223 protein-coding genes, 8 tRNA genes, 1 rRNA gene and 4 riboswitches are annotated in these 223,326 nt (G+C 53.9%); of the genes, 101 read left to right on the top strand and 131 right to left on the bottom strand.

All coding sequences use genetic code 11. The annotated features are described in order from the left end of the window. From LG204_RS05750 to LG204_RS05700, 11 genes are all read right to left on the bottom strand, one after another. Window positions 1-105 (bottom strand): GTP-binding protein (locus LG204_RS05750; RefSeq protein ID WP_002945289.1); only part of this gene is annotated, 105 nt, incomplete at its 3' end. A 38-nt stretch (window positions 106-143) separates the two neighbouring features. Further along, a tRNA-Thr gene (locus LG204_RS05745) sits at window positions 144-218 on the bottom strand. Window positions 219-242: 24 nt separating this feature from the next. Beyond that, window positions 243-318, bottom strand: a tRNA-Gly gene (locus LG204_RS05740). A 40-nt stretch (window positions 319-358) separates the two neighbouring features. After that, a tRNA-Tyr gene (locus LG204_RS05735) sits at window positions 359-443 on the bottom strand. A 62-nt stretch (window positions 444-505) separates the two neighbouring features. Beyond that, window positions 506-581: transfer RNA gene (locus LG204_RS05730), tRNA-Thr, on the bottom strand. An 11-nt stretch (window positions 582-592) separates the two neighbouring features. Further along, window positions 593-1,012 (bottom strand): ClpXP protease specificity-enhancing factor, encoded by a 420-nt coding sequence (locus LG204_RS05725; RefSeq protein ID WP_230336364.1) that lies wholly within the window; start codon window positions 1,010-1,012, stop codon window positions 593-595. A 4-nt stretch (window positions 1,013-1,016) separates the two neighbouring features. Continuing rightward, window positions 1,017-1,616, bottom strand: coding sequence for a glutathione S-transferase N-terminal domain-containing protein (locus tag LG204_RS05720; protein ID WP_013441114.1), 600 nt, complete (start codon window positions 1,614-1,616; stop codon window positions 1,017-1,019). Window positions 1,617-1,684: 68 nt separating this feature from the next. After that, entirely contained in the window at window positions 1,685-2,419 is a 735-nt protein-coding gene (locus LG204_RS05715) for a cytochrome c1 (protein ID WP_230336363.1), read from the bottom strand. After that, window positions 2,419-3,702 carry a cytochrome b gene (locus LG204_RS05710; RefSeq protein WP_230336362.1) on the bottom strand — a complete coding sequence of 428 codons (1,284 nt, stop codon included), beginning with the start codon at window positions 3,700-3,702 and terminating at the stop codon, window positions 2,419-2,421. The genes LG204_RS05715 and LG204_RS05710 overlap by 1 nt, the downstream gene beginning before the upstream one ends. 2 nt (window positions 3,703-3,704) lie before the next feature. Next, window positions 3,705-4,301, bottom strand: coding sequence for a ubiquinol-cytochrome c reductase iron-sulfur subunit (gene petA / locus LG204_RS05705; RefSeq protein WP_230336361.1), 597 nt, complete (start codon window positions 4,299-4,301; stop codon window positions 3,705-3,707). Between the two features lie 97 nt (window positions 4,302-4,398). Further along, complete coding sequence (locus LG204_RS05700) at window positions 4,399-5,145, bottom strand: Nif3-like dinuclear metal center hexameric protein (RefSeq protein ID WP_230336360.1); 747 nt, start codon at window positions 5,143-5,145, stop codon at window positions 4,399-4,401. A 37-nt stretch (window positions 5,146-5,182) separates the two neighbouring features. Between LG204_RS05700 and LG204_RS05695 the strand changes: the two genes are divergently transcribed. After that, window positions 5,183-6,337 carry a Do family serine endopeptidase gene (locus LG204_RS05695; RefSeq protein ID WP_230336359.1) on the top strand — a complete coding sequence of 385 codons (1,155 nt, stop codon included), beginning with the start codon at window positions 5,183-5,185 and terminating at the stop codon, window positions 6,335-6,337. A 31-nt stretch (window positions 6,338-6,368) separates the two neighbouring features. Here LG204_RS05695 and LG204_RS05690 read toward each other — a convergent pair whose 3' ends face one another. From LG204_RS05690 to LG204_RS05565, 26 genes are all read right to left on the bottom strand, one after another. After that, on the bottom strand, window positions 6,369-6,491 hold the full coding sequence (locus LG204_RS05690; protein WP_230336358.1) for a DUF3149 domain-containing protein: 123 nt from the start codon (window positions 6,489-6,491) through the stop codon (window positions 6,369-6,371). A gap of 145 nt (window positions 6,492-6,636) precedes the next feature. Further along, on the bottom strand, window positions 6,637-7,365 hold the full coding sequence (gene tatC, locus LG204_RS05685) for a twin-arginine translocase subunit TatC (protein WP_230336357.1): 729 nt from the start codon (window positions 7,363-7,365) through the stop codon (window positions 6,637-6,639). Beyond that, on the bottom strand, window positions 7,362-7,715 hold the full coding sequence (gene tatB, locus LG204_RS05680; protein ID WP_230336356.1) for a Sec-independent protein translocase protein TatB: 354 nt from the start codon (window positions 7,713-7,715) through the stop codon (window positions 7,362-7,364). Before tatB ends, tatC begins: the two co-directional genes overlap by 4 nt. A 13-nt stretch (window positions 7,716-7,728) precedes the next feature. Further along, window positions 7,729-7,947 carry a Sec-independent protein translocase subunit TatA gene (gene tatA, locus LG204_RS05675; RefSeq protein WP_230336355.1) on the bottom strand — a complete coding sequence of 73 codons (219 nt, stop codon included), beginning with the start codon at window positions 7,945-7,947 and terminating at the stop codon, window positions 7,729-7,731. 24 nt (window positions 7,948-7,971) lie between these two features. Then, a complete protein-coding gene (locus tag LG204_RS05670) occupies window positions 7,972-8,310 on the bottom strand; it encodes a histidine triad nucleotide-binding protein (protein WP_230336354.1) in 339 nt (112 codons plus the stop codon). 6 nt (window positions 8,311-8,316) lie between these two features. Further along, a complete protein-coding gene (locus LG204_RS05665; protein ID WP_230336353.1) occupies window positions 8,317-8,634 on the bottom strand; it encodes a phosphoribosyl-ATP diphosphatase in 318 nt (105 codons plus the stop codon). Then, complete coding sequence (gene hisI, locus LG204_RS05660; protein WP_230336352.1) at window positions 8,627-9,019, bottom strand: phosphoribosyl-AMP cyclohydrolase; 393 nt, start codon at window positions 9,017-9,019, stop codon at window positions 8,627-8,629. The genes LG204_RS05665 and hisI overlap by 8 nt, the downstream gene beginning before the upstream one ends. Then, window positions 9,016-9,774, bottom strand: coding sequence for an imidazole glycerol phosphate synthase subunit HisF (gene hisF, locus LG204_RS05655; RefSeq protein ID WP_230336351.1), 759 nt, complete (start codon window positions 9,772-9,774; stop codon window positions 9,016-9,018). The genes hisI and hisF overlap by 4 nt, the downstream gene beginning before the upstream one ends. Further along, window positions 9,771-10,511 (bottom strand): 1-(5-phosphoribosyl)-5-[(5-phosphoribosylamino)methylideneamino]imidazole-4-carboxamide isomerase, encoded by a 741-nt coding sequence (hisA, locus tag LG204_RS05650; protein WP_159356330.1) that lies wholly within the window; start codon window positions 10,509-10,511, stop codon window positions 9,771-9,773. The genes hisF and hisA overlap by 4 nt, the downstream gene beginning before the upstream one ends. A gap of 20 nt (window positions 10,512-10,531) precedes the next feature. Continuing rightward, window positions 10,532-11,176 (bottom strand): imidazole glycerol phosphate synthase subunit HisH, encoded by a 645-nt coding sequence (gene hisH / locus LG204_RS05645; protein ID WP_230336350.1) that lies wholly within the window; start codon window positions 11,174-11,176, stop codon window positions 10,532-10,534. A gap of 44 nt (window positions 11,177-11,220) precedes the next feature. Next, on the bottom strand, window positions 11,221-11,808 hold the full coding sequence (gene hisB, locus LG204_RS05640) for an imidazoleglycerol-phosphate dehydratase HisB (RefSeq protein ID WP_013441097.1): 588 nt from the start codon (window positions 11,806-11,808) through the stop codon (window positions 11,221-11,223). A gap of 97 nt (window positions 11,809-11,905) precedes the next feature. Then, entirely contained in the window at window positions 11,906-12,571 is a 666-nt protein-coding gene (gene hxlA, locus LG204_RS05635; protein WP_268868015.1) for a 3-hexulose-6-phosphate synthase, read from the bottom strand. 177 nt (window positions 12,572-12,748) lie between these two features. Next, on the bottom strand, window positions 12,749-13,816 hold the full coding sequence (gene hisC, locus LG204_RS05630; protein WP_230336348.1) for a histidinol-phosphate transaminase: 1,068 nt from the start codon (window positions 13,814-13,816) through the stop codon (window positions 12,749-12,751). Further along, complete coding sequence (hisD, locus tag LG204_RS05625) at window positions 13,813-15,111, bottom strand: histidinol dehydrogenase (RefSeq protein ID WP_230336347.1); 1,299 nt, start codon at window positions 15,109-15,111, stop codon at window positions 13,813-13,815. Before hisD ends, hisC begins: the two co-directional genes overlap by 4 nt. Window positions 15,112-15,120: 9 nt before the next feature. Beyond that, window positions 15,121-15,771 (bottom strand): ATP phosphoribosyltransferase, encoded by a 651-nt coding sequence (hisG, locus tag LG204_RS05620; RefSeq protein WP_013441093.1) that lies wholly within the window; start codon window positions 15,769-15,771, stop codon window positions 15,121-15,123. A gap of 44 nt (window positions 15,772-15,815) precedes the next feature. Further along, a complete protein-coding gene (gene murA, locus LG204_RS05615) occupies window positions 15,816-17,066 on the bottom strand; it encodes a UDP-N-acetylglucosamine 1-carboxyvinyltransferase (RefSeq protein WP_230336346.1) in 1,251 nt (416 codons plus the stop codon). Between the two features lie 43 nt (window positions 17,067-17,109). Continuing rightward, window positions 17,110-17,430, bottom strand: coding sequence for a Grx4 family monothiol glutaredoxin (gene grxD, locus LG204_RS05610; RefSeq protein ID WP_230336345.1), 321 nt, complete (start codon window positions 17,428-17,430; stop codon window positions 17,110-17,112). A gap of 18 nt (window positions 17,431-17,448) precedes the next feature. Further along, window positions 17,449-17,697 (bottom strand): BolA family protein, encoded by a 249-nt coding sequence (locus tag LG204_RS05605; protein ID WP_013441090.1) that lies wholly within the window; start codon window positions 17,695-17,697, stop codon window positions 17,449-17,451. A 1-nt stretch (window position 17,698) separates the two neighbouring features. Then, on the bottom strand, window positions 17,699-18,478 hold the full coding sequence (locus LG204_RS05600; protein ID WP_230336344.1) for an ABC transporter permease: 780 nt from the start codon (window positions 18,476-18,478) through the stop codon (window positions 17,699-17,701). Then, window positions 18,475-19,386 carry an ABC transporter ATP-binding protein gene (locus LG204_RS05595; RefSeq protein WP_230336343.1) on the bottom strand — a complete coding sequence of 304 codons (912 nt, stop codon included), beginning with the start codon at window positions 19,384-19,386 and terminating at the stop codon, window positions 18,475-18,477. Before LG204_RS05595 ends, LG204_RS05600 begins: the two co-directional genes overlap by 4 nt. A 22-nt stretch (window positions 19,387-19,408) precedes the next feature. After that, entirely contained in the window at window positions 19,409-19,705 is a 297-nt protein-coding gene (locus tag LG204_RS05590) for an STAS domain-containing protein (RefSeq protein ID WP_230336342.1), read from the bottom strand. Between the two features lie 11 nt (window positions 19,706-19,716). Then, a complete protein-coding gene (locus tag LG204_RS05585) occupies window positions 19,717-20,325 on the bottom strand; it encodes an MlaC/ttg2D family ABC transporter substrate-binding protein (protein ID WP_230336341.1) in 609 nt (202 codons plus the stop codon). Between the two features lie 2 nt (window positions 20,326-20,327). Then, window positions 20,328-20,807: an outer membrane lipid asymmetry maintenance protein MlaD gene (gene mlaD, locus LG204_RS05580; protein ID WP_230336340.1), complete on the bottom strand. Its 480-nt coding sequence runs from the start codon at window positions 20,805-20,807 to the stop codon at window positions 20,328-20,330. 78 nt (window positions 20,808-20,885) lie between these two features. After that, on the bottom strand, window positions 20,886-21,677 hold the full coding sequence (gene mlaE, locus LG204_RS05575; protein ID WP_230336339.1) for a lipid asymmetry maintenance ABC transporter permease subunit MlaE: 792 nt from the start codon (window positions 21,675-21,677) through the stop codon (window positions 20,886-20,888). Beyond that, window positions 21,670-22,476, bottom strand: a complete 807-nt coding sequence (locus tag LG204_RS05570; protein ID WP_230336338.1) for an ABC transporter ATP-binding protein — start codon at window positions 22,474-22,476, stop codon at window positions 21,670-21,672. Before LG204_RS05570 ends, mlaE begins: the two co-directional genes overlap by 8 nt. A gap of 120 nt (window positions 22,477-22,596) precedes the next feature. Then, complete coding sequence (locus tag LG204_RS05565; RefSeq protein WP_230336337.1) at window positions 22,597-23,262, bottom strand: prepilin-type N-terminal cleavage/methylation domain-containing protein; 666 nt, start codon at window positions 23,260-23,262, stop codon at window positions 22,597-22,599. A 158-nt stretch (window positions 23,263-23,420) separates the two neighbouring features. On the opposite strand from LG204_RS05565, the gene LG204_RS05560 reads away from it, so the two are divergent. Further along, window positions 23,421-25,178 (top strand): sensor histidine kinase, encoded by a 1,758-nt coding sequence (locus tag LG204_RS05560; RefSeq protein ID WP_230336336.1) that lies wholly within the window; start codon window positions 23,421-23,423, stop codon window positions 25,176-25,178. 9 nt (window positions 25,179-25,187) lie between these two features. Here the strand turns inward: LG204_RS05560 and ccsB are convergent, their stop codons facing one another. The 3 genes from ccsB to LG204_RS05545 all read right to left on the bottom strand — a co-directional run bounded on the left by ccsB (window position 25,188) and on the right by LG204_RS05545 (window position 29,071). Then, window positions 25,188-26,333: a c-type cytochrome biogenesis protein CcsB gene (gene ccsB / locus LG204_RS05555; RefSeq protein WP_230336335.1), complete on the bottom strand. Its 1,146-nt coding sequence runs from the start codon at window positions 26,331-26,333 to the stop codon at window positions 25,188-25,190. A 33-nt stretch (window positions 26,334-26,366) separates the two neighbouring features. Then, complete coding sequence (locus LG204_RS05550) at window positions 26,367-28,280, bottom strand: cytochrome c biogenesis protein ResB (RefSeq protein WP_230336372.1); 1,914 nt, start codon at window positions 28,278-28,280, stop codon at window positions 26,367-26,369. Between the two features lie 182 nt (window positions 28,281-28,462). Beyond that, window positions 28,463-29,071, bottom strand: coding sequence for a c-type cytochrome (locus tag LG204_RS05545; protein ID WP_230336334.1), 609 nt, complete (start codon window positions 29,069-29,071; stop codon window positions 28,463-28,465). 124 nt (window positions 29,072-29,195) lie between these two features. On the opposite strand from LG204_RS05545, the gene yihA reads away from it, so the two are divergent. Next, window positions 29,196-29,834 carry a ribosome biogenesis GTP-binding protein YihA/YsxC gene (gene yihA / locus LG204_RS05540; protein ID WP_230336333.1) on the top strand — a complete coding sequence of 213 codons (639 nt, stop codon included), beginning with the start codon at window positions 29,196-29,198 and terminating at the stop codon, window positions 29,832-29,834. Between the two features lie 4 nt (window positions 29,835-29,838). On the opposite strand, the gene trmB is transcribed toward yihA, so the two are convergent. Further along, window positions 29,839-30,555 (bottom strand): tRNA (guanosine(46)-N7)-methyltransferase TrmB, encoded by a 717-nt coding sequence (gene trmB, locus LG204_RS05535; protein ID WP_230336332.1) that lies wholly within the window; start codon window positions 30,553-30,555, stop codon window positions 29,839-29,841. 73 nt (window positions 30,556-30,628) lie between these two features. Beyond that, window positions 30,629-31,786, bottom strand: coding sequence for a class I SAM-dependent methyltransferase (locus tag LG204_RS05530; protein ID WP_230336331.1), 1,158 nt, complete (start codon window positions 31,784-31,786; stop codon window positions 30,629-30,631). A 48-nt stretch (window positions 31,787-31,834) separates the two neighbouring features. Between LG204_RS05530 and LG204_RS05525 the strand changes: the two genes are divergently transcribed. From LG204_RS05525 to topA, 3 genes are all read left to right on the top strand, one after another. Further along, window positions 31,835-32,587: a pteridine reductase gene (locus LG204_RS05525; protein ID WP_230336330.1), complete on the top strand. Its 753-nt coding sequence runs from the start codon at window positions 31,835-31,837 to the stop codon at window positions 32,585-32,587. Window positions 32,588-32,626: 39 nt separating this feature from the next. After that, window positions 32,627-33,562, top strand: a complete 936-nt coding sequence (gene ttcA / locus LG204_RS05520) for a tRNA 2-thiocytidine(32) synthetase TtcA (protein WP_230336329.1) — start codon at window positions 32,627-32,629, stop codon at window positions 33,560-33,562. 154 nt (window positions 33,563-33,716) lie between these two features. Beyond that, window positions 33,717-36,281 (top strand): type I DNA topoisomerase, encoded by a 2,565-nt coding sequence (topA, locus tag LG204_RS05515; protein WP_230336328.1) that lies wholly within the window; start codon window positions 33,717-33,719, stop codon window positions 36,279-36,281. A 215-nt stretch (window positions 36,282-36,496) separates the two neighbouring features. On the opposite strand, the gene pbpG is transcribed toward topA, so the two are convergent. Beyond that, the gene (gene pbpG / locus LG204_RS05510) at window positions 36,497-37,489 is read right to left on the bottom strand and encodes a D-alanyl-D-alanine endopeptidase (protein ID WP_230336327.1); all 993 of its coding nucleotides are present in this window, start codon (window positions 37,487-37,489) and stop codon (window positions 36,497-36,499) included. 200 nt (window positions 37,490-37,689) lie between these two features. Between pbpG and gcvH the strand changes: the two genes are divergently transcribed. Then, window positions 37,690-38,073: a glycine cleavage system protein GcvH gene (gcvH, locus tag LG204_RS05505; RefSeq protein ID WP_230336326.1), complete on the top strand. Its 384-nt coding sequence runs from the start codon at window positions 37,690-37,692 to the stop codon at window positions 38,071-38,073. A 55-nt stretch (window positions 38,074-38,128) separates the two neighbouring features. On the opposite strand, the gene LG204_RS05500 is transcribed toward gcvH, so the two are convergent. The 3 genes from LG204_RS05500 to LG204_RS05490 are packed head-to-tail and all read right to left on the bottom strand — an operon-like array spanning window position 38,129 to window position 40,454. Next, complete coding sequence (locus tag LG204_RS05500) at window positions 38,129-38,515, bottom strand: hypothetical protein (protein ID WP_230336371.1); 387 nt, start codon at window positions 38,513-38,515, stop codon at window positions 38,129-38,131. Next, window positions 38,515-38,943, bottom strand: a complete 429-nt coding sequence (locus tag LG204_RS05495) for a DNA polymerase III subunit chi (protein ID WP_230336325.1) — start codon at window positions 38,941-38,943, stop codon at window positions 38,515-38,517. Before LG204_RS05495 ends, LG204_RS05500 begins: the two co-directional genes overlap by 1 nt. Window positions 38,944-38,948: 5 nt before the next feature. Continuing rightward, complete coding sequence (locus tag LG204_RS05490; protein ID WP_230336324.1) at window positions 38,949-40,454, bottom strand: leucyl aminopeptidase; 1,506 nt, start codon at window positions 40,452-40,454, stop codon at window positions 38,949-38,951. Between the two features lie 93 nt (window positions 40,455-40,547). Here LG204_RS05490 and lptF point away from each other — a divergent pair, with 93 nt between their 5' ends. Both lptF and lptG read left to right on the top strand, forming a co-directional pair. Then, window positions 40,548-41,648 carry an LPS export ABC transporter permease LptF gene (gene lptF / locus LG204_RS05485; RefSeq protein WP_230336323.1) on the top strand — a complete coding sequence of 367 codons (1,101 nt, stop codon included), beginning with the start codon at window positions 40,548-40,550 and terminating at the stop codon, window positions 41,646-41,648. After that, on the top strand, window positions 41,645-42,715 hold the full coding sequence (gene lptG, locus LG204_RS05480; RefSeq protein ID WP_230336322.1) for an LPS export ABC transporter permease LptG: 1,071 nt from the start codon (window positions 41,645-41,647) through the stop codon (window positions 42,713-42,715). The genes lptF and lptG overlap by 4 nt, the downstream gene beginning before the upstream one ends. 5 nt (window positions 42,716-42,720) lie before the next feature. Here the strand turns inward: lptG and LG204_RS05475 are convergent, their stop codons facing one another. The 4 genes from LG204_RS05475 to LG204_RS05460 are packed head-to-tail and all read right to left on the bottom strand — an operon-like array spanning window position 42,721 to window position 44,575. Continuing rightward, window positions 42,721-43,146, bottom strand: coding sequence for an RDD family protein (locus LG204_RS05475; RefSeq protein WP_230336321.1), 426 nt, complete (start codon window positions 43,144-43,146; stop codon window positions 42,721-42,723). Between the two features lie 33 nt (window positions 43,147-43,179). Further along, window positions 43,180-43,632, bottom strand: coding sequence for a DUF3106 domain-containing protein (locus LG204_RS05470; RefSeq protein ID WP_230336320.1), 453 nt, complete (start codon window positions 43,630-43,632; stop codon window positions 43,180-43,182). Further along, window positions 43,608-43,982, bottom strand: a complete 375-nt coding sequence (locus tag LG204_RS05465; RefSeq protein ID WP_230336319.1) for a DUF3619 family protein — start codon at window positions 43,980-43,982, stop codon at window positions 43,608-43,610. The genes LG204_RS05470 and LG204_RS05465 overlap by 25 nt, the downstream gene beginning before the upstream one ends. Beyond that, window positions 43,979-44,575, bottom strand: coding sequence for an RNA polymerase sigma factor (locus LG204_RS05460; RefSeq protein WP_230336318.1), 597 nt, complete (start codon window positions 44,573-44,575; stop codon window positions 43,979-43,981). Before LG204_RS05460 ends, LG204_RS05465 begins: the two co-directional genes overlap by 4 nt. A gap of 197 nt (window positions 44,576-44,772) precedes the next feature. Here LG204_RS05460 and LG204_RS05455 point away from each other — a divergent pair, with 197 nt between their 5' ends. Genes LG204_RS05455 through LG204_RS05445 form a run of 3 tightly spaced genes read left to right on the top strand, consistent with a single transcriptional unit; the run spans window position 44,773 to window position 47,918 of the window. Further along, the gene (locus LG204_RS05455; RefSeq protein WP_230336317.1) at window positions 44,773-45,015 is read left to right on the top strand and encodes a PP0621 family protein; all 243 of its coding nucleotides are present in this window, start codon (window positions 44,773-44,775) and stop codon (window positions 45,013-45,015) included. Further along, a complete protein-coding gene (locus LG204_RS05450) occupies window positions 45,005-46,594 on the top strand; it encodes a two-component system sensor histidine kinase NtrB (protein WP_230336316.1) in 1,590 nt (529 codons plus the stop codon). Before LG204_RS05455 ends, LG204_RS05450 begins: the two co-directional genes overlap by 11 nt. Continuing rightward, window positions 46,587-47,918: a sigma-54-dependent transcriptional regulator gene (locus tag LG204_RS05445; RefSeq protein ID WP_230336315.1), complete on the top strand. Its 1,332-nt coding sequence runs from the start codon at window positions 46,587-46,589 to the stop codon at window positions 47,916-47,918. Before LG204_RS05450 ends, LG204_RS05445 begins: the two co-directional genes overlap by 8 nt. 115 nt (window positions 47,919-48,033) lie before the next feature. Here the strand turns inward: LG204_RS05445 and LG204_RS05440 are convergent, their stop codons facing one another. Next, on the bottom strand, window positions 48,034-49,035 hold the full coding sequence (locus LG204_RS05440) for a sodium:calcium antiporter (protein ID WP_230336314.1): 1,002 nt from the start codon (window positions 49,033-49,035) through the stop codon (window positions 48,034-48,036). Window positions 49,036-49,129: 94 nt separating this feature from the next. Here LG204_RS05440 and ampD point away from each other — a divergent pair, with 94 nt between their 5' ends. Continuing rightward, entirely contained in the window at window positions 49,130-49,663 is a 534-nt protein-coding gene (ampD, locus tag LG204_RS05435) for a 1,6-anhydro-N-acetylmuramyl-L-alanine amidase AmpD (RefSeq protein ID WP_407664167.1), read from the top strand. Window positions 49,664-49,698: 35 nt separating this feature from the next. On the opposite strand, the gene LG204_RS05430 is transcribed toward ampD, so the two are convergent. From LG204_RS05430 to purM, 7 genes are all read right to left on the bottom strand, one after another. Next, complete coding sequence (locus LG204_RS05430) at window positions 49,699-50,628, bottom strand: DMT family transporter (RefSeq protein WP_230336312.1); 930 nt, start codon at window positions 50,626-50,628, stop codon at window positions 49,699-49,701. Between the two features lie 254 nt (window positions 50,629-50,882). Next, window positions 50,883-51,332 (bottom strand): azurin, encoded by a 450-nt coding sequence (azu, locus tag LG204_RS05425; protein ID WP_230336311.1) that lies wholly within the window; start codon window positions 51,330-51,332, stop codon window positions 50,883-50,885. 217 nt (window positions 51,333-51,549) lie between these two features. Then, complete coding sequence (locus LG204_RS05420; RefSeq protein ID WP_230336370.1) at window positions 51,550-52,779, bottom strand: dicarboxylate/amino acid:cation symporter; 1,230 nt, start codon at window positions 52,777-52,779, stop codon at window positions 51,550-51,552. 146 nt (window positions 52,780-52,925) lie between these two features. Continuing rightward, window positions 52,926-54,224 (bottom strand): RsmB/NOP family class I SAM-dependent RNA methyltransferase, encoded by a 1,299-nt coding sequence (locus LG204_RS05415; RefSeq protein ID WP_230336310.1) that lies wholly within the window; start codon window positions 54,222-54,224, stop codon window positions 52,926-52,928. Then, a complete protein-coding gene (locus LG204_RS05410; RefSeq protein WP_230336309.1) occupies window positions 54,221-55,255 on the bottom strand; it encodes a DUF3108 domain-containing protein in 1,035 nt (344 codons plus the stop codon). The genes LG204_RS05415 and LG204_RS05410 overlap by 4 nt, the downstream gene beginning before the upstream one ends. Continuing rightward, window positions 55,245-55,949, bottom strand: a complete 705-nt coding sequence (locus LG204_RS05405; RefSeq protein ID WP_230336308.1) for a DUF3108 domain-containing protein — start codon at window positions 55,947-55,949, stop codon at window positions 55,245-55,247. The genes LG204_RS05410 and LG204_RS05405 overlap by 11 nt, the downstream gene beginning before the upstream one ends. Before the next feature lie 61 nt (window positions 55,950-56,010). Further along, window positions 56,011-57,030: a phosphoribosylformylglycinamidine cyclo-ligase gene (purM, locus tag LG204_RS05400; protein ID WP_230336369.1), complete on the bottom strand. Its 1,020-nt coding sequence runs from the start codon at window positions 57,028-57,030 to the stop codon at window positions 56,011-56,013. 100 nt (window positions 57,031-57,130) lie between these two features. Between purM and LG204_RS05395 the strand changes: the two genes are divergently transcribed. From LG204_RS05395 to LG204_RS05385, 3 genes are all read left to right on the top strand, one after another. Beyond that, window positions 57,131-58,210: an AI-2E family transporter gene (locus LG204_RS05395; protein ID WP_230336307.1), complete on the top strand. Its 1,080-nt coding sequence runs from the start codon at window positions 57,131-57,133 to the stop codon at window positions 58,208-58,210. Window positions 58,211-58,263: 53 nt separating this feature from the next. Next, a complete protein-coding gene (locus tag LG204_RS05390) occupies window positions 58,264-58,878 on the top strand; it encodes an HdaA/DnaA family protein (RefSeq protein WP_230336306.1) in 615 nt (204 codons plus the stop codon). 150 nt (window positions 58,879-59,028) lie between these two features. After that, entirely contained in the window at window positions 59,029-59,310 is a 282-nt protein-coding gene (locus LG204_RS05385) for a hypothetical protein (RefSeq protein ID WP_013441044.1), read from the top strand. Window positions 59,311-59,450: 140 nt separating this feature from the next. Here LG204_RS05385 and ahpF read toward each other — a convergent pair whose 3' ends face one another. After that, on the bottom strand, window positions 59,451-60,995 hold the full coding sequence (ahpF, locus tag LG204_RS05380; RefSeq protein ID WP_230336305.1) for an alkyl hydroperoxide reductase subunit F: 1,545 nt from the start codon (window positions 60,993-60,995) through the stop codon (window positions 59,451-59,453). A gap of 174 nt (window positions 60,996-61,169) precedes the next feature. After that, window positions 61,170-61,736 carry an alkyl hydroperoxide reductase subunit C gene (gene ahpC / locus LG204_RS05375; protein ID WP_013441042.1) on the bottom strand — a complete coding sequence of 189 codons (567 nt, stop codon included), beginning with the start codon at window positions 61,734-61,736 and terminating at the stop codon, window positions 61,170-61,172. A gap of 384 nt (window positions 61,737-62,120) precedes the next feature. On the opposite strand from ahpC, the gene LG204_RS05370 reads away from it, so the two are divergent. Further along, window positions 62,121-62,870 (top strand): elongation factor-1 alpha, encoded by a 750-nt coding sequence (locus LG204_RS05370; RefSeq protein WP_230336368.1) that lies wholly within the window; start codon window positions 62,121-62,123, stop codon window positions 62,868-62,870. 61 nt (window positions 62,871-62,931) lie between these two features. Here LG204_RS05370 and soxZ read toward each other — a convergent pair whose 3' ends face one another. The 3 genes from soxZ to LG204_RS05355 are packed head-to-tail and all read right to left on the bottom strand — an operon-like array spanning window position 62,932 to window position 65,156. After that, window positions 62,932-63,249 (bottom strand): thiosulfate oxidation carrier complex protein SoxZ, encoded by a 318-nt coding sequence (gene soxZ / locus LG204_RS05365; protein ID WP_230336304.1) that lies wholly within the window; start codon window positions 63,247-63,249, stop codon window positions 62,932-62,934. An 8-nt stretch (window positions 63,250-63,257) separates the two neighbouring features. Next, window positions 63,258-63,701 (bottom strand): thiosulfate oxidation carrier protein SoxY, encoded by a 444-nt coding sequence (locus LG204_RS05360; protein ID WP_230336303.1) that lies wholly within the window; start codon window positions 63,699-63,701, stop codon window positions 63,258-63,260. Between the two features lie 18 nt (window positions 63,702-63,719). Beyond that, a complete protein-coding gene (locus LG204_RS05355) occupies window positions 63,720-65,156 on the bottom strand; it encodes a M48 family metalloprotease (protein ID WP_230336302.1) in 1,437 nt (478 codons plus the stop codon). A 57-nt stretch (window positions 65,157-65,213) separates the two neighbouring features. Here LG204_RS05355 and moaC point away from each other — a divergent pair, with 57 nt between their 5' ends. Continuing rightward, the gene (moaC, locus tag LG204_RS05350) at window positions 65,214-65,699 is read left to right on the top strand and encodes a cyclic pyranopterin monophosphate synthase MoaC (RefSeq protein ID WP_230336301.1); all 486 of its coding nucleotides are present in this window, start codon (window positions 65,214-65,216) and stop codon (window positions 65,697-65,699) included. A gap of 89 nt (window positions 65,700-65,788) precedes the next feature. Beyond that, complete coding sequence (locus LG204_RS05345) at window positions 65,789-66,280, top strand: OmpH family outer membrane protein (RefSeq protein ID WP_230336300.1); 492 nt, start codon at window positions 65,789-65,791, stop codon at window positions 66,278-66,280. A gap of 29 nt (window positions 66,281-66,309) precedes the next feature. Here LG204_RS05345 and thiO read toward each other — a convergent pair whose 3' ends face one another. Both thiO and LG204_RS05335 read right to left on the bottom strand, forming a co-directional pair. Then, on the bottom strand, window positions 66,310-67,407 hold the full coding sequence (gene thiO / locus LG204_RS05340) for a glycine oxidase ThiO (RefSeq protein WP_230336299.1): 1,098 nt from the start codon (window positions 67,405-67,407) through the stop codon (window positions 66,310-66,312). A gap of 45 nt (window positions 67,408-67,452) precedes the next feature. After that, window positions 67,453-69,420, bottom strand: coding sequence for a cation:proton antiporter (locus LG204_RS05335; protein WP_230336298.1), 1,968 nt, complete (start codon window positions 69,418-69,420; stop codon window positions 67,453-67,455). 264 nt (window positions 69,421-69,684) lie between these two features. Between LG204_RS05335 and LG204_RS05330 the strand changes: the two genes are divergently transcribed. From LG204_RS05330 to LG204_RS05250, 17 genes are all read left to right on the top strand, one after another. Next, window positions 69,685-70,683 carry a KpsF/GutQ family sugar-phosphate isomerase gene (locus tag LG204_RS05330; RefSeq protein WP_230336297.1) on the top strand — a complete coding sequence of 333 codons (999 nt, stop codon included), beginning with the start codon at window positions 69,685-69,687 and terminating at the stop codon, window positions 70,681-70,683. Window position 70,684: 1 nt separating this feature from the next. Further along, window positions 70,685-71,209 carry a KdsC family phosphatase gene (locus LG204_RS05325; protein WP_013441032.1) on the top strand — a complete coding sequence of 175 codons (525 nt, stop codon included), beginning with the start codon at window positions 70,685-70,687 and terminating at the stop codon, window positions 71,207-71,209. 6 nt (window positions 71,210-71,215) lie between these two features. Further along, entirely contained in the window at window positions 71,216-71,977 is a 762-nt protein-coding gene (gene lptC, locus LG204_RS05320) for an LPS export ABC transporter periplasmic protein LptC (protein ID WP_230336296.1), read from the top strand. Next, entirely contained in the window at window positions 71,955-72,518 is a 564-nt protein-coding gene (lptA, locus tag LG204_RS05315; RefSeq protein WP_230336295.1) for a lipopolysaccharide transport periplasmic protein LptA, read from the top strand. The genes lptC and lptA overlap by 23 nt, the downstream gene beginning before the upstream one ends. 56 nt (window positions 72,519-72,574) lie before the next feature. Continuing rightward, a complete protein-coding gene (lptB, locus tag LG204_RS05310; protein WP_013441029.1) occupies window positions 72,575-73,297 on the top strand; it encodes an LPS export ABC transporter ATP-binding protein in 723 nt (240 codons plus the stop codon). 24 nt (window positions 73,298-73,321) lie between these two features. Next, window positions 73,322-74,776, top strand: coding sequence for an RNA polymerase factor sigma-54 (locus tag LG204_RS05305; RefSeq protein ID WP_230336294.1), 1,455 nt, complete (start codon window positions 73,322-73,324; stop codon window positions 74,774-74,776). Between the two features lie 27 nt (window positions 74,777-74,803). Continuing rightward, complete coding sequence (gene hpf, locus LG204_RS05300; RefSeq protein ID WP_013441027.1) at window positions 74,804-75,133, top strand: ribosome hibernation-promoting factor, HPF/YfiA family; 330 nt, start codon at window positions 74,804-74,806, stop codon at window positions 75,131-75,133. A gap of 82 nt (window positions 75,134-75,215) precedes the next feature. Further along, a complete protein-coding gene (hprK, locus tag LG204_RS05295; RefSeq protein WP_230336293.1) occupies window positions 75,216-76,181 on the top strand; it encodes an HPr(Ser) kinase/phosphatase in 966 nt (321 codons plus the stop codon). 17 nt (window positions 76,182-76,198) lie between these two features. Beyond that, window positions 76,199-77,035, top strand: coding sequence for an RNase adapter RapZ (gene rapZ / locus LG204_RS05290; RefSeq protein ID WP_230336367.1), 837 nt, complete (start codon window positions 76,199-76,201; stop codon window positions 77,033-77,035). 50 nt (window positions 77,036-77,085) lie between these two features. Further along, on the top strand, window positions 77,086-77,493 hold the full coding sequence (locus LG204_RS05285; RefSeq protein ID WP_230336292.1) for a PTS sugar transporter subunit IIA: 408 nt from the start codon (window positions 77,086-77,088) through the stop codon (window positions 77,491-77,493). Continuing rightward, a complete protein-coding gene (locus LG204_RS05280; protein ID WP_230336291.1) occupies window positions 77,486-77,755 on the top strand; it encodes an HPr family phosphocarrier protein in 270 nt (89 codons plus the stop codon). The genes LG204_RS05285 and LG204_RS05280 overlap by 8 nt, the downstream gene beginning before the upstream one ends. Window positions 77,756-77,762: 7 nt before the next feature. Continuing rightward, entirely contained in the window at window positions 77,763-79,517 is a 1,755-nt protein-coding gene (ptsP, locus tag LG204_RS05275) for a phosphoenolpyruvate--protein phosphotransferase (RefSeq protein ID WP_230336290.1), read from the top strand. Between the two features lie 13 nt (window positions 79,518-79,530). Next, on the top strand, window positions 79,531-79,887 hold the full coding sequence (locus tag LG204_RS05270; protein WP_230336289.1) for a DUF4870 domain-containing protein: 357 nt from the start codon (window positions 79,531-79,533) through the stop codon (window positions 79,885-79,887). A 58-nt stretch (window positions 79,888-79,945) separates the two neighbouring features. Continuing rightward, on the top strand, window positions 79,946-81,994 hold the full coding sequence (locus tag LG204_RS05265; protein ID WP_230336288.1) for a M3 family metallopeptidase: 2,049 nt from the start codon (window positions 79,946-79,948) through the stop codon (window positions 81,992-81,994). A 12-nt stretch (window positions 81,995-82,006) separates the two neighbouring features. Continuing rightward, a complete protein-coding gene (locus LG204_RS05260; protein WP_230336287.1) occupies window positions 82,007-82,537 on the top strand; it encodes a glutaredoxin family protein in 531 nt (176 codons plus the stop codon). A gap of 66 nt (window positions 82,538-82,603) precedes the next feature. Then, window positions 82,604-83,377, top strand: a complete 774-nt coding sequence (gene xth / locus LG204_RS05255) for an exodeoxyribonuclease III (protein ID WP_230336286.1) — start codon at window positions 82,604-82,606, stop codon at window positions 83,375-83,377. Between the two features lie 60 nt (window positions 83,378-83,437). Continuing rightward, window positions 83,438-83,809 (top strand): TfoX/Sxy family protein, encoded by a 372-nt coding sequence (locus LG204_RS05250; protein WP_230336285.1) that lies wholly within the window; start codon window positions 83,438-83,440, stop codon window positions 83,807-83,809. A gap of 13 nt (window positions 83,810-83,822) precedes the next feature. Here LG204_RS05250 and LG204_RS05245 read toward each other — a convergent pair whose 3' ends face one another. From LG204_RS05245 to def, 7 genes are all read right to left on the bottom strand, one after another. After that, on the bottom strand, window positions 83,823-85,106 hold the full coding sequence (locus tag LG204_RS05245) for a sigma-54-dependent transcriptional regulator (protein ID WP_230336284.1): 1,284 nt from the start codon (window positions 85,104-85,106) through the stop codon (window positions 83,823-83,825). A 5-nt stretch (window positions 85,107-85,111) separates the two neighbouring features. Continuing rightward, on the bottom strand, window positions 85,112-87,238 hold the full coding sequence (locus tag LG204_RS05240) for a sensor histidine kinase (protein ID WP_230336283.1): 2,127 nt from the start codon (window positions 87,236-87,238) through the stop codon (window positions 85,112-85,114). A 15-nt stretch (window positions 87,239-87,253) separates the two neighbouring features. Further along, window positions 87,254-87,844: a DUF4390 domain-containing protein gene (locus LG204_RS05235; protein WP_230336282.1), complete on the bottom strand. Its 591-nt coding sequence runs from the start codon at window positions 87,842-87,844 to the stop codon at window positions 87,254-87,256. Then, on the bottom strand, window positions 87,822-89,105 hold the full coding sequence (gene rsmB, locus LG204_RS05230; RefSeq protein WP_230336281.1) for a 16S rRNA (cytosine(967)-C(5))-methyltransferase RsmB: 1,284 nt from the start codon (window positions 89,103-89,105) through the stop codon (window positions 87,822-87,824). The genes LG204_RS05235 and rsmB overlap by 23 nt, the downstream gene beginning before the upstream one ends. A gap of 73 nt (window positions 89,106-89,178) precedes the next feature. Next, window positions 89,179-90,021: a zinc metalloprotease HtpX gene (htpX, locus tag LG204_RS05225; RefSeq protein ID WP_230336280.1), complete on the bottom strand. Its 843-nt coding sequence runs from the start codon at window positions 90,019-90,021 to the stop codon at window positions 89,179-89,181. A gap of 67 nt (window positions 90,022-90,088) precedes the next feature. Further along, window positions 90,089-91,039 carry a methionyl-tRNA formyltransferase gene (gene fmt / locus LG204_RS05220; RefSeq protein ID WP_230336279.1) on the bottom strand — a complete coding sequence of 317 codons (951 nt, stop codon included), beginning with the start codon at window positions 91,037-91,039 and terminating at the stop codon, window positions 90,089-90,091. 1 nt (window position 91,040) lies between these two features. After that, complete coding sequence (gene def / locus LG204_RS05215; protein ID WP_013441010.1) at window positions 91,041-91,541, bottom strand: peptide deformylase; 501 nt, start codon at window positions 91,539-91,541, stop codon at window positions 91,041-91,043. 86 nt (window positions 91,542-91,627) lie between these two features. On the opposite strand from def, the gene LG204_RS05210 reads away from it, so the two are divergent. The 3 genes from LG204_RS05210 to LG204_RS05200 all read left to right on the top strand — a co-directional run bounded on the left by LG204_RS05210 (window position 91,628) and on the right by LG204_RS05200 (window position 94,472). Next, a complete protein-coding gene (locus LG204_RS05210) occupies window positions 91,628-92,779 on the top strand; it encodes a LysM peptidoglycan-binding domain-containing protein (protein WP_230336278.1) in 1,152 nt (383 codons plus the stop codon). A gap of 6 nt (window positions 92,780-92,785) precedes the next feature. After that, complete coding sequence (gene dprA / locus LG204_RS05205) at window positions 92,786-93,901, top strand: DNA-processing protein DprA (RefSeq protein ID WP_230336277.1); 1,116 nt, start codon at window positions 92,786-92,788, stop codon at window positions 93,899-93,901. A 112-nt stretch (window positions 93,902-94,013) separates the two neighbouring features. Beyond that, window positions 94,014-94,472: a DUF494 domain-containing protein gene (locus tag LG204_RS05200; RefSeq protein WP_230336276.1), complete on the top strand. Its 459-nt coding sequence runs from the start codon at window positions 94,014-94,016 to the stop codon at window positions 94,470-94,472. A 23-nt stretch (window positions 94,473-94,495) separates the two neighbouring features. On the opposite strand, the gene metF is transcribed toward LG204_RS05200, so the two are convergent. The 5 genes from metF to metK all read right to left on the bottom strand — a co-directional run bounded on the left by metF (window position 94,496) and on the right by metK (window position 99,837). Next, window positions 94,496-95,347 (bottom strand): methylenetetrahydrofolate reductase [NAD(P)H], encoded by an 852-nt coding sequence (gene metF / locus LG204_RS05195; protein ID WP_230336275.1) that lies wholly within the window; start codon window positions 95,345-95,347, stop codon window positions 94,496-94,498. 16 nt (window positions 95,348-95,363) lie between these two features. After that, window positions 95,364-95,705, bottom strand: coding sequence for a phage holin family protein (locus LG204_RS05190; RefSeq protein ID WP_013441005.1), 342 nt, complete (start codon window positions 95,703-95,705; stop codon window positions 95,364-95,366). Between the two features lie 43 nt (window positions 95,706-95,748). After that, window positions 95,749-97,158, bottom strand: coding sequence for an adenosylhomocysteinase (gene ahcY / locus LG204_RS05185; protein WP_230336274.1), 1,410 nt, complete (start codon window positions 97,156-97,158; stop codon window positions 95,749-95,751). A gap of 88 nt (window positions 97,159-97,246) precedes the next feature. Then, a riboswitch (S-adenosyl-L-homocysteine riboswitch) is annotated at window positions 97,247-97,330 on the bottom strand. A gap of 35 nt (window positions 97,331-97,365) precedes the next feature. Then, window positions 97,366-98,619: an HD-GYP domain-containing protein gene (locus LG204_RS05180; RefSeq protein ID WP_230336273.1), complete on the bottom strand. Its 1,254-nt coding sequence runs from the start codon at window positions 98,617-98,619 to the stop codon at window positions 97,366-97,368. A gap of 60 nt (window positions 98,620-98,679) precedes the next feature. Further along, window positions 98,680-99,837 (bottom strand): methionine adenosyltransferase, encoded by a 1,158-nt coding sequence (gene metK / locus LG204_RS05175; protein ID WP_230336272.1) that lies wholly within the window; start codon window positions 99,835-99,837, stop codon window positions 98,680-98,682. A 109-nt stretch (window positions 99,838-99,946) separates the two neighbouring features. Here metK and LG204_RS05170 point away from each other — a divergent pair, with 109 nt between their 5' ends. From LG204_RS05170 to ppk1, 9 genes are all read left to right on the top strand, one after another. Continuing rightward, window positions 99,947-100,810: a lysophospholipid acyltransferase family protein gene (locus tag LG204_RS05170; protein ID WP_230336271.1), complete on the top strand. Its 864-nt coding sequence runs from the start codon at window positions 99,947-99,949 to the stop codon at window positions 100,808-100,810. Window positions 100,811-100,882: 72 nt separating this feature from the next. Further along, window positions 100,883-101,713 carry a diaminopimelate epimerase gene (dapF, locus tag LG204_RS05165; RefSeq protein ID WP_230336366.1) on the top strand — a complete coding sequence of 277 codons (831 nt, stop codon included), beginning with the start codon at window positions 100,883-100,885 and terminating at the stop codon, window positions 101,711-101,713. A gap of 49 nt (window positions 101,714-101,762) precedes the next feature. Continuing rightward, window positions 101,763-102,440, top strand: coding sequence for a DUF484 family protein (locus tag LG204_RS05160; RefSeq protein WP_230336270.1), 678 nt, complete (start codon window positions 101,763-101,765; stop codon window positions 102,438-102,440). A gap of 19 nt (window positions 102,441-102,459) precedes the next feature. After that, entirely contained in the window at window positions 102,460-103,338 is an 879-nt protein-coding gene (gene xerC / locus LG204_RS05155) for a tyrosine recombinase XerC (RefSeq protein WP_230336269.1), read from the top strand. A 362-nt stretch (window positions 103,339-103,700) separates the two neighbouring features. Beyond that, window positions 103,701-104,285: a superoxide dismutase gene (locus tag LG204_RS05150; protein ID WP_230336268.1), complete on the top strand. Its 585-nt coding sequence runs from the start codon at window positions 103,701-103,703 to the stop codon at window positions 104,283-104,285. A gap of 119 nt (window positions 104,286-104,404) precedes the next feature. Further along, window positions 104,405-104,710, top strand: coding sequence for a hypothetical protein (locus LG204_RS05145; RefSeq protein WP_230336267.1), 306 nt, complete (start codon window positions 104,405-104,407; stop codon window positions 104,708-104,710). 64 nt (window positions 104,711-104,774) lie between these two features. Next, window positions 104,775-106,844, top strand: a complete 2,070-nt coding sequence (locus LG204_RS05140; protein WP_230336266.1) for a TonB-dependent receptor — start codon at window positions 104,775-104,777, stop codon at window positions 106,842-106,844. Between the two features lie 139 nt (window positions 106,845-106,983). Then, entirely contained in the window at window positions 106,984-107,256 is a 273-nt protein-coding gene (locus tag LG204_RS05135) for an oxidative damage protection protein (RefSeq protein WP_230336265.1), read from the top strand. Between the two features lie 100 nt (window positions 107,257-107,356). After that, window positions 107,357-109,441, top strand: coding sequence for a polyphosphate kinase 1 (ppk1, locus tag LG204_RS05130; RefSeq protein ID WP_230336264.1), 2,085 nt, complete (start codon window positions 107,357-107,359; stop codon window positions 109,439-109,441). Window positions 109,442-109,570: 129 nt separating this feature from the next. Here ppk1 and ppx read toward each other — a convergent pair whose 3' ends face one another. The 3 genes from ppx to rpiA form a co-directional block, all read right to left on the bottom strand. Further along, window positions 109,571-111,061 carry an exopolyphosphatase gene (ppx, locus tag LG204_RS05125; RefSeq protein ID WP_230336263.1) on the bottom strand — a complete coding sequence of 497 codons (1,491 nt, stop codon included), beginning with the start codon at window positions 111,059-111,061 and terminating at the stop codon, window positions 109,571-109,573. 132 nt (window positions 111,062-111,193) lie between these two features. Then, window positions 111,194-111,901: a phosphate signaling complex protein PhoU gene (gene phoU / locus LG204_RS05120; protein WP_013440991.1), complete on the bottom strand. Its 708-nt coding sequence runs from the start codon at window positions 111,899-111,901 to the stop codon at window positions 111,194-111,196. A gap of 181 nt (window positions 111,902-112,082) precedes the next feature. Then, window positions 112,083-112,739 carry a ribose-5-phosphate isomerase RpiA gene (rpiA, locus tag LG204_RS05115; protein ID WP_230336262.1) on the bottom strand — a complete coding sequence of 219 codons (657 nt, stop codon included), beginning with the start codon at window positions 112,737-112,739 and terminating at the stop codon, window positions 112,083-112,085. 68 nt (window positions 112,740-112,807) lie between these two features. On the opposite strand from rpiA, the gene ilvA reads away from it, so the two are divergent. Further along, window positions 112,808-114,319, top strand: a complete 1,512-nt coding sequence (gene ilvA / locus LG204_RS05110; protein ID WP_230336261.1) for a threonine ammonia-lyase, biosynthetic — start codon at window positions 112,808-112,810, stop codon at window positions 114,317-114,319. Between the two features lie 238 nt (window positions 114,320-114,557). Continuing rightward, window positions 114,558-115,631, top strand: coding sequence for a cytochrome D1 domain-containing protein (locus LG204_RS05105; protein ID WP_230336260.1), 1,074 nt, complete (start codon window positions 114,558-114,560; stop codon window positions 115,629-115,631). A gap of 105 nt (window positions 115,632-115,736) precedes the next feature. Here LG204_RS05105 and LG204_RS05100 read toward each other — a convergent pair whose 3' ends face one another. Both LG204_RS05100 and LG204_RS05095 read right to left on the bottom strand, forming a co-directional pair. Then, on the bottom strand, window positions 115,737-116,300 hold the full coding sequence (locus tag LG204_RS05100; RefSeq protein ID WP_230336259.1) for a pyridoxamine 5'-phosphate oxidase family protein: 564 nt from the start codon (window positions 116,298-116,300) through the stop codon (window positions 115,737-115,739). Between the two features lies 1 nt (window position 116,301). Continuing rightward, window positions 116,302-116,763, bottom strand: coding sequence for an EVE domain-containing protein (locus LG204_RS05095; RefSeq protein ID WP_230336258.1), 462 nt, complete (start codon window positions 116,761-116,763; stop codon window positions 116,302-116,304). 138 nt (window positions 116,764-116,901) lie between these two features. Between LG204_RS05095 and LG204_RS05090 the strand changes: the two genes are divergently transcribed. Continuing rightward, window positions 116,902-117,261 carry a DUF2237 family protein gene (locus LG204_RS05090; protein ID WP_230336257.1) on the top strand — a complete coding sequence of 120 codons (360 nt, stop codon included), beginning with the start codon at window positions 116,902-116,904 and terminating at the stop codon, window positions 117,259-117,261. Between the two features lie 293 nt (window positions 117,262-117,554). Here LG204_RS05090 and LG204_RS05085 read toward each other — a convergent pair whose 3' ends face one another. Both LG204_RS05085 and LG204_RS05080 read right to left on the bottom strand, forming a co-directional pair. Next, the gene (locus LG204_RS05085; RefSeq protein WP_013440984.1) at window positions 117,555-117,860 is read right to left on the bottom strand and encodes a cell division protein ZapA; all 306 of its coding nucleotides are present in this window, start codon (window positions 117,858-117,860) and stop codon (window positions 117,555-117,557) included. Beyond that, a complete protein-coding gene (locus tag LG204_RS05080; protein ID WP_230336256.1) occupies window positions 117,857-118,087 on the bottom strand; it encodes a hypothetical protein in 231 nt (76 codons plus the stop codon). Before LG204_RS05080 ends, LG204_RS05085 begins: the two co-directional genes overlap by 4 nt. Window positions 118,088-118,173: 86 nt before the next feature. Then, window positions 118,174-118,389: riboswitch (cobalamin riboswitch) on the top strand. Window positions 118,390-118,535: 146 nt separating this feature from the next. On the opposite strand from LG204_RS05080, the gene LG204_RS05075 reads away from it, so the two are divergent. The 10 genes from LG204_RS05075 to bluB all read left to right on the top strand — a co-directional run bounded on the left by LG204_RS05075 (window position 118,536) and on the right by bluB (window position 132,046). After that, on the top strand, window positions 118,536-120,452 hold the full coding sequence (locus LG204_RS05075) for a TonB-dependent receptor (protein ID WP_230336255.1): 1,917 nt from the start codon (window positions 118,536-118,538) through the stop codon (window positions 120,450-120,452). A 125-nt stretch (window positions 120,453-120,577) separates the two neighbouring features. Further along, window positions 120,578-121,141: a hypothetical protein gene (locus tag LG204_RS05070; RefSeq protein WP_230336254.1), complete on the top strand. Its 564-nt coding sequence runs from the start codon at window positions 120,578-120,580 to the stop codon at window positions 121,139-121,141. A gap of 204 nt (window positions 121,142-121,345) precedes the next feature. Continuing rightward, window positions 121,346-121,553, top strand: a riboswitch (cobalamin riboswitch). A 107-nt stretch (window positions 121,554-121,660) separates the two neighbouring features. Next, a complete protein-coding gene (locus LG204_RS05065) occupies window positions 121,661-123,535 on the top strand; it encodes a TonB-dependent receptor domain-containing protein (RefSeq protein ID WP_230336253.1) in 1,875 nt (624 codons plus the stop codon). 120 nt (window positions 123,536-123,655) lie between these two features. Further along, window positions 123,656-124,225: a hypothetical protein gene (locus LG204_RS05060; RefSeq protein ID WP_230336252.1), complete on the top strand. Its 570-nt coding sequence runs from the start codon at window positions 123,656-123,658 to the stop codon at window positions 124,223-124,225. Further along, window positions 124,222-124,833: a cob(I)yrinic acid a,c-diamide adenosyltransferase gene (gene cobO / locus LG204_RS05055; protein WP_230336251.1), complete on the top strand. Its 612-nt coding sequence runs from the start codon at window positions 124,222-124,224 to the stop codon at window positions 124,831-124,833. The genes LG204_RS05060 and cobO overlap by 4 nt, the downstream gene beginning before the upstream one ends. Continuing rightward, window positions 124,827-126,116, top strand: a complete 1,290-nt coding sequence (locus tag LG204_RS05050; protein ID WP_230336250.1) for a cobyrinate a,c-diamide synthase — start codon at window positions 124,827-124,829, stop codon at window positions 126,114-126,116. Before cobO ends, LG204_RS05050 begins: the two co-directional genes overlap by 7 nt. Further along, window positions 126,113-130,459, top strand: a complete 4,347-nt coding sequence (locus LG204_RS05045) for a cobaltochelatase subunit CobN (RefSeq protein WP_230336249.1) — start codon at window positions 126,113-126,115, stop codon at window positions 130,457-130,459. The genes LG204_RS05050 and LG204_RS05045 overlap by 4 nt, the downstream gene beginning before the upstream one ends. Window positions 130,460-130,562: 103 nt before the next feature. Continuing rightward, a complete protein-coding gene (locus LG204_RS05040; protein WP_015829172.1) occupies window positions 130,563-130,991 on the top strand; it encodes a MotA/TolQ/ExbB proton channel family protein in 429 nt (142 codons plus the stop codon). A 27-nt stretch (window positions 130,992-131,018) separates the two neighbouring features. Then, complete coding sequence (locus LG204_RS05035) at window positions 131,019-131,402, top strand: DUF2149 domain-containing protein (RefSeq protein ID WP_230336248.1); 384 nt, start codon at window positions 131,019-131,021, stop codon at window positions 131,400-131,402. Further along, the gene (gene bluB / locus LG204_RS05030) at window positions 131,399-132,046 is read left to right on the top strand and encodes a 5,6-dimethylbenzimidazole synthase (protein WP_230336247.1); all 648 of its coding nucleotides are present in this window, start codon (window positions 131,399-131,401) and stop codon (window positions 132,044-132,046) included. Before LG204_RS05035 ends, bluB begins: the two co-directional genes overlap by 4 nt. A gap of 7 nt (window positions 132,047-132,053) precedes the next feature. Here the strand turns inward: bluB and LG204_RS05025 are convergent, their stop codons facing one another. Continuing rightward, window positions 132,054-132,734 (bottom strand): hypothetical protein, encoded by a 681-nt coding sequence (locus LG204_RS05025; RefSeq protein ID WP_230336246.1) that lies wholly within the window; start codon window positions 132,732-132,734, stop codon window positions 132,054-132,056. 91 nt (window positions 132,735-132,825) lie between these two features. On the opposite strand from LG204_RS05025, the gene LG204_RS05020 reads away from it, so the two are divergent. The 3 genes from LG204_RS05020 to LG204_RS05010 are packed head-to-tail and all read left to right on the top strand — an operon-like array spanning window position 132,826 to window position 134,386. After that, entirely contained in the window at window positions 132,826-133,635 is an 810-nt protein-coding gene (locus LG204_RS05020) for a cobalamin-binding protein (RefSeq protein WP_230336245.1), read from the top strand. A 2-nt stretch (window positions 133,636-133,637) separates the two neighbouring features. Then, the gene (gene cobU, locus LG204_RS05015; protein ID WP_230336244.1) at window positions 133,638-134,165 is read left to right on the top strand and encodes a bifunctional adenosylcobinamide kinase/adenosylcobinamide-phosphate guanylyltransferase; all 528 of its coding nucleotides are present in this window, start codon (window positions 133,638-133,640) and stop codon (window positions 134,163-134,165) included. 2 nt (window positions 134,166-134,167) lie between these two features. Beyond that, window positions 134,168-134,386: an RNA-binding S4 domain-containing protein gene (locus LG204_RS05010; protein ID WP_013440967.1), complete on the top strand. Its 219-nt coding sequence runs from the start codon at window positions 134,168-134,170 to the stop codon at window positions 134,384-134,386. Window positions 134,387-134,418: 32 nt separating this feature from the next. On the opposite strand, the gene LG204_RS05005 is transcribed toward LG204_RS05010, so the two are convergent. After that, window positions 134,419-135,891, bottom strand: coding sequence for a cobyric acid synthase (locus LG204_RS05005; RefSeq protein ID WP_230336243.1), 1,473 nt, complete (start codon window positions 135,889-135,891; stop codon window positions 134,419-134,421). Between the two features lie 14 nt (window positions 135,892-135,905). Here LG204_RS05005 and cbiB point away from each other — a divergent pair, with 14 nt between their 5' ends. Together cbiB and cobD are read left to right on the top strand one after the other, a co-directional pair. Continuing rightward, a complete protein-coding gene (cbiB, locus tag LG204_RS05000; protein WP_230336242.1) occupies window positions 135,906-136,841 on the top strand; it encodes an adenosylcobinamide-phosphate synthase CbiB in 936 nt (311 codons plus the stop codon). After that, window positions 136,834-137,814: a threonine-phosphate decarboxylase CobD gene (gene cobD / locus LG204_RS04995; RefSeq protein ID WP_230336241.1), complete on the top strand. Its 981-nt coding sequence runs from the start codon at window positions 136,834-136,836 to the stop codon at window positions 137,812-137,814. The genes cbiB and cobD overlap by 8 nt, the downstream gene beginning before the upstream one ends. An 88-nt stretch (window positions 137,815-137,902) precedes the next feature. On the opposite strand, the gene LG204_RS04990 is transcribed toward cobD, so the two are convergent. Genes LG204_RS04990 through cobT form a run of 5 tightly spaced genes read right to left on the bottom strand, consistent with a single transcriptional unit; the run spans window position 137,903 to window position 143,801 of the window. Beyond that, window positions 137,903-139,825, bottom strand: coding sequence for a tetratricopeptide repeat protein (locus tag LG204_RS04990; protein WP_230336240.1), 1,923 nt, complete (start codon window positions 139,823-139,825; stop codon window positions 137,903-137,905). Window positions 139,826-139,874: 49 nt separating this feature from the next. Further along, window positions 139,875-141,395, bottom strand: a complete 1,521-nt coding sequence (locus LG204_RS04985) for a tetratricopeptide repeat protein (RefSeq protein ID WP_230336239.1) — start codon at window positions 141,393-141,395, stop codon at window positions 139,875-139,877. Window positions 141,396-141,408: 13 nt separating this feature from the next. Then, the gene (gene cobC, locus LG204_RS04980) at window positions 141,409-142,005 is read right to left on the bottom strand and encodes an alpha-ribazole phosphatase (protein ID WP_230336238.1); all 597 of its coding nucleotides are present in this window, start codon (window positions 142,003-142,005) and stop codon (window positions 141,409-141,411) included. Then, on the bottom strand, window positions 141,990-142,751 hold the full coding sequence (gene cobS / locus LG204_RS04975) for an adenosylcobinamide-GDP ribazoletransferase (protein WP_230336237.1): 762 nt from the start codon (window positions 142,749-142,751) through the stop codon (window positions 141,990-141,992). The genes cobC and cobS overlap by 16 nt, the downstream gene beginning before the upstream one ends. Before the next feature lie 6 nt (window positions 142,752-142,757). Further along, window positions 142,758-143,801, bottom strand: a complete 1,044-nt coding sequence (gene cobT, locus LG204_RS04970) for a nicotinate-nucleotide--dimethylbenzimidazole phosphoribosyltransferase (RefSeq protein ID WP_230336236.1) — start codon at window positions 143,799-143,801, stop codon at window positions 142,758-142,760. Window positions 143,802-143,952: 151 nt separating this feature from the next. Here cobT and LG204_RS04965 point away from each other — a divergent pair. Next, a tRNA-Phe gene (locus tag LG204_RS04965) sits at window positions 143,953-144,028 on the top strand. A gap of 116 nt (window positions 144,029-144,144) precedes the next feature. Here LG204_RS04965 and LG204_RS04960 read toward each other — a convergent pair. From LG204_RS04960 to LG204_RS04940, 5 genes are all read right to left on the bottom strand, one after another. Beyond that, window positions 144,145-145,551 carry a sensor domain-containing protein gene (locus LG204_RS04960; RefSeq protein ID WP_230336235.1) on the bottom strand — a complete coding sequence of 469 codons (1,407 nt, stop codon included), beginning with the start codon at window positions 145,549-145,551 and terminating at the stop codon, window positions 144,145-144,147. A 419-nt stretch (window positions 145,552-145,970) separates the two neighbouring features. After that, the gene (locus tag LG204_RS04955) at window positions 145,971-147,143 is read right to left on the bottom strand and encodes an LLM class flavin-dependent oxidoreductase (protein WP_230336234.1); all 1,173 of its coding nucleotides are present in this window, start codon (window positions 147,141-147,143) and stop codon (window positions 145,971-145,973) included. A 10-nt stretch (window positions 147,144-147,153) separates the two neighbouring features. Continuing rightward, window positions 147,154-148,215 (bottom strand): LLM class flavin-dependent oxidoreductase, encoded by a 1,062-nt coding sequence (locus LG204_RS04950; protein ID WP_230336233.1) that lies wholly within the window; start codon window positions 148,213-148,215, stop codon window positions 147,154-147,156. A 221-nt stretch (window positions 148,216-148,436) separates the two neighbouring features. Then, window positions 148,437-149,036 (bottom strand): nitroreductase family protein, encoded by a 600-nt coding sequence (locus tag LG204_RS04945; protein ID WP_230336232.1) that lies wholly within the window; start codon window positions 149,034-149,036, stop codon window positions 148,437-148,439. A gap of 63 nt (window positions 149,037-149,099) precedes the next feature. Beyond that, the gene (locus tag LG204_RS04940; protein ID WP_230336231.1) at window positions 149,100-149,792 is read right to left on the bottom strand and encodes a class II aldolase/adducin family protein; all 693 of its coding nucleotides are present in this window, start codon (window positions 149,790-149,792) and stop codon (window positions 149,100-149,102) included. A gap of 503 nt (window positions 149,793-150,295) precedes the next feature. Between LG204_RS04940 and LG204_RS04935 the strand changes: the two genes are divergently transcribed. The 5 genes from LG204_RS04935 to LG204_RS04915 all read left to right on the top strand — a co-directional run bounded on the left by LG204_RS04935 (window position 150,296) and on the right by LG204_RS04915 (window position 158,446). Next, on the top strand, window positions 150,296-152,749 hold the full coding sequence (locus LG204_RS04935) for a TonB-dependent receptor (protein ID WP_230336230.1): 2,454 nt from the start codon (window positions 150,296-150,298) through the stop codon (window positions 152,747-152,749). Window positions 152,750-152,817: 68 nt separating this feature from the next. After that, on the top strand, window positions 152,818-154,602 hold the full coding sequence (locus LG204_RS04930; RefSeq protein ID WP_230336229.1) for an ABC transporter ATP-binding protein: 1,785 nt from the start codon (window positions 152,818-152,820) through the stop codon (window positions 154,600-154,602). After that, window positions 154,595-156,454: an ABC transporter ATP-binding protein gene (locus tag LG204_RS04925; protein WP_230336228.1), complete on the top strand. Its 1,860-nt coding sequence runs from the start codon at window positions 154,595-154,597 to the stop codon at window positions 156,452-156,454. Before LG204_RS04930 ends, LG204_RS04925 begins: the two co-directional genes overlap by 8 nt. 202 nt (window positions 156,455-156,656) lie before the next feature. Beyond that, the gene (locus tag LG204_RS04920; protein WP_230336227.1) at window positions 156,657-157,682 is read left to right on the top strand and encodes an ABC transporter substrate-binding protein; all 1,026 of its coding nucleotides are present in this window, start codon (window positions 156,657-156,659) and stop codon (window positions 157,680-157,682) included. Window positions 157,683-157,804: 122 nt separating this feature from the next. Further along, window positions 157,805-158,446, top strand: coding sequence for a peroxiredoxin (locus LG204_RS04915; RefSeq protein ID WP_230336226.1), 642 nt, complete (start codon window positions 157,805-157,807; stop codon window positions 158,444-158,446). Window positions 158,447-158,514: 68 nt separating this feature from the next. Here LG204_RS04915 and LG204_RS04910 read toward each other — a convergent pair whose 3' ends face one another. The 10 genes from LG204_RS04910 to LG204_RS04865 form a co-directional block, all read right to left on the bottom strand. Further along, complete coding sequence (locus LG204_RS04910; protein ID WP_230336225.1) at window positions 158,515-159,546, bottom strand: ABC transporter substrate-binding protein; 1,032 nt, start codon at window positions 159,544-159,546, stop codon at window positions 158,515-158,517. A 45-nt stretch (window positions 159,547-159,591) separates the two neighbouring features. Further along, entirely contained in the window at window positions 159,592-160,386 is a 795-nt protein-coding gene (locus LG204_RS04905; protein WP_230336224.1) for an ABC transporter permease, read from the bottom strand. Window positions 160,387-160,399: 13 nt separating this feature from the next. After that, on the bottom strand, window positions 160,400-161,206 hold the full coding sequence (locus LG204_RS04900; protein WP_230336223.1) for an ABC transporter permease: 807 nt from the start codon (window positions 161,204-161,206) through the stop codon (window positions 160,400-160,402). Between the two features lie 13 nt (window positions 161,207-161,219). Then, the gene (locus LG204_RS04895; RefSeq protein ID WP_230336222.1) at window positions 161,220-161,627 is read right to left on the bottom strand and encodes an ExbD/TolR family protein; all 408 of its coding nucleotides are present in this window, start codon (window positions 161,625-161,627) and stop codon (window positions 161,220-161,222) included. Continuing rightward, window positions 161,627-162,340, bottom strand: a complete 714-nt coding sequence (locus LG204_RS04890; protein WP_230336221.1) for a MotA/TolQ/ExbB proton channel family protein — start codon at window positions 162,338-162,340, stop codon at window positions 161,627-161,629. Before LG204_RS04890 ends, LG204_RS04895 begins: the two co-directional genes overlap by 1 nt. A gap of 52 nt (window positions 162,341-162,392) precedes the next feature. Continuing rightward, on the bottom strand, window positions 162,393-163,232 hold the full coding sequence (locus tag LG204_RS04885) for an energy transducer TonB (RefSeq protein ID WP_230336220.1): 840 nt from the start codon (window positions 163,230-163,232) through the stop codon (window positions 162,393-162,395). 41 nt (window positions 163,233-163,273) lie between these two features. Next, the gene (locus tag LG204_RS04880) at window positions 163,274-164,089 is read right to left on the bottom strand and encodes an ABC transporter ATP-binding protein (RefSeq protein ID WP_230336219.1); all 816 of its coding nucleotides are present in this window, start codon (window positions 164,087-164,089) and stop codon (window positions 163,274-163,276) included. 277 nt (window positions 164,090-164,366) lie between these two features. Beyond that, entirely contained in the window at window positions 164,367-165,470 is a 1,104-nt protein-coding gene (locus LG204_RS04875; protein WP_230336218.1) for an ABC transporter substrate-binding protein, read from the bottom strand. Between the two features lie 49 nt (window positions 165,471-165,519). Next, entirely contained in the window at window positions 165,520-166,563 is a 1,044-nt protein-coding gene (locus tag LG204_RS04870; RefSeq protein ID WP_230336217.1) for an ABC transporter substrate-binding protein, read from the bottom strand. A gap of 10 nt (window positions 166,564-166,573) precedes the next feature. After that, window positions 166,574-167,320 (bottom strand): class II aldolase/adducin family protein, encoded by a 747-nt coding sequence (locus LG204_RS04865; protein ID WP_230336216.1) that lies wholly within the window; start codon window positions 167,318-167,320, stop codon window positions 166,574-166,576. 354 nt (window positions 167,321-167,674) lie between these two features. Between LG204_RS04865 and LG204_RS04860 the strand changes: the two genes are divergently transcribed. The 23 genes from LG204_RS04860 (at window position 167,675) to LG204_RS04750 (ending at window position 191,032) form a co-directional block, all read left to right on the top strand. Then, on the top strand, window positions 167,675-168,823 hold the full coding sequence (locus LG204_RS04860) for a sigma-54 interaction domain-containing protein (RefSeq protein WP_230336215.1): 1,149 nt from the start codon (window positions 167,675-167,677) through the stop codon (window positions 168,821-168,823). Between the two features lie 465 nt (window positions 168,824-169,288). After that, on the top strand, window positions 169,289-170,371 hold the full coding sequence (gene gmd / locus LG204_RS04855; protein WP_230336214.1) for a GDP-mannose 4,6-dehydratase: 1,083 nt from the start codon (window positions 169,289-169,291) through the stop codon (window positions 170,369-170,371). Window positions 170,372-170,377: 6 nt separating this feature from the next. Next, entirely contained in the window at window positions 170,378-171,310 is a 933-nt protein-coding gene (locus LG204_RS04850) for a GDP-L-fucose synthase family protein (protein WP_230336213.1), read from the top strand. After that, entirely contained in the window at window positions 171,307-172,473 is a 1,167-nt protein-coding gene (locus LG204_RS04845; protein ID WP_230336212.1) for a DegT/DnrJ/EryC1/StrS family aminotransferase, read from the top strand. Before LG204_RS04850 ends, LG204_RS04845 begins: the two co-directional genes overlap by 4 nt. A gap of 9 nt (window positions 172,474-172,482) precedes the next feature. Beyond that, window positions 172,483-173,256, top strand: a complete 774-nt coding sequence (rfbF, locus tag LG204_RS04840) for a glucose-1-phosphate cytidylyltransferase (protein ID WP_230336211.1) — start codon at window positions 172,483-172,485, stop codon at window positions 173,254-173,256. Beyond that, on the top strand, window positions 173,238-174,329 hold the full coding sequence (rfbG, locus tag LG204_RS04835; RefSeq protein WP_230336210.1) for a CDP-glucose 4,6-dehydratase: 1,092 nt from the start codon (window positions 173,238-173,240) through the stop codon (window positions 174,327-174,329). The genes rfbF and rfbG overlap by 19 nt, the downstream gene beginning before the upstream one ends. 6 nt (window positions 174,330-174,335) lie before the next feature. Continuing rightward, window positions 174,336-175,658 carry a lipopolysaccharide biosynthesis protein RfbH gene (rfbH, locus tag LG204_RS04830; protein WP_230336209.1) on the top strand — a complete coding sequence of 441 codons (1,323 nt, stop codon included), beginning with the start codon at window positions 174,336-174,338 and terminating at the stop codon, window positions 175,656-175,658. A gap of 9 nt (window positions 175,659-175,667) precedes the next feature. Next, window positions 175,668-176,489: a transketolase gene (locus tag LG204_RS04825; RefSeq protein ID WP_230336208.1), complete on the top strand. Its 822-nt coding sequence runs from the start codon at window positions 175,668-175,670 to the stop codon at window positions 176,487-176,489. Further along, window positions 176,486-177,406, top strand: a complete 921-nt coding sequence (locus LG204_RS04820) for a transketolase family protein (protein WP_230336207.1) — start codon at window positions 176,486-176,488, stop codon at window positions 177,404-177,406. Before LG204_RS04825 ends, LG204_RS04820 begins: the two co-directional genes overlap by 4 nt. Before the next feature lie 5 nt (window positions 177,407-177,411). Continuing rightward, window positions 177,412-178,344 (top strand): NAD-dependent epimerase/dehydratase family protein, encoded by a 933-nt coding sequence (locus LG204_RS04815; RefSeq protein WP_230336206.1) that lies wholly within the window; start codon window positions 177,412-177,414, stop codon window positions 178,342-178,344. A gap of 13 nt (window positions 178,345-178,357) precedes the next feature. Beyond that, window positions 178,358-179,806: an oligosaccharide flippase family protein gene (locus tag LG204_RS04810; RefSeq protein WP_230336205.1), complete on the top strand. Its 1,449-nt coding sequence runs from the start codon at window positions 178,358-178,360 to the stop codon at window positions 179,804-179,806. 88 nt (window positions 179,807-179,894) lie between these two features. Then, window positions 179,895-180,923 (top strand): glycosyltransferase, encoded by a 1,029-nt coding sequence (locus tag LG204_RS04805; RefSeq protein WP_230336204.1) that lies wholly within the window; start codon window positions 179,895-179,897, stop codon window positions 180,921-180,923. Between the two features lie 11 nt (window positions 180,924-180,934). Next, window positions 180,935-181,963 carry a glycosyltransferase family 10 domain-containing protein gene (locus LG204_RS04800; RefSeq protein ID WP_230336203.1) on the top strand — a complete coding sequence of 343 codons (1,029 nt, stop codon included), beginning with the start codon at window positions 180,935-180,937 and terminating at the stop codon, window positions 181,961-181,963. Next, window positions 181,951-183,447 carry a hypothetical protein gene (locus LG204_RS04795; RefSeq protein WP_230336202.1) on the top strand — a complete coding sequence of 499 codons (1,497 nt, stop codon included), beginning with the start codon at window positions 181,951-181,953 and terminating at the stop codon, window positions 183,445-183,447. Before LG204_RS04800 ends, LG204_RS04795 begins: the two co-directional genes overlap by 13 nt. Before the next feature lie 11 nt (window positions 183,448-183,458). Next, on the top strand, window positions 183,459-184,526 hold the full coding sequence (locus LG204_RS04790; RefSeq protein WP_230336201.1) for a glycosyltransferase family 4 protein: 1,068 nt from the start codon (window positions 183,459-183,461) through the stop codon (window positions 184,524-184,526). Beyond that, window positions 184,483-185,724 (top strand): glycosyltransferase family 4 protein, encoded by a 1,242-nt coding sequence (locus LG204_RS04785; protein WP_230336200.1) that lies wholly within the window; start codon window positions 184,483-184,485, stop codon window positions 185,722-185,724. Before LG204_RS04790 ends, LG204_RS04785 begins: the two co-directional genes overlap by 44 nt. Then, window positions 185,725-186,579, top strand: coding sequence for a dTDP-4-dehydrorhamnose reductase family protein (locus LG204_RS04780; RefSeq protein WP_230336199.1), 855 nt, complete (start codon window positions 185,725-185,727; stop codon window positions 186,577-186,579). It abuts the gene before it with no gap. A gap of 15 nt (window positions 186,580-186,594) precedes the next feature. Then, window positions 186,595-187,605: a polysaccharide biosynthesis protein gene (locus LG204_RS04775; RefSeq protein WP_230336198.1), complete on the top strand. Its 1,011-nt coding sequence runs from the start codon at window positions 186,595-186,597 to the stop codon at window positions 187,603-187,605. Further along, window positions 187,598-188,728, top strand: a complete 1,131-nt coding sequence (gene wecB / locus LG204_RS04770) for a non-hydrolyzing UDP-N-acetylglucosamine 2-epimerase (RefSeq protein WP_230336197.1) — start codon at window positions 187,598-187,600, stop codon at window positions 188,726-188,728. The genes LG204_RS04775 and wecB overlap by 8 nt, the downstream gene beginning before the upstream one ends. Window positions 188,729-188,732: 4 nt before the next feature. Next, on the top strand, window positions 188,733-189,683 hold the full coding sequence (locus LG204_RS04765) for a UDP-glucose 4-epimerase family protein (protein WP_230336196.1): 951 nt from the start codon (window positions 188,733-188,735) through the stop codon (window positions 189,681-189,683). Further along, on the top strand, window positions 189,680-190,240 hold the full coding sequence (locus LG204_RS04760; protein ID WP_230336195.1) for a sugar transferase: 561 nt from the start codon (window positions 189,680-189,682) through the stop codon (window positions 190,238-190,240). The genes LG204_RS04765 and LG204_RS04760 overlap by 4 nt, the downstream gene beginning before the upstream one ends. Before the next feature lie 193 nt (window positions 190,241-190,433). Further along, on the top strand, window positions 190,434-190,763 hold the full coding sequence (locus LG204_RS04755; protein ID WP_230336194.1) for a rhodanese-like domain-containing protein: 330 nt from the start codon (window positions 190,434-190,436) through the stop codon (window positions 190,761-190,763). Between the two features lie 20 nt (window positions 190,764-190,783). Next, window positions 190,784-191,032, top strand: coding sequence for a sulfurtransferase TusA family protein (locus tag LG204_RS04750; protein ID WP_230336193.1), 249 nt, complete (start codon window positions 190,784-190,786; stop codon window positions 191,030-191,032). A gap of 9 nt (window positions 191,033-191,041) precedes the next feature. Here LG204_RS04750 and LG204_RS04745 read toward each other — a convergent pair whose 3' ends face one another. Together LG204_RS04745 and LG204_RS04740 are read right to left on the bottom strand one after the other, a co-directional pair. Then, entirely contained in the window at window positions 191,042-192,286 is a 1,245-nt protein-coding gene (locus LG204_RS04745; RefSeq protein WP_230336192.1) for a DUF4124 domain-containing protein, read from the bottom strand. 101 nt (window positions 192,287-192,387) lie between these two features. Further along, window positions 192,388-192,472: riboswitch (cyclic di-GMP riboswitch) on the bottom strand. A 109-nt stretch (window positions 192,473-192,581) separates the two neighbouring features. Continuing rightward, on the bottom strand, window positions 192,582-195,428 hold the full coding sequence (locus tag LG204_RS04740; protein WP_230336191.1) for a valine--tRNA ligase: 2,847 nt from the start codon (window positions 195,426-195,428) through the stop codon (window positions 192,582-192,584). 178 nt (window positions 195,429-195,606) lie between these two features. Between LG204_RS04740 and LG204_RS04735 the strand changes: the two genes are divergently transcribed. From LG204_RS04735 to LG204_RS04725, 3 genes are all read left to right on the top strand, one after another. Next, window positions 195,607-196,026: an NfeD family protein gene (locus LG204_RS04735; protein ID WP_230336365.1), complete on the top strand. Its 420-nt coding sequence runs from the start codon at window positions 195,607-195,609 to the stop codon at window positions 196,024-196,026. 63 nt (window positions 196,027-196,089) lie between these two features. Then, a complete protein-coding gene (locus LG204_RS04730; RefSeq protein ID WP_230336190.1) occupies window positions 196,090-196,935 on the top strand; it encodes an SPFH domain-containing protein in 846 nt (281 codons plus the stop codon). A gap of 63 nt (window positions 196,936-196,998) precedes the next feature. Beyond that, complete coding sequence (locus LG204_RS04725) at window positions 196,999-197,682, top strand: multidrug transporter (RefSeq protein WP_230336189.1); 684 nt, start codon at window positions 196,999-197,001, stop codon at window positions 197,680-197,682. Here the strand turns inward: LG204_RS04725 and LG204_RS04720 are convergent. The 12 genes from LG204_RS04720 to LG204_RS04665 form a co-directional block, all read right to left on the bottom strand. After that, window positions 197,679-198,428: a HesA/MoeB/ThiF family protein gene (locus tag LG204_RS04720; protein WP_230336188.1), complete on the bottom strand. Its 750-nt coding sequence runs from the start codon at window positions 198,426-198,428 to the stop codon at window positions 197,679-197,681. The genes LG204_RS04725 and LG204_RS04720 overlap by 4 nt on opposite strands. Window positions 198,429-198,436: 8 nt before the next feature. Further along, window positions 198,437-199,081: a type II secretion system protein gene (locus LG204_RS04715; protein WP_230336187.1), complete on the bottom strand. Its 645-nt coding sequence runs from the start codon at window positions 199,079-199,081 to the stop codon at window positions 198,437-198,439. Continuing rightward, window positions 199,078-200,232, bottom strand: coding sequence for a hypothetical protein (locus LG204_RS04710; RefSeq protein ID WP_230336186.1), 1,155 nt, complete (start codon window positions 200,230-200,232; stop codon window positions 199,078-199,080). The genes LG204_RS04715 and LG204_RS04710 overlap by 4 nt, the downstream gene beginning before the upstream one ends. Beyond that, complete coding sequence (locus LG204_RS04705) at window positions 200,213-200,686, bottom strand: hypothetical protein (protein ID WP_230336185.1); 474 nt, start codon at window positions 200,684-200,686, stop codon at window positions 200,213-200,215. The genes LG204_RS04710 and LG204_RS04705 overlap by 20 nt, the downstream gene beginning before the upstream one ends. Next, window positions 200,683-201,297, bottom strand: coding sequence for a hypothetical protein (locus LG204_RS04700; protein WP_230336184.1), 615 nt, complete (start codon window positions 201,295-201,297; stop codon window positions 200,683-200,685). The genes LG204_RS04705 and LG204_RS04700 overlap by 4 nt, the downstream gene beginning before the upstream one ends. Beyond that, the gene (locus LG204_RS04695; protein ID WP_230336183.1) at window positions 201,294-202,889 is read right to left on the bottom strand and encodes a hypothetical protein; all 1,596 of its coding nucleotides are present in this window, start codon (window positions 202,887-202,889) and stop codon (window positions 201,294-201,296) included. Before LG204_RS04695 ends, LG204_RS04700 begins: the two co-directional genes overlap by 4 nt. Then, window positions 202,889-204,094 carry a type II secretion system F family protein gene (locus LG204_RS04690; protein ID WP_230336182.1) on the bottom strand — a complete coding sequence of 402 codons (1,206 nt, stop codon included), beginning with the start codon at window positions 204,092-204,094 and terminating at the stop codon, window positions 202,889-202,891. The genes LG204_RS04695 and LG204_RS04690 overlap by 1 nt, the downstream gene beginning before the upstream one ends. A 2-nt stretch (window positions 204,095-204,096) precedes the next feature. Further along, window positions 204,097-205,800, bottom strand: a complete 1,704-nt coding sequence (locus tag LG204_RS04685; protein WP_230336181.1) for a GspE/PulE family protein — start codon at window positions 205,798-205,800, stop codon at window positions 204,097-204,099. Between the two features lie 36 nt (window positions 205,801-205,836). After that, window positions 205,837-206,979 carry a tetratricopeptide repeat protein gene (locus LG204_RS04680; protein ID WP_230336180.1) on the bottom strand — a complete coding sequence of 381 codons (1,143 nt, stop codon included), beginning with the start codon at window positions 206,977-206,979 and terminating at the stop codon, window positions 205,837-205,839. After that, window positions 206,963-208,774: a pilus (MSHA type) biogenesis protein MshL gene (gene mshL, locus LG204_RS04675; protein ID WP_230336179.1), complete on the bottom strand. Its 1,812-nt coding sequence runs from the start codon at window positions 208,772-208,774 to the stop codon at window positions 206,963-206,965. The genes LG204_RS04680 and mshL overlap by 17 nt, the downstream gene beginning before the upstream one ends. A gap of 69 nt (window positions 208,775-208,843) precedes the next feature. After that, complete coding sequence (locus LG204_RS04670) at window positions 208,844-210,241, bottom strand: AAA family ATPase (protein WP_230336178.1); 1,398 nt, start codon at window positions 210,239-210,241, stop codon at window positions 208,844-208,846. Between the two features lie 4 nt (window positions 210,242-210,245). Then, window positions 210,246-211,679: a sigma-54-dependent transcriptional regulator gene (locus LG204_RS04665; protein WP_230336177.1), complete on the bottom strand. Its 1,434-nt coding sequence runs from the start codon at window positions 211,677-211,679 to the stop codon at window positions 210,246-210,248. A 251-nt stretch (window positions 211,680-211,930) separates the two neighbouring features. Here LG204_RS04665 and LG204_RS04660 point away from each other — a divergent pair, with 251 nt between their 5' ends. Beyond that, on the top strand, window positions 211,931-212,245 hold the full coding sequence (locus tag LG204_RS04660) for a thioredoxin family protein (RefSeq protein WP_230336176.1): 315 nt from the start codon (window positions 211,931-211,933) through the stop codon (window positions 212,243-212,245). A 68-nt stretch (window positions 212,246-212,313) separates the two neighbouring features. Here the strand turns inward: LG204_RS04660 and LG204_RS04655 are convergent. From LG204_RS04655 to LG204_RS04645, 3 genes are all read right to left on the bottom strand, one after another. Further along, window positions 212,314-212,389 (bottom strand) — tRNA-His (locus LG204_RS04655). Window positions 212,390-212,414: 25 nt separating this feature from the next. After that, window positions 212,415-212,491 (bottom strand) — tRNA-Arg (locus LG204_RS04650). Window positions 212,492-212,517: 26 nt separating this feature from the next. Beyond that, a tRNA-Pro gene (locus LG204_RS04645) sits at window positions 212,518-212,594 on the bottom strand. Window positions 212,595-212,675: 81 nt separating this feature from the next. Between LG204_RS04645 and folD the strand changes: the two genes are divergently transcribed. Together folD and dksA are read left to right on the top strand one after the other, a co-directional pair. Continuing rightward, window positions 212,676-213,539, top strand: a complete 864-nt coding sequence (gene folD, locus LG204_RS04640) for a bifunctional methylenetetrahydrofolate dehydrogenase/methenyltetrahydrofolate cyclohydrolase FolD (RefSeq protein WP_230336175.1) — start codon at window positions 212,676-212,678, stop codon at window positions 213,537-213,539. Window positions 213,540-213,714: 175 nt separating this feature from the next. Next, window positions 213,715-214,137, top strand: coding sequence for an RNA polymerase-binding protein DksA (dksA, locus tag LG204_RS04635; protein WP_013440900.1), 423 nt, complete (start codon window positions 213,715-213,717; stop codon window positions 214,135-214,137). Between the two features lie 92 nt (window positions 214,138-214,229). Here the strand turns inward: dksA and pnp are convergent, their stop codons facing one another. From pnp to rrf, 8 genes are all read right to left on the bottom strand, one after another. Continuing rightward, complete coding sequence (pnp, locus tag LG204_RS04630; protein ID WP_230336174.1) at window positions 214,230-216,353, bottom strand: polyribonucleotide nucleotidyltransferase; 2,124 nt, start codon at window positions 216,351-216,353, stop codon at window positions 214,230-214,232. Between the two features lie 115 nt (window positions 216,354-216,468). Further along, window positions 216,469-216,738, bottom strand: a complete 270-nt coding sequence (gene rpsO, locus LG204_RS04625; RefSeq protein ID WP_015829110.1) for a 30S ribosomal protein S15 — start codon at window positions 216,736-216,738, stop codon at window positions 216,469-216,471. 198 nt (window positions 216,739-216,936) lie between these two features. Next, window positions 216,937-217,842, bottom strand: coding sequence for a tRNA pseudouridine(55) synthase TruB (gene truB / locus LG204_RS04620; protein WP_230336173.1), 906 nt, complete (start codon window positions 217,840-217,842; stop codon window positions 216,937-216,939). A gap of 26 nt (window positions 217,843-217,868) precedes the next feature. Then, on the bottom strand, window positions 217,869-218,249 hold the full coding sequence (rbfA, locus tag LG204_RS04615) for a 30S ribosome-binding factor RbfA (RefSeq protein ID WP_230336172.1): 381 nt from the start codon (window positions 218,247-218,249) through the stop codon (window positions 217,869-217,871). Window positions 218,250-218,264: 15 nt separating this feature from the next. Further along, window positions 218,265-221,006, bottom strand: coding sequence for a translation initiation factor IF-2 (gene infB / locus LG204_RS04610; protein ID WP_230336171.1), 2,742 nt, complete (start codon window positions 221,004-221,006; stop codon window positions 218,265-218,267). Window positions 221,007-221,096: 90 nt separating this feature from the next. Beyond that, complete coding sequence (gene nusA, locus LG204_RS04605; protein ID WP_230336170.1) at window positions 221,097-222,563, bottom strand: transcription termination factor NusA; 1,467 nt, start codon at window positions 222,561-222,563, stop codon at window positions 221,097-221,099. A gap of 43 nt (window positions 222,564-222,606) precedes the next feature. Continuing rightward, window positions 222,607-223,044, bottom strand: a complete 438-nt coding sequence (gene rimP / locus LG204_RS04600) for a ribosome maturation factor RimP (protein ID WP_230336169.1) — start codon at window positions 223,042-223,044, stop codon at window positions 222,607-222,609. Between the two features lie 167 nt (window positions 223,045-223,211). After that, window positions 223,212-223,325, bottom strand: a 5S ribosomal RNA gene (rrf, locus tag LG204_RS04595). Between the last annotated feature and the right edge of the window lies 1 nt (window position 223,326).

Genomic DNA, 223,326 nt, shown 5'->3' with positions numbered 1-223,326 from the left:
GATCGTCGTGATCGCTGCTGTCAATGTCGTCTTACCATGGTCAACGTGACCAATCGTGCCTACGTTGACGTGCGGCTTCGTCCGCTCAAATTTACCTTTTGCCATTACCGTTTCCTTTAACCGACTTTATCAAGTTAATGAAGTGGTGCCCATGGCGGGAATCGGACCCGCGACCTCTCCCTTACCAAGGGAGTGCTCTACCACTGAGCCACATGGGCGCTTTACTAAATTCTTACTTAAACTGGAGCGGGCGACGAGGTTCGAACTCGCGACATCTTGCTTGGAAGGCAAGTGCTCTACCAACTGAGCTACACCCGCGCGCCTCGCCAGTTATCAACGCTGGCTCCAACTTTAAATTTGGTGGAGGGGGAAGGATTCGAACCTTCGTACTCTGAGAGAACGGATTTACAGTCCGTCGCCTTTAACCACTCGGCCACCCCTCCAAACCGAACCCGAGATTATGCTGACAATTTCACTTACTGTCAAACCCTAACTGGGCGGTAACTGGTGCCGGATGTCGGAATCGAACTGACGACCTTCGCATTACAAGTGCGCTGCTCTGCCAACTGAGCTAATCCGGCGTAAAACTTATTTAATCTTTTTTAACCAACGTCAGAGATGGCTTTTTGACTTCTTTGAGCACCTCAGGCTTTACCACCGCCGCAGACTGCCCAACCTGATCAGGAATATCCAGATCAGATTCAGCATCAAAAAACATGCCCTGACTATTTTCGCGAGCGAAGATACCACGAACAGCAGCAATTGGCACGTAAATATTTTGCGAAGCACCAGAAAATCTTGCTGAAAAACTGATTGCCGCGTTGTCAATCACCAAGTCCTTGGTGGCTGAATAGTTGATATTTAACACTATTTCGCCATTCTTCACGTATGCCATGGGTACGCGGGTATTTTCATCCACCGCCACCAACAAATGTGGCGTAAACCCGTTGTCGACGCACCACTCGTGCACGGCACGTATCAGGTAAGGCTTGGTGGATGAAACAATTGCCATACCGTTACTTCCGCATTGCTTTTTCGGAAGGCGTCATCGCTTCGATGTAAGCCGGGCGAGAGAATATACGTTCTGCGTACTTAAGTAAAGGAGCAGCTTGCTTAGGCAATTCAATTCCATAATGACCGAGACGCCACAACAGCGGCGCAATGGCTACATCCAGCATGGAGAATTCGTCGCCAAGAATATATTCCTGACGACTGAACAACGGCACGATCTGCGTCAAATTGTCACGAATAATCAGACGAGCCTTATCTGCAAGCTTCTGATTACCAGATTCAATATCCTTGATGTGGCTGAACAATTGCTCTTCAAAGTTGTGCAAAAATAATCTGGCGCGCGCGCGCATCACCGGATCCGCGGGCATAAGCTGGGGATGAGGAAAACGCTCATCAATATACTCATTGATGATATTCGCCTGCTGCAGCACCAAATCACGCTCAACAAGAACAGGGACTTCATTATGCGGATTGATCACTGCGAGATCTTCCGGCTTGTTGGCTAGATCGACGTCAATCACTTGAAAATCCATGCCTTTTTCAAAGAGCACAATACGACAGCGGTGGCTGTATGGATCAGTAGTTCCTGAATACAAAGTCATCATGATGTTGTTTCCTTACAAAACAAAAAAGCGGGATTGCCCGCAAAGGCAATCCCGCCTTGAATAGAACGTTAGTGTATATCTTTCCAGAATTCTTTTTTCAGATAGTAAGCAACGATGAAAAGCAAACCGAGGAATAAGATCACTATCAAACCCAATTGCAGACGCAAGCCTTTGGCAGGCTCACCCATAAATACCAGATAATTCACCAAGTCAGCGACCATCGCATCATATTGAGCGGGCTCGAGGGCGCCAGGCTTAGTCAGCACCAGCGTGTGCTTCTCGACTTCATTACCATGCTCATCAACTGCTTTCTGAACTTTGAGTATTTGCTCACCCTGTAGTTGCCAAAGCACGTGCGGCATAGCCACCTTGTCATAGACCGTATTATTCCAGCCCGTTGGGCGGGTCTCGTCCCGATAGAAACCACGCAAATAGCTATACAACCAATCAGGGCCATTTGCATACGCGCGCGCCTGGACAGACAGATCAGGAGGCGTTGCACCAAACCAAGACTTGGCATCACGCTTGGGCATGGTGACGATCATCGTGTCACCCACCTTCTCTCCGGCAAACATCAGATTGGACTTGATCTCAGCGTCGCTCAACCCAATGTCTTTAAGCCGGTTGTAGCGCATATAGGCTGCACTGTGGCAACTCAGACAATAATTTACAAATGTCCTGGCCCCACGCTGAAGCGAAGCCTGATTATTGGGATCAATAGGCGCATGATCAAGACGCACGCTTTCATTCGCCATTACCAAGGCAGGCAATAACAGGCCGACCAACAACAATACCTTTTTCATTATCCTGTTACCCTTTCTGGAACTGGCTTGGTCTTATCGATGCTGGTGTACCAAGGCATCAAGATGAAGAACAGAAAGTAAACCGCAGTGAAAATTCTAGCCACTACCGTTGCACGGTCCGCACCACCCACAATCAATGTTGAAGGTTCAAAAACACCCCAAACATTGGATGGCTCGGTACCGAGGTAACCCAGAATCAAGAAACTCACTACGAACAATGCCAGCCATACCTTGTAGATAGGGCCACGATAACGTATTGACTTCACCGGGCTACGATCCAACCAAGGCAACAAGGCAAAAATCACCACTGACAGACCCATGGCAGCTACGCCAGGGAACTGTGAATTCATGATGGGTGGCACCGCACGCAAAATGGAGTAGTAAGGCGTGAAATACCATACAGGAGCGATATGAGAAGGTGTCTTCAATGGATCGGCCGGAATGAAGTTATTTGCCTCAAGGAAGTAACCTCCCATTTCCGGCGCAAAGAAAATAATGGCCGAGAACACGATCAGGAAGACGGAAACCCCAACAATATCCTTCACCGTGTAATAAGGATGGAATGGAATACCATCCAAAGGGATACCGGTTTCAGGATCTTTGTGCTTCTTGATTTCAACACCGTCTGGATTATTCGAACCCACTTCGTGCAGAGCGATAATATGAGCGGCCACCAAGCCCAGCAATACCAGCGGAAGAGCAATCACATGGAAAGCGAAGAATCGATTAAGCGTTGCGTCAGACACCATATAGTCACCGCGCAGCCAAAGCGAAATATCCGGACCAACAAACGGAATGGATGTGAACAGATTGATGATAACCTGCGCACCCCAATACGACATCTGGCCCCATGGCAACAGATACCCGAAGAATGCTTCACCCATGAGCGCAAGGAAAATCCCCACACCGAACAGCCAGATCAGCTCACGCGGATTCCGGTACGAGCCATAAATCAAGCCACGGAACATATGCAGGTAAACCACCACGAAGAACATGGAGGCTCCAGTTGAATGCATATAACGAATCAACCAGCCCCAAGATACGTCCCGCATGATGTACTCGACGGACGCGAAGGCGAGCTCGGCATCGGGCTTGTAGTTCATAGTCAGAAAAATGCCGGTAACAATTTGAAGCACCAGAACCAACAGTGCTAACGAACCGAAGAAATACCAGAAGTTAAAATTCCTGGGAGCGTAATACTCCGACAGATGAGCTTTCCAGTTGGCCGTTAATGGAAAACGGTCATCCACCCATCCCAGCAAGCCAGTTAAGTATTTTTGCATGATTACGCAGCCCCCTTGTCGTCTTCACCAATCAACAGCAGGTTGTCGTTGATGTATTTGTGCGGAGGTACTACCAAATTGATAGGTGCAGGTGAACCCTTGAATACACGCCCAGCCAGATCAAAACGCGAACCGTGGCAAGGACAGAAGAAACCGCCCGGCCATTCCGGACCCATTTCATTGCCAGCCTGCAGCTTAGGGGAGGGAGAACAGCCCAAGTGCGTGCAAATACCCACAAGGACCATCAAGTTAGACTTGATTGAACGTGACGCATTTTGACAATATGCGGGCTGCTGCGTCGTTACTTCCAGCTTGGGATCGGACAGCTTGTCATCGTGCTGCACCAATGCCGTCATCATTTCCTGGCTACGATTGATAAGCCATACCGGCTTGCCTCGCCACTCTACTGTAATCATTGCTCCCGATTCGATCTTGCTGATATCAGCCTCGACCGGGGCGCCAGCGGCTTTTGCGCGCTCACTTGGCAACATACTACTAATAAAAGGAACTGCAACAGCCGCGGCCGCCACACCTCCTACTGCGGTAGTCGCTGCGATTAAAAAGCGCCGCTTCCCCTGATCCACTTGTTGATTCGCCATCACATTCCCTTAAAATTAATGCGACTTGCTTTAAATGCAGTTAATTAGCGCGCCATTTTACAGCGTTCAGAGAAAAACTTAAACCTAAAACCGCGGCTTATACAGGGTTATTGATTTCGATGTACTCATGTTGAACATTGAATCGATTTTTGAGATGTTCGCCTAAAGCCTGTACGCCATAGCGCTCAGTTGCGTGATGCCCTGCCGCAATGTAAACCACACCAGCTTCGTTTGCGAGATGCAAGTTCTGCTCAGAAACTTCGCCGCTGATATATGCATCCACTCCCAATGCGATAGCCTGTTCCATATATCCTTGCGCGCCACCCGTGCACCAAGCCACCCTGCTTATTGTTTTATCTGCCGACCCAAGCATCAATGCTTCACGATTAAGCACTCCCGATACATGCTGACTGAAGTCCTGCGCCGTCACGCTAGCAATCGTTCTGCCATAAGCAATAATATCCTGCTCCCCTGCCCATCCATCCTGCACCAAGCCAAGCTTTTTTCCTAATTGTGCGTTATTGCCCAGTTCTGGATGTGCATCCAGCGGAAGATGGTATGCGGCTAACGACATTCCACTCTCCAGCAAAAGCTTGATACGCTTTTGCTTTATTCCCACGATTCGCGCATCCTCATTCCGCCAAAAATATCCGTGATGCACCATCACAAGGTCTGCGCCACGCTCCCGAGCCGCTTCCAGTAGCGATAGGGATGCCGTCACCCCGGTAACCACACGCTCAACTTCCTCCTTACCCTCCACCTGCAGACCGTTGGGGCAATAATCCTTGAAGCGCGCTACCTGAAGAATTTGTCCGGTATAATCGAGCAACTCATTCAATTTCATTTTTCTGTATCCATTTTCGGAAAAAATCATTTAGATCATGCGCAAACTTTGGCTCATTTTTGCACAGACTGTCACCATCAGTCTCGCTGTCATTTTTGTCGCGCAGCAATTCTACCCAGATTTAATCGCCCCCAAATCCAAGCCTTTGGTCGTTACCGAAGCCCCAGCGACTCCAGCCTCAGCCATACCCCCCGGCTCTTACAGCTCTGCGGCAAAAAAGGCCATGCCGTCCGTTGTTAATATATTCACCAGCAAAAAGGCGGAAGCAAATCCTTCGCAACCCTTCATGGATGACCCGCTTTTCCGTCACTTTTTTGGTGATCAGCAGGATGAGCAACCTCAACGTGAAAACAGTCTTGGATCAGGTGTTATCGTCAGCACTCAAGGGCTGATTCTGACGAACCACCATGTGATTGAATCTGCAGACGAAATCGAGGTGGCACTTGCTGACGGCAGAACGGTATCAGCGCGCGTCGTGGGAACCGATCCAGAGACCGACCTGGCAGTGTTGAAAGTCGATGTGAGCAATCTACCCGCCATCACATTTGCAAAAGCCGATCAGATTAATGTGGGTGATGTGGTTCTGGCTATAGGTAACCCATTTGGGGTTGGTCAAACAGTGACGCAGGGCATTATAAGTGCCGTAGGTCGTAGCCACCTGGGGATCAATACCTTCGAAAACTTCATTCAGACAGACGCACCTATTAACCCCGGGAACTCAGGTGGCGCATTGATTGATACTGACGGTAATCTTGTCGGTGTGAACAGCGCCATCTATTCTCGCAGTGGCGGCTCGATGGGGATTGGCTTTGCCATTCCAGTCAGCCTTGCCAAGCAGGTAATGGAACAAATTATACGCCAGGGTAGCGTTACCCGCGGATGGATAGGGATCGAGGCTCAAGACATTACACCGGAGCTGGCAGAGTCTTTCAGGCTGAAGGAAGTACGCGGATCGCTCATTGCCGGCATATTGCGTGATAGCCCGGCGGAACGCGCCGGTTTAAAGCCTGGAGACATACTGTTGGAAATTGATGGCCGCCAGGTTCAAGACAGTTCAACCATGCTGAACCTCATCTCGAGCCTGAAACCAAACAAGAAAGCCATCTTGAAAATTTCACGGGATCAGAAGGAGTTTTCAGTGCCCGTTCTTATCGGCAAACGTCCTCGCCCAACAGTCGTCCCCACCGAGTAAGCCCGGGCACATGCCCGGGAAATTTCGCGCTCTACTTTGCGCGGTTTGCATGCACCACGCAATATCCCACCCAATAGCTGATCACTACGATCGTCAACACTATTGTCAGTATTGATGCGATTCCAACCCAGGATCCAAACAGTACCTTAAGCATTTCAATCTCCTTTACCCTGTCATTGTTATAGGCAAGTTGATCTTACGCCGGACAAAAATCTTTTTAAAGACCTTTTTTAAAATATGGTTAAATAACCATAAATAAATAATGGTTGTATGTATTTTTACAACGCTAACAGGAAAAGCTAATCCGCTTGGGTCGTACGAACTCGCAGAAAACCTGCGACGAGAATGCCTGCTTCATAAAGCAACCACAGAGGAACTGCCAACATGATCTGAGAAATCACATCAGGAGGGGTAAAAATGGCCCCGATGACAAATGCTCCGACAATAACATACGACCGTATATCTTTAAGTGTCTCGATTCTGACCAAGCCAAAATAGACGACCAACACCACAGCAACAGGCACCTCAAAAGCGATACCAAAGGCCATGAACAGGGTGATAACAAAATCAAGGTAGTTGCCGATATCAGTCATCACCGCGACACCCTCAGGAGCCGTACCTGCAATAAAGCCAAATACCACGGGGAAAACAAGAAAATAGGCAAAACACATTCCGGCAAAAAACAAGAGCGTACTCGCAAAAACCAGAGGCGCCATGAACCTGCGCTCGTGGGTATAAAGACCTGGTGCAATAAATGACCAGACTTGATACAGGGTATGTGGCAGGGAAATAACAAAGGCGGCTAACATCGCCACCTTCATGGGTACAAAAAAAGGTGTGGTGACGGCAGTCGCGATCATTTGCCCACCAGCAGGCAAGTGACTAAGCAAGGGTTGGGCTAATAGCGTGTAAATTTTATTGGCAAACGGGAATAAGCCGATAAAAACCAGAATAAGTCCGACCACAATGCGCAACAAGCGATTGCGCAACTCAATCAGATGCGAAATAAAGGTATCCGTCGTACTCACTGTGGCTTGCTAGCGTCTGAGTTTTCCGGGGGAGTGACGGTAGATGATGATGTGTCGGGAGGAATGATACTTCGCTCGACATCTTTAAGCTGCTCCTGCGCCTGAGATTGCATTTGATGCATATCCGCTTGCAGACGATCCGTGCCCTGCTTGATTTCCTGCTGCAATTTCTGCAAATCCTGGAATTGCAGTTCGCGATCAATATCCGATTTCACATTGGCAACATAGCGTTGCAAACGTCCCGCCAGCAAACCCAAGGTCCTTGCAACCTTGGGCAACTTTTCCGGCCCGATCACAATCAGGGCTACTACACCAATAAGTAGAAGTTCGGAAAAGGCGATATCGAACACGTATCTGTCCGTTTTATTGCTTAGTTTTTTGGGTGACTTCGCCTTCAACCGTATTGCTGTTTCCACGGTCGTCAAGACTGCCAGGCTTTTGCGCACCCTCGTTCATGGCCTCCTTGAAATTCTTGACCGCCCCACCTACATCACTGCCCATATTACGCAGCTTTTTGGTACCAAAAATCAACACCACGATAACCAGTACAATCAACCAATGCCAAATACTGAATGAACCCATTTCAACTCTCCTGAATATTTAGCTCTAGGTTTTGGGCAGGGTAGCACCGCCACCAAAAACGTGAACATGTATATGGAATACCTCTTGGCCACCTTCGCGACCGGTATTGATCATGGTACGAAAGCCAGCGAGACCCTGCTCTTCAGCCAGCTTGGGAGCCAGCAGCAGCATCTTTCCCAACAAGGCTTGATGCGATGAGTCGCAACTAGCAAGAGATTCGATGTGCTGGCGAGGAACAATAAGAAAATGAACCGGCGCCAAAGGATTGATATCCTTGAATACGATCACATCTTCGTCCGCGTAAATCTGTGTGGATGGAATACTGCCAGCGACAATTTTGCAAAAAATACAATCGGCACTCATTGCATGCTACTCCTTGCGTTGGGCTTTTTCCACGAGGCCGGAAAGGCCCTCGCGGCGGGCAAGCTCGTTGAGCACATCCTGAGGCTGTAGCCCGGCATGGGCCAGCATGATCATGGTATGAAACCAGAGATCCGCTGTTTCATAGATGATTTCGTCCTTGTTACCACCCTTGCCAGCAATGATGGTCTCTGCTGCCTCTTCGCCTACTTTTTTCAGGATGCTATCCATGCCCTTGGCATAGAGTTTGGCCACATAGGAGGCTGCAGGATCGGCTTGTTTACGCTGCTCCAGCAACTCGGCCAGCCGGTTAAGAACGTCACTCACGGTGGTAAATATCTCCAGGATTTTTAATAACAGGCTGGTCAATTACCCATTCGTCATCTGCCAGTTTCTGGAAAAAACAATTATGCCGCCCAGTATGGCAGGCAATGCCGCCAACCTGCTCGACACTGACAAGCACAACATCTTCATCACAATCGAGGCGAACCTCGTGCACTTTTTGCACGTGACCAGACTCTTCGCCTTTATGCCACAGGCGGTTGCGTGAACGCGACCAGTAAACAGCTTGACCGGTTTCGGCCGTCAATCGCAAAGCCTCGCGATTCATCCAGGCAAACATCAATACCTTGTTACTGCCAACTTCCTGCGCGATGACCGGCACTAAGCCATCGGCAGTCCATTGCACTTTATCCAACCATGCAACGCTCATAACCGCACCTCTATGCCATGATCCCGCATGTATTCTTTTGCTTGCCGAACGGTAAATTCACCATAGTGAAAAATACTGGCTGCTAGTACAGCATCTGCCCCGCCTTCTTGCACACCTTCGACGAGATGCAAAAGATTGCCTACACCGCCGGAAGCAATGATAGGCACACTGACCGCATCGCTGATGGCACGATTTAATGGCAGGTTAAAACCGATTTTGGTACCGTCGCGATCCATACTGGTCACCAGCAGCTCGCCTGCGCCCAGCTCAACCATTTTCTTTGCCCACTCAACAGCATCAAGACCTGTGGCCTTTCTGCCGCCGTGGGTAAACACTTCCCAGTGATCACCCACCTGCTTGGCATCAATGGCCACAACAATGCATTGCGAACCAAAGCGGCCAGCCGCATCTGCCACCAGCTGGGGGTTGGTGACTGCAGAAGTGTTGATGCTGACTTTATCGGCTCCGGCATTCAACAAACGACGAACATCTTCCACTTCGCGCACGCCGCCGCCAACCGTCAACGGAATAAACACTTGGGAAGCCACTTGCTCAATAATATTGAGGATTAAGCCACGGTTATCAGAACTGGCCGTGATATCCAGGAAAGTAAGCTCATCCGCGCCCTGATCGTCATAGCGCTTTGCAATCTCGACTGGATCACCTGCATCGCGCAGCTCCAGGAAATTCACGCCCTTGACCACACGTCCGTCGGTCACGTCCAGGCAGGGAATAATGCGCTTGGCCAGACTCATCCGTTAAGCTCGTCCGCCAGTGCTTGGGCCGCAGCAAAATCCAAGGTGCCTTCGTATATGGCACGCCCAGTGATCGCCCCCATGATGCCTTCGCTTTCGACTGCACATAACTTGTGCACATCATCAAGATTGGTAATGCCGCCGCTGGCAATGACCGGAATAGTCAGCGCCCGGGCCAATGCCACCGTTGCTTCAATGTTCACGCCGCTCAGCATGCCATCACGGCCGATATCGGTATAAACCACGGCTTCCACGCCATAGCCTTCAAACTTCTGCGCCAAGTCAATCACGTCATGCCCCGTCAGCTTCGACCAGCCATCCACGGCGACCTTGCCATCCTTGGCATCGAGCCCAACCATGATCTGACCGGGGAAGGCATAGCATGCCTCATGTAAAAAACCAGGATTTTTGACAGCAGCCGTACCAATGATCACGTAATCAATACCGTCGTCGAGATAGCGCTCAATGGTTTCAAGATCACGGATACCACCACCCAGCTGGATAGGAATTTCGCCGCCTACGGCATCGACAATCGCCTTGATGGCACCTTCATTGACAGGTTTTCCAGCAAATGCGCCGTTAAGATCAACCAGATGCAAACGTTTGCCGCCTTTATCTACCCAGTGACGCGCCATGGCGCCTGGATCCTCGGAAAACACAGTGGCGTCTTCCATAAGACCTTGTTTGAGTCGTACACAGTGACCGTCTTTCAGGTCGATGGCAGGAATGATCAGCATATTTTTTTAATAGAAAGAAATTAAGGACGTCCGTCCCACGCAATAAAATTGGATAACAACTTCAGACCGGCGTGCTGGCTTTTTTCTGGGTGAAACTGCACGGCGAAAATATTATCGCGCGCAATACAGCTGGTAAAGCGTTTGGGGTACTCACTATATCCCACCTCAACTCCAGCGTCTTCGGGCACGACATAATAACTATGGACGTAATAGAAACGCTCGCCATCGGCAATATCATTCCACATTGGATGAGGGCGGCTTTGGTATACCTCATTCCAGCCCATATGTGGCACTTTAAGGCGGGCACCATGCGCATCCACCATGTCGGCATCAGCAAACCGCTTGACGTTGCCCGGCAAGATGCTCAGTCCAGCGGCATTGCCTTCTTCACTGTGATCAAACAAGAGCTGCAGGCCAATGCAAATACCTAAAAAAGGCTTGTCAGCAGCTGCAGATATAACTGCCTGACGCAAACCTCTGGCGTCTAGCTCCCGAACACAATCAGGCATTGCCCCTTGCCCCGGAAACACCACGCGTTCAGCTGCCGCAATATCCGCAGGATCACTGCTCACGATCACCCGCTTACCGGGAGCCACATGTTCCAGCGCCTTGGATACGGACCGCAAATTGCCCATGCCATAATCTACAACAGCAATATCGATCATAGTGTGTGTTCAACAAAACCAGAAATATTGGGACTACCCAAAACTTATAAAGTGCCTTTAGTCGAAGGCATGATGCCGGTCATCCGGTCATCCGCTTCTACGGCCATACGCAACGCGCGGCCAAAAGCTTTGAAAATCGTTTCTGCCTGATGGTGCGCATTGTCACCACGCAGGTTATCGATATGCAGGGTTACCAGGGCGTGATTAACAAAGCCCTGGAAAAATTCATGTATGAGGTCGACATCAAAGTCACCTATGCGGGCGCGTGTAAACTCCACGCCGAACTCCATGCCAGGACGGCCGGATATATCAAGCACCACACGCGACAACGCTTCGTCCAACGGCACATATGAATGCCCGTAACGACGTATGCCTTTTTTATCGCCTATCGCCTTGGCAAAAGCTTGCCCCAGGGTTATGCCAATATCCTCGACGGTATGATGCGCATCAATATGCAGATCGCCATTGGCAGAGACAGTGATGTCCATCATGCCATGACGGGCAATCTGATCTAGCATGTGATCAAAAAAGCCCAACCCGCTGGCCAGCTTGGACACGCCGGTTCCATCCAGATTGATTGACACTGAGATTTGCGTTTCGAGGGTATTACGACTTACTTCGGCAATACGCATGGGAAGATCATTACTTTCTTGAGTTTCAAAAAACTAAAAACCGCCGCAGACCTTTGCAGCGACTGCGGCGGTTTGAGTTCCAGACGTAAATTTCGTCTTAGCTGAACAGCTTCTTCAACCAGCCGAACACGCCGCCGCTGGCAGTCGAACCTTTTGCCAGGCCGCTGATTTCAGCAGCAGCAGCAGCAGGGTCAGCAGCACCGTAGATAGCAGCGCCAGCAACAACAATGCTTGCACCAGCATCAACAACTTGCTTCACGGTAGCTGGCTTGATACCACCAGCAACAGAAACCTTAACACCCAGGTTCAGACCGGATACCAGACCCAGGTCAGCGAAAGGCGTTTGGCCAGCAGCTTGCTGATCCAGACCAGTGTGCACACCAATGATGTGTGCGCCCAGCTTGGCAACTTCTTTAGTACGTGCAGCTTTGTCAGCTACGTTGATCAAGTCAACTTGAGCTTCTTTGCCATACTTGTTGGCAACATCAATCACACCCTTGATAGTACCGATATCGGCAGTACCCAGTACGGTGCAAATGTCAGCGCCAGCCTTGTAGAAAGGCTCAGCTTCGTAGTAGCCAGCATCCATGGTCTTCAGATCGACCAGAATCTTGTTGTTCGGGAATTTAGCGCGCAATGTTTGCAGCAGCTTGATACCGTTGTACTTGATACAAGGGGTACCGATTTCAAGAATATCTACATGGGGGGCTACTTTGGTAGCCAGTGCTACGGTTGCATCGAAATCCAATGAATCCAATGCCATTTGTACTGATGGTTGTGCCACGATACTTCCTCCGCTTAAGTTACAGGGTTATGATTTACTCACTCCGTAATGATACATTTTTTCTTGTGAATAGGGTAAATCGGTTGAATTTTAGCAATATTTTGCCATGATGCACCTTAAATGCATCACTAGGCAGCATCATAATCGCTTTTAAGTTCAGGCGGCGGAGAGAATGTCCTTTAAGGCAGCAACCAGGGCTTCACATTCATCATCAGTCCCTACGGTAATACGCATGAACTGATCAATACGGGTTGGCTTTTTGAAGTGACGCACGATAATACTGCGCTCACGCAATGCCGTAGCCAAGGCCAAAGCTTCCCGTTCAGGATGGCGGGCAAAAATGAAATTGGCGCCTGAGGGCAGGATTTCAAAGCCAAGGGCCTGCATCCTGTCTACCAGCTTTGTCCGAGAATCTATCACGCGCTGCCGGGTCGCTTCAAAGTGAGCAACATCTTCCATGGCAGCAACAGCGCCCGCACTGGCAAACCTATCGATGGGATAAGAGTTGAAGCTGTCTTTCACCCGATGCAATGCATCAATCAACTCGGGGTGACCAACAGCATACCCTACGCGCAAACCGGCTAGTGAACGCGATTTTGATAAGGTATGCGTCACCAGCAGTTGAGGATATTCCTTAACCAGCGCAACGGCAGACTCACCACCAAAATCGATATAGGCCTCGTCAATAACAACCACGGAGTCAGTATTGGCATCCAGCAAGCGGCGAATTTCGCTCAGCGCCAGCACACGGCCAGTAGGCGCATTGGGATTAGGGAAAATAATCCCGCCATTCGCAACGCGATAGTCATCCACATTGATTTCAAAAGTCTGTGTAAGCGGCACGGTCTGATAATCAATATCGTAGAGCCCGCAATACACCGGATAAAAGCTGTAGGTAATATCCGGAAAAAGCAAAGGCGCCTCATGCTTGAGCAAGGCAAGAAACACATGCGCCAACACTTCATCCGACCCATTACCCACAAACACCTGCGCGGGCGTCAGGCCGTGAAATTCGGCGATGGCCTGCTTGAGGCGGTCTGAATTGGGATCCGGATAAAGACGCAGACTATCTGCTGCTTCGCCGCGCAAAGCCTCCAGCACTTTAGGGCTGGGGCCATACGGATTTTCATTGGTATTCAGCTTGATGAGGTTGGCAATTTTAGGCTGCTCACCCGGCGTATAGGGGGTGAGGCCGTGTACTACCTGGCTCCAGAATTTGCTCATTTTTTAAGCCGGTACTCCGCAGAACGAGCGTGTGCTTGCAGACCTTCGCCATAAGCCAGGGTAGCCGCAACTTTCCCCAGCTTTTGCGCGCCGTCTGCTGACACCATAATCAGGCTGGAACGCTTCTGGAAATCATATACGCCCAGCGGCGAAGAGAATCTGGCCGTACGCGAGGTAGGCAACACGTGGTTAGGGCCTGCGCAGTAATCTCCAAGCGCTTCGCAAGTATCACGCCCCATGAAGATGGCACCGGCATGCTTGATCTTCTTGCTGAAGGCCAAGGGATCATCCAGCGAAAGCTCCAAGTGCTCTGGAGCAATGTAATTACTGATGCGTGCAGCTTCTTCCAGATCCTGCACCTGAATCAGCGCACCACGGCCTTCGAGCGATGTCTTGATAATGTCCTTGCGCGGCATTTCTTCAACCAGTCGCGCCGCACTCGCAGCCACCTTGTCGAGAAACTCTGCATCGGGGGATAACAAAATGGCCTGGGCAAGCTCATCGTGCTCAGCTTGCGAAAACAAATCCATGGCTACCCAGTCCGGGTTGGTTTTACCATCGCAAATAACCAGAATTTCAGAGGGACCAGCCACCATATCAATACCGACCACGCCAAATACGCGGCGCTTGGCAGCGGCTACATAGGCGTTGCCAGGCCCAACAATCTTGTCTACCTGCGGCACGGTCTCGGTACCATACGCCAAGGCGCCCACAGCCTGAGCGCCACCGATACAGAATACGCGATCCACGCCACATACTGCAGCAGCAGCCAATACCAGCTGGTTACGCTCGCCATTAGGCGTCGGCACCACCATGATCAGCTCCTCTACACCTGCCACCTTGGCTGGAATAGCATTCATCAGCACCGATGACGGGTAAGCGGCCTTGCCACCAGGCACATACAAGCCCACGCGATCGAGCGGGGTAACCTGCTGACCCAGCAAGGTGCCATCATCCTCGGTATAGCTCCAGGACGACATCAATTGCTTCTCATGGTACAGGCGCACACGCTCGGCCGCTTGTTGCAGTGCCTCGCGCTGTGCAGCCGGCAATGCTTCAAGTGCGGCATGCAGCTCTACCTGCGAAATTTCCAGCGATGACAGTCCCGCCACATCCAGATGATCAAAACGCTTTGTATACTCCAGCACAGCAGCATCGCCGCGCTGTTTTACATTGCGCAAGATATCGGCAACCACCAGATCGATCTGGTCATCCTGAGCAGTCTCAAATGCCAGCAAGGCTTTGAGATCAGCATCAAAGGTCGCATCGCGAGTAGAAAAGCGTCGAATATTCATTGTGTAGCCTTATTTCTTTCCATTTTCTGCCACTGCTTGGGCAAATGAATCCATGATTGGTTGCAGCTCCCCACGCTTGAGCTTGAGCGAGGCCTGATTCACCACCAGGCGAGAACTGATGTCCGCAATCTCTTCCACCGCCTTGAGCTGATTGGCGCGCAAGGTGCCGCCCGTGCTCACCAGATCGACAATTGCATCGGCCAGGCCTACCAATGGCCCCAGCTCCATCGAGCCATACAGTTTGATCAGGTCGACATGCATGCCCTTGTTGGCAAAATGCTCACGCGCTGTCTTCACATACTTGGTCACCACCTTGAGGCGGGCACCTCGACGAATGGAACCGAAGTAATCGAAATCCTCGCGTACGGCGACCATCATCTTGCAACGCGCAATCTGCAGATCCAGCGGCTGATATAGCCCTTCGCCACCATGTTCGGTCAGCACATCCTTGCCAGCAATACCCAAATCAGCCGCGCCATATTGCACGTATGTAGGGACATCGGTCGCCCGCACAATCAGCAAGCGTACGTCAGGACGATTGGTTGGCAGAATTAGCTTGCGCGAAGCCTCTGGTGCTTCCAGGGCATGAATGCCCGCAGCCGCCAGCAGAGGGGTGGTCTCTTCAAAAATGCGGCCTTTGGATAGGGCAATGGTGATCATGAATTCAATTCTCTGTTAATACTGTCATTCAATGGCCATGCGCTTTAAGAAGTGCGCTTGACCTTGGCACCCAGCGCCGTGAGCTTCTCTTCGAGATTTTCATAGCCACGATCAAGGTGATAAATACGCTCAATTATCGTCTCGCCGCTGGCAACCAGCGCCGCCAGCACCAGACTGGCCGAAGCGCGCAAATCGGTCGCCATCACGGTAGCACCCTCCAGCTTGGGCACGCCGCGCACAATCGCCGTATTGCCTTCCACTTCTATCTGGGCACCCAAGCGCTGCATTTCCTGCACATGCATGAAACGATTTTCAAAGATGGTCTCGGTGACTTTTGCTACGCCGTCCGCGATAGTATTCAACGCCATCATTTGCGCTTGCATGTCCGTAGGAAAAGCCGGATGCGGCGCCGTACGAATATTCACAGCCTTCAATTTTCCGTTACTTTTCACGGTGATGCTAGTTGCATCACTTTCCACTGTTACACCCGCATCGCGCAGCTTCTCGATCACGGCATCCAGCAGCTCCGCCCGCGCATTGTTCAGCTTGACACAACCGCCCGTCATGGCGGCAGCCACCATATAAGTCCCGGCCTCAATACGATCGCATACCACCTGATGATCGCAGCCATGCAGGCGCTCTACACCGTGGATGGTAATGATGTCAGTACCGGCACCTTCAATACGTGCGCCCATTTTGATCAGGCACTCGGCAAGATCGACCACTTCGGGCTCTTTGGCAGCATTCTCAAGCACGGTTGTTCCATCTGCCAGGCATGCCGCCATCATGAGATTTTCGGTGCCGGTCACCGTCACCATATCCATGAAGTAGCGCGCTCCTTTGAGCTTGATGGCATGCGCTTCGATGTATCCATGCTCGATATGAATCTCGGCGCCCATGGCCTGCAATCCCTTGATATGCAAATCCACAGGACGCGAACCAATGGCACAACCACCCGGCAACGACACCCGGGCATGACCAAACCTCGCCAATAAAGGCCCTAGCACAAGGATGGAAGCCCGCATGGTTTTCACCATTTCATAGGGAGCTTCCTGGGTATGGATATGCGAAGCATCTAGTACAACACGATCTTCGGATCGGCTGGTCTGAACACCCATGTGCTCCAGCAAGGTGATGGTGGTACCCACATCCTTGAGTTTGGCCACGGCGCTCAGTTTAAGAGGGGTCTCCGCCAGCAGCGAGGCACAGAGAATCGGCAACGCCGCATTCTTGGCCCCGGAAATAGTAATTTCCCCTTGTAGCGGAATCCCGCCTTCAATAACCAGCTTATCCAAAATCCATCCCTAACTTTTATTGTGTTACAGCTGCCTGAACAGTTCAGGCGGTAGCGGATTCCAGCATTTTTTGCAGTTCACCCTGTTGAAACAGGTCGCGCATGATATCAGCCCCACCAACGAACTCGCCCTTGATATACAGCTGGGGGATAGTAGGCCAGTTAGCATAGACTTTGATGCCATCGCGAATGGCAGGATCGGCCAGCACATCCACCGCCACAAAATCCTTTACACCGCTCGCCTGCAAAATCTGCACGGCAAGACCCGAGAAACCGCATTGCGGAAACTTGGGTGAGCCCTTCATATAAAGCACCACTGGGTTGGCAGTGACCTGATTCTTGATCAATTCTTGAGTACTATCCATTTCAAACTCCTTAAAAGCTTAAGTCGAAGCACGTTGCGCCCAGGTTTCGGGCGTAAAAGTGCGCATCGATAAGGCATGAATTTCCTGGCGCATGCGATCGCCCAAAGCCTGATAGACCAGCTGGTGCTGTTGCACCATATTTTTACCTGTAAAGGCAGCGCTTACGATCACCGCTTCAAAGTGCTGGCCATCATTGCCCAGCACCTGCACGTAATCACACGCCAACCCCTGCGTTATATAGGTTTTTACATCATCTGCGCTTAACATTTTAGCCCCTGAGCTTATATCCGGATTTCAACATTCTGAGCGCAAGCCATGACAGCAGCAAGAAACTGATCCCCACCACCAGCAAACTAAGGGCGGGGGAAATATCGCCTTGCCCAAAGAAGCCATAGCGGAAGCCATCTATCATGTAAAAGAACGGGTTGAAATGCGAAACCGTCTGCCATACCGGCGGCAGCGAATGGATCGAGTAAAACACCCCTGAAAGGAATGACAAAGGCATGATAATAAAATTCTGGAATGCCGCCATCTGGTCAAACTTGTCCGCCCATATGCCAGCAATAATGCCAAATGCCCCCAGCAATGCACTCCCCAGGAAGGCAAATGCCAGGATGAAACCGGGGTGCGCGATGGGAAGATCAATGAAAATGATCGCCACCAGATAAATACATAGCCCGACCACCAAGCCACGGATGATGGACGCCGCCAGAAATGCCAGGAAAAACTCCAGATAAGACAGCGGAGTCAACATCACAAAAATAATACTGCCCATCACCTTGGACTGGATAAGGCTGGATGAACTATTGGCGAAGGCATTTTGCAACACCGACATCATGATCAGGCCCGGAATCAGGAAGGCGGTATAACCCACGCCATCATAGACCTGCACGTGCTTGTCCAATACATGCGAAAAAATCAGCAAATACAGCAGAGCCGTCATGACGGGTGCCGCAACGGTCTGGAAACTGACGCGCCAGAAGCGTAGCAGCTCTTTTTTAAAGAGAGTCCAAGGGCCACGCATCCGCGCTGAGATAAGGCTGCTCATGCCCGTCCCACCATATCGACAAACACGTCTTCGAGATCGGCTTCCAGTAATTGCATGTCGGTAAATACGAGTTGCGCCTGCCGAAGTTCAGCGAGCACATCTGCCACCTGAGTCACATCAGTCAAGCCGAAGGTATAGATATCGCCGTCACGATGGCGCACCAGCGCGGCAATGACAACAGGCAATACACTGCCAGGTGCCATCGTCACCCGCAGCTGCTTGCCAGGAATATGCTTGAGCAGATTGGCCGTGGTATCCAAGGCCACAATCTGCCCCGATTTCATCATGGCAACCCGCGAACAGAGCACCTCGGCCTCTTCCAGATAATGCGTGGTGAGAATGATGGTGTGGCCTTCGCGATTGAGCCGCTGAATAAACGCCCACATAGTCTGGCGCAACTCCACATCCACCCCAGCTGTTGGCTCATCCAGCACAATCACGGGCGGCTTGTGGGCAAGCGCCTGTGCAATCAGCGCACGGCGCTTCATACCACCTGACAGGCGACGCATGTTCACATGGGCTTTATCGGTGAGACCCAATGACTCGATTACTTCATCCACCCAGGCATCGTTTTCCGGTCCACGGCCGAAATAGCCTGCCTGAAAGCGCAACATTTCACGTACATTGAAAAATGGATCGAACACCAGCTCCTGGGGCACGACGCCCAGCAGCTGTCTGGCTTGCGCATACTGGGATACCACGTCATACCCCATCACTGACAATTTTCCGCTGCTTGGGCGCAGCAGACCTGCCAGAAGATTGATCAGGGTGGATTTGCCTGCCCCATTCGGGCCAAGCAAGGCAAAAAACTCGCCCTGCTCAATTGACAGGTCGATACCTTTCAATGCCTTTAAGGCACCGAAATCCTTGGTTACCTGCTCAATCTTGATCGCGGGAGTCATGGTCATGAAACGGGCAAAGCCCGAATGCCTAAGCGGCGGCGGCGTGTGGAATCAGTTCCAGAACGCCATATAGCGTCGCCAGACTGGTCAGATTCTTGGGAAAATGGATGAACTTCAATTCACACTTCTGATCCTGCGCACGGCGCAACCATTCAAACAGAACGCTGATAGTCGCGGTATCCACATCAGACACTGCAGAAAGATCAACTTCAAGACGATCCGACATGGGCAAGGCCTGACTTTGTGCCAGCAGGTTGTTGACCTGCGGCATTGTCATATCGCCCTGCACCTGCCAGCGCTGTCCTTCAGAAATAATTTGCGTCATTCTGTTTGCCGTTATTTGGCAGAACCAGCGTTCTTGTCAGCCAGCTTTTGAATGAGACCATCCATGCCGGATTGGCGAATTTCATTGCTGAACTGACCACGGTAGTTCGTCACCAGGCTCACGCCCTCAATCACGATATCGTAAACCTTCCAGGCTTCACCGGTTTTTTCCAGGCTGTAATCAACGGCGATCGGCTGGCCACCTGGCTGCACGATTTCAGTCTTAACGGTGACTTCCTTGTCTGAAGGCTCAGCGCGCAAAGGTTTATAGTTGATGGTCTGGTTACGATATTTACCCAGCGCGGTTGCGTAGGTACGCAGCATCAGGCTGCGGAATTCCTTCTGGAATGCATCCTGTTGCTCTTTGCTCGCACGACTCCAGTTTTTACCCAGCACCATGCGTGACACACGATCAAAATCAAAATTTGGCAAAATCTTTTCTTCTGCCAGTGCAAAAATCTTTTTCTGATCGCCAGCCTGGATGTCCTTGTCTTTCTTGACGATGGTCAACACTTCGTCGGCTGTCGATTTAACCAGCACATCAGGTGCCACATCAGCCAGGGCCAACTGCATTACGCCCATCAAGGCCGCACTTGCTACGAATTTGATTACAGACTTCATGTTTATTCCGCCTTTTTGCTATCGCCACTTTCGGAGGCTTTGTTATACAAGAACTGACTGATCATTTTTTCCAGGACTACCGCATCCTGGGTATGGGAAATCTTGTCGCCATCCTTCAATGACTGCTCATCACCACCGGCTTCCAGGCCTACGTATTGCTCACCTAGCAGGCCAGCCGTATAAATATTGGCAAACGTATCCTTGGGGAATGGATAACGCTTATCCACCTTCAGAGTCACATTTGCTTCAAAGGTTTTACTGTCGAACTGAATATTGTCTACGCGCCCAACCACCACACCAGCACTTTTCACGGGAGCACGTGGCTTCAAGCCGCCGATATTTTCAAATGCAGCGGTTACCGTGTACGTTTCACCCACACTACTGGAGGTGAGGTTACCCACTTTAAGCGCCAGCCCAAACAAGGCGGCAGCCCCAGCGACGGCAAAAATGCCGACCCATAAATCCATTGTTGTGCGTTCCATTCAATCTCCAGTCTTTGCGTTATCACGCATTTTATTTCGCGCCCTGACAAAAGGGCTTACTCAACCGCGATCAGCGGATCAAGTCACAATCATGAAAGAGGTCAGGATGAAGTCCAAGCCCAGCACAGCAAGAGACGAATTCACCACTGTCCGTGTTGTCGCGCGGCTCACGCCCTCAGCAGTCGGCGGGGCATCAAACCCTTCAAACAATGCGATCATGGTGCAAGCAACGCCAAACACCACACTCTTGATGACACCATTCACAATATCTGCCTGAAAATCGACATTCGCCTGCATCTGCGACCAGAAGGCCCCATTATCAACCCCGATCACAGGCACCGCGACTATGTAGCCGCCCAATACCCCAACCATCGAGAACAATGCCGCCAGCAACGGCATGGACACCACGCCCGCCCAGAACCGGGGAGCAACCACGCGCGCAATCGGGCTGACAGCCATCATTTCCATTGCCGACAGCTGCTCAGTGGTTTTCATCAAACCAATTTCAGCGGTAATGGCAGTACCTGCGCGCCCAGCGAACAGCAGCGCCGTCACCACAGGCCCCAACTCGCGCACCAGCGAAAGCGCCACCAGCACACCGATCGCCTCGGATGAGCCATATTTTTGCAAGGTATTGTAGCCCTGCAAAGCCAGCACCATGCCGACAAAAAACGCCGACACTAGGATGATCAGCAGCGACATGACCCCGGTAAAGTAGATTTCCCGGATGGTCAGGTGGATACGCCTGAAACTCTCACCGGAGTAAATCAGGGTGTACAGAAAGAATCGTGCGCCGGAACCCAGACGCCAGATACGATCAATAATGCGGTGGCCCATGCCACGCAACACTTCAGCCAAACGTTTAAGCATCCTGCCCTCTCAGCATATCGCGCCTGTAATCAGGCGCGGAATAGTGGAAGGGCACTGGCCCATCAACTTCACCATGCACAAATTGATGTACGAACGGCAGCGTCGACTGCCGCAACTCGTCAGGCGCACCTTCCGCCTCAACCACGCCATTGGCCACGATATAGACGTAATCCGCAATGGAAAACGCTTCTTTCACGTCATGGGTAACCAGAATGGACGTCGCTCCCAGCGCATCATTCAAGCTGCGAATGAGGTTGCAGGTGACACTCATTGAAATCGGATCAAGGCCCGTGAACGGCTCGTCGTACATGATGATGGAAGGATCAAGGGCAATGGCACGTGCCAGCGCAACCCGGCGCGCCATACCACCAGACAGTTCGGTTGGCATCAAATTGCGCGCGCCGCGCAAACCCACCGCATTCAGCTTCATCATCACCAGATCACGGATGATGGATTCAGGTAAATCTGCATGCTCCCGAATCGGGAAAGCCACATTTTCGTAAACCGACAAATCGGTAAACAGAGCGCCGAACTGGAACAGCATGCCCATCTTGCGACGCAGTTGAAACAGGCCGTGGCGATCCTGCTTATGCACAACCTGCCCTTCAACGCGGACCTCTCCCTGGGTTGGCACCAGCTGGCCGCCGATCAGGCGCAACAGGGTTGTTTTGCCGCTACCACTACCACCCATGATGGCGATGACTTTGCCACGCGGGAAGGACATATTGATGCCCTTGTGCAGCAGTCGCCCTTTGTAACCAAAGGATAGATTGTCGATTTCGACGATGTTGTCGGCCATAGCGGTCTTGGGATTTAGAATCCGGCTATTTTAAATCAATTCGTGTTGCGGACGTAATACAAAAACAAAAAAGCCCGCAAATGCGGGCTTTTTTACAACATATTACACGGCTAAAAATACCTAAACACCAAAGCACACTATGTAAGATTTTGCTTGGTCTATATCTGCAGTGGCAGTGGACTTAGCTCCCAACGCATAGCTTACGGTAGGCGTTGCAAGCATAGACCCAGAGTCAGTTTCACCATTGTCCATGGTGCTATCCAGTTGCAAAACATATTTTCCTAGAATCCCTGTGGAACAAATCACATAAGATCCTGTAATAGCTTTGCTATTTTTATCTTGAATCGCAGTTTTAGTTGCATCGGTAGTGCCAGCCTGTATCCCAATTGGATTCCCATCTGCATTCGTCGGACGCCAGTCGCTCACCGTTGGATCGGTAGACCCCGTAGACAGACCTGCTAATCGTACATGCTGCCAAAAGTTATATGCCTCAGAAGTGGACCCTGCACCAGAGTCAGTCCAACTACCACTCAATGCACCATCACCATTCCCGCCCTTCTCAGCGCCCACCCGCGCTACAGCTTTTGCATCGTCCCCTGGCAAAGCCTTGTATTTATCCTGATACCCATATATGTAAATTGGAATATTTCTGAAATCACTCGCAAAGTTCTTTACCTTGGCACTGTTAATCAACTCTTGCCCCTTCAGCACGCCGCCAAGCAGCAAACCGATGATTACCAGCACAATTGCCAGCTCAATCAAGGTAAATCCAGATTGTTTGTTCATTAAGCTATCCTTATGACCCCTGTTATTTTTTTACCTGCCAACATCAGAAATAACTGATTTTCGTTGCATTCTACATTGCAATTGGCGTGCCACAGGCGAAATTCTTGTTCTGAAATTAAATTGATTACGATTGTTGGTTTATATGATTAAAATCATCTTTGAAGCGTCAAAATATCATCATCTCTGACAAGAAAATGACACCCACCAGCCCATCTCAATCCAACACACCCAGCTCACGATTCGGCTTCACACCCTTTCGTCAGCAATGGCAGTTGGCGCTAATGTTGTTTTCACTGCACGGTTTGCTGGTGTGGGGCATAGGCAGCGAGCTGCAAACCGCTTGGACGCTTTTTCATTATGGCTGCTTTCTACTATGGCAACCCGTGCTACATGGCCGCGAACCCTTAACCTTGCGAACGGCCCTTATCCTGCTGGGCGGGGGCATCTTGATGACGATGTTCATGAGCTGGTGGCTCATGGCGTTCTGGCTTTGCCTGTTATTCTCGCTGCTGGGCGGGCGCATTTTTTCCCTCACAAAAACCCCCTCCCGTCCTGGATTTCTGCTGGCTGCAACCTACCTGCTAGCCATGCTTACACTGCATGTTGTCCCGCGGCTTCTCGCCAGGAATATCGACACCGACGCCCTGATATTGCTGGTTGAATATGGACTGCTTCTGCTTCCCGTCAGCCTGCTATTCACCAAAGCCGAATATGGCGACACACAGCAAGCCCTCGCCATGGACTTTTTTTATACGCTGATGCTGCTGATGGTCACCATTACGCTGGTGCTTGGGTGCTTCGCTATCGCCACGACAACACAAGCCCGCTACACAGAAGTGTTACTCAAGATGATTTTTGCCCTGGCAGCAGGCCTGCTGGCCTTGAGCTGGTTCTGGAACCCCAGAGCCGGCTTCTCGGGCATTGGCCTGATACTCTCACGCTATCTGCTGAGTGTAGGCTTGCCATTCGAGCAGTGGATACAGAACATCGCTGAACTCGCCCAGCAACAACGCACCCCCGCAAGCTTTCTTTCGCATGCCGTTGCCGAAATCGCCCAGCTCCCGTGGGTTGAAGGAGCTAAATGGCAGATAGGTCAGGAGGAACAGCAACTAGGCAAACCCAGCATGCATCTGCATGAGTTGCAGTTTCATGATGTGGAGTTGACTTTGTATAGTCGCTGGCCGCTGACACCCGCCTTGACGATACACGTCAAACTGCTGACCCGGATTGTGGCCGAGTTTTACGAAGCGAAACGCCGCGAAGAATCGATGACGCAAAATGCTTACATGCAGGCCGTGTATGAAACAGGCGCCCGCCTGACCCACGACATCAAGAATCTGGTGCAATCCATGGGCGCCCTGTGCAGCGCGGCGGAGCATACGGCAGCGAGCGATCAGGATCGACTTCTGGCGTTGGTGCGCAAGCAACTGCCCCTGCTGAACGAGCGGATGGCAAGAACGCTGACCAAGCTCCAATCGCCTGCCAGCGAGAGCCGTCGCAGTCTTCCCATTTTGCAATGGTGGGAAAATTTTCAGGCGCACTACCCCCAGCTTGGCATTGTTTTTGAGGCCACTATTTCTGAAAACCCCGAGGTAGATAGCGACGTTTTGGATAGCGTCACTGACAATCTGATTCAGAACGCCCTGGCCAAACGCAGCAGTCAGCCTGGGCTGGAAATTTACGTCACCTTGCACGGAGACAAGCGCTATACGGTAGCCGTGGGAGATACCGGCAGCGCAATGCCCTCGGCGATCGCCGAGAATCTGTTCAAAAAACAGGTAAGCTCGGGCAAAGGGTTGGGCATAGGGCTATATCAAGCAGCCAGACAGGCAAACGCCAGCGGATTAACGCTGGCGTTGAAAGAAAATCGCGAAGGCGCCGTCTGGTTTACGCTAGGCCCGCAACAAACTGCCTAGCGAAACTGATTACAACGTGCCGTAAGAGTGCAGGCCGGACAGGAACATATTGACACCGAGGAAGGCAAAGGTGGTGACCAGCAAACCCACCAACGCCCACCAGGCCAGCATGCTTCCACGCAAGCCCTTGACCAGGCGCAAGTGCAGCCAGGCAGCATAATTCAGCCACACGATCAGCGCCCAGGTTTCCTTCGGGTCCCAGGACCAATAGCCGCCCCAGGCTTCAGCCGCCCACATGGCGCCCAGAATGGTCGCAATGGTGAAGAACGCAAAACCGACGGCAATTGCCTTGTACATCACATCATCGAGCACCTCCAGCTTGGGCAGGCGCGAAGCCAGAATGCCACGCTCAGCCAGCAAGTAAGCACTACCCACCATTGCTGCCAGCGAGAAGGCGCCATAGCCAATAAAGTTGGCCGGCACATGAATTTTCATCCAGTAAGACTGCAAGGCAGGCACCAGAGGCTGGATGGCATTGGCTTGACGATCAAAGGTATACCAGAGAATGAATCCTACCGCGGCGTTGATCACCAGCAAGACAAAGCCACCCAGCTGGCGGGTTTCATAACGGCGCTCATAGTAAAGATACAAAAGCGCCGTAATCAGGCAGAACAGCACAAACACTTCATACAGATTGCTGATGGGAATATGGCCAACATCCGGGGCAATGAGATATGACTCATACCAGCGCACCATCAGGCCCACAAAGCCCATCAGCACAGCAGCCCAGGTCAGACTGGTCGCCACCTTGCCCGAAAATTCGGAGCGACGGAACAAGGCAAACCAGTAGGTCAGCATGGCCAGCACAAACAGCACATTCATCCACATGATGGCGGACTGGCTGGAAATGAGGAATTTCAGCAGAAAAGCATGTTCAGCGCGCGCCAGATCAGCCTGATAGAGCTGAATGGCGAACAGGCTGATGATGCCGATGCCAATAATCAGGAGACGAATGGGCTTCCACTGCCAGCCCAGATAACTAAAGCCCAGCGCCGCGCCAATCAGAAAGGTTTTTTCGTAGGCATCCATGTAAGCGCCATACTGCTGATACGCAAACAGGGCACCCGCACAGAGGATGAGGGCATACAGCCAATCCTGCCAGCGCAAACGCTTCAACAGCGGTTGAGGATGATCTTCAAACAAAATGGTATTCATGGTTTTTCCTGATCCTTGGCTAGATAGCATGCGCTATTCGCTTTGCAACAATCGACGCAACTGTTCGCGGTATTGCTCGAATTCCATATCCAGATCGCGATTCTTGCGATTGGCGGACATGGTAAACAACACTTCATTAGCGGGTTTGATCAACATCCAGATACGACGTTCCCGAATATAAATCATGGCAAAGATGCCCAACACCAGCAGCACGGACCCACCATACACCAGATTCTTGCCCGGTGAACGTGTCAGTTGCAAACCACTGGCCTGGCGTTGCTGGAATTCATCCAGCTGCAAATAAAACGGCGCGCCATAAAAGAAAAGATCACTCATGGCGTTCAGACTTTCCTGCAGAAAGATCTGGGTATTGGAGTCGAGTTCACCGGCCTTGAGCCCAGCGCGCTCAAGCCCCAGCTTGTATGCCTCGAGCGTCGCACCAGAGATGATTTTCAGATAGGTCTGTGCGGCCTTTTCACGCTGCGGTTCAGGCACAGCATCTTCAATCATCTTGGCAATCTTTGTGTAGCCACCTGCATCAAAGCCTTGCAGCAACTGCACTACACTCGCCTGGAATTTCTTGCGCATCTCGGCATCGGCTTTGTCGCCCATCGCATCCTGGGTAAAGCGACGCGCAATCTCTTCATGTAACGAAGGATCAAACATGGTGGCACGCAGCCGCATGAAACCCTGCAAACTGTAATCCTCATCCGCAGGAATACGCAGGTACTTCAATTCATCCTGAGGCGTTGCCCGCATACCGGTGACGAAGTAGCGACGGCCATCCAGCTGCAAGGGCTGCATGTAGCTCACGTATTCACGCGCCTGCCCCTGGGTGTCACGCACCTTGTACGTGATGTTGGGGCCGACGTTGTGCGGCTTTCCCTTGCCATCGGGGGACAAGTTAAGAATATTGAATAATCTGAAATCGTTGAATTCAACTTTCAGGGCCTGATCGCCTTCACCCAAGGTCACGTTCTTGAATATGTTGCTTTGCACTTTGATCGGCTGGTCTTTGCCACCAAACAAACCATACGCATTGAAGTTGAGCTTGGTACCACCATCCTGAAAATCGGACTGATAAATGGCAATGCCTTTGTAGATCAGCGGGTGATTGACACTGATGGTGTGCGCCAATGGTTCCTTGAGGTCAGGATCAATAATCAGCAGATCACTCTCGAAGGACTTGGGCTGGCCGGTAGCGTAATGCTCAATACGGAACTGCTTAAGCTGAATGCGAAATGGCAGCTCCTGCACCAGATAGCCATCGCGGATGCGCATGAAGGACACATTGGAGCTGGCACCTTCCGGCAAGGTCATATTGGCGCGGAACGACAAATTGCGCACGGACAAGCGGCTGATGGCAGGCACTTCATTCTCGGGAATATCCAGCGTCTCGACTTTTTTATAGCCCAGCAGCTCCTGCACCTTGAATGGGACGTTGCCATCAATCAGGCCCCCCACACAAATCACCACAATAGCCGTATGCGTCAGGATATAGCCTAGGCGCTGATAGCTGCCCGCCTTGGCGGCAATCAGCTCGCTGCCATCGGCCTGCTGCACGGTTTTAAATCGAAAACCACGCTGCCCCAAAAACTGAACAATACGAGCGCGGGTCTCAGCACCCACCGCTACAGTATAGGAAGCACGGTGACTGAACGCGCGCAGGGATTTTTCCGTTGCACCCTCGCGATAGGCGCGCAACTCGCGCAACATCAGGGGACTATTACGATAAATACACAGGCTGGTCGACAGCACCAGAAACACCAGAATCACCAGAAACCAGACGCTGTGATATACGTCATACAAGCCCAGCTTTTCGAACAAATCAAACCAGAACTGGCCGAACTTGATCACATAATTGGGGTAGGGCTCGTTTTGTTTGAGGACCGTTCCGATGATAGACGCGATCCCCAATACGGTAAGCAAGCTCACGGCAAAACGCATGGAACTGAGGAGCTCGTATAGTCGACGGGAGTTGGAGAACTGAGGCTTCAAGGCGTAATCAATCTGAAAGAGTTCGTTTAGGACAAACAAGACTGGCAGGAGTTGCCAAAAAAGTTAAGGGTGGCTTGCAGCCACCCTTAACTTTTTAAAACAGCTATTGGACCAGCCCCAATGGGACTAGCTTAGTGCAGACCCTGAATATAGTCAGCAACCGCTGCCATATCGCTATCACTAAGCTTGGCAGCCACCATACGCATCATCTTGGCCGCGTCATTGGCGCGCTCACCGGCACGGAATGCCTTCAGCTGGGTAACGGTGTAATCCGCATGCTGTCCAGCCAGGCGTGGGAACTGCACAGGAATACCAGCGCCAGCAGGACCATGGCAGGAAGCACAGGCTGGAACGCCTACACCAGGGATACCACCCTTGAAGATTTTTTCGCCAACAGAACCAGCGCCATTGCTCTTGGCCGTACCTTGCTTGGGAGCCTGGGAACCAAAGTAAGCACCCAGGTTGCTCATGTCTTCAGGTGTCAGGTTAGCCACCATGCCAGCCATGATCGGGTTCTTGCGGTCACCCGCCTTGAAATTTGTGAGTTGTTTGGTAATGTATTCTGGATGCTGACCTGCCAGCTTGGGGTACATAGGCACCATGCTATTGCCATCAGCACCGTGACAGGCCGCGCAGACGGTGGTCGCTGTCGCAGCGCCCTTGCTGGCATCCCCTGCGGCGAATGCAGAAATGGCGGTCATTGAGCCCAGGGCAAGCACCGCAATGTGACGGAAATTCATATCCAGCTCCTCAAACAATACTACTGATTTAAATATGGTTAAACATTAGCCACGCATTTTATCCAAATTTACGTTATCGTGGTAGCATTTTTGCCCCTTGCTGTCCTTGAATAAGCCTCTATCTATGCCATTGTTTCAAAACGCCACATTTCATATCTCCGCTCATCATCTGAGCGACTTGCCTCCGCCATTCGGTATCGAGGTCGCTTTTGCTGGCCGTTCAAATGCGGGCAAGTCAAGCGCGCTCAACACCATGGCGAATCATAATCGTCTGGCTTTTGTCAGTAAGCAACCAGGCCGCACCCAACTGATCAACTTCTTTAGTCTTGGTGGAGATCGTTTTCTGGTGGATTTGCCCGGATATGGCTACGCCAAAGTGCCGGAGAGCTTGCGCAAGCACTGGCAGATGACACTTTCCAACTACCTGAGCCACCGCTCATCCTTATACGGACTGGTGTTGGTGATGGATAGCCGCCACCCGCTAACGCCACTGGACCGGCAAATGCTGGACTGGTTTGGCCCCAGCGGCAAACCGATTCACGTGCTGCTGACCAAGTCGGACAAGCTGTCCAGAAGTGCCGCCATGCTGACACTGAATGCCGTGCGCAAAGAGCTGAATACCACGTGGGGCAACTGCTCGGTACAACTGTTCTCCAGCCTGAAAAAACAGGGGGTGGAAGAAGCCGAAGCTGTCATCGGCAAATGGCTGTTTCCCCCACAGGACCACACAACGGAAGAGCCCTCCGAGAGCCCTGCGGAGTAAAGCCCTATTGACGGGTGAAGATGATATCCCAGACGCCGTGACCCAGCTTGATGCCCCGGTTTTCAAACTTGGTTAAGGGACGGTAGTCCGGCTTTTCTGCATAGGTATCCGCCGTATTCCGCAATTGCGGCTCGCCCTGCAACACCTCCAGCACCCACTCTGCATACTCCTGCCAATCCGTGGCCACATGCAGGTAAGCGCCTGCTTTAAGCTTACTGCAAAGCAACTGCACAAAAGCAGCCTGAATCAAGCGGCGCTTGTGATGGCGCTTTTTATGCCAGGGGTCAGGGAAGAAAATATGCACGCCATCCAGACTTGCATCCGGGATCATGTACTGCAAGACCTCGACGGCGTCATGCTGGATAACGCGGATGTTCTCCAGCTGCATTTCGCCCACCAGCTTGAGCAGGCTGCCCACGCCGGGGGTGTGCACTTCTACGCCAATAAAATCGCGCTCGGGTTGTACCTGGGCAATTTTGGCTGTGCTATCGCCCATGCCAAAGCCGATCTCGAGAATTTTTGGACTATCCGCACGGCCAAATACCTGATCAAGCGCGATGGGTTCCGGCTGATAAGCCACGCCATAGACAGGGAGCCATTGATCCAGCGCCTTGCGTTGCCCTTCGGTCAGACGGCCCTGACGCAGCACAAAACTGCGAATAGGGCGATGCTTGGGATTATCCTGCTCATGGGCTGGCAGCTCATGCTCTTTATGTTCCATACCGGTCACAATGCAACGTACGTTAAACCGCCATTATAACGGAGGGGCATTGCACCCTATCGGGAATTTGGGTTTACAGAGTATGCCGCTTGTCACCGCGGCCAAAGCCACGCAAAGGCTCATCAACACCGCGCCCAAGAGCGATCACCTTGAATAGCTCGCCCATCTCCGCCGGGGAGAGTAACTTTTGGGCAGATGAAGCAAGCGGTGCATAAGCTGCCACATCGTGCGGAGATACTTCGGCAAGATACTCCGTAATGCCGCAGTTAATCAGAAACTGCGCCTGACTCGCATAACCCAGGACGGCCAGCCCCTGTTGAATGGCAGATTCGGCAATCAGGGTGAAATCCACATGCGCCGTAATATCCTGCAAGCCGGGATACAAAAATGGATCCGTATGTGCATGATGGCGATAGTGGCACATCAGCGTGCCTTGCTGCCGTTGCGGGTGGTAATACTCATGCCGCGGAAATCCATAATCAATCAGTAGCACAACGCCCTGTCGCAGCATGCTGGCAAGGCTGGCAATGAGTCCACCAGCCGCCAGACAGATTTCAGTCGTATACGGTTCGGGCAAGCTGATATTGCCGAATGCAGATGTGATAGACGCGTCGGCTGGTTGATCAACCCATTCCAATTCGCCATCCGCAGATAGCCCCACACCTCGCATCAGTAGCCCCTCGGCCTGCTGATGCACGATATGAACGGGCAAAGCATCAAGCACTTCATTTCCAAGCACCAGCCCGGAAAACTCTTCAGGCAGGCTGTCCAGCCAGTCCACGCGTAGCATCAAATGCGCGGGTAAAACTTTCTGCAAGTAATCCTTCTGCACCTGCCGCAAGTGAGCGCTGATCTCCAGAATGCGGTATTGTGATGGCAGCTGCTGCAGACGATCGAGCTCAAGCAGCACATCAGCCGCCAAGCGGCCACTTCCGGCGCCTAGCTCAAGCACATCCCCATCTGTTGCACGGAGTATGTCGGCAGCCTGCATGGCAAGTGTGCGGGCGAACAGCGGAGAAAGCTCGGGAGCCGTTACAAAATCCCCTGCCGGACCGAACTTTTTGGACCCGGCACTGTAATACCCAAGGCTTGGTGCATACAGCACCAAATCCATGTATTGTGCAAAGTCCAGCCAGCCACCCGCCTCTGCAATATGCCTGCCGATATGCAGCTTCAATTGCTGACTGTGGGCAGCCGCGTCGGCATCTGGTTTTGGTAATGAATTGATCATGATAGCTCGGCATTATAAACAGCACTGGGCACTATTTCGGAAACTGGCGTGAATTCAAATCTTAACGACAAAGTAGTATTGATTACCGGAGGGGCAAAGCGCGTTGGCGCCTCCATTTGCCGCTTGCTGCATGCTGGCGGCGCCAAGCTGATGATCCATTACCGCAGTTCCGCCGTCGAAGCACGCGCACTGCAATCGGAGCTCAATCTGCAACGCCCCAACTCGGTCGCCATCATTCAGGCCGACTTGCTGAACATTGCCGTACTGCCGAGCCTGATTCAGGAAACCATCAAGCAGTTTGGTAAGCTGGATGTGCTCATCAACAATGCCTCCAGCTACTATGCAACCGAGCTCGGGCAAATCAGCGAAGATGCCTGGACTGATCTTCTGGGCTCCAACCTGAAAGCCCCCCTCTTCCTATCGCAAGCCGCAGCACCCGAGCTGCGCAAGAACAGCGGCTGCATCGTCAACATTACCGACATGCATGTCGAGCGACCAAAGAAAGGCTACATCGTCTATAGCGTCGCCAAAGCTGGTTTGGTCACCCTGACAAAATCGCTCGCCCATGAGCTGGGGCCTGAAGTCCGCGTCAATGCCGTAGCTCCGGGCCCAGTATTATGGCCGGAAGATAACCCGCAGTTTGACGAAGTCTATCGGCAACGCGTCATCTCGCAGACCCTGCTGAAGCGTATAGGCGAAGGCGACGACGTGGCCAAGGCTGTTCGTTTCCTGATTCAGGATGCACCTTTTGTCACCGGTCATGTAATGGCGATTGATGGTGGGCGCTCGCTTAACCTGTGAGCATGCATCAAATCGGAACGCATACTTTATAATAGCCACATGAAACATTACCCCGACAACGTCTCCGCCAACTTCCTGAAGTTGCGCAACAGCCTGATTAGCGCCACTGGCAAAGCCATTGGTGATTACAACATGATTGAAGACGGCGATACCGTGCTTGTGTGCATGAGCGGCGGCAAGGATTCATATGCCATGCTGATGCTGTTGCTGGCATTGCAGGAACGCGCACCTGTCGATTTCAAGCTGATCGCCATGAACCTGGACCAGAAGCAGCCTAATTTCCCGGCCGATGTGTTGCCAGCCTATCTGGAAAAGCTGGGGGTGGAATACCGCATCGTCGAGGCCGACACCTATTCCATCGTCAAGGAAAAAATTCCCGAAGGCAAAACCACCTGTTCACTTTGCTCGCGCCTGCGTCGTGGCATCATTTACAGCACAGCCAAGGCCTTGGGTGCGAACAAAATCGCCTTGGGCCATCATCGTGACGATATTGTGCAGACCTTGTTCCTTAACATGTTTTTTGGCTCCAAACTGAAGGCCATGCCGCCCAAACTCAGTACCAACCGTGGCGAATTCATGGTGATCCGTCCGCTCGCCTATTGCGCCGAGAAAGACATTGCCGCTTATGCCAGGGGCATGGAATTCCCGATTATTCCTTGCGACCTCTGTGGCTCTCAGGAAAATCTGCAACGGCAAAAGATCAAGGACATGCTGAACGCATGGGAACGCGAACAGCCTGGCCGCATCAACAATATCTTCCGCGCTATTACCAATGTAGAGCCATCGCATCTGGCAGATACCGATCTATATGATTTCAAAGGCCTGACCAGTGCATCGCTGGAGGATGAAGACCCCTTGTTTGGCGATATCGCGAAGGAAGACCAGCCCGCACTCGCCATGGCCAGCCAGGAAGGCACCCGCATTGAGTTTCGTCGGCCTGAAAATCGACCGAGCCCGACACCGGTTGATGGTTAAGCATGGTCGCGTCAGCAATTTTGCACACTTGCCGACAGACACATAAACGCTGCAAAATAGTTGCGAGACAAGCCGTTGCCGCGCGACTTTCCTTGTCTAGTCACGGATTTACTCTTATTATCTGCCACTCTTGCCATCGTCTGCGCCCACGTCAATGTCCAAACTGCTGATTGTTGAATCACCATCAAAAGCCAAAACCCTGAAAAAATATCTGGGTAGCGACTTTGAGGTCCTTGCCTCCTATGGGCACGTGCGTGACCTGATTCCCAAGAACGGCGCCGTAGATCCGGAAAATGACTACGCCATGAAATACGAAGTCATCGACCGCAACTCCAAGCATGTCGATGCCATTGCCAAAGCAGTTCGTTCCTCCGATGCCATCTACCTGGCAACCGACCCGGACCGCGAAGGTGAAGCCATCTCCTGGCATATTGCCGAAATCCTGAAAGACAAAAAGCTGATCAAGGACAAACTGATCAAGCGCGTCGTCTTTCATGAAATCACCAAAACCGCGGTACAGAATGCGATTGCCAGCCCGCGCGATATCTCCATGCCGCTGGTCAACGCGCAGCAGGCGCGCCGCGCCCTGGATTACTTGGTAGGTTTCAATCTTTCACCGCTGCTCTGGAAAAAGATTCGCCGTGGTCTCTCGGCTGGCCGCGTGCAGAGTCCGGCTTTGCGCCTGATTGTCGAGCGCGAACTTGAGATTGAAGCCTTCAAAAGCCAGGAATACTGGACCATCCACCTGGAGTCCAAGAAGCACCAGCACATGTTTGACGCACGACTGGTGCAGCTGGATGGCACCAAGGTCGAACAGTTTACGGTGACCAATGAAACGCAGCAGGCCGAAATCGTGGGCAAGCTTTTACTCGCCAGCGCAGGTAAAACCACGGTTAGCCGCGTAGAGAAGAAACAGAAAAACCGCAGCCCGGCAGCGCCTTTCACGACATCCACCCTGCAACAGGAAGCCGTGCGCAAACTGGGATTCACCACCAGCCGCGCCATGCGCATTGCGCAGCAGCTGTATGAAGGTATTGATGTCGGCAACGGCACCGTTGGTCTGATCACCTATATGCGTACCGATAGTTTCAGCATGGCCGCCGAAGCCGTCATGCAGATTCGTGACTACATCAAGCGCAACTTCGAGGCTGACTATCTGCCGAAGTCGCCCATCATGTACAAGACGAAGGCCAAGAACGCCCAAGAGGCACACGAAGCGATACGTCCAACCGATATCACCCGCACACCGCAAAGCCTGAAAAACTATCTGACCCCAGAGCAGTTCCGCCTCTATGAAATGATCTGGAAGCGCGCCCTCGCCTGCCAGATGGCGCCTGCCAAGTTTGATGCCGTCAGCGTGGATCTGTCGGTTGGTTCCGATGCCAACCTGTTCCGCGCCACCGGCCAAACCATGATTTTCCCGGGCTTTATTGCCGTGTACATGGAAGGCCAGGACGATGCCGAGGAAGAGGCTGAAGCCAAACTGCCGCATCTGGAAACTGGCGAAGTGCTGGATGTGAACAAGATTTTCGGCGACCAGCATTTCACGGAGCCACCACCACGTTACTCTGAAGCCAGCCTGGTGAAGGTACTGGAAGAATATGGCATCGGCCGCCCTTCTACTTATGCCAGCATTATCTCCACCCTGCAGGATAGAGAATATGTACTGCTGGACAAGAAGCGCTTTACACCAACGGATGTGGGCCGCGTCGTCAATAAATTCCTGACCGAGCACTTCACCCGTTATGTGGATTACGGCTTTACTGCCAACCTCGAAAACGAGCTGGATGATATTGCCGAAGGCGAACGCGAATGGGTGCCGGTGCTGGATGAATTCTGGCAAGGCTTTAACAAGCAGTTACTGGAAAAAGCCAATATCGACCGCGCGGAAATCACGCAGGAAGATATCGGCGAAGCCTGCCCCAAGTGCGGCAAGCCATTGCACTCGCGCTTGGGCCGTTTCGGCAAGTTTATTGGCTGCTCCGGCTATCCCGAGTGTGATTACATTCGCAATACGGGCAGTAACGCCGCCGTCAGCAGTGAGCCGGTGATCATGGGCCACGACGCGGCAAGCGACAAGGACATCCTGCTACTGAACGGCCCTTATGGCCCTTATCTGCAACTGGGGCTGCCAGAAGAAGGCAGCAAAAAGAAACCCAAGCGCGTCAGTATCCCAAAAGAAATTCCGCTGGCGAATGTGGACCTGGAAGTCGCCATGAAGCTGATCGCCCTGCCACGTGACTTGGGGCTGCACCCCGAAACCGGCAAGAAGATCGTGGCCAACATTGGCCGCTTTGGACCTTATGTGAACCATGACGGCAAGTTCAAGTCGATTCCGCGCTCGGATAGCGTGTTCGATATTGACCAGTCGCGTGCCGTTGAACTGCTGGCGCAGGCCAAGTCGGGCCCGGCCCCACTCAAGGATCTTGGCAAGCACCCGACCGAGGATGGCAACATTGAAGTCTACGCCGGACGCTATGGCCCTTATGTGCAGCATGGCAAGTTACGCGCCACACTGCCGAGCAGCGAGGCACCAGAAGAGCTGACCATGGAAGAAGCCTTGGCATTACTGGCAGCCAAAGCCGCCAAGGAAGCCCCAGCCAAAAAACCGGCCGCCAAGAAAAAAACGACGGCTGCCAAAAAGCCTGCTGCAAAGAAAGCGACGGCCACCAAAAAGCCGGCAACTCGCACCAAGAAAGCCGCGGCTACAGAAAGCTGACCTTGTTCAGAGAAAGCCCTCCTGAGGTCTGATCTTTGGGAGGCGCCCTACGCAACACCGTAACCCTAGACGCCGCTCAGTGGTTTTGCCCATGTTGTCCTGCCTCCTGTTTTCTCAAGCCTATTCGTCATGACAACCTCCGCCCAATAAAAAACCCCATCTTTCGATGGGGTTAGCCGGCACTACACAGCGGCTTTTCGCCGCTCTTATAAACACTAACTCATGTGACGCGATACGTTGCTGCTCTCTATCCATTTACGAATGCGTTGTGCATCACCAATCCGCGAGTATTTTCCGTAGGAATCCAGCAGTACGATGATCATGGGCTGCCCGGCAATTTCGGCCTGCATCACCAGGCAACGGCCTGCTTCGTTGATAAATCCAGTTTTGGAAAGACCAATCACCCAGTCACTATTACGCACCAGCACATTGGTGTTTACAAAGTTAATCGGGTTGCGCAAGCCATTCACAGGCACTTCTTGCGAGGCAGAGGTACTGACTTGGCGAATTTCAGGATATTGATAAGCCGCGCGCACCATCTTGACCAGGTCTTCCGCCGTGGACACATTCGCGCTGTTAAGGCCTGTAGGATCGACAAACTGGCTATGGGCCATCCCTAGCATAGAGGCCTTGGCATTCATGGCGCGGACAAAGGCAGTCAAACCACCGGGATAATTGCGGCCGAGTGCCGATGCGGCACGATTTTCCGAGGACATCAGGGCTAGATGCAGCATTTCAGCGCGGGTCAGCATGGTACCAAGACGCAATCGCGAGCTGGTACCTTTCAGGGTATCCACATCACCCTCGTTAATGGTCAACACCTCATCCATAGGCAAATGTGCATCCAGCATGACCATTGCCGTCATCAGCTTGGTAACCGAAGCAATCGGCGTTGCCTGATCTACACTTTTTGCATAGACCACTTCGCCCGTTTCCTGATTGACGATCAAGGCCTTGGAAGAGGCGAGTTGAAGATTGGAGGGATGATCTTCCTGGAAAACACCGGGATGGTAAGCCGCTTTTTGAACCTGATATTTGCGGTCAGCGCGAATGGTACGAATGATCTTGCGACTACTGACTTTGGTTTTGGCTGGTTTTGATTTTGCCACAACACGCTTGCTGGATTTATGCGTCGTTGCCGCTTCAACCGCGAGGGGAGGCATGGACAGGGTGAACGCCGTCACCATAATAAGAAAATTTCGTAACATTGCGGCCTGCCCTTCTAAAACGATTAGCTGGATATTATCCAAATAATCACAATTTGTCATCAAGATAGCGAAGATTCTTTACGCGCTGGTTTAGCTATTCGGCACTGACCTTAACCTTCGTAAAAATCCGCTCACCCCGGCTGCCGAAGCCTGTCCGCTTGTGCGAAAATAACCCATATCCACACTAACGGCCCGATATCATGAAAATTAAGGACAATCTGCATTATTCTGCCGAACATCTCTGGGTAGCCCCCACGGACCAGGCCGGAATCTTTAATGCTGGCATTACGGATTATGCCCAAGACCTGCTGGGGGATATTGTGTATGTAGAAGCGCCGCAGCCTGGGGCCGAGCTCAAGGCAGGCGAGGCGTGCGGACTGGTTGAGTCCGTCAAGACCGGCTCAGACCTGCATGCGCCGCTTGATGGCGTGGTACTTGCCATCAATACTGATCTGCAAGGCACTCCTGAACTTATCAATGACAAGCCGTATGAGGCCTGGATATTCCAGTTCAAGGCACATAATGCAGATGATCTGGATAAATTACTCGATGCGGCCGGCTATCAGGCGCAGCTAGGTGAATAAGTAGCGAAGCTGAAACTCGCCGCCATAATAAAAACGGCCCCACATGGGGCCGTTTTTATTCGGATTTATTCATTGCAAGACTGATGAGTTTTAGCCTGACCTGCTCGGCCAGCTCTTGCGTCAGCTTGTTTTGCAAGCCGGGGATCAATTCATCAAGACTTTCCGTTAGCACTTTGTTGATCGTTGACCGGATAAGCGGCAGCATCTCATCCACCAACGCTTCATAAGAAACTGCCGTAGCATCACCCGGAATCGACAATGCCTGCTGTTGCATGCTTTCGGGCTTCACTTGCACGGTAGACCCTATGTACACATCGGTGAGCATAGGTATTTCAGATGCCCCCACTGGGTCGACAGCAGGCACACCCGCCTGCTGGGTCAGCAAGCTGATACGGCCAAGCACGGCGGCCAGATCATCTCCAGGGCGATTAACCGGTTCCATCACAAAGCGGCTCCATTTTCGTCAAAGGTTCGAATCTCATATCCACGGTCACGATAAAAGCGATACCTTACCCGCGCCTGCGCCTTGTCTGCCTCATCTGTGCCCACAATCTCGATCAGTCGGCGAAAGCGGCTGAAAAATGGGGGATGCTGATGTTGCAGGTTGATCAGCACATCGTCGTGCACCAGCGGCTCACCTTTAAAGTCCAGCACGATAGGGGTTTCCGGCGCCAGCGGATGCTGGGCACGACAATGCGGCACAAAACTCAGCGCCGATCCGCTCCATAACACCCTTTCCAGTTCGGAAAGTACCGCGTCGTCGGGGCCGAACACCATCGTGCGCCGCCCCTTGGACACCGCACGCTGGCTAAGCTCGGCCACCTTATCGAGCTTGTTGCCCACATTAAAGAAAAATTCGATGCGGGTCATGCGGATTACTTGGCTGCCCGTTTTACCAGGAACTCGGTCAGCAAAGGCACTGGGCGGCCTGTACCGCCTTTGTCCTTGCCAGACTTCCATGCAGTCCCAGCGATATCCAGGTGGGCCCATTCGTACTTTTTGGTGAAGCGCGACAGGAAGCAGGCCGCGGTAATGCTGCCACCTGCACGGCCACCAATATTCGCCATATCGGCAAAATTGCTGTCCAGCTGTGGTTGATAATCCTCCCACAAAGGCATGTGCCAGGCACGGTCATGAGAGGTTTCACCCGCTGCCAGCAGCTCTTGTGCCAGCTTGTCATTGTTACTGAACAAACCGCTGGCATGGTGCCCCAGCGCAATAACGCAAGCGCCGGTCAGGGTAGCGATGTCGACTACGGCTGCAGGTTCAAAGCGTTCAGCATATGTCAGCGCATCACACAGAATCAGGCGGCCTTCGGCATCCGTATTCAATACTTCAATGGTCTGGCCAGACATACTGGTCAATACATCTCCGGGCTTGATGGCGGTACCGTCAGGCATGTTTTCGCAGGTCGGGATCACACCAACAACGTTCAACGGCAAATCCATTTCCGCAATTGCCTTGAAGGTACCCAACACGCTGGCTGCGCCGCACATGTCGTACTTCATTTCATCCATTTCAGCGCCGGGCTTGATGGAGATGCCACCGGTATCAAAGGTAATGCCCTTGCCTACCAACACGACAGGCTTCTGGCTCTTCTTGCCTTTTTTATGCTGCAGCACAATCAGCTTTGGCGGTTGCGCACTGCCTTGTGCCACGCCCAGGAATGAACCCATGCCCAATTTGGCCATCTGGTCGCGATCCAGCACTTCAACCTGCAAGCCATATTGCTTGCCCATGGCTTTGGCCTGATCAGCAAGGTAAGTCGGGGTACATACATTCGGTGGCAGGTTGCCCAGATCCTTGGTCAAGCTCACACCTGCTGCCAATGCCAGACCCTGCTTGAGGCCGCTCTCAGCCAGCTTGCCTTCCGATTTTTCGATAAAGGCAACTGCCAGCTTGGAAACACGCTTGGCAGATTTTGCCTTTTCTTCCTGCGCGGCCTTGCCCTTCATGACATCAAACCGATAATCTACGTCCTGACCAATCTCGGCGACCTGAGCTGCCTTCCAGGCGGCATCCTGCTTCTTCACTGGCAAATCGGCCAGATAGGAACTGGCGGTCTTGACGCTGGTACCGTTCAGCGCCTTGAAAGAAGCACGCACCGCCTGGCGGTACTCACGCTCCTTGAATTCAGTCACCTTGCCAAGGCCAACCAGCAATACGCGATCACTGGCGATACCAGGTACGCTATGCAGCATCAGGCAGGAACCCAGCTTGCCGTCGAGATCGCCGCGCGCCAGCACTGTTGTCAGATACCCTTCTGCGGCACGATCCAGCGCCACGGCGGCCTCACTCAGTTTGCGCGTGTCAAATACACCCACGACGATGCAATCACTACGTTGCTTTTCCGGATTGCCGGTTTTTATGCTAAATTCCATTCCAAGTTATCCTTTTTATTAAGCTTCTTTTGATTATCCTGCGTTTTCGCTGTAACTCAAAATCCTTGATCACAAGACCATTTAATTAAGCCTATGCTCTTCAAACGATCCCTGCTGCAAGAGCTTGTGGGCACCGCTATCGGCGCTTTTCTGGTGCTGTTCGGCATCGTCATTGCGCAACGTGTTGCCTACTACATTGGCGTGGCCGCCAAAGGCAGTCTGGCAAGCGATGCCATCAATACTTTGTTGGGCTTCAGTATGCTGAAGTTCCTGCCCATGATTCTTTCCCTCACCATATTCCTGGCGGTGTTGCTGACACTGACACGCTGGCATCGTGATAGTGAAATGGTGGTCTGGTTCAGCTCCGGCATGGGCTTGGCGGGCTGGATACGCCCTGTGCTGACATTCGCCATCCCGGTGGTTGCCGTCATTGCCGTGCTGAGCCTGTTCGTGACCCCATGGGCCACCAATAAAGGTTCGGAATTCCGCGACCAGCTGAAAAGCCGCGATGAGCTTGCTTCCATCAGCCCCGGCGTCTTCAAGGAGTCGCGTAACGCTGATCGCGTGTTCTTCGTCGAGAGCTTTGACGAGCTGGGCAATGTTGTCAAAAACATTTTTGTTCAATCGGTTCAGCATCAGCGTCTGGGCGTGGTAGTCGCCAGCCAGGGGCACCGCATTGAGGCCGAAAACGGCGATAACTTCCTGGTGATGGAACATGGCCGCCGCTATGAAGGCAAACCGAATACGGCAGAATTCTCCACCACCGAGTTTGAGCGCTACTCCATTCGGATTGAGCCCACCGAGGTCAAGGAACAGCCTCCGGGCACCGCAGCACTGGATAGCCTGGAGTTGCTGAAAAATCACAACCCCGCCAACAACGCCGAGCTGCAATGGCGCCTGGCTATCCCCATCTCCGCGTTTTTGCTGGTGCTACTGGCCATTCCCCTGAGCTTTGTGGATAACCGCTCCGGCCGTTCCGCCAACATGATGCTGGCCTTGTTGATCTACATTATTTACAACAACATGCTCAGCATCGTGCAAGCCTGGCTCACGCAAGGCAAGCTCAATCCAGTCGTTGGGCTGTGGCCGGTGCATGTGTTCTTCCTGTTGCTTACCATCTGGATGTTTTATCGTCGCCTGCTGCAACGTCCACTCATCCCGGCGTTCTGGAAATTGAGCTGGTTCAAGCCATGAAACTGCTTAACCGTTACCTGACGCATGAAATCGTTTCCAGCATCATGCTGATCATGGTCGCGCTGCTGGCCATGTTTTCGTTTTTTGACCTGATCCAGGAACTGGAAAGCATAGGCAAAGGCACGTATGGCCTGAACAAGGTGCTGATGTTTGTGCTCTTAAGCGCCCCGGGGCACGTATATGAAGTGGTGCCCGTGGCCGTGCTGGTCGGCACCATGTATGCATTGGGCCAATTATCCCGGCATTCTGAACTGATCATCCTGCGCGTCAGCGGTATCTCCATTGCCACCATTGCCCGTTCACTGCTGAAAGTCGGTCTGATCTTCGCCTTGATTACCTTTTTTGTCGGTGAATTTGTCACTCCTTACAGTGAAAAAACCGCACAGCGGTTGCGAATACAGGCCACGGACTCTGTGGTGGCGCAGGATTTTCGCTCTGGCCTTTGGGTAAAGGATGGCCGCAGTTTCGTCAATGTGGAAGAGGTAATGCCGGACTCGGGGCTCATGAATATCCACATTTATGAATTTGATGACACCTTCCACCTGCGCACCATCAGTGACGCCAAAACTGGTCGTTTTGATGGAGAAAACTGGCATCTGAAGGATGTGCAACAGACGCATTTTCTGGATAAAACGGTCAAATCCGAGTTTTTCCCCCAAGCCCAGTGGCAATCGCTCATTCGTCCGGAGTTGCTGAATGTATTGCTGGTAGTGCCGGAAAAGATGTCCGCATGGAATCTGTATTTCTACATCCACCACCTGAGTGCCAACAAACAGAAAACCTCACGGCATGAAATCGCCCTGTGGTCCAAAATGGTTTACCCGCTGGCATCGCTGGTCATGGTTGTGCTGGCGCTGCCATTCGGCTTTTTGCAGCAACGCTCGGGAGGCGCCAGCGCCAAGATTTTTGCCGGGATCATGCTGGGGATTGTGTATCAGGTATTGAACCGCGTGTTTGTTCACCTGGGGCTGCTCAACGACTGGTCGCCACTGATGAGTGCGGTGGTACCGACACTGCTGTTCCTGCTGGCAGGCCTGACCATGCTATTCATGGCCGAGCGCCGGTAGCGATTCTATTTGGCAGGACGCTTGGGTGGTTCCAGTTGCAAGCGGCAACCAGTCAGGCGGTCATGCAGATAGAGGCCTTCACGATCAAACAAGGCCCATAAAAATCCCACCCCAAAAAACACACTGGCGATGACATAGCGCAAGCAAGCCTGACGCCAGTCCAATGCCCCACCCTGGCGATTGGTGACGCGAATGCGCCAGGTCTGCATCGCCAACGTTTGCCCACCGCGCCGCCACGACCACACCAGATACCCTCCGGCTACCAGCCACAAATACCCCTGCAGAATATACCGTGCCGGAGCCTCGGTAGCGCTACCCAGCAACATGACAAACAGGAAGGTGGCAAAAAACAAGATGGCCACCAGCAGCAAGGCCTCATAGAGCATAGCGGCAATGCGGCGTGGCCAGCGGGGGGAGTCAGGTAGCGTCATCAGGGAAATGGGCCCGGCCAGATTCAGCGCGAGCTAGTTATCAAGTTCGTTGGCGTCGTATAGATCCGGCTGCTCGCGGCGCAGTCCTTCACGCTGAGCCTCGGGCAGGCTTTGGTACTCGCGCCATTTCTTGCGCAATTCTTCCTGCTTTTCGGGAGGCAAAGACTGGAACTGCTGGTATTTCTTGCGTGCATTCTCGCGCTCGAAAGGGGTCATGCGACTCCAGTCATTCAGGCGCTGCTGAACACGCGCCTGCTGCTGGAGATTCATCTTGGGATAGTCACGGGCAATATCCAGCATTTTCTCGCGTTGCCAAGGGCGCAGGGTATCCCACTCTTTGGAAAGCGGGTTCAATACCTTGCGTTGATCTTCCGTGAGTTGCGACCACTTCAACATCACGCTCTTGCCACCCTCACCCTCTGCCCAGGCCGGCCCGCTCAGCAGGACCAGCAACAGCAGGCCTAGCGCGCGTTTTGTTGCAGCCATGTATCAAACCCTTTGTCCAGATATGCTTCAGGCGGCAACTCAGAACCCAGCAGAAATGCATCACCCTGCTCCAGCTGATGCTGGCCAATCACATGCTGCGTCACGATAAAACCGAACACCAGCGCCCCCAGCAGCAATGCAGCAGAGGTCATCATGCGGTGATGCACGACATAATTGCCAAGGTTGCGGAACACGCCAGCGTGGCCCGCAGCCTGCCATTGCGGCTGCATTGCCGACACGGCATGCTCACGAGCCGTCGCCAGACGGCGAATGACCTCGTCATCCAGGTCTTCGACACTGGCGTCTAGCGCTTGAACGACTAGTTTAACGGTAGATTCTTGCTGGTTCATGATCCGGCTCCAGGTTTCTTGAGTCCCTGTTGATTAAATCCATAGTTTTGTAATGTTGCGGCAAGCGCATGTACTGCTCTGGAGCAATGGGTCTTGACGCTCCCCTCTGAGCATCCCATCGCAGCGGCAGTTTCGGCGACATCCATATCCTCCCAGTAACGCATCAGGAAAGCTTCCCGTTGACGGGCTGGCAGTTTTTCTATCGCACGTTCAATTATAGCAATCGTTTGACTGCGCTCAAGCTGCGCCTCGGGCTCATCCTCGCTGCGCTGGCCAGTTTCCATGGTGTCCAGAGGGTCATGCTCGTCATCATCCTCTGCGGAGTGCCCGCCAAAGGAAGAAAGTAACGAGGTCCAGAGATTGCGCACTTTCTGGCGCCGCCAGAAATCACGCATGGTGTTTTGCAGAATACGTTGAAACAGCATGGGAAATTCTGCTGCCGGCCGCGCGCCATATTTTTCAGCGAGCTTGAGCATAGCATCCTGCACAATATCGAGCGCAGCATGCTCATCACGCACTGCATACGCAGTTTGTCGATAAGCGCGACGTTCAACCTCGGCTAGAAAGTTTGAGAGTTCCTGAGCTGTTGCCATTTTCTATGCAGTTGCAGACATAATGTTGGGTACAGACGGGCATGTTCTTTGAGATATAAAACACCGCTGGAGAGGGCCTGAGCCGCATTCCCAGTGGTTCTTGGCCAATGCAGTATAACAGTTGAGTTTCGATCCTTGCCGTCGAATTGTAAAAATCAATTAAGATATTAGTCACTCAATCAGATAGCAAATTCGCAATGGCAAAACTATTACTGCTGGCCGTGGCTGCATGGCTGGTCTACAGCATCCTCAAGCGCTATGCAAAAAACCTCAACTCTCGCAATTCGCACCCCTCTGACGAGGAAAAGATGGTGAAATGCGCGCACTGTGGCGTACATCTGCCACAAAGCGAAAGCGTGCGCATCGCGCAAACAGATTACTGCAGCGAGGCTCACGCCCAACTGCACAGTACCGATCAAACACGCGATCATGAGCAGTAGCCCGGAAACATCCCCCACCATAGAGAAGCGCGCCTTCTGGCGGCCGATGGGGTTATTCAATCTTTACCGGCTCGTCATTGCATTGATCTTTGTCGTGTCTTTCCAGTTTCTGGATGACCTGCCCTTCTGGGAAAACTTCAACAAAGCTCTGTATTTTCAGATTGCACTAGGCTACCTCGGCATCAGCCTGGTGGCGATTGTATTCACCGGCTTGAAAAAACCTGGCTTTTCAACCCAGCTGACCACGCTGGTGGTGATGGATATCGGCTTCATCATTATGCTGATGTACGCCTCGGGCGGCATACGCAACGGCCTAGGCTTGCTGCTGGTAGTGGCGATTGCAGCCGCCAGTCTGATCAGCCGCGGACGGCTGGCCCTGTTTTATGCATCGCTTGCCACCATTGCGCTGTTGCTGGAGCAAACCTACCAGCTCCTGCACTGGCAGGAAAATATCGTCGATTACTCGCACGCCGTGATGCTCAGCCTCAGCTGCTACGCCACAGCCTGGCTAGCGCATAGCCTGGCCAAGCGAGCCCGCGAGAGCGAAAAGCTGGCCTCAGAACGCGGCGTCGACCTTGCCAGTATGGCCCAGATCAATGCGCTGATCATTGAAGAAATGCACGATGGCGTGCTGGTCGTCGACCATGCCATGCAGCTACGGCACCATAACCAGCAAGCCATCATCCTGCTGGGACTGGACCCTGAAGCACCGGCCCCCACCAACCTGCAAGCGTTGCCGGAAGTCGTTGCACTGATGCAGGAGTGGATAGATGATCATACCGAGCAGGAGTCCATCTTCAAGCTGCAAAGCGCGCATCATGATCTTCGCCTGCGCTTCATGCCGCTAAATCACCAGCGCGATCAGGGCGCTGTCATCTTCATTGAAGACTGGAGCCAGATACAAACCCAGGCTCACCAGATCAAACTGGCAGCGCTAGGCAAGCTGACTGCCAACATTGCGCATGAAATCCGTAACCCGTTGAGCTCGATCAGCCACGCCAATCAGCTGCTGCAAGAGGACATTACAGATCCTGGCTCGCAAAAGTTACTTCGCATCGTGGCCGATAACGTGGAACGACTGGATCACATCGTCACCGATGTGCTGGAGTTGAACCGACGTGACCGCACGCAGCAGCAGGCGGTGGCGCTCGATAGCTTCGTGCAGGCGTTTCATGAACAGTTCTGCCAGGTCGAAAACATCCCCGCCAGCGGATTTGTGCTGGATATCCAGCCGGGTGCCCACATTGTGATGTTTGACCACAGGCACCTCAACCAGATATTGTGGAACATCTGTCGTAATGGTTGGCGCCACGGGCGAAAGCAGGAGGGAAGCCTGCATATGGGAATTCGCCGCTCATCGCGCTCACGTGCGATACGCATCGCCATTCGCGACGATGGACCAGGCATTGCACCTGATGTGATGCCACACTTGTTTGAACCCTTTTACACTACCGAGGCAACCGGAACCGGCCTGGGATTGTATATCGCCCGCGAATTGTGTCAGGCCAACAATACGCGGCTGGAATGCAGCTCCACTCCGCAAGGCAGCCTCTTTACGATGACTATAAAAAATGGCTAACCCACTCAACTGCCTCGTCGTGGATGATGAACACGACATCCGCGAACTGATCGTCATGACGCTGACTCGCATGGGCCTGAAAGCCGATAGCGCTGCCAATCTCGACGATGCCAAATTCATGCTCAGGCAAAAAACTTACGCCTTGTGCCTCACCGACATGCGCCTGCCCGACGGTAACGGGCTGGACTTGGTAAGACATATCAACCAGCATCATGCCGGCCTGCCAGTCGCCGTCATTACCGCGTATGGCAGTGCGGACAACGCGGTCTCGGCCCTCAAGGCAGGGGCCTTTGATTACATTACCAAGCCCATTTCGCTGCAACAACTGCGGCCATTGGTGCAATCCGCGCTCAACCTGCCCAATGCGGCAGGCAATGCCACTGGCCCTAGCCTGATCGGCGAATCCAACGCCCTGCAACAGATTCGCGCCACCATCACCAAGCTTTCGCGCAACCAGGCTCCGGTCTTCATCAGCGGCGAAGCCGGAACCGGAAAATCGCTGGTAGCACGCCTGATTCACCAGGCTAGCTCCCGCCAAAGCGGCGCCTTCATTACGCTGGACTGCAGTGCCATCCCTGAGCAGCAGCTGGAAAAAGAAATCTTTGGCGACGAAGATGAACCCGGCGCGCTGCAAAAAGCCTCGGGGGGTACCCTGTTTTTCAAGGAAATTGCCGCCCTGCCGCTGGCAAGCCAGGTGCGCTTGCTGCGCGCCATTCAGGATAAATCGATTTCCATCCCGGGGCAGCGCAAGGAAGAAACCATCGATGTCCGCATCATCAGTGCTTCGCAGCGCAATCTAAGCACCATGATGGAACGCGGCCAATTCCGCCAAGATCTCTATTACCGCCTTAATGTAATTGCGCTTGACCTGCCCGCCCTGCGCGACATTCCCGAAGACATTGCCCCTATCAGCCAATACTTGCTCAAGCGTTTGTGCCAGAGCCAGAAAATTGACGTCCCGCTGATTGCGCGTGAAACCCAGCAAATGCTGCTGCAACATTACTACCCCGGGAACGTACGCGAGCTGGAAACCATACTCGAGCGTGCACTCACCCTGCATGATGGCCGCAGTCTGCAGCCCGCTGATTTGCGCTTGCAAACCGAAAGCAAGCGGGTCGCGCTTGAAATTGAAGCCAATGGCCTGCCCTTGCCAGACTATCTGGAAAGCATAGAAAAGCAGGCGATTCTGAATGCGCTGGAAAAAACCGGCCATAACAAGACAGCCGCCGCCAAATTGCTTGGAGTGAGCTTTCGCACCTTGCGCTATCGCCTTTCCAAGCTGGGCTTGGGCAAAGAGAGCGAGGGTGACGAGGATGAAGACTAACTTGAGCATCGAACCAGCCCCAATAATGAACAGGCTGTACGGATAAGGTGGATTGCTTGAAACTCGAGCCAGGGCTGGGCTTAACGCGCCCTGGCTTACAGACTTAGTCCGAAACTCAGAGCAATACAATGCCGAGGTAGATCAGATACATCAGGCCATTCACCCACAGATGCCAGATCTTGATGCCACCCCGCGCCACCAGCACACGCAACCAGATGGCGGCGACCAGCGTAATCACCAATCCGGATAACACTTCCACCCTCGGCTCCCACGGCGTCAGCATGATGCCGATAGCGGGCAACAAGGTACCCTGAAACACCATGGCGCCGGTGATATTGCCAAAGGCCAGGGTATCCTTGCCTTTGCGCACCCACAGGATGCTATTCACCTTTTCAGGCAATTCGGTCGCAATAGGGATAATCAGCAGGGATAGCAACAGGGTCGATACCCCGATAATTTGCGCCGCTTCTTCCACGCCATGGATAAAGCCTTTTGCCCCAGCTACCAGCAGCCCCAGACCGAGCACCAACTGCAGCACAATCACGACAGTGTTATTGGGCAGGCCCAGGCGGCACAGAAACATCGGATCTTCCGCTTCGGTACCATGTCCACTGCTCACCAGATGCTTGGAGGCGCGTATCGTCAGCAAGATGTAGATGAAGTAGATCAACACCATGCCAAAACCCAGGGCAGCGCGGATAGCCGCCTGCGTATGGGGAATGAACAGGGCCAGCGCGGCAAACGAGAAGGCAACGATGAAAAAGTCGAGATCGCGCCTCAAGCCGGTTTTTTCCGGATGGAAACGACCATTGGCGCCGCGCTTTTTCAGCACGGCAAATGCCATCAAGGAAATCGACAGGGTTGCCAGCATCAAAGGTGCACCGAGAATGGCGCCTACGCCAATTTCTTCATTGGTTTGCAGGTTTTGCGTGCCCGCCAGCAAGGCCAGCAAAGGCACGGAGGTTTCTGGCAAGGCAGTCCCGACAGCGGCGAACAATGAGCCGGTCACCCCTTCTGAAATCCCCAGCTTTTCCCCCAGATGCTCCAGTGCATTGGTAAACACCTCTGCTGCGATTAGAATCACAATCAGCATGAGGAACAATTCAAAAAACACCATGGTTATGCATCCATTTCTTCAGTATCGGTCAAGGTGCGTAGCCGTGGGGCACGCGACGAATTTCAGGATTTTATCGGATAACATGAACGCCAACATGACAGCTCTCGAAATTAACGCAGACGGCGTGCTGAATCAGGCGACGTTTATTGCCTCGCCCAACTTCGACGTCAGGCCCGATGGAGCTGAGGTTAAGCTGATTGTGATCCACAATATCAGCCTGCCGCCGGGACAGTACGGTGGAAGCGGCATCATCGAATTATTCACCAACCAGCTGGATCCGACAGCGCACCCGTATTACGCCGAGATTCACACGCTCAAGGTTTCCTCCCACGTTCTCATCCGGCGCGATGGTAGCCTGCTGCAGTTTGTTCCGTGCGACCTTCGCGCCTGGCATGCCGGGGTGTCCAATTGGCAAGGCCAGGAACGCTGCAATGATTTTTCCGTGGGCATCGAGCTGGAAGGATGCGATACCGATACCTTTACCGAAGCCCAATACGCGCAATTGCAGCAGCTGATCGCCGCCCTTAAAAAGCGTTACCCCATTGCCGGCATTGCCGGGCACTCGGATATCGCGCCCGGCCGCAAAACCGATCCCGGCCCCGGTTTTGACTGGTCTAAGATCGCTTAGCCTTAGCCGTCTGCCATTCAAGCCAAACCTGCCCCTCATGCTGGTTTGCGGCCGAGACTAACGGCCAACACACCGGCCATGACCAGCGCGGTACCGCCCAGCTGCAGCCAGGTGATGTGTTCACCAAGAAATATCCAGGCCAGGAAAATGGTCGATACTGGGCCGATTGAGCTGATGAGCGACGCACGGTTGCTGCCCAGCCGCTGAATACCAATATTAAGCAACACCGCTGGCAACACCGTCGCCACCACGGCCATCAGCAAGCTCAGCAGATAGACCTCGCTCGGCAACTGGGTCCAGCTCACCACATGCTGGCTACCGGCGTAATGCATGCCGCTGGTAAACGTCGCCACCAGCATGGTGTAAGCGGTAAACCTCGACGCACCGACCTGCGGAATCAATTTGCCACTCAACACCAGATATGCGGCATACAACACCGCACTGGCGAACACTAGTGTTGCCCCCATAAGGACGGCATCCGCAGTACCGTGCACAAACTCGATATCGTGTCCTACCACCAAGCCAACGCCCGCATAGCCCGAGACCACGGCAAATAACTCGCGCCGCCCGATTGCCTGCCTGAAGAGCAAGGCAGAAAACATCAAGACCATGGTGGGGTAAAGAAACAGGATGATGCGCTCAAGGCCGGCACTGACATACGCCAACCCGGCAAAGTCCAGCCACATGGGACCATAGCCGCCAATAGCGCCCAGCCCCAGCACCGCCAGCCATTGGCGCAAAGAGAGTGTTGCCAGGCTATCCTGCCGGGATGACCACCACGCTAATGCCGCGAAAAACGGAATGGAGAATGCCATGCGCAGGGCAATCAGCGTGGCCGGATCCACCGGATACACGTACGCCAGCTTGACGATGATGGCTTTGGATGACACCGCCACAGAGGCGAGCAACACCATGGCAATACCCGCCATGGGAGAGGAAAAGCGTGAGCTGTTAAACATAGACATCGTTGACCCAGTTCTGGGCTCAACGAGAATAGACAGTAGTCAACCGCGGAGAGCCCGCGGTTGCAAAATTCAGGACAAATAGCAACCGCAGCACTGGGTGGCACGCAGCCACAGCGCTTTGCGGTTAATGACGGAAATGATCGCTATTTGTTTTTTCATGGAGGCGGCACTATAAGGCAGTGCCTGTTCTAAGGTCAAGGCCGGTGTGCATGGGTAATGCCCCCGGCCCTGACTTCAGCTTGTTGAATGGCTGATCAATTTACGAGCTTGACGCTACCCTTCATCATGAAGGCATGGCCGGGGAAAGAGCAGAAAAATACATAGTCTTGTCCATCTGCGAGCTTGCTGGCAGCAAACTTGACGCTATCTTTCTCGCCACCGCCAATCAGCTTGGTGTGCACAATCACGCGCGCATCGCCCGCCTTGACGTAATCATTCGCTGATCCGGCAGCGGCGCCATCGGTCAGCACAGCTTTTTCGTCACTGGCTTTGGCCAATACCCAGTTGTGACCCATCATGGCTTTTGCCATGGTGCCGGTATGCTTGAGATTCACGGTGAATTCCTTGCAGCTTTTGCTGACTTCGACAGCTTTGGTGTTGAACTGCATGGCATCATTGGCTTCGATATCAATACTGCAGGCAGCCGCCATGGCCTGACTGGAAGCAAATCCGATGACAAGTGCGAGGGAACGATATAAACGCATAGTGAATGTCCTTTTTTACTGAGCTAAAGTAGGGAGTTGTTGGCTTACAGCCCTGCTTTTCTGCGGGACATCGCTGGCTAATGAGAATTATTATCATATAAAGCCATAAAAAATGCCAGCCTTGCTCCGACTGGCACGTGGTGGCGTTGAGATTAAATTTTAATGCTCTTAAAAACAGCCGGATACTTGGGCTTTCACGAGCAAATAAGTAGTCAAACTAGCGCTGCACCAGTTTTTGCACAATCAGACTGCCCACCATATCCCCTTCAACATTCACTGTGGTCCGCAAGGTATCGAGCAAGCGGTCTATGGGCAACAAAATCGCAATGGCCTCAGCGGGTAACCCCACCGACTGCAACACCATCACCATGGTCACCATACCCGCACTGGGAATGCCCGGTGCACCCATGGCAGCGATCATGGCGGTAAAAAATACCACCAGCTGCTGGCCCGTACCCAACTCTATGCCCGCCAGATGCGCAATAAACAAAGCGGCCGCCGCTTCATACAAAGCGGTGCCATCCATATTGATGGTGGCGCCCAGCGGCACGACAAACCCGGCGATTTCCGGTTTTACGTGCAGCTTGTTTTCGACGCAGCGCAAGGTCACCGGCAAAGTCGCCGAACTCGAACTGGTCGCAAAGGCTGTAATCAGCGCCTCGCGCGCGCCACGCCAGAAGCGCAAAGGCGTTACCCCAGTCACAACGTACAGTAACAGTGGCAGAATGATGACACCGTGGATCAGCGTCGTCGCCACGATGAGCGTGACAAATTTGCCCATGGTCTGTAGCAGACCCAGATCCTGATTGGCCACCAGCTGGGCCAGCAAGGCCATGATCCCTAGCGGCGCCAGGTGCATGATCCAGCCAACAATCCGCATGACCAGCTCCTGAGCTTCCTGCAGCAGTTTGTGTATGTTCTGGTAGCGCTCGCCCCCAACCACCAGGGCAATCCCCATGAACAAGGCGAAAATCACCACGGCCAGCACCTTGCCATTGGCGAGTGCGGCAAACGGATTCATGAACAGTTCATGCAGAAATTGTTTGAAAAACTCAGACATGGTCATCCGATGAGCTTCGAAATTCTGCATGGCATCCTGGAACATGGCCAGTTGCATGCCCTCACCCGGTTTGAAGATATTGCTCGCGGCTAACGCAAGTGCGATGGCCAGCGCCATGGACAGGATGAAAAATCCCAGCGTGCTGATCCACACCCGGTGTACCTGACGATGCGCCTGAAGATTGGCGACCCCGACAACTATCGACGTGAATACCAGGGGGATCAACACCATCTTGAGCAGGTCGATAAACACACTGCCGACAAGTCCGAGCGCATACAGTGACTGCACGCGCAGCTCGCTATCCTGGGCAAGGGTGCTGATCGCCATGCCAATGAGCACGCCTATGGCGGCACCGCTAAAAATCTGGGTGTTGAGACTAAGCTTCATCGAGACCTCGGGGATTAGGCGGCTACGGTTAAGTGCTGCTTGCATGCAGGCAAGCCCTGCATGAAATGACTTTACCGCAGCCGCCCGGTGCTGCCTAGTATTGATTAGAGGCGCGCGGAAGCTAGCGCTTAATCAGCCAGCCCTGATCAAGCGGCTGGCGTTTCCTGGCTGGCGGCGGCTTTTTCAAATACCGCTGCAAAGAAACCATCGGTCTGATGCAGATGAGGCAACAGTTTGAGGTAAGCCCCGGTGTCCACCGGAATCTGCTGTTGCGCCAGGACTTCATTGGCAGGAATCAGCTTGAAATCGGGATGGGCTGCCAGAAACGCTTCGGCAATGGCTTCGTTTTCATCGGAAAGCAGGCTGCAGGTAGCGTAAATCAGGCGGCCGCCCGCCTTCACCAGCTTGGCGGCTCGCGCCAGGATAGACGTTTGCTTGCCACTCAGCTCCAACACATCCTGCGGGGTTTGCCGCCATTTGAGGTCGGGGTTGCGACGCAAGGTACCCAGGCCACTACAAGGTGCATCCACCAGCACGCGGTTGAACTTGCCATTCAGACGTTTAAGCTTGGCGTCCTGCTCGCTGCTGATCAGTTGGCTATGCAGATTGGACAAGCCCGAGCGCTTGAGGCGCTGCCCCAAATTGGTCAGGCGTTTTTCGGATATATCAAATGCATACAGACGACCTGTATTGCGCATGAGTGCACCCATGGCAAGGGTCTTGCCCCCGGCACCCGCGCAGAGATCAGCAATCATCTCGCCGCGACGTGGTGCTACCAGATGTGCCAGCAGCTGACTGCCTTCATCCTGCACTTCTACCTTGCCTTCGGTAAACAGAATATGCCGACTGATATTCAGGCGCTGGGGCAGACGTATACCGGTCGGTGATAGCGGGGTCGGTACAATGGTGTCCTGATTCAGCTGGGTATTTTCGCTGATGAATTTGGCCAGCACGTCTTCGCGGGTCGCTTTGATCGTATTCACACGCAAATCCATCATGGCCTGCTGTTGCATGCTGCGCGCAATAGTGAGTGCCTGCTCATCACCGTATTGAGCACTGAGTTTTTCCCATAACCAGTCCGGCATGTCGGCCTGAATGGCGAGACTGAGATTGTCTGTATTTTTGGCTTTGATTTCCTGCGCCCACTCTTTTTGCTGGGTGTTAAGCGTGTCTTCCAGGTCGCGCAGGCTCATACCCTGCACACGTACCAGCCAGGCCACCAGCAGTTTGCGCGGGTCATCACCATCGGCAAGGTAGGATAGCAAGCGCTTGCGGCGCAATACGCCATAGACGGACTCCGCTACAAAGGCTCTATCCTTGGTGCCTAGCTCGCGGTTATTGCGGAAAAAAGAACCGAGCACAGCATCGGCCGGGCCGGTACCGGCGAGAATATCGGCCAGCGCAGTACCAGCAAATCGAAGTAATTGGGGATGGATGTTTTTCATTTCATGATATCGGTATTCAGCTTGGTCATAATCTGCTCAAGCACTGTACCGTCCTCGTCTGTTTTACGTATTTTAATAGGCAGGTAACGATAGTCGACCGCCAGCCACAACTCGGTCTTTTCGTTACCACTGGATTTTGCAATATGGAGGGCACGTATCTCGCCCATGCGGGTCTGCACCTGCTCTTCCCCTTCAAAACTATAGCTGTATGTACGCAGGCGCTTGCCATTGGTCACCGCCACCTGCATCTGGGCCAGAGGATCCTGATACATGTATTGATACATGAAACTTAGCAAGTCCTGTGTCCCCGCTGGCAGGACCTGCGTCACCAGCCCCTTGCTGCTTTGCATGGCGATCGTATGGTTATCCCAATCCAGCTCGGCTCGTTGGGCCTTGGCTTCGTTGTTGCCATACTGATAAAAAAAATGCTGCGGCTGCAAACCGTGTTCCGTCACCACGCCTTCGCTACGCTGCACCAGCTTGCCGGAGACAAACAGGGATGCGAGCCCTTGAGCCTCGGTTTCGCTCGTGAGGCTATAGCGATTTTCGTCATGCACCTTGAAAAGCACATGGGTACGGCCTAATGCGCCAGCCTGGCCACCGCGCTTTACCTCATAATCCATTTCCACATAATTCACCGGATCAGGTTTGGATAGCTCAGGTGGAGCCTCGGTCACTTCTTCAGGCGGCTCGTTTTCCTCTAGAACAGGGGCAGCGGCATCACCAGCATCCGCCAAACCAGTGGGAGCATTCTCCGCTGGCGTCCCCTCTGAGGGCACCGCCTCCTGAGGAGCGGCAGGCGTGGCCTGGGTAGCCGCTTTTTTGGGTTTGGGCTTGACGGCCGGTGGCAATGGCTTGGGCAATGGCGCAGGCAACATTTCGACCTGCATCGTGCTGGGGGCAGAAGGCAAATCTGGTAGCCTGATATCCAGCCCGCCCAGCAACACCACATGCAACAGCAGTGAAATCAGCAGGGCCAGGGCATAGCGGAGGTAATACTTACGCTGAGGGTCGTCTTGCTTATTCCGCATGCACGCTGGTCAGAATCTGCTCGATTTTGGCACCTTTGTCATCGCGCATTTCCAAACGAACAGGCAGATGATGACGGTCCGTCGCCAGCCAGAATTCCTTGCTGTCCTCGCCATCCGGCGTGGCATCTACCAGATGCAGCGTCTTGAAATGGCCGCCAGGCAAATCAAGCGGGACATCGCGCTCAGTCACCCGATAATGATAGCTACGCAGCTTCTTGCCAGTCGTCACCGGCATATTCACATCCTCGCCAACAGGGGGACGGAACATGAATTGATAAATGAAACTGGCCAGATCCTGAGCACCTGGCTCAAGGGGGGCAGTGACGGTTTTGCCTTTCACTTGCATATTGAGCTGGTTCTGGGGCCAGTCGAAGTCCGTCAGCAATGATTTTTTATCGTTGTCACCCTGATGCAGCTCAAAATGGCTGGGCTTGAGCCCTTGCTCGGTGACTTCGCCTTCGCTCATCAGGCGGCGCTTGCCAAACAAAGCATACACACCTATGCCCTGCGTCACGCTTTCAATGCGGTAGCGGCCGTTTTCCTGACGAAACGTCTCGGTCACCGTGGCGAATGGCTGACCATTGCGGGTGGCTTCATACACCAGCTCCACCTGGCGCGGCGCGGCGTGCACGACCGACGCCGCCAGCAGGCAACAAGCAGTGAAAATGGAATTGCGTAAGGAAAGATAGCGCATGATGTCTACTTGAAGTGAGCGATGTCCATGTGACGATAGCCGCTGGTTTTCGTTCCGGCGATTACACCACGACCGTAGGCGCTTCGTTTGGTTGCTGCGCGCGAATCTGGCCAATCTGCCACACCTGCTCACCGGCATCTGCCAGCAGCTTGATTGCCTCTGGCGCCTGCGCGGCTGACACAATCACCACCATGCCGATACCACAGTTGAAAGTACGATACATCTCGTCATCGACCACGTTGCCTTGTGCCTGCAGCCATTGGAACAAGGGCGGCAGGGTCCAGCTGTCGCGGCGAACTTCGGCGGTCAGCCCGGCAGGCAATACGCGCGGGATATTTTCCGTGATGCCGCCACCGGTAATGTGGGCCATGCCCTTGACCGACATGGCCGCCAGCAGCTTTAGCAGGGATTTGACGTAAATACGGGTAGGCGCCATCACCACATCGCGGAATGGCTTGCCATGGAAATCGCTATCCATATCAATACCGGATTTCTCGATCAGCTTGCGGATCAGCGAGTAACCATTGGAATGCGCACCACTGGATGCCAGACCCAGCACGACGTCACCCGCCGCAATGGTAGTACCGTCAATGATGGCTTCCTTGTCGACCGCACCCACGGCAAAGCCAGCGAGGTCATACTCACCTGCAGGATACATACCGGGCATTTCAGCGGTCTCGCCGCCAACCAGGGCACAGCCCGCTTGTTCACAGCCCAGCGCAATCCCCTTGATCACCTGGGCAGCCACGCCAACTTCGAGCTTGCCACAGGCAAAGTAATCCAGGAAAAACAGAGGCTCAGCGCCTTGCACAAGAATATCGTTCACGCTCATCGCGACCAGATCGATACCTACGGTGTCGTGTTTGTTCAGCTGAAATGCCAGCTTGAGCTTGGTGCCCACGCCATCGGTACCAGAAACCAGCACAGGATTTTTGAATTTTTTCGGGACTTCGAACAGCGAGCCGAATCCGCCAATTCCGCCCAAAACCTCGGGGCGCATGGTACGCTTGGCAAACGGTTTGATCTCCTCGACCAGCGCATCGCCGGCTTCGATATCGACACCGGCGTCGCGATAGCTCATTGAAGTTGGTGCGGCACCGCCGTTGGTTTGATCAGAATTCAAGTTGAGTTCTCGCTTTCCACAAGATAAATTACAGTAATTAAATATAATTTTACCCGAAATGACCGCCAAACGAGAAAACCTGTTGCCTGATTACCGCGTGATTCTGCTCGGCAGCCTGTTCCTGCTGGTGGTATATCTGCTGCTGCCCATCATGGCGCCGTTTCTGATTGCCGCCATTTTCGCCTATATCTGCAATCCGCTGGTCGACAGACTAGCTCAGGTACGCCTCTGGCAGCTCACCTTGGGGCGCACTATCGCCTCGCTTCTGGTCATGCTGATGTTAATTGCCATTATCTGCATCCTGCTGCTGATCGTGATCCCCATGATGCAGAAAGAATTCATGCTCATCATGCAAAAGCTGCCGACCTACATCACCGGCTTGCGCACCCGTATTGAGCCTTGGCTGTTACAGCACTTTGGCGTCGCCGTGGATATTGATGCCACCAAAGTACAGCAGGTGATTACCAGCAACTGGAAATCTGCCAGTGATTTCGTTGGCAAGTTCTTGCTGGCACTGAGCGATCACGGGCTGGCGCTGTTTGCCTGGCTGGCCAATCTGGTGCTGATTCCCATTGTGCTGTTTTACCTGCTGCGCGACTGGCACGATATCCTCAATCGTTTTGACCAGCTACTGCCACGGCGCTGGTATGCCAAAACCGTAGAGATTGCCCGCGAAGTTGACATGATGCTGGCAGAATTTTTACGCGGGCAGTTATCCGTCATGCTCTTGATGAGCGCATTTTATGCGACCGGTCTCTGGCTTTCCGGGCTGGAGCTCGCGCTGCCCATTGGCTTGATTGCAGGCTTGCTTGGCTTTGTGCCTTACCTGGGCATCGGCACTGGCATGCTACTCGCGGCACTGGCATCGGTGCTGCAGTTCACCACCTTTGCCCAATATGTGCCCGTCATCGCGGTGTTTGGGATCGGGCAGATGCTGGAAAGCATGTGGCTCACGCCCTGGCTGGTAGGAGACCGTATCGGCCTGCATCCTGTCATGGTAATTTTTGCCCTGCTGGCTGGCGGTCAATTGTTCGGCTTTACCGGCATCCTGCTGGCCTTGCCTGTCAGCGCCGCGATTGCCGTCGGTCTGCGCCATGCCAAACGCGCCTATCTCAATAGCGATATCTACCTGCGTTAAGCAGGTTCACATAAAATGCAGCCCCTACTCATGCCGCCCCGCGGCTAAATGCCATGAAACAGTTATTGCTCGACATTCAACCATCGGCCTTGCCCAGCCTGGATAATTTTGTTCCAGGCCGCAATGCCGAAGCCCTGCACAGCCTGCGCGCCGCGCTGGAGGGCCAAAGTCCGCAACGCTTTATCTACCTGTGGGGCGAAACCGGCAGCGGCAAGAGCCATCTGTTGCATGCCTGCAACCGCGCCGGCGAAGCCTCGGGTGTGCATGTTATCTGCGCTGATGATGTACAGCTACTAAACGAAGAAGAACAGATTGCCTTGTTTGACAGCTACAACCACCTGCGTGCTGGTGAAGGCGTGTTGGTGGCTGCTGGCATCGCGGCTCCTACCGCCATGCAGCTCCGTGATGACCTTGCCACCCGCCTGGCATGGGGCCTCAGCTATCAACTTCATCCGCTCAGCGATGAAGAAAAAGCCTTGGCATTGCGCCAACATGCGGCAGCGCGTGGCATGCGATTGCCGGATGAAGTGCTGGATTATTGCCTGCGTCACCTGCGTCGCGACTTGCCGACGCTGGTTTCCACGCTGGATGCTCTGGATGAATGGTCGCTCAGTTACAAACGCCCGGTAACGCTGCCCTTGCTACGCCAGCTGCTGAGCCTGTCGTGACGCCCTCGGCAGCAAAATCATAAAAATTTAAAGCTATATCCATCTTGCGAGTATTGATTTTCTTGTAGAGACCTGTAATGCTAGTTTCACGGTTTTTGATTTTTTAAGTACGGAAACTGTAGGTCTTTTATAAAAACGAGGAGATATAAAATGCACTCAGCACTATTGATCGTAGACCGGCCGAACCCCAATCATGAAAACAAGAATTGGGTCACCTTCATCACCAGCAGTCAAAACATCATTCAGTTAAACAAGGAGCAGCACAAGTCGGAGTCTACTCAGGCGTTTGCCGACAATGTGTTCCTGATCCCACTGAAGAATGAACTGCACATTTTCACGCTGCTCGCACAACGGGCCCGTGATCTGGGTTTCAACGTCAGAGTCACCTTCTTTGACCAATACCCATCATTTGTCATCTCTCAAGCCATTTAAAAACCTCAAAAATGCTTGAGTTGTAACAACGGCAAAACCAAAAAATTCAGGGCCAGTGTTCTCCCCTACCCGGGAAAGAACACTGGCCCTGGCCTTTTATGGCAATTGAGATTGTCATAAAAGTAGGTGCAGCGTGACGCTTACTGGCGTATCAGGTAATCAAATGCGCCCAGTGCTGCCTTGGAACCTTCACCCATGGCAATGATGATCTGCTTGTAAGGCACGGTCGTCACATCCCCCGCCGCAAACACACCCGCCATCGATGTCTGCCCATGCGCATCCACCTTGATCTCACCGAACTTGCTCAGCTCGACATCACTGCCCTTGAGCCAGTCGGTATTCGGCAAGAGACCGATTTGTACAAAGACACCTTCCAGTTCCAGATGATGATCCACGCTTGTGGCGCGGTCCTTGTACACCAAACCGTTGACCTTTTGGGAATCGCCGGTTACTTCGATCGTTTGCGCGTTAATGACCACCGTGACATTGGGCAAGCTGAACAACTTGTTCTGCAGCACGGCATCAGCACGCAGCTTGGTGTCGTATTCGATCAGCGTGACATGGCCAACAAACCCGGCCAGATCAATCGCCGCCTCAACGCCTGAGTTACCACCGCCAATCACCGCGACACGCTTGCCTTTGAACAAAGGACCATCGCAGTGTGGGCAATACGCCACGCCTTTGCCGCGGTATTCCTTCTCACCTGGCACGTTCAGCTCGCGCCACCGGGCACCAGTAGCCGCAATCACCGCTTTGCTCTTGAGCGTAGCGCCACCTGCCAGCTTCACTTCAACCAGCTCGCCGCGCGTAATCGACTCGGCACGTTGCAGGTTGATGATGTCGACATCGTAGCTGCGCACATGCTCTTCGAGTGCTGCCACCAGCTTGGGCCCTTCGGTTTCCTTCACCGAGATGAAGTTTTCGATGCCCAGAGTATCCATCACCTGACCACCAAAACGCTCGGCCACGATACCGGTACGTATGCCCTTGCGAGCCGCATAGATAGCGGCTGAGGCGCCAGCAGGTCCACCGCCCACGATCAGCACATCATATGGTGCCTTCTGGTCCAGCTTGGCAGCCTCGCGTGCCTCAGCACCGGTATCCAGCTTGGTCAGCAGCTCTTCTACCGTCATGCGGCCCGAGCCAAATGGCTCACCGTTCATGTAGGTGGTTGGCACGGCCATGATGTTGCGACCATTTACTTCATCCTGATACAAGGCACCATCAATGATGGTGGTTTGTACCTTGGGATTCAGAATCGCCATCAATGCTGTCGCCTGCACCACGTCCGGGCAGTTATGGCAGGAGAGGCTCATGTAAACCTCAAAGCGGAAATCACCATCCAGCGCCTTGATCTGTTCAATCACGTCCGCTTCGACCTTGGGCGGGTGACCACCAGTCCATAACAAAGCAAGTACCAGCGACGTAAACTCATGGCCCAGCGGAATGGCAGCAAAGCGTACGCCACTGGTCTCACCTTCACGTGCAATCACAAACGAAGGCTTGCGGGCATCATTGCCAGCCAGATCCAGGCTGACCTTGTCTGACAGCGCGGCAATGTCTTGCAACAACTCACGCATTTCAGTGGCTTTTTCACTGTCATCGAGCGAGGCTATCAGCCGGATAGGCTGACGTAACATGCCCAAATAGGTCTGAAGTTGGGTTTTGAGTGTATCGTCAAGCATGGTGTTCTCCAGTTGTTCGGGGTGAGTTCACCCCGGCCTTGCGCTTTTGGCGCTGGCTTGGTTTCGTTTATTCCAGGGATCGCGTCGAGGGCAGGACACGGTTGGCTAGTGGCCTTCCATGCCCTGTGCTCAACGCCCTGCCGTAGCAGGAGCGTTTAAGGCGCTATTCCCGCCTTAGATCTTGCCTACCAGATCCAGAGAAGGAGTCAGGGTCTTTTCGCCTTCCTTCCACTTGGCTGGGCAAACCTGGCCTGGGTTGTTGGCCACGTATTGCGCTGCCTTCAGCTTGCGTACGGTTTCCTTCACATCACGCGCAATGGCGTTGTCATGGATTTCAGCCGTCTTGATCACGCCTTCTGGGTTGATGATGAAGGTGCCGCGCAGTGCCAGACCTTCTTCTTCAATATGCACTTCAAAAGCGCGTGTCAGTTGGTGAGTCGGATCACCTACCAGCGGGAACTGTGCCTTGCCCACGGCTGGCGATGTTTCGTGCCATACCTTGTGTGAGAAGTGCGTATCGGTGGTCACGATATAAACTTCGGCGCCCGCCTTCTGGAATTCAGCGTAATTGTCAGCAGCATCTTCAATTTCTGTTGGGCAATTGAAAGTAAACGCGGCTGGCATGAAAATCAGCACGGACCATTTGCCCTTCAGAGCTGCATCGGTCACTTCAATAAACTTGCCGTTATGAAATGCCTGGGCTTTGAATGGCTTAACTTCAGTGTTGATCAAGGTGCTCATGTAAATCTCCTTTTGGGTTGGTTTGGAAACGAAGCTAAGTATAGAGAAAGTCTTATAATAATAAAAATTGATTGTTTAAATACTTTTGATATATTTTAAATATCGGTGTGGTAATAATGCCGCAGCCTCAGCGGCATGTTGATTAAACCCTGTCAGCTGCCATTTGTTCCATCATTTCTGAAAGATACCGATGCAAAAAAAATCTGCCCTTGATAAAAATGCTGTTTATTTTGTAGCAGGCACCTAAGTTTGAGGTATTCTTTCGTTGAAACTGCTGTGCCTGATACATCTCTCTGCAGAGCAATGTAACGCCACGTTAATACGCAGCCGTCATCCCGCTTTTTCAACCTGCTTTATGAGAATCAAATGAAGTCAACATCACCTATGGACTGGTTCAACCTTCCCAACCTCCCCACCCCTGTCAAGGTTCTGTTTTCTGGCTATTTGCTGGTAATCGGCGTCGGCCTCTGTATGGCAGGTTTGCAGATCATGCTGACTCACGGCATGGCAGACGGCAAAATCGGCTTGTCAAAAGACGATATCGTCTACAGCTACTACGGTGATCGCAGTGGCAGCCGCCTCGAAGGCATGCTGAACGGCGCCATGAAAGACAAGGCACCCCCTGAAGTACGCCTGGAGATTATCAAGTGGGCGCGCGATGGCGCACCGGAAAAAGAATGGGAACCCCACTTCAAGCAAGTATTCGCCCAGCACTGTGTCATGTGCCACAGCAATGTGCCCGGCATCCCCAACTTCACCCACTTTGATGAAGTGAAAAAAGTGGCTCAGGTAAATGAAGGCGCCAGCGTGGCAAGCCTGACGCGTGTCTCGCACATTCACTTGTTTGGTATCGCGTTCATCTTCTTTTTCATGTCGCTGATTTTCAGCTTTGCTGTCAACGTGCCACGCAAATTGAAGATTCTGGCCATCGCCTTCCCATTCGCCTTCCTGATTCTGGATGTGCTGTCATGGTGGCTGACCAAGCTGAATCCTGGCTTTGCCTGGCTCACCATCATTGGCGGTCTGGGTTACAGCGTCGCCTCAACCTTCATGTGGTTTACCAGCATGTACCAGATGTGGATTTTGTCGCGGAATGGCAAAGTCTACGGCAATGCCTGGGAAGCTGATCTGTAAGTCAGCTGATCTCGAGGTTAGCTAATCCATAGCTCAGCTGAGCTACAGTTATCACTAGTCGCTAGCCCGCCGTGACAGCAATTTCATGGCGGGCGCTCTGGCCCTTGTTGTCATGCCAGACCACAGCGACCATGTCGCCGACCTTGGCGCCGCGCAAGTGCAAGGTCAAATAGGGGTTCTTGGAAATACCTGTCCCCCATTGCGCCTCTGTCACCACGTTGCCATTCAGGCTGATCGTCACCAGCTGAATAAAATGGGCTGGTACCACTTCATCCAGATCATTTTTACGTCGCCCGGTTTCCATCGGATGCGTCATCAGCACTTTCAGCTCTGTTACGTCTCCCTTGAGCTGTGCCCGCATTTTAATGTTATCTGCCATATTGCCTCCTAGCCGCAGCCGTTTTCCAGCACTTCAACCTGTTTGCCCGCCGTAAAGTAGCGCGACCCCACTTTGACAATCGCCTTCACCTCGGCGGTTTCTGCCATTTTGATGCGGGTGACCACATAAGGCTCTGCGTCTTTGGCAAACATAAAATTGGCGATCAAAGGGGTAGGGTTGTGCTCAACTACGATGGCAATCGCCTCCGTGCCCGGAATCCGGCTGATGACCTCCACCTGGACTACGGCGCCATTTTCAGCACGGTCTGGCGCGTTGACGGTAATGTCTGCACTAGGCGTTTCCTTGTCGACCTGCAAGCCCTGGGTTGCACCAGCCAGCGTGGTCGCTTCAAATGCCGCTTTATTCCACACCGCCGCCAGCGCCCGCAGTGGCAGTAGCAAACCACTGAGCAATGCTGCACCACTCATCAGGATAAATCCGCGTCTTTTCATGGCTGTCCTTTTATCGTGTTAGCCCCTGTCCTTGGGGTCATTCAGCAGCAGGCGCAACTGCTTGAGGCGCGCTTCTACAATAGATTGCTGGTAAAAATCGCCATCGCCCGCCTTGGCTGCCAGGTCCATCTGCTCTATCGCCCGCGGCAAGTTATAGCTCCGCACATAGGCTTCCCCTTGCGCCTGATGCCGCAACAAACGCTTGCCCTGCATGGTATACGCCTTTGAGCGCAATTCATAAAAGTAGGGATCATCCGGATAGAGGTCGATATTTTGCGCCACCAGATTAAGCGCTGCGTCGGTCTGGCCCAGTCGCAGCAAATGTTCGGCATACCCGAATATCAGGGCACGGGATCGAGGATAATGCTCCAGGCCTTGCTGGAATAAGTGGGTAGCAGCCGCAGGATTTTGTTTCGCCATCTCGATATTGGCTGCCAGGCTGGCAAACATGGCGTGCGCACTGGCATTCTGATTGAGCCAGACTAGCTCGTTGGCTGCCGTCTTTACGTCATTGGCCCGCAGGCTGGCAATGGCAAGCCCATAATGCTGGGCGGCTTCATTGGTATACGTGCGTTGCGCAAGATTGTTCCTGAACAGTTCCATGGCTTGCCGCGCAGGACCCAGGTTGGCCAGCAGCTTGGCGCGCACATATTGGAATTCCGCACTATCCTGCACCTGCCGATAAGCACCTTGCTCCACGCGGGAGCGCACATCGGCAATCCGCTCGGTCGTCAGCGGGTGGGTACGCAGAAATGAAGGCGCACTGCCATCAATAAACCGCGTACCCCGCTGCAGAATCTCAAAAAAAGCTGGCATACCGCGCGTATCAAACCCCGCATCCGCCATGATCTGCAAACCTACGCGATCAGCCTCGCGCTCGTGCTCACGCGTGTAGTCCAGCTGCTTTTGCAATGAGCCGGCACTGGCTGACATCATGGCACCGCTGGCAAGCTGCGGGTTGGCGCGCGCCGCCAGCAATGCAAGACCGATGGTCGCCATGCTGATGATAGAGTCGCGTTTCTGCTGCGCCATCATGCGCGCCAAGTGACGCTGCACCACATGGCCGATTTCATGACCCAGCACGCCTGCCACTTCGGATTCGTTTTCGGCAGCGACGATGAGCCCAGTATGCACCCCCACCACACCACCCGGCATGGCAAAGGCGTTGATGGAATTATCCTTCACTACAAAAAAATTGAAGGGCAATAGCTTGTCAGAACTGGACGCCACCAGCCGCATGCCCAGTTGCTGCACATAATCCTGCACTTCGGGATCACGCTCTACATCATCGCTGGCCATGACGCTGCGCATGATCTGATCGGCAATTTTCTTTTCATCCAGCGGGGAAAGCACGGTGGCCGAAACATCGCCCAGATCGGGCAATCCATCCGCGGGGGATGTGGGCACAAAAAACAAGGCCATGACGGCGATGACAGAGGTATAAACAAGCTTCATTGTTGCTATGATAACGGCATTCTCAAGCAAGTTCACCGTTTCGGAGCAGGCCCCATCATGACGCAACTCACCCATTTTGACCCCAGCGGACAGGCCCATATGGTCGATGTCGGGGATAAAGCGGAAACCAGGCGCATTGCCGTGGCACGGGGCAGCATCAGCATGCTGCCCGCTACGCTGGCGCTCATTCAGGAGGGGAATAGCAAAAAAGGCGACGTGCTGGGGATCGCGCGGATTGCCGCGATTCAAGGTAGCAAGCGATGCGCTGACCTCATCCCGCTTTGCCATCCGATTGCCTTGACCAAGGTCGGAGTCGAATTCGAGATTGAGAGCAGCCAGCACACCATCCATTGCACGGTCACTGCGGAAACCGTGGGCCGAACCGGCGTAGAAATGGAAGCACTGACGGCAACCAGCGTTGCCCTGCTGACGATTTACGATATGTGTAAAGCCGTGGATCGTGGCATGGTGATTCGAGACGTGCAACTGCTGGAAAAACAAGGTGGAAAATCCGGCCACTGGCAGGCCGCCAGCCACACATAAATCAAAACGACGACGACGCGTTATTTGGAAGAGACGGGATGAAGGGGTATCCTATTGCCAGCTCATGCGCTACGTCACAAGGAGATCGTTTGAAAACATTAAAGCATATTGCCCTCGCCGCCACCCTGGCATTGGCCTCGATGCATGCCAGCGCCGAGATCAAGATCGGCTACGTCCATCTGCAAACCGTCATGCAGTCGTCCCAGTTTCTGGCCACTGGCCAAAAGCTGCAGACCGAGTTCAAGCCGCGCAATGCCGAGTTGCAGCAAGCCTACAAGCAACTGGAAGACCGGGAAACCGCTTTCAGCAAAGATTCGCTGACGATGGCGGAGACTGTGGCGAGAACCAAGCGTCGCGAGCTGAACAACCAGCGCGTGGACCTTGAGCGCCGCCAGCGCGCCTTGCAGGAAGAGTTTGAGCAGCGCAAGAAAGACGAACTTGCCAATCTGCAAGATCGCATCAATAAAGCCGTTACCGCCGTCGCGCAGAGCGAAGGTTACGATATCGTGTTTTACAACACCTCCGCTTATGTCGGCAAGCGCGTCGACATTACCGACAAAATCATCAAGCAACTCAAGTAAGCGTACACAGCCTTCGCCTACCCGCGCGCCTATTCGGCAGCACGGTAGGCGTAAGCGGCCAGCGCACTCTCAGTAGCACTTCCTTGCACCAAATCCGCCAGCAGCTCCGCACTCGCCGGGGCCATGGTGAGGCCATAACGGAAATGGCCACTATTGATATACAGATTTTTGTAGTGTGGGTGCGCGGCAATGGTCGGCACATTATCTGGCGAGCCGGGGCGGAAACCACTCCAGTGCGCCAGAATAGGCGCATCCGCTAATTCAGGTAACAGGGCAGCAGCTTTGACTGCCAGCTGCCTGCCCATGTCATCAGTCACCGCGTGGTCGAACCCGACATCTTCCAGACAACTGCCCGCCAGGATCAGGCCATCCCGCCGCGGCACCATATAAAACCCTTCACGGAAGACAATATGCGTGAGCTTCTGCTGATGCGGTTGCGCGTAAAGCAGCATCTGGCCACGCATGGGCTTGATGTGCAGCGGCTGCTGGTCTCCCAGCAACAAACCACTCCATGCTCCCGCCGTCAGTACAAAGGCATCCGCCTGCAGTTCACGGCCAGCCTCCGTTTGCCAGCGCGTCAGGTGATCTCGCTCTGGCGCGGCAGCCAAAGGCAGCAGCTCGGTGTTTTCCAGTATGGTAGCCCCCTGCTGCTGCAGCCATTGCTTCAATGCTGCCAGCAATACCGGCGGCCTTACATGCGCCACTTCCGGTAGCCACATGGGCTCATCCTGCCAATCAGCCGCGAAACTATGCGGAGGCGCCGCCGCCTGCTCGGCAAAGCCATACTGGCTGGTCCATGCCAATGCCTGCTCGCGCTTGTAATCCGGCAACAACAGCATGCCATCCTGCTGATACTCGGGGTCTATACCGGTGTCTTCCAATAGCCGCTGGCAAAGCTCGCCATACGCACGCATGCTGGCCACCGCCAGCCGGTTTACCGGCTCGACATAGGCCCATGGCAAAAGAGGAAAAAGTATCCCCGCGGCCGCCCAGGATGCCTCGCCCTGCGCATGCCCGCCGATCTGGCCGCGCTCCACCAGGGTCACCTGATGGCCACGCTGAATCAGGGACATGGCAGTCATACAGCCGAGTATGCCGCCCCCTGCTACGATAATGTTACGGCTCATAAGATTTGAATAATTCAGGTGCAATAAAATGAAGAGTGTCGGACTTTAACGCCCTTGCAGCAAGGCTTTTTCAGCCAGTACAAGATCCTTGGGGGTGCCTAGCAAAACAACCACATCGCCTTCGATAAAGACAGACTCGGAAGTGGGAGCCCATGGCTTCAGGTTAAGACGACGGATAAACTTCACCTCCACGTTGAGGCCGGAGAAATTGATATCCCCCAGCCGCATGTTGAGCGCATAGGCGGAAGAGGTAATCAGCACCGAATTGAGACGGGGCACCTCTTGTGCCTCTTCATCCAGATCCGACATGCCGTGGAAGAAGCCACGGAACATCTTGTAGCGTTCCTCACGGAACAAGCGGATACGTTTCACCACGCGATTCAGCGGCACGCCGAGCAAGACCAGCGCATGCGAAGCCAGCATCAGACTGCCTTCCAGCACCTCAGGCACAACCTCAGCCGCGCCAGCCTTGCGGAAGCCTTCCATATTGGCATCGTCCACCGTCCGAACAATGACTGGCAACTTGGGGTAATTGTCTTCCACCACATGCAGAATCTTCATGGCAGAAGGCGCATCATCATAACTGATAATCAGCGCCTTGGCCTGCGCTGCACCGGCAGCGGCCAATACCACGCGCCGTCCGGCATCGCCGTAGATCACGTTTTCACCTGCGGCTGCCGCTTCCCGTACCCGTGAAGGGTCAATATCCAAGGCAATGAACGGAATATTTTCCTCGCTGAGAAAGCGCGCCAGATATTGGCCACTGCGGCCGAAACCGCAAATGATCACGTGATCAACCAGCTCTTTGCCCACGCTCTCGATGTCGTGGATCTGCTTTTCCCGATTGCGCACATAGCTACGCGACAGCAACTCGCCCAGCCGCTCGTTGTGCTGGATAATAAAGGGCGCCACCACCATGGAAATCAGCGAAGCCGCCAGCACCACCTGCAAGGCCTGCCCATCAATCAGGCCATGCCCCAAGCCCAGCGACAGCAATACAAAACTGAATTCCCCTGCCTGTGCCAGCGTAATGCCGGTGCGGATAGCCACCCCAGGCTCGTGCCCAAAAGCGCGACTCAGTACCGCCACCAGCACGCCCTTGAACAGGATAAACCCGGCCGTCACCAGCAATACCAGCCCCAGGTTGGCCGCCAGCTCATGCACATCCAGCAGCATGCCTACGGTAATGAAAAACAGGCCGAGCAGAATGTCGCGGAACGCCGCGATATCCGACTCCACCTGATAGCGATAGCGGGTTTCCGAAATCAGCATACCGGCGATAAAGGCTCCCAGCGCATATGAAAGCCCGGCAAGCTTGGTGGCAAATGCCAGCATCAGCGTCACCATCAGCACATTCATCACAAACAGCTCACGCGAGCGCTGGCGGGCGACCAGGCTAAACCAGGGATTAATCAGCGACTTGCCAAATACAAACAGGATAATCAGCATGACCGCAGCCTTTAGCAGGGAAATCAGCAACACCTGCCCCAGATCACCGCCATGCGAAGCCAGCGCCGGAATCAGCACCAGCATGGGCACCACGGCGATATCCTGAAACAAGAGTACGCCGATGGAGAGACGGCCGTGGCGCGAATTCAGCTCGAGGCCTTCTACCAGCATTTTCGACACAATGGCGGTCGATGACATGGACAAGGCTCCCGCGATGACAAACGCGGTTTCCCAGCTGAGCCCAAAGGCAATGCAGGCCATCATGACAGCAAGCATGGTCAGCAGCACCTGCATGCCGCCGAGGCCGAGCACGGTCTTGCGCATGGCATACAACTGGGCCAGACTGAACTCCAGCCCGATACTGAACATTAGGAATACGATGCCGAACTCGGCCAGCTCACGATTGGCTTCCGTATCCGGCAGAATGCCGAAGGTATGCGGCCCCAAGGCCAGCCCGACCAGAAAATAGGCCAGCATCGCCGGCAGACGCAAGGCACGAAATAGGGCAACAGCCAGCACCGAGCTGGTCAGGAGTATCAGAATGGCGGGTAAAGTATCGTGCATTAAAATGGCTTTGAAGGAACTCAACATTTAAAGAGGGCTGTCTGGAGTAGAAGGCAAGGGAAAGCAGACTAGGCCGACCGTCATGCATTGACCGTCAACCGATATCCTCTGGCAGCTGGCTTGATCCTCAGACACAACCCTTTTCATGCACGCCTCCCCTTGAAAAATCTTACAGGCAAAATTTATGCCGACTTTATCAAAAGTCGGCATGGATTACTTATAAATCCTTTATTCGTCGGACATTCCCTTTTATACTTGCCGGGTATGGAACCATCAAAAATACGAAAAATTGGTGCGAACAAAACACCGATTGATCTGGCAAGGGAAGTCCTGTTAATTGAAGCACGCGAGGTGGAAGCTTTAGCCCGCAGGCTGGATGACAGCTTCACGCGTGCCGTCGAACTCATTTTACAATGCCATGGTCGCATTGTGGTGACCGGCATGGGCAAATCCGGTCATATAGGAAACAAAATCGCAGCCACCTTCGCCAGCACCGGCACGCCCGCTTTTTTCGTCCATCCGGCCGAAGCAAGCCATGGCGACCTCGGCATGATTACCGGCAATGATGTGGTGATTGCCCTTTCCAATTCCGGCGAAGCGGACGAGCTGCGCGTGATCCTGCCAACGCTTAAGCGCATGGGTGCACGCCTGATCAGCATTACCGGCAACCCGCAATCCACTCTCGCCAAAGCGGCTGATGTCAGCCTGGATGCGCATGTAACCGAAGAAGCCTGCCCACTGGCGCTGGCGCCTACTGCAAGCACCACGGCATCGCTGGCCCTGGGCGATGCGCTGGCCATTGCCGTCATGGATCAACGCGGGTTTTCAGTCGAAGAATTCGCCATGTCACACCCCGGCGGTACGCTGGGTCGCAAACTGCTGCTGCATGTGCGCGATGTGATGCGCACGGGTGAGGCTATCCCCAGTGTCGGGGTGGAAGCCAGCCTGAAAGAAGGCTTGCTGGAAATGTCACGCAAAGGTCTGGGCATGACGGCGATTGTCGATGCACAGCAACACGCGGTTGGCGTGTTTACCGATGGCGATTTGCGCCGGGCATTCGAAAATGAAGTGGATGTCAACAAAACATACATGCGTGATGTAATGCATGCATCCCCGCAGCAAATACGCCCGGAGCAGCTGGCAGTCGATGCGGTTGCCATCATGGAGCAGAAGAAAATTACCAGCCTGTTGGTCACGGATCAGCAGGGAACCCTGATCGGGGCATTGAACATGCACGATCTCCTTATTGCAAAGGTGGTTTGAATTGTTGTCAGTAGAAGAGCGCGCCAAGCGCATTAAACTCGTGGTATTCGATGTCGACGGCGTCATGACCGACGGCGGCCTGGGGCTGGGCGACGATGGTCAGGAATACAAATTTTTCCATTCGCATGATGGCTTGGGCATGAAACTGCTGAAAGCCACTGGGGTGCATATGGCGATCGTCACCGGTCGCACATCGCAGGTCGTCGTCAAGCGCGCCGCCAATGTCGGGATTCTGCATTTTCATCAGGGCGTGGATGACAAGCTCGCATCCTTTGATGAAGTCCGCGCGCAATTTGGCTTCAGCCGCGAAGAATGTGCCTTCATGGGGGATGATGTGATTGATATCCCGCCCATTCGCTACGGCGGCCTGGGCATTACCGTGCCGCACGCCATGCCACTGGTCAAGGAATACGCGCATTACATCACCAGCCGCCCCGCAGGCCATGGCGCCGTACGTGAAGTGTGCGAGTTGCTGATGAAGGCACAAGGCACTTTTGACGCGCAGATGGCCAGGTTCCTGAAGTAAGGATTGATGTTGGGACGTCCAACCGTTGTGTTTCCGCTCGTGCTGCTCGCCCTGTTGGCGCTGCTCACGTTCTGGATAGATCGCAGTGTCCAGCCTCCCGAGCGGCGGCCGGATGCCAATTTGCGCCATGATCCGGATTACATCCTGGATAACTTTGTTACGACGCGGACTAACGTCAACGGTGCGCTGGCCTATGTGCTGGCTGCGGTAAAGATGAAGCATTACCCGGATGACGACACCACCGAGCTTGAACGGCCGCGCTTTACGCAATATGCCGTCAACAAGCCCTATACCCAGATTGAAGGGCAGCGCGGCAATGTTTCCAGCGATGGCGAGACCGTGGAATTCATGGATAATGTAATTGTGGTCCGCCAAGCATCCAAGGATAAAGGGGAAATGACCGTTCGTACCCAATATCTCAAGATGTTCCCTAAGCAGGAAGTCGCCGTTACCGACAAACCCGTGGTCATTACACAGGCACCGGAAACCGTGATTCATGCGAATGGCATGGTATTCAACAAGAAAAATCAGACCGTGAATCTGCGTGGTCGTGTGCGTACACATTATCTGCCACCTAGCGCTACCAAAAAGGCCGCCAACAAGGCGCCAGCCAGTGCCCCGGCAAAAGCCAGCAAAGCTGCGCCACAGAAAAAAGCGAAGGCCACAGCCAGCCCTGCCAAAAAACAGGCGACACAGGATAAACGAACCACCAGTACCAATAACCAAGCCCGGATCCGGAGAAAATATGACAACCCTGCTGCACCGTAGCCTTTTGCCGCTACTTTTGATGATGGCCTGCCTGCCTGCCCATGCCGAAAAGGCGGACAAGGACAAGCCCATCAATCTGGAAGCAGATGCCGTCACCGTGAACGATGCGAAAAAAACCAGCATCTATACCGGGAATGTGATTCTCACGCAGGGCACGCTGATGATTCGTGGCGATAAATTGGTCGTCCGCGAGGATAAGGAAGGCTTTCAGCACAGCACCACCTACGGCAATCCGCAAACTCCCTCCACCTTCAAGCAGAAAATGGAAGGGAAAAGCGAATATATGGAAGGCAGTGGTCAACGTATCGAGTACGATGGACGTATGGATAAGGTACAGCTCTACACCAAGGCCTGGGTAAAAAAGGGCGATGATATCGTGCATGGTGACTACATCATGTATGACGCAAACGCCGAATACGCCGAGGTGATTGGCGGCGGCAGCCAGGCTGCAACCCCTGCCACACCAAGTGGTCGAGTACGGGCCGTTATCCAGCCCAAGAAGAAACCGGCAGCCGGCGCGGATGGCGCGGCGCCCAATTGAGTCGGCTGGACAACCCTGTTGCCCCGTTGCCTGCAACACGAAATACCTGAGTAAACATGAGCCAATTAATTGTAGAAGGTCTACGCAAGAAATATAAATCCCGCACGGTGGTGCAGGATATTTCGCTGCAACTCAATAGCGGCGAAGTCGTGGGCTTGCTGGGCCCCAACGGCGCAGGCAAGACCACCAGTTTTTACATGATGGTCGGCCTGGTGGCATTGGACGATGGCCGCATCTTGCTGGATGGCAAGGACCTGAGCCGCCTGCCCATACACCGTCGTGCTCGCCTGGGTTTGGCTTACCTGCCACAGGAGCCGTCGATTTTCCGCAAGATGACCGTGGCCGAAAACATCATGGCCATTCTGGAATTGCAGAAACTGGCGCCAGAACAGATGGAAAACCAGCTGGAGTCGCTGTTACAGGAACTGCATATTACCCATATCCGCAACAGCATGGCAGTCAGCCTGTCCGGCGGTGAGCGCCGCCGTGTGGAAATCGCACGCTGCCTGGCCACGAACCCTAGCTTTATCCTGCTGGATGAGCCATTTGCCGGGATCGACCCGATCGCCGTGCTGGATATTCAGAAGATCATCCGCTTTTTGACCGAGCGCAATATTGGCGTGCTGATCACCGACCATAACGTGCGCGAAACCCTGGGCATTTGCGACCGCGCCTACATCGTTAATGAAGGACGGGTATTCGCGGCAGGCAAGCCCAGCGAAATTATTCACAACGATAGCGTAAGAGAAGTGTATCTTGGTAAGGACTTCCGCCTTTAAGCACACATTTGGCGGCCCCCACGTATGAAGCAAAGCTTACAACTCAAATTTTCGCAACACCTGGCGCTGACTCCGCAGTTGCAGCAGTCTATCCGCTTGTTGCAGCTATCCACACAGGAGCTCAATCAGGAGCTGGAAACCCTGTTGCAGGCGAATCCATTGCTGGAACGCGCCGACAAGATCGAAGAACCGCTGGAAATCCCGGACAATTTCATTTCGGCACCCGTTACGCCAGAGCCCAGCGTTGCCGCAACGCCAGAAGAAGCGCCCCGCCAGGATGATTTTGGTGGTGATGATTATTTTGAATTCGGCAGCAGTAGCAGCAGTAACCGCTGGGAAGACAGCAGCTCCGGCAACGACGATGACAATGACTTCAGCTACCAGGAAGCCGTCAGCCTCAGTCTGCGCGACCATCTGCTAGGCCAACTCAAGCTGTTGCCGCTGTCCGAACGTGACCAGACCTTGTCCATGCTGCTGGTCGACACCATTACCGATGACGGCTATCTGGAGCAGTCGCTGGAAGAGCTGGCAGACATGCTGCCGCCGGAACTCGAGATCGACATGCTGGAGCTGCAAACTGCGCTCAAGCATATCCAGAACCTGGACCCACCGGGCATAGGTGCGCGCAATCTGGCGGAGTGCCTTTCCTTGCAATTGCGCGCTTTGCCACCAGATACGCCTTATGTGGATCTCGCCATCAAGGTTGCCGAAACCCACTTGCCGTTGCTAGCAGCCCGCGATTACGCAAAACTGAAAAAATTGCTGGCCTGCGACGATGACATTTTGCGTGAAGTGCAACAGCTGGTACTGCAACTCAACCCGCGTCCAGGTGGCGAATTCAGCAAAATCACCTCCGATCACTATATTCAGCATGAAATCGTGGTGAAGAAAATCAAAGGCGTCTGGCTTGCCCATTTAAATGATGAAGTCGTGCCCAAGCTGCGTATCAACCAGCTGTATGCCGGCATCCTCAAGCGCAACCGCGAAAGCTCGAGCCAATATCTGATGAGCCAGATGCAGGAAGCCAAGTGGATGATCAAAAACATCCAGCAGCGCTTCTCGACCATCCTGCGCGTTTCTCAGGCGATTGTAGATCGCCAGCGCAATTTCTTTGAGCACGGGGAGGTCGCCATGCGCCCTCTGGTATTGCGCGAGATTGCCGATGAGCTGGGCCTCCATGAATCCACGGTTTCACGCGTCACCACACGCAAGTACATGCTCACACCACGTGGTGTTTACGAGCTTAAATATTTCTTTGGCAGCCATGTTGCCACCGAATCCGGGGGCGCTTGCTCCGCCACCGCCATACGCGCCCTGATCAAACAAATGGTCGGCGAAGAGAACCCGAAAAAGCCGCTGTCGGATAACCAGATCACGGACATTCTGGGCAAACAGGGCATCGTGGTTGCTCGTCGCACCATTGCCAAATACCGCGAGTCTTTGCAGATACCCGCGGCCAACCAGCGCAGATCGCTTTGATCTGCGTTTTACCTGAAGGAGTAAATCATGAACCTGCATCTCACCGGACACCATCTCGACGTTACCCCTGCCCTGCGCGAATATGTGCAGAGCAAGCTTGAGCGCGTGAGTAACCACTTCGACCATGTGATTGACGTCAAAGTCACCATGAGCGTAGAGAAGCTGGCGCAGAAAGTGGAAGCCACCATTCATGTGCCGGGGCACGATATCCATGCTGAAAGCAGCGGTGAAAACATGTACGGCGCGATTGACGCGCTCGCTGACAAGCTGGACCGCCAGGTTCTGAAGCATAAGGAAAAAGTAAGCGACCATCACAAAGCCAACGGTGCCCTCAAGCACCAGGCGGCGGCGGAATAAAGGTCTAATCGGGGGCAAGACAATGGCGTGTTCTCTTACTCACCGCTAGCTGCCTTGCCCCTGCCTAACATAAGGTAATCATATGGCTACCATCAGTGTTGCACAGCTTTACCGGGATATGCGCCGCAATCTCAAGCTCACTTGGGTTTCCGGGCTGAATGGCGGTGAAAACCTGCTCACCAGTGAAACGGTGACCAAGCCCTCGCTGGCACTGATCGGGCACCTGAATTTTGTACATCCCAACCGCGTGCAGGTGCTGGGGTGTGCCGAGATGGATTACTTGCGCAGCCTGCCCAAGCAGGAGCTCAAGAAAGCCATCCACAATCTGTTTTCCACTGACCTTGCCGCCGTCGTCGTTGCCAATGGTGAAAAGCCACCGATCGAACTGAACGCGGCCTCTGACGATTTCCAGACCCCCCTGTTTACCTCGCCCATGCGCAGCCCTGGGCTGATGGATGTATTGAGCCATTATCTGGCGCAAGCCGTCGCCGAATCCGAAAGCTCGCACGGCGTCTTCATAGAGGTGCAGGGCTTTGGCATTCTCATCAAAGGCAACCCGGCCATTGGTAAAAGCGAACTTGCGCTGGAACTGATTTCGCGCGGACATCGCCTGGTGGCGGATGATATTGTCGATTTCTATCGTATTGCGCCGGACCGGCTTGAGGGACGCTGCCCCCCGATCCTGCAGGATTTCCTGGAAGTGCGTGGCCTCGGCATTCTGAACATCCGCGCCCTGTTTGGTGACAATGCCGTCAAGCCTACCAAGCCGCTCGACCTCATCATCCAGCTTGAGATGGCCGACACCCTGGCCCCGCAATTGCTGGACAGGCTCAAGATCAAATCGCATCACGAAAAAATACTGGGCGTGAAAATCCCCAAAGTCATGATTCCCGTGGCAGCCGGCCGCAACATTGCGGTACTGGTCGAAGTCGCCGTGCGCAACCATATGCTGCTGCTACGCGGCATTAACGGCACCAAGCAATTCATGCAGCGCCAGCACCGCGAGATGAGCAAAGCCATGAAACGCCAGCAGCAAGTGGAGAGCTAAGCGTGGCCACCAGCAGCATGCGTCTTATCATCGTCACCGGCCTTTCCGGCTCGGGCAAAAGCATTGTGCTGCGCGCCCTGGAAGACGCCGGCTTTTATTGCATAGACAATCTGCCCGCTACCCTGCTGCCCCAGATTTCCGAACATCTGGCGCCCGCCACCCAGCAACGCGTGGCGATCAGCATAGACACCCGCAGTGCAGCGCTGGAAACCTTGCCGGAAAACATCCAGGCATTACGCGACAAAGGGATCTCGGTGCAGGTGCTCTATCTGGAGTCCAACGCCGAAACCCTGGTCAAGCGCTTCAGCGAAACGCGGCGGCGCCACCCACTCAGCGATGAAAAAACCACGCTGGCCGAAAGCATAGAATACGAACGTCAGCTATTGAACCGGCTGGTGAACCTCGATCACCGCATCGACACCAGCAACCTCAGCGCCAACACTCTGCGCAACTGGGTACGGGATTTTGTCGTGCAGCAAAGCACGGGGATGACACTGTTGTTTGTCTCCTTCGGCTTCAAGCATGGCATACCGCTGGATGCCGATTTTGTGTTTGACGTGCGCTGCTTGCCCAACCCCCATTACGATCCGGTACTGCGCCCACTCACCGGCAAGGATGCGCCGGTGCAGGACTTTTTGCGGCAACAGCCCATGGCATTGGACATGCTGCAGGATATACGCGGCTATGTAGAGCGCTGGCTGCCCTGCTTTGATGGCGACCATCGCAGCTACCTGACGGTAGCGATAGGCTGCACCGGCGGCCAGCATCGCTCGGTATTTTTTGTCGAGCAGCTGAGTCAGTACTTCAAGGATAAACAACAAAAAGTGCTGATCAGGCACCGCGAGCTGGAGTAAGCAGGCTTGTTCAAATTCACGATGCCGGACCCCGGCAACAGGACGCTTTCATGATAGGTATACTGATTATTGCGCACGGCACATTGGGTGAGAGCCTGATACATTGCGCCAGTCATGTGATGGGTACACGCCCACCATTGCTCAAGCAACTGGGCATAGGCACCCACGATGATCCCGCAGCCATGCTGCCGCAGGCGCAGCAGCTGGTGAATGAGCTGGACGAGGGCAGCGGTGTGCTGATCCTCTCGGACATTTACGGGGCGACCCCATGTAATATGGTGGGCAAATTGCTGAAGCCCGGGCGGGTAGAAGGCGTGGCCGGGGTGAACCTGCCCATGCTGGTGCGCACACTGACTTACCGTAACGGCGATATTCAGCTATTGGTACAAAAAGCATTGAGCGGGGGTAGCGAAGGCGTTATCCATTTTACTGAGGAAGCATGCAAGCACCATGACTAAACAAGAAATAGAAATCATCAATAAACTCGGCCTGCACGCACGCGCATCCACCAAGCTGACGCAAACCGCCAGCCAGTTTGGCAGCGAAATCTGGATCGAGCGCAACGGTAGAAGAGTCAATGCCAAGAGCATCATGGGGGTCATGATGCTGGCCGCCAGCAAGGGCAGCAAGATTGTGCTGGAAACCAATGGTGCCGATGAAGAGGCCGCCATGAATGCACTGGTGACCCTGATCTCGGGCAAGTTTGGCGAACCGGAATAAGTTCATCGTGGCCGCCCCCAGCCCCGCTTCTAAAGTCAGTTTTTCCATCCACGGCGTTGGCGTATCCAGCGGCATTGCCATTGGCCATGCCCATCTGGTCTCGCATGCCTTGCTTGAGGTCGTGCATTTCCAGGTGCCCAAGGCCCTGATTGCCGACGAAATCATCCGCTTTGACAAGGCGGTGAAAACGGTCAAGCACGATCTTGAAACCGTGCGCCGCTTGCTGCCGGAAAAAGCACCACCTGAGCTCAGCGCCTTCATCAGCACGCATTTGATGATCCTGCAGGATCATGCCCTGTCTGAAACGCCCAAGCAGATGATCAAGGCAGAGGGCTGCAATGCCGAATGGGCGCTCAAGCAGCAGATGGAAGACCTGGTTGCCCAGTTCGAGAAATTTGAAGACGAATACCTGCGCGAGCGCAAACAGGATGTGATTCAAGTCGTCGAGCGGATTATCAAGGTCCTGCTCGGCCATCCGAGCCAGGTGCCCCTGCGCTCACAAGAGAGCGCCATTATCCTGGTGGCGCATGATCTCTCACCCGCCGATGCCATTCAGTTCAAGCAGCATCAGTTCGCGGCGTTCATCACCGACGTGGGTGGAGCCACCTCGCATACGGCGATTCTGGCACGTAGCCTGAACATTCCCTCCATCGTCGCCCTGCAACGGGCACGCACGCTGGTGCGCGATGGCGAACTGATCATCGTCGATGGCAACCAGGGTGTGGTCATTGTCAATCCGGACAAGGACACCCTGGCCGAATACAAGCTGCGGCAAGAACAATGGGAAATCGAGCAGCAGAAGCTGAAGCGCCTCAAGCTCACCAAAGCGGTGACACTGGATGGCACCAGCATTGAACTGCATGCCAACATTGAAGTGCCGGAGGATGTGAGCCATGCCAAAGCGGCTGGCGCCACCGGTATTGGCCTGTATCGCACTGAATTTCTGTTCATGAACCGGCGCGAGATGCCCAGTGAGGAAGAGCAATTCCAGGCGTATCGCAGCGTGGCTGAGGCCATGAAAGATTTACCCGTCACCATCCGTACGCTGGATCTGGGCGCGGACAAGGAAATGAATCCGGACACCGCCCGTACCTGCACCAACCCGGCCCTAGGGCTGCGTGCCATTCGCCTGTGTCTGTCAGAACCCGCCATTTTCCTGACGCAGCTGCGCGCCATTTTGCGTGCCTCGCATTACGGCAAGATCAAGATACTGATCCCCATGCTGTCATCGATTACCGAGCTGCGGCAAACCTTGGTGCTGATAGAGCGGGCCAAACATAGCCTGGACACGGAAAAAGCCCATTACGACAAAAACATCCAGGTCGGCGGCATGATTGAAATCCCGGCAGCGGCGTTGTGCGCCGAGGCCTTTGCCCGCGAGCTGGATTTTCTTTCCATCGGCACCAACGATCTCATCCAGTACTCGCTGGCGATTGATCGTACCGATGACACGGTCTCCCACCTGTATAACCCATTGCATCCCGCTGTGCTGCAGCTGGTGGAGATGACCATACGCGCCGGCAACAAGCTGGGCAAGCCCGTATCCGTCTGCGGCGAAATGGCTGGCGAAGCCAAGCTGGCACGGCTGTTGCTCGGCTTTGGCTTGCGTCAGTTCTCCATGCATCCATCGCAGATCTTGACGGTAAAACGCGAAATCCTACAGAGCGATTTACCCCTGATCACCCCGGTAGCGCGCAAGATTCTGGGCACCCAGGATATTGATCGGGTGGAACCTTTGCTACAAAAACTGAATCTCCAGTAAAGGAGATAACGATATGACAGACCTAGAACACGAGCGCGAACCACAGGATGTTCCGGCAGACGATTTGAATATCATGGTGCTGACGCACCTGGGCGGTATTCTGTTTTCCGTTTTTCCCAGCCTGATTGTCTGGCTGCTGAAACGCAACGATAGTCCCTACATCAGCCAGCAATCGCGTGAAGCCCTGAATTTTCAGATTACGGTGCTGATCGCCCAGGCCATCAGCTCCGCGCTTATTTTCATTCTGGTCGGATTTTTGCTCATGGGAGTTGTATGGCTGCTGAATATTGTGTTCAGCTTTCTGGCTGCCGTTGCCGCCAGCCGCGGAGAGACTTACCGTTACCCGTTTACTCTGCGCCTGATTAACTAATCCCTGAATTTTTGATACCGAATTTTTGATTAACCCGCATTACCGAAGGATGGCTCACGTGAACGACAAGGCTTTGCAAGATAACCCGTTGCTGGATTTTTCCGGCCTGCCACGCTTCAATGAAGTGCAAGCCGACCATGTCACCCCGGCCATTGATCGCCTGCTTGATCAGGGCCGTTCCATACTGGAGCAACTGGCGAGCGCCACCGAAACGCCCACCTGGGAAAACTTCGTGCGCCCGATGGAGGACATGGAAGAGCAGATTTCGCGTGCATGGTCCCAGGTGTCGCACATGAATGCCGTGGTCAACAGCCCGGAACTGCGCGAAGCCTACAACGACAACCTGCCCAAGCTGACCGCTTTTTATGCCGATCTCTCGCAGGATGAGCGCCTGTATGCGCGCTTTCGTGCCCTGCGTGAGAGCGCAGGCTACCAGTCATTAAACCCGGCCCAACGCAAAATCGTCGACAACGAGTTGCGCGACTTCCGCCTGGGTGGCGCTGAATTGCCAGATGATCAAAAAGCCCGTTTCAAGGCCATACAGGAAGAGTTATCCACGCTGTCCGCCAAGTTTGAGGAAAACCTGCTCGATACCACCAACGACTTCAGTCTATATATCGACCAGGCCGATACCCTGCGCGGCATTCCCCAGGATGCCTTGCAAGCGGCCAAGGATGCCGCCCGCGAAGATGGCAAGACGGGCTGGAAATTCACCCTGCATTTCCCTTCCTACATGCCTGTGCTGCAATATGCCGACGACCGTGCATTGCGTGAACAGCTGTATCGCGCCTATGCCACGCGTGCGTCGGAGTTTGGCAAGCCAGAGTGGGACAACACTGCGCTGATCTCCAGCATACTCAAGCTACGGCATGAGGCTGCTGTCATGCTGGGCTATCGCAATTACGCTGAAGAATCGCTCGCCACCAAGATGGCCGAAAGCCCGGCACAGGTTGAAGAGTTTCTGCAAACCCTGGCCGTACGTGCCAAGCCGTTTGCCGAACGTGACATGCAGGAGCTGCGCGAATACGCCGCCAGCAAGCTCGGGCTCACCGAGCTGCAAGCCTGGGATATTGCCTACGCTTCGGAAAAACTGCGCGAAGAAAAATATGCCTTCTCCGACCAGGAAGTGAAACAGTACTTCCCGGAAGAGCAAGTGCTGCATGGCCTGTTCAAGGTCACGGAGACCATTTTTGGCGTGCATGTGCGCAAGTCAAATGCGCCGGTATGGCACGACAATGCCGAGTTCTACGAAATAACCGACCATCAGGGCAAGCTGGTAGGCCAGTTCTACCTCGATCTTTATGCCCGCAACAACAAGCGTGGCGGCGCCTGGATGGACGAAGCGATTACGCGCCGTAAAAAATCGCATGGTGTTGAAACGCCTGTGGCTTTCCTCACCTGCAATTTCTCGGCCCCGGTCGGCGACAAACCTGCGCTGTTCACCCATGATGAAGTCATTACCATGTTCCATGAATTTGGACATGGCCTGCACCACATGCTGACGCAGGTGGATGATTATGGCGTTTCCGGCATCAAGGGCGTGGAATGGGATGCAGTGGAACTGCCCAGCCAGTTCATGGAAAACTTCTGCTGGGAGTGGGATGTACTACGTCACATGACCAAGCATGTGGAGACCGGGGCGCAATTGCCGCGTGACCTGTTCGACAAGATGATCGCCGCCAAGAATTTCCAGGCTGGTATGCAGACCGTGCGCCAGATCGAGTTTTCCTTGTTCGACATGCGCCTGCATGGCGACTTTGACCCGAATAGCAGCAAGACCTCGCTGGACCTGATTGAGGAAGTCCGCGACGAAGTGGCTGTGGTGCGCCCACCAAAATGGAATCGCTTCCCCAATAACTTCTCGCATATTTTTGCGGGCGGCTACGGTGCTGGCTATTACAGCTACAAGTGGGCCGAAGTGCTGTCTGCCGATGCCTACAGCCTGTTTGAAGAAAACGGGGTATTATCCGAAGAAACAGGCCGCCGTTTCTGGGATGAGATTCTGGCACAAGGCGGCTCACGCCCGGCGTTGCAATCCTTTATTGCATTCCGTGGCCGTGCACCTGATATTGATGCGCTATTGCGCCACAACGGCATGACTACCTAAGGGAACACCACCATGATGCGCTTTCGTGCATTGCTCCTGATCGCTCTCTGCAGCGCCCCCAGTTGCCTGGGGGATGTATACAAATGGACCGATGCCGAAAGCGTGAATTATGGGGATACTCCGCCAGCAAAAAATCGCTCGGTAGAAAAGCTGAAGCAAAACCTGAATGTGGTGGAAACCGACAAAGAGCCTTATGAAATCAAGGTGGCCGTCGAAAAAAATCCCCTTATCCTGTATATCTTCAAGGAATGCGCAAGTCCATGCGATCAGGCCAAAGCCTTGCTGGACAAGCGGGGCGCGCCCTACACCCTGAAGAACAAGGACGAGGACAAGCTGGAATTGCAGAAACTCACTGGCCGCTTGCAAGTGCCTTTCCTGATGGTGGGCAAGAACCCGCATCTGGGGTTTGAGGAGTCCACCTGGAACAGTGCACTGGATCAAGCCGGCTACCCACGCAGTAACCCGATGGCGGACTTCAAAAAACCATCCAAGGCGGCCAAGGTCGCTGACAAACAACCGGCCGCCGAGACCAAATCCCCTTAAACACGCCTCGACCCTGGTCAACGGCACCCACCAAGAGATGCGCCCACGCATCCACAGGAGCTTTACGTGAAACTCGCCACCTGGAATGTTAACTCGCTCAACGTTCGCCTGCCCCATGTGCTGGACTGGTGCACGGCCAATCAGCCCGATGTGCTTTGCTTGCAGGAAACCAAGCAGGAAGACAGCAAATTCCCCTATGAAGCGCTGACCGCCATTGGCTATAACGCCATCCATAGCGGCCAGAAAACCTATAATGGGGTGGCGATTCTCAGCCGCCATGTACTGGAACATCCGAGCTATGGCATTCCTGACTTTGCCGATGAGCAAAAGAGGCTGATTGCCGCGACGGTTAGAGGCATACGCATCGTCTGCGCTTATATTCCCAATGGGCAAAGTCTTGATTCGGATAAATATCAATACAAGCTCAATTGGCTGGCCTCACTCACCACGCATCTGCAGGCAGAGCTGGTAGCCCACCCCAAGCTGGCCTTGCTAGGTGATTACAATATTGCACCGGAAGACCGCGATGTACACGACCCCGCGGCCTGGCTAGGCCAGGTGCTGGTCAGCGAGCCAGAACGCACCGCGTTTCAGGGGCTGGTCGGTTTGGGCCTGCATGATACGTTCCGTTTATTCGAGCAACCAGAAGCCAGCTTCAGCTGGTGGGATTACCGCATGGCGGGTTTCCGGCGCAATCTGGGGCTGCGCATTGACCACATACTGGTCAGTACACCATTGCTGACCGCCTGCAAGGCAAGCTGGATAGACAAGGCCCCGCGCAAGCTGGAGCGGCCATCGGATCATACGCCGGTAGTATTAGAACTATCCGAGCAAGACTGACACTGCGATAAATGACGTTGAAAACCTGCTGAGCAAGCCTGTATTCAACCCTGAAACGTGATGAGCGAATTTACCGACTACCTGCCCGATATATTTGCGCTGTTTGGCCCCATCAGCATTCGGCGAATGTTTGGTGGCCATGCGCTCTATCATCAAGGACTGACCTTCGGTCTGGTATTTGAAGATGCCGTGTACCTCAAGGCAGATGCTGAAAATGCTGGTGACTTTGAAGCCCTCGCCCTGCCCAGGTTCGGATATGAAAAGCAGGGCCGCTGGATTGCCCTGCCCTACTATCAAGCCCCGGATTTCATTCTGGAGGATCGCGACCTGGCAGCCAGCTGGGCGCGCAAGGCTTATGCGGCGGCCATGCGAACCAAACCACTGAAACCCAGACGCAGCAACACGCGGGCAAGCAAAGTCAGCCCTCGCTGACTTGCTGCCCGGTTTATTTTGCCTTGATACCCAGCTGCTTCAGCTTGCGGTAAAGATGCGTGCGCTCCAGCTGCACTGCCTCCGCCACACGGCTCATGTTATGCCCGGCCTTGACCAGATGATGCTCAAAATACAGGCGCTCAAAATCATCGCGGGCTTCGCGCAAGGGCTTGTCAATGTTCAAGGCCGCGAGGCCTGCACTGGCAGGAGAGCTCTCAACAATAGGCAGTGCCGCCTGAAATGCCGCAAACTGCTCCAGCACGCGGTTTACATCCGCCAAAGTGATTTTCTCACCGAGGCTGGTCTGCATCAGGTTACGAATTACGCTATCCAGCTGTGTGATATTGCCCGGCCACTCTGCATTGCGCAGGGCATTCAGCGCCGCCACATCAAACTCGCGGTAAAGCACCTCACCACCATCGACCAGCAGCGCAGCCATGGCGCGCGCCAGGTCTGGAATATCCTCACGATGGTCGGACAAGTTGGGAATACGCAGACTGGTAGCGGAGATAGCCTGCAATAACAAGTTATCGAATCGCCCGGCAACGACCAGTTGCGGCAGGCTTTTAGCCGTAACACACACGACGCGGGCGCCATACTTGTCCGCGCGCGCCAATAAGAGCTGCAGGCCTTTTTGCTGGTTTTTGCTGAGGTCGGCCACCTCTGGAATGAAGAGCATTCCCTCCTGAATCTGCTCCAGAATATCCAGCGGAGCGGTAGCCAGCTGCTCATAATCGGTAAGACTGAGCCAGGGAGTATCCGGGGTATGCAGAAACTTGGCGCATAACTCGGCACCACTGCCTTGCTCGCCGATCAGGAGTAGCGGCGTCTTGACGCCTGCAATCTGCTCCAGGCGCTGACGCAGCTCGCTGATCACCGGACTCTTGCCGAGGTTGAGCAAGGTCATGTCAGAACGCGGCAATTGCTCACCGTGCTTTAACGCGGCACTGACGGTTTTCAGCAGCTTTTGCAGGGCGATAGGCTTTTCCAGGAAATCAAAAGCACCGATGCGGGTAGCCTCCACCGCGGTATCAATCGTACCATGACCGGACATCATGACCACCGGCATGGTGAGCAGGCCGCTATTCCCCCACTCTTTCAGCAGGCTGATACCATCACAATCCGGCATCCAGATATCCAGCAGCACCAGATCAGGACGCATCTGTTCGCGATAAAGCCGAGCCTCCGCCGCGTTTTCTGCCAGTTTTACCTGGTAGCCTTCGTCCTGCAGAATGTCATACAGTAGCTCACGTATGCCGATTTCATCATCGACAACTAGCACATGTCTTGCGGTCATTGCGATTACTCCACCCTTTTCGTTTTTGCTGGCAAAGTCACAGTGATGCTTGCGCCCCCCTTTGCCAGGTTTTCAATATGAATGTGGCCTTTATGCTCTTCTATGATTTTCTTGACGATTGCCAGACCGAGACCGGTGCCATGGCGCTTGCTGGTCATGTAGGGCTCGAAGGCGCGGCTGAGGATTTCCAGCGGGAAACCGGTGCCATTGTCTCTTACCTCTAGTTTGACCGTATCCACTTCCATCGCCGTGATGATCTGAATCACCCCGTCCGGCCTGCCTTCCAGCGCATCCTGGGCGTTTTGCAGTAGGTTGTGCAGCACTTGCCGCAGCATGGTGGCGTCACCCATGACCGATGGCAAACCATCCGCCAGGCTGATTTCAAGGTGAATATCTGCCGGTTCATACAAGGCCAGTACATCCTTGATCAGGCTGTTCAGCGCCAGCTCGCTCAGATTAAGCGCTGGTGCCCGTGCATATTCGCTAAATTCATTCACCATGGTTTTCATGGCCGCCACCTGCGTCACGATGGTATTGGTGGCGCGCCGCAGCATATCGGCATCGTCGGTTTCGAGCTTGGCCGCCAGCTTGTGTTCCAGGCGCTCGGCCGAGAGCTGAATAGGCGTCAGCGGGTTCTTGATCTCGTGCGCCAGTCGCCGAGCAACTTCCCCCCAGGCGGCATCGCGCTGGGCTTGTACCATGGTCGTCACATCATCAAACACAATCAGGAAACCGCTATCGGCGGTTTGCGGCAACCGCGTGCCACGCACCAGCAAAATACGCTTGCCCTGCGCAGTCACCAGCTCCAGTTCTTCTTGCCATTCGCCGGTATCGTCATCCCCACAATGCGAAAGAATCAGCTCAACCCAAGCCTCCAGCGCCACATGTGTCTGACCCAACTGCTGGAAAGGCTGCTCAAGAAAATTGCTCAGGTTGACGCCAAGAATATTTGAGGCGGCCATATTGCAGGTACGCAACTGCGCGCGGTCATCCAGCGCCAGCACGCCGGAGGACAAGTGCGCGAGGATGGTGGCAAGATACCCACGAGCCGCTTCTACCCGTGCCCGGTTGCGCTCTGCTGCCAATGTGGCATCGCCGAGCTGCCTCGTCATGCTGTTAAAGGATTGCACCAGTATGCCCAGCTCATCCTTGCCATGCACCGGCAACATGGTGCCGTAATCGCCGCGGGCAATGGCGCGCGTGCCTTCGGCCAGTACACCCAGCGGCGCTGACAGGCGGCGGCTAAGCACAAAGGCAATCGATACCGCGGACAACATCGCAAGCATCAGCACCAGCGTCAGCGTCAGGGCAAACACCTCTTTCAGCGATTCGCGGCTGAGCGATAGCTCCTGATAATCCTGATACACATCCTGCACGGATTCCGCCGTGGCAGACAAACTCTTGGGCACCGGCTGCAACAGCTGCAAAATACGCGTTTCCCCTGCCAGATCGGGCATCACGATCGGGGCCAGCACCCGAAGATAAAGACCTTTATCCGGAATCGGCTCTATGGTGCCGTATACATGCTGCCGTGCCTGACGCAGCTGGGGAATACTGGGCAGCTCCGGCAGAAAGGTCGCCGGATTGTTGCTTGAAAACGCCAGGATACGTCCTTGCAAGGTCAGCAGAACCGCATCCTCCACCCCGCTTTTTTCGCGCAGGTCATTCAGCACACTCAGGTGTGAGTTGGAGGGCTGAAACGCCAGCGAGACGGCCATGCTCTCGGCTTTTTCCTCGATATCGGACAACATGATGTCGAGCGCACTCTGGCCCAGGCGCAAACCGCCCTCCAGCGCTGCTTCCACTTTCACGTTAAACCACGACTCAATCGAGCGCGTCAGGAAATTGACCGATACCGCATATACGATCACGCCGGGAATAATCGCCATGAGGGCAAAGGCGCCCAGCAAACGCAGGGTAAGCCGACTGCCCATGACATGCGCACGCATCTGGCGAAACAGGCGCCAGAGCTGCATGCTGATCATGACGATCAATGCCACGGCCAGGGCGCCATTCAGCACCAGCAGCAAAGTGTAATAATTACCCGAGGCGGCCGTATTGGTGCTGGCATGCGACAGCAGATACAGTAGGACTGCACCTAGCAGGGCACTGATAAAAACGATGTATTTCATTGGAGCGGAGGCATGCTAAAACAGCGTGGGCACCCAGCGATAACGCTGGGAAACCATATTCCAGTCCTCGGAGCCACCAATCACATCCACCTGCAATGCCTTGGGCAGCCTGGTTTGATCCAGCCGCACGCGCAAGGCAGCCTTGTAGGCTTCACCTTTTTTCAGCAGGGCTTTCTCGAATACTGGCCATTGCTCCAGGCGTGAGAGTTCCTGTTTGGCATCCTGCAAGGACGCAAAGGAGCGTTGGTGGTGATTATTGAGATTGACCAGATATTGCCGTGACAAGGCATGGTAGCTCAGGGTGACATAGGTACTGACCGTGGCGATTTCGTCATCAAACCAGTAGCGACGTGGTGAGGTCAGCTGGAATTCAATCAGGAACGTCAGCGGGATGCCTTTGTTCAAGGCTTCTTCTACCGTGGGACTCAGGCTGACATCAAAATCGGCATTCAGCAGATAGCTATCTTCGGTTGGCACCAGCTCTGCATTGCGAATGTGAAGATTACTAACGGCAGCGTATGCCGTCGTCAGCATGAAAAGAACAAAACTGCCGGTCAACAGCGTGGCAAATAAACGACGAAAATCAGTTTTTTTGTAAAAGTGCATAAAAGAAGCCGTCATGTGCTGCACAAGGATAAAGTTGTCCATGCCGAGCATGAGGCGAAGCATCCTGACTCAGCGGCAACTGCTTCGCATCGGCGTGCTGTTGCAGGAACCGGTCAATCTGCTGTTGGTTTTCCTCATGAAAAACCGAGCACGTTGCGTAAAGCAATTTACCACCCTTTGCCAGGCACTGCCACAGTTGCGGCAGAATGAGTGCCTGCTGGCGAACGAAGGAGGCAACATCCGCCTCGCGTCGTAGCCATTTGATATCCACATGCCGCCGGACTATGCCGGAAGCCGTACATGGCACATCTGCCAGAATGCGATCGAACGGCCGACCATCCCACCATCCGGAAGCATCCGCCGCATCGCCCGTCACCAGCTGGGCTTTCAATTTCAAGCGTTGCAGGTTTTCTTCCGTACGGCGCAATCTGCCGGCATCGCTATCCATGGCGATCAAATCCACATCGGCCAGCTCAAGGATATGGCCGGTCTTTCCACCCGGCGCGCAGCAGGCATCCAGCACCCGCATGCCCGCTGTCAGATCAAGCAGGGGGGCCGCCCATTGCGCACCTGCATCCTGCACCGAGACATCACCTTCAAGAAACCCGGGGATACGCTCGACTGGAATAGGCTGGGTCAAGCTAACCGCGCGACCGCCCAGTTCGCTGAAGGCTATACCGGCGTCGGCCAGCTGCTGGCAATAGGTTTCTACGCTGAGGTGGCGACGATTAACGCGCAAGGTCATGGGCGGGTGCTGATTGCCTGCCAGCAGCATAGCCTCCCACTCTTGCGGATATTGATGGCGAAGCTTGTTCACCCACCACTGCGGATAGGAGTAGCGGGCGACATCGTCAGCGGGGTCAATATTCTTCACCAGCGCATCCTGCTGCCGCAGAAAGTTACGCAATACGGCGTTGGTCAAGCCTTTGACCCATGGCTTTTTGAATTGCGCCGAGGCTTGCACGGCCTGGTCCACAATCGTATGGCTGGCGGCACGCGCCTGCTGCAACTGGTAGATCGCTACCAGCAGCAGGCAGCGCAAGCGCTCATCTTGCAATGGCTTCTGCAGGAGCTGATTCAGCAGTGCTTGCAATTGCCCATACTGGCGCAGGCAGCCGTAGCTGAGATCCTGCGTCATGCCACGTTGTTGGGGGGTCAGGCTGCGTTGGCGGCTAAAAATGGCATCCAGGGTGACACCAAGGTTACGGCCAGTCAGCACCTGATGCACGGCTTCGGCGGCGAGTTGTTGAGCTAGTTGCAAAACGGCCTTTCGGGGAATTCTGAAAAAACAAAAGCCGCAGAGCTTAACGTCTGCGGCCGCTTGTGAGGGGTGATCAGGCCATAGCCATCAGGCGCGCGATACGCTCCTGGGTTTGCGGGTGTGTACTGAACAAGCCCTTGATCCCTTCGCCAGACAAGGGATTGATGATCATCATCTGGGCGGTTTCAGGATGCCGCTCAGCTGTCTCCAGCGGAATCTGATGTGCGTAGTCGTGGATCTTTTTCAAAGCTGCGGCCAGCGCAGTGGGGTCACCACTGATTTCTGCGCCGCCGCGGTCCGCTTCAAACTCGCGTGCACGTGAAATCGCCATCTGGATCAACATGGCAGCAATCGGTGCCAGAATCATGATCAGAATAGCCACTGCCGGATGCACACTGCGCTCACGGTCATGGCCACCTGCAAACAGCATGCCGAATTGGGCAATCGATGAAATAGCACCGGCGATGGTGGCCGAGATGGTGGAGATCAGCGTGTCACGGTGTTTGACGTGTGCCAGCTCATGCGCCATGACGCCACGTAATTCGCGCTCAGACAGGATGCGCATGATGCCTGTCGTCGCGGCGACGGCTGCATGCTCAGGGTCGCGCCCGGTGGCAAATGCGTTAGGCTGGTCCTCGTCAATGATATAGACCTTGGGCATGGGCAACTGGGCATTTTGCGCCAGCTCCTTCACCATGTTGTAAAACTGTGGGGCTGAGGCAGCATCGACCTCGCGGGCGTTGTACATCTTGAGTACGGCCTTGTCAGAAAACCAGTAGGCGTAAACATTCATGGCCGCGGCGAGCAACAGGGCGATCATCATGCCACCGGCACCACCAAGCGCAGCGCCCACGGTACCAAACAGCACCACAATGCCCGCCATCAGGATGGAGGTTTTCAACCAGTTACCTAACATGTGTACTCCTCAAGTCTTTCATTGATAAGGGATGCATGACCCTTAGATGCGGCTCATCAGCAAAAATTCAAGCCTGTGGCAAGACCGAAAGAAAGCGGTCACCCGGCTTCAATGCATGGCCCGCAATAAACTGTGCAGCCTGCAAGCGCTTGCCGCCAGGCATCTGCAATTCTTCAATGCGCAGCAAACCCTGACCACAGCCGACCACAATGGCATCCCCCACCGAAACTACCACGCCGGGGGCGGCGTTTCCTTCGACTGCGGTGGCCATCCAGATGCGGCAGACCTCACCGTTAAATTTGGCTTGGGCAACCGGGAAAGGATTAAACGCGCGCACCTGGCGCGAAATCGCCTCGGCGTTATATGTCCAGTCTATGCCGGCTTCGGCCTTTTGCAGCTTGGCCGCATACGTCACCAGGGCTTCGTCTTGCGGCTCGGCTGGCAGATTGCGCTGGACTGCCAGTGTATCCATGGCCTTGACCATTAGTTGCGCCCCCATGGTCGACAAGCCATCATGCAGCGATTGTGCGGTATCGCGCTCACGGATAGGCAGCACGCCCTTCTCAACCATGGCACCTGCATCCAGCGCGGGCACAACTTCCATAATGGTCACGCCGGTTTCGGCATCTCCCGCCAGCAATGCGCGCTGGATGGGGGCCGCCCCGCGCCAGCGCGGCAATAAGGAGGCGTGGATGTTGTAACAACCCAGCGCGGGCATGTTCAGCACGGTGGTCGGGATGATCAGGCCATACGCTGCCACGATCATGACATCGGCTTCCACCGCTGCAATCTGTGCCTGTATAACGGCATCCTTCAAAGTCTCGGGCTGCAACACCGGAATCTGATGCTGCAAGGCGAGCTCTTTGACCGGACTGGCTTTGAGTTTCATGCCACGACCAGCCGGGCGATCGGGCTGGGTAAGCACCATCACAACGCCATGCTCCGATGCGATAAGGGCAGCCAGCGCTGGCACGGCAAAGTCTGGCGTGCCAGCAAATATGATCTTGAGTGCGGGCATGTTAGCGATCCCGCTGACGTTTCTTGAGTTTGGTCTTGATGCGGTTTTGCTTGAGTGGCGACAGGTAATCGACAAATACCTTGCCCAGCAAGTGGTCCATTTCATGCTGGATGCAAACAGCCAGCAGGCCCTGCGCTTCCAGCACAAACGGCTCGCCATTGCGATCCAGCGCTTCCACGGTGACCTCTGCGGCGCGTGTCACATTTTCATAAATCCCCGGCACCGAAAGGCACCCCTCTTCGTAATCCTGAGCGCCACATTTCGCGGTAATTTTGGGGTTGATGAACACCCGCAGCTCGTTCTTTGCCTCGGACAGATCCATGACAATAATCTGCTGATGCACATCCACCTGCGTAGCGGCCAAGCCTATGCCCGGCGCAGCGTACATAGTCTCTGCCATGTCATCGATCAGGCGACGGATGTTGGCGTTCACTTCCTTTACCGGCTTGGCAACCGTATAAAGCCGTGGATCGGGGTAGTTTAATATGTCTAAAATTGCCATAAATCTTGATTGTTGAATGAATTACATGCAGAATTTAATGCAAGTTCGCGGATATTTCATGCCGCATCATTGCCGAGGTCTTGAATATGTTGAGATACATTATAACGCCGCTCGTATTGGCTTGTCTGGCTTTACCTGCCGCGGCGGATGATGTTCAGCTGCAGCCTGACCGCCCCGAACGCTATGTCGTGGTTAAAGGCGATACGCTATGGGCTATTTCCGGCAAATTCCTCAAGGACCCGTGGAAGTGGCCCAAGGTGTGGAATATGAACCGCGAGCAGATCAAGAATCCGCATCTGATCTACCCCGGCGATGTGGTCGTGCTGGATACCAGTAGCGGGGAACCTCAGCTGCGTCTATTGCGCGAAACCGTCACCTTGCAGCCAGGCATTCGTGAAGAGCCGCTTGATCGAGAAGCCGTTCCCAGCATCTCACCTAGCACCATTGCCCCATTTCTTAGCCGTCCGCTGATTGTGGAGCCAGACTCCCTTAAAGAGTCGCCCACTATTATCGCTGGCCCGCAAAACCGCGTGGCGTATGCGCCTGGCAACAAGGTCTACATCGATAAGATGCCGGAAGATCAAGGCAACGTCTGGCATATTTACCGCCCCGGTAAAATCATGGTGGATCCCGAAAACAAAGAGCCACTGGGCCTGGAAGCACTCTACCTAGGTGACCTCAAGGTCATCAAATTCGGTGACCCAGCCACAGGTGAAATTACGCGTGCCAAAGAAGAGATTTTCAGCGATGACCGACTGGTAAAGGTCGAGGACAAACTACAATTCAACTATATTCCGCATGCCCCGGAAAGCGAGATTAAAGGTCGCATCATGGCCATCTACGGTGGCGTGGCTGAAGCAGGTGCCAACACCATCATCTCGATCAACAAGGGCAAGGCTGATGGCCTGGAAGAAGGCCATGTGCTGAGCATCAATCGTGCAGGCACCTACGTCAGCCGCAAACCGACTGAAAAGAAGGCTGAAGAAAAATTCAAATTGCCAGAGTTCCGCTTCAAGGATGTGGACCCTAACGAAGAGAAAAACAAGAAGCCCCAGTCTAAATCCGATGAGAAATACGACCCCAAGAAAGATCCGGCCAATGACAAATCCCTGGTCAAACTACCCGACGAGCGTATTGGCTTGCTGATGGTATTCCGGACCTTTGACCGGGTTTCTTACGGCTTGATCATGCAGGCAGCAGAGCCAGTTAATCTGCTGGACACCGTCAACACGCCCTGAGCTAGCATGTCTCTTAGTGCTTCAGACCTGGAGGAAGCCCGCCTCTGGATAGCATTGAGCCTGGTTCCTGGCTTGGGCAGTCAGCGTATCTGCCAGCTTCTCAAAGCATTCGGCAGTCCAGAACAGATTTTTGCAGCGCCTCAGGATGCCCTGCGGCAAGTCGTGCCTGATGCTGTTGCCGAAGCGATTATCGCCGGTCCCGACTTGGCCGCCACCGACTTCGCAGCCACTTGGCTCATGCAGGAAAATAACCACCTCCTCACCCTGGCTGATAGCCGTTACCCACCCGCCCTGCTGGAAATCGCCGACCCCCCTCCCCTGCTTTATGCAAAAGGCCAATTGGCAGCCTTTGATTTACCGGGAATGGCGATTGTCGGCAGTCGAAATGCGACACCTCAGGGCGAAAAGAATGCGGCCGATTTTGCTCAGGCCTTGTGTGAACAAGGCTATTGCGTCATCAGTGGCTTGGCGCTCGGGATTGATGGTGCAGCACATCACGGCGCCTTGCGAGCTAAAGGCACCACCATTGCTGTCGTCGGCACCGGGCTCGACATCGTTTACCCGTCAAAACATCGCACGCTGGCCCATCAGATTGTCGAGCAAGGTTTGATAATCTCGGAGTTTGCACTCGGCACACCCTCTCGCCCACAGAATTTCCCTCGGCGAAATCGCCTCATTAGCGGATTAAGCCAGGGCTGCCTGGTAGTGGAGGCCAATGCAAAAAGTGGCTCTCTCATCACGGCAAGGCTAGCGGCAGAACAGGGGCGCGAAGTATTTGCCATCCCTGGCTCCATCCACTCCCCCGTATCCAAGGGTTGCCACGAGCTGATCAAGCAAGGGGCAAAACTGGTCGATTGTATTCAGGATATCGTGCAGGAGATGGCCCCTTTGCATTCCGCACAGCAACAAGCCTCTCAGGAAGACGCTTTTGATGGAAAAAATCCAGAGGAACACCCCCATACCCAGCTGCTCGCATGCATGGGTTACGACCCTATAAGTATCGATGCATTACAGCAATCAAGTGGCTTGACGAGCGATAACCTTTCGGCCATGCTGTTGATACTGGAGCTTGAAAACAAAGTGGCGGCACTGCCCGGTGGCCGCTACCAGCGCATGAGCTGATTGCAGCATTTGCGGGATTGCTTCTAAGAATTAAAGCTTGGCCTGATTCTGGCGTTACAAAGATATAGATGTCAGGCTTAATTCTTAGAAGAATCCACATAGGGGAATATATATGTTCGAAGTGCTGGTATATATGTTTGAGAATTACTTTGAAGCAGATATCCGTCCCGACCAATCTACTCTCGCCAAAGAATTATTCGCCGCAGGTTTCGATAGTGATGACATTAATCACGCCTTCGACTGGTTCAGCGCCTTGGAAGCCATGACCGCCAAAGAGCTGGCCGGCACTGAACTCAACACCTCGGGCTTCCGTATTTTCAGCGAACCTGAAACCACCAAGATCAGCAGTGAAAGCCTGAGCTTCATCATGTTTCTGGAACAGGCCAAGGTGCTGAATGCGACCGAGCGCGAACTGATTGTTGATCGTGCGCTTGCCCTGCCACAACCAGTCATCGGCCTCGATGAAACACGCTGGATTGTGCTGATGGCCTTGTGGAAGCAAGGAAAAACCAAGGACTATCTATTTGTGGAAGATGCCGTATTTGGCGACGCCCATCCCACGCTACATTAAGTAGCGCAAGATGGATTGGCCGGCTAAGCGTCAGGCGGCTTCAAACCCAGGCGCTGGGCCAGGGTAGTTATCATCCCACTCTGATTCAGTGTATAAAAATGCAGGCCGGGGGCTCCTCCGGCCAGCAGCTTCTCGCATACTCCCGTTACCACATCCAACCCCAGCGCCCGCAAGGATGCAAGGTCATCACCATAATCCTGCAAACGCAAGCGTAGCCAGCGTGGAATTTCTGCGCCACAGACACTGGAAAAACGTGCCAGCTGGGTAATGTTATAGATGGGCATAATGCCCGGCACAATCGGCATGTCGATGCCCAGGCGCGTGCATTCATCCCGAAAATAAAAATACGCATCCGGGTTATAAAAATATTGGGTAATGGCAGAGTTGGCGCCCGCATCCACCTTGCGCTTGAAGTTGGCGAGATCTGCCGTGGGCGATGCCGCTTCTGGATGAAATTCGGGATACGCGGCTACTTCAATATGGAAATGATCGCCAGTTTCCTGCCGGATGAATTCAACCAGCTCATTGGCATAACGAAAATCGCCAGCACTCACTTCGCCGGATGGAATATCGCCACGCAATGCGACAAGCCGCTTGATATTGTGCTGCTGGTAAAGCAACAGCAGATCGCTAATTTCCTGCCTGCTGGAAGAAATGCATGAAATATGCGGTGCCGCCTCAAATCCCGCTGCCTGAATATCCAGCACCGTATCCAGGGTGCGGTCACGGGTTGAGCCACCCGCACCAAAAGTCACCGAAAGAAACTTGGGATTAAGGGCGGCCAGTTGAGTGCGCGCCTCGCGCAGCTTGGCCATGCCTTCTTCCGTTTTCGGTGGGAAAAATTCAACACTGATCATGAGTTCCTGGTTATCCATCACAGTCTGCGCCTTCTCAATCGCGCAGCACAATTGCGCTTAATAACCATGAAATCACGCTGTACAGGAATGCTCCAACAATACCTGCCCACAGACCATGTACTTCAAAGCCTTGCAATACATGCCCCACCAGCAAGAACAAAAGACCATTGATCACGAGGATGAACAGGCCCAGCGTCACAATGGTGACCGGCAAGGTCAGCAATACCAGTATCGGCCGTATCAGCATATTGACCAGCCCGATCACCGCTGCTGCGATAAGTGCAGCCACAAAGCCAGACACGTGTATAGATGGCATCAGGTAGGTAACTGCCAGCAAAGCCAGCGCGTTAAGTATCCAGACCAGCAGTAATTTCATGGCATATCTCCTTAAAACAGGCCCGCGCGGGCCTGCGTTCTACTTAGTAGCGGTAGTGCTCAGGCTTGAATGGGCCTGCAACTGACACCCCGATATAAGCCGCTTGCTGGTCTGTCAGACGCGTCAGTTGAGCATTCAGCTTCTTCAACTGCAACACAGCCACCTTCTCGTCCAAGTGCTTGGGCAGAGTATACACACCGACCGGGTATTCCTCGGTACGGGTAAACAGCTCAATCTGGGCGATGGTCTGGTTAGCAAATGACGAGCTCATGACATAGCTCGGATGACCAGTACCGCAACCAAGATTCACCAGGCGACCCTTGGCCAGCAGGATGATTTTCTTGCCGTCCGGGAAAATCACGTGATCCACTTGTGGCTTGATTTCATCCCACTGGTATTTTTCCAGGGAAGCGACGTCTATCTCGTTATCAAAGTGGCCGATATTGCAGACAATCGCCTGGTCTTTCATCTTTGCCATGTGGTCATGGGTAATCACATGGTAGTTGCCGGTAGCTGTGACAAAGATATCGCCATGCTCAGCGGCGTAATCCATGGTGACAACGCGGTAACCTTCCATCGCGGCTTGCAATGCGCAGATAGGATCGATCTCGGTCACCCAAACTTGGGCAGAAAGGGCGCGCAGTGCCTGCGCAGAACCTTTACCCACATCACCGTAACCGGCAACCACGGCAACTTTGCCAGCGATCATGACATCGGTGGCGCGCTTGATGCCATCGACCAGGGATTCACGGCAACCATAGAGATTGTCGAATTTTGATTTGGTAACAGAGTCATTCACGTTAATGGCAGGGAATGCCAGACGGCCTTCCTTGTGCATTTGATAAAGACGATGCACCCCTGTGGTGGTTTCTTCGGTCACGCCCTTGATATGTTTGAGTCGTGTGGAATACCAGGTAGGATCAACCGCCAGCTTCGCCTTGATGGCATTGAATAGGCAAATTTCTTCTTCACTGCCTGGGCTGCTCAATACGGAAGAATCGGTTTCTGCCTTGGTGCCAAGATGCAACAGCAGCGTAGCATCGCCACCATCATCCAGAATCATGTTGGAATAGCCACCATCGGTCCATTCAAAAATACGATGTGTGTAATCCCAATACTCATCTAGCGTTTCGCCCTTGATCGCAAACACAGGTGTACCAGTAGCGGCAATGGCAGCCGCCGCATGATCTTGCGTAGAGTAAATATTGCAGGAAGCCCAACGTACATCAGCCCCCAGATCCTTCAGCGTCTCAATCAGCACGGCAGTCTGGATGGTCATGTGCAGGGAACCGGTAATGCGCGCACCGCGCAAAGGCTTGGTTAACGCATACTCTTCGCGGATCGCCATGAGGCCAGGCATTTCGGTCTCGGCAATGGCAATTTCCTTGCGGCCCCAGGCGGCTAGGTTCATATCGGCAATTACATAATCTTTGATATCAGCCACAGAATTCATTTTCTATTCCTTTGAATTGTGGCCGGGGGGAAGGGGCTGGGAGGTCTATTGACGCTGCTCACCCTCATCCCGTGTCCGGCACGGGTTGGTAAGGTGAGCGCCGTTTACTGCAATGTTCCGAGCCTGGGAAGGCTTCGTCTGGCGAAGCGGTCTTGCAGCGCTCCTCGGAATTCTCGCGATTATACGCGGTATTCGCTAGTTAACAAGTTACTGACTCCATAGCTCGTGGATATCTTCTACGCCCCACAGCAGTGGATCTTCGTGCCCCATGATCTTGTCTTGTGCCGAAGGCTTGGACAAGTCCAACACCTCTACAGGAATACGCGTGCGGGATTTGGTGGAAAAGAACACTTTCACCAGAGGTTTGAGCAGCGAAACCGGATTCTGGTCAACCACAACACCCAGGCGCCCGGACTGCAGCATGACCATGGAGCCTATCGGGTAAATACCCACACTTTTAACAAATGCCTTGAATACCCGGTCATCAAAATGTGTTTTGCTCCACTGCGCCATGCGCTGCAGCGAAACACCCGGCTCCCAGCCCTCTTTATAAGGCCGATTGGAAGTGACGGCATCGTAGACATCACACACCGCACCCATTTTGGCAAAGATGCTTATTCCTTCGCTTGGCAATTTATAGGGATACCCCGTGCCATCCACCTTCTCATGGTGATGCAGACAGACATCCAGAGCGACCTCATCCACACCATTTGATGCCAGCAAAATGTCATGCCCCGCCTTTGGATGGCCACGTACAACATCAAACTCTTCATCCGTCAGCTTTCCTGGCTTGTTAAGTATTTCGAGTGGAATGGCAGACTTGCCGATATCGTGCAGCAAACCGGCAAGGCCCGCCTGTTTGGTTTGCTTGTCATCCATGCCGAGCTGTCTGGACAAGGCGACCATCAAAGCACAGACAGCCACCGAGTGCATATAGGTGTAATCGTCTTTATGCTTGAGCCGCACCAGACTGATGAGTGTCCCTTCATTTCGAGACACAGAAGCAGTAATCTCTTCGACCAATGGCATCGCATCGACCGCGTTAACTGCCTGGCCCATGCGCACTTCATTAAACATCGAGGTAATGGCCTGCTTGGAAGCCTTCAGTAGTTTTTTTGCCTGCGCCCTTTCCTGCTCGGCGCTGATTCGCTTGATAGCAGGTGTCGGCGAAGAGGGCTGGGGTTCCGCACTGGAGGGCAGGCCCTCATCTTCTTTTGGACGAACCAGCGCAGCCTCACCCACCTCACTCGCCTGGACACTCCCGGCCTCGTGCAACACATCCAGCCCTTTGCTGACATCAATGACAAGATCCTTTACCGGACTTGCCTGCAAGGTTTTCAGCATGACGGGGTCTTCAAGCTTGAAAGACTTGCGCCAGAATGGATGGTCGATCCAGGAGCCTCCCAGCTCCTGGATATACATGCCCAGGCGTACCTGGGTAACAGCAATACGCTTTAACATAATGGCTTTCTAAAGATGGCTAGATGTTGAGCGTGTTTATTATTTGTTAATCGTTGAAAATTACACAGCAGCGCGCAAGGCAGCCGCCTTGTCTACAGACTCCCAGCTGAATTCCGGTTCATCGCGACCAAAATGGCCGTAGGCAGCCGTTTTGGCGTAAATCGGCCGCAACAGATCCAGCATCTTCACAATACCCTTGGGGCGCAGATCAAAATGATCCAGCACCAGCTGGGTCAATACTTCATTCGGCACTTTGCCTGTGCCGTAGGTTTCCACCATGACACTGGTCGGACGCGCCACGCCAATAGCGTAGGAAACCTGCACCAGGCAACGCGAAGCAAGGCCCGCCGCCACGATATTCTTGGCCACATAACGACCGGCATAGGCAGCAGAGCGGTCTACCTTGGAAGGATCCTTGCCAGAGAATGCACCGCCGCCATGCGGCGCAGCACCGCCATAGGTATCCACAATAATCTTGCGCCCCGTCAGACCGCAATCACCCTGAGGGCCGCCAATCACAAAGCGACCGGTAGGGTTTACCAGAAACTTGATTTCGCCTTTGATCAGTTCCGCAGGCAAGGTCGGCTTGATGATCTCTTCGATCACGGCTTCACGAATTTCATCCAGCGACTTTTCTGGCGCATGCTGGGTCGAGATCAACACGGTATCAATCTTGTGCGGCTTGCCATCTACGTATTGCACCGTCACCTGGCTTTTGGCATCTGGACGCAGCCAAGGCAAGCGACCATCCTTGCGCAGTTGCGACTGGCGCTCCATCAGGCGGTGTGACAGCCATATCGGCAATGGCATCAACTGCGGAGTTTCATCGCAGGCATAGCCGAACATCAAGCCTTGGTCGCCAGCGCCCTGATCCAGCGGATCATCATTGGCATTGTCGACACCTTGTGCAATATCGGGAGACTGCTTGTCGTAAGCCACCAGCACGGCACAACCTTTATAGTCGATGCCATAGTCGGTATTGTCGTAACCAATGCGCTTGATGGTTTCACGCGCTACCTTGATGTAATCCACATTGGCAGACGTGGAGATTTCGCCAGCCAGCACAACCAGGCCGGTGTTGGTGAGCGTTTCTGCCGCGACACGTGCCGTAGGGTCCTGCTCGAGAATAGCATCCAGGATGCTGTCTGAAATCTGGTCAGCCACTTTATCAGGATGGCCTTCAGATACGGATTCGGAGGTAAAAAGATATTCGCTCATCGCTTCTCGGTTTATATAGTGGATATTTTTTTAAGATTGAAGTCGTCACAGGCTAGACGACAAAAGATTGCTAGAATAGCAAAAATCCCTTTGGTTCAAAAAGAAATACATGCTCAACGTACTACTCCGTTTTCTCGCTGCATGGCCCTTGCCATTGCTGCATCTTGTCGGTGTTGTGGCAGGCTGGATCACCTTCTGGACGGACAAAAAATTCTCGCGTCGCACCCGTAAAAACCTCAAGATGGTCGAACTGACCAGCACTTCTTATCATTTCCGGCATCTGCTGCGCCGGAATATTGCCGAAACCGGCAAATCCATCCTTGAGACCCTGTCCCTCTGGGGGCGTTCTCGCCCCGCGATGCTGCGCTGGGTCAAACGCCAACATGGATGGGAGCATGTTGACCAGGCGCTCGCCAGCGGCAAAGGCATTATTTTTCTCACGCCGCATCTGGGCTGCTATGAAATCACCGCCCGCTTTTATGCCACATTGCATCCCATCACCATCCTGTTCCGCCCATCTCGCCAGTCGTGGCTATCTGGCGTGCTGGAGCAAGGTCGACTGCATGACCAGATGAAGCTAGCACCCACTACCTTAAGCGGCGTACGCAGCCTGCTTAAAGCCCTTAAAAAAGGCGAGGCCGTAGGCATACTTCCCGATCAGGTGCCCGAGCATGGCGAAGGCGTTTGGGCACAGTTTTTCAATCATCCCGCTTACACCATGACACTGGTCAGCAAACTGCAAGAAGCCACCGGTGCCGTTGTACTCATGGCCTTTGGAGAGCGCCTTTCATGGGGACGCGGATTTGCCATTCATATTACCCCCTTGCAAGGCGACGCATCACCCCAACGTATTAACGATGCAATTGAACAACTTGTTCGACAATATCCTGCACAATATTTATGGAGCTATCGGCGCTTCAAGCAACCACAGTCGCGAAAAGCAGAGCCTACCAGCGCAACACCGGCCCCATAATTAGGGGCAAACAGCGACTCTACTTATAATGCAGGTTATTCCCCTGCTTACACTTAGCAACGGCAACCCATGATGAAACTTGAATTTACCAAGATGCAGGGCATCGGCAATGACTTTGTCGTGATTGATGCCTACTCCAGGCCCGTATCCCTCACACCTGATCAAATCCGCGCGATTTCTGACCGGCACTTTGGCGTGGGCTGCGACCAGCTGCTGATCGTCGAACGCTCCACCACGCCTGACGCGGCTTTTCGCTATCGCATCTTCAATGCAGATGGCGGCGAAGTGGAGCAATGCGGCAATGGTGCACGCTGTTTCGTGAAGTTCGTGCATGACCAGGGCCTGACCAAGCAACGCGAGATTTGCGTCGAAACCGCACGCGGTTTGATTTATCCTCGCCTGGAGGAAAATGGCGAAGTCACCGTCAACATGGGGCCACCCAGCTTCTTGCCCGCCGATCTACCCTTTGAAGCCGAGGCAACAGAGTCGCTATATCCCCTGAAGTTGGCACATGAAACCGTTGAAGTGGCCATCGCCTCCATGGGCAACCCGCATGCCGTTCAACTGGTGGCTAATGTAGACACTGCGCCAGTCGCCGAACAAGGGCCACAAATTGAATCTCACCCACGTTTTCCCAAGCGGGTGAATGCCGGATTCATGCAGATTATCGATGTTCATCACATCAGGCTGCGTGTATTTGAACGAGGCAGTGGCGAGACCTTGGCCTGCGGCACCGGGGCTTGCGCCGCTGTCGTATCCGGTATACGGTTAGGGCATCTTGAATCCCCGGTCAGGGTCAGCACTCATGGCGGGGAGTTGAATATCGCATGGGCGGGTGGCGATAGCCCGGTCTGGATGACAGGGCCTGCAGCCACGGTATTTACAGGCGCTATTCATCTATAAATCAGGGGCGGATCTCATCCGCCCTCTCCACCAAGTACAAGGAATTTACATGGAAGTCACGCTGCAAGTTTCAGACGATCAGGTCGCTGAATATCTGCAAAAAAATCCGCAGTTTTTTGAACGCCACCCCATGTTGCTCGCGGATATGTACCTGCCCAGCCCGCATGGCATCGGCACTGTCTCCTTAGCGGAACGTCAACAACTTGCACAACGCGACAAGATTCGAGTACTTGAGTCCCGCATGGCGGAGCTTCTCAGCTATGGCAAGGAAAACGACAACATCAGCGAGAAGGTCCATCGCCTGAGCTTGGGCCTGCTAGCTGCCCAAGAGTTTGACATTCTGCTGCAACTGCTTGTTCATAGCCTGCGCGAAGACTTTCAGGTACCACACGTTGCGGTTCGCCTGTGGGCAACGCCGCAACAACTGACACATGCGGCGCACGATGCCTACCAGCAAGTGGATGCCGAGCTCAGCCAATGGACACAAAACCTACTGACCCCTTATTGCGGCAAACAGCCTGGACTGGATCTTGGCACGTGGTTTGGCGCGGATACGGCACCGCAGTCTTATGCCTTGATTGCCTTGCGTAGCGAACATGCATTTGGTTTGCTGGCATTGGCTTCTGACGATGCCAATCGCTTTTATCCCGAAATGGGCACACTCTTCCTGAAGCGTATCGGCGAGTTGGTCAGTGCCGCCCTGCTACGTCATGTCACGCTCAGCTAGATTGCATAGCTAAACCCAGATGGTCGATTACCTTGCCCAATATCTCGACCATCTGAGCCATGAGCGCCGCTTAAGCCCATTAACGCGCGAAAACTACCAGCGCGATCTGCGGACCTTGCTGGAATTGCATGGCGAGCTTCCCTTGAATGAAATGACCGGGGCGCATGTTCGCCGGTATGTAGCCACCCTCCATGGCCGCAGCCTGGGTGGCAGATCCATTGCCCGCATGCTCTCTGCATGGCGCGGATTTTTCGAGTTTCTTATTCAGCGCCATGGTTTTTCTGCCAATCCATGCCAGGGCATTCGCGCACCAAAATCCCCCAAATCATTACCGCATGCCTTATCACCAGATCAGGCGGTACAACTCGTCTCCATAGACGATGAAGACACCCTGGCCCAGCGTGACCATGCCATGCTGGAGCTGTTTTACTCCTCCGGCCTGCGCCTGGCCGAACTGGTGAACCTGAATCTTGATGCACTGAATCTGGGCGAAGGTACCATCACCGTCACCGGCAAAGGCAACAAAACGCGCATCGTTCCCGTAGGGCAACATGCCATGAATGCCCTGCAAGCCTGGCTTGCCATACGATCAGGGTTACCGGTTCAGGACGCGTCGGCGCTTTTCCTGTCCCGTCTTGGCAAGCGTTTGAGCCGGCGTGCCGTGCAATATCGCCTGCAGCAATGGGCTATCCGGCAAGGCATCAATATTCGCGTGCATCCCCATATGCTCAGGCACAGCTTTGCCAGTCATGTACTGCAATCCAGTGGCGACCTGCGCGCCGTGCAGGAAATGCTGGGGCATGCCAACATCAGTACTACGCAGGTGTATACGCATCTGGATTTTCACCATCTCGCCAAAGTTTACGATTCAGCTCATCCACGTGCCCGCAAGAAGTAAAATTCTGGATTTTGGTTACGACATCACGCCAGCCTTGCTGGCATGAGTCTCCACCGCAACAGGCCGTAGCCTGCCTGTTGTCACCATCTCGCCAAAGTTTACGATTCGGCACACCCACGTGCACGTAAAAAGTAAGGTCTGGATTTTGGCTACGACACCACGTCAGCCCTGCTGACATGAGTCTCCACCGCAACAGGCGGCAAGCTGCTTTTTGTGAATGACATACTGTATGGCAACCATTGTTCAGCTCGCGCTTCGCCATTTTTGAGAATCATTCTCAGCACGAGAATTCTCGAATTCTTATGGCAGAATAAAACTCTAAGCTTCGTCACACCTCCCTCATTTATTCAAAGGAATTCTCAATGGAACATCAATTACCTGCTTTACCTTATGCCAAAAACGCGCTTGCTCCATACATTTCTGAAGAAACCCTTGAGTTTCACTACGGCAAGCATCACCAAGCCTATGTCACCAACCTGAACAACCTGATCAAAGGTACTGAATTCGAAAACAGCAGCCTGGAAGACATCATCAAGAATTCCAAAGCCGGTATCTACAACAACTCCGCGCAAATCTGGAACCACACCTTCTTCTGGAGCAGCATGAAGCCAAATGGCGGGGGCGCTCCTACAGGCCCACTGGCTGATGCCATCAATGCAAAATGGGGCTCATTTGACGAGTTCAAAAAAGCTTTCCAGGCTTCTGCTGTTGGCAATTTCGGCTCCGGCTGGACCTGGCTGGTCAAGAAGGCTGACGGTAGCGTGGATATCGTCAACATGGGCGCTGCTGGCACCCCACTGACTACTGGCGACAAAGCGCTGCTGACCATCGACGTATGGGAACATGCTTACTACATCGATTACCGCAATGCGCGTCCCAAGTTCGTTGAGACCTTCCTGGCTTCTCTTGCAAACTGGGATTTTGCGTCAGCAAACTTCGCAGCTTAAGGACTTAAGCTAGCAGAGAAAAAGGCCGCAATAGCGGCCTTTTGTTTTTTGGCTGTCATAAATGTATGGCATTCTTGGCGCCTATCCGTACAGTGTAAATTTCTGCTAAACTTGCAACTATGTTGCGTCGCATATTTCTCACGGTTTCGCTCGTTTTCCTGTTTGCCTTTGGCCAACAGAGCGCCGCCGTGCACGAAATATCCCACTACACGGATATCCTGTCGCAGAAGCAGGACGCCTCTCCTCACGGCGGGTTCTGTGACAAATGCTTGAGTTTTGGCGAGCTTGCAGCAGGCCTTCAGCCTACCATCCATGCCATCCCCGTAGTGCCATTTTCGCAATCAGCCTGGCGCGACCAAAGCACCCCGTTCCATCCTGCATTTTCCAGCCACTTCTCTGCTCGCGCCCCGCCCTCCATCGCATAACCATTGTTCGCTGTGCCGGTTAATTTCCGACACTCATCTCATGTTATGCAATTGAGGTTTACCCATGCTGCCGATCTCCCCTGCCGCGCGCCCTGACGCACGCAAAAAACTATTCATGGCTATCGCCCTGGCGTTTAGTCCTGCCTTGTCTGCAACCCACGCCCATGCCGCAGATGACACCACAAAATCTTCCACTACTCTGCAATTAGCGCCCGTCGCCGTTACGGCCAATCCCTTGGGCGTGGATTCCGATGCCCTGGTAACGCCAGTCTCCGTGCTGAGCGGCCGCGAATTATCCCTTCAACGGGAAAGTACACTGGGTGAAACCTTGAAATCCATCCCGGGCGTCAGCTCAAGTTACTTTGGGCCGAATGCTTCGCGTCCCGTGATACGCGGCCTGGACAATGACCGCGTTCGTATCATGCAAAACGGGGTCGGTATTCTGGATGCCTCAGCATTGAGTCCAGACCACGCCGTGGCATTAGATCCCTTAGTCATTGAGCAAATCGATGTGGTACGCGGCCCGGCAGCATTGCTGTATGGCGGTAGCGCCGTTGGTGGCGTGGTAAATGCCATTGATCACCGCATCCCTAAAGAAGCGATTGATGGCGTGACGGGGCGTGGCGAAGTCCGCCTCGGCGGCGCTGATAACCAGAAAAGCGGTGCCGCGGTCATTGATGCGGGCAATGGCGTTCTGACATTGCACGCCGATGCCTACGAACGCAAAACCGATGATCTGGATATCCCCGGCTATGCCGTCTCACGTCGCAAAAGCGAGGCCGATGGCACAGCGCGCGAAGACAGTGGTCGTCTGGTCAACAGCGGCGCACGCTCGGATGGCGGTGCATTGGGCGCTTCGGTCAATTTCGGTAATGGCTATGCCGGGCTTTCGTTCTCCGACTACAACAGCAATTACGGCACGGTGGCTGAAAAAGACGTCCGTATTGACATGGATAGCCAGCGCTGGGATTTCGCTTCCGAATTCCGCGATCTCGGCAATATCGTGCAGGCGGTCAAGGTGAAGATGGCGCATACCGATTACCAGCACCAGGAAATCGAAGATGGCGCAGTAGGTACGACCTTCCGTAACCGTGGTCTGGAAACCGCGATTGAAGCGCGTCACGGCAACATCGGTCCGCTGTCTGGCGTGGTGGGTCTGCAACTGCAAAACTCCCGCTTCCAGGCCTTGGGCGAAGAAGCCTTCATTCCCAAAAACAGCACCGATAGCAAAGCCTTGTATGTATACGAGGAGCTGCCACTGGATGCATTGAAATTAAGCCTGGGCGGCCGCGCTGAGCAAGTGGATGTGGATTCAAACGGCGGCGGAAAATTTGGCCCGGCAGTTTCGCGTGATTTTGCACCGCGCAGCGCCGCATTTGGCGCCTTGTACACCCTGACACCCACATGGTCGCTGGTGGGCAACCTCTCGCATAACGAACGCGCCCCCAGCTACAACGAGCTGTATGCCAACGGTGCTCACGTCGCCACCGCACAATACGAAATCGGTAACAGCAATCTGGATGTGGAACGCTCGAATGGCGTGGATACCCAATTGCGCTGGAAAGAGGGCAAAAACAGTTTCAGCGTGGGCGCCTTCTACACCCGCTTCAACAATTTCATCACGCTCAACAATACCGGGCGGCAAGTGGATGAAGATGGTGTGGTAGGCGGTGATCTTACCGAGGCACAAATTCTGCAAGTGCCCGCCATTTTCAAGGGCCTGGAAGGCGAAGGCAAATTCCGCGTATACGAAGGCACGGGCGACCTTGACCTGACCTTGCGTGGTGACTATGTGCGCGCCACCAATCGCGATACCGGTGAACCATTGCCACGCATTGCACCGCTCAAGCTGGGCTTCGGCTTTTTGTATCAACTCGATCGCTTTGGCTCCAAGCTGGATGTGCTACATGCGTTCAAGCAAGACCGCACGGCAGATGCTGAACTGGCCACCAATGGCTACACCCAGGTCAACCTGACAGCGACCTACCGTATTCCTTCGCAGTTTTATCTGGAAGCCTTTGCCAAGGCCTACAACTTGTTGAACGAAGAGATTCGTGACCACACCTCCTACCTGAAGGACATTGCCCCCATGGGCGGCCGCTCCATCATGGTCGGCTTGCGCGGCGCGTTCTAGCCGCACCGGGCGTGGGGCTGCATATGCTCCACGCCTTCTCTTTCCATACATCCAGCGTTTTACCAGGCCCAAGCAGAGCTACCCCCGGCATACCCCATGCGTTATCATGTCGTTTTGGCTTTTGCGAGATAGAACACTTATGGCACGGACTGTACATTGCGTTAAATTGGGACATGACGCGGAAGGCCTGGATTTCCCCCCTTACCCTGGCGAGCTCGGTAAACGTATTTATGAAAACGTATCCAAAGAAGCTTGGGCAGGTTGGCTGAAGCAGCAAACAATGCTGGTGAATGAAAACCGCCTGAGCCTGGCTGATCCTCAGGCGCGCAAGTATCTTTCACAGCAAACCGAAGCCTACTTTTTCGGTGGTGGAGCAGATACCGCTTCTGGCTATGTGCCGCCAAAAGATTAATTAATAACGCCCCTCATCGAGTGATGACCCATGTGCTTCGCAAAACCTTCACATGAGTCATCCTTTTGTCATATTGCATCAGTAGAGTGAGGTTTTAATTTTGTTCCCACTCAAATTGAGCCCAGAATACTTTGTAAATCGCGAACTCGGCATACTTGCCTTTAACCGCCGCGTGCTGGCCCAAGCCGAAGATGAACGTGTCCCTTTGCTTGAGCGCCTCAAATTCCTTTGTATTTTCAGCAGCAACATGGACGAATTCTTTGAAGTCCGCGTGGCCGGTCTCAAGGAACAGATCAAATACAACTCGCTGCATGTAGGCCCGGATGGCCTGATGCCCAAGCAGGCATTTGAAAAAATCAGCAGCGAATCGCATGAACTGGTTGATCACCAGTACAACATCCTGAATAACATCGTGCTGCCACAATTGGCCCAGCTGGATATCCGCTTTCTGCGCCGTGGGCACTGGAACGATACACAGCGTGAATGGATACGCAATTATTTCTTCCGCGAGCTGATGCCGATCCTTACGCCGATCGGGCTGGATCCGTCGCACCCGTTTCCGCGCGTACTCAACAAGAGCCTTAACTTTGCGGTAGAACTGGAAGGCAAAGATGCCTTTGGCCGTAACTCAGGCGTTGCCGTGGTACAAGCGCCGCGCGCCCTGCCGCGGGTGATCCGCCTGCCTAGCGACATTGCCGGTTGCGAATACGGCTTTGTCTTCCTGTCCTCCATCTTGCATGCGCATGTTGATGAGTTGTTCTCCGGCATGCAGGTCAAAGGCTGCTACCAGTTCCGCGTAACGCGCGATAGCGACCTCAACCTGGACGACGAAGAAACCAAGGACTTGCGCATTGCGCTGCAAGGCGAGCTTTCGCATCGTCAGTATGGCGATGCCGTCCGCCTCGAAGTCGCCGACAGCTGCCCACCGGCCATGTCTTCCTTTCTGTTGGGCCAGTTTGGCCTGGGGCCAGAAGACCTGTATCAGGTAAATGGCCTCGTCAATCTGGTGCGATTGATGCAAGTGCCAGACTGGGTGGACCGCCCAGAGCTGAAGTTTGCCCGCTACACCCCCAGCGCACCCAAAGAGTTCGCTAAGGAAGCCGACATATTTAAGGTGATCCGCAAGGGCGACGTGCTGCTGCACCACCCTTTCCAGTCGTTCAACCCAGTCATCGAGTTCATCAAGCAGGCCTCAGAAGACCCCACTGTACTTGCGATCAAGCAGACCTTTTACCGCACCAGTGCTGATTCAACCCTGATGCAATCGCTGATTGAGGCGGCCCGGCGCGGCAAGGAAGTCACCGTCGTGGTGGAACTGCTGGCGCGTTTCGACGAAGAGGCCAACATCAACTGGGCTGCCAAACTGGAAAACGCTGGTGCGCATGTGATCTATGGCGTGGTTGGCCACAAGACGCACGCCAAGATGGCCATGGTAGTCCGCCGCGAGGACGACAAGCTGCGTCGCTATGTGCACTTGTCGACTGGCAATTACCACCAGCGCACCGCCCGTTTGTATACCGATTTTGGCCTGCTGACCTGCCAGGAAGAAATCTGCGAAGACGTGAATGATGTGTTTGCCCAACTGACAGGATTAGGCAAGGCCAGCAAGCTGCGCCACCTGTGGCAATCGCCATTCACCCTGCATCAGCGGCTGATCAAAGCCATCCAGAACGAAACCGAGATCGCAAAATCCGGCAAGAAGGCCCGCATTATCGCCAAGATGAATGCCTTGCTGGATTCGGACATCATCCGCGCGTTGTATGACGCCTCGGCAGCTGGCGTGGAAATTGACCTGATCGTACGCGGCGTTTGCGCGCTGAAACCGGGCATCCCCGGTGTATCCGACAATATCCGCGTGCGCTCGATTGTCGGGCGCTTTCTGGAACACACCCGCATTTTCTACTTCTACAATAACCGGGCTGAGGATCTGTACCTCGCCAGTGCCGACTGGATGTACCGCAACTTCTTCCGCCGGATTGAAGTATGCCTGCCGATACTGGACGCCAAGGTGAAAAAACGCGTCATTCGAGAAGGCCTGGAGCCTTATCTGAAAGACAATATGAACGCCTGGGAAATGCTGCCAGACGGCACATACAAGCTGCGTCCGGCACGCCGCGGAACTGCGTTCAGCGCGCAAAACTTCCTGATCCAGGAGTTGGGGCAGGATCTGCCTCCGGAGATTTAAAGCAATATGCCCGGCAAGGAATTACCTTGCCGGGCATATTGAATTTCCTCAGCTTAAGCTCAAGGCGCTGCGCTCAAAGCAGCCCAATCTTGCAAGCTTAAACGCCAAGTCAAGCCAGTCGACTGCTCATCACACCAGAGTCAGGCTAATACCAATCTCGCGCCAGTAATCCACCTCGTTGCGCAATTCGGCATCCGTGAGCGGATTTTCACTCAGCCAGCCAGGCTCTACCGACAATTCAAACCGTTGGCCGTGACCTTTCAACCCCAGCTTGGGTTGCCTGTCGCTCAGACGACTGCGATGGAACAGCACCGCCAGGCGCAAAATCAGCACCAGCAGGCAATGGTCATCCGACAACATGGGCACCGCCAGCTTGGCGAGCGACCGGCGTTGCGCCCGCACCAGAAAGCCCAGTGTTTCCTGGTCCATTTTGGAAAAGCCCGGCATATCCGCATTCTCAATCACATACGCCGAATGCTTGTGATAGCCGCTATGCGCGATGGAAATGCCAATCTCGTGCAACTTGGCAGCCCAGGTCAGATAGTTTTCTGCCTTGCCCACTTCCATACGCAACTGGTCATTCACCTGCGCCAGCAAATCCAGCGCCAGTTTGTGCACGCGCTTGGCCTGGGCGGCATCCACATGGTAACGCCGCATGAAGCTGCTCACCGTCGCTTCCCGCGTGTCATGATGGTGTATGCGCCCTAGCAGCTCATACAGCACGCCTTCGCGAAGCGCAGTGTCTGCTGTCGTCATCTGGTCTATGTTCAGGGCCTCAAAGGCGGCCAGCATGATGGAAAGGCCGCCCGGCAATACGGCGGCGCGATCGGCACTGACTCCCGCCAGCTCGATTTTCTTGATATCGCGCGCCTTGATCAGCTGCTGTCGAATAAAACGCAATCCCTCATAGGTGATGCTGCCATCGCTCAAGCCATTCAGGCGAATAATTTCACCCAAGGAGCGCGCCGTGCCAGATGAGCCCACTGCTTCCTGCCAGTTGGATGAAGAGAAGTTTTTGCGGATTGCCTGAATTTCAGTCGCGGCAGCGATGCGAGCCTGTTCAAAGCTATCTTCAGTCAGGCGGCCCTCCGGGAAAAACCGCAAGCTGTAACTGACACAGCCCATATAGAGGCTTTCCATCTGGATAGGCTCAACACCTTCGCCCACAATAAACTCAGTGGAACCGCCGCCAATATCAATCACCAGCCGCTTGTGCTCACACAGCGGCAGGCAATGGCTGACGCCCACAAAAATCATGCGCGCCTCTTCGCGCCCGGCGATGATTTCAATCGGGAACCCTAACGCCGCTTCGGCTTCTTTCAGCAACTGTGGTGCATTTTTGGCAACACGAAAGGTATTGGTCGCCACGGCCCTGACGGCATGCGGAGGCAAACCACGCAGGCGCTCGCCAAATCGCTTCAGGCATTCAATCGCGCGACGCTGCGCATCTTCATCCAGGCGCTTGTCTTTACCCAAGCCCGCACCCAAGCGCACCGCTTCACGCAGGGAGTCATGAAAAATAAGATGGCCATCGACCACTTTGGCCAATTGCAGACGGAAACTGTTGGAGCCTAGATCTACTGCGGCAATTTCAGTAGGTGCCGGTATTTGTGTAGCCAAAACAACCTTTGGGAATATGAGGTGATGAATTCTTAGTATAAATCCTGAAATGCCCGATTGGCGCACCTCAAGACAAAAACCCCGTCTTCCGGTGATCTGGAGAGACGGGGTTTGCTGTGCAGGCTCCCGGAATCAGGACTGCAGGGTTTCGCGTTCCATTTCTTCCATGCTGGTATGGCGCACATCCTTGCCCTTGACCATGTACACCACATATTCAGCGATGTTCTTGGCATGGTCACCGATACGCTCCACAGCCTTGGCCACGAACAGCACTTCCAGTGACATGGAGATGGTACGGGGATCTTCCAGCATGAAGGTGATCAGCTGACGCATGGCGGCACGGAATTGCTCATCCACTTGTTCATCCTGACGAGCTACATCCACGGTCTTGCTGACATCCAGACGGGCAAACGCATCCAGCGAAGTGCGCAGCATTTCACGCACCAGACCCACCATGGTTTTGATTTCAGCAAAACGTGGCGTGTACATGCGGTCGGACTCGTAGATTTTCTGGGCAACGCGGGCAATCTTGGTTGCCTCGTCACCAATACGCTCGAGATCGGTAATGGTTTTGACCATCATCATGATCATGCGCAAATCGCCGGCAGCGGGCTGGCGACGGGCAATGATATGACTGCAGTCTTCATCCACCTGGACTTCGAGGCCATTGACGCGGTGATCATTGGCAATGACGCTTTCGGCAAGACTGGCATTGGCGTTTACCAGTGCATCCAGCGCATTGACGATCTGCTGCTCAACCAGGCCACCCATTTGGAGCACTTTGGCGCGGACGGCTTCCAGTTCGGCATCGTATTGCTTGAAAGTATGTTCAAATTGCATAGCGCAGATCCTTTATTCAGTATGTAGAGCGCAGGTCAGTCATCAAGTGAGCGCTGTAGTGTAATCAGCGAATGTGACAGTTTGATGTCTGCCCGCACAACCCCAACCGCTTCTTCTTCCCGATTTATCGGCCTGAGTGATCCGGATTACAAAACCAGATCAGCTCATCAGCGGCCGATAATTAGCGCTTGTAAGTCTTTACGCCTTCCGGAGTCGCCAGCAGCAATACATCTGCTGGACGCGCGGCAAACAGGCCATTGGTAACGACACCCACGATCTGGTTGATCTTGGCTTCCATCTCAACCGGATTGAGGATCTCAAGACCATGTACATCCAGAATCAGGTTGCCGTTATCGGTCGTAAAGTCACGCAGCTTGGGTTGCCCACCCAGTTTGGTCAATTCGCGTGCCACATGGCTGCGGGCCATAGGTAACACTTCGACTGGCAGCGGGAACTTGCCGAGCACGGGCACGTACTTGCTGGCATCACAGATACAAATGAAGGTCTTGGCACAGGCTGCAACGATTTTTTCGCGGGTCAACGCGCCGCCGCCGCCTTTCAGCATGTGCATGTGCTCGGTGATTTCATCGGCGCCATCCACATAGATTTCCATGCCATCGACGCTGTTGAGGTCAAATACCTCAATACCATGTGCACGCAAACGCTGTGCAGTGGCTTCAGAACTCGCAACAGCGCCATCAATCTTGCTTTTGACCTTGGCCAATTCGTCGATAAAAAAGTTGGCAGTAGAACCGGTGCCTACCCCAATAATGCCGCCCTTAACGTATTCAACCGCGGCCTTCGCTACTTGTTGTTTCAATTCGTCTTGTGTTGCCATTTTACTTTTACCTACCTGTTTTCTTTATAATCACGTCCAAACTTGAATCATACACGCCCGGCCCCCTAATGAAAAACGACTACCTGGAAAAAATTCGCTCTGCGCGCGTCTATGACGTTGCCAGCAAAACCGCACTGGAATTGCAGCCCAATCTTTCTGCCAGAATTGGCAACCGGGTTTTGCTCAAGCGCGAGGACATGCAGCCGGTTTTTTCCTTCAAGCTGCGTGGTGCCTATAACAAAATGGCACATCTCAGCGCTGATGCGCTGCAGCGTGGTGTCATCACCGCCTCTGCAGGTAACCATGCCCAAGGGGTCGCACTCGCCGCGCAAAAGCTGAATTGCCGTGCCGTGATCGTGATGCCCACCACCACGCCCATGATCAAGATCAATGCGGTCAAAAATCGCGGCGCTGAAGTCGTGCTGCAAGGCGACTCCTACTCGGACGCCTATGCCTACGCGCTCAAGCTGGAGCAGGAGCAAGGCCTGACCTTTGTTCATCCTTTCGATGACCCCTATGTCATTGCAGGTCAAGGTACCATTGCCATGGAAATTCTGGATGCGCATCCCGAACCCATCGAGGCTATTTTCTGCTGCGTAGGCGGTGGCGGCCTGATTGCCGGCATTGCCGCCTATGTCAAACAGGTGCGCCCGGAGATCAAGATCATTGGCGTAGAGGCAAGCGATGCCAACGCCATGCAGCTTTCGCTGGATCAAGGCCAGCGTGTGATGCTGGATCAGGTCGGGCTGTTTGCCGATGGTGCCGCCGTCAAGCAGGTCGGCGAAGAAACCTTCCGCCTGGCGCGTGAGTATGTGGATGAAATGATCCTGGTCGATAACGACGCCATTTGCGCGGCCATCAAGGATGTGTTTGAAGACACACGCTCGATCCTGGAACCTGCCGGTGCACTCGCAACAGCCGGGCTTAAGGAATACGCCAAACGCAACCAACTGCATGGCAAAACGCTGATTGGCATTGCCTCTGGTGCCAATATCAATTTTGACCGCTTGCGATTTGTCGCCGAGCGTGCCGAAATCGGCGAAAAACGCGAAGCAGTGCTGGCCGTGACGATTCCGGAAAAGCCGGGTTCGTTCAAAACCTTCTGCCGCCTGCTGGGTGGCCGCAGCATTACCGAATTCAATTATCGCTATTCTGATCCGCTGGCGGCGCATATCTATGTCGGCATCGCCATTCAGGATCCCGCCGAGTCGCGTGCGCTGGTCGAGATGCTACAGGCGCATGGCCTGGCCACGCTGGATCTGACGGATAATGAAGTAGCCAAGCTGCATCTTCGCCATCTGGTGGGCGGCCATGCCCCGCAAGCCGAGCATGAATGTGTGTTCCGTTTCGAATTCCCCGAAAAACCCGGTGCGTTGACGAATTTCCTCGACACCATGGGGCATAACTGGAACATCAGCCTGTTTCACTACCGCAACCACGGCGCAGACTTCGGCCGCGTGCTGGTCGGCATGCAAGTACCGCCTGAAGATCAGCAGGCATTCGCGGACTTCTTGCAAAACCTGGGGTATCCGCACTGGAACGAAAGCCACAACCCTGCCTACGAATTATTTTTAGGCTAGGTCGCTGGCTGTATGCAACCAAAGTGGTGGTTGCATACAGCCAGACCGGCATCCGCATAACTCCCAAGCCATTGAAATAGATAAATTTTATTTTTCAGCATGAATATTGCATGCGCTTCAACATCGCCGTGCAAGCGACTAAATCGGGCTGCACGGCAATGAACCTATGCAAAATGACGTTGCCTACAACAGATCATAAAAAGCACGTCAACAACCACGTAAGAAGGAGAGAGTCAGCATGAAATCTACCCCCCTCATCATGAGGTTTAGCGCCACCTTGATCCTGGCAGCCAGCGGCTTGCTGGCGAGCCATGCGGCAATGGCGGACAAAGGTATCGCGTATGTGACCAATCAGGATGCCGGTGTCAGCGTGATCAATCTGGATACCCTGGAAACCAGCAGAACCATCGACATCCAAGGCAAGGCCCCCCGCGGTTTGGGCGTAACCGCCGACGGCAAATTGCTGATCACGGCCAACAAGGAAAACGGCAATATCTCCGTGATTGATACCGCCACCAGCAAGCTGGTGCAGCACATTGAAATCGGCAAGAATCCCGAATTTGTACGTATCAAGGGCGACTTTGCATTTGTCTCGTTTGAGCCCAGTTCCAAAGGCGGCCCACCACCCAAGCCAGGTGAACCTGCAGCCAAGGAAGATGATGACGATGATGACGAACCCGCACGCATTGCCATCATTGATCTGAAGCAAGGCAAGAAAATCCGCGAGATCGTCGGCGGCCCGGAAACCGAAGGCATCGAATTCTCCAAGGATGGCAAAAAGCTGATCATCACCAACGAAGCTGACAACACGATTACCGTGCATAACATTGCCACGGGCAAGCTGCTAAAAACCGTCAAGACCAAGCAATACGGCGAGCGCCCACGCGGCATCAAAATCTCGCCGGACGGCAAAACCTATGTCGCCACACTGGAGTTCGGCAACAAGTTTGTCGTGCTGAATGACAAGTTCAAGGTGTTAAAGACCGTGGATACCGGCAAGGGCCCATACGGCATCGCCTATGACCGCGATGGCAAGCACATCTATGTCGCCACCTCCAAGGAAAAAGCTCTGGAAGTCTACGATGCCAAGACCTACAGCAAGGTGAAGTCTGTTACCACGGGTGATCGTTGCTGGCACTTCAGCTTCACACCCGATGACAAGCAGATTCTGCTGGCATGCGGCAAATCCAACGAAGTGGTCGTGTTTGATGCGACGACGCTGGATGTCGTCAAACGCGTGACTGACAAGGATATGCCTTGGGGCCTGGTCACTTACCCTAAATCCATGGGTAGCCTGGATCAGCCTAATTAATGCATCAGTGAATTAATTCAGCGCCTATCAACAAAAAAGCCCGCACTTGCGGGCTTTTTTGTATCGCGCATTGGCACATCACTCTGTGCATGCCGATGAAACTGGCTAAACCGTATCAAACAGGTCCGGACCAAAAATCCCGGTTGGCTTGCCATCCAGACTACGCTGATTCTTGTCCTGCCAGTAGCGACGCATGCCAGCCTCCCCCTGTTTCTCCGCCCATTGGGTAAGCTGCGTGCGCTGTCCCTGATAACTGAGCAGCGGCACTGCCATGCCACATGAAGTCTGTACCAGATCGACTTTCAATATAAAAATCTGCCGCGCTCCTGGCAATTGCTCAAAGCGTGCGGCCCACTCGCTCCAGGCCCGATCATGCGGATGCACCACTTGCGCTTGCCCATACAGACGCAAAATCAGCGGCTTGCCTTCAAACGCACAAAACATCAGGGTCATGCGCGGGTTTTCCAGCAGATGCGCAGCCGTTTCATTCCCGCTGCCCGTCACATTCAGCCAGGCAACGGTGTTGGCATCCAGCACGCGCAATGAATCCAAGCCCTTGGGCGAGAGGTTAACCCGGCCTTCGGCAGCCGCCGTCGCCACAAAAAACATGGGCTGCTGCCAGATGAACTCCATATGCTCCTGGCCAAGTGCATCGAACTGCTTGCTCATACTAGGCTTCCAGAAGCTTCACGATGACATTCCATTCACGCGGGTCTACCGGGGTAATGGAGAGACGATTGCCACGCTGCAGAATGCGCAGGCTTTCCAGCTCAGGGGTTTCGCGCATTTCCTTCAGGCTTAGCAAGCGGGTTTTACGCACCAGCTTGACGTCCACATTAAACCATCGGGGATTTTCCGGCGTCGCCTTGGGGTCATAATATTTATGCCCCTCCACAAATTGCAAACGGTCAGGATAGGCCAGCTTGCTCACCTCGGCGATGCCGACAATGCCGGGCTCGGCACAATTGGAATGGTAAAACAGCACGCCATCACCAACCTTCATCTGATCGCGCATGAAATTGCGTGCCTGATAGTTGCGGACACCATACCAGTCCACGGTTTGATTGGGAAACCCCGCGAGATCATCAATCGACACATCACCAGGTTCAGACTTCATTAACCAATATCGCATTTTTCTTCTCTATGACGTTCAGTTTTACGTATGATAATCCAACTCAATGGCGTAACGTCAAAGCCCAGCCAGCTTCTCGGTTTTGCACCTCAAGATCGAGGAGCATACTCACTCAAGCACTGATACAGGAACTGCACCATGGCAAAAAACGTGTTAGGCACCCCACTGCAATCATGCAGCACCCAACCATTGACCGGCTTCACCCGTAACGGCTGCTGCGAAACCGGCCCCGAAGACACAGGCAGCCATACGGTCTGCGCGCAAGTCACCGAAGAGTTTCTGGTGTTCTCCCAATCCCGGGGAAACGATCTCAGCACACCACGTCCCGAATATGGCTTTGAGGGATTGAAGCCCGGCGATCGCTGGTGTTTATGTGCGGCCCGCTGGCATGAGGCAGCAGAAGCGGGGTTTGCCCCACCCGTGATTCTGGAAGCCACGCACGAACGTGCGCTGGAGATTGTAAGCCTGGGCGATTTGAAATATCACGAACTGCGATAACCCCAAATCAGCAGGGCATAGTCATAAAAAAAGCACGCGGTTCCAATGGAATCGCGTGCTTTTTGCAATGTGGGAGTTCCCCGCAAGCATCACCCAGGCCAGCATCCTGAACCAAAAGGTTCAAGTGGTAACAGCGTGGAACACATCAGGTACACCCACATTAGGAGCGCGCTCAACAGTGAATCAACACACCGAAACCGATGCCAAAGACTAGTTCAAGGAATTTATGACCTAAACAATACCGCAGGGAACAAACTGGCGCCATGACAGACATGGCAAAAGAAAAAATTCGATCAGAACAACTTGTTTTGCTCGGCGATAGCCTCGTCAATCTGTTCCTGCATGGACATCATTCTACGCTTCAAATCCCCGATGTCAAAGCCGCCGCTACGGGTGGTCAAAAGCTCATGCGCCATGTTGAGGGCTGCCATCACTGCAATGCGCTCAATGCCAATTACCTTGCCGGTATCGCGAATTTCGCGCATCTTGCGATCCAGATAGGTGACTGCCGAAATCAGGCCTTCACGCTCATCATCCGTACAGGAAACCTTGAACTCCCGGCCCATGATGTTGACATCAACTGCACGCACTTCGCTCATAGGCTACCTTCTGGCAATTGGCTTAGCAGAGCCTCGATCCGGCTGCCAGCCTTAGACATTTGCTCTTTCAAAAGCCGCGACTCGTCACGGCTTTGGGCAAGCTCCTGACGCAATTGCAGATTCTCCGAACGCACGGCATGGTAAAGCTTCACCAGCTCACCTACCTTGTCTTCGAGGGCTTTCAGATCGGATTCCATATCGGCACTATAATTGTAAAAAGCTTGCATGGTCAACTGCTAACGAGCAATTTTGAAAGTATTACAAGACGTTAAGTTTTAATCTCACTTTGGTGAATTTTTTTGCATCACGTATAATCCGATGCACGTTATCTGGTGCCCGATTTGCTGCTCTGCAAACCGGGTGAAACTGGGAAACAGGTGCGTTGACGATTAATCGAGCAACTATTCCTGTGCTGCCCCCGCAACGGTAATTACGTGCGGTTCATTCAACAAGCCACTGTGCCCATGCATGGGAAGGCGAATGAACAAAACGTATAAGCCCGGAGACCGGCCCGATATCTCACAAGCAGGCAATACCGCGGGGTGACGGTTTTCGCAGCGAGTCGCACATTATTATTCCTCGCGCCTTCGTTCCGGATAGTTCTCAGACTAAATCCTTACGGTATTCCCTTTTTATTTCTCGCATGCGGGGTCGCATGCACACAAAGGGGTATTCATGAACAAAACCATCCTGGCAAGCACAATAGGCTTGCTGTTTACGACGAGCGTCTACGCGGAAGAAGAAAAAAGCGTGGATATTGACACGGTGATCGTCACAGCCAACCGGCTTGAGCGGAAAGATACCGAAACCACCTACGCATCCGAAGTACACACTCAAGAGATGATTCAGGCTTCCGGTGCTACCAACCTCTACGATTATCTTGCCCAGCATACGTCAATCACCACACTCCCAAACTTCGGGAACAAAGCGACGCCTTCGATTGATATGCGTGGCTATGGCAACGCTAACGGCTATCAAAACATCGTCGTGTCAGTCGATGGTCAACGCCTGAATAACATTGATAGCTCACCGCAATTGATTGGCGGGATTCCGCTCAACAATATTGATCGCATTGAAATTACCAAAGGCAGTGGTTCGGTTGTTTATGGCGATGGCGCCATGGCTGGCACTATCCAGATTTATACAAAAACACGGACTGGCGTTTCTGTCAGCGCTTCTGTGGGCAATTTCGGTAGCAAAACAGGCAATATTTCCGCGGGCATTTCTGAGCAATACTTTGATTTATCTGCCAGCGCATCAGACGACAGCAACGATGGATACAGCAAAAAAGATAGTACCGGCAAAAAAGACAGTTATGCCAGCACAGCCCAGAACATCAAGCTGGGCATCAAGCCTATGGATGGCCTTCGCTTCAATGTGGAGGGCACCAGCTCGCGCACCGACATCCGCTATGTCAATTCACTGACACGCGCTCAGTTTAGAGATGACCCCCGTCAAAACGGCAGTGGTTCAGCATACACCCATCAGGGGCTGGACTCTGACCAATGGCGAGTGGGCGTTGAGTATCAACTCAACAATCACTGGAAGTTCAATGCCAATCGAACCCGGGAAGATAAGCGCTCTGAGTTCATCAACTTTGGCTCGAAGTTCGACTACGACTACCTTTCTCATGACGTGACACTTACATATCAAAGTGACCTTTTCAGCGTTGTAGGAGGGTTGCAAACCTTTGAAGGTGAGCGCCGAGGCGCTAGTGATAGAACCACTAAAGACAATACGGCTGCCTTCATCCAAACAGAACTTCATCTTGAGGCGCTTACGCTTTCAGCAGGGACTCGCCGAGAAAAGGTGGAATATGATTACAAGCCAACGGGAGCAGCCGGTTTAGATGATTCGGACAAACTTGGTGCATGGGATCTGGGGATGAATTATCGCTTTAACCAGCAAGCCAGCGTATTTGCCAACTACAACAAGGCATACCAAGCGCCCGATATTGATCGCTTTTTCACATTCTTCGGCACGTTTAACAGTTTCATTACACCTGCTCGCGCTAGAACTTTAAACGTAGGGTTCAATCATGTTGTTGAAAAAAATCGCTTGAAGATCACTCTTTTCCAAAGCAGATTGGATGATGAAATCTATTACAACGCCAGCACGTTCACTAACACGAATATAGATAAATCACATAAATATGGCCTTGAGTTTCAAGATCAGTTTCAAGTGACAGATAACATCAGCACGTCCTTGATTTACACATACACACGGGCAATTATCGATAGAGAAGCTGATGGAAATGGAACGTTTAATGGTAAAGAACTCCCTGGAGTATCGCGTAATGGCGTAGTAGCTAATCTTGGGTATCGTTTTTATGAAAATGCCTACCTGAATCTTAGCCATGTATGGCGCTCATCCACATACTCTGCGGATGACTTTGCCAACAACTTGACGCAGAAACAAAACAGCTATGAATCTACCAACCTTGCATTGAGCTATAAAATCAAGAACGTGCAGTTATTCACAGCGCTTAATAACATTTTTGAGCACAAGAACTCCATACAGGTACGTGACGATGCCATCTACCCAGTCGATTTCTCACGTACATGGCGAGTTGGCATGAAAGCTGATTTTTAATACACCTTAAAGCTCATATGGCCGCCACATACTTGAATGTATATGGCGGCTTTTTGCTTTTGGGGATTTTGATTTAAACAGTTACAATCCAAGGCACTAAGCAAGCACAACGGAGTTTTGACGAAATGCCGCAGCACAACAAACAGTCTTTGTGGGTGGGTGCTATCCTGATCCTCTTGATCATTGCCACTCGCACCCAGCATTTCGGTAATGAGGTTTACGTGCCAGACGCTACGCTGGCAGTGCTGTTCATGGGCGGCTTGCTGATCCCGAATACGAGCTGGCTGGGGCTGGCGCTGATTGCTGCGTTTGGCATGGATGGCTACGCCATGGGCTGGCAAGGCGTGTCGGATTACTGCATGTCGCCTGGCTATTGGGGATTGATTCCGACCTATGGCCTGGTATGGGGCGCTGGACGACTACTGGCGGACAGTGACAAGCCTTTTGCCATCTTGCCATTTACCTTGTTTGCATGGATTTCCACCAGCATTGCGTTCGTGGTGTCCAATGCCTTCTGGTTCGCGTTTTCAGACAAAGTGGATAGCCTGACTATTACCGAGTTTAGCGTCCGCGTGGCGAAGTACTACACGCCTTATATCGGCTATGCGTTGATGTATGTGGGCATTGGCTGGTTGGCAGCCCGTTTTTTCAAATTGCGGATTGCCGCCCCCAGCAGCATATCGCTTTAATCTCTTTGTTAAGTTCTTGGCTGGTTAAGAATCATGTCAACCAGCAGTGAACACCTTCTCCGCCCGGCAAGCTGCTGGGCTGAATGCATTTGGCCTGGCAAAAAGTGAACCTCCCTGTGCCTGCCAGTCGTACCGTGCCCTCCTGCCTGAAAAGTAACGTCATGCATCTTTCTACGCCTGTTTATTTTCGGCGACATCGCATATAATTCACGCAGTTGTTCAGGTGCCGAAGTCGCTATTCTGTGATGAGGTGAAACTGGGAAACAGGTGCGTTTTTACAAACTAACCCTGTGCTGCCCCCGCAACGGTAATTACGTGTGGTTGATCCTACACGCCACTGTGGCATATGCCATGGGAAGGCGGATTAACAAAACGTATGAGCCCGGAGACCGGCCTGATGATTCAAGGGATTGCTGCGGGGTTGCAGCGTCACCAGACTCGCTTCAGCTGTTCTCCACTCTGTCTTGATTACCACGCCACAGGCGCAAGCGTTGCCGGGAACAGCATAAGGAAAATTCCATGCTTCGCCGTTCTGCACTCGCCATTGCGCTTGCACCTTTGTTTGCCCATTCATCCCACATTCTGGCGGCGGATACCACGCTGTCCGACATCGTCGTTACAGCCGCCCGCACTGAACAAAAAGTCAGCGATGCGCTGGGCGATATCTCCGTCATTACACAAGATCAGATTCAGAAAGCCGGCCAGACTTCGCTGGTACAACTGCTGGCCATGCAGCCTGGCGTGCAGATCGTACAGAATGGCGGCACCGGCAAATCTTCCGATGTCTTTATCCGTGGTGCCAATGCCACGCATACGCTGGTACTGATAGACGGCCTGCGCGTCAGCTCCGCCACTACCGGTACCACAGCGCTTGAAAATATCCCGCTCGACCAGATTGAGCGCGTGGAAATCCTGCGCGGCCCGGCCAGCAGCTTGTATGGCGCAGACGCCATCGGAGGCGTCATCCAGATTTTTACCAAGAGCGGCAAAGGCAAACCTCGCCTGAATGCGAGTGTGGGTCTGGGCACCTATGGCAGCAGCAGCGCTACCGCAGGCGTCGCCGGGCGTGTAGAAAACACCAGCTTCAGCGTGCAGGCCGGCGCCAGCTCCACCAATGGCGTCTCGGCCATTGCCAATAAAACATTAAGAAATTACAACCCGGATGACGATGGCTATAACAACAGAAATGTGTCATTGAAACTGGCTCAGCATTTCACCGAGAACCATGAACTCGGCATCCAGGGCTGGCTGAATGAGGGCACCAACCATTACGATGGTGGCACCTTTAGTCCAGCAGCCAATCCAACAAACCGCTTTGATTATTATGGCAATCGCCGCCAGAGCCTGATCTCGGTTTATAGCAAAAACCAGTTCACGGATAACTGGCTGAGCAATTTCAGCGTCGGCCAGAGTGAAGACAATCTCGAGTCATTCACCCCCAACACAGCGAATACACTGAAAGTCCGCTCGTTGATCAAGACCACGCAAACCCAGTATGCATGGCAAAACGACATCACCACCCCAGTCGGATTATTCAACCTGGGCGCAGAGCGCCGCGAGCAAAAAGTAGAAGGAACCACCACCTTTGCCAAGGATGAACGCAATATTCAATCCTATCTCGCGGGCTGGCAGTACAAGCTCGGCAGCCATCAATTCCAGGCCAACACGCGCCTCGACCAGAATTCGCAATTTGGCGATAAAACCACCGGCAGTCTGGCCTATGGCTATCAGATTACCCCGGAATGGCGTGCGCACGCATCGTATGGCACCGCGTTCAGCGCACCAACATTCAATCAACTTTACAGCCCATTGCAATTTGGCTTTTCTGGCAATGCCAACCTCAAGCCTGAAGAAGCCGAGAACCGTGAAGTGGGTCTGCAATATACCAATGGCAACCATCGCCTGGGGGCCATTTATTACAGAAACAATGTGGATAACCTGATCGTCAACACCCGTGTCGGGACATTGTTAACGCCACTGAATGTCAATGAAGCCGAGCTGAAGGGCCTGACCCTGAGCTACAACGGCGCATGGGACCGCACCCAGGTATATGGCAATGCAGATTTTCAGCGCGCCGAAGATGCCGAAACCGGAAACTGGTTGCCGCGCCGTGCACGCGACCACGGTACCTTGGGACTTACCCAAACGTGGGGCGACTGGCAATTTGGCAGCGAAATCGAAAGCTCCGGCCATCGTTTTGATGATGCGGCCAATACCCTACGCCTGCGCGGCTACACCCTGGTGAATGTGTTTACCAATTACCGCCTCAACCAGGACTGGTCATTGAATGCACGTGTGAACAATCTGTTTGACCGCGAGTACGAGTTGGCACAGAACTACGGAACCTTTGGCACCAACCTGTTCGTCACGCTGCGCTATTCGCCCGCGATGTAAGGCGGGCAAATAGCAGCGGCAAGACAATAGACCATGCAAGAGGCAATGTTAAGGGAACATTTCATTTAAAATATTGAAATGTTCCGTTTCTTAAATACTTTAACCATAAGGCAATCTCTCATGCTTAACCTCACCAAACAGCAACAGCTTATCGTCGGCTTGCTACTCGCAGCACTCATGATCATGACGCGTGGCAATCACTTTGCCAGCATCAACCATCTGCCCAGCGCATCCTGGGCTGTCTTTTTCATGCTGGGTGTCTACTTGCGCCCAATGTGGGTGTTTCCTTTGTTCATGGGCATCGCCGCCGGGCTGGACTTTGCCTCGGTGAGCGCCAGTGGCGGCAGTGATTTCTGCACCAGCCCGGCCTATGGTTTCCTGGTACCCGCTTATGGCACCCTGTGGCTGGGTGGTCGCTGGTTTGCCAAGCATTACAGTTTTGCCATCAAGTCCCTGTTCACATTGAGCGGCGCTGTGCTGGTCAGTAGCTTTATCTGCCACCTGTTCTCCAGCGGCGGTTTCTACTTCTTCTCCGGTCGCTATGCCGATCCATCACTGATGGAATTCCTGCCACGCCTGACCAAATACTATCCATCCTCCCTGCAAACCCTGGCGTTTTACATCGCCACCGCCGCCATCATTCATATCGTGATCAAGCTGGTGCGCGCTGATGCCAAGCAAGCCGCATGAGTGAGCAAGACCAGGGGCTGAACCAGCGCCATGCTGATCGCATGGCGCGCAAAAAAGCGGTGGTGGATGCCAAGATTGAGGCCGCCCGGGTTGAGCGCGGCCTGTTGCTGGTGAATACCGGCAATGGCAAAGGTAAATCCACCGCAGCCTTTGGCCTCCTGGCACGCGCACTGGGGCATGGGCAACGTGCGGTGGTGGTGCAATTTGTCAAAGGCCGCTCGGATACAGGCGAAGAAGCCTTTTACCGCAGCCAGCCAAATGTCACCTGGCATGTCATGGGCGAAGGTTTTACCTGGGAAACGCAGAACCGCGATCGCGATATTGCTGCAGCCAAACAAGGTTGGGCCCAAGCGCAGCAAGCCATGCAGGATAGCAGTGTCAGCGTGGTGATTCTGGACGAGCTCAATATCGTGCTCAAATACCATTACCTGGAGCTGGCCGATGTGCTGGCGGACATTGCCGCTCGGCCGGCCATGCAGCACGTGGTCGTCACCGGCCGTGCCGCCCCGCCAGAGCTGATAGAGCAAGCCGATACCGTCACCGAAATGAATATGGTCAAGCATGCCTTTAAAAATGGCGTGCAAGCCATGCCGGGGGTGGAGTGGTAGCGGCGGCCTGCCCGGCCCTGCTGGTTTCCGCCCCGGCATCCAATCAAGGCAAAACCCTGGTCACCGCCGCCCTGGCCCGCGCCTGGCGCGATAGCGGCTTGCGGGTGCGTGGCTTCAAGTGTGGCCCCGACTTTCTTGACCCCATGATCCTGGCAACCGCCACCGGTCATCCCGTTTACAACCTCGACCTGGCCATGAATGGCGAGGCCGACATCCAGACCAGGTTGCATCAGGCCGCGCTCGACGCCGATGTGATCATCATTGAAGGCGTCATGGGGCTATACGATGGCGCACCATCCAGCGCCGATATCGCCGAGCGATTTCGTATCCCCGTCGCCCTGACCGTAGATGCTGCTGGCATGGCGCAGACTTTTGGCGCACTGGCAGCCGGGCTTTATCGCTATCGCCCGGCGCTGATTCCGGCGGGTGTCATCGGCAACCGCACCGGCAGCAGCCACCATGCGGATTTATTGCGTCAGAGCCTGCCAGCCGATATTCCATGGCTGGGCGCCTTGCCAAAATCCGACAACTTTTCATTGCCAGAACGCCACCTCGGCCTGCATCGCGCCGATGAGATTGACGATCTGGAGCAACGCATCAGCGCTGCGGCACAGGCCCTGCTGGCCTCGCAGCCCGATGGCAAACTACCGCTACCCCCAGCTACCGACTTCGCTGCACCCGCCCACACCCCAGCCGACACCTTCCGTCCGCTGGCGGGCAAAACCATCGCCATCGCACGCGATGCGGCCTTCTGTTTTATTTACCCCGCCAATCTCGATTGCCTGCGCGAGCTGGGCGCCAAGCTCGAATTTTTCTCGCCGCTGCAAGACCAGGCGCTGCCCGTGGCCGATGCCCTATGGTTTCCCGGCGGCTATCCGGAAATCCACGCTGCCACGCTCAGCGCCAACCAAGCCATGCGCCAGGCATTGCAACTAGCCTGGCAAGCAGGCACGCCCATGCTGGCCGAATGCGGCGGCATGATGGCGCTCAGTGCAGCGATTGATACCACGCCAATGTTTGGCCTGCTGCCCGGCAGCACCAGCATGCAGTCGCGCTTTCAGGGCCTGGGCGTGCAGTTTGCCGATTTTACCGATGGCCGCCTCAACGCCCACACCTTTCATTATTCCCGCATGGAAACCACCTTGCCGCCCATGCACATCGCCACTACCCAACGCGGCAAACCCGGCGAAGCCATCTACCGCCATGGCAGCCTGACCGCGAGCTATCTGCACTTTTACTTCCCCTCCAACCCGCAAGCGGCCGCCGCCCTCTTCACCGCATGATGTCCCGGCTGCCTGCTTCTACCCTTGGCGGCCTGCTGCTTGCGGCATTCACATTTTCCAGCCTGCCCGCCTCCGCCGCCACGCTGTTCGGCATTGTCTCCGATCGCACCGCCCCGGCAGTGGCCAATGCGGCGCATGTGGTGCTCGCCAATAACGGCAAAGATAAAATCCTGCTGCGCACGCAATCGCAAGTGCTGGCGGCGGACGACAAAACACTGGATCGCTGGCTGAAAAATGCGGATGCAGTGATGGCCATCGCCGTATACGGCGAAGCCGCGCAACGCCTGCAAATCCGGCTGGATCGGGCTGGCAGTGGCAATATCCGCAACTTCATCGCCATCAATGGCGAAAGCGGCCTTTCCATGCGCAGCCGCTTTGCTGGTGAGCCCGTCAGCCGCTTCAAGGATGCGGCAGCGCTGACACTCACCCAAAATAACCTCGCCCCGGAGATTGCCAGCGCCGCGCGCAACCATCCGGCCGCCGGGCAATGGCTGGCCATGCACGACCTGTGGCAAGCCGGTGGCACTGAAAACCAGGCGGCCTTCATCCGCTACTGGCTGCACCCGCGTGGCACAGCGCCATTACCCAAACCACAGCCCGCCATGGCATTTCGCATGCAAGGCAAGGAAATCCCGCACACCGCCCTGCGTCTAAATGCAGCGCCGGTACTGGTGGTGCTGGACCTTAACACCAGCGATCCGCAACCCGCCGATGCCATTTGCGCCGACAGCGCGCGCCGCAAGCTGCAATGCCTGGTCGTGATGGCGCGCTGGGGAGAAAGCTCGCGTGACGCCATCGCGCAGCTGAAAACCCTGGTCGCCCCGGCCATGCCCGCCGGGCTGGTAGTGCTGCAGGATTTTGTGGTTGGTGCCGCCGAAGGGCGTGAGGCCGTCACCAGCCTGCTATCGCAGCTTGATGTGCCGGTCTACAAGGCCATACGCCTCACCGACCGCACCGCCTCGGCCTGGCAGCTTTCCGAAGATGGCCTGCCGATCAACTCGGTGCAATACCGCGTGGCCATGCCAGAGATTCAAGGCAGCTCGCAGCCTATCGTAGTCGCAGCCGCTGGCCCCGCCACACTGGACAAACAAACCGGCGTGGAGCTCAAACTGCCGCAGATGCTGCCTGCCGAAGTTGGCTCGCTGGTAACGAGGGCAATACGCTGGCAAACGCTGCGCGACAAACCGAATGCCGACAAGAAAGTCGCGCTGATTTACTACAACCACCCGCCAGGTCGCCAGAACATTGGGGCCGATAATCTTGATGTACCCGCCAGCCTGTTCGACATGCTGCACGCGCTGCAACAAGCGGGCTACACCACCGGCGAGCTGCCAGCTTCGCCCGAGGCGCTGCTCGACATCATGCAGCAACGCGGCGTTAACCTGCCGGAAGACAACGGCGCCCTGGCGGAGATGCAGCAGCACGTCACCAATATGGATGCGGCAAGCTATCAGCGCTGGTTTGCCACGCTACCCGCCGCCGTGCGCGGCGAGATGACGGAAGGTCCACTCGGCAGGCTACATGCGGATATCGTCGCGGCGCAACAAGCCGGAGAAATCGCCATTGGCCGCACCCGCCTCGATAAAGCCATGCATGAGCTGCGCCACCTGCTGGAAGGCGCAGACCACCCCAAGCGCAATGAAGCGCTGCGCCAGCTTGCCGCACTGCAAACGGGCTACGAGCAATGCCTGGATCAACACACCGATTGCAACAAGCTCACCCAAGACAAATCCCGCCTCGCCGCACTGGGCATTGAAGGCCTGCGCGGCTGGGGCCAGCCGCCGGGCAAGGTCATGGTGCATAACGGCAATATGCTGATTCCCGGCATCCGCTTCGGCAATATTTTCATCGGCCCGCAACCGCCACGCGGCTGGGAGGTGGATGAAGAATTGCTGCATGCCAACACCACCATTCCGCCACCGCACCAGTACCTAGGGTTTTACCACTGGCTGCAAGCCGATTTCGGTGCCGATGCGCTGGTGCACATCGGCCGCCATTCCACCTATGAATTCCTGCCCGGCAAGGCGGTGGGCCTCTCGGCCAGTGATTATTCGCGCCTGATCGCGGGCGATCTGCCCGGCATTTATCCGTATATCGTCGATGGCGTAGGCGAGGGCACGCAATCCAAGCGCCGCGGCCTCGCGGTGATGATAGACCACCTGACACCGCCGCTGACCGCCACGCCGCTGTATGACCGCTTGCTGGAGCTGCGGCAGGTAGTGGAAACCTACGAATCCTCCAGCTCGGACACCATGAAACTGGAAGCCGCACGTGAAATGCGGCGGCTGGTGGAGGCCCTGCAACTGCGCTCGGAGCTGGAAGCCAGCATGGCCGATGTGCTGCAGGTACGCGGCATCGGCTTTGAGCAGACGGACGATGATTTGCTGGCACATGAAGTCGGCCATTACCTGACCAAGCTGCAGGAGAAGTTCATGCCTCACGGCCTGCATATCTTTGGCCGCCCCTGGTCAGAGGCGTCCTTGCAGCTGATGCTGGACTCCATGGGCCGCGGCCAGGAACACAAGGTGAGTGAGGCCACGCGCGATGCGCTCGCCGCCTCGCCAGGGCTGGAAATGCATGCCTTTTTGCATGCGCTGGAGGGCGGGTTTATTGCCCCCGGCAAGGGTAACGACCCGCTGCGCTCGCCTGAATCATTGCCCACAGGCCGCAATTTTCATGCGCTGGATGGCGATGTATTGCCTACCCGGCTTGGCTTTCAGATGGGGGCCGCCATGGCTGACAAGGTCAAGCAACGCGACAGCATCAAGGATAGCGAAGGCGTGATTCTCTGGGCATCCGATGCGGTACGCGATGAAGGCGTGATCGTGAGCTTTATCCTGCGACTGATGGGCACGGAGCCGGAGTGGAATGCACGCGGCATTGTGCAAAAAATGCAGCTCACCCCCGGCGTGCCGCGGCACGATGTCATCGTCACCACCTCGGGGCTGTTTCGTGATCTTTACCCCAACCTCATGCAATGGATAGACACCGCAGGCCGCATGGCGCTCGCCGCCTCAGCCACACGCATACGCCAGCAGCACCCTGAACTCAGCGATGCGCTGGATGCCGCCCTGACTCCGCTGGGCGAAGGCCGGCAGGAAGCCGATGAATCGCTGGAGAGCAATGGCGTGGCGTTGCACTGGCTGCGCCGCACCCAGGCACTGGCAACCCAGGGCATGCCGCTGGCGCAAGCCGGGCGTGAAGCCGCCTGGCGTATCTTTGGCGATGCCCCCGGCGCCTATGGCACCGGCATCAACCGCCTGACCGAGCGCTCCGGCAGCTGGAAAGATCGTAGCGAGCTGGGCAATGCCTACCTCACCCGCATGGGCCACGCCTACGGGCTGGATGCGCAGGGCCAGCCTGCCCATGCCGTGTTTTCCACCGCACTGGGCAGCATTGCCAACACCTACCATGGCCGCGCATCCAACCTCTATGGCCTGATGGATAACAACGATGCGTTTGATTACCTGGGCGGCCTCTCCCTCGCTACCGAGCAGGTCACCGGCCAGCGTCCGGCGGCGCGCATACTTAACCACAGCGACCCGAACAATGTGAGTGATGACCCACTGGAAACCGCCCTGCTGATGGAAATGCGCGGCCGCTACCTGAACCCGAACTGGATACGGCCGCTGATGGACCATGGCTATGCCGGTGCACGCACCATGGGTACCGAGTTCATGGAAAACCTGTGGGGCTGGCAAGTCACGCGGCCAGATATCATCAAGGACTGGGCCTGGGACGAAGTAAAGCGGGTATATGTAGACGATGGCCTCGGACTGGGGCTGGATAAATTCCTGGAGGACAAGCACAACGCGCATGTGAAAGCACAGATGCTGGCGATCATGCTGGTCGCCGCGCAAAAAGGCTACTGGCATGCCGATGATGCCACTGTGCGCCAGCTCGGCAGCCAACTCGCGCAACTGGTCAGCAAGAATGGCCTGCCCGGCAGCGGCCATACCGCGCCCAATCACCCCATGTGGTCGTGGCTCGCCGGCCACCTAAGCAGCCAGGATAACCAAGTCTTGCAGCAGGTATTATCCAAAGCGCGCGGTGACGGCCTGAATGCCTATGGCCCCACTGCCCAGCCTGAGGCCAACGCTCCCCATCTGCCTGATGCGACGCCAGAACCCGAGCCAGTGCATGCCAACAAACCCGCCAGCAAGGCCGCGCAAAAACCGACGCCCGCGGCCAAAACACCCCCAACGCCGGTGCAAGCAGCACCCACCATGTATGAAGTCGCGGTGAAATCCGTGCAAATGCATCTGGGGTGGTGGCTGCTGGCCCTACTGCCTGCACTGGGCCTGGGTATCTGGCTGGGCATGCGCAAGCAACCGCAGGCTTGATCGGTGCGATATACAACGCCCGCTGATGATGGCGACCCTGCAATGCAGGATGCGCCATACCGTGGCAGCCCATCCCGGCATCACATTGTAAAAAGGACGATTTATGCTGTTTGACATGAACAATCTGCACGCGGCCATTACCAGCCTGCTCACCCCGGTGATCGCCATTCTGATCGCCTCGGTCGCCTTCGCCGTGCTGGAATCCGGCATTGCCATCGGCGAGCGGCTGTTTGGTCTGCGCCAGATGCGCCAGTCGGCGAGCGATGCCGTGATCAAAACTGCCCGCCACCGGCTGGAACGCGCCGATCTGCTGGCGCGCATTCCGCCCATGCTTGGGCTGATGGCAACCATCATTCCCCTCGGGCCTGGCCTCGCTGCGCTGGGGCAAGGCAACCCGGCGCAACTCGCGCAAGCCGTCACCACCGCGTTTGATGCCACCGTGCTGGGCCTGATCGCCGGTATTGCCGGCCTCGTGATCGGCAAGCTGCGCCGCCGCTGGTATGAAGATGTGCTGGAATCGCTGGAAAGCTGAAGGCCATGTCATGAAAAAAGCTAAGCCATGAAAACAAGCCATAACATGAATACGGAAGCGGCCGTCGCACCGCGCCCGGCCAAACGCCGCCTGCACAGCCGCTTTGACCACGACGATGAAGACCCACGCGCCAGCCTGGTCAATCTGGTGGATGTCATGCTGGTATTCGCCTGCGGTCTGCTAGCCGCGCTCAGCGCCGGTGGCCAGGCCATGATCAAACCCGCCAAGGAACTGGAGCGCGGCCGCGAAATCGCCGCGCCACCCAGTGTTTCCGGCAACCCTGGCAGCGGCTATCAATCAGTCGGCCAGGTTTATCGCGATGAAAAAACCGGCAAACTGCTGCTGATCGAGCAAGCCAACCCATCCGCCCCAGCCCAACCCTCAGCCTCAGCGCAAGGAACCGCAAAATGAGCGACTTTCGTTACAGCGATGAAGAGCGCGCCGCCATCTACCGCGCCATCGCCGAGCGGCGCGACATGCGCCATTTTTTGCCAGACCCGGTAGACCCCGCCACCCTGCAACGCCTGCTCAATGCCGCGCACCACGCCCCCAGCGTTGGCCTCATGCAACCCTGGCGCTTTATCCGCATCACCCAGCCCGCCTTACGCCAGCAGATACACGCGCTAGTGGAGCAAGAGCGCCAGCAAACCGCGCATGCCCTGGGCGAACGCGAAGCCGAATTTTTACGCTTGAAAGTGGAAGGCATTCTGCAATGCGGCGAAGTCATCGTTGCCGCTCTGTGCGATGGCCGCGAACGCTACGTCTTCGGCCGCCGCACCCTGCCCGAGATGGACCTCGCCTCCGTCTCCTGCGCCATCCAGAACATCTGGCTCGCCGCCCGCGCTGAAGGCCTCGGCATGGGCTGGGTCTCTATCTTCGACCCCGAGCAACTCGCAAGACTGCTTAATATGCCAGAAGGCGCTAAGCCAGTAGCCGTGCTATGCCTGGGCCATGTGCCCGCGTTTTATGCGCAACCCATGCTAATTGAAGAGGGATGGGCGGAAGCGAAGCCATTGAGTGAGATGGTGATGGAGGATTGGTGGAAAGATTCTTAAGAAGGATTCATTCAGCAGCCCTAAGTAACGGGCTAAATAAATAATCCACACATGTCCTATTTTCGGATTGAACTCGGTGCAAGTTATCCAGAGCCACACACATTTCAAAACCAAGCAATGCGATTAGCTTTTGGGATGATGCAACAAATCCTAGCTCATACATTGGCTTATCAACTGGGTGGGCCATTCCAGCTAGAATTGGATAAACAGCAGCCCACAAATCATAAGCCATTGGAGTAGACGCATGCAGATTGGCAGCCAACTCTCTCTTGGATGGTGAATCTAAATCCTCCTTCGTTAAATTCGTAAAATTGCTTTTTAAAAATAATTTAATTGGAATACCTGGCAATACTTGAACGCTCATTACCTCATTCATTTTTGAGCCATAAAATTCAATATCTGATCGCGACTGTAACAAAAAGGCTTGATCGTACTCATGCGTATTAATCTGTTGCTGTAAAGCTGTTTGGCGCCTTTGGAGTGTGACTTGAGCTCCTAAAACAACTAAGGTACATACTGCAAGTAATGGGGAGTAAATTCCACCCATCGCAGAACCAAACTCAGCCCAACGCTCATGATCATTGGAGATTTGTATACCAAAAGAATAAACATAAAGAGCAAGTGGCAGTAAAAACCAAATACACAATATGAAAATCCCTATAGCAAAAATTGAGGTTTTATATTTCATATAAATATCGCTTCAGTTATTTATTGATCAATATACACAAAAATATAGTGATGCAATTAAGCTCTAAACTACTTACAGACTTGGAACTCCCATGTACCACCGCATCGTCTGCCTCACCACTGAAACCGTTGAAACGCTTTACCTGTTAGGCGCGCAGGATCGTATTGTCGGCATTTCCGGCTTTACCACGCGGCCAGCGGCGGCGCGGCGCGAAAAGCCCAAGGTGTCGGCGTTTACCAGTGCCAAGCTGGACAAGATACTGGCGCTGGAGCCGGATCTGGTGATCGGCTTTTCCAACCTGCAGGCGGATATTGCAGCGGCGCTGATACGGGCGGGGGTGGAGGTGCATGTGTATAACCAGCGCTCGCTGGCGCAGGTGTTGCAGATGATCTTGAGCCTGGGTGTGTTGGTGGACAAGGCCGCCGAGGCGCAGGCGCTGGTGGCGCGCTTGCAGCAGGAGATGGATGCGGTACGCGAGACGGCGGATTATCTGCCGCGCAAGCCGCGGGTGTATTTTGAGGAGTGGGATGCGCCCATGATGAGCGGCATACGCTGGGTAGGCGAGTTGATTGCGCTGGCGGGGGGCGAGGATGCCTTTGCCGAGCTGGCGCAGTTTCCCTCCGCCAAGGACAGGATTATTGCGGACCCGCAGCAAGTGGTGGAGCGGCAGCCGGATATCATCATCGGCTCGTGGTGCGGTAAAAAATTCCAGCCGGAACAAATGATGGCACGGCCAGGGTGGGATACTATCCCTGCCGTACAGCAGGGCTGGCTGCGTGAGATAAAATCAGCGGATATTCTGCAGCCCGGCCCCAGCCTGATTCAACATGGTTTGCGGCAGTTGCAGGAGATCATTCAGCAATGGGGTGCACGGCAGGCCCATCAAAAGCATTGGAGTTAAGCATGTCTACTCATCTGATCCTCGGCGGTGCCCGCTCTGGCAAAAGCCTGTATGCCGAAAAGCTGGCGGAGCAAAGCGGCAAGACGGTGATTTATATCGCTACCGCTCAGGTATATGACAGCGAATTTGGCGAGCGCGTCGCGCATCATCGCAAACAGCGCCCGGCGCACTGGCCAACGGTGGAAAAGCCGTTTGGCCTGGCGGCTACCTTGCGCGAACACGCGGCGGCGGACCGCTGCCTGATGGTGGATTGCCTGACCTTGTGGCTGGCCCAATGCATATGCCCGGACTGCGCGCCACCTGAAGGCGTAGACTGGCAGCAGGAGAAACAAGCGTTGCTGGAAACCCTGCCGACATTGCCTGGCGAAATTTTGCTGGTGAGCAATGAAGTGGGCATGGGCATCGTGCCGCTGGGCGAGATCAACCGCCAGTTTCAGGATGAACAGGGCAGGCTGAACCAGGCCATTGCCGCCATTGCGCCCCGGGTGACCTTTGTCGCCGCCGGGCTGCCACTTACATTAAAAGGATAATCATGGAATTTACACTCAAGGGCGAGTTCATTGAGCTTTGCAACCTGCTGAAACTGACCGGCATCGCCGACTCTGGCGGCCAGGGCAAGGCCATGGTGGCCGATGGTCTGGTAACGGTGGATGGCAAGCCGGAAAGCCGCAAGACCGCGAAGATACGCGCGGGCCAGGTGGTGGAATGCATGGAGCAGACCATACAGGTGCTGGCGGCAGACCCGGCTTGATAGAATTACCCGCCGCGCATGCTGAGCGGGTACTACAAATAGGGCGCGAGCCGCGCCCAATCCAGATGCTGTTCGAGCGCATCAGCCAGGCGGTTCAGGCCATCTTCCCGCAATTGCATATAGTCGTATTCCAGCACGGTTTTATGCGCTTCCAGATCGGGGAGCCCTGCCCATTGCAACAGGGCGCTGGTCGCCGAGGCCTGGTCAAACAGGCCATGCAGGTAAGTGCCTGCTATCTGGCTATCCACTGACATGGCGCCTTCTGGCGCATCGCCGATATACAACATGGGCTGTTGCATGGCCGGGCCTTCGCTGACGCCCATGTGGATTTCATAGCCCGTGACTTCCGCCTGATTCCCGAAGCTGAAGCGCCCTGCCACTTGCGCCAGTTTTTTATGCGTGTGCAGCGTGGTTTGCATGTCAAACCAGCCAAAACCTGGGTCTGAGCCAGCATCGCCTTCCAGCCCGTGCGGGTCGTGAATCTGCTGCCCCAGCATCTGGAAGCCGCCGCAAATGCCCAGCACTTTACCGCCGTAGCGCAAATGGCGCGCCAGAGCGGCCTCCCAGCCATGCGCTTTCAGCGTCTGCAGATCGCCGCGCACGTTTTTACTGCCGGGGAGAATAATCAGGTCCGCCGGTGGCACCGGCTCGCCCATGCTGATGAATTCGAAATGCACATGCGGATGCAGGCGCAGGGCATCCATATCCGTGTGGTTGCTCACATGCGGCAGCACGGGCGCGATCACCCGCAGGCGGATGTCGTCCTTGAGCGCGACTTCGCGCGGCACGGCATCTTCTGCCTCGATATGCAGTTGATGCAGATAAGGCAGCACGCCCAGGACAGGCTTGCCGGTCTCCTGCTCCAGCCAGTCCAGGCCGGGTTGCAGCAAGGCAATATCGCCGCGAAAGCGGTTGATGACAAAGCCGATAACACGCTGGCGTTCAGATTCGCTGAGCAAGGCCAGCGTGCCAACGATGTGGGCAAATACGCCACCGCGATCAATATCCGCCACCAGCAGCACCGGACAATCCGCCGCCTCGGCAAAGCCCATGTTGGCAATATCGTTCTGGCGCAGATTGATTTCGGCCGGGCTGCCCGCGCCCTCCACCACCACACGTTCATATTGCTGGCACAGGCGTTGCCACGAGGCCATCACCGCCTTCATGGCCGTGGGTTTGTAATCGTGATAGCGCGTGGCCTCCTGATTGCCAACCACGCGGCCGTGAATGATCACCTGGCAGCCCGTATCGCTATTGGGCTTGAGCAGCACGGGGTTCATATCAGTATGCGGGGGCAGGCCACAGGCCTGGGCCTGCACGGCTTGTGCACGGCCTATCTCGCCGCCATCCACCGTCACGGCCGAATTGAGCGCCATGTTTTGCGGCTTGAACGGCGCGACTCGCACGCCCCTGCGATACAATACCCGGCACAATCCCGCGACCAGCGTGCTTTTGCCCGCATCGGAAGTCGTACCCTGAACCATGAATGTTTGAACGGATGCCATTGGTCCATTATTCCATGAGTTGGCTGCCAACCCCAGCCCTATTGATTATCGCCGCCTGCCTGCTGGATTGGCGGCTGGGCGAGCCCACCCGCTGGCATCCCCTGGTGGGCTTTGGCACGCTGGCAGCACGACTGGAGCGCGCCATGAATCATCTGCAAGGTGCGTTTTCTGGTCGCATCGCGGGCTTGCTGGCGTGGCTCATACTGCTGGTGCCTGCGGTGCTGGTCGCCATCCTAATCACCTGGCATCCGCTGGGTTGGCTGATCGATGTGCTCCTGCTTTACCTCGCCATCGGCGCGCGCAGCCTGCACCTGCATGCCATGCGGGTTTTTGAGGCCTTGCAGGCGCGCGACATGGTGCGTGCACGCGAAGCCGTCGGCATGATGGTCAGCCGCGATAGCAAAAAACTGAGTCGTGGCCAGATTGCCTCGGCCACGGTGGAATCCGTGCTGGAAAATGGCAATGACGCGATATTTGCCGCCATTTTCTGGTTTGCGCTGCTGGGTGGGCCAGGCGTAGTAGCTTACCGGCTCGCTAACACGCTGGATGCCATGTGGGGTTACCGCACGCCGCGCTACCGCTATTTTGGCTGGGCCGCCGCCCGGCTCGATGATGTGTTCAATTTGATTCCGGCGCGGCTGACAGCGCTGGCCTATGCGCTTTGCGGCCACACCTGGTCAGGGCTCAAATGCTGGTTCACCCAGGCGCGCACCTGGTACAGCCCCAACGCCGGGCCGGTAATGGCGGCAGGCGCTGGCGCGTTAAGAGTCAAACTGGGTGGCCGCGCGCCCTACCATGGCGTATGGAAAGACCGCCCAACACTAGGGCTGGGAGCAGCAGCGGAGGCGGCCCATATTCCGGCAGCACTGACCTTGATCAAACGCAGCATGATGCTGTGGTGCGTGGGCGTTTTAGTTGCCTGGCTGATCTGGAAACTGCTGCATGCTTGAACATGGCGGCAACCTGCAACAAGCCTGCATAGACTACGATCGCCCGCTGGAAGCCTGGCTGGACCTCTCCACCGGCATCAGCCCATACGTCTACCCGATTCCATCCATCAACCCTGCACTCTGGCACCGACTGCCGATAGAAAACGATGCGCTGCTGGACACCGCACGCCACTATTACCAGCAAGAGCATGTACTGGCCGTGGCAGGCTCGCAAGCCGCCATTCAGGCGCTGCCTCATTTACGCCCATCCAGCCGTGTATTGGTACTCACTCCCGCTTATGCCGAGCATGCCCATGCCTGGCGCCAACACGGGCATACCGTCACTGAGCGCGATACCTTACCCGATGCGCGCGAGCTGCACGACATCGACGTGCTGGTAGTGTGCAACCCAAATAACCCGACTGGCCGCCTGTGCTCGCCTGCACAATTACATGCATGGCGGCAAGCCTTGGCGCCGGGCGGCTGGCTGATTGTGGATGAAGCGTTTATGGACGCAACGCCGGAGCACAGCATCAGCGCGCAAGCCGCAGAACCTGGAATGATACTGCTGCGTTCGCTGGGTAAATTTTTTGGCTTGGCCGGGGCGCGTGTGGGCGTGGTGCTCGCCGCGCCGGAACTACTGGATCAACTAAGGGAATGGCTGGGGCCTTGGACACTAACCGGCCCAGCGCGCCAGATCGCCACGGCAGCCATGGCGGACGCTGACTGGCAGCGTGTGCAGCGCAGTCGCTTGCAGCAGGATATGCAGAAGCTGAATGCCATATTGCAGGCGGCGGGTATCGCGCCCACTGGCAGCACGGCACTCTTCAGCTACTGGCAAGACCCGCGTGCGGCTGAGCTGCATGCCCATCTGGCGCAGCACAGCATCTGGACGCGGCGATTTTCCCAACCATCGGCTATACGGCTTGGGCTGCCGCCACCTGAAAGCTGGGACATACTGAAACAAGCACTGCACGCTTGGGTAGATAAGTAATGACAAGGCCTAGCGCAGACTTACTTCATTACTCAACTGAGCGATAGCCTGCAACCCTGAAGGTGCAGTGCCTCTCACCATTTCAACCTCAATCCGCGTCCAACAAGGCCTCTAAGCCTTCACCCACGCGAGCAACCACTGCCGACCAGTCACCCCGCTGGGCCTGACGGAACAATCTGGCGGTGGGATACCAGGGGCTATCTTCCCGCGCCAGCAACCATCGATAATCCGGCACAAAGGGCAGCAATACCCATACTGGCTTGCCCATGGCACCTGCCACGTGCGCCACGGAGGTATCCACAGTAATCACCACATCCATGGCATCAATCAAGGCTGCGGTATCGGCAAACTGGTTGAGCGCGGCACGGTGATCCTGTATCGGCAGCTCCGCCATCACACCTTCGTCAGCCGGCCGCAGCTCTTTTTGCAGGCAATGAAATTCGACCGGGAGCGCCATCAGCGGCGCCAGGCTTTGCAGCGGAATGCTGCGTTTGGCATCGCGCATGTGTGTGGCGGAGCCAGACCAGACCAGCCCAACCTTCAGCTGCTTCGGTTGGCCTGCCACTACAGGGAACTCAAATCGATGCGCGGTTTGTGGCACGCGCAGGTATGGAATGTCGGCAGGAATGGTGGCGAGTGTAGTTTCAAACGCCAGCGGCAGGCTCATGTAAGGGCAATAAAGATCATAAGCCTCAAACCCCGTACCCCGCTCTACCACGGCAAAGTCCGGGCCCATGGTCTTGAGCAGATCTACCAAGGCTGGCGGTGCCTCAAGCGTCACCTGAGCCCCGGCATTTGCCGCAAGCCTGGCATAGCGCACAAACTGCACTGTATCGCCCAGGCCCTGCTCGGCGGTAAGCAGCAGGCGCTTACCTGCAATGGGGGCATCGCCCAGCCACAGCGGTTGCGCGCAGACCCGGCGATAGCCACGTGGTGGGCCTTCTGCCTCCCAGCCGTGTTCAAACAGATGCCAACCTTGCTCAAAGTCGCCACGCACCAGGCAAATCAATGCCTTGTTCCACAACACGGTGGCATTATCCGGCTCCAGCTGTAATGCCTGATCATAATCCTGCAGGGCAGCATCATACTGCCCCAGATCCAGATAGGCATTGCCGCGGTTGGAATACACTTGCGGATTGCGTGGCGTCAGGGCAAGTGCGGCACCGTAAGCCTGCAGCGCCTCATCATGCCGGTCTAGCGCCAGCAGCGCATTGGCGCGATTCAATGTCGCTTCGGCAAACTCAGGGCGCGCGGCCAGAGCAGCATCAAAACTCGCCAGTGCCTGCGCATGCTGACGCAGATGCTTGAGTGCAACGCCGCGTCCATTCAACGCCAACGGATTTTGCGGCTGCACTTGCAACACATGATCAAAATGGGCAATGGCAAAATCGTGCTTGCCCAGCTCAATCAGGGCATTGCCGCAGCTGGTATAGGCTTCCAGATAGTCTGGCTTCAGATCAATCGCTTTGTTGAAGAAGCTGAGCGCATCCTGCCATAGCAGCCGCTGGTTCAGGATAATGCCAAGATTATGGTAGGCCTCGGCGTGGTCGGGACGATATTGCAAGGCACGCTGGTAATAGGCCTGGGCTGATTCAGCGCGGCCCAGCATCATGCAGGTATTGCCCGCCAGGAAAGCACTGGCGGCATCGGCCTCACGCAGCTGCAATACACTTTCCAGCGCAGTAAGTGCTTCTTCATAGCGCCCCAACGCATAACAGGCCTCGCCTATCATGGCCCAGACATCGGCCTGCTCAGGATTGGCGCTCAAAAGCCGCATGCAGAAGTCTATGCATGGCTCATGACGCTGCGTCTGCAAATAGAGGCTCGCCAGTAAGGTGAGCAACCGGCCATCCTCCGGAAAGCGAGTGAGCAGTTGCTGATAAACCGCTTCGGCAGCTTGCCAGTCATGCGCGGTTTGCAGCTGCATGCCACGGCGCAAGCCAACTTCCAGCGGCTCGACACCGGCATGGGGTTGTTTGTGCGGGGGCGCAGCAGGCCGTTTATTTTTCATGCCATTAACTCCATGTTCTCAGCAAGCCGCTTGCCGGCTGCATCCTTATTCATTCTTGTGTGGGCGCTTCTGGTTGACTGCCCAGAGCTTGCAGATCAAGCATCACTTGCTGCACCACACTGGCCCAGTCCCCGGCAACCGGTTGCCGATACAGGCGTGCAGTGGGATACCAGGGGCTATCTACACGATCCAGCAGCCAGCGGAAATCCGGAATCCAGGGTAACAAGACCCACACCGGCTTGCCCAATGCGCCTGCCAGATGCGCGACCGAAGTATCAACCGAAATCACCACATCCATGGCGCTGATCAGGGCCGCGGTATCGCTAAAATCTTTCAGGGCCCCGGTATGCAGATGCATCTCGGGCCAGTCGGCCAGGGTTGGCAAATCAACCTCGCGCACGTCAAGCTGCAAGCAATGCAGTTCTATCGATAAATCACGCCAGGCTTGCAGGTTTTGCAACAGCAGGCTGCGGCGGTGATCATTGCTATGCGTAGTAGAGCCAGACCACACCACTCCCACTCGCAGCTTGCCAGGGGGCGCGAGCTGAAATGTTGCCTTGCGGGTTTTATCCGCTTTTAAATAGGCCGTATGCGTGGGCAAAGTAGAGACCCCAGCCTTTATCCATGCCAGCGGCATGCTGAGCAAGGGGCTATGCAAGTCAAATGCGGGCAAGTGTTCACCCGCTGCCACGACCTGCACCGCTGGATGCAATGAGTGCATGAGCGCCTTTAATGGTGCTTGCACTTCGAGTATCACCTCAGCCCCTTGGGCCATGGCATCCAGTGCGTATCGGCAAAACTGGATGGTGTCGCCATAGCCCTGCTCGGCCCACAGCAGCAAGCGCTTGCCCGCCAACGGGGTATCGCCGAGCCAGCGCGGCTGATCAAACCGGCGCATCAGGCCACGTGCTTCGCCTTCGGTATGAAAACCGTATTCATATAGCGCCCAGCCTTGGGCATATTCGCCCAGCAGCAGATGCAGCAGGGCTTTGTTCCAGAAAAACCGGGGCTGATCGGGTTGGCGGGTAATGGCCTCAGTAAAATCCTGCATGGCAAGGGCAAAGCGGCCCTGATCAAGATGCAGATTACCGCGATTATTGAAGGCCAGCGCCGAGGGGTATTGCGCAATGATCTGGTCGTAAAACGCCAGGGCCAGCTCGACATCTCCTGCATCTGCCAAGGTATTGGCGAGATTAAGGTAAAGCGCAGGCTGATCGGGTTGCAGTTCAATCGCGGTTTGCAAGGCCACGATGGCTTCATCAAAGCGACGCGCCTTTTGCAGGGCGAGCCCGCGATAATGATGAATAGCAGCGTCTTGCGGCGCGGCAGCCAGCGCATAATCCAGATGCGCGATGGCAAATTCGTATTGCTTGAGGGAAGTTAGTGCGCGCCCACAGCCCACCAGCGCCGCCAGATTGTCCGCTTGCAGGGCGAGCATGTGGTTGTACTGTTCAAGCGCAAGTTTGTAATGCCCCTGTGCCAGTGCCTGATCAGCGCGTTTTACCAGACTCGCCAGCTCGCCCGCCCCGGCGTTTTTTTTCTGATTGGATGGGGTGGACGAAGTAGACATAAGGTTACGGGGCTCAGCGGTTAACAAACCCGACGCGCATCAGCGGCCGGTCACGATCAATATCAATTATCAGTTTCGTGACACTAGCATAGTCGACATGCAGTCTAAACACGTTACTGAGGGGTAAACCCAGCGCAAATCCGGTGAGCGCGCGTATCACCCCGGCATGCGTGAAGGCAACATGCACACCTGCGCCTTGGTGCGTCAGCTGCTCAACAAAGGCTTGCACACGTAGCGAGAGATCATGGAAAGATTCGCCATTGGGCGGTGCAAGCTTGACATGTTCATCGGCCCATTCATCCAGCAGGCCACGCGGGATGTCGTCCCAGGATTGCAGCTCCCAATCGCCAAAGTTGAGCTCCTTGAGACGGGCATCCTGCTGAATTTCATGCTGGCCACCGGCCACGGCTTGCGCCAGCAGCAGGCAACGCTGCAATGGGCTGCTGTGGAACGAGGCGGCTTCAATATGGGCAATTTTAGGACGTAGCGCCGCCACCTCTTCTTCAAAGGTATGTTTGACGCCAATATCCGATTGTCCGTAACAGATCCCCGGGGCAATGTCCGGCGTGGTATGCCGCACCAGATACAGCTCCATCACTGGCTTAAGCATGCCAATACTCCCAGATAAAACATGACTTCAGTCAATTGCTGCATGGCACCAACGCAATCTCCGGTGTAACCACCCAAACGGCGCTGCAACATGGCGCGAAACCACCACCACACCAAGGCCACCGCCAGCAGCACCAATGGCAACGACCACGGTGGAATAAACCAGGCCGCGCCCAGCAAAGGCAGCAAGCCGGTAAGCATCGCAAATGCCAGCGCTCGCTTGCCGAGTGGCTGGGTCATGCCACCGCCCTTGCCTTGCGGACGCACATAATCCAGGGTTTGCATCAGCCACACGCCCGCCAGGCGGCTCAGGCTATGCCCGGCAAACACGGCCCACAGCATCCCCCCTGTAGACATGCCGGACAAAGTGCTGAATTTAAGCAATAGCATCATGCCCAGCGCCAGCACACCGTAACTGCCCACCCGCGAATCGTGCATGATGGTGAGCGCACGCTCTCGATCCAGCCCGCCACCCAGACCATCTACCGTATCCGCCAAGCCATCTTCATGCAGGGCTCCGGTCAGCCACAGGCCCACTGCCAGCATGCAAAGAATGCTGACGCCATGCGGCAGGAGCTGATGCAAGGCGATATACACAACGCCCATTACAGCACTGATGATCCAACCCACCAGCGGAAAGTATGCGGAAATGCCGGCCATATCGGCAGGCTTGAAATCTGGCTTGGGAGGGACGGGAATGCGGCTGAAAAAACCGAGCGCCAGCAAAAATGGATGGATGAACTTCACGGCGATTTAAGTGCTCTTGCCATCCACACCGGCGGATTCAAACGACGCCATCTCACTCATGAAATTGGCCGCGGCCTGCAACAGCGGATACGCCAGCGCAGCCCCTGTGCCTTCACCCAGTCGCATGCCAATATCGAGCAAAGGCTCGGCTTGCAGGGCTTGCAGCAGACACCGGTGGCCTTGCTCGCCGGAGCAATGGGTAAACACGGCGTATTGTAGGACAGCCGGGGCTATGCGACTTGCCACCAGCATGGCAGCGGTACAGATAAAGCCATCGACAAGAATCACGGCCTGCTTTTCTGCCGCACCCAACATGGCGCCTGCCATCATGGCGATTTCCAGCCCGCCCACATGCTGCAGGGCGGACAAAGGACTATGCAGATGCTGGGCGTGATATTGCAGCACCTGTTCCACAACCGCTACTTTACGTTGCAGGCCAGCATCATCGAGCCCGGTACCCCGGCCAACGCATGTCTGGGCAGACAGCTGGCAAAGCGCCGCCATCAGGGCAGCCGCCGCTGTGGTATTGCCTATGCCCATTTCGCCAAACGCCAGCACATTGCTGCCTTTGGTAATCTCGGCATGCGCCAGTTGCCGGCCTGTATTCATGGCCTTTTCACATTCAGCTTCGGACATCGCGGGCGCTTGCAGCATGTTCTGCGTACCCATCGCCACCTTGTGCGAGAGCAGCATGGGATGCGGCGCAAAATCATGATTCACCCCGGCATCCACCACGCGGATTTCCATCCCCACCTGCCGGGCAAACACGTTAATCGCCGCCCCACCCTGCAGAAAATTCAACACCATCTGCATGGTCACAGCCTGCGGATAAGGGCTGACGCCTGCGGCGACAATGCCATGGTCGGCCGCAAACACCATCATCACCGGCTTACGCAACACAGGATCAAGGCTCTGCTGGATCAGCCCCAGCTGCATGGCGAGCCCTTCCAGCCGGCCCAAGGCGCCCAGCGGCTTGGTTTTATGGTCAATCTTGTGCTGGATGGCCGCAGAAAGGCCGCGGTCTAGCGCTTGAATATCAGGAATTTGCATAAGAACAGCTAACAATGAGTTGGCATCATTTTAATGGCAGGGCGGCAAAATATCTTAAATTCTTTACGTGAGCACAGATTGGCAATGACACAGCTGAAATAAGTTTGCTATAATGCGCGTCTTGTTTGCGAGCCAAGTGCTCAAAAACGCTGGCCGGGTAGCTCAGTCGGTAGAGCAGCGGATTGAAAATCCGCGTGTCGGCAGTTCGATTCTGCCCCCGGCCACCAATTAGATTCAAACAAAAAGCCCAGCCATCGTGCTGGGCTTTTTGTTATGGCTTTCTCGTTTTATCTTTTGGCGTTATCGCTCAAGGCCGCTTCCTCTTCCCATCAACTAAACGGCATCAGCGCGCATCAGTATCGCCAAGAATGGCAGCCTCGCCCGCCGCATCGCCTGTTTCCAGCGGCATCTTCAAACGCTGTTCCGTTTGCTTCTCGATATACATGGCTTTATCTGCGTGTTTGAGCAACTGATGTCTGTCATCCCCATGGTCAGGATAGAGAGCAATACCAATGCTTGGACGAATAGTGAGGGTGCGACCTTCAATGGTAAACGGCTGGCAAAGGACACCGCGTATTTTTTCCACCACCATGGCCGCCTGCTCCGGCATGGAAATGTCTTGCAACAACACCACAAACTCATCCCCACCCAGGCGGGCCACGATGTCTGTTTCTCGCATGCAGAGCTTGAGGCGGTTAGCGACTTCCTGCAGCAGGCGATCCCCCGCATCATGCCCCAGGGTGTCGTTTACCTGTTTGAATTTGTCCAGATCCAGATAAAGCAGCGACAAGCGCCTTTGCTCGCGCTGTGCGGATGTCAGCGCGACATCCAGACGATGCGTCAGAAACTCACGATTGGGTAGCGTTGTAAGCTGATCATACTGCGCAAGATGTTGTAGCCGCGCCTGCATCTGCTGACGCTCAATCGCCGTGGCGATTTGCGTCGAGACAAACTGCAATAGCTCCAGATCCTTCTGGTTATAGCTCACGCCACCGAGATAGCGCTTTACCGTAAGCACACCAATCATGCCTTTATGCGACTTGAGCGGGACGCCGAGCCAGCTGAGCACATGCGGATCAAGCGCGTTTTGCAGTAATGCGCGTCCCTCAGCGATTTCTTCCTGGGTCAGCAGCAGCGGCTGCCCACTCTGGATAATCTCGGCGCACAGCGTACCGGCAGCGGGCTTGGACGGCTGCTCAGTCCACTCCAGCTTATCGAACAGATACGGAAAACTTAACTGATCGGTCTCGTTGTCATATAACGTGACGGAAAAACAGTCTGCGGGAAGCAATGCGCCAACAATATGATGGATACGCTGAAACAGCGAGATCAGGTCCTCCGCGGCATACGCGGCCTCTGAAATGGCATAAAGTGCTGCCTGCAGCGCCTCGGCCCGCTTGCGCTCCGTGATGTCACGCGCCACGCCGATGCGCAGTTGGTCTTCGGGAGACCAGCGTGCCGTCCACATGATGTCGACAATTTGCCCATCCTTGCGGACATAACGATTTTCGAAATACAACAATGGGTTGCCGGACATGACATCACGCGCAGTCTGCGTCGTGCGATCAAGGTCTTCCGCAACCACCATGGCAAAGATATTCCTGCCCACCATTTCTTGCGGGGTGTAGCCGAACACACGTTCACATGCCGCACTTGCCACGACAATCTTGCCATCGGTATCCACCGCCAGGACAGCATCCATCAGCAGATCCATGAAGCTTGCCAGGAGATCGTGGGATTTTATTTCCATAGAGACTTCATCATGCACTAAATGCGGACTAAAAAAAGGACTAAAAAGCGTTGTGGCACAACGCCACAACAAAGACGGAAGCACAGATAGCGACCAAGAAACATGACTTGTCACTCCGCATGCTCACCGGGGGGAACACCGTGGCTGATATCCATCAGCCAACCTTCACTTGTTCAGACCCCGGAATGCTGATCTAGTTACTTAACTAAACAGAAAAATATCCCAAGCGCTCAGATAACACCACATGTGATGGTGAGATGTGGATGTTGCATAACCTGAAAGTTCTGCAACACCGCCAAAGCACCAACATATAACCGCTGCTCCCAGCAAAAAGCCCAGTCTAGACTGGGCTTTATTGATTGTTCAGGGCATGTTTATGGTTCAGAGAACAATATCTCCACACTGCCTGCCGCAGACTATCAGCCTACGGCGCGCAATACCGAGTTTCTGGCACTATGGCCTTGTACCAGCGGCAGCACCTCTTCGCCCACCCGGTAAGCTTCTTCCAGATGTGGCGTGCTGGCGAGAATAAAAGAATCGGCACCCAGTCTCACCAGATCATCCAGCCGCTCGGCAACCTGCTCGTAGCTGCCGACAATACCGTTGGTCTGCCCGCCACGCAGCAGGCTGAAGCCGGACCAGACGTTAGGGTGCAGGATAAAGTCCTGGTAATTGTCCAGATTCTTCGGGGCATTGCTGCGCTGCCGGTTGGCGCCGACCGAATCCCCTGTCTGCTGGGCAAAGCGCGCATAGCGGTCTTTGTCGGCATCACTCAGGTTTTCAAAGCCACGGCGGACTTCGCGCCAGGCTTCTTCTTCCGTGGCGCGTGCCACGATATCCACCCGCACAGCGCATTTGACCTTGCGACCCAGCTTGTCGGTTTTCTCTTTTACCTTGTCAAACTTCTCCTTGAGCTGGTCAAAAGGCTCCAGCCAGGAGAGATAAAAGTCAGCGTGCTGGGAGGCAGAGACCAAGGCAGCATCCGATGAACCGGAAAAATAGATTTCCGGGAAATCCTGCCCCAGCAACTGTTCTGGCAGCGCCGCATTTTCCAGCTGGTAGAACTTGCCTTGATGGGAGTAGCTGCCACCTTTCCACAAGCTGCGCAGCACATCCAAGAACTCGGTTGTCCGCGCGTAACGGTCATCATGCGGCGCCACATCGCCCCACCACAGCTGGGCTGGACCACCGCCACCAGTGATGATGTTGAACAGTCCACGCCCATTGCTGGCGCGTTGCAGACTGGCCGTCATGCGGGCGGCCGTCACCGGATTGAGGAAGCCCGGCTGAAAGGCGATCATGAAGCGGAACGTGCTGGTTTCGCGCGCGAGGAAAGACGAAATCGCCCAAGGCTCATCGGTCATGGGGAATGAGGGAATCAAGCCACCATGGAAGCCGGAGATTTCAGCTGCGCGTGCCACTTCGGCAATGTAGTCCAGGCTATTGAAACCATCGCCACCGCCGCCTGCAAGACCGCGATGCACAATGTGATCACCCTCCTGCTGCGACCAATCGCCACGATGGTGAAGTTTGTTGCGAAGCGAGCTGGGCTCGCCATGCGTAGGAATACGCCAGAAAATATCAATCGCCATCATCGTCTCCTTAGGCGGCCTGTTGTTGAGATAAACCAAGGCGTGCACGCAGGGCGGGCAGCACCTGTTCGCCTATGCGGTAAGCTTCTTCCAGCGCGGGCACAGCGCCCAGCTGGAACACGGTAATGCCGGCAGAGGCATACTCTTCCAGGGCAGCAGTGACCTGATCGGCATCGCCTACCAGGGTGGCGCGTGCCGCGCCTGCCCCCGGCGTTTGCAAAGCCCACAGACCGGCTTTGTCTGGCAGCGCCGTTTGCCCTTGCTGCCGCGCCTGACGCGCGGCATCGTGCACGGCCTCTGCGGCGGTTTCGCGCACCAGCAGATCAATGCGCAACGCCGCCTGCACCGGCCGGCCGGCCTTGGCGGAGAGCTCCTGCAAGCGCTCAAGATATGGTTGCAAATCCGCCAGTGGCAGCGCCTCAAACACATGTACATCAGCCAGCTTGGCCGATACCGCAAGATCAGCCTCGGTCTGCCCGGTCAGGAAAACCTGCGGCACCGCCTGGCCGGAAAGCGGGCCTTTGAAACCGCCTTCGAGCACTTCAAAAAAACGTCCCTTGAAGCTATAGCCTGTCTCGGTGATGACATGCCGCGCCACCGTCACAAACTCCTCGGTGCGCTGTGGAATATCCGCATCTTCAATAAAATCACCATTGGCACGGCGCTCTGCCACATTCGCCGATGTGGCAATCTGCCAGGCAAAACGTCCATTGCTGAAGCGCTGGTAACTCACGGCATTTTTGGCGGCATACACGGCAGAACCTCGTGCGGAATCAAACGTAGCCAATACCTTGACGCGGCGTGTATTGCGCGTCAGATAGCCGGCCACGATCCAGGACTCTTCGCCCTCCGGGTCGTTGGGCACCAACAAGCCATCAAATCCTGCCAGCTCCGCCGCCTTGCCAATCTGATGCAGATGATCGTAATAATTGAATTTGCGGCCACGCGGGTCCGTCACGCCTGCCGTGAAATAGGGTTGCTCATCGTTACGCTCGCCGCGCAGCTTGACGGCAGCGTCCGCCAAACGCCCATCGCCGCGCGTAGGCACGTGCCAGTAAAACTGGATAGTCATGTCGGTTTCCTTATTAAAAGTTGACGCTATGGTCGACAACTGGATATTGCAGGATGCGTGCCCGCCCTCGCACGCCAATAAAAACACATAAAAACCATGAACTTATTACTGTTTTAAAATCAGCAGTGCGTGGGCAGCTGGTGCTGTGGCAACACGCCAGCTGCTGCTACAACAACGGACTGTTGCCTGACCAACTGTCGCGTTGGCCAGGCCTGTTCACGCTAGGTCGTGGGAAAGCTGAAGCGATCTTTGGTCACGATCTCCGTCAGTGGACGGCGCGGCGTGGGTTGCTCCCGGCTGCGCAGATCGTCTGGCAAACCATCGGCAGGCCCCCTTTTGCCCACCGCGACCAGCGTTTCCAGCTGATAGTCCTCTGGCACCCCGAGCAATACCTGCAAGGCCGCACGATCATAGCCGCCGATCGGATGGGTGCTCCAGCCGCTGGCCTCGGCCTGCAAGGCCAGATAAGCCCAGGCGGCACCAGCATCCAGCGAATGGCTATAAAGATGGGTAGGCTCACTGGCGCCAGGGCGTATATGCGTCGTCTTGGAAAGCAGGACCAGAAATGCCGAAGCCTGCGGTGCCCAGCGCCGGTTATTCTCATTCAGGGTATTCAGCAGCGCCTGCCAATCCGGCGAATCCGGCAGCAGATATATAAAACGCCAGGGCTGAGCATTATTGGCCGAGGGCGCCCAGCGCGCCGCCTCGACCAGAGCCAACAAGATATCTTCGGAGATAGCCTCGCCTGTGAATGCGCGCGGCGACCAGCGCTGCAGGAAAACCGGTTCAATCGGGTAGGTCGAACTGCGGGAATTACTCATGTGCTTGTTCTCATGCTTATCAAGGTGTATGACGGGCCAGAGCGTGTGCCTCCGGCCCCGCACTTAGCCAGCGATATCGGCCAGATAGCGCCCGGTATAGGACTTGGCTTTATCCAGCAGGCCAGTACGCTGCCACTGCAACTCCAGCGCCCCGGGGGTATACAGCTGTGCGCCGCCGATCTGCTCGGCAATCGCCTGATAGCGCGCGGCCTCCTCAATAAACAGGATCAACTCCGAGGTTTTGATAATCCCCTTGCCCCAGAAATTGGCGCCACCATTCGATTCCAGCAATGCTGGCGGCGGTGCCAGTTCGGGATGCTGGTCGAGCCGCTCCTTGATGACATCGTAAACACTGCGCGTACGATCAAGATGATTGGGAATCTCGCGGGCTGCCAGATGGCGGGCAGCGGCCACATACAAAATCGGAAACGGCTTGTGCGCCAGCGACCACGCCGACAGGAAGTTGGTATGGGCATGGATGACGGTATCGGCGTCCAGTCGGGATTCACGCAAGATATGGTCGGGATGCTTGGAGAACTCGGTAATGGCGATGCTGGGCGACTGATCACGCGCCAGGCCGCCTGGGAAGCGGATATGCAGCAATTTATCGTGCCCAGGCACCAGGTGGGTGACATGGTAAGTCAGACTGGCAGACAAGGTACCGTTGCGGCTCAGTATGCCAAAGGCATGAATGGCATCGGCCTTGGCATCTTCCACGTACGAAATCAGGTCAATCTCGGAAAGCGGGTTCGACATCAGGGTCTCCTTAAATAAGAGGTTTCAGTTAATGGCTTGATAGCCAGACCCCTATGCATTGGCAATGCCTGTGCCAGCGCATGGCATTCCCATGGCTGCGCAAAAGCTATCTCTTATTTTTCAATCGATTAGCTTGTTTTAGCTATCTTTCTTCCTTCATTTTTTATCGCTATTCACTCGCGCTCACTCCACGGGCTTGTACCACACGCAACACTTCAGCCATCAACGCTGATGCTGGAGCAACAGCGCGCATTATTTCCTGACCTGACTTTCGCGCATACGGGTAGCGAGCTGTTGTTGCCCTGCCAACAGTAGACGCAACAGCCCCACCAGAAATTGTTGCTGCAAAAACAGCAGCCGCCGGACAGCAACCACACAGCATCAAATTTAAATCTTTTTACAACAATCAGTTAGCGTTAATTCGAGAGCGCCAATCATCACTGGCACAGATTCTGCGCTAGCCCATGTCGTCGTTTATTTATTTGCATTCAACAGGAACCAACATGCCCATAACAACAAGCAGCTCATCAGATCAGCCAGCGCAAGCGCGCTTTATCGTTAAACCTTTACTGCGTGCAGTAAGCAGCGTCTTCATCGGCAGCCTGGTCATCAGTCAGGCCTATGCCGCCGGAAACGCATCGTCCAATGACGCATCTGCCGCACAGACCACATCGTCCGAAGCCGCGACGACCGACACCAGTACCAACGCGACGGTTGCCCAGCCAGCCGCAGTGAACAACCAGGGTGAAAGCGAAGCCTCACTGGGCAGTGTGGTAGTAACTGCCAACAAACGTGAAGAAACGGCTCAAAAGGTGCCCACCGCCATTACTGTATTAAGCGGCAAGGAACTGCAGGACAAGGGGATAGGCAAATCCGCAGGTGAGGTACTCAACTACGTACCCAATGCGTCTGCCAATACGCAGTTCAATGGTCGCCCCCGCTGGTGGATTCGCGGTGTGGGTTCCGGCCAGCAACAGATCGACATGGCCAGCCCGGTAGGTATCTACCTGGATGATGTGTACATCAGCAATGCCACCGCTAGCGGCTTCCCGCTGTTTGACCTGGATCGGGTGGAAGTTCTGCGTGGCCCGCAAGGCACCCTGTGGGGCAAGAACACCACCGGCGGCGCGGTGAATATCATCAGCAAGAAGCCTTCGTTCAATACCGGTGAAAATTATGTAAAAGCCGATATCGGCAACTATGGCTCGCGTATTTTTGAAGGGGCAGTAGGTGGCGAAATTGTCAGCGAGCGCGTGGCGGGCCGTTTGTCTTTCTATGATCAGGACCGTGACGGCTATTTCCGTAACCAGTTCACCGGCCAACGTGATGGATCGATAAAGGACACCGCCGTGCGTGGTCAATTGCTGTTTCAGCTGACCGATAACTTGGAAGCCCTGCTTAATGTGCACCGTCGGGACTATACGACCGATGGCAGCATTCAGACCATCATTGGAGCTGGCCCGGGTGGCGCTTTCCGCTTTGGTTATGTGCCCAGCACTAGCCGCAAGGATGTGAGCTCGAATGCCGAAAACAGCGGCGACTCGACACAGAACGGCGCATCGCTGACCCTGAAATGGGACTTGGGCAAGTACTCGCTTACTTCGATCTCGGCATACGAAGACTGGGACCAAACCGTGCTGAACGACGCCGACAATAGCGCGCTGGAATTGTCACGAGGCTACACCAAGGCCGACAGCAAGCAGTACTCGCAGGAGTTCCGCTTCGCGTCACCACGTGAAGACCGATGGAACTGGCTGTCGGGCGTGCATTTTTTCAAGGAGGACATCAACTCCTACAGCGCCGCCGCCCGTTTACCGAATGGCAGCGTGCCTGCGTTTATCGGCACCAGCACCAATGCGCTGAACAACTTCAGCTATACCGATTACGACCACAAGGCTTCCAGCTTTGCGTTGTTTGGCAGCACCACCTACAACTGGACCGAGGCATTCAAGACCACCTTGGGTGCCCGCTGGTCTACCGAGAAGAAAGAAGTGGATATCAGCCGCCGCTCGGCCTCGGGCGCTGGCATTACCGCCGCCAGCTGGGGCAACCTCGGCCAATGGTGGGATAGTTACATCGGCAGCTACAACAACCCAACGGGCCTCGTGACCAATTTCGATGCGCATCAGGAAAAACGCTGGAACTCCTTCACCTACGATTTCACGCCGGAATACAAGATCAGCGACACCAGCCGCACTTTCTTCAAGTATGCGCACGGTGAAAAGTCTGGCGGCTTTAACACGGCCGCGACAGCGACAGCTGCACTGAACACGGTAAAGCCGGAAAAACTGGATGCCTATGAAATCGGCTACAAGTCCGAGTGGTTAAATGGCCGCCTTAACTTCAACACGACCCTGTTCTACTACGACTACAAGGATGTGCAAGTCAACGTGGTGGGTCTACCACCTGGCGCCACCACCACCGTGTCGTACCTGCAGAATGCAGACAGCGCGACGGTAAAGGGCGCGGAGTTTGAAGTGGAAGCATTGCCTACCAGCAATCTGCGCCTGATTGGCAATATCGGCTTGCAGTCGAGCGAGTTTGACAAGTTGCAGGTACAAAACAGCACCACCAACTACAACGGCAACGACCTGGTACGTACCCCCAACCTCAACACCTTGCTATCGGCCAACTATCGCATTCCATTGGCGAACGACAACAAGATCGTGACCAGCCTGGATTGGCGCTACACCAGCGAGCAGTATTACTTTGTGAATGCGCAGAACACCGCGCAGAACACATATTACAAACTGCTGAGCCAGGATGGCTACTCCATCGTCAATGCGCGCGTCACCTGGAGCAGTAAGGGTGATCGCTTGGCCATTACCGGGTATGTGAACAACCTGTTTGACAAGGAATACCTGGCGCATGCTCTGCCAGCTACGCCTGCAACCGGTTCCACCGCCATCTATGGCGCGCCCCGTACCGCTGGCGTATCGCTGACACTGCGTTTCTAAACAGAGCCCCTGTAGCGGATATCCGGCCACGTGCCGGGTATCCGCTTTTTACGTTTATGCGAGGCATTATGTCCATCTCCCCCACACACCCGCTGCTGCGTTGCCTGTGGCTTTATCGCACCATGCCATGGCGCTTCAGCCTGACCGCCATTCTGTTTTTACTGGTGAATGCCGCCATGGCATGGCAGCTCTGGCTGATTGGCCAAGCCGTGCAGGCCGTGCATGACGGTACAGCGATCAAGCTCCTGCCGGATGGTCGCTATGATCTTGCCGTGGCCTGGCACTGGATCGCCATCATCATCGCCGTCGCCGTTGGCCGCGGCATCCTGCAATACTTTGCCGGAGTGCTGTCGCTGATCATCGGCCAGGATCTCCTGTCCCTGCTGCGTGAGCGTATTCTGGTGCAGGTGCAGCGCCTGGACCTTGCCTATCACCTGCAGCATGGCGTAGGTGAAATGGTTACCCGCACCACACGCGATGCCGACAAGGTGCGCGATGCGCTGATCAACTTCTGGCGCCAGGTATTTGAGGCCAGCGTGTGGATACTGGTATCGATCAGCCTGCTCTGCCTTTACAACGTATGGCTGGGCCTGGGCACGCTGACTTTCGTGCTGGCAGGCATTGCCATTTTCATTCGCCAGACCGATCAACTGGTCACGCTGGATCGCGCTGTGGGCCAAGCGTATGACCAGGTTAACCAGGAGTTGAGCGAGGGGATTAACGGGGTGCGCGTGATCAAGGCGTTTGCCCTGGAGTCCTCGCGTGTTGGCGCTTTTGAAGGGTTTGTGCAGACCTTTGTGCGCCATGCCCACACCGCGCTGGCTTATGCCGCCGTCCACACGCCACTGCCGCAAACGCTGGTCGCGCTTTCCCAGGTCTGGATTCTGGGCTTTGGTGCCTGGCTGATCCAGCAAGGTCAGCTGGAAGTCGGTGCGCTCATTGCCTCCCTGCTGGTTGCCAATACCCTGATCTTTCGCATTGAGCCTATTGGTCGCGTGATGCAGGTATTTGCCGATGCCCGCTCTTCTGCCGGCCGTATCTGGGAGCTGCTGGACGAATCGCCCACCATTGTCGGCGGTGAGGGCTCCGTGCCCAAGGCCGCCCTGGGTTTCCGTTTGCAAGATGTCACCGTGCAAGCCGCCGGTGGCAACGCTATTTTGCAGCATTGCCATTTAAGTGCCGCCCCGGGGGAAATCCTGGCGCTGGTTGGCATTACCGGCTCGGGCAAAAGCACGCTGGCCGCCCTGCTGCCAAGACTGCTGGATGCAAACCATGGCAGCGTGGATATCGGCTCCGCATCGTCCGGGTGGCAAAACGTACACCAATTCCGGCTCGATGAGTTGCGGCGACGCATCCATGTCGTACCGCAAGAAAGTTTTCTGTTTTCTGACACGCTGGAAGCCAACCTGCGTCTGGCAAGACCCCATGCCAGCGAAGCAGAGTTGCTGGAAGCGCTGGAGCTGGCGGCCGCCCGCGATGTGCTGGAATCCTTGACGGATGGCTTGCAGACCCGCATCGGTGATCGGGGCATCACGCTATCTGGCGGCCAGCGCCAGCGCATCAGCCTGGCCCGCGCCTTCCTGGCACACCCCAGCATCCTGATTCTGGACGATTCCACCAGTGCACTGGATGCGCTTACCGAACGCCGCGTACTGGATAACATTCGCGGTCTGCGCGATGCCAGCGGCCAGGCCGTGACCGTGCTGCTGATTGCCAGCAAGCTATCCACCATTCTGCTGGCAGACCGCGTCGCCGTGCTGGACAAAGGCCGTATCGTCGCCGAAGGCCAGCACACCCATTTGCTTGAACATCATGCGGAATATCGCGAACTGGTAGGAGTCCATCATGGCTGAGTCCCTGCGCCAAGAGCGCGCCCTGAATGACATTGAGCTGGAGCAAAAGCTCGCCAAAAAGAGCCTGGACCGCAATATGTTCTGGCGTTTGTTACCGCTGCTGGCACCGTATAAAGGCCGTATCGCCGCCATTATCGGCATTGAGGTGGTGCTGGTCGGCATTATCTTTTTGCGGCCATGGTTTGTTGGCCAAGTCATCGATCACGGTTTTATCCAGACGGCCAAAGGGCTGGTACTGAATACACCGCTGCTGGTATGGATGGCACTGGGCATGGGCCTGACCTGGGCACTGCGCTTTGCCTTCGCCGCCGTTTCACAATACCTGGCGGGTTCCACGGCCATCCATATTCTGAACGGCCTGCGTGTACGGGTGTTCCGTCATATTCAGGCGCTCAGCATCCGCTACTTTGATAGCACCAAGGCCGGGCGCATCATCTCGCGCGCCGACCGCGATGTGGATGCGCTGGAACCTCTGCTGATTCAGGGGCCGCCCGAGCTGCTGTCTGCGGTGCTGCGCCTGGTGGGCGCGGCGTTTGCCCTGTGGTGGATTTCGCCCAAGCTGCTGCTGGCCCTCGCCAGTATCACGCCATTGCTGATCCTGGGCACCTGGCTGTTCAAGCGCATTTCGGAACACAACTGGGCGCGTGTGGCCGAAGCCCGCGCGCGGTTTACCGCGCACTTGGTGGAGACTGTTTCCGGCGTGCGCATCATCAAGCAAACGGTACAGGAAGACGCCAACGAAGCGCGTTACAGCGCGCTGGTATATGACTTCAACCATACGCTGGTCAAGGGCAATATCCGCACGGGCTGGTTCCTGCCGACCACGCAGCTGCTCAGCACCGTGGGGCAGGCCGCCCTGCTGCTCGCCGGTGGCCTGGGCATTGCCCAGCACGAAATGACAGTGGGCCAGCTCGCCCAGAGTCTGTTCTATGTGCATCTTTTCCTGGGGCCTCTGCAGGAGCTGAATGAGCTCTTGGAACGCTACACCTCGGGCGCCTCGTCGGCCCAGCGGATTTTTCTCATGCTGGATACCGAGCCCGAAATCAATGATCCGGCGACCCCCCGCAACCCCTTGCTGCCACGCGGCAGCGTGGAGTTTCGCGATGTGCTGTTTGGCTACCAGCAGGATGGCAGCCGCCCGGTGATCCGCCATCTCAACCTGCAGGTGGCGGCAGGTGAAGTACTGGCCATCGTCGGCCCGACCGGCCATGGCAAAAGCACGCTGGTGCAATTGCTGACGCGCTTTTATGAAGTACAGGGCGGTGCCGTCTTGCTGGACGATGTGGACGTGCGCGAGTACCCGCAACAGGTATTGCGTCGCAAGGTGGGCGTTGTGCTGCAGGATAACGTGCTGTTTTCTGGCAGCGTGTTGCACAACCTGCGGCTGGCGGCGCCTGACTTCAGCAATGAAGACCTGATTCGGGCCGCCCGTGATCTGGGGGCGGATGAAGTGCTGGAACGATTGCCACAGGGTTACCAGACCGAAGTCGGGCCGCTCGGAACCTTCCTCAGCCATGGCCAGCGTCAGCTGGTGTGCCTGGTGCGCGCCTATCTGGGCAACCCATCAGTATTGGTGCTGGATGAAGCCACCTCGGCGGTAGACATTCATACCGAACGCCGCGTGCAAGTGGCCTTCCGTCGCCTGTGCGAAGGCCGCACCGCCATTGTGATTGCCCACCGTCTCGCCACCATCCGCGATGCCGACCGCATTGCCGTGATCTGGAATGGCGAAGTGAAGGAAATCGGCAACCACAGCACCCTGATCGCCAAGGGCGGTGCCTATAGTCAGCTCTATAAAGCTTATGAAGAAGCCTCAGTACCCGAGCCTGACGGCTTGCGCTCTGTTGCCTAGGAAGCAGAACTGCCATGCCGCCTGTTGAGTGCGAGTCACTGCAACAGCGGCATGCGCCAATAATTCAAACCAAGACATTGATTTACATAGACAATATTTTTACGCTAGGCCTGTCACGCGCTGGTATGGATACTGCAAATACCTGTCACGTATTTCCATGTATTGATCTTTTAACTACGCATCTTTATCACGAGGAGCTCTCATGTCTGTTACCGCTATCGATAGCATCTGGTACACCCGCTGCCCGGTGCCTACCCCCCTGGGCCTGGCCGCGCGCGAAAACTGGTTTGCCCAGGAATTCGCCCCTGACCACATCACCATCAAAACCCTGCAGGAAGTGACGGACGCCGATCTGCGCGAGTCTCACTACGACCATCGCCTGCCACACTCCTTCCGCCAGGGCGGTAGCGTGCCTGCCATCTGGGCGCGTGCCAATGGCACCGATACCCGCGTCATCGGCCTTAACTGGGTGGATGAAGCGCAGCTGGTGGTCACCCTGCCCGACTCCGGCATCACCAGCGTGGCCGAACTGAAAGGCAAGCGCATTGCATTGCCACTTAACAACATCAGCATCGACCATCAACGCGCCAGCGCGCTGCGCGGCATTGTCGTTTCGCTCGAAGCCGCAGGCCTGAGCGCCGACGATATCGTATTTGTAGACCTACCCGTGCCACAGGGCGGCGCTGGCGTGGGCTGGACATCCAACCACACGCCTTATGCCACCGAGTTTGAAGCCCTGAAAGCCGGCAAGGTCGATGCCATCTACGTCAAGGGCGCGCGCGGCGTGGAAGAAGCCCACAAGCATGGCGTGACCACGCTCTATGATGTACGCAACCACCCCGATCCTATCGCCCGTGCCAACAACAGCGCGCCGCGTCCGATTACCGTCGACAACGCCCTCTTGCAAGAGCGCCCAGACCTCGTAGTGCGCTTCCTCAGCAAGATTCTGGATGTCGCCGACTGGGCTGCCGCGCATGAAGCTGACACCGTGAGCTACATTGCCAAGGAATCCCACTCGAAGGACGAATGGGTACGCAAAGCCTACGGCAACGATATCCATCTCAAGCAAGGGACCTCGCTGGATGATCTTTCCATTGCCGGCCTTAGTGCCTACAAGGATTTCCTGTTCAAATGGGGCTACCTAAAATCGAATTTTGACGTGACAGAGTGGATCGCGCCTGGTCCACTGGACGAACTGTTGCGTACCCGCAAGCAAAAAGCCGCATGATCCACACTCCACTTGATATCGATTCAATACGGAATTACTGTATTTAATCATCCCGTTAGTTTATCTGGCACTTGCCCTTCGGGGCGGTGCCGGTTTCACCTTGAAAATATCAGGAGGTATGAATGGCTTCTCTCAAACTGGGCGATACCGCCCCCGACTTTACGCAGGACTCCAGCATAGGCCCCATCGCATTCCATGAATGGCTGGGCGACAGCTGGGGCATCCTCTTTTCACATCCGGCCGATTACACCCCCGTGTGCACCACCGAACTCGGTGCCACCGCCAAACTCGCCGAAGAATTCAAGAAGCGCAATGTCAAAGTGTTGGCGCTTTCCGTTGACCCAGTCGAATCTCACCATGGCTGGATCAAGGACATCAACGAGACCCAGGGCACCACGGTCAACTTCCCTATCCTGGCCGATGCCGATCGCAAGGTGTCCACCCTGTACGACCTTATTCACCCCAATGCCAGCGCAACCGCCACCGTGCGCTCGGTATTCGTCATCGACCCGCATAAAAAGATACGCCTCACCATCACCTACCCCGCCAGCACCGGCCGCAACTTTGATGAAATCCTGCGCGTGATCGATTCGCTGCAACTGACCGAATACCATAGCGTAGCAACCCCCGCTAACTGGAAAGACGGCGAAGATGTGGTCATCGTGCCTTCGCTCACGGACCCCGATATCCTCAAGGCCAAATTCCCCAAAGGCTTTAAAACCGTCAGACCTTATCTGCGCCTGACACCACAGCCCAACAAATAACACACGCTACATCCGGTAATAAAAAAGCCTGCACATGCAGGCTTTTTTATTACTTATGTTCTACACCATCAGGCAATCCTTCGTACATTGTCATGCGCCCGCTCCAGCGGCAGAGGGTCAATCCAGGCAGCGATGTCGATATCCTGCTCGATGAAGTGATGCTCAAGCAGGAATTTCTTGGCAATCGTGAGACCTTCAATCACCTGATGATTCAGGGTAATCACCAGGTTCTGGTGAAACTCGGGGCCCAGCACTTTATCAAGCCAGGCTTCAGACCAGCCGGTTTCATGACCGATCAGGCGCAGGCTTTCTTCGCGGTTCTTTTTTGCCCATAAGCCAGCAGTCACTACCTGGCGTAAAAAACGCTCAACCACATCGGGATATTGCTCAATGGTCTCGGCATTGACGGTCAATGGTCGCGGGGCGCAGTTGCTCACGCGTATATAGGGGTCGGGATGAAAGCCCAGATCAAACACGATATGGGCGCCCAAGAGATGGGTGATCTCGGCACCCCGCACATCCTTCACGTAGATGGCTTCCACTTCCCCGCGCACCAAGGCATAGACTTCGTTCACATAGCCGTGTCGCGCATGGCCCCAGCCACCGGGGCGATCAATATCATTCACGGTGATATAGGCAGAATCCGGCAGCTCAACCAGCTCGATATCGCGCAGGCCCAGGCCTGCCTGCTCCAGCGCCACATAAAAAGCCCGTAGCGCCGCGGCGCGATTGTAGTCGCTGGCAATCTGGTGGATGGGAATGCCAACCTTGCGGCCTTTGAGATCCTTGGCGGTACGTATGCCAGAGCCAGGGAGCGTGATAATGGCCTGGTATTCGTCGGTCCAGCTGATGCCGATCACCCGGGTGTCACTGCCATTGGCCTTGGCCCAGATGGCGGGTGTATTGCCGCCCTGACGAAAGAGATTGGGCAGCCGGTGGTCAAAGTGCGAGACCAGGTCAGAGGGTTTGTCCGACTCAATCAGCGAGCGCAGTGGGATATCCCCGGCAAACTCCCGCTCCAGCAGGCCCAGTTGTATCGCCAGCCCTAATGGCGTGGGAACAGGAGAGCGGGTGTAAGTAAACTCGGTGGTGTAGGTCATGGCGAATTATTGTTGTTATGGGACGGGTGTTCTTGTGAAGGCGGCCTACTCGCTAGCGACTTTGCGCCAGCGGAAAAGATAGGCCGTGATGCGATACAGCACAAAGGTCAGCAGATATCCGACCACGCCGATCAGTATGGTCACCACCACCAGGATATCCATGCGCGAGGCCATTTCGGCATTCATCATCAGATTGCCCAGACCAGCCCCGGCATTGAACAGAATTTCGCTACCGATGGTAGACAACCACGCCATGGCCAGCGCGAACGAAACGCCGGTAAAGATATTGGGCAAGGCAGCGGGCAGCAGGATATGCCGGAACTGCTGCGCACGGCTCAACTTGAGCACATTGCCTACTTCCAGAAATTTGCCATCAACCTGGCGCAGGCTTTCATAGGTGGCCAGCACCAGCGGGAAAAACGCCGACAGGCAAACAATAAACAGCTTGGCGGTATCGCCATTCCCCAGCCACAGGCTGAACACCGGCACCAGGCCCATGAGCGGCACCTGACGCAGGATATGGTACAGCGGCCCCACCGAGGTATCGATGATGCGGGAGCTGGCCATGGAAACGCCCAGCACCAGGCCAAACGTGCCGCCGATGGCGAGCCCGGTCAGTGCCCGCTGCAAACTAGACGCCAGATTGACCTGCAGGTCGCCAGTGGCGATCAGCTCACGCAGGGCCTCCTGCATTTGCGATATCGACGAAAAGGCATAGGCAAACGAGGCGCCACGAGTGGACATATATTGCCAGCCCAAGAGCAGCAATATGGGCAAGATAAGTCCGACCGCACGACGGCCCAGGCCCAGATTGGACAACACAGAAGAAATTGAACGCATGACTACAAACTCCTCAGGCAACGCGCCAGCGCACCAGATGGGATTCACCCCACTTAAAACTGCGATCAATGCAAAAACCGATCAACCCGGTCAGCACCACCCCAACCAGCACAATATCCAGCCGGAACATATCGCGGCCCATCTGCATCATCTGCCCCAGGCCACTATCTGCCACCAGCAACTCGGCGGCGACCAGCACGGTCCATGAGCGGGCAAACGCAATGCGCAAACCCGTCAGCACCGGCGGGAAAATCGCCGGGATAATCACCTTGCCATACAGCGTGGTCCAGGGCAGTTTGTACACACGCGCCACTTCCAGGTAGTTCACTGACACGCCCTTGGTGGCTTCATAGGCAGCCAGCGCCACCGTGAAGAACGAGGCCTTGATGACAATAGCGATCTTGAAGCTTTCATCCACGCCCAGCAGCAGGATGAAAATTGGGATCAAGGCGATAGTGGGAATCTGGCGTATGGCGTGAAATAGTGGCGCGCACAGCGCTTCCACGTTTCGGGAGAGCGCCATCAGGATGCCAAACAGCAAGCCCGCAGAGGCACCAATGCTGTAGCCCAATGTCAGCCGCGACAGGCTTTTGGTCAGATGTTCCTGCAGCTCACCCGAAGACAGCAATTCGCCAAACGTGGCGGCCACTTCCAGCGGCGATGCCAGCAACTGCGGAGAGATCAGCTGCAGGTGGCTGACCCAGCCCCACACCAACAAGAGCAGCACGGGCGATACAAACGCCGCCAGCTTGAGCTGGCGATAATGCACGCGCCCGGCCACACGATTAAGGCCAATGGCGGCCCGAATACCGATACTCATTTGCCTGGGCCCGCTATTCTGCGTTGGTTAATACAGCCAGCCGGGTAATCCCTGCCCGCTCGATAGCGGCCATGACCTTGGCCACCGTACCGTAATTCACCGATTCATCAGAGCTCAGATGCAAGCTCAGGTCAGGGTCGGCAGCGTGCAATGATTTCAGCTCGCGCTCGACATCGGCCACCGCCAGCTCACGCTTGTCGATAAACACCTTGCCCTGGGCATCCACACTCAGGCTCACGGCTTTTTTCTGCTCGGCAGGCTGCGTGGGCGCGGTTTTCGGCAGATTGACGGTAATCGCGTTATTCAGCACGGGAATGGTGACGATAAAGGCCACCAGCAACACCAGCATCACATCCACCAGTGGCGTGATGTTGATCTCGCTCAATACCTCATCGGCGTCGTTACTTGTAGAGAATGCCATTATGCGAATGCCTCTTTCTTGATGTTGACCACAGACGATGCCACATCGGGCTTGCGGCTGTTACGAAACGATACCTTGCGTGACAGGTTGATCAGGTCAGCGGCGAAATCATCCAGATCGCCACTTGCCAGCTTCAGGCGACGGGTAAAGAAGTTATAGGCCAGCACGGCAGGCACCGCCACCGCGATACCCAAGCCAGTCGCGACCAGCGCTTCACCAATGGGCCCGGCAACCACTTCCAGGCTGGCGGTGCCAAGGCGACCAATATCGGTCAGCGCGTGCATAATGCCCCACACCGTGCCAAACAGGCCGACGAACGGTGAAGTGCTGCCAATGCTGGCAAGCACGGCCAAGCCGCTTTCCAGGCTGCGGCGCTCTTTCAGAATCTGCTGGCGCAGCGAACGCTCCAGCAAGTCCTGACGCTCGCCGCTATGCTTCAGATCATGCTGACCTGGGGTATCGGCATCGCGCAAGGCATTAAAACCAGCCTGCGCCACGCGGGCGGCTGGGCCCTTGAAATCGTTGATTTCCGCCGCGGAGAGTAAATCCGGCGCAGCCCAGAATGCCTGCTTGTAGCGTTTGTTCTGATAGCCGGCGCGGAAATTCTGCACGCCTTTGACGGCCAACAGAGTCCAGGTGACGACGGAAAATGCGACCAGTGTCCAAAGCACACTATCGACGATGAGGGAGGTAGATGAACTCACAATTGCCATGATGTTTCCTTTAACTTAGCTATATTTGATAAATACTGATCTGGCGGCCAACTTATTTGGCCAGCCTGAATTCGATAGGCACGGTGGCCCAACCATCGACGGGGGTGCTCCCACGCTTGGCCGGAGCAAATACCCAGTTTTTCACCACTTCGAGGGCGGCTTCATCCAGTGTCTTGCGACCGCTGGATTGCTTCACTTCCACGGCTCCTGGCTTGCCGTTGGCCAATACACGCACACGCAGAATCACCTTGCCCTCCCAGCCCTGACGCTGGGCAAACGCGGGGTATTCTGGCGGCGGATTGTTAAGATACCCGGCATAGCCCAAGGCTTCTGTCAGTGGCTCTTCCTTGGGCGCGGGTGGCGCTGGCGGTGGCGTAGGCACCGCTTGCACGGGCTCTGGCGTATGCTGCGCCGTGGTGTTTTCCTGCACGGTCATGTCACTGGGTTTGATATCCGGCTCGGCAGGCGCGGTCCTCAATGCCGGGACTGGCTTGGCAGGCTGCGGTTTACGCTCGACCTTGGGCGGCGGTGGCGGAGGTGGCGGCTCGATTTTCTTTTCAGGCTCAATCTTGGGCGCTGGCTTGATAAATTCGATCACGACCTCTTTGGGTGCGGGCGGTTTTGGCGGCACGCGTTGTGATTCCAGATAGGCAGAAATACCGACAATGTGCGCGATCACCACCAGCGCCACGATGCCGCTGTTACGTTGTGTCAGCCACTTGCCGGAGCTTTCCAGCTGGTCCAGGGCACGACTGCGATAAAGCCCAAAACGTTCGCCTCCATCCGAGACAGCACGGGCAACAGCGTCCTTAAGAACCGATAAATTTTCCTGAATATCCGGCAAGGCGCCAGATTTCGTATAACTTGCCGGGTAACTCGAAAGACTAGACATGACCTTTCTCCTTTCGATAAGTAATTGGTGAGTTGCGCATATCAAATAAAATCGCTCAATACATCGTCACGTATGCGCTGAAACTCGCTCGCCGAGCGTATGCGCGGACGTGGCAGTTTCACTGGAACAATGCGTTTTATACGGCCAGGGTGTGATGTCATCACCACAATGCGGTCGCCCAGAAACACGGCTTCTTCCACATCATGCGTCACCAGCACGGTGGTTAAACCTTCTTGCTCCCACAGGCGCTGCAATTCGTGTTGCAGCTTCATGCGGGTCAATACGTCCAGAGCGCCAAATGGCTCATCCAGCAACAAGAGCTGGGGGCGCAGCACGAGCGCGCGGGCGATGGCGACACGCTGTGACATGCCGCCTGAAATCTGGTGGGGATAGGCTTTCTCAAAACCGGTCAGCCCCACCGTGGCAATCTGCGCCTTGACGCGCGCCTGGCGCTCTTCCTGCGAAACATCGGTCGCAGAGAACGCCAGCAGAATGTTTTCTTCCACGGTCAACCAGGGAAACAGCCGATGCTCCTGAAACACAATGCTGCGATCGAGCGAAGTGCCGGAAATGCGTTGGCCCTGGTAAACGATATTCCCCTGGTACTGCGCATCAAGGCCGGTGATCAGGCGCAGCAGCGTCGATTTGCCGCAACCGCTGGCGCCGACGATAGACACAAACTCGCCTGAGCGGATATCCAGCTGGATATCATCCAGCACCTTGAGCGGCTCGCCATGCAGGAGGTAGCTTTTGGATACGTGATCCAGCTGTAGCGCATACGACGCAGGCTGTTGCTCTGCCTCATTTTTTGGCTCTTCACTCCGCCTGAAATCGATTACTGCTCTTGTCACTGCCATGCCTGCCAACCTCTTTTTCAATGCCGCATCGTATTGCGACGTCATATCTGTTTACCCATCACTGTTTATTCCAAAACAGCATGAGCATGGATGTCTATATGCTTATGCAAGACATATACCAGCCGCGAGTAAGTAATTTTTATTGTTTATTTTCATTGCCTTACAAAAAACATTCTCATCATAAAAAAATCAACTGTTGCCCAGGCAACAGCAAATACTGGTGATTTTGTTTCCCCTGCAACAGCCAAGAAAAAGCCGTCTTGCGACGGCTTGATACTTAGTTCCTGGCTTGAGCCACATTCACGGGGGGCGGCGCAGCGCGCGCGACCCAATAATGTTCGATACCCAGATCCTTGAGTGCCTGATTCACAAAACGTGGGTTCAGCAGTTGCTGCACATTCACATCGTTGCGAATCAAACCCGAGCTTTTGGCGTAAGTGGCCAAGCGTTGATAATGGGCCGTGAGAAGACCGTCATATACCGGAGACCAGCGGTCTTTCCATGGCACGGCGTCGCTTTCGTAATCGCGGCGAACCACCGACTCCGGTTGCACCAGGCTCAAGTAGTCCTTGATGTACTTATCACGATTGGCTTCCTGCGATGCCCAGTAGCTGGTTTTGACATAGGCATTCACCACCAGCTGGGTAATTTCTGGGTATTTGTTCACAAAATCGTTGGTGGCCCAGATGCCGCCACGCAGCTTTTGATCTGTCAGCGAAGTCTTGGTAGACCAGATAATGCGACCTACGCCTTTATCCTGCAGGTTGTATGCATCATTCAGGCTGAAAAAACCGTCCACCGTACCGCTGGCAAGCGCGGCGGCGCCCACCTGCGGATTCACGTTCACAATCTTGAAATCCTTCAGGGTCAACCCTTGAGAAGCCGCCAGGCTGGCAAAAGTAGCTTCCCATGGGCGGCCACGATGCAGGGCAATGCGCTTGCCTTTGAGATCAAGAATGCTTTTGGCCGTGGAATTGGCAGGGACCACCAGATACGAGTTGCCATTGCTGCCCCAAGGAGCCACCAGCTGGACGACCGGCTTAGCCGCATTGAGGATGATGGGCGGCAAATCGCCATAGGCCGCAAAATCAATCGTGCCGTTGGCAAAAGCTTCATTGATGATAGGACCGACGCCGGAGTGCGATGCAGGCACCCACTCTAGCTTGATGCCTTTTTTTGCCAGGCTTTGTTCAAGGCCGCCTTCATTGTTCACGGCATCCACACCCATGTAGGACGTCTTGCCCGCCAGGTTATAGGCGACCACGGCTATTCGCACCACCTTGGGCGCCTCTTCTGCCACGGCCTGCTGGGCGACAAATGCCCAGAACGCCGCCACACTCGCTGCCAGTATCGCCAGGCGATACACTACATTCACGTTCATTACCTACTCCTTAATTCATTCATTTGGGACAACGTGCCCATCACTACCCTCAGGCCGCTTTTCGCTCTGCTTGCAGCCAGCCGATGGCGGTCTCCAGCGGGCCTCGGTCTATCCAGGTGTCAAGATCAACGTCGCGATCCAGCAGCCCATGGATCAACATGAAGTTCTTTTGCTGCTGGAAAAGGGCGACACGCTGCTCGGAAAGATCAGGTGCCAGGCTCAGATGGAAATGATCGCCATAGGCCTGTTGCACGCCCACACCACTTGAGCGTGTTTCGCCTTCCAGTACGTTGCGCACCCCTTCCAGATTGGTTTTCGCCCATTCCGAGGCGCGCAAGGATTGATAAAGGAAGCGCGCGACCAGCTCAGGATGCTCCTGTAGCAGTTGCTCATGCACGGTAATCGGACGCGGCGTCCCGTTGTTCACGCGATACTGCAGATCAGGATAGGTATCCAGATTGATACCGACGACGACACCCAACCGTTGTGCTGCTTCTACTGCTGATGCGCCTTTACCATACACAGCGTCGACCTTGCCTGCCGCCAACTGCTCGATGCCCGCCCACAAACCGCCAAGGTCTTCACGACCGCCTTGCCCGGAGCCGACTTCCACCAGTTGAACGTCATCCAGCGTAAGCCCGGCGATTTTCAGCGCGCCCTTGTAGCCATGCAGGCTCATGCCGCGGGCAATGCTGCTGCCCCGAATATGGTCATGCAGGGGGTGCTCGATAAAGGCTGGCAAAGCGAGACGCAAACCCTTGAGATGGGCAGGCTCGGTAATGCCGGAGTCAGGCCGTACCAGAATGGTTTGCCATTCATCGATCCAGGTGAGGCCGATCAGTCGCGTAGGCGCCCCTTGGGCACGCGCCGCGATCGCCAGCAGATTACCGCCCTCGCGGATCAGCGTGGGCAACTGGTGATCATAATGATGACGCGCCAGTTCACGATGATCCTGCAAGGTGGAAAGCGCAATGCCATCCTTCGCAAATTCTGACTCCAGCCAGCCAAGCTTGTGGGCAAGGCCGGTGGCCGTCGGGACCGGGCAACGGGTAAACCAAAGGCGGTCGATCGCTTGAGGGGTTGTTGAGCTCACGGATACCCCCTTAGCCTGCAGCCTTAACGCTGGCGGGTGCGCTATCGTTGGCCGGAACAAGACCCAAGGCATGCGCCTGATCATAAATCTTGGCCATTTTCCACTGCTGGGTGAGCACGCCAGGACCATAATCACGGGAGCCACCGAGGGAATCCGCCAGGCTTTGAATCAATGCGCCCTCTTCCAGCAGCAGAATGAATTCTGCCAGCTTGCGCAGACCTTGCTTGCCCCAGACGGTGGAACCGCCATTGGCTTCCAGAATGGCCGTGTTGTGCGGGTTCAGGCGAATCTGATCCAGAATGAAATCGACTTCTTGCTGACGACGGTCAATATAGATCGGGATTTCACGAATCAGGTTGAAGCGCTGCACTGGCACGTAACGGATAGGCAATGGGCGGTGTGCCTGTGCCCAGGCACCGAGGTAAGGGGAGTGCACGTGCGAAATCGAGGTGACATCCGCATGCTGCTTGAACAGCTTGTTGTAACGGGTATTGCCCAGGCCGCTTTTGCCGATGACGACATTGCCATCAAAATCCACCACCAGCGCTTCCAGTTTTTTGCCCTTGTTGAAAGGCCCGCCGTAATTGACGATGACCAGTTGCTCCTGGCCTGGAACACGTTCAACAAAACCTACCGTGCCATTGGCCGTAATCGTGCCGGTCTCGCGGAACACATCAAATGCCAACTGCGACTCTTCCAGCACGCTTTGTACAAAATCTTCCAGCTCTCTTTTTGCTTCAACAGCGATCACGCTCATTTTTTTGCCCTCTACGTTGGTATGTGTATTGCATCCAATGATGCATAACCATGCAGGGGCAAGAGCTATGCCAAAAAGAACAAGCGCGACCTTATTAAATTTAATCGTTTAAATTCATTTCCCTATGAAAATCACATGGCGATTACCCAGAAGGATATGAACAAGCAAGTGTTGGCTGGCAAACATTTCCACATACAAGACTGTTGCTTGATCACCACTTTTCACATGCCGTATTTGCATAAGCCTGCATAGGATATAACCATACCTTATATAGGTATAATGTGATATTAGTGGAAATTTTAATAACATTTAGCTATATTGCACCCTGCAATTTACCAAAGAGAGCGTCACACAATGCGAACTCAATTATGGGACTATGACCTGGAAGACGACGGCCCCACTCAGCCACCAAAAGGGGCCGAGCATGTCATCACGCACCCGAATCCATCTTCTGTCAGCTTGTCCATCCGGGCCAGCGCCCTGGTTTTCAGCGACCCCAAATCGCAACAGCTGTTAAGAATGATAGAGCGCGTGGCCAAGAGCGATGCCACCGCGCTGATTATTGGTGAAACCGGGACCGGCAAGGAACTGATTGCGCGTCAGATGCACGCCCTCAGCGCCCGTAAACACGCGCCTTTCCAAGCGGTAAATTGCGGCGCATTCTCTGAAACCCTGGTGGAGAGCGAATTATTTGGCTACGAACGTGGCGCTTTCACCGGCGCATCGCAATCGAAGATAGGCTGGTTTGAATCTGCCAATGGCGGCACACTGTTTCTCGATGAAATCGGCGACCTGCCACAGTCTACCCAGGTAAAACTGCTACGCGTGCTGCAAGAGCGCGAAGTCGTGCGTGTTGGCGCACGCAAGGCTATTCCGATCAACGTGCGGCTGATTGCCGCCACCAACGTCGACCTGGAAGAAGCCGTCCGCGCCGGACGCTTCCGCGAAGATCTTTACTACCGCATCAAAGTCGTCCCCATCAATCTTCCCCCACTCAGAGAGCGCCGCGGCGACATTTTGCCGCTGGTTGAGCACTTTCTGAATGTATATAAAGAACGACTCCAGACCGCCGCCCCGCAGCTGGCTCCAGAAACCATCCGCGTCATGCTCGAATACCCCTGGCCGGGCAATATCCGCGAACTGGAAAACGTGATTCACCGCGCATTGCTGGTGTCGAATACCAATACGCTGCAACCGCACGACCTTAACCTGCCGCACTCCTTGCTGCAACGCGAGGAACACAGCGCACGGCCACACCATCAGTCCAAGCCTACAAAGCCGCAAGCAGGCCACGAAAACGAGGTTTCGACGTATCCTCTTGAGACAGTGTTTTACGAGCTGTTCCAGGAATCTCCGGACAAGCTGTTTGACATCGTCAACAACCTGCTCGTCAGCAAAGCGTATGATTTTTGCCATCACAATCAGGTACATACCGCACGCCTGCTTGGCATCAGCCGGAATATTCTAAGAGCCAGGCTCAAGGAGTTGGGGTTGATTGATTAACCAGATGTTGAGTTAAGTGGATATACGATTCGAACAACGCTGAACTAGCCAAGCTAGCTTGTTCCCTATGGCACAAAAATCATGCAGCAAGCTGACAAGCCATCACTAAATCTCTTGTGCTGGTTAACATTTTTTTGCACTCACCCAATCCCCCCGAGCAATAGACCCAGCGCTTCCAACCATCAGCCTTTTTAGAGGAGATGGGTTTGATAACAAAGAATTTTTCAGGATCGTCAAGCTCGACCGACAATATTTGCCCTGAAATCCTGACATCAACCGGCCCTCTGCAGGTCAGCTTATGCGCATCTGCATGTTAAACTTACATTTTGCGGTTACAAGGGCAATTAACGCGTACATGACCTGGCTTCCTCAATAGGAAGTAAGGGAGATATGCCGGTTGTGTTGCTCGATTGTAGCCTTACTGCCTCTACTCAATCAGCATGGCAGACAATCAAGGACAACAGAATGAAAAAGGCTTTAATCACGGGCGTCACCGGACAAGATGGCGCATATCTCGCAGAGTTTTTGCTGAACAAAGGCTATGAAGTTCATGGCATCAAGCGTCGCAGCTCGCTATTCAATACTGCGCGTATTGATCATCTATTCCATGACGTGCACGAGACAGGCAAGCCCTTCTACCTGCACCACGGCGACATGACTGACTCTTCCAGCCTGACACATATCATCCAGAAAGTGCAGCCTGACGAGATTTACAATCTTGCCGCCCAGAGCCATGTAGCGGTCTCTTTTGAAGAGCCTGAATACACGGCCAATTCCGATGCCCTCGGTCCATTGCGGATTCTGGAAGCGATCCGTATGCTTGGCCTTACCAAAAAAACCCGCTTTTATCAGGCCTCAACTTCGGAACTCTATGGCCTGGTACAAGAGACTCCTCAAAAAGAAACCACCCCTTTCTATCCACGTAGTCCATATGCTGTGGCGAAACTCTATGCCTATTGGATTACCGTCAATTACCGCGAAGCCTATGGGATTTATGCCTGTAACGGCATCCTTTTCAACCACGAGTCGCCCATACGCGGAGAAACCTTTGTTACCCGCAAAATTACTCGGGCGCTGGCTCGCATAAAGCTAGGACTGCAGGAATGTTTGTATCTCGGCAATCTCAATGCAAAACGCGATTGGGGTCATGCCAAGGATTATGTCGAAATGCAGTGGCTGATGCTGCAACAGGAAAATCCAGAAGACTTCGTGATCGCCACAGGCGTGCAATACAGCGTACGTGATTTCGTCAATGCTGCAGCAAAAGAGCTGGGGCTTGCCATTACTTGGCAAGGTGATGGTGTTGACGAAAAAGGTTACGATGAATCCGGCAAATGTATCGTGGCTGTTGACCCACGATACTTCCGCCCCACGGAAGTCGAAACCCTGCTGGGCGACCCCAGCAAGGCAAAAAACAAACTGGGCTGGGTGCCCAGGATTTCATTTGATGAACTGGTTACCGAGATGGTGCGTGAAGACCTTAAATCAGCGCAGCGGGATGAACTGGTCAAACAGCATGGCTATGCCGCCTTTATTCCCCACGAGTAAACCAGCATGAGCAAACAGCGTATCTTGTTGACCGGCAGTGGCGGCATGGTCGGGCGCAATCTGCTCGAGCACCCGTCCATGTTTGCGCATGACGTGCTCACGCCGGACAGCCAGCAACTCGATCTGCGAGACTACACTGCCGTGCTCACATATCTGCAGAATCACCGGCCCGATATCGTCATACATTGCGCGGGCAAGGTTGGGGGCATTCAGGCCAATATGCGCGAACCCGTCGGGTTCCTGCTGGAAAATCTGGATATGGGCCGCAATATTGTCTGGGCCTCCCGACAGGCAGGAGTCAAGCGCCTGATCAACCTCGGCAGCTCGTGCATGTACCCACGAAATCACAATGACCCCCTGCCTGAAGAGCTGGTACTGAAAGGTGAACTGGAGCCTACCAATGAAGGCTACGCCCTTGCGAAAATAATCACTGCCCGGCTATGTGATTACATCATGCGTGAAGATCCCAGCTTTCAGTACAAAACCCTGATTCCTTGCAATCTGTATGGCCGTCATGACAAATTTGATCCAGCGCACTCGCATCTGATTCCAGCCATCATCCACAAAGTCTATCAAGCCCGCGAGAAAGGCGAAAAATCCGTCGAGATATGGGGCGATGGTACAGCCCGCCGGGAGTTCATGTACGCAGGCGATCTGGCAGATGCCATGGTGCACGCCATCGACCAGTTTGACTCCCTGCCGTCGATGATGAATGTGGGGCTGGGCTACGATTACACCATCAATGAATATTATCAGGCTACGGCCGAGGTGATGGGGTATGCGGGAGAGTTTACCCACAACCTGGAAAAACCGGTGGGAATGACACGCAAGCTTGTCAGCATTGAGCGCCAGCAGTCGTGGGGCTGGCAAGCCAAAAACGACCTTCTTTCGGGTATTGAAAAATCATACCAATTTTATGTGAATGAGTATTTACGATGAGCTTTAAATTCCCGTTAGCCACTGCCTCTTGGGGGCAAGAAGAGATAGACGCGATGCAAAATGTCATCGCTTCTGGAATGTTTACCATGGGCGCCAATGTACAGGCGTTTGAGCGCGACTTCGCCCAATTCACAGGCAGCAAATTTTGTCTGATGGTGAACTCCGGCTCTTCAGCCAACCTGCTCATGGTGGCAGCCTTGTTTTATACGAAGAACTCCAAGCTGAAATTGAAGCGTGGCGATGAGGTGATTGTGCCTGCCGTCTCGTGGAGCACGACATACTATCCGCTTTATCAGTACGGCCTGAAAATCAAGTTTGTCGATATTGACCTTAATACGCTGAACTATGACCTCGATGCGCTTGAGGCGGCAGTTACTGACCAGACGCGCATGATCATGGCGGTGAATCTGTTGGGGAATCCGAATGATTTTGATCGTATCAACGCGATCATCGGCGAACGTGACATTGTGCTGATAGAAGATAATTGCGAATCATTGGGTGCCAGATTCAATGGTCAGCAGGCGGGGACTTTCGGGATCATGGGCAGCTATAGCTCTTTCTTCAGCCATCATATCTCGACCATGGAGGGCGGCCTGATCGTGACGGATGATGAAGAGCTTTACCATATTTTGCTGTCGCTACGCGCGCATGGCTGGACTCGCAATCTGCCTAAACACAACCATGTTTGTAGTGAAAAAAGCGATGACCCGTTTGAAGAGTCTTTCCGCTTTGTGCTGCCAGGATTCAATGTGCGGCCACTTGAGCTGGAAGGTGCATTGGGTGTGGTGCAGCTGAAACGCCTGCCAGGCATGGTGGAAGAGCGCCGCAAGAACGGCAAGCTGTTGCAAGCCGCCCTGGCCAATCATCCTGATGTACTCATTCAGCAGGAAATCGGCGAGAGCAGCTGGTTTGGCTTTAGCCTGGTGATACGTCCCGGCAGCCAACTGACGCGCAAGCAGTTGCTGGAAAAACTTACCGGGCTTGGTTTCGAGTGTCGCCCTATCGTGGCAGGGAATTTTGCCAAAAATGAAGTAGTAAAATACTTTTATTCCGAGGTACATGGCGAATTGAAAAATGCAGACCATATCGACCAGAATGGCTTGTTTGTCGGCAACCACCACTACCCCATTCCAGGTGCATTTGAAGCCCTGGCAACACTATAAGGGTAAGGCATGAAAGCAGTGATCCTTGCGGGAGGCCTGGGTACGCGTATCAGCGAAGAGACTTCGTTGCGCCCAAAACCTATGGTTGAAATAGGCGGCAAACCGATTTTATGGCACATCATGAAAATCTATTCCCACTACGGGATCAATGATTTTGTGATCTGTTGTGGCTACAAGGGTTACGTCATCAAAGAATATTTTGCCAATTACTTTCTGCACATGTCGGATGTCACGTTTGACATGGTCAATAACCAGATGGAAGTGCATGAGCGCTATGCTGAGCCATGGAAGGTCACCCTGGTGGATACCGGGGTAGACACCATGACCGGCGGCCGCCTGAAACGCGTTGCTCCTTACCTGCAAGGTGAGGAGGCCTTCTGCTTTACGTATGGCGATGGCGTAAGCGATGTCAATATTGCTGAGTTGATTGCTTTTCACCAGGCGCAACAGGTAAAGGCAACGCTGACCGCCACCCTGCCCCCAGGCCGCTTTGGGGCACTGGATATGGATGGCAGCAAGGTTCGCAGCTTCAAGGAAAAACCCAAAGGCGATGGCGCCATGATCAATGGGGGGTTTTTCGTACTATCGCCTGAAGTTCTGGGGCTGATTGGCGACGACAGCACCATCTGGGAAAAAGAGCCGCTGGAGGCCTTGGCCTCACGCGGCCAGCTTGCAGCATTTTCGCATGAGGGTTTCTGGCAGCCGATGGATACCTTGCGCGACAAAACCTATCTGGAAGAACTCTGGGCCAGCGGCAAGGCGCCATGGAAGGTCTGGGAATGAACCCGGCATTCTGGCGCGGTAAACGCGTATTCTTGACCGGGCACACCGGTTTCAAGGGGAGCTGGCTATCATTATGGCTGCAAAGCCTTGGGGCAGAAGTCACAGGCTTTGCGCTTGCTCCGCCAACACAACCCAGCCTGTTTGAAGAGGCCCGAGTAGGTGCAGGCATGCGGTCCATCATTGCCGACATTCGGGATCTGCCAACGCTCCAGCACGCCATATTGCAGGCCAAGCCCGAAATCGTGATCCATATGGCGGCTCAACCATTGGTGCGCTACTCCTATGACCATCCAGTGGAAACCTATGCGACCAATGTCATGGGCACGGTACATCTGCTGGAAAGCGTGCGGCATTCGCCCGAGACCCGGGCCGTAGTAAACATCACGACCGACAAATGCTATGAAAACCGCGAATGGGTATGGGCCTACCGCGAGAATGAACCCATGGGTGGTTATGACCCCTACAGCAATAGCAAAGGGTGTGCAGAATTGGTGAGCGCAGCCTACCGCTCATCCTTTTTCAATGCGGAAACGTATGCCCAGCATGGGGTGGCGATTGCCACCACGCGCGCCGGCAATGTCATTGGTGGTGGCGACTGGGCTCAGGACAGGCTGATTCCCGACATTTTGCGCGGATTTGAACAAGGGCAGACCGTGAATATCCGCAACCCCAACTCCATACGTCCATGGCAGCATGTCATGGAGCCATTGCGTGGCTATCTCACCTTGGCAGAGCGCCTGTACGAGCACGGCCCGCGCTATGCTGAGGGATGGAACTTTGGCCCCAACGATGAGGATGCCAAGCCGGTGGGCTGGATCGTGGAGAAAATGGCTGCGCTCTGGGGGCATGAGGCCCAGTGGCAAATTGCTGAAGGAGAGCACCCCCACGAAGCCACCTACCTCAAACTGGATATTTCCAAAGCCCGCCAACTACTCGACTGGCACCCAGCACTTCGCCTCGAGCAAGCACTTGAGCTTATTGTCGACTGGTCTATGCAGCGCCTAGCCGGTGAAGATTTAAACCAGGCCACGCTGGCTCAAATTGAACATTATCAAAAATTGAATCAAGGATAGATTGTTATGCAAAACGCCAAAACTCAAGAGTTGCGAGAGCAAATCGCCAAGCTGGTAGGAGAGTATGCCGCCATCGCGCTGGCTCCTCAGCCTTTTCTGGCGGGCGCTTCAGTTATTCCGCCTTCGGGCAAATTGCTCGATGGTGCTGAAATCAAATTAATGGTTGAAGCTTCGCTTGACGGCTGGCTGACCACCGGACGCTTTAATGCCGAATTCGAGAAAAAACTCGCCGCGTTTATCGGCGTAAAGCATCTCTTGTCCGTGAACTCCGGCTCATCAGCCAACTTGGTGGCATTCACCACCCTGACTTCGCCCAAACTAGGCAATCGCGCCATACGCAAAGGCGATGAAGTTATCGCCGTGGCAGCAGGGTTCCCCACGACCGTGAACCCCATCATACAGTTTGGTGCAGTGCCCGTTTTTGTCGATGTGGATCGTTACACGCATAACATTGACGCCAGCAAAATCGAAGCCGCCATATCGCCAAAAACCAAGGCCATCATGCTCGCGCACAGCCTGGGCAACCCATTCAATCTGGACGTCGTCATGGAATTGTGCAAAAAATACAATCTTTGGCTGGTAGAAGATTGTTGCGATGCGCTTGGCACCACCTATCGCGGCCAGATGGTCGGTACCTTTGGCGATATTGCCACCCTGAGCTTTTACCCCGCGCACCACATCACCATGGGGGAAGGCGGTGCCGTATTCACCAATAATGACGAACTCAAAATCATTGCAGAAAGCTTTCGTGACTGGGGTCGTGACTGCTATTGCCCTCCCGGCAAAGACAACACCTGCGGCAAACGCTTTTGCTGGCAGCTCGGCAGCCTGCCCGAAGGTTATGACCACAAGTACACCTACAGCCACCTGGGCTACAACCTCAAGATCACAGATATGCAAGCCGCATGCGGCCTGGCCCAGCTGGACAAGGCACCGGCCTTTATTCAGGCTCGTAAAGACAACTTCGCCTTCCTGAAAGAACGTCTGGCGGCCTGCGAAGAGTTTGTGCATTTGCCACAGGCGACTGAGCACTCAGACCCGTCCTGGTTTGGCTTCCCGATCACCATGAAAGAAAACAGTCCGGTCACCCGACTGGAACTACTGACCTATCTGGACCAGAACAAAATCGGCACTCGCCTGCTGTTTGCGGGCAATCTCACACGCCAGCCCTATATGGCAGACGTCGAATATCGCATCAGCGGCGACCTCACAAACACTGACAATGTCATGAACAACACCTTCTGGATTGGTGTGCAACCCTCGCTGACACGCGAGATGCTTGAGTATTCGGCGCGCAAGATCGAAACATACCTTGGCGTTAATTTCTAGGCGGCACTTGTGAGCAAGCATATTTCAGCCTTTGATACAGGCAATCTGCGCAAAACGGTGCTGGATATGGCATTTGCAGGCTCAACTGTGCATATCGGCTGCGCGTTTTCCATTATTGAATTGCTGGCGGTGCTTTACCGCCAGCATTTGCGCTATCCGGATAATGACCCGGCCGCCCCTGACCGTGACTTTCTTATCCTGAGCAAAGGGCATGGCGTAATGGCGCAATATGCCTGCATGCGTGAACTTGGCTGGCTGCCGGAAGAAGCTTTCAGTGCCTATTTTGCTGATGGCAGCGATCTCAAGGGCTTGTCTGACTCTCGTATCCGCGGACTGGAAGTAACTTCAGGCTCCTTGGGGCATGGCTTATCTGTCGGGGTCGGAATGGCGTTGGGCGCCAAGATAAAGGGCACTGATCAGAAAACTTACGTCATTGTAGGCGATGGCGAAATCAATGAAGGCCCGATATGGGAAGGTGCCATGTTTGCTGCGCATCACCAGCTCGAAAATTTCATGGTGATCGTAGATGAAAATGGTTATCAGGCCATGGGTCCAACCAAAGAGGTTATCGGGCTTGGTTCCATTCGGGCAAAATTTGAAAGTTTTGGTTTTCTTGCCCACACCATTGATGGCCACAACGAAGCAGAAATTGATAACGCCATACACGAACTATGGGCCGACCCATCGCGACAGCCCAGAGCGCTTATCGCCAGAACAGTCAAAGGCAAAGGTGTTTCTTTTATGGAGCACAATAACATTTGGCATTACACGCGCCTTACAGCGGAGACTCACACTCATGCAGTGGCAGAAGTCATGGGTGACCGCTTGTGAGAGAGGCCTTTTCTACCGCGCTGATTCAACTGGCCCAACAAGACCCGCGTGTCATATTGCTGACTGGCGACCATGGTTATGCCTTATTTGATGAATTCAGGCGGGTTTGCCCGAATCAATACATCAATGCCGGCATAGCCGAACAAAATATGGTCGGCATGGCTGCCGGCCTTGCCCGTACAGGCTTTCGCCCTGTTGTCTACGGACTTAGTGCCTTCATTCCGGTGCGCGTGCTGGAACAGATCAAGCTGGATGTTGCGCATGACCGTTTGCCAGTGATTTTTATCGGGGATGGCGCAGGGTTCGTCTACAGCCACCTCGGTACCAGCCATCAATCCACTGAGGATATTGCCTGTGCCCGTGCAATTCCAAATTTGCAGATATATTCTCCGGCAGATGCCTTTGAGATGACCATGTGCATGCAGGCTGCTTATCAGGCCCATGCATCGGCATATCTGCGCATGGGCAAATCTGACCGTGGATTAGTTCATGCAGCCGTGCCCGAGGCATCCTCAGGAGAACTGCTTCAGTTAAAACAGGGCAAGCCTGGTGCCTTATCCTTTATCGCCACGGGTTCCATGGTGCGCACAGCAATGGACATTGCGAGCGCAAGCTATGCGGACGCATCTGTCTGGAGCGCGCCATTTATCAAACCAGCAGAGATAGCTCAGGTGGCGGCTATCTGCCGTAATGGCGGCCCTCTGGTCACCATGGAAGAACATTCAATCCATGGCGGGCTTGGCTCCATGATTGCAGAAATAGCCAGTGAACATTGCCCGGTACGGATTCTGCGCATAGGGGTAAAAGACCGCTTTTCAGAGCACTGCGGCACTTATGACTATCTACTCAAAGAACACGGTCTTGATCGCACGTCGATTGAAAAGCAGTTGGCTGAGTTTCTATCCCGGGCTGCCTGAGTATCATGCATATTGCCATCCTGGGTTCCACCAGCCAGATTGCACAGGATTTCATCCTGTCCGCTGAAAAAGCAGGCTCTCACCAATTCAGCCTCTTTGCACGTCGGCCGCAGTTTGTACGAGACTGGGCACAGCGTAAGCAGTTAAAGCACATTACAGAGATACTGGATTTTGGTGCTTTTAATGAGCGCGCCCGTTTCGACGCCATCATTAATTTTGTGGGGGTGGGCAGTCCAGCGGCGGCTCAGGCCATGGGCGCGTCCATTCTCGACATTACCGCCGAGTTCGACAACATGGCGCTGGATTACCTGAAAGCTCACCCGGAAACACGCTACCTATTTCTAAGCAGCGGCGCGGCATATGGGGCAAGTTTCACCCAGCCAGCGGACGAACACATACAGGCAATGTTCAATATCAATCATCTAAGCGCGCAAGACTGGTATGGCATAGCCAAATTTCATGCGGAAACCCGTCACCGCTCATTGGCGCATTTATCGGTGATAGATATTCGCGTATTCAGCTACTTCAGCCGACAGCAAGATATCTCTGCCAGATTTCTGCTTTCAGACATATTGCGTGCGATCCAGGAAAAAACCACGCTCAAAATCTCCCCGGATTATATCGTTCGTGATTTCTTGCACCCTTCGGATTTTTTTCAACTGATAGAGGCAGTGTTGAAAGCGCCCGCGACCAACACCGCGCTGGATTGCTACACCCGTGCGCCCATCGACAAACCCGCGCTGTTAGCTGCCATGCATGAGCATTTTGGCCTGCGCTATGAAATGACAGACGCCTCAGCCGGGCTAAATGCCACGGGGGGCAAGCCGCATTATTATTCGCTTAGCCGGAAAGCTGCCGGGTTCGGCTATCAACCGGCGATGAGTTCATGGGATGGCATATTGCTGGAATCCACCGCCATCCTTGAGCAACAAGCATGAGCGCTAATTAGATTTGGTACTTCTTACCATCATTATCGGCAGAGCCGCGCAATTTTTACTGGCACTTGCCATGCTGCGAGTGGCAACGACGCTGTTGTCCCCAGAAGAAATGGGCAAGGTCTCGCTAACCCTTACCACCATTGCGTTCTTTGCCTTGTTTCTGGTTAATCCGGTAGGTATGTTTATCAACCGGAGACTACACGCGTGGCAATCTGGCGGGTTGGCCATGGCCTATTTACGGTTATATACAGGCTATTTATGCCTGGTAGCGCTGGTTGCTGCTATCAGCCTCCCCTTGTTGAATATCAGTGGCTGGGTCCACTTCGGCATACCCATTTCCTGGCTTTTGCTGCTGGTATGCGGTTCACTTATTTTCAATACCATTAACCAAACAGCTATTCCATCCCTTAATTTGCTGGGCGACAGTGGACGATTTGTTGTACTGACCGTCAGCAGCCTTGCAGCCAGCTTTATCTGTGCTTTTGTCTGGGTAAAATCAGCAGGGGCAAATGCAGAGTACTGGTTATCAGGGTTACTGTTGGGCCAAGTCGTGGTGGGGATGATCGGCACCAGAATGCTAATTGCAAAATTGCACCCAACCACCACTTCTTTACGGCCGCATGTAGATCAAAAGCATCTGCGCGTGCTCTTTGCTTTTGCATGGCCACTCGCCATTGCGGCTGGGCTGGGCTGGGTCCAGGCACAAAGCTATCGATTTATACTTGAAAACGAAATGGGCCTGGGCCAACTGGGCCTATTTGTAGCTGGCTATAGCATAAGCGCAGGCATTATCGCGGGCTTTGAATCCGTGCTGACCACCTATTTTCAACCCCGCCTCTATCGTGATGCCAGCAGCAATCATCCCGCTCAGCAGGCAGGGGCATGGCAGCGTTATGCGGCCGCAGTCATCCCATCGCTGCTGTTAACCGTCGCGCTGCTTATAGCGCTTGCCCCAGAGCTTACCCGATTGTTGCTGGGGGAAAACTTCCAGTCTTCATCAGACTTTGTCATATGGGGCGCATGTGCTGAAGCCGCGCGCGTACTAGTAAGCGTATATGCCTTGATTGCGCATGTACACATGCGTACACGATGGCTTGTTATTCCCAACCTGGCAGGCGGAATACTATCGGTTCTGCTGTGCGCGCTGCTCATACCTCATCTGGGAGCAGATGGCGCTGGGGTAGGTCTGGCAGGATCTGGCTTTGCCATAGTCGCACTTATGCAGTTGCTGCTGGTAAGAAAAATGGAATACAAACCATCTCCTCTGCCTATTGTTGCAGCCTTGGGCACGGGTGTGGGGTTATGTATGCTGAGCTGGATATTGCGTCATGAATTGACCACAGGCAGCGGTTTTACACTGACAATCATCGTGGCAATAACCGGTGCAGTGTTTTTATTTGCGCAATATTTCTTTTTACGAAAGCATCTGGCGGACACACCGTCTTTCGTAAGAACTAATTAATATATGCAATAAGATGATATATCCTAAATAAACAGTCGCCCTTTCTGTGAGTTTTCTTTGAGGTAGTGCATTAAATGCATGTTGAAAAATGAATACCCAACTTCCCCTTGTGAGCATATGCATTCCGACATTTAATTCGGAAAAAACAATTCGGGAGACCTTGCTTTCGATTTTGAATCAATCCTACAAGAATTTGCGTATTCATGTTGTAGACAATGCTTCAGAAGACAGCACAGTATCAATTGCAGAATCAGTCGCTGATGAACGAGTTTTAATCCACCGTAATACTATTAATGTAGGCGGAGAAGGTAATTTTAATCGCTGCATACAGATAGCTTCTGGAAAATACACGGCTATCTTTCATGCGGATGATGTCTATGAACCAGACATAGTAGAAACTGAGGTAAGTTTTCTTGAGGCACACCCGGAGGTTGGAGCCACCTTCACTGAGGCACGCCTCATAGACGAAAATGGAGATCCAATTGGGGCTATCAAATTCCCAGCTGAAATGGTTTCAGCTGGAAACGTACATGACTTCCCTGCCTTGATGAAAGCAATATTACGACACTCAAATTTTCTTATCTGTCCTAGTGTGATGGCTCGTACATCGATATACAAGGATGAAATCAAGCAGTGGCGTGGCGATTTATTCAGATCATCTGCCGACCTGGATGTATGGTTACGAATAGCAAAGACGCATAAAGTCGGATTTATTCCGGCTCCTTTACTACGCTACCGTATCAGCAGCCATCAATTCTCAGCAAGAATACGGCTACAGACAGAAAGACCCGACTTTTTTCTGGTTGCCGACCACTATATCGCCGAACCACCCGTAAGGCGGGTGCTAAATGAGCAAGATATCGAGAACTATGATCGGCTGGATCGTCGTGACAGGGTAATGCGTGCCGTGAACTGTATCATTACTGGCAATATGCACAAAGCACCAGCCTTGCTGAATGATATTTTTTCTTGGAGTACCATCAAAGCTTCCATTCAGACAAAACGAGGGCTAGGTGTTATGTGTGCAGCCATCTATTTAAAACTATTGTTAATACTGAAAATGGAAAATTTTGGTCAACGATCCCTACAATATCTAAAGCATTTAATGCATAAGTAAGAAGGCGCTGAATGCAAAAAATTTATATTGATCCGTCCTACACCGTTTTCTACGAGGATCGCTTATTTGATGAATACAATCCTCAATTGAATCGCGATGACATGCTCTCGCCATTCGTTCGCCTGCGCGGCGCACTCGCTGAACAAGGTGCGGCCATTCATACTGCGGATTATCTATTCAAAAACGTCGAGTCAACACCCGAACCAAGTGACTATTACTCTCTTGGAATATCAAACAATTACTCGGCGCTAACTTCTCTATCAGCGGTGAATCTAAAGGCATTCGTTGTAATGGAACCTCCTGTTGTCGCTCCACATTTGTATCGTGAACTGCCAACGCTTACCTCTGCATTTGAACATGTTTATGTGCATAATACAGAAGGAGATGGATACTCGCTCGAAGGAGTTGATAGAAGTAAGCTCCGTCAGTTATTTTGGCCCCAACCAAGAGCAGACGTTATCGAGCCGCTATGGCAGAACAACCACCGACAGCACCGAATTGTAGTGATCAATAGCAACCTCAAACCGGTCTCCTTCCCGGGTGAGCTGTACAGTAAGCGCATCGAGACCATGGCAGCTCTCGCTAGTGTTAATGCTGTTGATCTTTATGGGCGCGGATGGGATAAATGGTGGTCAAGAAATGCAATGTGGTTACCATACTGGCGTAATAAGGGTGCCTTAAAGAGCATATATAAAGGAAGCTGCGTCTCGAAGTATGAAGTTATGAGCAAGTATAATTTTGCCCTCTGCTTTGAGAATATGGCGATGAAAGGATATGTCACTGAGAAAATATTTGACTGCCTCTATTCTGGAACTATCCCTATATATCTGGGTGCAACAGATATTACATCCCTGATTCCAGAAAATTGCTACATTGATTATCGAAACTATTCATCCGCAATACAAATGTGGCGGTACATCCAATCATTATCCATAGATGAAATTACAAAGATACGCCAAGCAGGAAGAGACTTTATTCTTAGTCCAGAATATAAAAATTACTACAACTCCATGCTTGATATTGTTAAATGTTACAAGTAACCATTGCCAATAAAGTCACTCCGTCCATAGGGAAAAGCCTTCTTATCGGTGGAGGAATGCTCACTCTATGGTGTGCACTTTATATTGTCGGGGTATCCCATTATCCAGGTTCTACATTTTCCTATTCATTATTTTCTTTTGTATTTCTATGTCTTTTAATTAGCGGACTCATACGACGTATAAGTTACGGATACACGTTTGTCGCAGGTATGCTGTTTTTAGGGTTCTGGATGAAGCTCACAGTTCATCTGTGGCTTAACTATGCATTTAGGGAGTCGACTGGAACATTCGACTACTCCGCTTACTCTTGGGATGAAACGTTAGATATCGCCAGCTATGCTGCCCTGTGCATTCTAGCCACCAGAATTCTTCTCCCAGTCATTGGGTTAAAGTCAGTAACAAACGTAGCCAATAAACAAGAAAAAGAACTGAAAGTTCTTTTATGGTATAGCCAGTGGCGGATACAACTATGGATTACATTACTGCTTTTTTGTATTTTCCTGGCAGTATTCAACGCTTCTTTTGGCATATTCCAAATTGGGCTTGTTCCTAGGACAATATTAGCATGGCCACTCAACGCTGTTATATCTTATCTTATAGGTCATGGATTATCCATTTTAACTTGCGTATTTTTATGGTGGGAAATTCTACTTAAGAAAGATATAAAATACTCCATATATTTTATTATAATAATAGCTTTTATTTCGACCACTTCCGTTTTAAGTCGAGGTATTTATATTTTCCAAACGCTACCTCAATTTTTTGCTGCATTTACAAATAGAAAAATAATAACAAACTTCTCTATCAAAAGTGTCCCTCTAATTTCAATCACATTTATAACATTACTTTTTGTATCAAACACCTCTGTTAATTTTCTTCGAGAGCATTACTATACTACTGTCAATATTCCCCATGCTTCCAATTCAGAAGCGACATTAACTTCAAAGCCTGCGCCCCATTTTGTAAATATTATCAGTGGAGTAGCATCCCTATTAGTTGACCGCTGGATCGGGATCGAAGGCCTAATGGTGCTTCAAGCACATTCTGAAAAAAGCCATGAACTATTCATTCATGGCTTACAAGAACATAGAAAAATAGGTACTGACACCCTATACTCAAGCATTAGTAAACCTAATTACTATTTGGTAGTAGACAAAAGTAAGTACCAGTTTTCAGAGATCCCAGGAGCAATAGCTTTTTGCTTTTTTTCGGGCAAATTCTGGGTAGTCGGTTTGGGCATGGTTCTGCTGACGGGCTTACTACTTATAAGTGAGGCCGCTGTTATGAAACTTACAGGAAATCCTATTTTGTGCGGTCTATGGGGGTGCTTGACAGCAAATTATTTTGCGCAAATGGGCGTTGCCCCTAAAGATGCTTTATTTCCGATGAGTATCACGGCTGTAGCCATCATTTTTGTTGGCTTTATACAGTCGGACTATTTTTTTAGAGCACTTTCAACCTTTAAAAAAATACACAAAAAATGATCAGTGCAATAATGCCAGAACGTTTATTTATTCATGCTACAAATGTTCATCAAGGCGGGGGGGCCACGTTACTATTATCGTTAGCTAGCGCTTTGGATAAGGATGTAGAAGTAATTTTGTGTTTAGACGAAAGAATGGTTTTCCCGGACGGTTCGCCGCACATTCAAGTAAAAAAAATCAAGCCATCCGTATTTCAAAGATTACGAGCTGAATGGTGGCTCAAAAAGAATGTAACCCAAAATGATTGCGTAATCTGCCTGGGGAATTTACCGCCGTTGTTTCGCTTACTCGGCGATGTAACCGTTTTTTTACAAAACCGCTATTTAGTCGAAGCAGTGAAACTCGATCATTTCCCATTAAAAACAAAACTAAGAATTATGATGGAGCGCCTGTGGTTGCGAACCCGGATATCAAACGTAGATGAGTTTGCAGTGCAGACTCCGTCAATGAAAAGATTACTGCAATCCATGACGGCAACGCCTATACACATGCTGCCATTCGTGACTCAGCAGGAGGGGTACACAAGATCAATTAAGACTACAGCGGAGACGCCGGAAAGAAATACAGCCGTTTTCCTTTACGTGGCCTCCGGAGAACCTCACAAAAACCATCGAAAACTAATTGAAGCGTGGTGCCTGCTGGCTGAGCAAGGAATATATCCATTGCTGAAATTAACATTGAACCAGTCCACCTCACCTGATCTATGTCGATGGATAGATGAGATGACAAAGCGGCATTCTCTTAATATCGAGAATCTCGGGACGCTGTCGCATGACCGTGTTCTTGAACATTACAGATGTGTTGATGCACTTATTTATCCATCAACATTCGAGTCCTTTGGCTTGCCATTGATAGAAGCACGACAGGCTAATCTGACTATTCTAGCCTCGGAACTGGATTACGTTCGCGATGTAATTGATCCCGAACAGTCATTTGACCCCGAATCAGCAATCTCTATCGCCAAGGCAGTTAAACGGTTTATGACTGTTCAAGAAACTCCATTGCCATTGCAAAATGCGAGCGCATTTCTTAAACATGTTTTTGAAAGATCCAGACAAAGTGCGCATTCTCATCGTTAGTCAATATTTCTGGCCGGAGGGGTTCCGCATCAATGAGGTTACCCGCACGCTTGTAGAGTCAGGGGAAGAGGTTGACGTACTAACAGGCAAGCCGAACTACCCTGAAGGGGTAATCTATCCAGGCTACAATTTCTGGAAATGTACTCATGAAAAAAACGCGGGCATAACTATCAGCCGCGTCCCTCTGATTCCGCGAGGAAAGAATAGTAAAATATGTCTGGCCCTTAACTATATATCCTTCATCATTTTTGGCACGCTCATTGGACCTTGGCTGAAACGGCGACAAAAATATGATGTGGTCTTTGTTTATGGAGTATCTCCACTACTGCAAGCCCTGCCTGGCTTACTTCTAGGTTGGATCAAGCGAGCACCCGTAGTTATTTGGGTGCAAGACTTGTGGCCTGAAAGTCTTTCCGCCACAGGCTATGTCAAGAATCGATTCGTGTTATGGGCGGTGGAGCAATTAGTACGATTTATTTATACACACGCCGACCTGTTGCTCGTGCAATCACGTGCCTTTATCGAACCGGTAAGTAAATTAGCTTCCGGCACGCCCATTAGGTACTATCCGAACTCGGTAGATGGCAGCTTTCTTCTCCGCACAAATGACAAAGTACCTGACGTTCCAGGGCTAGACGCGCCGTTCTCTGTCATGTTTGCAGGTAATATCGGTGCCGCGCAGGCAGTCCATGTGATTGTCGAAGCAGCAACCCATTTGAAAGACTATCCAGATATCCAGTTCATTGTTGTTGGTGACGGAAGTTGCCGCTTATCAATGCTAGAGCAAGTTAATAAGCGAGGACTGAAAAATCTTCATTTACCAGGTCGCTTCCCGGTAGAGTCTATGCCCGGTTTCATGCAAAAAGCGTCAGCCCTCCTCGTAACGCTTGCAGACAAAGAGATTTTTGCAGCGACTGTTCCGAATAAAATTCAAGCTTATATGGCTGCTGGTCGGCCGATCATTGCTTGCGTCAATGGCGAGGGGGCTCGTCTGGTGACTGAAGCACAAGCTGGCTTGGCAGTATCTGCCGAGAACTCTAAGGGATTGGCTGAGGCTGTTTTGCGTATGTATAACATGTCATCTGCCGAACGAAATAAAATGGCGGAAAATGCGCAAGCTTACTATCTTGAGCACTTCGCCCATGAAAAACTGGTTTCACAGCTGATCAGGCATTTTGAGGATATAAGGACACGTTAATTGAAGAAAATTTTGATTCTCGGGGCTAATGGCATGATTGGCAGCACTGTGCTTCGAGTTTTGGCCCAAAATAAAAACTGGGAAGTAACCGGTTCACTGCGTACTTCCCGAAAGCCAATAATACCTGGAACAAGCCAGGTGAGTTGGTTATACGGGGTCGAGCTGACGAACCAGGATCACCTCGCCCAGTTGCTGAACGAAGCAAAGCCCGATGTCATCGTAAATTGCGCGGGGCTGACCAAACACTTGCCAATGGGGAATGATCCCATTGCGGCTTTAAGCATCAATGCTTTGCTACCTCACCGGTTAGCAAAGCTATGCCAGCTTACGGGTGCTCGCCTGATTCACATAAGTACAGACTGTGTCTTTTCTGGGAAGAAGGGAAACTACCTGGAAGATGATCAATCGGATGCAACGGATATCTATGGAAAAACCAAGCATTTGGGAGAGGTGATCGCCCCTGGTGTTTTAACATTACGTACATCCACGATTGGTCACGAACTAGGTACTAAATTTGGCTTGCTAGAGTGGTTCTTATCCCAAGACACCTGCAAAGGATACCGAAATGCAATATTTTCAGGTCTTCCTTCCTTAGAGTTTGCCAAGGTCTTAAGAGATGTGGTTATTCCGGATAGCACGCTCGAAGGTCTGTACCATGTAGCTGCTCAACCAATTAACAAAGATGCGTTGCTTCGCTTGATAGCCAAGGTTTATCAAAAACAAGTTGAGATACAAACAGACGAGCAGATCACCATAGACAGGTCGTTGAGTTCGGAGAAATTTTCCAGCGCGACAGGCTACCGCGCCCCAGACTGGCATGAAATGATCGAAGCGATGCACAAGGATAAGGTTTAAGGAGTCATTCAAATTATGTTTGATAACAGTGTTCTATTGATAACCGGCGGTACAGGCTCCTTTGGGCAGACCGTGCTGAATCGCTTCTTAAATACGGGCGTCAAGGAAATCCGTATTTTCAGCAGGGATGAAAAAAAACAAGAAGATCTACGCATTGCATTCAATAGTTCAAAACTTCGCTTCTACATTGGGGATGTCCGTGATCCACTAAGTATTAGCCAGGCCATGAAAGGGGTTGATTATGTATTTCATGCGGCAGCCCTTAAACAAGTGCCTTCTTGTGAGTTCTATCCTATGGAAGCGGTTCGCACCAATGTGATAGGCACGGAGAATGTACTCAATGCTGCAACGGAAAATGGGGTGCGGAGGGTCGTTGTATTGAGCACTGACAAAGCCGTCTATCCCATTAACGCAATGGGTATTTCAAAAGCCATGGCTGAAAAAATCATGGTAGCAAAAGCACGCATGCAACGTACTGACGAAACCGTTTTTTGCGCGACTCGATACGGCAATGTGATGGCATCGCGTGGGTCCGTAATCCCGCTCTTTGTTAACCAGCTTAAATCTGGAAATCCCATCACGGTAACCGACCCACATATGACTCGCTTCTTGATGTCGCTCGAGGAGTCAGTCGATTTGGTGCTTTATGCATTCACTCACGGCCAGCAAGGCGACATTTTCGTCCAGAAAGCACCCGCCTCGACGGTCGGCGACTTAGCTGAAGCCCTTAAAGAGATATTCATGGCGAATACTTCTACTCGCGTGATCGGAACCCGCCATGGCGAAAAGCTCTATGAGTCATTGATTTCTCGTGAGGAAATGGCCCATGCGCAAGATATGGGCGGGTATTACCGCATCCCGGCTGACAATCGTGATTTAAATTACGCAAAATATTTCAGTGAAGGGGAAGAAAGTATCTCCCTTCTGGATGACTACACCTCACACAACACTCAGCGTCTCAATATCGAGCAAATCAAAGAATTGTTACTAAAACTAGATTACATCAAGGAAGAATTGCATGCTTAAGGTCATGACTATCGTGGGCACACGCCCAGAACTGATTAAGATGAGCAGAGTCATCGCCGAGTTCGATCAACACACCAAGCATGTGTTGGTTCACACTGGCCAAAACTATGACTATGAACTTAATCAACTGTTCTTCGAAGATCTGAGCATACGGAAACCAGATCATTTTCTGGAAGCAGTGGGAAATAACGCAGCGCAAACCATAGCTCGTGTCATTGAAAAAGCCGACGAGGTCTTAGAAAGTGAAAAACCCGATGCCATAATGCTGTATGGCGACACCAACTCCTGTCTGGCCGTCATTGCTGCCAAGCGTCGAAAAATTCCAGTATTTCACATGGAAGCGGGCAATCGCTGCTTTGATCAACGTGTTCCTGAGGAATTAAACCGCAAAGTACTTGACCACCTAAGCGATATAAACCTCGTTTTAACCGAACATGCACGTCGCTATCTGATTGCTGAAGGAGTAAGGCCTGAGACCATCATCAAAACTGGTTCCCACATGCGAGAAGTGCTTGATCATTACATGCCAAAAATAAAAGCGTCCAATGTAATCACCCAAATGGGATTAGAAAACGGGAAATTCTTTCTAGTCAGTACGCATCGAGAGGAAAATGTAGATACCCCAGAGAATCTGATTGATTTACTGGAGACATTAAACGCCTTGGCCGAGTCTTACGATCTACCAGTTATCGTTTCAACGCATCCTCGCACCAGGAAGCGCCTGGACATGCTGCAGGGAGTGCAAGCAGATGCTCGTATTCAATTCATGAAACCATTTGGCTTTTGCGATTACATACGCCTGCAGATGGAAGCGCTCTGTGTAATATCCGATAGCGGCACCATTACGGAGGAAGGCTCGCTTCTGAACTTGCCCGCCATCACGATCCGCAATGCGCATGAGCGCCCTGAAGGGATGGATGCGGGTACACTGATTATGGCTGGGCTGAAAAAAGAACGTGTACTTGATGCCGTCCGTATAACAATAGCGCAACATGATCCTCTCAAGCATCCGGTTAGACACGTCCATGATTACGAGAACCCAGCAGTCTCTAAACAAGTGCTTCGCATCGTAGAAAGCTACACCGACTACGTGAATCGAACTGTGTGGCACAAGGCACCCTAATGCAATGACGATGTTGGTTACAGGTGCAAATGGGTTCGTCGGCACGGCACTTTGCACAAGACTGCTGAAAGAAAATGTCACCGTTCGCGGTGCTGTGCGCTCCTCTGTGCAGCTACTACGAGATATGGAGATTGCTCATTCGGACGAGATCACTGCTCAAACCGATTGGGCGGCCCCACTATGGGATGTAAAAACCGTGGTTCATCTCGCCGCGCGCGTGCATGTCATGTCAGAGCACAGCGAAGATGCCTTGAGTGAATTTCGTTACATCAATGTCGAAGCCACCCTCAATCTGGCGCGACAAGCAGCGGCACTGGGTGTGAAACGGTTTATTTTCCTCAGTTCCATCAAGGTGAATGGCGAATCAACAGAACCTGGCCACGCTTACTCTGCCGATGACATTCCCGCGCCAGCAGATGCATATGGAATTTCAAAATATGAAGCGGAGCAAGCGTTGCTAAATCTGGCGGCAGAGACTGGCATGGAGGTCGTGATCATCCGCCCCCCGTTAGTTTATGGCCCGGGGGTAAAAGCCAACTTTGCTACCATGATGCGCTGGCTGGATCATGGTATTCCATTGCCACTGGCGGCGGTTACCGATAATCGGCGCAGCCTGGTAGCATTGGATAATCTGGTAGATCTGATTGTCACTTGTCTCGATCACCCTGCTGCTGCCAATGAGATATTTCTGGTGAGTGATGGTGAGGATATCTCCACCGCCGATCTATTAAGGCGCATGGGGCAAGCGTCAGGTAAATCGGCACGACTGTTTTTTGTGCCCCTGCCTTTACTCAGGCTTGGTGCCGCATTGCTGAATAAATCCAGTTTTTTTCAGCGCCTGTGCGGCTCGTTGCAAGTCGATATACATAAGACTCAACGCATATTGGGATGGAGTCCAAAAATCACTCTCGATGAAGGGTTACGACGTTCAGCGCAAGCCAAGGATGACGTATGAAACGAGTATTTGATTTGGCATTAGCCTTGATTGCCGCAACATTGCTGGTTTTCCCCATTTTAGCCGTCGCGCTTGCCATTCGTCTCACCTCCCCCGGCCCGGTGCTTTACTGGAGTGACCGAGTGGGGCGGTATAACCGCATTTTCAAAATGCCGAAATTCCGTAGCATGCGTATCGATACCCCTGCCGTGGCGACACACCTGCTGGATGATCCGGCGCGGTGGCTGACACCGATAGGAGGGTTTTTGCGTAAATCCAGCCTGGATGAGTTGCCGCAACTGTGGAGCATATTCAAGGGTGACATGAGCTTTGTCGGGCCACGTCCGGCCTTGTTCAATCAGGATGACCTGGTTGCATTACGCACCGATATGGGCGTGGACAAAATGGTGCCTGGGCTGACTGGCTGGGCACAGGTAAATGGCCGGGATGAGCTGCCTATTCCGCAAAAAGTACAACTGGATGCCGAATACCTGCACAAGAAATCGCTGATCTTTGACTTGAAAATACTCTGGATGACAGCACTTAAAGTGCTAACAAGAGACGGCGTATCGCATTAACGCTAAAATCGTCGCCTCAAGTGCTTGGCGTCACATCACCAGCGGAGCTGTGACCATTGGGTAAAAAAACTAAGACTATTCTTCCTTACTCAATTTGGCTGGATCTCGTCGTAAGAAGATATCGACTGTTTTATGCATCCTCTCCGCGTTAAGTCGACGCCGTTGCACACCACTTTTCTGTTTAGGCCCCACCATGACAACTCATAAAGACATAGACGCCGCCGAACTGTTTTCCCTCCTAGAGAAAGGCAATCTGCGATTGATTGATGTACGCAACGCGGATGAAGTCGCTCGCGGCATCATCGCTGGCGCAACTCATATTCCGCTATCCATCATTGCTGCCAGCGTGGATGATTTGACTGGGGGAAGCGAGACGCTGGTTTTTTACTGCCATAGCGGCATCCGCTCAGGACAGGCTGCATCGTTTATTGCCAGCCATGGTCGGGAGCATGTGTATAACCTGCAGGGCGGTGTATTGGCATGGGGAAGGGCTGGGTTTCCCTTTGCCCCACCTCAATCCTGATAGTGAAAGAGACGTATCAAATGGAATTCACAAAAGAACTGGATGCACGTGGCTTGAAATGCCCGCTCCCCATTTTGCGCTGTAAAAAAGGTTTGGCCGAGCTAGAGCCCGGCCAAGTGTTGAAGGTATTGGCAACCGACCCTGGGTCGGTAAAAGATTTTCAGGCGTTCTGCAAACAGACCGGCCATGAAATGCTTGCCCTGCAAGAGCCGGATGAGGCTATGCAGGACAAGGTGTTTACATTTCACATCCGCAAACGGACGAGTTAAGCCGTTTAATTACTTGCTCGTGGTTTGAGGCTTGCCGTAATCCATGGGCAGGAATTGCAGACGATCCCAAGGGAAACCTTCCATGACCGAATAATTCGGCTTGTTCTCAAACAAGGCTGGGTAAGGATTTGGCTTTCCAAGCTTCGTATAAGAGTATGCATTTTGTGCACGGAGTGAAATTGAGCCAGCTTTATCCCACACCACGAAGCCATAAGTCTGTGCCGCTTTGGCAATAATTTTCCCGGCTTTGCTCAACTTCAATGAATTCACATCAATGCTAGGATCCAGGCGGAAACGTTGGCCTTCTGCAATTCGATAAGCTAATTTATTACCGTTCCAGCCATCCGAGCGATTAGCTGGCCAAGAGAACAGGTTGTAATGTTCGGTATCTACCAATGCTATGCCGATAGCATGCTTAATTTCGCCGCGCTCCAGCTCCTCAGCGGTAATTTGCCCGCCCAGGAACGGTAGGCTGGTAGCCGTTGTACCATAGTACTTGTAAAACACACCATTGCTCTTGGATGCATTTGGCAGGCTTCCACCCCAGCATGCGTACCACACGCCATTTTCTTTCTTGGCTTTCCAAAACTCCCATACGGTGTCTGTAGAGGGCTGATAAACCGTCATCTCCATATCAGTACCTTCTGCAGGAACCGCATAGCTAGGCACTGGGACGCTAGCCCACTGTGTGAGTAGGCCAGAGTCCTTATAGCCTTTATTTTGGCAATCCCATTGATTCACTCTTACAGGAGTAGTTTTATTATCCGCGACATACACTGGGCTTGAGTATTTGGAGGTGTTGATCGTGACCGTACCATAGTAGGCTTTTTTCTGACGCAGAAACTCTTGTGTGTATTGAGCCGTATAGGGGTGGAGTTCTACCTCTTTAGGAATAGGGGTGTACCAGAAGCTATCGGGGGAAAATACAGCATCGGTGACCAGCGCATTTGCCTTGACCGCAGCTGCCGCGGCTTTTACAGCAGCAGCCTTCTCAGCAGCAGCCTTGGCTTCAGCGGCCGCCTTTTCTGCGGCAGCTTTGGCAGCGGCCTCTTTCGCCGCTTGCGCAGCGAGTGCGGCTTTTGTTGCTTCTTGCGCTTGCTTGGCAGCGTCTGCACACATAAAGGGCATATTGGTATAAATCGTTTTGCCTGATGTGCCCGTGCACTTGATGTAGTCCGCAGCTTGAGCAGTCATTCCTGCGGTGCTGGCCATGATACTGATCGCAGCCAATATTGCGTTTCTGGGGTTCATCATGTCGTCCTCTCGTCTTGCATCCATAGTGTTCTTTAACGGTGTTAAGAACAAAAAATTGAATATTTTGCGAAAAGGCGGTCTGCCGGTTGGCTTACGGGAGGGGTGGCGGCTCCGCTATCATAGATTTCTCCTTAGACCGGAAGCTTTGCGTCTCCGTTCTTTCAAACGGGTTTGCCTTTTCATGTGTCTATTAACGCCCCGCCATCGGGTAAAGTCAACGCACTATCTGCTTGTTTAAAAAGGACTGACACTTTTGGTCAGTCAATGACGGTCGCATCATGCAGCCGTCATTTGATTAAACTAAACGCGCCAATTGGGATTGCAGCTTGTCCACCGTAGCCTGGAAGCCCGCCAGACGTTCCCGCTCTTGCGCCACCACGGCCGCAGGGGCGCGATCCACAAAACTCGCATTGCCCAGTTTGGCCTCAGCTTTACTGACTTCGGTTTGGAGGCGGGTAATTTCCTTGCTGAGGCGTTCTTTTTCCGCAGCAACGTCCACTTCAATCTTCAGCATCAGGCGGAAGTCACCCGCCAGCGCAACCGGCGCATCGACCTGCGGCAGCTCGGTAACAATCTCAACCTCGGCAAGCTTCGCCAGCGCTTTAATATGCGGCGCATAGGCTTGCAAGGCTGATGTGTCGCCCGCCGCGATCAGCGGCACGCGCGTCGCGGGTGAAATCCCCATCTCACCGCGCAAGCTGCGGCACGCGTCGACCGCTTGTTTCAACAGGGCCACCCAAGCCTCCGCCTGCTCGTCAATCTTGCCTGGCTGCGATTTCGGGTAGGCCTGCAGCATGATGCTGGGGCCAGGTTGATTCATGTCACGGCCAGACAATGGGCCCACGGTTTGCCAGATTTCTTCGGTGATGAATGGCATGATGGGGTGCGCAAGACGCAGGATAGTTTCCAGCACACGCAGCAAGGTACGGCGTGTGGCGCGTTGTTCAGCCTCGGTACCAGTTTGCAATTGGGTCTTGGCAATCTCCAGATACCAGTCGCAATACTCGTCCCACACAAATTTGTAGATGCTTTGCGCGATCAGGTCAAAACGGTAATCGGCAAAACCACGCTCGATATCGGCCTCCACCTTTTGCAGCACGCTGACAATCCAGCGGTCCGCCTGTGAAAAACTGAGATAGCCTTCAGGCTTGGTTTTGCAATCTTCCAGGCCGCAATCCTGCCCCTCGGTGTTCATCAGCACAAAGCGCGTGGCATTCCACAGCTTGTTGCAGAAGTTGCGATAGCCTTCGCAGCGCTGCAGGTCAAACTTGATATCGCGACCCGGCGAAGCCAGGCTGGCAAAGGTAAAGCGCAGCGCATCCGTACCATAAGCGGCAATCCCTTCCGGGAATTCCTTGCAGGTACGCTTCTCGATCTTTTCCGCATCCTTGGGGTTCATGAGCCCAGTTGTGCGCTTCTTGATCAGCGCATCCAGATCAATGCCGTCGATCAGGTCGATCGGGTCCAGCACATTACCCTTGGATTTGGACATCTTCTGTCCTTCCGCATCGCGGATTAGGCCATGCACATACACATGCTTGAACGGAATCTTGCCAGTGAGGTGCGTGGTCATCATGACCATGCGCGCCACCCAGAAGAAAATAATGTCAAAGCCGGTGACCAGCACGCTGGATGGCAGGTATTGCTGCAGGGCCTGATTGGCAGCATCCAAGGCTTCATCGCCTGTCCAGTCCAGGGTGGAGAACGGCCATAGCGCGGAGGAGTACCAGGTATCCAGTACGTCATCATCGCGCTTCAAATGGCCGGTATAGCCATCCTTTGCGGCCAGGGCTTGTGCTTCGTCCGCATCATGCGCGACATACACCTTGCCACTGTCCGTATACCAGGCCGGGATCTGATGCCCCCACCACAGCTGGCGCGAAATACACCAATCCTGAATATTGTTAAGCCACTGGTTATAGGTGTTCACCCAGTTTTCGGGGTAGAACTTGATCTGACCGTCGGCTACCACCTCCAGCGCTTTTTGCGTAATGCTCTTGCCATCGGCAGCAGGCTTGCTCATGGCGACAAACCATTGGTCCGTCAGCATGGGCTCAATCACCACACCAGTGCGGTCACCACGTGGCACTTTGAGTTTGTGCTTGTCGACCTTGACCAGAAAACCTTGGGCTTCCAGATCAGCCACTACCTGCTTGCGGGCAGCAAAGCGCTCCAGACCACGATAGCTTTCAGGCGCATTCTCGTTGACGAAGCCTTTGAGATCGAGGATGCCGATCATCGGCAAGCCATGACGCTGCCCCACCGCATAGTCATTAAAGTCGTGCGCAGGCGTCACCTTGACCACGCCGGTACCGAACTCGCGGTCCACATAGTCATCGGCGATGATCGGTATCTCGCGATCACACAACGGCAGTTTGACGGTCTTGCCGATCAGATGCGCGTAGCGTTCGTCTTCGGGGTGCACCATCACCGCCACGTCACCCAGCATGGTTTCAGGGCGGGTGGTTGCCACCGTCAGATGCCCGGAGCCATCGGCCAGCGGGTAGTTGATGTGCCACATGGAGCCGTCTTCTTCTTCCTGTACTACTTCCAGGTCAGAGACCGCCGTGCCCAGCTTTACATCCCAGTTCACCAGGCGCTTGCCGCGGTAAATCAGGCCTTCGTTATACAGGCAGACAAAACTCTCGGTCACCACCTTATTAAGGCCGACATCCATGGTGAAGCGCTCGCGACTCCAGTCTGGCGATGTGCCCAGGCGACGCATCTGCTGGGTAATGGTGCCGCCAGAGTATTCTTTCCACTCCCACACTTTTTCCAGGAATTTTTCGCGGCCGAGGTCATGTCGGCTCACGCCTTGCGCATCCAGCTGGCGCTCCACGACAATTTGCGTGGCGATGCCGGCGTGATCGGTACCTGGCTGCCACAAGGTATTGTCGCCGCGCATGCGGTGATAGCGCGTCAGGGCATCCATGATGGTCTGGTTGAAACCATGGCCCATGTGCAGGGTGCCCGTGACATTGGGCGGGGGTAGCAAGATGCAGAAATTGTCCGATTTGGACGCATCCATGCCAGCCGCGTAATACCCGTGGGATTCCCAGAATTGATACCATTTGCTTTCGAGCGCCTTGGGGTCAAAAGCCTTGGCTAAAGTGTCTGCGTTTTCAGTGGTTTGAGTATTCATAGGTGGGGGATTTTACCACAGCCCCTGCTTGGCTGGCCTGCCCTTGCCCGAGATTCATGCAGCATGATCCCCGCCGCAATTGACGCGAATCAGAGAGTTTGGGTTAGGATATGACTTTGCCTGTTTACAAACGAGGTGACGATTGGACGCAGTCTGGATTTGGGGGATTTTCGGATTGGTGCTGCTCTCAGCCGAGCTGGCAACGGGCACGCTTTACATTCTATGGTTTGGCCTTGCGGCCTTGATCATCAGCGGGCTGTTATGGCTGTTCCCCGGCATTTCCCTCGCGGTGCAACTCTTGCTCTTCGCGGGTCTTTCGCTCAGCACCTTGCTCATCTGGAAAAAATTTGAACGCCGGCAACCGGCCGCCTCCCGCCTGGGGCAATCCCAAGGGGAAGAAATTGGCCGCACCGGGCATATTGTCGTCGCGGTCAGTCCCGAGCAATGCGGACGTATCCGCTTCTCCCAGGGCGTGATGGGCAGCAAGGAGTGGACGGCTATTTCCAGCCAGACACTGGCCGTGGGGGATGAAGCCATGATTACCAGCATTGAAGGCAACGCCCTGCGCGTAAAAAAATCCGGCCCCGCTGGCGGATGACGTTAAACATGGTCCTGAGGCAATATTGACCATCATCAAGCAACTCCAAATAAGGAAACTGAAATGACAGAACTCATGCTGGCCCTGATCGTGCTGGTCATCATCGCCATCTGGAAAGGCCTGCGCATCGTGCCGCAGGGCGAAGAATGGGTAGTTGAACGCCTGGGCCGGTTTAATCGCGTGCTGATGCCCGGGCTTAATCTCATCATCCCGTTTATCTATGAGGTGCGTTACAAGGTCACCACCAAAGACATCATTCTGGATGTGCCGCAGCAGGAAGTGATCACGCGGGACAATGCAGTGATCCTGGCGAATGCGGTGTCGTTCATCAAGGTCAGCAATATTGAGCGTTCGGTGTATGGCATTGAAGATTTCCGCGAAGCCATGCGCAACATGGTGCAGACCAGCCTGCGTTCCATCATTGGTGGCATGGATCTGAACCAGGCACTCACCTCGCGTGACCGCATCAAGGCCGAGCTGAAAGAAGCGATTGCCGATGAAGCGCTGGACTGGGGCCTCACTGTGAAGTCGGTAGAGATTCAGGACATCAAGCCCTCCCCCAACATGCAGCAAGCGATGGAAATGCAGGCTTCCGCCGACCGTGAGCGGGTAGCGCTGGTGACACGCTCCGAAGGTGAGAAGCAGGCCATTATCCTGAACGCCGAAGCCCGCCTCGAAGCCGCCCGTAAAGATGCCGAAGGGCAAATGGTCGCCGCGCAGGCGTCGGCCGAAGCGATTCGCTTGATTGCCGAAGCCGTGAAAGAGAACAACAGCTCGGCAACCTTCCTGCTTGGCGATCGCTATATTCAGGCGCTGCAGCGCATGGGTGAGTCAGAAAACAGCAAGATTGTGGCGTTGCCTGGGGATATCGTCAGCGCCATTCGAGCCATTGTGGGAGGCAAAAGCTGACATAAGCCATATCTAAGCACGCAGCAATAGCGTGCAGATTGGATAATAAAAGGGGGATGGGGAATGAAAACAACACTCGTTGCAACGCGTGCTTTTCTGCTCATTGCGATCACGCTAGTGCTAGCCAGCCTGGTAACTCAAGGCATCAAATACTTTACGGGGCATGGCTCGTTGATGGGCATGACGCATCTCTTCAACCTGAATGCTGAAGTCAATGTCCCCACCTTTTACTCGGTGGTGCTCCTCCTCACATGCAGTGGTTTGCTGGGTTTGATCGCTTATCTTAAACGCGCCCAGCGCGCACCTTATACCCTGCACTGGCAAATCCTGTCGGCGGGCTTTCTGCTGATGGCGGCTGATGAGTTCATGAGCTTTCATGAGATTTTCACCAGCATTACCCACAGGCAACTTCACCTGGAAAACAGCGTATGGCTCAAGTTTTCCTGGGTGATTCCCGGCTTGCTGGTCATTGCGCTTATCGGCATATCGTATGTGCGCTTTCTGCAGCACCTTAGCCGCACTCACCGTATACGCTTTCTACTTGCTGGTGGTATTTACTGCACGGCGATTATTGGTTTGGAAACGCTGGGAGGACGCTACGCAGCCCTGCATGGCGTGGACGACTTCTGCTACAGCCTGCTTACCACCTTGGAAGAAGGGTTGGAGATGTTAGGCCTGATCCTGTTCATCAATGCCCTGCTGCACTATATCGCAGAGCAATACCCTTACATACGCATCCGCCCCTAAGAAGGATGACAAACGCTGCAGGTGGGGTCACGTTGCAGGCGCAGGCTGCGCCACTCCATAGTCAATACATCGAGCAATAGCAGGCGCCCCTGCAGACTCTGGCCTATGCCCATCAAGAGCTTCATGGCTTCGGCGGCCTGCGTTGTGCCTATCATGCCCACCAGCGGCGCAAATACACCGTTTTCAGCGCAACGCAGCGCATCATCGGCACCGGTATCCGGGTAGAGGCAATGGTAGCAGGGGCTGTTTTCCTGCCGGAAATCAAACACTGTAATCTGGCCTTCAAAGCCGATGGCCGCCCCGGAAACCAGCGGTTTTTTTTCCGCCAGGCATATACGGTTCAACGCATAGCGCGTGGCAAAATTATCACTGCAGTCGATCACGACATCGGCGTTGCTTACCAGTGCCGTTAAGGAAGCTTCTGTCGATTTTTCGCGGATGGTCACTACCTCAACTTCCGGATTCAATGCATGCAAGGCTTGTTGGGCAGACTCCGCTTTGTTGATGCCCACAGAGGCCGTGGTATGAATAATCTGCCGCTGCAGATTGGTCATATCCACCGTATCAAAATCACAGATTGTCAGCTTGCCGGTACCGCCGGCCGCCATATACATTGCCACCGGCGCCCCCAACCCACCCGCCCCCACGATCAAGGCGTGACTGTTGACGAGTTGCTCCTGCCCCTCGTAACCGATATTGGGCAAGAGGATATGGCGGCTATAGCGCAAAAGTTGGTTGTCGTTCATACCTGTAATTATGGCAGTTTTCCGGCGGTCAGCATGCGGTTGAATAGCAAGGTAGATGGCACCCACACCACAATGTCGTCAAACTCGTTGCCTGCCACGGCACTTGGCACATCACTGACAAAACTGTCGTCTTTGTCAGAATTTTCCTGCTCATTCACTCCCGCTCCCGCACCAGACTTGCCTTTAGAAACAATGACGGCAGGAACCCGTAACGCCAATGTAACGCCACTGGTATCTGTGATGGTCATGGAGGGACCGGTGGAGAGGGTAAATTTGGTGACACTATTTGCAAACCCATTGGTGACGCGATACTGATATTTTTGCCCCCAGGCATCCTGCTTGCCCATGCCCAGGTTTGCCCAAGGCAGATTACCCTCGGCGGGGTCTGCCAAACAGGCGCCTGTGCCTGTATCCCGGTCCTCCACTCCATCCCCTGTCGTATCCGGGCATGGCAAATAGCCATTGCTGCTGGCATAGCCAATCAGGCCATCGCGCAGCTCGACCATTGCTTTCTGCGTTTCGTTGTAATTTTTCTGATCAATCTGGGCAGACAGCGGCACCAGCATGCCGGCAATCACCAGTCCTACGATGACCAATACTATCGATAACTCGATCAAGCTGAAGCCGCGGCTGGTAGTTGGGTACGACATCATGGCGTGACTTTCACAATACGACTGCTATTGAGGTTGGATATTTGAGCCAGCCCGCCACTGCTGCAGCCAGGCGTTGCATAGCTGCAGTCAGCGGTGAGTTCATATTTCATATAGTCCTGCCAGCGGCTTTCAGCAAACCAGGCAGGTAGTGTCAGTAGCGGATTCGGGTGGCTGCAATTATTGTTAATGAGCGGCAGACTGCCGCTCAAGTTGCCTTCCTGGCAGGCGCGCGTGCTATCTGACAAAAGCGAGCTATAAGGAAAAAACCGGCCATTTGCAGCGGCTGCACTCGCCGAATAATAAGTGCGCAACGCGGTGGCCGCCTCCCCCATCGCCCGGTTTTGCAGGGCAGCCAGCAGCTCATCAATGGTAATAAATACCAGGGTGTCATTGAATTCGGTTTGCTTCTCGCTGGAGAGGCGATCGCTAGCCTCTCCGGCAATAAAAACCTCATTCGCGACCACATAATTGGCATTCGAATAAGCAATGCCATTAATGGTAATGCTATCCAGATAAGCCGCAGGGCCCGCAATACCTCCCGCCCGGCTTTGTGAACCGAGTACCGGACCTGCCGATATCACCACCGCTGCCACCCGGTCTGAAAGCAAGCGTCCACTTTTATCGCGCACTTGCAGCCAGGGATAGGTCGGGGCATCGGCAATACCAGGATTGATCACCACACTGTTGAGGGAAGGCCGCACCAGATTGCGTGACACCGCATACCACAAGCGCTCGCCCTCCGCATCCATCAGATTTTCAGATAAACCATAGTTACCTGCCCCGATGCCGACGCAAGGCGCCGTTTGCGCAAGATAAGGCAACTTGCCCAGCAAATGGCTGTAATCAAGGGTACTTTCCTGACTGACACAGTCGCTCTGCCCATCGTAGTTTTTATCCGAATTACGATCAGGGAACAGCAAGATACCGGGGTATTGCGCATGTGCAACCGACCATCCGATCAAGGCTGCTTTTGCCTCAGCTAAGGCATCCAGCGTCTTTTGTTCGCGCGTCACTTTGTATTGATAGCCATCCATGCCTTCAAAAAAAGCCACGCTGGCCGCCAGCAGCAAGATCAGCGCCATGACGATCATGATCACCCCTTGCTGACCCGTCGTTGCAGGCCAGGAATCCTCAGGGCAACGCAGGCGCATTATCTCGTTCTGGCAACGCAGGCGCCGACTCCCTTGCCGTCGCCTTGTATTCTTCAATGCTGTTGCTCTCCGGCCTATACACCTGCCCAGCCTTCAATCTCACTGATTGCCCGGTACCTGGCAACTTTATTTCAACCCGCCGGTTTTTACCTTCTTCGACGATGACCGCGCCAGTCGCCTTATTTTCCTGCATGGCTTGCTGATTCACCCATACTGTACCCGGCTTGCCATCGCTTCTACGAACATAGCCTTGCACCGAAATCGGCGCAGCAGGTGCGGTGTCCATATCGGACACCATCTCCTGTTCCGGCATTTTTTCCGGGAGTGCGCGCATGTTACGACGTTGCGTATCCAGCTGTACGCGTTGCGAAGGCGTGGTAAATAAACGCCCCAGGTCATCCGCCAGCGCCTGAGTGGCAGATAGGCACAGCAAGATCGCCAAGCACTTCCTCATGGCGTACCTCCAGGCTGCGTTTCACGCAGGGTGTACCAGTCAAGCTCACATTTGGCTAACAGATTAGGCGTGATGGTCGCATCCATGACGGCACGCAAGCGGGTCAGTTCACACTCGCGAATGATGATGGGGCTGCGCTGCTGCTGACGCAATGCCTGCAGAAAGGTCAGGATATCGCCTTCATGCAGCATGGGCAGCTCGAGCTGCATCACAGATCGGTTGAGTCTGAAGCTCCCTGTATCCACAGCAAATGGCGGCGTATACGGCTCCTGCGCGCCTATGGTGTAGCTGATCTTGAACAGCTTGTATTCCTGATGAATATTACGGATGCTGTCCAGCCAAAGGATGCGCCGCTCCTCCCCAATAAAGCCCTCCTCCACCAGCGTTTTATAGGGAGGAAGATAATTCACGATCGTGTCTTTTTCCTGGCCGGAGGCCATATAGCGACTGCGTGCCTGTTGCAATTGCTGCTGCTGGGCCTGCAGCGCTTCGATGGCATCTTGCTCGCGGTCCCAGGCAAAGCTTATCAGCAGGGCCGCCACAATCAGCGCAAGCGCCAACCCGGCCAAGGGATAGACCAGCCGCGACCAATCCTGGCGTGTCAGCTTCATTGCAAACCCTCCGCTGGCCGGAGAATGAACTTGAGCTTGAAATCAGCCGCCATGGAGACAGCCGACACCGCGTCGGTGGTACTGCCTTGCAATTGGGAGTAGGAGCTCACATTCACGGGCTCCTGCAGCACTTCAACCCATGCCACTTGTGGCAAGCTGCGCAGCTTTTCGGCGAGCTGATTCACCCGCACCAGCGCCGCCCGGTAATCGCCATTGAAACCCGCCACCTCCCCATCCACAAACACGAGCTGATGCAATGTGCTGGTATCGCCAAGCTGGCTATCCGTGGGCGTGGCTTGCGCGGGGCCAGCCGATACGCTCGCGACTTTATCATCGCGTGTGGTGATATCCGGCGTATGCAGCCAGCGCATGCGATGAATCTGGATATCCGGCTGCCCCTGCAAAACCTCGCTGAGCGCCTGCATGGCGGCATGTGGCGCCTGTGCATATGACTGAAGCTTGCGCGCTGTTTCCACTGCGGCACGCAGGTCTGTACTGGGGATGGGCGTCTGAGGAAAGTTTTTTGCCACCTCCCGGTATTTCTGCTCCTGCAGTCGGGTTTCCTGCCCTGTCTCGCGGGTCTGCTGCAAGGTTTGCGCCGCTTGCTGCCCAACATAAGTAGCCGCGACAAATCCCCCCAGCAAGGTCAACACACTGGCGAGATGAATACTGCGCGCTACATTGCCGACCTGGTAATGCCGGGTATAACTGGACGGGGCCAGATTAACCGGCAGCTCGCCCGTTGCCAGCAGATGCATGTGTAAAAGCTCGGGATAGCGTGTCAACAAATCTGGATTAAGCCCCAGGCTTTTAGCGAGAACTTTCAAATCCTCGCTTACGCATTCCAGGTTTTGTTCTTGTGAAATATTGCGGCAAATCTGGCGGCTAGTGTCATCCACGTCCGCCAGCACCATTTTGATCGGCGTATCGCGCATCACCAGCCGCTGGCTGATAAGGTAAAGCCGGGTTTTTTCGGTTTCAGCCAGGTAAAAATAGGCCATGCGCTCCTGCATAGCGGGCGACACTGGCGCCGAGCGGCTGATCAACAGACGCCCATGGTGAAAATAAGTCTGGCGCAGGCCGGAGTTGAGCCGTTCGCTGAGCAGGATATGCGGCGCCCTGAGCTTCATGCGCTGCAGCAGCAGCTCGCTCATCATCGACAGCAGATAGACACCAGCCAGTGGCATGCGTTGTGCAGCAATGGCTTGCATCCAGGGTTGCAGGAAATCAGACTTGGTCAGGGCCACGTAGATGAAGCGATCATCCTTGCGCTTATCCTTCTGCCGCTCAATAAAATGCGCCGCCTTGAACGTCGCATTGCGATAGCCATGATTCAGCTTACGCGTCAGCATTTCACGGCGAGCACTGCCCCGGGTATGTGGCAGATAATCCTGCTGATAATCCTCTTCCACCGCGTCCACCAGCATGTAGAGCCGGGTATTGGCGTGCTGGGCAAGAAAGCGCGCAAATTGCTCGTAGCCTGTGGCATCACTACTGAACTCCTGGCTGGACTGCAGGTTGCCCAGACTCCACACCCCGGCAATCAGCTGGGTAGTGGTAGCGCAGAGGACGATTTTATTGAAGAGGGCCATCAGAGTTTTAGCGTGCTGAAGGAGTCGTAAACCGGCCCCAATACCGAAAACATGATAAAGGCCATGATGGCACCGAGGATGACCGTGAGCGCGGGCTCCAGCATCTTGAGCATCTTTTCGATGGACTCGCGTACATCGCGATCATAAAAATAGCTGATCTTGAGCAAGGCGACATCCAGCGCGCCGGTGCTTTCGCCGACCTTGATCATGCGCACCACCAGCGGAGGGAAAAGCCCGGCATTTCGAAAGCTCTCACTCATGCTTTCACCCGCGTTGATCTGATGGTGAGCGCGCGTCAGGGCATCGGCCACAGCACGATTATCCACGATATTTTCACTGGTCTTGATGGCATCAAGAATCGGGATACCCGTCTGGTACATCAGCGCAAAATAGCGGGCAAAACGCGCCAGTATGATTTTTTGCAGAATATGGCCAGTGACCGGCAAATGCAGCATCAGGTAATCAAAGCGATAACGCGCCGCCGGTGAATGATGAATGAGATAAGCCAGCGCGCTAATGACGAGTACGGGCAGCCCCAGAATCAGCCACCAGTAATTGACGAAGGCATTGGAAAGAAAAATCAGCACCTTGGTCTGCAAGGGCAACTCTTGCCCCATATTGCGCAGAAAGCCCACCATCTTGGGCACCAGGTAAATCATCAGGAACACCACCGCGCTCAGCACCATCACCATGATAAACAGTGGATAGGCCAAGAGGCGGCGTGTCTGCGAGAGCAGCTCATCCTGCCATTTGAAAGTATTGGCGAGATTATCGAACACCTCGGGCAAACGCCCGGTTTGCTCACCCGCCTGCACCAGGCTGACAAACAGCGGGTTAAACACCTTGGGGTGCTCGGCCAGCGCTTGGGACAGCATTTTGCCGCCTTCGACTTCAGCGGTCACCGCGCCGATGACCTTCTGAAAATGCAGGTTGGTTGTGCTGTCGCGCAAATCCGCCAACCCCTCCAGCAAGGGCACGCCTGAGCTGGTGAGCTGCTCCAGTTGAAAGCAGAACATCATTAAATCCTGCAGGCTGATATGGCTGCGTTTGAACAAGGCGGGCGATTTCCGGGCTGGCCGAAAGGTAATCATGCTGAGGCCCATGCGCTCCAGCCGCACTTCCAGGTCAACCTCGTTAAGCGCATCTATCTGGCCATGGGCAGGCCGTCCGATCTGATCCACCGCCTTGTAGTTGAAGGTAGGCATGCTCAACGCATCCGGTTGGTCAGGTCGATCACCCGCATGACTTCGCTGATGCTTGTATAGCCTTCCAGAATGCGGCGTACGCCATCTTCGGCCAGCGGCACAAACCCTTGCTCCATCGCCAGGGCACGCATTTCATCCAAGTGCGAGCGGCGTGCAATCAAGGCGTCCATCTGGCTATCGATACGCAACAACTCGATAATCGCCATGCGGCCGCGATAACCGGTATAGCCACAGCGCTTGCAGCCCACATGCCGGTAAATAATCGCATCCTGCCCGGGGGCCAAGCCAAGCAGGGTGCGCTCGTCTTCGGTAGGCGCATGGCCTTGCTTGCATTGCGGGCACAAGACCCGCACCAGCCGTTGCGCCACCACCCCGATGATATTGCCCGCCATGATATCGGGCGAAATGCCGATATCCAGCAGGCGAGGGAACGTCCCAAGCGCGGAATTGGTATGCAGGGTGGTGAAAACCTGATGCCCGGTCATGGCAGCGCGAAACGCCATGGTGGCAGTATCCTCATCACGGATTTCACCCACCAGGATAATGTCCGGGTCCTGGCGCATGATGGATCGTATGCCATTGGCAAAATCGAGTTTGTTGACCTCGGCCACCGAAGTCTGACGCATCATGGTGACCGGATATTCCACCGGGTCTTCCAGCGTCATGATATTTACTGCCTCGGTATTCTGATGCGCCAGCAGGGAATACAGGGTGGTGGTCTTCCCGCTACCGGTAGGGCCGGTGACAACCACGATACCTTCTGGGCGCGTCATCATGCGCTTCAATTCATTGAGGGTATTCGGCCGCATGCCCATGCGCTCCAGCGGCATGATGGATTTTTCGCGGTCCAGCACGCGCAGTACCAGGTTTTCACCGTGGATGGTGGGGTGACTGGCGACACGGAAATCAATCGGGCGACCCACCAGATTAATCTGCAGGCGGCCATCCTGCGGGGCACGGGTTTCGGCAATATCCATCCCGCTGATAACCTTGAGACGAACGGCAATGGCGGGCCAGAATGTCTTGTGCAGGCTGCGCACCTGACGCAGCACGCCATCGATACGGTAACGTATGCGCAAAAAAGCCAGCTCGGGCTCAAAGTGAATATCCGAGGCGTTGCGTTTGACGGCATCCATCAGCAACGAACCCACCAGCCGCACCACAGGCTGGGTGTATTCATTGCCATCGGCCTGCAGGCTTTGGTAATCGATTTCGCCAGTCTCGATTTCGCGCAGAATACCGTCTACCGAGAGCTCATAGCCGTAAAACTGGTCAATATATTCTTCCAGCTGGGCCTCAGCGGCCAGCACTGGCTTGATCTGAATCTGGGGACCGAGCATGGCACGCAGCTGATCAAGCGCCACCACGTTGAACATGTCGGCCATGGCGATCACCAGCTGGCGCGCTGCTTCTTCATACGCAATCGGCAACAGATGATAACGGCGGGCAAAGTCCTCAGGCACCATGGCGAGCGCTTCAGCATCGGCCACCACGGGCGCCAGGTCTATGCTTTCATACCCAATGGTGTCCGCGACCAGATCGCGCACCATGGCTTCGGTCACAAACCCCAGGCGCACCAGGTGGCGGCCTAACGGAATATCATTTTGCGACTGCTCAATCAACGCGATGCGGAGTTGATCCTGGCTCAGCAGCCCCTGCTGCACCATTAATTCACCAAGCCGCTGTTTACGCTGAGGTTCTGTCATGCCGTTCGAGTATGCTCTTTAAAAATGTAATGTAGGTCAGGGCTTTAGCTGGGCAATACGGGCTTCCAGCTGGACGCGATCCACTTTGGACGCCCCGGCCGCCGGCAGGCGTTGCAGGGTCTGCAAATAATACGGTAACGCCAGCGCGGGTTTACCCATCTGGTCCAGACTCACCGCCAGATTAAACAGATAGTCGACATTCTCCGGCGCAAAATGGTGTGCCTGAAAATACGCCTGCTGCGCCGAGGACCACTGCTGCTGGCTCGCGTACAGATTGCCCAGCATGGCATGCAGGTGGGCCGCTTCAGGCTGCTGCGCCAGCAAACTTTTCAGCGCACTTTCGCTACCTAGCGGATCAGCCTCCTCTCCTATACCAATCAAGGCAGATTGTGCCGTCGGATTGCGCGGGTCCAGCTCCAGCACTTTGCCGTACCAGCCGCGTGCATCGGCCTGCCGCCCTTGCTGCAAGGCAATAGCCGCCATGCCCAGCAAGGCATCCACATTGCCGTTATCACTCTGCAAGACCATGCGGTATTGCTTTTGAGCTGAGGCAATATCCCCTGCCTGCCAGGCTTTATACGCCGCGGAGAGATTCGGGTTCAGGGCGGGCGCCACGTTGCTTTTGCTGACGGTAAATGTACTCGTCGTCGGCAGCTCCGGCGTAGCGCCAAATACCTGCGGTGCTTTGATCACGGCTGGGGTTTTCGCTGGCTTACTCACATCGGAAGCAGAATCTGCGCCAGTGCTTTGCACAGGATGTTTGTTAGAGAACCCCTCAGCGGCCGAAACCGCAGCCGGTGGAGTATCGCTCACAACAGTATGTTCTTCGGCAACCGGGTTGACTGAAACGGCAGGCACTTCTGGAGGGGCCATTTTTGCCATCACGATGTCAGGTTTGGCAAGCGATTGCAGATAGTCGTATAAAAAGTATCCGCAGAGCAGAGCCAGTATGAGCACGGCCCCCAGCACGCCCATGGTCGCTGGCGAAATACCGTAGCTACGCGGAGTGGCTTGCATCAATGTGCTCGCTGCGGCTCTATCCCTTGCGGGTGCGCGCTCAGCCTCACGCGTATTGCCTGTGTTTACTTGCGGCTCAAGCGACAAAGCATCGGGGGTTGCGGCATCCCCACTGCTTTTGCCTTGTTCGGCGCGAGATAGGGCTTTAATGAGCAGACTCATCGAGCTTTTGCTGTAATTGCATGCTGGGCAGATATTGCTTGTATGACTGCAACTCTTCGCTTTCCAGCGTGGCGTTCTGAATCACGATGGGACGCAGGAAAATCACCAACTCGGTTTTAATCGTGAAATCGCTACGGGCAGTAAACAGCTTGCCGAAAAGCGGGATTTTGGACACTTCAGGCACGCGATCGGATGCCTGCTGGATATTGTCCTGCATCAAACCACCCAATACAGCCGTGTTGCCGCTGTTCACCCGCAGCACCGATTCCAGCTCTCGCACCTGGATCTGCGGGATACGGCTTGTAACATTGGCGGTGGCGAGTTGTGGATTGGGGTCATTCACATAGCTCACCACACGCGAGATCGTAGGCCGTACATTGATATTGACCTGGCCAAGATCGTTGATTTGAGGCGTGACGCTCATGACCACGCCAACAGGCACGGTATTGGGGGTTGTGGTCACCGACTGCAGATTCGTGGAGCCGGTGCTGAGGCCTTGGGATATTTGCGACTGAATCGTGAAGTACACCAGGTTATCCACCACCTTGAGAACGGCGGTCTGGTTATTCAATACCATGAGCTTGGGGCTGGAAAGCACTTTTGTATTGCCAAACTGCTGCAACAGCCTGAGACCCAGGCTGATGTCGTTGCTGCTATATCCCACCACAAATGGGCTCAACGTGCCTGCTGCGGCCGCCACCCCGGAAGGGGAAACAATGCCGGTAGTGCCAAGAGAGCCGTCGAGGTTAAAGCCGCCCCCCAGTCGAGTCCAGTCAATACCGGCTTGGTAGGTGTCATTCAGAGTTACTTCCACGATAGAGGCTTCGATCAATACCTGGCGCCGGGCGCTGGCCATGACTTTATCCAGAAACTCCTGCACTTTTTCATGCTGCTTGCTGGTTGCACGCACGCTGATGACGCCCGTCTCTGGACTGGCAATCACGGTAGCTGCAAATAAGGTCTTGTACTCGGCGCGTGCCTGATCGCGCTCTTCCTGAGCATTGCGCGCATTGGCCGTACTGGGAGGTAGCGTTGTCTGGCTAGGATTTAATAGCTGGGCCGCATTACCACCCTCGCCCGTTGGTGCTGGTGACTCAACTTGAGACGAACTGCCAGTACGCGAAATAATGACTTCCTTATCGGTTTCTGCCAGCAGGTCACGCAGGTTCTGAATCAGTGTTTCCCACAAATGATTTTTGGATTCACTATTCACCGCCGTACGTGAGCTATTGGCGGCACCCGTGCCATTGCTTGTGACGGTGGACACACTACCTGCGGTCCCGGTACTGGCACTACGCCCGGTACTGGCAATTTCTGCCGCGGCACCGATAAAGCCGGTTGTGTCGCGCGACATATTCACATAATCGACCTTGTAGGTACGCAATACCGGCATGTCGGGGGCCACGTACAACACGTTGTTTTCGACCTTGTAAGTCAGGTCAACCTGCTTGGCGAGGCGCTCCAGAATGGCAGGCAAAGTCTGGTCCACGGCATTCAGCGTTACCTTGCCCTGAATGGAGGGATGTATGTCCACATTGAGCTTGCTTTCACGCGCCAGCGCAAACAGGATTTCTTTGACTGGTACTTCATTCACGACAACGCTGTAAGTCTGCTCGCGATTTTTAGCCTTGGGGGCGGGAACAAAAGGTGTGATTTTGACGGGCTGAGGGATGGCAGCAACTGCCGGGGGAGGCGTCACCGCATCGATATGCCCGGTGGAAGGCGTGATCTGCGATACATGTGAACAGCCGGCCAACCCAAGCCAGGCAACAGCAGTGACGAGCTTATTATTCATCGTGCCTTGTGATTTCCCATGTAAACAGCCCCTGATTTATCGCATATTAAGTACAGTATGGCAATTAAGCTATTGAAGTTGTTTTATTTCTTTTGTGATCCCACCCACAGTCCTGATGTGTGGCTGGTTGGCTCGCACATTCTCCGGCAATTGTTTCAGAGCGGATGCAGCCTCTTCGCGGTTGTCAAAGCTGCCATAAAAAAGACTCAGAAATGGCTGCCCGCCAACACGCGTGCGCACGACATAAAGATCCTCCGGCGACAGCTTGAGCGCCAATGTTTTCAAGGCATCGCGCATATCGGCATCGCGATATGCCCCCATTAACTGCAGGGTAACCGTTGTCTCCATCTGCTGATCTAACCATGCCTGAGTCGCATGCAAACGTGCATCCAGAATATCTTGTGGTACCGCCTCTTTCACGGGCGGGACAGCAGGCTCGGCCGCATTCACTGCTGCACTTTTAACTTCCGCATTATCACGTGTGGGCTCGGAAACTATGCTTGCAGGCGGAGGCGCTGCAACAGCCGCTGTTGCAAGCGGATGAGCTGGTTTTGTAGCCTGCCACTGATGCCCGATATATCCTGCGCTTACCCCCACGAGCAAGGTAAGCCCGCCTAATATCCATTGCCACCTCCGCCATTTTCGCAGCTGTGCTCGCTGACTATATTCACTGTCGGCGATCGCGCTCCTCACATGCTTGGGGCGCACCTGATATACATTTTCTGAAAAAGCTGCCAGCAGCGCTTTGTCTGCCAGCACGTTCACTCTGCGCACCAGACCTTCCGCAGTTTGGGAAAGCAGTTTGATAGCAGCCTGCGTAAAGAGAGGTGGGCCAAAATAGCCTGCCGCACGCAGGCGGAACATGAGGTACTCACTCACCTCCTGCTGATCAAGCGGTTGCAACTTGAAGCTATGGGTAATACGTTCACGCAGTTGCCTAATATGCGAAGCATTGAGGTTGGTATCCAACTCAGGCTGCCCGAACAGGACGATCTGCAAAAGCTTGTCGTGCTTGGTTTCCAGATTGGAAAGCAAGCGCAGCTCCTCCAGCGTGGCCAGCGGCATCCCTTGCGCCTCTTCCACAAACACCACCACTTGCTTCCCTGCCGCATGCCTGTCGAGCAAATACTGCTGCAGGATCTGCATGACATGAAATTTTTCGGCATTTTTAGGTAACTTGAGCTGAAGCTCAAAGGCCACGGCATACAACACCTCATCCGGCGCCATACTGGGGTTAGCCAGGTAAACGGTTTCTATGCTTTCCGGCAATTGCGTCTGCAACATGCGGCATAGCATGGTCTTGCCACTTCCCACTTCGCCGACCACCTTGATAATGCCTTCGCCACTGCGAATGGCATATATCAGGGCGTCCAGGACCGCACCTCGTTTGCCACCCGTAAAAAACACGTCGGTATTCGGCGTGATTTTGTAAGGCGGTTCCTTTAAGCCGAAATGCGCATAGTACATGGGCCTATTCTTTGTACTCTTCCTGGGTTTGTATGCGGCTATATAGGGTGGTTCGGTTGATTCCGAGCAGCTTGGCGGCCTGGCTCAAATTACCGTGGGTGATCTTGAGGGCTGCATTCACATAGGCATTTTCCCAACGCTTCAGCACAGCATCTACATTGATGTTGGCCTCACTGCGCAAGTGCTGGTAAGCATGCAGGGTGATGGCATCACCATCGTTGAGCATGATCTCTTTCACCTTGATCTGCCCGATCAAATCCAGCTCTGAGGATAAGCGGCTCTGTGTCACGGTCTCGCCAGCGTAATTGGCAAGGAGACGAATGATGATGTTACGCAGCTCGCGCACATTGCCCGGGAAGTGATAATCCATCCATAACTGCCGCGCCTGTTCATCCAGTGTAAATAATGCCTGCCCAGTCTCGCGGGCATAGAACTGGCTGAAATGCTCCAGTAATAGCAGTCGGTCATTTTCCAGATCACGCAGTGGCGGCACGCGTAAAGCGAATACGCTCAGCCTGTGATAAAGATCGATACGGTATTTTCCATTGCGCACCTCGGTACGCAAATCGCGATTAGTGGCGGCGACGATGCGTGCACGGCTCTGCCTGCTCTGCGTCTCACCTACGCGCTGGTATTCGCCATTCTCCAGCACGCGTAACAACTTGGCCTGCAACTCCAGTGGCAACTCGCCAATTTCGTCCAAGAATAAAGTACCGTCACCAGCATCTTCAAAATACCCTGTCTGGGTGTTTGCCGCGCCAGTGAATGCCCCCTTGCCATGCCCAAACAAAATGGACTCTGCGAGCAAAGGCGAGATGGCAGCACAATTTATGGAAAGATAAGGCGCGTTCGCGCGCTTGCTCAAGCGGTGCAGACTGGTAGCTACCAGCTCCTTGCCACTGCCAGACTCGCCTTCAATCAATACGGGGAACGGGGCATCTGCAAATTGCGAGATTTGCGTACGCAAGGTTTGAATCGGCGCACTCTCTCCCAGCAAGCCTGGTAGTGAAGTTTCACTGGTTAGCGCGCCCTCAATTTGCTCAGCATGCTGCAGTTGCAATGCATTGAGCAGAATGGTCTGCAAGCGCTCCACATCGCAAGGCTTGGGGATAAAATCAACAGCTCCCAACGTCAGGGCATGCTTAACATTAAACGCCTCGTTCTGGCCAGATAGCACCAGAATTTTCATGGTCGGTGAATGTGCCAGCAATTCGGAAATCAACTGAAACCCCTCATCCGGTTTTTGCGGCGAGGGAGGCAAGCCCAGATCAACCAGGGCAAGCGAAGGTGGCTCACTCAGCTGGCGTAATACACTTTGTGCTTGCGCGCGTGAGGCCGCGACGAAAACATCGAACGATTTACCCAATACAAAATGCAATGTATCGGTGATCAGTGGATCATCGTCAACAATAATGAGAACTGGACGAGCTGTAGTCATGGCACCCCCTTACCACAGCTTAAATTAAAGAATTTTTATTTTTCATGACGTTACTATAACCACTAAGCACAGTAGCATCAATGGCAGATGTCCATACTGGCGGGCATGTTAGATACCTGCAAGAGGGGTTGGTAATATGTTAGCCAATAAGTTTATGCGCGCATTTACTTCATTAATATCGAGCCCATTTTGAACGCAAGCAGTTATACGATATCCACCATATTTGTATCATTTAATAAAATCGGAGCATCATGACGGAAAAGCACACTGATCCTAGCCGCACAGATATTGACCAACTTGCTGGCCCTGCATTGATTGAGTTTGGCGCCACAGATTGTGGTTATTGCCAGCGTAGCCGTCCTTGGGTAGATGCCTTAATGAAGGCAAACCCACAAATAAGCTACTTTCGTATTGAAGATGGGAAAGGTCGTCGCCTAGGTCGCAGTTTCGGCGTAAAACTGTGGCCAACATTGATATTCCTGCAGGAGGGCAAAGAAGTAACGAGGGAAGTAAGACCTGTCAGTCAGGAATCAATCCTGCAAGCTCTTAAAATGATTACAGATTAACGTAATCGAGCTGAACCAACTTGGATAGATAACTTAACCAACTGGAGGATTTAAAGCAAGGAAGTAGATGGGGTGGCTGATGGGGCTCGAACCCACGACAACTGGAATCACAATCCAGGGCTCTACCAACTGAGCTACAGCCACCATTGAAACTGGGGGATCAGTATCATGGCCTGCCCGACAGGAATCGAACCTGTAACCCCCAGCTTAGAAGGCTGGTGCTCTATCCGGTTGAGCTACGGGCAGATTGTCGGACAATCGTTTTGAAATACTGGTCGGGGTGGAGAGATTCGAACTCCCGACATCCTGCTCCCAAAGCAGGCGCGCTACCAGACTACGCTACACCCCGAGGACCGCAAATATAGCGCAAACCAGCGGTGTGGTCAAACTGAATCTGCTAAAATCATCCTTTTTCATTGATCCGAATTCTATGTCCGCACAACTCATCAATGGCAAAGCCGTTGCCGAATCCATGTTACTTGAGCTTAAGGCTCGTGTTGATCAACGCTTGGCTGTCGGCAAGCGTGCGCCTGCTTTGGTCGTTATCATGCTGGGCGCTGACCCGGCTTCGGCAATCTATGTGCGGAACAAACGGGTTGCCTGTGAAAAAGTCGGCATACGCTCTCTTGCTTATGACTTACCCGCTGACACATCTGAGGCAGACTTACTGGCCCTCATTCAGCAGCTAAACGACGATAACGAAATTGACGGTATTTTGGTGCAATCTCCCTTGCCACACCATATCAGCGAGAAGAAAATCATCGAGACCATCTCCGCAGGCAAGGATGTGGATGGTTTTCATCCTTACAACATCGGGCGCCTGGCGGTACGTGAGCCCACGCTGCGCTCCTGCACGCCTTTTGGCGTCATTAAACTGCTGAAGTCGGCAAATATCGAACTGATGGGACTGGATGCTGTTGTTATAGGCGTCTCGAACCATGTAGGCCGCCCAATGGCTCTCGAGTTACTGCTGGCAGGATGTACTGTCACTTGCTGTCATCGCCACACAAAAAATCTGCGTGAAAATATCGAACGCGCGGATCTCGTCGTAGCGGCTGCAGGCAAACCAGGATTGATTAGTGGTGAATGGATAAAACCCGGCGCAGTTGTTATTGATATTGGTATTAATCGCCTTCCTGATGGCAAGATCTGCGGAGATGTCGACTTTAATATCGCAAAAGAAAGGGCCAGTTGGATTACACCCGTTCCCGGGGGTGTCGGCCCAATGACGGTAGCAACCTTGATGGAAAATACCTTGATGGCCCTTGAACTCAAGGAATCCGCCCAAATATAGTTACCAGTATGCTGATTGAGAGTACACTAGCCGACATTGTGGAATTTGAACGCTTATTTGATATACGAAGGCAACATGTTCAATGCAGTTAGGTGTTTTGCATCCCATTTATATTAGGTGTACACTTTCTCCGCTTTAAATTTTGTCAATCGCATTTTGAGTTTTCAAGGCACCTATGGCTGAAGCAATCACAAGACAATTTATTCCTTATCAACCGAAGCCGGATGAGGAATACATGAATGACAAGCAACTCGATCATTTCCGCAAGATTCTGAATGACTGGAAGGCCGAGTTAAGTCACGACATTGATCGTACTGTACATACCATGCAGGACGAAGTGACCATGTTTGCCGACCCTAATGACCGCGCCAGCCAGGAATCGGATATGGCACTGGAATTGCGTAACCGTGACCGCGAACGCAAGCTGATCAAAAAAATCGATGAAACCCTCGGCAAAATAAACGAACACGAGTATGGCTATTGCAACAGCTGCGGCGTTGAAATTGGCTTGAAGCGTCTGGAAGCACGTCCTACCGCAACACTTTGCATTGACTGCAAAACCCTGGATGAAATTCGTGAGCGTCAAGTTGCAAAATAAGTAGACACCTCCACTGACAAGCGATCTTTTGATTGTTTGCCAGAAAAACAAAAAGGCCGGAATTTCCGGCCTTTTTGTTTTAGTGCTATTGCTTAAGAAGCTTCGGTTTCAGCCTTGGCTTCTTCTGCAGGTGGATCGATCAGTGCCTTCATGCTCAAACGCACGCGGCCTTTTTCGTCAGCTTCCATGACCTTGACCTTAACAACCTGGCCTTCCTTCAGGAAGTCACCAACAGCATTCACGCGTTGATGAGCGATTTGTGAGATGTGCAACAAACCATCTTTGCCTGGCAGCAATGAAACAATCGCACCAAAATCCAGCAGCTTGATGACAGTGCCTTCATAAGTCTGACCAATTTCCACTTCAGCGGTAATGGCTTCAATACGGCGCTTGGCTTCTTCACCTGCTTCTGCACTGGTGCAACCGATCTTGATGGTGCCATCTTCTTCAATATCAATAGTGGTGCCAGTTTCTTCGGTCAGTGCACGAATCACAGCGCCGCCCTTGCCGATGACATCACGGATCTTTTCAGGGTTGATCTTCATGCTGATGATACGTGGAGCAAAAGCGGACAGCTCTTGACGGGTTTCGCCCATCGCGTCCTTCATCAGACCCAGAATGTGCAGGCGGCCTTCCTTGGCTTGTGCCAAAGCAGCTTGCATGATTTCGGCAGTAATACCGGTAATCTTGATGTCCATTTGCAGGGCGGTAATACCATCTTCGGAACCCGCTACCTTAAAGTCCATATCACCCAGATGATCTTCATCGCCCAGAATGTCGGTCAGAACTGCAACGCGGTTACCTTCCTTGATCAGGCCCATGGCAATACCAGCAACATGGGTCTTGACTGGAACGCCCGCATCCATCAATGCCAGACAGCCGCCACAGACGGATGCCATGGAACTTGAACCATTGGATTCAGTAATTTCAGATACAACGCGAATGGTATAACCGAACTCTTCCTGGCTAGGCAATGCGGCCAGCAAAGCACGTTTGGCCAAACGACCATGTCCGATTTCACGACGCTTTGGCGTACCCACGCGGCCAGTTTCGCCAGTGGCATACGGAGGCATGTTGTAATGCAACATGAAACGATCGGTGTATTCGCCTTGCAAAGCATCAATGATCTGCTCATCGCGGCCGGTACCCAGAGTTGCAACCACGAGCGCCTGAGTTTCACCGCGGGTGAACAAGGCAGAACCGTGAGTGCGAGGCAACACGCCAGTACGGATGGTAATAGGTCGCACAGTACGGGTGTTACGGCCATCAATGCGTGGCTCGCCATTCAGAATCTGACCACGAACAACCTTCGCTTCCAGATTGTGCAGAATGGATTTGATCTCGTTGGCTTCTTCAGTTGAAGTAGCTTCAGTGATGAGTTCACCCAGGACACGACTCTTGATTTCATCAAGCTTGGAGGAACGAGCACCCTTAGACTTGATTTGGTAGGCTGCATTAATATCGGCACTAGCAATGGTGGTGATTTTTTCGATGAGCGCCGTGTTTTCAGCAGGAGGAGTCCAATCCCATGGCTCTTTAGCAACTTCTGCAGCAATCTCATTGATAACATTGATCACAGCTTGCATTTGCTCATGGCCATAGACTACGGAACCCAGCATCACATCTTCAGGCAGTTCTTTTGCCTCAGACTCCACCATCAATACAGCGGTAGAGGTAGCAGCGACCACCAGATCCAACTCGGTTTCTTTGAGCTGGCTTGCTGTCGGATTCAGTACGTATTCGCCGTTGATGTAACCCACACGGGCTGCACCGATTGGACCATAGAATGGAATACCGGAAATTGCCAGCGCAGCGGAGGCACCAATGATGGCAGGAATATCGGAGTCAATTTCACTGTCTGAAGACATCACGGTAGCAACGATCTGCACTTCATTGTAAAAGGCTTCCGGGAAGAGCGGACGCAGAGGGCGATCGATCAAGCGTGAAGTCAGTGTTTCCTTTTCTGAAGGGCGACCTTCACGCTTGAAAAAACCACCGGGAATCTTGCCAGCAGCATAGGTACGCTCTTGATAATCCACAGTCAGCGGAAAGAAATCCTGGCCAGGCTTCACATCGGTTTTGCCCACCACAGTGACGAGCACGACGGTATCACCGTAACTCACCAACACTGCGCCATCTGCCTGACGAGCGATTTCACCCGTTTCCAAGGTCAGCTCATGCTGACCATACGTAATCGTTTTTTTAATGGCTTTCACGTCTTATGTCCTTATTAAAACGAAAAAAGCCGATAAGCGCCGCGTTACCGCTTTGCCTTCGGCTTGTTTCTTCAATTCACGAATTTGCGCTGATACTTTACAAGGTACAACGTAATTATTTACGGAGACCCAGGCGCTCAATCAGAGTGCGATAGCGATCAGCATTCTTGCGCTTGAGGTAATCCAGCAATTTGCGGCGCTGACTTACCAACTTCAGCAGACCACGACGGGAGTGGTGATCCTTGGCATTGCTTTTGAAATGCTCTGTCAAATAGGTAATACGAGCACTGAGAAGTGCAACTTGAACTTCAGGGCTGCCTGTATCGTTTGGAGCTTGTTGAAAATCAGCAACAATCTTTGCTGTTTCTTGAACTGTAATTGCCATAACTTAAATCCTGTATTTTGTGAGATGTGTTTTGCGTCAATGCAAAGGCAGGCTACATCAACCCCGCTAGAGCATTCATTTACAATCAACTTTTGATTATAACTTGATTTAAGTATAAGTTCAACAAAGCAATTCCCGTCTGCTTTGAGGCTTATACATTTAGGAATATTAACCCGCGTATCCCGCAGATTAACCTCGTTACACGGCTTGGCGAAGCAAGCGCTTGGGGGCGATGGACCCGCGAGATGTTTGTTCGCCTATTCCCAGAAAAATGCCTTGGTCAGAATAAATCCTGAACAAACCCTCGATTCTTAATCCAGCCTTCCATACTTCCTGGCCACGCAATAAATAGAACGTGCTATCGGCATCGATACTGACTTGCGGCAAATCTTCAATCGCGGCATCGGCAGACAGCAGAGCTGCATCACGCGCCTCTATCGACATTTGATCAAGTTGCTCAATCGTCACGGCATCTTTCAGATTGAAATGCGCTGTCGTCAGTCGTCGCAAACCACCAAGATGGGCACCGCAGCCTAGCAATTTGCCAATGTCTTCGGCCAAAGTTCGTATATAGGTACCCTTGCTACAGGAGACCACCATCTCAAACTGTTCGCCTTCAAAGCGCTCAAGAGTAATCGCATGTATCTTAACTGGCCTGGCTTCTCGCGCGATTTCGACGCCGTCGCGGGCATACTCATATAACGCTTTGCCGCCATGCTTCAATGCTGAATACATGGGAGGAACCTGCAAAATATCGCCCACCATTTTCTTCAGCGCAGCTTCAAGTTCGCCTGGGGTAGTCGTAACTGGCAATCGCGCAAGCACCTCCCCCTCTGCATCACCCGTCGTGGTCGTGCTGCCCAGCGTCACTAGCGCACGATAACTTTTATCGGAATCGAGTAAAAAATGGGAAAATTTGGTCGCTTCGCCGAGGCAGATGGGAAGCAATCCGCTTGCCAGCGGATCAAGACTGCCTGTATGACCAGCCTTGGCAGCCTGAAACAGGCGCTTGACGATTTGCAATGCCTGGTTGCTGGATATGCCCAGCGGCTTGTCCAGCAACAATATGCCGCTGATATCGCGTTTGATTCGTTTGAACTGCACGTTGAAACATGACTGACGTTATTGCGTCAGGCATCACCTTTGTCAGCATTCTCTTGATCCAGCTTATCCTGCGCCAATGCATCATCAATCAGCCGGGATATTTTCATGCCGTTATCAATAGAGGCATCGTAAACAAAATGCAATTGAGGCACCGTGCGCAGCAAAAGTCGTTTAGCCAGCTGACTACGCAAAAAACCTGCCGTTTTTTCAAGCGCTTTCTGTAATTCCGGCGTGCCCTTTTCGGCACTGTAAAAGACCTTTGCATGGGCCAGATCGCCGCTCACCTCAACTTCAGTGACGGTGACCATGCCCACACGTGGATCTTTTACCTCAAACTGCAGCAGATCCGCCAACTCACGTTGCATTTGCTCCGCTACGCGATCGCTACGAGAAAACTCTTTTGCCATGTTTGTCTTCTAGCCTTAAAGCGTTCTGGCAACTTCAACAATTTCGAATACTTCCAGCGTGTCACCCACTTCAATTTCATTGAAATTCTTCAGCGACAAACCACATTCAAAATTGGACTTCACTTCCTTGACGTCATCCTTGAAGCGCTTCAGGGAATCCAGTTCACCGGTATGAATCACTACATTGTCACGCAAGACACGTACCTTGGATGAACGACGGATAACGCCATCGCTCACATAGCAACCCGCCACTGCGCCCACCTTGGAGATACGGAACACTTCGCGAATTTCCACGGTACCGATCGTGGATTCCTTTTGCTCTGGTGACAGCATGCCACCTAAGGCAGCCTTCACTTCATCCACTGCTTCGTAAATGATGTTGTAGTAACGTACATCCACGCCTGAGGAATCAATCAGCTTGCGGGCACCGGCATCAGCACGTACGTTAAAGCCAATCACCACTGCCTTCGATGCGGCGGCCAAGTTGACATCAGACTCGCTGATCGCGCCTACACCGGTATGGATGATATTGACCTTGACTTCATTGGTGGACAGCTTCTGCAAGGAGGTTGCCAGCGCTTCGTAAGAACCCTGTACATCGGATTTGATGATCAGCGGCAGTACCTTCACTTCGCCCTCGGCCATTTGCTCGAACATATTCTCGAGCTTGGCAGCCTGCTGCTTGGCCAGCTTCACATCGCGGAATTTACCTTGACGGAACAAGGCAATTTCACGAGCCTTGCGTTCATCATTCAGCACAATTACTTCCTCACCTGCGGATGGCACATCGGACAAGCCGAGAATCTCCACTGGGATAGAAGGGCCCGCTTCCTTGATGTCATTACCCGCTTCATCCAGCATGGCACGTACACGACCAAACGCTGTGCCGGCCAGCAACATATCTCCACGACGCAGAGTGCCGGATTGAACCAGAATAGTCGACACAGGGCCACGGCCCTTGTCCAGGCGACCTTCGATTACCAGGCCCTTGGCCGGGGTGTTCTTTGGCGCTTTCAACTCCAGTACTTCTGCCTGCAGAAGTACTGCTTCCAGCAGATCATCAATACCCGTGCCTGCCTTGGCTGAAACTTCAACAAACATGGTGTCGCCGCCCCAGTCTTCCGGAACCACTTCGTGCGTTACCAGTTCTTGTTTGACGCGCTCAGGGTTGGCATCAGGCTTATCCACCTTGTTCACGGCCACGACAACGGGCACTCCCGCAGCTTTGGCATGGTGAACAGCTTCAATCGTTTGAGGCATTACACCGTCATCGGCTGCCACGACCAGAATTACCACATCGGTAGCCTTGGCACCGCGTGCACGCATCGCTGTAAAGGCTTCGTGACCTGGAGTGTCCAGGAATGTGACCATGCCACGAGGGGTTTCCACATGGTATGCGCCAATATGCTGCGTAATGCCACCAGCTTCACCCGAAGCTACACGGCTGCGACGAATGTAATCCAGCAAGGAAGTCTTACCATGGTCAACGTGACCCATAACGGTAACTACTGGTGGGCGAGCTTCCTGAATGGCTTCAGCATGATCATGCTCTTCCAGGAAAGTCTCTGGATCGTTTGCCGCTGCCGCTTTGGCTACGTGACCCATTTCCTCTACCAGGATAATCGCTGTTTCCTGATCCAGCACCTGATTGATCGTCACCATCATGCCCATTTTCATGAGTACCTTAATCACTTCACTGGCTTTAACTGCCATCTTGTGTGCAAGATCAGCGACAGAGATGGTTTCAGGCACAAGCACTTCATGCACAATTGGCTCCGTAGGTGCATTGAACGCGTGTTGCTGGTCTTCATCACGATGTGATTTTGACTTGGATTTATGCGTGCGCCAGCCCTGTGTAGGCGCAGCATCGCCGCGGGTTTTGATACCGCGCTTTTTGTTTTCGGCGTCCGCCCAATCCTTGTTATTTTTGCTGCCTTTTTTGGCACCCTTGTCATCGGCCTTGGCGGCTTCCTTGACGGCTGGCTTGTGCAGAGTCCCTTCCACCTTGGCTGGCTTGGCAGCTTCTGCAGCGGCCGCAGCCGCTTTCTTGGCCTCCTCTTCCTGACGCTTCTGCAGGATTTCCTGCTTCTTGCGCAACTCAGCGGTTTGGATAGCGACCAGTGCAGCGTGACGACGCGCTTCTTCTTCGCGTTTGGCAATTTGTTCGGGACTTAATACACTGATACGTCCGCTAGACGCTGGTACAGCGGGCTCTGGCGCCACTTCCGCAGCAGCAACGGGTTCCGAAATGACTTCGGGCTCTTCTATGACAGTCTCAACTTCAGCTTCAACAGCCACAATGGGCTCCGGCTCCACAACTGGCTCTTCATGAACAGCTTCTTCAACGACCTGGTCAGAAACAGGAGTTTCGGCAATTACTTCATATTCTTGAACTTCAAGCTCAGCCTGAGATTCGGGAATAAATTCATTGCCCTGATCATCCTGCTCGGGCAAGGATGGGTCGCGACGGACCAACACGCGCTTTTTGCGCACCTCCACCTGTATGGTTCTGGCCTTACCGCTACTATCGGTCTTTTTGATTTCCGTATTCTGGCGGCGGGTAAGGGTAATTTTATTCTTTGGTGCCTGCGCACCATGCTCCTTGCGCAAAAACTCCAGCAATGAGGTCTTGTCATGCTCAGTCAAGGTATCATCCGCCGCAGCCTTATTTACCCCAGCCCCTCTTAATTGCTCCAACAACAGCTCGGCCGGCAGCCCTAACTCACTGGCAAATTGTGCTACGCTTGTTTGTCCCATCCTGTTACTCCATCCTCATCTTACGCATACCACTGTTCATTTAATTACAAACGTTGTTGCGTCTAACTGAAATTCAATTCCATGGCTTGCTTACGCAAACCATGGCGCACGTGCCGTCATGATCAATTGCTTGGCACGCTCCGCGTCCATGTTGGCCATTTCCATCAGCTCATCAACGGCCAAATCTGCAAGGTCTTCCATCGTGGAAACCCCCTTGGATGCCAGCAAATGAGCAGTGGCATCATCCATACCTTCCATTGTCAGCAAGCTTTCCGAAGCCTCTTCCAGCTTCTCTTCCTTGGCAATGGCTTCAGTCAACAATGCAGCGCGTGCGCGCTTACGCAATTCATTGATTGTTTCTTCGTCAAAGGCATCAATTTCGCTCATTTCCGCGATAGGTACATAGGCAATTTCTTCTAATGTATTGAAGCCTTCTTGTACCAAAATATCTGCAACTTCTTCATCAACATCCAACTTGTCGATAAAGAGCTGACGGGTCTTGGTATATTCCTCTTCATGCTTTTGAGCTGCTTCCGCTTCGGTCAGGATATTTAGTGTCCAACCCGTCAGCTCAGATGCAAGACGAACATTTTGACCGCTACGGCCAATTGCTTGTGCCAGTTGCTCTTCATCCACGACCACATCCATGCTGTGTGCATCTTCATCCACGACAATGCTGGACACTTCAGCAGGGGCCATCGCATTAATCACGAACTGCGCTGGCTCCATAGACCATAAAACAATATCCACACGCTCACCAGCCAGCTCGCCGGTTACAGCCTGCACACGTGAGCCACGCATCCCTACGCATGTTCCGACGGGATCAAGGCGCTGGTCATTTGATTTAACGGCAATTTTCGAACGCAAGCCAGGATCACGAGAAGCAGATCTTATCTCTAGCAAGCCCTCTTCAATTTCTGGAACCTCGAGCTCAAACAGCTTGATCAAAAATTCAGGGGCGATACGTGAAAGAACCAGTTGCGGGCCTCGACCAGTTCGTTCAATGCGTGATAAATACGCGCGTACACGATCTCCAACACGCAAATTTTCCTTAGGAATCATTTGATCCCGCGGCAATACGGATTCGATACGTCCGACTTCAATAATCGCATTGCCTTTTTCCATGCGCTTGATAACACCCGTCACCAGGTGTTCCTTACGCGCAAGAAAATCGTTCAGAATCTGTTCACGCTCAGCTTCTCGCACTTTTTGCAGAATGACCTGCTTAGCAGCCTGAGCGCCAATGCGTCCAAACTCCACGGATTCCAAAGGCTCTTCGTAAAAATCACCAAGATTCAGTCCTTCGGCACGCTCATCATCCGTGTACATTTGTGCGGCAGGATTTTCCAAATCATCATCTGAAACGATTTGCCAGCGACGGAAAGAATGATAATTACCGCTATCACGCTCAATTTCGACACGAACATCCGCGTCTTCACTAAAGCGTTTCTTGGTTGCAGAGGCTAGCGCAAGCTCCAAAGCCGTAAAGATAACTTCCTTGGCCACATTTTTTTCGTGTGCCAGCGCATCTACCAACAATAATATTTCGCGACTCATTTCAAATCTCCGCCTAAAATCTGTATCACAACAGGTACTTAAATTATTTAAACTCAGGTGCCAGTCTGGCTTTGTCTATGTTTGACAAGGCGAGTCGATGCAGCACGCCTTCCTGCTCAATCAACAGGCTATCCTGCTCAATACCTTGCAAAATACCAATAAAATTCTTCCTGTTATCAACAGGCATACGCAATTTCACTTGCGCCCGCTCACCAATAAATCTGATGAAATCAGCATCCTTTTTCAAGACACGATCCAAGCCAGGAGATGAAACCTCCAGCCTGTCATAGTCAATATCATTTTCTACCGCGAGCACATTACCTAGCTGGTTGCTAACGAGAACACAATCATCAATATTGATACCCTCGGGCTTATCAATAAACAACCGAATTAGCTTGCCACGGTTCGAAATCTCGACATCCACCAATTCATATCCGAGTTGGCTTACAGATTTTTCCAATAATGAATACAAATCCTGCATTCGAGATGCCTTTTATCCTCTACAGAAACAAAAAATGGGCTTACGCCCATCAAAAATACATTATATCAATCAATTCAATGAATTGATAATACAAGATAGCACAAATAGAAAAGCCCTCTAATGAGGGCTTTTCTAAAAACTTACCCAAGGGTAAGTATATGTAAGAAGCTTGGCGGTGACCTACTTTCGCATACGAGAAGTATACTATCATTGGCGCAGAATCGTTTCACGGCCCTGTTCGAGATGGGAAGGGGTGGTTCCAATTCGCTATGGCCGCCAAGC

The sequence above is a fragment of the Methylovorus menthalis genome, assembly GCF_020523625.1.
GTDB classification, from domain to species: Bacteria; Pseudomonadota; Gammaproteobacteria; order Burkholderiales; family Methylophilaceae; genus Methylovorus; species Methylovorus menthalis.
The sequence above is the reverse complement of the archived record's forward strand: the minus strand, read 5'-3'. Positions and strand labels throughout refer to the sequence as shown.

Excerpts from the sequence above, each read along its gene's own strand:
- LG204_RS05460 (WP_230336318.1), bottom strand. The coding sequence starts at position 44,575 with ATGGCAACAGCTCAGGAACTCTCAAACTTTCTAGCCGAGGTTGAACGT.
- LG204_RS04720 (WP_230336188.1), bottom strand. The coding sequence starts at position 198,428 with ATGAACGACAACCAACTTTTGCGCTATAGCCGCCATATCCTCTTGCCC.
- dprA (WP_230336277.1), top strand. The coding sequence starts at position 92,786 with ATGTCTCTTAGTGCTTCAGACCTGGAGGAAGCCCGCCTCTGGATAGCA.
- ttcA (WP_230336329.1), top strand. The coding sequence starts at position 32,627 with ATGAAACATTACCCCGACAACGTCTCCGCCAACTTCCTGAAGTTGCGC.
- LG204_RS04860 (WP_230336215.1), top strand. The coding sequence starts at position 167,675 with ATGCGAACTCAATTATGGGACTATGACCTGGAAGACGACGGCCCCACT.
- LG204_RS04850 (WP_230336213.1), top strand. The coding sequence starts at position 170,378 with ATGAGCAAACAGCGTATCTTGTTGACCGGCAGTGGCGGCATGGTCGGG.
- LG204_RS04765 (WP_230336196.1), top strand. The coding sequence starts at position 188,733 with ATGACGATGTTGGTTACAGGTGCAAATGGGTTCGTCGGCACGGCACTT.
- LG204_RS05280 (WP_230336291.1), top strand. The coding sequence starts at position 77,486 with ATGACTAAACAAGAAATAGAAATCATCAATAAACTCGGCCTGCACGCA.
- LG204_RS05405 (WP_230336308.1), bottom strand. The coding sequence starts at position 55,949 with ATGCGCTATCTTTCCTTACGCAATTCCATTTTCACTGCTTGTTGCCTG.
- LG204_RS05585 (WP_230336341.1), bottom strand. The coding sequence starts at position 20,325 with ATGAAGTCTGTAATCAAATTCGTAGCAAGTGCGGCCTTGATGGGCGTA.
- LG204_RS04800 (WP_230336203.1), top strand. The coding sequence starts at position 180,935 with ATGCAAAAAATTTATATTGATCCGTCCTACACCGTTTTCTACGAGGAT.
- def (WP_013441010.1), bottom strand. The coding sequence starts at position 91,541 with ATGGCAATTTTAGACATATTAAACTACCCCGATCCACGGCTTTATACG.
- hisB (WP_013441097.1), bottom strand. The coding sequence starts at position 11,808 with ATGCGTATTGCCGAAGTAAGTCGTAATACCCTCGAAACGCAAATCTCA.
- LG204_RS04755 (WP_230336194.1), top strand. The coding sequence starts at position 190,434 with ATGACAACTCATAAAGACATAGACGCCGCCGAACTGTTTTCCCTCCTA.
- LG204_RS05465 (WP_230336319.1), bottom strand. The coding sequence starts at position 43,982 with ATGAACCAGCAAGAATCTACCGTTAAACTAGTCGTTCAAGCGCTAGAC.
- rimP (WP_230336169.1), bottom strand. The coding sequence starts at position 223,044 with ATGCAGGATTTGTATTCATTATTGGAAAAATCTGTAAGCCAACTCGGA.
- rapZ (WP_230336367.1), top strand. The coding sequence starts at position 76,199 with ATGCGTCTTATCATCGTCACCGGCCTTTCCGGCTCGGGCAAAAGCATT.
- LG204_RS04815 (WP_230336206.1), top strand. The coding sequence starts at position 177,412 with ATGCATATTGCCATCCTGGGTTCCACCAGCCAGATTGCACAGGATTTC.
- LG204_RS04910 (WP_230336225.1), bottom strand. The coding sequence starts at position 159,546 with ATGACCTACACCACCGAGTTTACTTACACCCGCTCTCCTGTTCCCACG.
- petA (WP_230336361.1), bottom strand. The coding sequence starts at position 4,301 with ATGGCGAATCAACAAGTGGATCAGGGGAAGCGGCGCTTTTTAATCGCA.
- LG204_RS04905 (WP_230336224.1), bottom strand. The coding sequence starts at position 160,386 with ATGCGTTCAATTTCTTCTGTGTTGTCCAATCTGGGCCTGGGCCGTCGT.
- LG204_RS05210 (WP_230336278.1), top strand. The coding sequence starts at position 91,628 with ATGTTGAGATACATTATAACGCCGCTCGTATTGGCTTGTCTGGCTTTA.
- LG204_RS05240 (WP_230336283.1), bottom strand. The coding sequence starts at position 87,238 with ATGAAATACATCGTTTTTATCAGTGCCCTGCTAGGTGCAGTCCTACTG.
- LG204_RS05075 (WP_230336255.1), top strand. The coding sequence starts at position 118,536 with ATGAACAAAACCATCCTGGCAAGCACAATAGGCTTGCTGTTTACGACG.
- hprK (WP_230336293.1), top strand. The coding sequence starts at position 75,216 with ATGGCTACCATCAGTGTTGCACAGCTTTACCGGGATATGCGCCGCAAT.
- LG204_RS05695 (WP_230336359.1), top strand. The coding sequence starts at position 5,183 with ATGCGCAAACTTTGGCTCATTTTTGCACAGACTGTCACCATCAGTCTC.
- lptG (WP_230336322.1), top strand. The coding sequence starts at position 41,645 with ATGAAACTGCTTAACCGTTACCTGACGCATGAAATCGTTTCCAGCATC.
- LG204_RS05530 (WP_230336331.1), bottom strand. The coding sequence starts at position 31,786 with ATGATCAATTCATTACCAAAACCAGATGCCGACGCGGCTGCCCACAGT.
- mshL (WP_230336179.1), bottom strand. The coding sequence starts at position 208,774 with ATGAATAATAAGCTCGTCACTGCTGTTGCCTGGCTTGGGTTGGCCGGC.
- dksA (WP_013440900.1), top strand. The coding sequence starts at position 213,715 with ATGGCTGAAGCAATCACAAGACAATTTATTCCTTATCAACCGAAGCCG.
- hisH (WP_230336350.1), bottom strand. The coding sequence starts at position 11,176 with ATGATCGATATTGCTGTTGTAGATTATGGCATGGGCAATTTGCGGTCC.
- ahcY (WP_230336274.1), bottom strand. The coding sequence starts at position 97,158 with ATGAATTCTGTGGCTGATATCAAAGATTATGTAATTGCCGATATGAAC.
- LG204_RS05385 (WP_013441044.1), top strand. The coding sequence starts at position 59,029 with ATGCACTCAGCACTATTGATCGTAGACCGGCCGAACCCCAATCATGAA.
- LG204_RS04865 (WP_230336216.1), bottom strand. The coding sequence starts at position 167,320 with ATGAGCGTGATCGCTGTTGAAGCAAAAAGAGAGCTGGAAGATTTTGTA.
- LG204_RS04700 (WP_230336184.1), bottom strand. The coding sequence starts at position 201,297 with ATGAAGCTGACACGCCAGGATTGGTCGCGGCTGGTCTATCCCTTGGCC.
- LG204_RS05135 (WP_230336265.1), top strand. The coding sequence starts at position 106,984 with ATGGCACGGACTGTACATTGCGTTAAATTGGGACATGACGCGGAAGGC.
- LG204_RS04960 (WP_230336235.1), bottom strand. The coding sequence starts at position 145,551 with ATGGAAATAAAATCCCACGATCTCCTGGCAAGCTTCATGGATCTGCTG.
- hpf (WP_013441027.1), top strand. The coding sequence starts at position 74,804 with ATGAACCTGCATCTCACCGGACACCATCTCGACGTTACCCCTGCCCTG.
- hisI (WP_230336352.1), bottom strand. The coding sequence starts at position 9,019 with ATGAGCGTTGCATGGTTGGATAAAGTGCAATGGACTGCCGATGGCTTA.
- LG204_RS04930 (WP_230336229.1), top strand. The coding sequence starts at position 152,818 with ATGTCCATCTCCCCCACACACCCGCTGCTGCGTTGCCTGTGGCTTTAT.
- LG204_RS05550 (WP_230336372.1), bottom strand. The coding sequence starts at position 28,280 with ATGCGTTTTGCCGTGAGCTTGCTTACCGTATTGGGGATCGCGTCTATC.
- LG204_RS04925 (WP_230336228.1), top strand. The coding sequence starts at position 154,595 with ATGGCTGAGTCCCTGCGCCAAGAGCGCGCCCTGAATGACATTGAGCTG.
- LG204_RS05235 (WP_230336282.1), bottom strand. The coding sequence starts at position 87,844 with ATGCACTTTTACAAAAAAACTGATTTTCGTCGTTTATTTGCCACGCTG.
- LG204_RS05145 (WP_230336267.1), top strand. The coding sequence starts at position 104,405 with ATGTTGCGTCGCATATTTCTCACGGTTTCGCTCGTTTTCCTGTTTGCC.
- hisF (WP_230336351.1), bottom strand. The coding sequence starts at position 9,774 with ATGAGTCTGGCCAAGCGCATTATTCCCTGCCTGGACGTGACCGACGGA.
- trmB (WP_230336332.1), bottom strand. The coding sequence starts at position 30,555 with ATGGAACATAAAGAGCATGAGCTGCCAGCCCATGAGCAGGATAATCCC.
- LG204_RS05605 (WP_013441090.1), bottom strand. The coding sequence starts at position 17,697 with ATGTTAAGCGCAGATGATGTAAAAACCTATATAACGCAGGGGTTGGCG.
- LG204_RS04875 (WP_230336218.1), bottom strand. The coding sequence starts at position 165,470 with ATGAACGTGAATGTAGTGTATCGCCTGGCGATACTGGCAGCGAGTGTG.
- LG204_RS05335 (WP_230336298.1), bottom strand. The coding sequence starts at position 69,420 with ATGCACGATACTTTACCCGCCATTCTGATACTCCTGACCAGCTCGGTG.
- gmd (WP_230336214.1), top strand. The coding sequence starts at position 169,289 with ATGAAAAAGGCTTTAATCACGGGCGTCACCGGACAAGATGGCGCATAT.
- LG204_RS05360 (WP_230336303.1), bottom strand. The coding sequence starts at position 63,701 with ATGAAAAGACGCGGATTTATCCTGATGAGTGGTGCAGCATTGCTCAGT.
- ilvA (WP_230336261.1), top strand. The coding sequence starts at position 112,808 with ATGAAAAACGACTACCTGGAAAAAATTCGCTCTGCGCGCGTCTATGAC.
- LG204_RS05250 (WP_230336285.1), top strand. The coding sequence starts at position 83,438 with ATGAGCGAATTTACCGACTACCTGCCCGATATATTTGCGCTGTTTGGC.
- LG204_RS04740 (WP_230336191.1), bottom strand. The coding sequence starts at position 195,428 with ATGAATACTCAAACCACTGAAAACGCAGACACTTTAGCCAAGGCTTTT.
- LG204_RS04660 (WP_230336176.1), top strand. The coding sequence starts at position 211,931 with ATGACGGAAAAGCACACTGATCCTAGCCGCACAGATATTGACCAACTT.
- LG204_RS05270 (WP_230336289.1), top strand. The coding sequence starts at position 79,531 with ATGACAGACCTAGAACACGAGCGCGAACCACAGGATGTTCCGGCAGAC.
- LG204_RS05260 (WP_230336287.1), top strand. The coding sequence starts at position 82,007 with ATGATGCGCTTTCGTGCATTGCTCCTGATCGCTCTCTGCAGCGCCCCC.
- LG204_RS04710 (WP_230336186.1), bottom strand. The coding sequence starts at position 200,232 with ATGCGCCTGCGTTGCCCTGAGGATTCCTGGCCTGCAACGACGGGTCAG.
- ahpF (WP_230336305.1), bottom strand. The coding sequence starts at position 60,995 with ATGCTTGACGATACACTCAAAACCCAACTTCAGACCTATTTGGGCATG.
- cobO (WP_230336251.1), top strand. The coding sequence starts at position 124,222 with ATGAGTGAGCAAGACCAGGGGCTGAACCAGCGCCATGCTGATCGCATG.
- LG204_RS04685 (WP_230336181.1), bottom strand. The coding sequence starts at position 205,800 with ATGACAGAACCTCAGCGTAAACAGCGGCTTGGTGAATTAATGGTGCAG.
- LG204_RS05430 (WP_230336312.1), bottom strand. The coding sequence starts at position 50,628 with ATGTCTATGTTTAACAGCTCACGCTTTTCCTCTCCCATGGCGGGTATT.
- LG204_RS05080 (WP_230336256.1), bottom strand. The coding sequence starts at position 118,087 with ATGCAAGCTTTTTACAATTATAGTGCCGATATGGAATCCGATCTGAAA.
- cobC (WP_230336238.1), bottom strand. The coding sequence starts at position 142,005 with ATGCTTAAGCCAGTGATGGAGCTGTATCTGGTGCGGCATACCACGCCG.
- lptF (WP_230336323.1), top strand. The coding sequence starts at position 40,548 with ATGCTCTTCAAACGATCCCTGCTGCAAGAGCTTGTGGGCACCGCTATC.
- LG204_RS04790 (WP_230336201.1), top strand. The coding sequence starts at position 183,459 with ATGCCAGAACGTTTATTTATTCATGCTACAAATGTTCATCAAGGCGGG.
- ampD (WP_407664167.1), top strand. The coding sequence starts at position 49,130 with ATGACAGCTCTCGAAATTAACGCAGACGGCGTGCTGAATCAGGCGACG.
- lptC (WP_230336296.1), top strand. The coding sequence starts at position 71,216 with ATGTTGGGACGTCCAACCGTTGTGTTTCCGCTCGTGCTGCTCGCCCTG.
- LG204_RS05060 (WP_230336252.1), top strand. The coding sequence starts at position 123,656 with ATGCTTAACCTCACCAAACAGCAACAGCTTATCGTCGGCTTGCTACTC.
- LG204_RS05200 (WP_230336276.1), top strand. The coding sequence starts at position 94,014 with ATGTTCGAAGTGCTGGTATATATGTTTGAGAATTACTTTGAAGCAGAT.
- LG204_RS04690 (WP_230336182.1), bottom strand. The coding sequence starts at position 204,094 with ATGCCTACCTTCAACTACAAGGCGGTGGATCAGATCGGACGGCCTGCC.
- LG204_RS05370 (WP_230336368.1), top strand. The coding sequence starts at position 62,121 with ATGGACTGGTTCAACCTTCCCAACCTCCCCACCCCTGTCAAGGTTCTG.
- LG204_RS05355 (WP_230336302.1), bottom strand. The coding sequence starts at position 65,156 with ATGAAGCTTGTTTATACCTCTGTCATCGCCGTCATGGCCTTGTTTTTT.
- LG204_RS04890 (WP_230336221.1), bottom strand. The coding sequence starts at position 162,340 with ATGGCAATTGTGAGTTCATCTACCTCCCTCATCGTCGATAGTGTGCTT.
- LG204_RS04920 (WP_230336227.1), top strand. The coding sequence starts at position 156,657 with ATGTCTGTTACCGCTATCGATAGCATCTGGTACACCCGCTGCCCGGTG.
- mlaE (WP_230336339.1), bottom strand. The coding sequence starts at position 21,677 with ATGCTTAAACGTTTGGCTGAAGTGTTGCGTGGCATGGGCCACCGCATT.
- grxD (WP_230336345.1), bottom strand. The coding sequence starts at position 17,430 with ATGGATAGTACTCAAGAATTGATCAAGAATCAGGTCACTGCCAACCCA.
- LG204_RS05330 (WP_230336297.1), top strand. The coding sequence starts at position 69,685 with ATGGAACCATCAAAAATACGAAAAATTGGTGCGAACAAAACACCGATT.
- LG204_RS05150 (WP_230336268.1), top strand. The coding sequence starts at position 103,701 with ATGGAACATCAATTACCTGCTTTACCTTATGCCAAAAACGCGCTTGCT.
- hisC (WP_230336348.1), bottom strand. The coding sequence starts at position 13,816 with ATGAGCAAATTCTGGAGCCAGGTAGTACACGGCCTCACCCCCTATACG.
- LG204_RS05670 (WP_230336354.1), bottom strand. The coding sequence starts at position 8,310 with ATGAGTGCCGATTGTATTTTTTGCAAAATTGTCGCTGGCAGTATTCCA.
- LG204_RS05095 (WP_230336258.1), bottom strand. The coding sequence starts at position 116,763 with ATGCGATATTGGTTAATGAAGTCTGAACCTGGTGATGTGTCGATTGAT.
- LG204_RS04915 (WP_230336226.1), top strand. The coding sequence starts at position 157,805 with ATGGCTTCTCTCAAACTGGGCGATACCGCCCCCGACTTTACGCAGGAC.
- soxZ (WP_230336304.1), bottom strand. The coding sequence starts at position 63,249 with ATGGCAGATAACATTAAAATGCGGGCACAGCTCAAGGGAGACGTAACA.
- LG204_RS05420 (WP_230336370.1), bottom strand. The coding sequence starts at position 52,779 with ATGAAGCTTAGTCTCAACACCCAGATTTTTAGCGGTGCCGCCATAGGC.
- LG204_RS05005 (WP_230336243.1), bottom strand. The coding sequence starts at position 135,891 with ATGGCATCCGTTCAAACATTCATGGTTCAGGGTACGACTTCCGATGCG.
- LG204_RS05100 (WP_230336259.1), bottom strand. The coding sequence starts at position 116,300 with ATGAGCAAGCAGTTCGATGCACTTGGCCAGGAGCATATGGAGTTCATC.
- LG204_RS05070 (WP_230336254.1), top strand. The coding sequence starts at position 120,578 with ATGCCGCAGCACAACAAACAGTCTTTGTGGGTGGGTGCTATCCTGATC.
- azu (WP_230336311.1), bottom strand. The coding sequence starts at position 51,332 with ATGCGTTTATATCGTTCCCTCGCACTTGTCATCGGATTTGCTTCCAGT.
- LG204_RS05725 (WP_230336364.1), bottom strand. The coding sequence starts at position 1,012 with ATGGCAATTGTTTCATCCACCAAGCCTTACCTGATACGTGCCGTGCAC.
- LG204_RS05720 (WP_013441114.1), bottom strand. The coding sequence starts at position 1,616 with ATGATGACTTTGTATTCAGGAACTACTGATCCATACAGCCACCGCTGT.
- LG204_RS05090 (WP_230336257.1), top strand. The coding sequence starts at position 116,902 with ATGGCAAAAAACGTGTTAGGCACCCCACTGCAATCATGCAGCACCCAA.
- LG204_RS05715 (WP_230336363.1), bottom strand. The coding sequence starts at position 2,419 with ATGAAAAAGGTATTGTTGTTGGTCGGCCTGTTATTGCCTGCCTTGGTA.
- LG204_RS05065 (WP_230336253.1), top strand. The coding sequence starts at position 121,661 with ATGCTTCGCCGTTCTGCACTCGCCATTGCGCTTGCACCTTTGTTTGCC.
- LG204_RS05470 (WP_230336320.1), bottom strand. The coding sequence starts at position 43,632 with ATGGCTGCAACAAAACGCGCGCTAGGCCTGCTGTTGCTGGTCCTGCTG.
- LG204_RS04760 (WP_230336195.1), top strand. The coding sequence starts at position 189,680 with ATGAAACGAGTATTTGATTTGGCATTAGCCTTGATTGCCGCAACATTG.
- LG204_RS04715 (WP_230336187.1), bottom strand. The coding sequence starts at position 199,081 with ATGATGTCGTACCCAACTACCAGCCGCGGCTTCAGCTTGATCGAGTTA.
- xerC (WP_230336269.1), top strand. The coding sequence starts at position 102,460 with ATGGTCGATTACCTTGCCCAATATCTCGACCATCTGAGCCATGAGCGC.
- LG204_RS04750 (WP_230336193.1), top strand. The coding sequence starts at position 190,784 with ATGGAATTCACAAAAGAACTGGATGCACGTGGCTTGAAATGCCCGCTC.
- LG204_RS05245 (WP_230336284.1), bottom strand. The coding sequence starts at position 85,106 with ATGACCGCAAGACATGTGCTAGTTGTCGATGATGAAATCGGCATACGT.
- LG204_RS05475 (WP_230336321.1), bottom strand. The coding sequence starts at position 43,146 with ATGACGCTACCTGACTCCCCCCGCTGGCCACGCCGCATTGCCGCTATG.
- dapF (WP_230336366.1), top strand. The coding sequence starts at position 100,883 with ATGAAACTTGAATTTACCAAGATGCAGGGCATCGGCAATGACTTTGTC.
- wecB (WP_230336197.1), top strand. The coding sequence starts at position 187,598 with ATGCTTAAGGTCATGACTATCGTGGGCACACGCCCAGAACTGATTAAG.
- LG204_RS05085 (WP_013440984.1), bottom strand. The coding sequence starts at position 117,860 with ATGAGCGAAGTGCGTGCAGTTGATGTCAACATCATGGGCCGGGAGTTC.
- phoU (WP_013440991.1), bottom strand. The coding sequence starts at position 111,901 with ATGCAATTTGAACATACTTTCAAGCAATACGATGCCGAACTGGAAGCC.
- LG204_RS04680 (WP_230336180.1), bottom strand. The coding sequence starts at position 206,979 with ATGAGTCTGCTCATTAAAGCCCTATCTCGCGCCGAACAAGGCAAAAGC.
- nusA (WP_230336170.1), bottom strand. The coding sequence starts at position 222,563 with ATGAGTCGCGAAATATTATTGTTGGTAGATGCGCTGGCACACGAAAAA.
- LG204_RS04795 (WP_230336202.1), top strand. The coding sequence starts at position 181,951 with ATGTTACAAGTAACCATTGCCAATAAAGTCACTCCGTCCATAGGGAAA.
- pbpG (WP_230336327.1), bottom strand. The coding sequence starts at position 37,489 with ATGTTACGAAATTTTCTTATTATGGTGACGGCGTTCACCCTGTCCATG.
- moaC (WP_230336301.1), top strand. The coding sequence starts at position 65,214 with ATGACGCAACTCACCCATTTTGACCCCAGCGGACAGGCCCATATGGTC.
- LG204_RS05495 (WP_230336325.1), bottom strand. The coding sequence starts at position 38,943 with ATGACCCGCATCGAATTTTTCTTTAATGTGGGCAACAAGCTCGATAAG.
- LG204_RS05595 (WP_230336343.1), bottom strand. The coding sequence starts at position 19,386 with ATGACCATGACTCCCGCGATCAAGATTGAGCAGGTAACCAAGGATTTC.
- LG204_RS05500 (WP_230336371.1), bottom strand. The coding sequence starts at position 38,515 with ATGGAACCGGTTAATCGCCCTGGAGATGATCTGGCCGCCGTGCTTGGC.
- LG204_RS05395 (WP_230336307.1), top strand. The coding sequence starts at position 57,131 with ATGACCGCCAAACGAGAAAACCTGTTGCCTGATTACCGCGTGATTCTG.
- rfbH (WP_230336209.1), top strand. The coding sequence starts at position 174,336 with ATGCAAAACGCCAAAACTCAAGAGTTGCGAGAGCAAATCGCCAAGCTG.
- LG204_RS04665 (WP_230336177.1), bottom strand. The coding sequence starts at position 211,679 with ATGACTACAGCTCGTCCAGTTCTCATTATTGTTGACGATGATCCACTG.
- LG204_RS04745 (WP_230336192.1), bottom strand. The coding sequence starts at position 192,286 with ATGATGAACCCCAGAAACGCAATATTGGCTGCGATCAGTATCATGGCC.
- LG204_RS04990 (WP_230336240.1), bottom strand. The coding sequence starts at position 139,825 with ATGAAAAATAAACGGCCTGCTGCGCCCCCGCACAAACAACCCCATGCC.
- LG204_RS05045 (WP_230336249.1), top strand. The coding sequence starts at position 126,113 with ATGATGTCCCGGCTGCCTGCTTCTACCCTTGGCGGCCTGCTGCTTGCG.
- topA (WP_230336328.1), top strand. The coding sequence starts at position 33,717 with ATGTCCAAACTGCTGATTGTTGAATCACCATCAAAAGCCAAAACCCTG.
- LG204_RS05040 (WP_015829172.1), top strand. The coding sequence starts at position 130,563 with ATGCTGTTTGACATGAACAATCTGCACGCGGCCATTACCAGCCTGCTC.
- hxlA (WP_268868015.1), bottom strand. The coding sequence starts at position 12,571 with ATGGCATTGGATTCATTGGATTTCGATGCAACCGTAGCACTGGCTACC.
- LG204_RS05160 (WP_230336270.1), top strand. The coding sequence starts at position 101,763 with ATGGAAGTCACGCTGCAAGTTTCAGACGATCAGGTCGCTGAATATCTG.
- ccsB (WP_230336335.1), bottom strand. The coding sequence starts at position 26,333 with ATGAATACCATTTTGTTTGAAGATCATCCTCAACCGCTGTTGAAGCGT.
- LG204_RS04845 (WP_230336212.1), top strand. The coding sequence starts at position 171,307 with ATGAGCTTTAAATTCCCGTTAGCCACTGCCTCTTGGGGGCAAGAAGAG.
- LG204_RS04730 (WP_230336190.1), top strand. The coding sequence starts at position 196,090 with ATGACAGAACTCATGCTGGCCCTGATCGTGCTGGTCATCATCGCCATC.
- LG204_RS05445 (WP_230336315.1), top strand. The coding sequence starts at position 46,587 with ATGGCTAACCCACTCAACTGCCTCGTCGTGGATGATGAACACGACATC.
- LG204_RS05305 (WP_230336294.1), top strand. The coding sequence starts at position 73,322 with ATGAAGCAAAGCTTACAACTCAAATTTTCGCAACACCTGGCGCTGACT.
- infB (WP_230336171.1), bottom strand. The coding sequence starts at position 221,006 with ATGGGACAAACAAGCGTAGCACAATTTGCCAGTGAGTTAGGGCTGCCG.
- LG204_RS04950 (WP_230336233.1), bottom strand. The coding sequence starts at position 148,215 with ATGACTATCCAGTTTTACTGGCACGTGCCTACGCGCGGCGATGGGCGT.
- LG204_RS05600 (WP_230336344.1), bottom strand. The coding sequence starts at position 18,478 with ATGAGCAGCCTTATCTCAGCGCGGATGCGTGGCCCTTGGACTCTCTTT.
- LG204_RS04900 (WP_230336223.1), bottom strand. The coding sequence starts at position 161,206 with ATGAGTATCGGTATTCGGGCCGCCATTGGCCTTAATCGTGTGGCCGGG.
- LG204_RS05410 (WP_230336309.1), bottom strand. The coding sequence starts at position 55,255 with ATGCGGAATAAGCAAGACGACCCTCAGCGTAAGTATTACCTCCGCTAT.
- htpX (WP_230336280.1), bottom strand. The coding sequence starts at position 90,021 with ATGTTAGGTAACTGGTTGAAAACCTCCATCCTGATGGCGGGCATTGTG.
- LG204_RS04985 (WP_230336239.1), bottom strand. The coding sequence starts at position 141,395 with ATGTCTACTTCGTCCACCCCATCCAATCAGAAAAAAAACGCCGGGGCG.
- LG204_RS05450 (WP_230336316.1), top strand. The coding sequence starts at position 45,005 with ATGAGCAGTAGCCCGGAAACATCCCCCACCATAGAGAAGCGCGCCTTC.
- cobU (WP_230336244.1), top strand. The coding sequence starts at position 133,638 with ATGTCTACTCATCTGATCCTCGGCGGTGCCCGCTCTGGCAAAAGCCTG.
- LG204_RS04695 (WP_230336183.1), bottom strand. The coding sequence starts at position 202,889 with ATGGCCCTCTTCAATAAAATCGTCCTCTGCGCTACCACTACCCAGCTG.
- LG204_RS05710 (WP_230336362.1), bottom strand. The coding sequence starts at position 3,702 with ATGCAAAAATACTTAACTGGCTTGCTGGGATGGGTGGATGACCGTTTT.
- LG204_RS05180 (WP_230336273.1), bottom strand. The coding sequence starts at position 98,619 with ATGTTAAAGCGTATTGCTGTTACCCAGGTACGCCTGGGCATGTATATC.
- mlaD (WP_230336340.1), bottom strand. The coding sequence starts at position 20,807 with ATGGAACGCACAACAATGGATTTATGGGTCGGCATTTTTGCCGTCGCT.
- metF (WP_230336275.1), bottom strand. The coding sequence starts at position 95,347 with ATGGATAACCAGGAACTCATGATCAGTGTTGAATTTTTCCCACCGAAA.
- LG204_RS05570 (WP_230336338.1), bottom strand. The coding sequence starts at position 22,476 with ATGGCCGACAACATCGTCGAAATCGACAATCTATCCTTTGGTTACAAA.
- LG204_RS04945 (WP_230336232.1), bottom strand. The coding sequence starts at position 149,036 with ATGAGTAATTCCCGCAGTTCGACCTACCCGATTGAACCGGTTTTCCTG.
- hisG (WP_013441093.1), bottom strand. The coding sequence starts at position 15,771 with ATGATCACCATTGCCCTATCCAAAGGCCGCATTTTTGAAGAGACCACC.
- LG204_RS05565 (WP_230336337.1), bottom strand. The coding sequence starts at position 23,262 with ATGAACAAACAATCTGGATTTACCTTGATTGAGCTGGCAATTGTGCTG.
- lptB (WP_013441029.1), top strand. The coding sequence starts at position 72,575 with ATGAGCCAATTAATTGTAGAAGGTCTACGCAAGAAATATAAATCCCGC.
- purM (WP_230336369.1), bottom strand. The coding sequence starts at position 57,030 with ATGAGCTATCGCGACGCCGGTGTCGATATCGAAGCCGGCGATGCGCTG.
- LG204_RS04705 (WP_230336185.1), bottom strand. The coding sequence starts at position 200,686 with ATGAGGAAGTGCTTGGCGATCTTGCTGTGCCTATCTGCCACTCAGGCG.
- LG204_RS05170 (WP_230336271.1), top strand. The coding sequence starts at position 99,947 with ATGCTCAACGTACTACTCCGTTTTCTCGCTGCATGGCCCTTGCCATTG.
- bluB (WP_230336247.1), top strand. The coding sequence starts at position 131,399 with ATGAGCGACTTTCGTTACAGCGATGAAGAGCGCGCCGCCATCTACCGC.
- folD (WP_230336175.1), top strand. The coding sequence starts at position 212,676 with ATGTCCGCACAACTCATCAATGGCAAAGCCGTTGCCGAATCCATGTTA.
- yihA (WP_230336333.1), top strand. The coding sequence starts at position 29,196 with ATGCCATTGTTTCAAAACGCCACATTTCATATCTCCGCTCATCATCTG.
- LG204_RS05020 (WP_230336245.1), top strand. The coding sequence starts at position 132,826 with ATGTACCACCGCATCGTCTGCCTCACCACTGAAACCGTTGAAACGCTT.
- LG204_RS04940 (WP_230336231.1), bottom strand. The coding sequence starts at position 149,792 with ATGTCGAACCCGCTTTCCGAGATTGACCTGATTTCGTACGTGGAAGAT.
- LG204_RS05455 (WP_230336317.1), top strand. The coding sequence starts at position 44,773 with ATGGCAAAACTATTACTGCTGGCCGTGGCTGCATGGCTGGTCTACAGC.
- LG204_RS05590 (WP_230336342.1), bottom strand. The coding sequence starts at position 19,705 with ATGACGCAAATTATTTCTGAAGGACAGCGCTGGCAGGTGCAGGGCGAT.
- LG204_RS05025 (WP_230336246.1), bottom strand. The coding sequence starts at position 132,734 with ATGAAATATAAAACCTCAATTTTTGCTATAGGGATTTTCATATTGTGT.
- tatA (WP_230336355.1), bottom strand. The coding sequence starts at position 7,947 with ATGGGTTCATTCAGTATTTGGCATTGGTTGATTGTACTGGTTATCGTG.
- ahpC (WP_013441042.1), bottom strand. The coding sequence starts at position 61,736 with ATGAGCACCTTGATCAACACTGAAGTTAAGCCATTCAAAGCCCAGGCA.
- cbiB (WP_230336242.1), top strand. The coding sequence starts at position 135,906 with ATGAGTTGGCTGCCAACCCCAGCCCTATTGATTATCGCCGCCTGCCTG.
- LG204_RS04895 (WP_230336222.1), bottom strand. The coding sequence starts at position 161,627 with ATGGCATTCTCTACAAGTAACGACGCCGATGAGGTATTGAGCGAGATC.
- rfbG (WP_230336210.1), top strand. The coding sequence starts at position 173,238 with ATGGAAGGTCTGGGAATGAACCCGGCATTCTGGCGCGGTAAACGCGTA.
- hisD (WP_230336347.1), bottom strand. The coding sequence starts at position 15,111 with ATGAATATTCGACGCTTTTCTACTCGCGATGCGACCTTTGATGCTGAT.
- lptA (WP_230336295.1), top strand. The coding sequence starts at position 71,955 with ATGACAACCCTGCTGCACCGTAGCCTTTTGCCGCTACTTTTGATGATG.
- rfbF (WP_230336211.1), top strand. The coding sequence starts at position 172,483 with ATGAAAGCAGTGATCCTTGCGGGAGGCCTGGGTACGCGTATCAGCGAA.
- gcvH (WP_230336326.1), top strand. The coding sequence starts at position 37,690 with ATGAAAATTAAGGACAATCTGCATTATTCTGCCGAACATCTCTGGGTA.
- LG204_RS04885 (WP_230336220.1), bottom strand. The coding sequence starts at position 163,232 with ATGTCTAGTCTTTCGAGTTACCCGGCAAGTTATACGAAATCTGGCGCC.
- LG204_RS04935 (WP_230336230.1), top strand. The coding sequence starts at position 150,296 with ATGCCCATAACAACAAGCAGCTCATCAGATCAGCCAGCGCAAGCGCGC.
- LG204_RS05545 (WP_230336334.1), bottom strand. The coding sequence starts at position 29,071 with ATGAATTTCCGTCACATTGCGGTGCTTGCCCTGGGCTCAATGACCGCC.
- LG204_RS05700 (WP_230336360.1), bottom strand. The coding sequence starts at position 5,145 with ATGAAATTGAATGAGTTGCTCGATTATACCGGACAAATTCTTCAGGTA.
- LG204_RS04670 (WP_230336178.1), bottom strand. The coding sequence starts at position 210,241 with ATGTACTATGCGCATTTCGGCTTAAAGGAACCGCCTTACAAAATCACG.
- LG204_RS05140 (WP_230336266.1), top strand. The coding sequence starts at position 104,775 with ATGCTGCCGATCTCCCCTGCCGCGCGCCCTGACGCACGCAAAAAACTA.
- LG204_RS04880 (WP_230336219.1), bottom strand. The coding sequence starts at position 164,089 with ATGGCAGTGACAAGAGCAGTAATCGATTTCAGGCGGAGTGAAGAGCCA.
- LG204_RS05105 (WP_230336260.1), top strand. The coding sequence starts at position 114,558 with ATGAAATCTACCCCCCTCATCATGAGGTTTAGCGCCACCTTGATCCTG.
- cobD (WP_230336241.1), top strand. The coding sequence starts at position 136,834 with ATGCTTGAACATGGCGGCAACCTGCAACAAGCCTGCATAGACTACGAT.
- LG204_RS05415 (WP_230336310.1), bottom strand. The coding sequence starts at position 54,224 with ATGAAAAACATCCATCCCCAATTACTTCGATTTGCTGGTACTGCGCTG.
- rpsO (WP_015829110.1), bottom strand. The coding sequence starts at position 216,738 with ATGGCAATTACAGTTCAAGAAACAGCAAAGATTGTTGCTGATTTTCAA.
- LG204_RS05440 (WP_230336314.1), bottom strand. The coding sequence starts at position 49,035 with ATGGTGTTTTTTGAATTGTTCCTCATGCTGATTGTGATTCTAATCGCA.
- LG204_RS05190 (WP_013441005.1), bottom strand. The coding sequence starts at position 95,705 with ATGAAATTACTGCTGGTCTGGATACTTAACGCGCTGGCTTTGCTGGCA.
- thiO (WP_230336299.1), bottom strand. The coding sequence starts at position 67,407 with ATGAGCCGTAACATTATCGTAGCAGGGGGCGGCATACTCGGCTGTATG.
- hisA (WP_159356330.1), bottom strand. The coding sequence starts at position 10,511 with ATGCTGATCATTCCTGCCATCGACCTGAAAGACGGTCACTGTGTACGA.
- rpiA (WP_230336262.1), bottom strand. The coding sequence starts at position 112,739 with ATGGCAACACAAGACGAATTGAAACAACAAGTAGCGAAGGCCGCGGTT.
- LG204_RS04775 (WP_230336198.1), top strand. The coding sequence starts at position 186,595 with ATGTTTGATAACAGTGTTCTATTGATAACCGGCGGTACAGGCTCCTTT.
- fmt (WP_230336279.1), bottom strand. The coding sequence starts at position 91,039 with ATGCCCGCACTCAAGATCATATTTGCTGGCACGCCAGACTTTGCCGTG.
- LG204_RS05035 (WP_230336248.1), top strand. The coding sequence starts at position 131,019 with ATGAAAACAAGCCATAACATGAATACGGAAGCGGCCGTCGCACCGCGC.
- LG204_RS05010 (WP_013440967.1), top strand. The coding sequence starts at position 134,168 with ATGGAATTTACACTCAAGGGCGAGTTCATTGAGCTTTGCAACCTGCTG.
- rbfA (WP_230336172.1), bottom strand. The coding sequence starts at position 218,249 with ATGGCAAAAGAGTTTTCTCGTAGCGATCGCGTAGCGGAGCAAATGCAA.
- LG204_RS05690 (WP_230336358.1), bottom strand. The coding sequence starts at position 6,491 with ATGCTTAAGGTACTGTTTGGATCCTGGGTTGGAATCGCATCAATACTG.
- LG204_RS04785 (WP_230336200.1), top strand. The coding sequence starts at position 184,483 with ATGTTTTTGAAAGATCCAGACAAAGTGCGCATTCTCATCGTTAGTCAA.
- metK (WP_230336272.1), bottom strand. The coding sequence starts at position 99,837 with ATGAGCGAATATCTTTTTACCTCCGAATCCGTATCTGAAGGCCATCCT.
- cobT (WP_230336236.1), bottom strand. The coding sequence starts at position 143,801 with ATGCAAATTCCTGATATTCAAGCGCTAGACCGCGGCCTTTCTGCGGCC.
- LG204_RS04805 (WP_230336204.1), top strand. The coding sequence starts at position 179,895 with ATGAATACCCAACTTCCCCTTGTGAGCATATGCATTCCGACATTTAAT.
- LG204_RS05285 (WP_230336292.1), top strand. The coding sequence starts at position 77,086 with ATGATAGGTATACTGATTATTGCGCACGGCACATTGGGTGAGAGCCTG.
- LG204_RS04725 (WP_230336189.1), top strand. The coding sequence starts at position 196,999 with ATGAAAACAACACTCGTTGCAACGCGTGCTTTTCTGCTCATTGCGATC.
- LG204_RS05390 (WP_230336306.1), top strand. The coding sequence starts at position 58,264 with ATGAAACAGTTATTGCTCGACATTCAACCATCGGCCTTGCCCAGCCTG.
- LG204_RS04955 (WP_230336234.1), bottom strand. The coding sequence starts at position 147,143 with ATGGCGATTGATATTTTCTGGCGTATTCCTACGCATGGCGAGCCCAGC.
- LG204_RS05490 (WP_230336324.1), bottom strand. The coding sequence starts at position 40,454 with ATGGAATTTAGCATAAAAACCGGCAATCCGGAAAAGCAACGTAGTGAT.